This window comes from Pseudomonas mucoides (assembly GCF_015461845.1).
GTDB classification, from domain to species: domain Bacteria; phylum Pseudomonadota; class Gammaproteobacteria; order Pseudomonadales; family Pseudomonadaceae; genus Aquipseudomonas; species Aquipseudomonas mucoides.
This window is the reverse complement of sequence record NZ_JACOPW010000002.1, coordinates 346,029-576,714: the sequence shown is the minus strand read 5'-3', so window position 1 is coordinate 576,714 and position 230,686 is coordinate 346,029. Positions and strand designations below refer to the sequence as shown.

The following is a 230,686-nucleotide window of genomic DNA, read 5'->3' as shown; positions in this document are numbered from 1 at the left end:
GGCAACTTCACGACAGCGCGCATCCTGCCCAAGGCCGCGCGCCTGCGCGACGTCCAATTGCCTGAGTTGGTGACGCAGCTGACCGAACGTTTCGACAGTACGCCAGGTGACGCCATGCTGGCCCTGATGATGTTGTGTCACGGCACTCGCATCGGAGAAACCCGGCAGGCTCGCTGGGCTGACATTGCGCTGCCTGAGCGTGAATGGTTTCTGCCAGCCGAACACACCAAGAGCAAGACCGAGTTGCGGGTGCCGCTGACCGATCAAATTTGCGCATTGCTGCGCCGCTACCGGGACCGTCAGGCCGCCCAAGGCTACGAAGGCCAATTCCTATTTCCTTCCCGCCGAGGCAAGGCGCTGAGCGACAACCAGGCTAGCGCCGTATTCACGCGATTGGGGCAGGGCGCCTGGACCAGTCACGACCTACGCAAGGTGGCCCGCACTGCCTGGACTGACCTCGGTGTCGACGGCCACATCGGCGAGATGTTGTTGAACCACTCGCTGGGCAAAATCGCTTCGACCTACATCAACACCCAGGCCAAGGAGCAGCGTCATCAGGCGTTGGTGAAGTGGCACAACTGGTTAGATGAACGCGGCTTCAAGGCAATCCACCAGCAGACAGGCGCTAGATATGAAGAATCGCAAAATCTCGTAGACGCCTTGAATAGTGCGGCCTGCGAGTCGTTTTCGCAATTTGTTAAGGGCGAGGTTTGAAAACATGAAAAAAGCCCACGCCCATGGCTTTCGTAAGGAGCAGATAGAGCTGGAGCAGTGCTTGACCTGCAAGGGAAAAGCAGTGGTGCAAGGGGTGTTTCATGAGTTGGCTTGCGTCGATTGCAACTGCTCAGGTTGGGTGATGGCGGGGAGTCGATTGACGATTTCTACAGACGAATTGGTGACACAGCTCAGCCTCAGATTGCAGCAGGCTCAACGCGAAATTGAGGTACTGCAGCGGGGTCCAACGTTATCCGGCCCGGCTGAGTACTACCAGCAGAACAACCGTCGCGGTGCCGGCGGATCAAATTACACTGGGGATTGAAAGCATGATGATTCGTAAGCCGGCAGGTCGACCTTTGGGCGATACCGAATACCTGGTGGAGCAGTGGGGTTGGTGGCGGATGGATGGGGCCGGGGTCCCAACGTATATTTCACCGACTTTTGCGCTAATGCGTCAGGCGGTGCCGCAAGTGTCGGCTAGTAAGAGCTATTGCATCACAGATGAATGGGCTGGAGCTATTGATAGCGCGATTGCACGGCTCTCACATCGTGACCGACAAATGGGCGATATTATTTGGCTTTACTACGGCGCTAAATGGCCCATGCTCCGAGTTGGCAAGCACTACGGCATGAGTGAAGGAAAGACGCGGGAATTAGCGAGGGCAGGTATCGCGTGGATCGATTGTGCTGTCGATGAAATGCGGAAAGCTGCTTAAACTTTTGGCTGATTGCTGCCTGCCGCGGAGGGCAGCCATCGGCCAAATGCTGTCATCGGATGGTCCAGAATATCCGGGATGATTCACTTCTCATTCACAACCATGCATGGGTGCTACTGAACTACAGTCAACCGCTCTCGATGATGGTGTTCCTGGGTTTATCTAAGGCCTCTTGGTGAGCCAAGATGATTTTCGCGCCCATGGAAGTGAAACTCGTATGGTCAACTAGCGCACCCGCATAGACACCCCATGCAAAACCCCGGGCGATTGAGACGTGCTCTAGAATGGCCAGTTCCGTGCGGGCCTGAATGATGTTTTCCAGCGACGTCTCCCAAGCGCCTTGCAACGACTCCGTCGGCAAACCCACAGAGAGTGGGTCGAGCGAGCCTATGGGGGATAATTCGTTTACGCGCAGCATATGGGCGCTTCCTGTTCAAGTTGGGCCGTATAAGAATAGAGCGTAGCGCGAGGCGAGGCGAGGCGTCAGTATTACTGATTTTTAGACGCCATTGGTGTTCCCTACCAATCCGGCCACCCCTGCCACCCCTGTCGCCCTGCCGAATGTATTGACATCCGATTGCAGCCTAGGACACAGGGCGGAAATCGGCCGATTCTGTTGAAAAAGTCGGCCATGGTTTGCGCGTCAGAAAAGTAAGCATCCAAGATTGAAATCTTTACTTTTGGCAGATGCTTGCGGACTCGGATTTCACGTAGCAGCGCGCAAAAAAGGCATTTTCACCGCCCAATGAGCAGTCAGTTTTGGATGACCGACTGTTTTCAACAGAATCGGCCAAAAGCTGACATTAGGAACCGGCCACAAGGCTGAGAATCTCGACTGAGGGGGCTACCTTAGCTTTTTACCATTTGCTAGGTAGTTCCCGCACAAAGTTACTGCTATGAAAATGCCTCCAAGTACAAGTGCGTAGAGTCCGTAACTTCCTTCTAAGCCAAGCCCCCAAAGGAAAACCAAACCCAACGCACCGAATATGCATAGTATTTGGGTTCCGTAGGCGATATTAGCAGTTGAAATAGCCCGCATATCTTCCCTCGTAAAGTGATGGCGTTGCTGTCTCTAGGGGGGCAGAAATAGTCAAGTGTAGTCCAGTAGAAACGAAATCCGCTCTCAACTTCAGCATCAGAACCGTATCGATGACGGTATGACTCCACTGGAGTGTATGGCATCTCCTTGATTCTTCCACCCTTCGAAAGAGGGCGATTGATTGACGTAGAAGACGGAGAACCGGATGCATCCCAGCGAAAATAAAGTGAACGCCGCCTTCGGCCAAAAGGGGGCAGTCGAATTTGTCTACGAGAGCAGGGGTGATTCAGACAACCGGTGCTGAAGACGACTTGATTTAGTCGGAGATCGGTAAATGTATTTACCGTGCTCTTTAATATTGAGCGAATCCTCAGTCCCAGCTAAGTATTGGGTCGTATCGTCCCCACAGCGCAAGTTCAGCGCTGTTCAGGAGAGGCGAACCGCACATGAATCCCGCAAAAGCCGGATGGCTCAACAAAGTCCCCGAAGTGACACTGGCCTTCTGGGTGATCAAGATTCTCTCGACGACCGTGGGTGAAACCGGCGCCGACTTCCTCGCCGTGGATGCCGGCTTCGGCGCTGGCTGGACCAGCATCGGCATGGCGCTGTTACTCGGGGGGGCGTTGTTCCTGCAAATGCGCAAAACCGTCTATTCGCCGTGGATCTACTGGCTGACCGTTGTGCTGGTGAGCATCGTCGGCACGCAGATCACCGACATCATGACCGACATGCTCGACATCAGCCTGTATGTCAGCACCGCGGTGTTCTCGGTGTTGCTGGCGGTGAACTTCCTGATCTGGTTCACCGTCGAGAACAACCTGTCGATCCGCGAAATCAACACGCCGCGGCGCGAGCTCTTCTATTGGTCCACGGTGCTGTGCACCTTTGCCCTGGGCACCGCCGCCGGGGATCTGGCCACGGAAGCGATGGGGCTGGGTTTCACCCTCGGTGCGGTGATTTTCGGTGCGCTGATTGCGGCGACGCTGCTGGCCTGGCGCCTCGGGGCTAACGTGGTGCTGACCTTCTGGATCGCCTACATCCTCACCCGGCCGTTCGGCGCCTCCCTCGGCGACTTGCTGACCCAGGCCAAGACCTACGGCGGCCTGGGCATGGGCGCCGCCTGGACCAGCGCGATCTTCTTGACCGTCATCGTGTTGTTGGTGGCGGTCGCGCAAATCAGCCTCGTCAACCGTAAAACCGCCATTGAATAACCTTCAGACACCTATCAAGGAATCAATATGCACAGCTTCAAAATCGCTTTTCGCCACGCCGCGATCATCTCGTCTCTGTTACTGCTCGGCAGCATCGCCGGCTGCTCGAAACCAGCTGACAAACCCGCTGCCGGTGCGCCGACCACCTCTTTGAGCGCGCCGCCGCAATCGGGCTCGAAGCTGGGTGACCTGAGCGAGTTTCGCAACATCGCCGCCGACGTCAGCGCGCGGGTCGAGAAAAATGACCTGCTCGGCGCTAAGACCCGGATCAAGGATCTGGAGACCACCTGGGACTCCGCCGAAGCCGGCATCAAGCCGCGTGCCGCTGCTGACTGGCATGTGCTGGACAAGGCCATTGACCGCGCGCTGGATGCCCTGCGCGCCAGCTCGCCCAAGCAGGCTGACTGCAAGGCGGCCATGGACGATCTGCTCAAAGCCTTCGATTCGATGAATGGCAAGCAGTGATCGCAGCGCTGAACCGGCGGCGGACAAACGTCGGTTCAAGTGCTTCAATACAGGCGCGATGGCAATGGCTTTCGCGCCTTTTTCTGTCGGAGCGCTGCATGCGGATTCTGCTGGTCGAAGATGACCTGATGATTGGCGAAGCCATCGAGGCTGCGCTCAAAGAAGCCAGTTATGCCACCGACTGGGTGAAAAATGGCCTCACCGCGCTGGCGGCGCTGGACACCCAGACCTACGATCTGGTGTTGCTGGACCTCGGCCTGCCCGGCAAGGACGGGCTCGATGTGCTGGACGCCATTCGCGCGCACAACAACCCCGTGCCGTTGCTGATTATCACCGCCCGCGATGGTCTGGATGACCGGCTGCGCGGCCTCGATGGTGGCGCTGATGACTTCCTGCTCAAACCCTTCGCCATGGTCGAGTTGCTGGCACGGATGCGAGCGGTATTGCGCCGTCGCGGCGGAAACGCACAATCGTTGCTGGATAACGGCGAGGTGTCGTTGAACCTGGTTTCCAAACAGGCCTCCACCGCTCAAATCGCCGAAGTGCAGCTTTCCAGCCGCGAGTTTGCACTGTTGCAGGCGCTGTTGATCCGCCCGGGTGCGATTCTCTCGCGCAGCGAACTTGAGGATCGGATTTACGGCTGGGGCAACGAAGTGGAAAGCAACGCGGTGGAGTTTTTGATCCATGCACTGCGGCGCAAACTAGGAAACCATATCATCAAGAATGTCAGGGGGATGGGATGGATGGTTTCAAAAGGCGTTTGAGCGACTCGGTGCAGTCACGGCTTTCCATCACGCTGTCACTGGCCATTCTCATCGTCGCCTTGCTCGCCGGTGCATTCGCGTTCATCTCGGCGCTCGACGAAGCGCACGAAATGCAGGACGAAAGCTTGCGCCAGGTGGCGCTGCTGTTCGATCGCCAGCATATGACCCTGGGTTATCCCGCTGCCGGACAGGTAGTTGGCGATGACGAAGACTCCCGGATCACCGTGCAGTACCTGGCCGACAGCAGCAAAGCCGTCGGCACTGACGACGCGAGCATTCCGTTGCCCTTTCCCCTGACCCTGGCCGATGGTCTGGTAACGCTGAATATCGCCGGTGAAAACTATCGTGTGCTGGTCAGCACCACATCGGCAGGCGAACGCATCGCCGTCGCGCAGGAAGCCGACGTGCGCGACAAGGAAGCACGGGAAAGCGCCTGGCGCAGTGTGCTGCCATTTCTGATTCTGTTTCCGGTGCTGCTGTTGGTGGTAGGGGATCTGGTGCGCAAGCTGTTTCGCCCGATCGCGACGCTCTCGGCGGAAATCGATCAGCGTGACCAACAGGCGCTGCATGCGATTGATGAACAGCACCTGCCGAACGAGATCCGGCCCTTCGTTGTGGCGATCAATCGATTACTCCGCCGCGTTGCTCAGGCCATGGAGGCGCAGCGGCGGTTTATCGCCGATGCCGCCCATGAGCTGCGTTCGCCGATGACGGCGCTGTCCCTGCAGGCAGAGCGATTGGCCGCTACGCCCATGTCGGCCGTCACCCGGCAGAACTTTTTGCCATTGGCTCAGGGGATCGAACGCAGTCGTAAGCTGATTGAGCAGTTGCTCGCCCTGGCCGCCGCGCAATCAATCGCGCAACGCGCCGAGGCCGCCGTTTCGGTGCATGCAGTGTTTCGCCGAGTGCTGGAAGACCTGCTGCCACTGGCAGATGACAAAGGCATCGATATCGGCGTGGAAAGCGTCGAGGACGTGCAGGTCGTCATCAACGAACTGGACCTCTTCATCCTGATCAAGAACGTGGTGGATAACGCCATCCGCTATACCCCGGCGGGCGGACGAGTCGACCTCAGCGTCGAACGGACGGAGCAGGGCGCGCTCATCGAAATCAAGGACTCGGGTCCGGGCATTCGCGCCGAAGAACAGGCGCTGGTGTTCGATCCGTTTTACCGCAGCCTGGGGACCGGTGAAGCTGGCTCAGGGCTAGGTTTGTCTATTGTCAGCGCGATAGCCAGTCGTAATGATGCAAGTGTCACGCTTAACTATTTAGATGAACTAAGCCAAAAAGGATTGCGAGTCACTGTACGATTGAATCGACCTGTATTTTAGGTTTGGTCTACGTCCGCGATCTTCCCAGATATTGGATAGCCTTGAACCAGTTTCGCAGTGATAAATCTGTCCATCGACGACTCACCACGTCGAGCATGTATCATTAGAGTTTTTTTATGCTTTCAAGTTGACTATGGACCGCGCTAGGGGCATCGCCCACCGCTTTCACTGCGGATTTGAGCTCGCTCGTAGTTACGCCGAATTTTTTCCCCAATAATTATGCTCGAAGGTGTCGTTAGCATTGATTCTGATCTCGTCAGAGCCATTTGTGAGATTTCGTTGCTGCATAGGTTCGTCCATGATTCGCTGGGTATGAGGAATAGGATAGCCGAATCGAGGCAGTTTCAATGTTTTTGGGAAGAATTCGCAAAATCGACTGAAATCTTATGTGGTTTTTTGTCTCCGTAGCGTGCATGAGACCCTTCTGATGGCCGTTAGTGATAGCAGGTTTAACGGCTGCTATTGGCCGAATGCCACCTGTCGCCCGCGGCAGCTACGGGGTGATTACTGCCTCTCACGCAGGACTGAATTGCGTAGTTTTCTCTCCATCGTGGTTAAAGAGTGATGAGCAAATTTCTTATGTGAGATGGGCAACGCGAAAGCAAACGTATGGTCGAGTTGGGTGCGATTTTTCATTTTCAGAGGAAAAGCCTTTTCCACGCGGAATAGACCTGCTTTTATAGCAGCGTGTGTTGCTGTGACGCAGCGAGACGCCTTTCAAGAACCCGACCATTGAGTCGGTTTTTTTGTATCCATTTACAAGCCCTGCCATCGAGCAGGGTTTTTTCGTTTTCGGCTCCGCCATACCCATCGCTCCAAGCTGGGAGTGCTGCTGGAGCCGAATCTATTGCGCTCCCGAAAGGGAGAAATTCGGATGACAAACATGCCCGACAAACCAGACACCTGGCTGCTTGCTCTCGCATGGCTGGGGCAGAATGCACCGACGATCTACGCCGGAGCACTGTCGTTTGTGGTGGGTGCCTTGCGCATCATTTACGGCGGTGGCACGCGACGACAGGCACTGCTTGAAGCCTCGCTTTGCACGCTGATCACCATTGGCTTGATTCCGCTACTGGAGTTCTTCGGCTTACCGCAGAACTTTGCAACGGCTGCGGGGGTGTTCATCGGTTTCCTTGGTGTGAAGAAGATTGCCGATCTAGCTGATCGGTTCGCCGACTTCAAGTTTCCTAAATCAAATTCGGCTCCATGAAGCGCTGCCCATGGGTGGTGCCTCTTGTGCTCTTGCTGTGCTATGCCACGACGGGCTAAATCCATTGTGTTGAGTCGGCTGCATGCCAGCCGCTCGCCGCTCAAACATTCAATTTTGAGGTTTAAAGAATGGCCTACACCCAATACGAAACTGTCGTTGCCAACACTCCTGAGGAGGTGACGGCCAAGCTGGCACAGGCCATCTCTGATGGCTGGCAGCCGTACGGTAGTCCTGTCTCCATCACTGAAGGCTTTCAAGTGCTCCAGGCTGTGGTGAAGGGATCGAGCAATGCCGGTGGTGCGCCAGGTGACATCACCTCGGAGAGCATCTCGGACGCCTCGGATGTTGGTAAGGCTGTGCTGGTGAGTGTCGACGCCGCCACCGCTCGTTCTGCTATTGGCAGTGGGACTTCTGACTTCTCGGGTAGCTACAACGACCTGAGCGACAAGCCGGCCATTCCCGTCGAGGGTGATGCCGCGCTGTTGGTCGCAGGCACTGACCTCGTCGCGCATACCTGGTCAGCCAAACTGATCCATGACGAAATTGCCCGTCAGATTGCAGAGATATCCCCATGATCCACAAACAAGGCATCTCGCTGTAATAGGTGATGGTCTAAGTCGACTGCCTCCCTTTCAAACGCACTCAGTGAGCTCAGCAGACGCAGCAGAACCCTATTTCTATTCTCTGGGCTCGCCATCCGGTGAGTCTTTATCGTTTCAAAGAGGTGAGTTGATGAGCCAATCCACGTTCGCTGTATACCTTCCTGATCGTTACACCCCAATTTGCATTGAAGCGGACAGCTTCGTGCATTACGGGGGAGAGCTGGTCTTACACAAAGACGAGCAGATGGTAGGCCGTAGTTCTGATCGTGGTTTTTTGGTTCGTTCTGATCTGGTTCGGGAGCACACCCTAAGCGATGATCTAATGCCGGGGCAGCCAGAAGGGCTGGTCGCTTCGGCTGAAACTATCGATTTCCAATATAAGCCAGCAATTGTCTGGCCATTTACAGCTGGGCTGGCGTTCGGGCTTCTTGTTGGCATCGGCACGTCGGTCGCTTTGCTTGGGCGGCTGTGAAGCGACGCCATTCGGCATGCGCTGGGGACCCTGGCAACTTCCAAGGAACACGGGGCATAAGACTCGCGCGAACGCGTTAGCGGCACCCCACCAAAGTTAGTTAACTGGTTAACTCCATTGGTTCACTGGGCTGAAAGCCTTGTGGGCTGCGGCTTACAGGGCGGTTAACTTAGGAGTTAACCTGGTTAACTCGACTATCCCCTGATTCGTCTGTAAGCCATGTGGGCCGCGGCCTGCAGAGCGGTTAACTAAGGCAGTTAACCAAGAGTTAACTAAGCGACTGAAAAACCGGCCATGAATTTGGTTGAAAGCCAAGCAGACCGTGGCGTTGAGGTGGTTAACCTAGGAGTTAACCGACTAATTTACTGGGTTAACTCTCGGCCCCGCCGGGTTAACCGTAAGGTATCGACATGACAGCACTCACCAAAGCGGAGTTCGCCACTCGCCAAGGGTGGTCGAAACCCTACGTGTCGAAGTTGGCCAAGGCCGGACGTTTGGTGTTGATGGCCGATGGCATGGTGGATGTCGAGGCTACGGATCGACTCCTGTTCAGCACCGCGGATCCGAGCAAAGCCAACGTGGCGGCGCGGCACGAGCGTGAACGAATTCAGCGCAGGCCGGAAGGAAATACCCCGGCCTCTCACATCGAATACGAACCACCAACCACTGTTCCACTCCAGGCGCCTTTGCCTGTCGAAGGCATCCCGGACTTTCAGGAGTCTCGTGCCTACCGCGAATTTTATGAGTCACGCCTGACCGAGAGCGAGTTTCACAAAAATCGCGGCGCTCATGTTGAGTTGGAGGCCGTTAAAACGGCGGCGTACACGACGGGGCGGATGTTACGGGATCTGTTGCTCGGCATGCCGCCACAGCTGGCACCCGAATTGGCGGCCATGAGTGATCATTGGCAAATCGAGAAGCACCTCACTGCCGCATTGCGCCGGGTGCTGGATGATGCAGAACGGATGGCCTCGACAGACCTCATCCATTCTTTGACTGCAGCGAGTTAATCCATGTCAGCGGAAATGCCCGACGGTGCAGCGGTGTACCGGGAGGCGTACTTTCGCGGGCTGCGACCCGAGCCGGATGTCTGGATCGATCAGTGGGCTGACGAGTTCATGCGCATTCCGCGTGATGCAGGGGCTGCCGAACCTGGGCAGTACCGCACAGCGCGAACACCCTATGCCCGCGAGCCCATGCGTTGCCTTTCGCCGGCACATCCGTGCAAGCGCGTGGTGACCATGGTGGCTTCGCAGTTGATGAAAACCCAGATCGCCTTGAACTGGATTGGCGGTCTGATCCATATGGCACCGTCGAACATTCTCACGCTATTGCCCAGCCTGGGATTGGCCAAGCGAGTCTCGTCGCGCATCGGCAAGACCATCAAGGCCACTCCGGTGCTACGCGAACGGGTGGCGGCGAACCGTTCGCGTGATGCACGCAACACCATGGACACCAAAGAGTTCGAGGGTGGTTCGTTGTATGTCACCACCGCCGGCTCGGCGGCGAACCTGTCGGAGTTGTCGGCCCGTTATATCTACGGCGATGAAGTGGATCGCTGGGTTGTGGACGTGGGCGAGGAGGGCGACCCGATTGAGCTGGCTGAAACCCGGGGCAGTACGTTTGGCCGTAACGCCAAGTTTTACTTTTCCAGTTCGCCGACGATCAGAGGGGCTTCGCGTATTGCCGATCTGTTCGAGACCAGCGACCAGCGTTTTTACTACGTGCCGTGCCCGACTTGCGGGCACATGCAAGTCTTGGAATGGGAGCGCTTGCATTACTCGGCGGATTGCCAACTGGCGCACTACGAGTGCGCCGGGCCCGACTGTGACGTGCTGATCGAAGAACATCACAAGGGCGAGATGTTGACCAAGGGCGAGTGGCGCGCGCATTCCACAGGTGATGGCGAAACCGTCGGCTTCAACCTCAATGCGTTGTACTCGCCTCCCGGCTGGACCGGTTGGGCATCACTGGCCAAGCAGTTCGAGAAGGCCAAAACCGCCATGTCTCGCGGCGATTTGGAACCCATGCAGGTGTTCTACAACACCCGTCTGGCGAAGGTTTGGGACAGTGCCCAGGAGCAAACCAAAGCGGACGTCTTGATGGCGCGGGCACGCCTGGAAAGCTATGGGCTGGGTTCGATGCCGTTTGCTGTGTTGATGCTCACGGCTTCGGTGGATGTCCAAGCCAACCGGCTGGAGTTCATGGTGGTCGGTTGGGGCGCCGGCATGGAGCGTTGGATCATCGACTACCAGGTGATCTGGGGCGATCCGTCCGACGACCGCACCTGGTCGGTGCTCGATGACAAACTCAAGGCGCGTTACCCCCACCCGTGTGGTGTGGAGCTGACGATCCGGGCGGCCGGCATCGACTCCGGTGGTAACCACACCGACGAGGTTTACCAGTTCTGCCGGCTGCGGCGTTGGCGCAACATCTTCGCCGTCAAGGGCGCGAGCAAGCCGGGTCGACCGGTCATTGCGCAGCGGCCATCGATGATGGATGTCACTTGGAAAGGTCAGACCGAACGAAAGGGCGTCGAGCTGTGGTTCGTCGGCACTGACACCGCCAAAGATTGGATCTACAACCGCTATCCAGTGGAGGACGGTCCCGGTGCATTGCACTTTGCCAACGATCTGCCGGATGACTTTTTTGCCCAGTGCGTCGCCGAGCGCAAGGTGACCCGATACGTCAAAGGCTACAAAAAAATCGAGTGGGTCAAGGGCAAGGCGGAGCGCAACGAGGCCCTCGATTTGATGGTGTACAGCCTGGCGATGGCGCATTACCTGGGGCTGAACCGCTACAAGGAACACGACTGGGAGCGGGTGAGAAATGCGCTGTTTCAAGCGGCGCCACCGGGCGAGAAACCCATCGCGGTCGAACGTGTCCGCGATCCGGCGACATCACGACAGCAACCGGCAGATCAGGTACCGACACCGGCTGATCCCGTACCGCCACCGACCAAGCCGGCCGCGGCACCGGTGCTGATTGCACGGCCCCCACAGCGTCGAAGCTCCAGCAGCGGCTACCTAAAAAAACGACGCTGAGTGAAATCGCGTTGCACACCCCGTTGCCTTTTTACTTTAGAGCGATCCCCATGGCCTTTACCCAACAGCAACTCGATGCGGTCGAGAAGGCAATCGCGCGCGGCGAAAAAATCGTGCGCTATGCGGATCGAAACGTCGAGTACCGCGACATCGACGAACTGCTCAGGGCACGAGACGAAATTCGCAGCTCGCTGATCGCGGCGGCCGGTCCTCGGTCGCGCATCGTGCGGCTTTATCATGGAGGCAAGGGACTGTAATGGCTCGTCACTTTCCCACATTGGGCCGCAGCGGTTTCCTGCTCCCCTCAAACATCAAGGCCAGTTACGAAGGGGCCGCCGAAGGGCGTCGTTCCGCGAGTTGGGATGCACCTGACGCCGGCTTCAACAGCATTGCCATTCCGGCATTGCGCAACCTGCGCTCACGTTCCCGGGCGGCGGTGCGCAACGACCCGTACGCCTTCAACGTCATCGATAAACGGGTCAGCAATCTGATCGGCACCGGCATCACGCCGCGGCCGAAAACCCAGGACGATGAACTTCGGCACCTGCTGCAGGAACTCTGGGCCGATTGGGCCGAAGAGTCAGATGCCGATGGTCTGACTGACTTCTACGGACAACAGGCACTGATCGCGCGGACCGTGGAAACGGCCGGTGAATGTTTTATCCGCTTTCGTCCGCGCAGCCTCGACGAAGGCTTGGTAGTGCCGTTGCAACTTCAGGTGCTGGCCCCGGAATTTGTACCGCACGACAAGTTCGAGGCCGCGCGCAACGGCAATGTTATCCGCGCCGGGATCGAGTTCACTCCGGACAGCCGTCGGGTAGCGTATTGGATGTACCGTTCGCATCCCGGAGATGCCTCGTCCTTGAACAGTGGCTACAACCAGCTGGTGCGGGTGCCGGCCAGCCAGGTGCTGCACATTTTTGAACCGGTCGAACCGGGACAGTTACGCGGCTTGCCACGCTTGTCGCCGGTCCTCAAACGCTTGCGCAGCCTGGACAATTACGACGATGCGGTGCTGTTCCGTCAGGAGGTGGCGAATCTGTTCGCCGGCTTCATCAAAAAGCCATCGCCGGATGACATCCAGACTCCAGTGGACCCGGTGACCGGTGCGCCGTTGAACCTTGCCTCGGATGGATTCACGCCCATGGTCGCCCTGGAGCCCGGGACGATGCAGGAGCTGTTACCGGGCGAGGAGGTTGAGTTTTCCACGCCACCGGACGCGGGTAACAACTACGCGGACTTCATGCGTCAGCAACTGATGGCCGCGGCCGCCGGTGCCGGGATGCCCTACGAAATTCTCACGGGCGACATGCGCGGGGTGAATGACCGCGCACTGCGCGTGGTACTCACTGAGTTCCGGCGTCGCCTGGAGCAACTGCAATTTGGTGTGTATGTGCACCAGTTGTGTCGCCCGGTGCGGGCCGCTTGGATGGACATGGCGGTGCTCAGTGGCGCCGTGCTGTTGCCGGACTATGCCCAGCGCCGACGTGAGTACCTGCGCACGCGCTGGGTGCCACAGGGTTGGGCCTATATCCATCCGGTTCAGGATGTTCAGTCCCGCACGATGGAAGTCAACGCCGGCTTCGCCTCGCGCAGCGAGATGGTCTTGCGCACCGGTTATGACGCCGAAACGGTGGACGAAGAAAACGCCGCCGATGCCGAGCGGGCTCGGGGCAAAGGTCTTAATTACAGCACGCTCGTCGAACTGCTTCAGGCGCTCGACGACCAGGAGCAAACATGAGCAAAAAAGCGACTCCGCGCATTTACAACAGGGCCGGCCAACAGGTGCCAGTGCAGGACAAAAGCTGGTACGCCGTGCACGCCAGCGGCGAAGCCACCGAGCGCGTGATCGAAGTCTTTGTGTATGGCGAGATCGGTACCTGGGGCATTACCGCCAGTCAGTTCATGCAGGATCTGCGCGCCGTCGATGACGGCGTGTCACCGGTCATCGCGGCGTTTAACAGTATCGGCGGCGACCTGTTCGACGGGTTGGCCATGCACAACACCTTGTCGCGGTTGGGCGAACGGTGCACGGCACGGATTGATGCCTTGGCCGCGAGCGCGGCCAGTGTCGCGGTGTGCGGTGCCCACAAGGTGGTGATCGCGTCGAACGCGATGTTGATGATTCACAACCCGTGGACCTATGCGGCGGGCGATGCCGACAGCTTTCGCAAGGTGGCCGATGTCCTCGATCAAACCATGGAAGCGATCATCGCGGCCTACAAGGCCAAGGCACCGAACATCGATGAGGCGGAATTACGAGGTTTGGTGGCTGCCGAAACCTGGTTGACCGCCAATGAGGCGGTGGCACTGGGGCTGGCCGATGAAGTGGGCGACGGGGTACAGGTCAAGGCGTGTCTGGGGCAGGGCGGAGTGATGCAGCGATACCAGCACACCCCAGCTGCATTGCTGGCTCAGCTCGATGAACCTGCAGAAACCGATCCAAAGCCCGACCCCGAACCCATCGAACCGCCCGCACCACCGCTGCCGGACGCCGCCAAGCTGGCGTTGTTGATCACTCAGCGTTGTGCTGAATCAGGGATCAGCAATCTTGTCGCGCCGTTGCTCAGTTCGACCCAGCTTGAAAGCGAAGAGATCGTCCTGGCAGGGCTAACCCGAGCCAAGGCGGTGCATGACCTGTGTGTCGCGGCTCGTCTGCCAGAGCTTAGCGTCGATTACGTGGCAGCGGGGTTGGATGAGCCCGCGGTGCGGGCGCGGCTGTTCGACAAGATCGTCAGCAGCGGCAACGGTTTCGAAATTGACAATAGCGTGCCCCTCGACGATGACCCTGCACCGAAGGTGCAGGCGAAACAACCCAATCCTTCTTCGATCTGGGCCGCCCGTTCGGCGGCCCATGCCGGGCAATCCAACAGTGCAAAAGGAGCACGAGCATGACCGTAAAGTACGAAACGCTACACGCTGGCGAGTTTCTACTCTCCGAAGGGGCCGGGAAGATCTCTCGTGAATCCATTCTGGTGGCCGCTGGCCCCGCATTGAATGCCGGCCAGGTGCTGGGACTGGTCACCGCGACCAATGAGTTTGCGCCTTACGATCCCGTCGCCACCGACGGCACGGAAGTGGCGACGTGCATCCTGTACGGGCCACTGGGCGAATCGACCGAGGAGCGTCGAGCCAGTGCGGTGGTGCGACTGGCCGAGGTCAGCGAGGTGCATTTGACCGGTTTCGACGCTGACGCTGAAGCAGCCTTGGCGGCTCAGTTTGTGATTGCCCGCTAAGTCAGTTCCCTTTTCCCCAACCCCGCCCTGTGCGGGGTTTTGTTTTTCTGGAGAGCCTCTTTATGGCCGATATTGGCATTTTTACCGACGATGTTTTTTCTGTGTCCTCGCTGACGGCGGCGATCAACGAACAGGAATATCTGCCGGGTCGCATCAGCAGCCTGGGGCTGTTTCGCGAGGAAGGCATCAGCACCCTGACCGTCCAGATCGAAAAGGACGGTAATACCTTGGCGTTGGTGCCCGCGGGTGAGCGCGGCACCTCGGGGCTGGTCGTCGGTGCCAGCAAGCGGCAGATGATCCCGTTCAATACCGTGCATCTGCCGCAGCGTTTCACCATCAAGGCCGACGAGATTCAGGGCATTCGCGCCTTTGGTACGACGACCGAACTGCAGGCTGTGCAGGGCGTGGTGAACACCCGCCTGAGCAAAGCCAAGCGTCAGCTCGACGCCACTCATGAATTCCAGCGCATGGGCGCGCTCAATGGCCTGGTGCTGGACGCGGATGGCTCGACGGTCCTGCTGAACATCTATCAGGCGTTTGGTGTGGAGCAACAACGCCTGTCCATGGGCCTGAACGACTCGGCGACGAAGATCCGAGTCAAGTGCGCCGAAGCGCTGGACATGCAAGACGATGAGCTGGGCAGCGTGACCAGCTCGGGCGCGCGAGCCTTCTGTGGCAAGAATTTCTGGAACAAGCTGATCACGCACAAATCGGTTGAGGAAACCTACCTCAATACGATCCAGGCCGCGGAATTGCGTGGCGATGCGCGGGACAGTTTCGAGCTGGGTGGCATCGTCTGGGAGCGCTACCGGGGGCGCATCGCTGGCGTATCGTTTATCCACGACGATCAGGCGTTATTGATTCCTGAAGGCGTGCCGGAGCTGTACATCTCCTGCTTTGCCCCTGCGGACTACATGGAGACCGCCAATACCCAAGGCCTGCCGTATTACAGCAAGCTGGAACCACTGCCGTTCAACAAGGGCATGGCCGGCGAAGCCCAGTCCAACCCATTGCACCTGTGTACGCGTCCGCGGGCGCAGATCCTGCTGACGCTCTGATCATGGCCTTTCGAGAGCTGGTCGCGGAAATCGACAGCGTGGTGTTCGACACCCTGGCCGACGTTGGCTACATCGAAGGTCGGCGGGTGCTGGGCATGTTTTCGGCACCCTGGTTGCAACCCAAGATCGGTCGCTTGAACACCGGTCTGCGCGAGCCGTGTTTTCACATTCGGGTCGCCGATGCCGCGGGCGTGGAAAAAACGCAAACGGTGCTCATCGAGTTGCCCGCCCTGGACGGCGGTGGCGAGTACACCCTGACGCACCTGGAACCAGCGGGTGATGGGCTGGTGGCCTTGTCGCTGAGGTTAAAAGCATGAGTGCTGTGCCGGTGTCGCTGCAGCTTTCGGCTGACGATGTGCAGGCTTTTGAACAACTGGCCAAGGTGATGCCCAAGGCCGTGGCCGCGGCGCAACGACGGGCGATTAACAAGACGTTGGGGTGGCTGGCCACCCACATGGCGCGCGATGTCAGCAAGCAGGAGCGGATTGCCGTGCGGGCAGTGCGGCAGCGTCTGCGTTGTTATCCCATCAAAGGCCAGGGGCAACCGGGCAAACTTTGGTTCGGCACCAACCCAATGGACGCCAGCCGGGTAGGGAATCCCCGTCAGGGCAAGGCTGGTGTCTCGGTGGCGGGACGACGGTATCAGGGCGCTTTTTACAAGCGTGTGTATGGCAACAAGGCGGATATCTGGATTCGTACCTCCAGCAAACATTTCAACCCGGACGACTATCCCGGCGGCGCATCCGCGGCTGGGGGTTCAAGCTCGGGCTGGATCGCGGAAAACGACAATCGTTTTCCACTGGCCAAGGCCAAGGTTACGCTCGAAGACGCCGAAGAGCCTTTTTACACCTGGGCCAACAAAGCCGATGAGCGCCTGCTGATCGTATTCAAGCAGGAAATGAACTTTGAACTGCATAAGTACCTGAAGGGGAGCGCCCGTGTCTGATCCTGAATTTTCGCTGGACGCGCTGTACGCCGCCATCGAGGAACACCTCCGTCAAGCGCTGCCCTCTGTGCGATTTGTCGCGACCTGTCCAGACATTCAGGACCGGGTGGCGCTGCCGGCGGTGTTCCTGGAACCGGTGGAGTTTGAGCCCGGGCAAGACATCGGTACCGGTGAAACGGTGCTGGTCCAACGTTTTGAAGCGCGAATTATTGTCGCGCCCGAGTTGGCCCGGCATCAGCAACTCGGTGCCCAATTGGCGGCGCAAATAGCAATCCTCCTTCGGGGGCAGACCTGGGGTCTGGACAATGTCGAGCAGGCGCAATTCGTGGCTTCGCGCCAAGACTGGACCAAGCCCGAACTGGATGGCTACACCGTGTGGATGGTGGAATGGACCCAGCAGATCTATCTCGGTGAGGTTGAATGGTTATGGCCAGTTGAGCCTCCGGGCACCCTGTATCTAAACGTTGACGGCTGCACCGGTACCGGCAATGAAGATCACTACTTTCAGCCGGAGGATTTGGCATGGGATACGCCAGCGCCGAACACGACCGGATAATCGCCGCCATGCTGATGCCCTGCGTAGTGGTCGGCGTCGATCTAATGGCCGGGAGAGTGCGGGTCAAGGCCGGTACTTGGGTCAGTGCCTGGGTGCGTTGGCACAGTCTGGCGGCGGGCAAGGCCCGTCATTGGCGCGCGCCGAGCCTGAATGAGCAGGGCGCGCTGTTCAGCCCGAGCGGTGATCCGGCCATGGGCACCTTTATCCCGGGGCTGTACGGCAACGCTGGGGTGCCGCCGGACAACCGCGATCACGTCGAGGCTTGGTATTTCGACGATGGCGGTTCACTGGTCTACGACTGGCAAGCCGGCAGCTACAGCATCGCGTTACCCGCCGGCAGCAGTGCGACCATCACGGTCGGTGGCTCGCAATTTGAAGTGACGCCGGCGCATGTCCGGGTGACGGCCAGCCAGATCAACTTGGCGGGTGAGGTGAGCATCGACGGTGCGCTGAGCGTGTCCGGCGACATCACCGGCGCCGGCACAATCATGGATGCCGGCGGTAACAGCAACCACCACTCACATTAATTTGACGGCCTAAACATTCAGCCCGCCGTGTGCGGGTTTTTTTATACCCGGAGTAATGCCCATGACAAGCAAAACCAAGGACGTATCAACCGTCAGTGAGGCGCCCGCGCCGGCCACGCTGAGCTTCTTTCGCGACACGCTGTTCACCTCGCGGGTGCTGATCCTGCTGGACGCAGAGCGCACCTTGAAAGTGGAAAAGGGCCAGGTTGTGGTGGCCTCGGATGACACGGTGGCGATCGAGTATTTGCACGGTCGCAAGGACTTTGTCCCGGTCGAGGGCTGATCCAATGATCGGGATGATCGGACTGGACCGCCGTACCGGCCAACTCATTTCCGGCCTCGATCACCTGCGCCAGTCCATCGAGGACATCTTGTCCACGCCCTTGGGCAGCCGGCGCATGCGCCCGGAGTACGGCAGCAAGCTGCGGCGCTTTGTCGACCTGCCGGTCAATGACGGCTGGAAAAGTGCCGTACAGGCCGAGGTGGCCAGCACGCTGGGGCGTTGGGAGCCGCGCTTGAAACTGGGCCGGGTGCGCGCCGTGGCCATTCTCGACGGGCGTATCACCTTTGAACTGACCGGGCAGTACCTGGGCAGCGACGTGACTTTGGAGGTGTCCGCATGACCATGGAACTGGCGGCCTTGCCGCCGCCGCAAGTGCTGGAGGACCTCGACTTTGAGGCGGTCTACCAGGAGAAACTCGAAGCCTTCCGCCTGAGCATGGGCGACAACTGGAGCGCCGAGCTGGAAAGCGATCCGGTGCTCAAGCTGATCGAGCAGGCCGCGTATGGCGCCTTGCAGAACCGGGCGCGAGTCAACGACGCGGGCAAGGCGCTGTTGTTGGCTCATGCCGAGCGGGCCGACCTCGATCACCTGGCTGCCAACGTCAACCTGCAACGCCTGGTGATTCAGGCGGGAGATCCGAGCACCGTGCCGCCGACGCCGCAGGTGCTTGAGGAAGACGATGCCCTGCGCGAGCGGGTGCAGCTGTCGTATGAGGGACTGACCACGGCGGGGCCGCGTAACAGCTACATCCTCCACGCACGCAATGCCTCGGGCCTGGTGGCCGATGCCACGGCGGAAAGTCCGTCACCGGCCGTGGTGGTGGTCACCGTGCTCAGCCTGGAAGGCAGCGGCGCCGCCTCACCGGAACTGCTGGAAGAGGTCCGGCTACACCTCAATGACGAGGACGTGCGGCCGGTGGCCGATCGGCTCACGGTGCAGAGCGCTGTGGTCATCGACTACCTCATTGAAGCGGTGCTGTACCCGCAGGCACCGGGGCCGGAAAACGAAGCCTACCTGGCCGAAAGTGAGAAACGCCTGAGCGAGTGGATCAACCCACGCCGCCGCTTGGGTCTGGAAGTGGCCCGCTCGGGGATCGATGCACAATTGCACATTCCCGGCATCGCCCGGGTCGAGCTGCTGGGCTGGACCGATATCAAGCCGACCAAGGCCGAGGCGGCGTATTGCACCGGCTACAGCGTGACGCTGGGGGCCTGACATGAGCACTCAGTTACCGCTCAACAGCACGCCGCTGGAACTGGCCGTGGAAGCGGCGAATTACGAAAACACGCTGATCCCGCTGCGCAGTTTGTACAACGCCGACACCTGCCCTGAACACCTGTTGCCGTATCTGGCTTCGGCCTGGTCCGTGGACCGTTGGAACAACAACTGGACCCAGGAGGCCAAGCGTACGGCGATCCGTTCGGCGTACGACGTGCACGCGCGCAAAGGCACCATCGGTGCGCTGCGCCGGGTGGTCGAGCCTTTGGGCTACCTGATCGACGTGGTCGAGTGGTTCGGCACCGTGCCGGAAGGCGTGCCCGGCACCTTCGCCCTGGAGGTCGGGCTGAATGACTCGGGCATCACCGAGGAACTGTACGAGGAACTGGCGTGGTTGATCGACGACGCCCGCCCGGTTAGCCGGCACATGACCAACCTGGCGCTCAGTCTGCAGACCGAGGGGGTGCTGGGCATCGCCGTGTGCGTGCAAGAGGGCGAAGAGATCGACGTGTACCCGCCGGCCCCGAAAGACATCGACGTGACCGGCACTTTTGGCCCGGCGCTCTGCGTCGATGAAACCGATACCTTGGACGTTTATCCCTATGATTGATAAGACCAGTCAGTTTTTTGCCATCCTCACCGCCGTGGGCGAAGCCAAGCACGCCAATGCCATCGCCATGGGACAGGACTGGATGTTTACCGAGATGGGTCTGGGCGATGCCAACGGCACCGACCCGATTCCCGACCGTCTTCAAACCCAGTTGATCAACGAATGGCGCCGGGCGCCGATCAATCAGATCCGCGTCGATCCGGCCAACCCCAACACCGTAATCACCGAGCAAATCATTCCACCGGAAGTTGGCGGTGAGTGGATTCGCGAGATCGGCCTGTACGACGTCGACGGCGATCTGGTGGCGGTGGCCAACTGTGCGCCGAGCTATAAACCGTTGCTCGACCAGGGCAGCGGCAAGACTCAGGTCGTGCGGATGAATTTCATCGTCAGCAGCTCCGCGAACATCGTGCTGAAGATTGACCCAGCCGTCGTGCTGGCCACGCGTGAATACGTGGACCTCAAGATTCAGGAGGAACTGGCCAAGCTGGATCACAAACAATCCGCGCGGGTGGCGGCGACCGCCGCCATTACCCTCAGCAATCTGCAGACGGTCGATGACGTGGCTGTGGCCACCGGTGACCGAGTGCTGGTCACCGCTCAGGCGCTGGCACAGGACAACGGGATCTATGTCGCCAGCGCCGACAGCTGGACGCGGGCCGCTGATGCTGACAACAGTCCGGAAGTGACCCCGGGGTTGTTCATCCATGTGGAGCAGGGCACGGTCAATGGCGACAGCCTCTGGCAGTTGGTCACCGACGCGCCGATCAACCTCGGTACCACCAGTTTGCAGTTCGACATGATCGCGGGTGGCAGTGGGGCAGGCGTAGGCACCTTTCGCAGTGTCACCGTCGATGCCCTCGGGCGGGTGGTCGCGGGTACCAACCCGACCACCCTGGACGGCTACGGCATCACCGATGCTTTGCCCATCGACGGAACCGCGGTGGCGGCCACCCAACTGGAAACAGCGCGCACGCTGAGCGTATCCGGGGCGGCCAGCGGCAGCGCGACGTTCGATGGCACCGACGATGCTGACATAGCGATCACGTTGGCCGACAGCGGTGTCGTCGCGGGTAGCTATTCCACCGTTACCGTTGACGCTAAAGGTTTGGTGACGGGTGGTGAGCAACTGACAGGTGATGACCTAGGGCTGGGAACGGCCGCGTACCACAATGCTCAAAATGATTTACACGATGAAACGCCGGATGCGCTGATGAAGGTCGGAGCGTTCGGCTGGGGCGGTGTCGCCTATTCGGTCGGTGATGTGGACATCGGCGGTCTGAACACGGCGTCAGCTCTCTATTACGTCTCTAATGCTACGGGTGCGCCAGGTGGCGGGCTCTATGAGGGGTGGGTTCGCGTTTCGGTGATTACACCGGGCCAATACGCCTTTCAAGAGATTTATGGGTTTAACGACCCAACTCTATACCGCCGGGCCTTGATTGCCGGTGTTTGGGACGAATGGGAAACCGTCTGGGATACATCAAATTTTGACCCTGCCTTGTACGCAGCGCTGAGTGCTCCGGCTTTCGTCAATGGCATACAGGTTTCCGGTCACGCCAACCTCTTGAACACGGCAAACGTTGGCACTGACATATCTATCGGAGGTACGGCTTACGCGGCGGGCGTGTTGTCCTACGGCAACATTACAGCCAACGCAGGACTTTACGCCGGTGGCGGTTGTTATTCCGGCTCCGGTGTTGCCATGTTTGGCACTGATGGCAACAGTTACGGGCCAATTTGGGGCGGCTATTTAAGTAGCTGGATCGCCGCCAACTATATCGCTTACTGGAATTTGATGTCCCAAATAGCCGCGCAACCGATCGGCGGCGTGGGCACCTATGGGATGTTTATTGTTGTTAAGAATATAAACTCGGGCGCAATACCACCGGGAACATTAGTGGAAGGGGGGTATCTGGGTTGGTCAAACGCGGGTGGCGAGAACTACGGGGCTCCCGGCGGTACTTGGATGGTATGCGGGGGCGTTTCAAATAGTTCTGCGGGAAATGTCTTTTCAACAACTATTTGTAAAAGGGTCGCTTAATGCTTGGCGAAGTTATTGAACCACACGTTATTCCTGAATTTGTTCCACCGGATATACCACCGCCACCTGAGCCACCTGCACCGTGGGTTTATGAAGTCAAAAACCTGAAGCAGTTTAAGGATGGGGCTATTGACTGTGAAGTTCTTCACGAAGTGTACGGTTGGATTCCATTTACGGCAGTTCCAGGTGATGACGCTCCGGCCACTGTAGCGGTATTCAATTATATTGAGGAATACAGCGTCGATGTTGGTGCCCTGACAGTAAGCCCCGCAATCGCTGTCCATGCTGAACATGCTGAGCGTTCGTGGCGTGATCAAGAGCTGACAGTTGCGGACGTGGAACTGCTGAAAGCTGAGGACGGTGATCCTGCTTTTGTGAGTACGCCTGCGCAGTGGCGGCAGTACCGCGTGGACCTTCGCAACTGGCCCCAGTCGCCAGACTTTCCGGATTCCACCCTGCGTCCAGTGAGGCCGACCGCTTAACGATTACATGGCCGGATAAACCGGATCAGCAGACCCGCTGACGCCCCGCATTGCCGGGGCGTTTCCTTTTCGATTATGCGTCACGTCCCTCATAGCCTCGCTTAAGCGGGGCTTTTTCGTTTTGGAGTATCACTCAATGAGTTTCTTTCACGGCGTCACCGTGACCCTGGTGGACACCGGGGCACGCCACATCGCCACCCCGTCCGCGTCGATCATCGGCCTGTGCAACACCTTCACCGTGGGCCCGCCGGCCACTGCCGCTGCCAATGAATTGCTGCTGATCACCCGCGAAAGCGAGGCAGTCGCGGCGTGGGGGCCGGACGCCGCGATCACCAAGGACTGTAAGGCTATTTTCAAGCGGGCCAAGGCGGTGATTGTCGCCGTCGGTGTGCCGTTGCTGGACGACGCGGCCGAGCAACTGTCCGCGATCATCGGCGGCGTTTGGGCCGACGGCACCCGTACCGGCATGCAGGCGTTGCTCAACGGCAAAAGCAAGTTCAACGCCCAGCCGCGATTGTTGGTGACGCCGGGGTACTCGTCGACACTGGCGGTGGGCACCGAGCTGGTGGCGTTGGGCGACAAGATGCGCGCCATGGCCATCATCGACGGGCCGAACACCACCGACGAAGCGGCGATTGCCTATGCCGCCAATTTCGGCAGCAAACACGCTTATATGGTCGATCCGGGCGTGCAGTTCTGGGACACCACGACCAGTGCCACGATCAACGCGCCGGCTTCGGCCTGGACTGCTGGCCTGTTTGCCTGGACCGATGCCACCTACGGTTTCTGGGCCTCGCCGTCGAACAAGGAGTTTGTCGGCATCACCGGCACTACGCGTCCGATCGAGTTTCTCGACGGCGATCCTTCCTGTCGGGCCAACGTGCTGAATAACGCGAATATCACCACGATCATTCGTGATGACGGCTATCGCTTGTGGGGCAACCGCACGCTGTCCAGCGACGCGAAATGGAAGTTCGTCACCCGCGTGCGCACGCTGGACATCGTCATGGACGCCATCCTCTACGCACACAAGTGGGCGGTGGACCGCTCAATCACCGCGACCTACGTCAAGGACGTGACCGAAGGCCTGCAGGCGTTCATGCGCGACCTGAAGAATCAGGGCGCAATCATCAACTTCGAGGTGTATGCCGACGAAGAGCTGAACACTTCCAGCGAACTGAGCGACGGCAAGGTGTACTGGAACATCCGTTTCACCGATGTGCCGCCGGCCGAAAACCCGAACTTCCGCGTGGAGGTGACCGATCAGTGGATCACTGAAGTGCTGGACACCGCCGCCTAAGGAGGCCGCTTTATGATTCCGGAAGTGCTCTACAACACCAACCTGTTTGTCGACGGTATCAGCCTGCAAGGCGACGTGCCGAGCCTGACCCTGCCCAAGCTGACCCTCAAAACCGACGAGTACCGTGCGGGCGGCATGGACGCGGCGGTCGAGCTCGACGTGGGGATGGAAAAGCTCGAGGCCAGCTTCATCACCAACGGCGTGCGTCGCGAGGTGCTGAAGTTCTTCGGTCAGGCCGATATGACCGGGTTCAACGCGTCGTTTCGGGGGGCCTTCAAGGGCGAGAAAGGTTCGGTCAAGGCGGTGGTTGCCACCCTGCGAGGGGGCCTCAAGGAAGTCGATCCCGGGGACTGGAAAGCGGGCGAAAAAGGTGAGTTCAAGTACGCCGTCGCGGTGACCTATTACAAGCTGGAAATCGACGGCAGCGTAATGTTTGAAATCGATCCCCTTAACTCGATTCGTGTCATTGACGGCGTCGACCAACTGGCCGCCGTGCGGTCTGCCCTGGGCATGTAAGGAGCCACACCATGATTAATGCAAAAGACAACGTCCTGCCCAAGTGGCTGCAACTGGGTGATGGCATTGCCACCGTAGTCCTGTCTCGACCGAGCGAGGCCAACGGTATCAAGGTCGACAAGCTGACCCTGCGCGAGCCAACGGTACGCGAAATGCGCGCCGCCACATTACAGGGCGGTACCAATGAAGAAGAACAGGAAATGGTTCTGTTCTGCAGCCTGGCGAGCATCGGCCGGGGCGATCTGGAGGGGCTGCTAATGCGTGATTACCGTCGTCTGCAGACCGCCTATTTTCGTCTGGGAACAGACGACGGGGTTTAACCCAAAACTGCAAAAAGCCCTGGCCAAACGCTTGGCCGTCGAGCTGAATTTTTCGGCGGCCGAGATTCAGGGGCTGTCGTTTTCCGAGATGGTCTGGTGGCTCACGGACTGAGCCCATCCCGTCGCACGTAGGTGAAAACCATGTCGAACAAACTCTCGCTCGGGCTGGTGATTGGCGGTGCTGTCGATTCATCCCTCGGCGCCGCCTTCAAGAACGTCAGCGGTGAAATGAAAAAGCTCGAGGCGCAAACCACGCGCGCCAAGGGCTTGCAGAAAGTCATCGGCGAGACCATGCGCCTGCGCGAGGAATGGAAAAAAGCCCACGACAGCGGCGCGGCCAATGCCGGCGCCTTGCTCAAAAAGCTGGAAGCCAACACCAGCAGCCTGCGCAAGCAGGGTGTTGAAGTCGGGCGCCTGCGTCAGGAGTACCTGGCGCTGGGCAAGGTGGTGCGCAGTGCCGAGTTCAAGGCCAAAGGTATGGGCCAGGTGCAGGACGGGCAGGAGAGCCTGCGCAGTGGATTCGGTACGGCGGTGGCCGGTACCACCCTGGCGGCCGTGCCGACCAAAATCAGTGCGGACTTTCAGGCGATCATTCGCGACATCGCGATCAAGTCCGGTACCGCGAACACGCAGCAGGAAGTAAACACCGCCCGCGACATTGTCCAGACCTCAAAGGACACCGGTATGGCCAACACCCAAGTGGCCGAGCTGGTGAACCAGTTGGTCGGTGGCGGCATGGATCTGACCGAAGCGCTGAAATACGCTCCGGTGGCCGCCAAGTTTGCGGTCGGGCAGGGCGCTTCGGGTGCCGATACGGCGAAGATGATTCTGGCGATGCAGAACAACGCCAAGATCACCGACCCGCAGAAAATGGAACAGGCTTTGGCCTCGGTCGCCCTGCTGGGTCAGCAAGGCAGCTTCGAGGCGGCCGACATGGCCAAGTGGTTTCCAGAGCTGTTGGCGCAAATGGCCGGCACCGGCATCACCGGCCAGGAGGCGGTCACGCAACTGGGGGCGATGCTGCAGGTGCAGATTAAGAGCGCCGGCAGTGCGGATGAAGCGGCGAACAACCTGAAAAACTGGGTCGCAAAAATCGGTTCGGAGGAAACGGTCAAAGGGTATGCCGATGCCGGGATTGATTATCAGGGCTCGATGAACGCCGCCATTGGCAAGGGCTTGTCGACCTTCGAGGCCAGCTTCGAACTGGCGCGCCGGTATGTGGAAAAGACCGACCCGAAAAAGTCAAAGCAGTTGGATCAGGGGTTGACCCAGATCAGCCAGGAGACGGACCCGGCCAAGGCGCAAGCGATGGCCGATGCCTTGGCCGCCACCCTGCGGACCGGCGATCTGTTTGCCGACATGCAGGTCAAGACCGCCCTGATGGCGTACACCCAGAACAAAAAATTCTACGCGGACCTGAAAAAGGGCGCCTCGGACCCCAGCGGCCCGCGCAAGGACATTCTCGACAAAAACCTGAGCGAACGTCGCGAGAGCTCGTCGCAACGCTGGGCCGAAACCGGTCAAGCGTTCAACGATTCGCTGCGGGCCATTGGTGACGCCCTGCGCCCGGCGACGGATGCGCTGGCCACCGGTATCGCCGGCGCGGCGCGGGGCTTGACCGCGTTGTCCGAGCAAGCGCCCCAAGTGGTGCTGGGCCTGGCGGCAGTGAGTGCCGGGGCATTGGTGCTGGGCAAAGCCTGGGCCACGCTGAAGATTGGCCGGGGCCTGGCCAACATCGCGCGAGGTTCGGCCGGCGACCGGTCCAATATCGTGCAGCGGGTGTTCGTGACCAACGCGAATGACGGCGATGACGACGGGCTGGATCACGGCAAAGAAGGGAAGGGCGGAAAGGGCAAAGGCCCTGCAAGTCGAATGTCCCGTGGCATGAAAGTGGGCGGGGCGCTGGCGGTAGTCGGTGCCGGCGTTCAGGTGGTGGACACTTACCGGCATGCGACCACCCGTGATGAAAAGGCCGAGGGCTACGGTGGCGCGGTGGGCGGGCTCGTGGGTGGCGTGCTCGGCGGCGCGGCAGTCGGTGCTGCTTTAGGCTCTATCGTCCCCGTGGTCGGTACCGCTATCGGCGGGATTATCGGCGGAATGCTCGGTGCGTGGGGCGGGGACGAGATAGGGGCGACGGTAGGCAAGGCACTGTTTGGTGGGCCGGACACGCCGACCAAAGCACCGCTCGGCATCTTGCCCATGTCCGCCGACCAAGGCGTTGGTGCGGTCGTACGCTCGATGGAAAACGCACCGTCCGCGCCGGTTACAGCGGCGGCATTGATGGCAACCCCTGCGGTAAAGGCACCGGAATGGCCGAAGATCGATCAGCAATTCACTTTTGCACCGGCCCCGGTCATTCAGGTGCAGGGCGATGTGAAAGATCCGGCGCAGTTGGCCCAAGCGCTGATGCCGCACCTGCAGCGACAGTTTGAAGACTTTGCCCGAGACGCGCGGGCCCGCCAGTTGTTTGATGCGCCCCATGTGGGTTGAGGAAATGTGATGGCGGATGAAAAAAACTACTTGGAGCACCTGCAGGGTGGCCTGAAGTACATGGTCGATGCCGGCGAGGCCGGGCGCACTGACCTAGAGTCGATGACTGGACCCATGAATGGCGCGCTCAACGAAATCGGCGGGGCGGCGGATGCGCTGGAAGGTTTACCCTTTATCAGCGAAGACCTCAGTGACAAGACCCGACGCCTGCAGAGTGCAATCAACTCGGCGCAGGCCAAGATCGGCAAGGTCGCGAGTTTCTATAACCAGACTCAACGATCCCTGGCGCAGTTCGAGCAGCACTTTTCCGCGCTCACTGAGCAGATTGGCCGCTTTGGCGCGGCGTTCAACAAGGTCGCCGGTAAGGCCAATGCCGCGCTGGGCAATATCTTCCCCACGGAATGGTTTGCCGGTGACATGTCGCCGATTCCCGACGCGGTGAAGCCGTTCCCGCACCTGCTGATCATCTATCCGCTCAAGGCCAACGAGCGGCCGTATTACTTCAACCTGGACACGGCGGCCTTTGACGAGCTGCGCCGGCAGACGTCGTTTCGCTGGGCCGCGCAGGAACGCCTGACCCGGCGCCCGGCGCAGCAGGCCGTGGGTCAGGGCGAGGAGAAAATCACGATCAAGGGTGCGATCTACCCAAGCTACAAAGGCGGGCTGAAGCAACTGGATACGCTGCGCAGCATCGGCGCGAAGTTGCTGCCGCTGAACTTGACCACCGGTTACGGCGAGGTGCTGGGCAACTGGTGCCTGACCAACATCGACGAAGAACAGAGCGCTTTGCTGCCTGGGGCGATCCCGCGCAAGCAAGGCTTTTCACTGGAGTTTGTCCGTTATGGCGATGACTTGCAGAACAGCTGACGGGGATCTACTCGACACCCTGTGTCACCACTATTACGGCCACCTGAACCGCAGCGTCGAAGCGGTGCTGGCGGCCAATCAGGGCCTGGCCGATGAGCCGCAGCCGTTCCGGGCGGGTGTGTTGATCACGCTGCCGGAGTTGGTGATCGAGCCCGACAGTGTGATTTCACTCTGGGATTGATCCCGTTACCCAGCCCGCCGCGTGTGGGCTTTTTCTTGTCTGGGGTGCCGACATGCAACCACTTTTCCGTATCGTCGCCGACGGCGCCGACATCACCAGCTTGATCAATGATCGACTGGTCTCGCTGCAACTGTCCGATCGCCCCGGCATGGCTTCAGATTCGTTTGAGCTGCGCATTGATGACCGCGACGGCGCGGTGTCGCTGCCCGCGCGTGGTGCGAGTATCGAGGTCTACCTGGGGTATGCCGGCGCTGACCTGACGCGCATGGGCCGCTACACCGTGGATGAAGTCGCGGTTTCCGGCCCGCCGGACACGCTGGTGATCAGCGGCAAGGCCAGCGATATGCGCGGCAGCGGCAAGACCACCCGCAGCGGCAGTTGGGAGGACGTCAGTCTGGCGCAGATCGTCGGCGATGTGGCAGCGCGAAATGGCTGGCAGCCGTCGTGCCCGGTCGAAACTCGTGTGCCGCGCATGGATCAGCTCAATGAATCCGATTTCAACTTCATCACCCGCCTGGCCAAGAAACACGACTGCACCGCCAAGGTGGCCGACGGCAAGCTGTTGGTTCTGCCGCGACAAGGTGGGCAGAGTGCGAGTGGTAAGGCTATGGGTGTGATCACCTTGCAACGCAATGACGTGACCCGCTGGCAGTTTCGCTTGAGCGATCGCAGTGCCCATCAGGGCGTCAGCACCCAGTACCAAGACCCGGCCAGCGGTGAATTGATGGTGTCGCACCTGGACAACCCCAACGTGCCCGAGGGCCTGCCGCCGGTGCATACCGACCGCCATCTCTACCCGGACCGCACGGCGGCCGATGAGGCGGCGAAGGCACGCCTGGCGGCGTTCAATCGTTCGACGGCCTCGGTGCGCATCGACCTGTCGGGTCGGACGGACCTGTTTGCCGAATGCATGATCGAGGCGCAGGGATTCAAGCGTGGGCTCGATGGTGAGTATTTGGCGGAGTCGGTCGATCACACCTTCACCCCATCCGGGTGGACGGTGTCGGTGGAATGCAACGGCGGTAAGGAGGGCAAGGCCAAGGCGTCAGGGAAGCCGCAGAAAGTCGTACTAGAAGTGCCAGTTTGATGGCCCGGGCGCGTGAGTTGTCCCAGGTCAACGAGGTTTTAATTTCAAAGTAAAGGAGCGGCCAGGCTGAATGCGTCAACATTCAGCCTGGCCACCGTCCCCGCAGATTGTCCCTGCAAGTCCCGCCAAGGCTCCCGCTCTGTGCACAAAGCGGAGCGAGCCTAGCACCTGTTTATTTATACAGTAAAGGTCTTGCTACCAATGTCTACCCCTATCATCCCTTGGATGGGCGGCAAACGCCGTCTTGCCGATCGCCTCATTCCGCTGTTTCCCCCTCACGAATGCTACGTCGAGGTCTTTGCCGGAGGTGCTGCGCTTTACTTTATGCGACCCCAGGCGGCGCCGGTGGAGGTGCTAAACGACATCAACGGCGACCTGGTGACCCTATACCGCGTGGTGCAGAACCATCTTGAGGAGTTCGTGCGTCAATTCAAGTGGGCGCTCAGTTCGCGTCAGGTGTTTGAATGGCAGAAAATGACCCGCGTTGAAACCCTCACCGACATCCAACGCGCTGCACGATTCTTTTATCTGCAGCACCATGCCTTCGCCGGCAAGGTGTCCGGGCAGACGTTCGGTACCGCCACCACCGGCCCAGCGATCAACCTGCTACGGATTGAGGAAAACCTCTCGGCTGCCTGGCAACGCCTGTCCGGTACCTACGTCGAGAACCTGCCGTGGCTGGAATGTGCCGAACGCTATGACCGTGCCCACACCTTCCATTATATGGACCCGCCGTACTGGCAGACCGCTGGGTATGGGGTGGATTTTCCGTTTGAGAACTACGAGCGAATGGCCGACTTCATGCGCCGCTGCAAGGGCAGGGTGATGGTCAGCATCAACGATCATCCGGACATTCGCCGGGTCTTTGAAGGCTTTCACTTCGAAACGCTGGACATCCGCTACACCACGACGAATCAGCGGCAAGGCAAGGCTGAGGTCAGTGGCGAACTGGTGATCATGAACTGGGAGCCAGCAGCGTTGGGAGGACTATTTTGACGTGACAGCCTAGGTCGTTTCTGCCCATCAAGAGAGGCAGAAAACGACCCAAAGGAGACGCCCAGCAGCGTCTCTGGGGTTTGAACCGGTTGACTGATCAGTAGGGTGTGTCACCGATAATAGCCGCGCGCTCCATCTTGCGATGGCAAGGCGGATAGTCCATCACGGCATAGTGTTGGGTGCAGCGGTTATCCCAAATCGCCACGCTGTTTTTCTTCCAACGCCAGCGCACCTGATACTCAGGATTGTAGGCCTGGCTGATCAGGTACTTGAGCAGGTCGACGCCGGCCTGGTTGTAATCCTGGCCGAAACGGACACGGCCATCCCGGTGGTAATTGACGAAGTGTGTGGCGTAGGCATTGACGAACAGCACCTTCTCGCCGGTTTCCGGGTGGGTGCGCACGACCGGATGCTCAGAATCCGGGTACTGCGCCTTCATCGCCAGGCGCTTTTCCCTGGGCATGGCGGCGGCGAAGGAGGCGTTGAAGCTATGGCTGGCGATCAGGTTGCCAATTTCCTGTTTCACGTCCGCCGGCAGCTTGTCATAGGCCAGCACCATGTTGGCCCACATGGTGTCGCCGCCGACCGGAGGGCATTCGATGCAACGCAGCACCGCGCCCATCGGCGGCGACTCACGCCAGGTGGCATCGCAGTGCCAGGCATTTTCATAGCGGTCCGCCGGGTTCTCGGGGGTCTTGTAGATTTGCACGAGGCCGGGCGCCTCGGGATGGCTGGGCAGCATCGGGTGGGTTTCGAGCTGCCCCATGCGCAGGGAAAAAGCCTCGTGATCGCGACGGGAAAGTTTGTCCAGATCCTGGTCACGCAGGAACAGCACCTTGTGTTTGAGCAGTGCGGCGTAAATTTCGTTGAACATGTCGTCATCGCGCACTGCGTCGCCCAGGTTCACATCGAGCAGTTCCGCGCCGATGGCGCAGGTCAGTTGTTCGACTCGCATTGCGTCTCCATTTACTTGGTCTATGGCCGGGCCGTGGGCGTGACAGGTGAAAGCCATGCCTTGAGTGACGGCGGCGCTTGTTATTGTTGATCCAGTTTTTTGGCTGCGGCGGTATGGGACAGGTGAATCCGCGGGAGGCTGCGGCAGGAGCCGACAGCGATGCCGCGCGCCTATCCTAGTTGGCAGGCACGGGCAATCCTGTGCATTTCAGGACATTTTATTGGCGTATTGGGACAAAGTCGTCCGCTCGCGGGCGCGCTCCCTTGGGACCGCCCGTTCCACTTACTCAGGTGAGTGACCCGGGTGTCACCTGGCTCTCTCGGTAGGCTGTGACCCAACTCGATGGCGTCTGGCCAAACTGGCCACGGAACCAGCGGGAAAAGTCACCGGCAGAGGAAAAACCAAGCAGCTCGGCGACCTCATATAACCGGCGCTTGCTGTTGGCCAGGTACTCTTCGGCGAGATCGGCACGCACGGCATTGATGATGGTGGTGACGCTTTGCCCTTCCTCCGCGAGGTGCCGGTTCAGCGTGCGTCGATGCACGCCGAGATGCTGGGCAACGCCATCGACGGAACACAGCCCGCCCGGCAACAACATCTTGACTACCTGGCGCACCTGCTGCGCCGGCTCGTCGCGCAGGTTGGCCAACAGCAGGTCCAGGGATCGCTTCACTTCGCGATGCAGCGTCGGGTCTGCCGCGGGAATGGCCGCGTCGAGATCGCGGGCGCGGCAAACGATGGCATTGAACTCCTGGGAAAACTCGATCGCCGTGCCCAGCACGCGGTGATGGACTTCCAGGCTGGTGGGTCGCTCGTGGGTAAAGCTGACCCTGACTGGCCGGAAAGTCTGGCCGCTGAGATTGTTCAAGGTGCGCACGATAATCCCCGTCGCCTGTTCGATCGCCTGGCGCCAGACGCCATGATGACCCTGCATGTTCACACCCATATGCAACAGGACCAGGTCCCCGACATCTTCAAGCCGCAGCTCCACGCCGGCGTTATGCAACCGGGCGTAACGCGCGCAGGACAGCAAGGCTGCGCGCAGTGTCGGCTCTTCGCGAATGAGCAGCGCGAGCATGCCGAAGTTGGACAGTTGCCTCGATTGCGCCAGCAACAGCCCGAACGCCTCATGGCCAGACAGGCGCGCCGACTCTTCCAGCAGCCAGCCGACCGAATCGCTGCTGATCATGATGTTCGGATCGGCCAGGGTACTGGCTGGCAGCTTGGCTAGACGCAGCATGCGAAACGGGTCCAGCCCTACGGAGCGGGCCACTTGCTCATAGTGGGTCAGGCTGGCACTGCGGGTCAGGGTGTACATGCTGGGCTGTCCCAATTTCACAAGAGTGTGTCCTGCGAAGCTTAGTGCAGGACGCCCCGCCAGAGCTACCTTCAGGTCACTGAAAATAGTGGAGGCAGCGCCGTATTGGCCATCCGCTGGATAACAACAATAAAACCCATGAGGAGGCTACATGGCCTTTCACCCAATCGCCGACGATGATGACGCTGGTTGCGTCAACGTTGCGCGTAGATATGCCTGGATTGTCTTTGCACTGACCTTCGGCATGTTGATTTCCGATTACATGTCGCGCCAGGTGCTCAATGCGGTGTTCCCGCTGCTCAAGAGCGAGTGGGCACTGAGTGACGGCCAGCTCGGCCTGCTCAGTGGCATTGTCGCCCTGATGGTCGGCCTGCTGACGTTCCCGCTGTCGCTGATGGCCGACCGCTTCGGCCGGGTCAAGAGCCTGGCGCTGATGGCGATGCTGTGGAGCGTGGCCACTTTGGGCTGCGCCTTGGCGCAGGACTACCCGCAGATGTTCATCGCCCGGTTCATGGTCGGCGTCGGCGAAGCCGCCTACGGCAGCGTGGGCATAGCGGTGGTGATTTCGGTATTCCCAAAACACATGCGAGCCACCCTGGCCAGCGCGTTCATGGCCGGCGGCTTGTTCGGCGCTGTGCTGGGCATGGCCCTGGGCGGCGCGATCGCCGCCAAGCTGGGCTGGCGCTGGTCATTTGCCGGCATGGCGTTGTTCGGCCTGTGCCTGGCGGTGCTGTACCCGATCATCGTCAAGGAAGCACGCATTGCGCCGCAACGTGCGGCGCAGGCCCTGAACCAGGGGACGCAGGACCTGCGCCCGTTGCGCACCCTGTGGTCCAGCCGTTCGGTAGTAGCGACCTATGTCGGCAGTGGTTTGCAGTTGTTTGTCGGCGGCACGGTGATGGTGTGGATTCCCAGCTACCTGAACCGCTACTACGACATGCCGACGGACAAGGCAGGCGGGCTGGCTGCCCTCATTGTGCTGTGCAGCGGTGTGGGGATGATTCTGTGCGGCATGCTTAGCGACCGGCTGTGTCGCAACTTACCGGAGCGCAAAGTCAGCCTGGCCATTGCCTTCTGCCTGGGCAGTTGCCTGCTCTTGTCGGCGGCGTTCGCGCTGCAGGCGGGGCCCGTGCAATTGCTGTTGATCTGCCTGGGCATGCTGATTGCCACCGGGACCACCGGCCCTAGCGGGGCGATGGTCGCCAACCTGACCCATTACTCGGTGCACGGCACCGCATTTGCCACGCTGACCCTGGCCAATAATCTGCTGGGCCTGGCCCCGGGGCCATTCATTACCGGCCGGGTTTCCGACCTGATCGGCCTGCATGCCGCGTTTCAACTGGTGCCACTGGTCAGCCTCGCGGCCGCGGCGGTGTTCTTTTACGCCAAGTGTCACTACCACAAAGATATTGCCCGTTTAACGGGTGACAGCGTCGCAGCACCTGTCAGTGGCGGCGCGTTAGAGGTGAAGTTGTGAGTCGATTTTCAAGTGTTGATGTGTTTTTCGATCGCCCCTGGGACCTGATCGGCAAGCGCAAGCTGGAGCAGATGCTGATTGGTGAGGAATCCATGCCATGAGCGCCATTGCTCTCACCCAAGCCCATACCCGCGTGCGCGAATTGGCACCGGGTTTTACCGTCAGCCTGATCGTGGCGGCTGCCGCTTCGTTTTTGTCTGAGCACTATGGTGCTCCGGTCATGCTGTTCGCCTTGTTGCTGGGCATGGCGCTGAACTTTCTGGCGGACGAAGGCTCGTGCAAGGCCGGTGTCGAGTTCACCGCGCGTATGGTGCTGCGCATCGGCGTGTCGCTACTGGGCATGCGTATCACCCTGGAACAAATGGCGGCGTTGGGCTGGAAGCCGATGGCGCTGGTGGTGATCCTGGTGGTGGTGACCATCGGCGTCTCGGTGATCGCTGCCAGGCTGCTCGGCTTTTCCCGATTGTTCGGCATGCTCACCGGTGGCGCCACCGCCATCTGCGGTGCTTCGGCAGCCTTGGCCCTGGCCGCAGCGTTGCCTAACCATCCGCAGAAAGAGCGTGCGACCCTGTTCACGGTGATCGGCGTGTCGGCGTTGTCGACCCTGGCAATGATCGTCTATCCAATGATTGCTCACGGGTTATCACTGTCGCCGCAAATTGCCGGGGTGTTCCTCGGCGCGACTATCCACGATGTCGCTCAGGTCGTGGGCGCCGGTTACGGCATGTCGACCGAGACCGGCGATACCGCCACTGTGGTCAAGCTGATACGCGTCGCCATGCTGCTGCCGGTCATCGTCGCTGCGGCCATGGTTACCCGCATGCAAGGTGCCGACCCGACAGGCAAACGCCCACCGCTGCTGCCATGGTTCGCCGTGGGATTTCTGATGCTGGCCTGCATCAACAGCACCGGCTGGATCGCGCCGGCGGTGCAAGGCGGGTTCAATGAGTTCTCGCGCTGGTGCCTGGTGATTTCCATCAGTGCCCTGGGCATGAAAACTCGGCTCAAGGAACTGGCGGCGGTCGGGATCAAGCCGATCCTGCTGATGGTCGGGGAAACTGTGTTTCTCGTGGTGCTGGTGCTTCTGTTACTGCACTGGGGTTCCTGAAAACAGGCTTCACACAGGTTTATGGCAGGGCTTCACTGGGCTGGCTCCTCATTACAGTGAGGCTCACCACCGGTGTGACAAGCACCGGTTTTCGCGGCGACTGTACCAGCAGTCGCCGTTTTTTTGTGTGCGTTGAAAGGCGGGAACAGCGCTCCCTGTCAGGGAGCGACCGCTTGTTTCTGCGCGCGACGCCACGCCGCTGGCGGCATGCCGAACTGGTTGATGAACCAGCGCGTGAAGGAGCTGGCCATGGAGAAGCCGAACATGTCGGCGATGCTGCTCATCGAGTGGTTCGGGTTTTCCAGATAACGCAGCGCCAGGTCACGGCGCACCTCGTTGATCAGGTCGTTGAAGGCACAGCCGTCGTCCTGCAGACGGCGTTGAAAGGTGCGCACGTTCATGCCCTGCGACAGCGCGATCTGTTCGATCGTGGCGCGCCCCATGGGCAACAACAGGTAGATGGCCTTGCGCACTTCGAACAACAACGACGGTTTTACATCGCTTTGCAGCGAGTCGATGTAGTGTCTGGCATAACTTGCCATGGCCGGGTCGGCATTGGCGTTGACCATCTCCAGACTGGCATCGGAGCAGACGATGCCGTTGAAATCGCTGCCAAACTCCAGGTTGCAGCCGAACAGGCGCCGATGCAGATGCAGGTTCTCTGGCGGCTGGTGCATGAAGTTGATGCTGTACGGGCGCCACTGCACGCCGAGCAGTGTCGAGCACAGGCCGAACAGCACGCCGATGACCAGTTCCGAGGCCTGGCGACTGGGCAGCAGCGATTCGGTGACCATCTCGGCACGAATGATCACCATCCGGCCGGCTTCTTCAACGAAGATCCCCAGGGAGTCATTCATCAGATGACGATAGTGCTCCATTACCTGAAAGGCCTCACGCAGGGTGCGTTGCTGGCTGAGCAGCAGGCTGACCGCGCCGAAGTCTGAAAGCTGGCGCGACTCGGCCATGCGCAGGCCGAGGGTCTGGCAACCACTGGCGACGGCAGAATCTTCCAGCAGGCGCATGGCAGAATCGATGGGTATACGGTTTTCCGGGACTCGCAGTTGAGCCTTGCTCAGCCCGACGACGGTCATGATGTCGCACGGGTTGAATCCGAGGTCCTGGGTGACTTCCAGGTATTTGGTCAAGACGGCGGCGCGAACAAGCTTGGGCATGTGCAGGATCTCCCTCGGCCGATGGCGGCGTTGCTTTTTTCATCGAAGGTGTTTTGCGCGTGAAGAGGGCGCTTGTGGCGGAACTGCTGGCGCCAGCGATCTTCAACCCTGGTCTGGCGTGATGCGGAGCAGGTAGCGCGGATCCATTTTAGGGAGCATGGGTCCGGTGCCATGGGCATGGCGGGATAATTTCTTAGCATATTGGGACACAGCAAGAGCCGGGAACGATGGCGTAAGGCGCCGCGCGTTAGGTGTGGTGATGTCCCAATTTCACAAGATTGTGTCCCGGGAAGCTCAGTGCAGGGCACCCCCATGGCGCTACCTTCAGGCCCACAATTGATAAGATGGAGGTAGAAAATGGAGACGCGCACTTCGATGCGTATCGGTCAGCCGCTCGCTGCAATGGCGCCTGCGGATGCCGACGATCCTGATGCATTCAACCACTGCTTTGCCGAAGTCAACGGCATCCGCATGCATTACATCGACGAGGGCCAGGGCCCGCTCGTCATCCTGCTGCATGGTTTCCCCTACCTCTGGTACATGTGGCGGCGCCAGATCGTGGCTTTGGCCGAGGCCGGCTTTCGGGTTGTCGTGCCCGATCAACGCGGGTTCGGGCAGTCGGACCGACCCGATGCCATCGAAGCCTATGACATGAGCCAGGCCGTCGGCGATATGGTGGGCTTGATGGGGGCCCTGGGCGAAACGTCCGCGGTCATCATTGGGCATGACCTGGGGGCCTGGGTGGCTCAAGCGTCGGCCCTGTTGCGACCGGACCTGTTCCGTGGCCTGGTGATGCTCAATACGCCGGTGCCACCGCGCAGCAAGGTCAAGCCGACCGCGGGTCTGCAGGCCATGGCGAAAGGAAGGGTCTACCACCACCTGTATTTCCAGCAGCTCGACAAGCCGGATCGCGAGTTGGCCCATGATCCGCGCAAGACCTTGAGCAGCGTCTTCTATTCGATCTCCGGCAGCGCCGTCGGCGCCGAACGCTGGCGTCTGTTCGTCGAGGCCGGTGAACCCATTCTCAATGCCTTCACCGAGCCGAAGGGGGAGTTTCCGTCATGGTTGAGCCCGCGGTCGCTGGACTACTACGTCGCCGAGTACACACGCACGGGCTTTACCGGAGCCCTCAACTATTACCGGTGTCGTGACCGCAACTGGGAAATCACCGCGTTTCTCGACGGCGCGAAGGTCAGCCAGCCGAGCCTGTTCATCGGTGGTGCTGCCGACCCTTCCCTGGAGCCGGTCGAAATCCGTGGTCTCTACGACCAGATGGACGCCTATCTGCCCGCACTGTGCAAAAAGGTGCTGCTACCCGGTGTAGGCCATAGCGCCGCAGAGGAAAGCCCTGCCCAGGTCAACGAATTGCTGCTGGAGTTTCTCGAGCAGTCGATGTCCTGTGAGCCAGCGGCACGCTAAGCCACTGCATAGCGTGAATGCAAAAGGCAGGGCGAACGCTAGCGGCATCTGCCGTAACGTCCGCGCTGCCTTTGCACATGGACAGGGCTGGATTTTTACCTGGCTACTCAGCTGACAACCTTGACCAGCAGATGATCGCCGAACTGCTCGCGCAGACAGTTCTTCAAGACCTTGCCCGTAGCACCCAGTGGAATCGTGTCGACGAAGACCACATCATCCGGCGTCCACCACCTGGCAATCTTGCCTTCATAAAAGGCCAGCAGTTCATCCCGCGTCAGGGCTGCCTGCGCTTTCCTGACGATGATCAGCAAGGGCCGTTCATCCCACTTCGCATGTTTGGCCGCGATGCAGGCCGCCTGGGCGACTGACGGATGGCTCAGCGCAATGTTCTCCAGGTCAATGGAGCCTATCCACTCGCCACCCGACTTGATCACATCCTTGCTGCGATCGGTGATCTGCATGAAGCCATCGCCATCGATGGTCGCCACATCGCCGGTCGGGAACCATGTCTGGCCGGCGTGCTCGAGCAGCGGCGAGCACTCACCTTCGTTTCTGAAATAGTCGCGTACCACCCAGGGTCCACGCACCATCAGGTCACCCGAGGTCGCGCCGTCCCAAGGCAGTTCCACGCCGTCCGTACCGACGATCTTCATGTCGACGCCAAATACTGCGCGGCCTTGTTTGGACTGCACGGCATTACGCTCGGCCGGGGACATGACCAGGTGCCTGGCCTTGAGGGTGCCAATGGTTCCGATCGGGCTCAATTCCGTCATCCCCCAGACGTGCAGCACTGCTACGCCGAAGATCTCCTGAAACGTGTGCAGCATGGCCGTGGGGCAGGCTGCGCCGCCAATGATGGTGCGCTTCATGCTGGAGAACCGCTGACCTGTGACCTCAAGATGCCCAAGAAGGCCTTGCCAGACCGTCGGTACGCCGGCGGACAGCGTCACCTGCTCGGCTTCGAGCAGCTCAAACAGCGATTGGCCGTCCAGCGCAGGTCCCGGAAATACTAGCTTGGCGCCGACCATGCAGGCGATATACGGGAGCCCCCAGGCGTTGACATGGAACATCGGCACAACCGGCAGGATGACGTCGCGCGCCGAACAATTCAGGGCATCCGGTAGCGCCGCCGCATAAGTGTGCAGCAGCGATGAGCGATGACTGTACAAGACACCTTTTGGGTTGCCCGTGGTGCCGGAGGTGTAGCAGAGCGTACACGCGGCATCCTCGTCGAGATCAGGCCAGGCGTAGTCGCAGGAACCCTGTTGAAGCAGATCTTCATAGCACAGCAGGTTGTCGATACCGGCGTCTGTCGGCATATGGGCCTGATCGGTCATGGCGATGAACGCCTTGACCGTGTGGCAGCGGCCAGCGATGAGCTTGATCAACGGCAGGAAGGTCATGTCGAAAAAGATGTACTGGTCTTCGGCATGATTGGCGATGTAGGCCACCTGGTCTTCATGCAGGCGTGGGTTGATGGTATGCACGATGGCACCCATGCCGCCGATGCCATAGTACAACTCCAGGTGACGATAGCCGTTCCAGGCCAGCGTACCGATGCGGTCGGCTGGCTGCACGCCCAGGCCGGTCAGGGCGCTGGCCATCTGGCGCGCGCGACGGTGGCAGTCTCGGAAGGTGTAGCGATGGATATCGCCCTCGACCCTGCGGGACACAATCGGTGTATCGCCATGATGGCGGGCGGCATGTTCTATCAGAGAGGAAATCAACAGCTGCTTGTGCATCATCAAGCCATGCATGGGCATCGCTCCGTTCATAAGTCTGAGATCGGGGAGCGGACAGGCGGCCAGGGCTCTCTGTCAGATTCCACGTCAAGACCGCGAACCGGGACAGCCTGTTTTCCTCCCCTGGATATTGGCGATCAGGTAACCGTCCCGGCTGCCCCGTGAATCGGGGCCTGCCGGGAGCGTTGCTGGAACCGGATCAGTTAAATGCTGTGAGATCTTTCGGCGCGATGTCGTGCAGCTCGCAATAAGCGAGGTAACGCTTGAGGCCGGACTTCCAGTTTTCCAGCGCGACGATATTGTCGTTGTCATCGACAAACGCGAGGTCGCCATTGACCTGGACCAGGGTCAGCACATAGCCGTCGCCATTGCCGGTGCTGACGACTTCCGGGGTGTGAGTCGACCCGGCCGTCTCGTAGACAATGCTGCCCGGGCCGGCGACCCAGTCATGTTCCTTGTATTTCCACTGGCCTTCGAAGGTGTAGACCATCACCGTGCCCGTGTGATGGTGCTTGGGCAGTTGCATGTCGATCGGCGCCTTCATCATGACGATCCATTCGCCGCGGATCGGGTCGAGTTTGAAGTACTTGAGCAGGACGTTATCCGCATACGGGGTAAACGGAATCCAGGGCAGGGATTCGCCATCGATGACGGCGGTGTCGACGTGTTCGTAGAGCATAGGTATCTCCGTTGATTGTTGTTGTTGTGAGCGGGAATTTTTCGGCGGCCGGGATCGCCCGACCATCACGGAGGGTCGGGTGTTCTGGCAGCCTGTCAGGCAGTCAGGGTCAGTTCAGCGGGGTGCCCGTCAGGGTCGCGCGCAGCATCTTTCTTGGCGCATTGCCGTAGTCAGCCACCGCGTAGTGCTGGACTTGCAGGTTGTCCCACATGGCAACCGTGTTGGTGCGCCATTTCAGGCGTACCTGATATTCAGGAATGGCGGCCTGGGAGATCAGGTAGTTCATCAGATGATGAGCCTCGGGCATGAAGTCCTGGCCGTAACGGATGTCCTCGAAGTTGAAGAAATTCGAGAAATGGGTGGTGAACGCGGAGTTGACGAACAGCACCTTTTCACCCGTCTCGGGATGGATCAGCACAACCGGGTGTTCAGCGCCGGGGGTCTTCAGGGCCATCGCGTGACGTTCTTCGCGTGGCAACTGGGCGCCAAAGGTCTGCTCGGCACCGTGCTTGGCATACAAACCCTCGATCCGCTGCTTGATGGTGTCGGGCAGATTGTCGTAGGCCATCACCATGTTGGAAAACAGAGTGTCTCCGCCGGTTTCCGGACCCAGTTCGCAGCGCAACACCGCGCCGCGGGGCGGCGCCTTCTTGTAAGTGACATCGGCATGCCAGAGGTTCTCGCGGCTGGCCTTTTCGACATAGCTCTTGGGCTTGCTCGGATCGAGGTTGCGGTACAGCATCAGCAACTTGTCCGCCTCCGGATGGCTGGGCGCCAGGGGATGTGCTTCCAGTTCGCTGAATTGCGCGGCGAAATGCTGTTGCTCCATTGGAGTGATGTTCTGATCGCGAAAGAACAGCACTTTGTGCTTGAGCCACAGCTCCCGGATTTGCGCGATCAGTTCGGGGTCCTCAGCGGCGTCGACAAGGCTGACGTTGCTGAGCTCGGCGCCGATGGCGGGAGTGCAAAGCTCCACCTTTATCGAATGCTGGCGCACCGACGACCGGATGATGGCCGGTGCCGAGGGAGAGGTTGGTGAAGGGGTGTCCTGGATTTCGGCGATTTTTGTCATTGTTGTCTCCACTCCGTGCTTATACGGCGGTGCGCAAGATATGCGCCCGTTATAGGTAACCGGCCCCCGCTGACGGGGCGGAGGTAGTGGTCCTATCGTAGATATCCCAGGCACGAGGCTATGAGCGCAGCGGGACAGTTTCTTAGCATGTTGGGACAACGAGCCGAGCGGTCAGGACTCAGGTGAATGATGACCATGCTCCGGCGCTGTCTTTCTTGCGAGGCCGGAATTAGTTGAGATCGACCGTGTGCGAGCGATTGGTCGAATTGGCAGCGCAACCAGTGCGAGATCTGCTGCTTTCATCGAAGGACTTGAGGTTCTCAAAAAAATCGAACGTCTCCTTTTGGCCGATTGTTGCCTGTCGCGAAGGGCCGCAGTCGACCCGAAGCCGGTAGCTTTCTAACGTCTTACATGATCGGTTGCTGAGGGCCATCTGTTCGATGGAAGTGTTAACCGGCTGGGCGAGGGCGGCTGCTCAAGTTGGGATGATGGCGCAGGAAACGAGGTAGCTTTATGAGCGATCACTCGGGTGTCATAAGTACCGCGAGCGTCATTTTGATGAACTCTTCGTTCTTGTCGATCGTTTCCAAGGCGCCTCGCACATTGCCACCGACCTCGGTCGCACCGCGCTGCTCTACCCAAAGCGTCAGCTCCATGATGGCAGCCTCCAGGGCGAGTTGGTTTTCGTTGATCTTGAATAGCAGGGAAGGGAGCAGGTCATTGTTGGGCATCGCGTTTCCTCCGTGAACGGAAGCAGCGTAGCAGGTGAAATCAGTAGCTTGGAATAATTGTTGAATGGTGGACGCCGAGGGAGGGATGTGCGCAAAACCTCCTCTGGAGGCCGCGTGTTTCCCAACAGCCCCAAGCATGGGGTGTTAGGAGCCGAGGGCCACACAGCGAGCGCTATGGTATGCGTTATCGGCATACCATGATGTAGATCGGTTCGGAGTGAGAGCATACATTAACGCTGAAATGGGACGGTTTTTCCGGTCCGCAATCTCTGAAAGGGGTGCGGAAACATTGAGTTGGATTGCAGCCAAAAAGGCGTAATTGCGACCCGGAAAAACTATTGAAAGGTGCAGCCTGATTGATTTTCCCTTGGGACTTAAAATCCCCCGTGGATATGAAAAGGCGCTCGAAGGCCTATCGCAATGTGGGCTTCGATAAGGTAGTTAAATGGCTGCATTCGACCCATAGGCGACGTTCATCGGACGGACTCACACGTTTAGCTGCTTTTTGCCGTGGTGTTTATATCCGTGAACTGCCTCCATTTCCGGGAACAGTTGCAACAACGATCTTGACTTTGATGCCTAAGGCCGTGGCCACTTTCAGAACGATAGAAAGGTTCGGATCACCATCCTTAGAAAATGCCCGGTACAGCGTGGCTCTACTAATTCCGGTCTCGCGAGAAAGCCGGCTCATTCCTTTGTCTCGCGCAATTGTGCCCAGTGCAGCAACCAATACGCTCGGATCATTCGCCATCAGACCGCTCTCCAGAAGGGCGGCAAAATCCTTATCACTGATTCGACTGTCCGACTCAACCAAACCTGTGTAATGCATAGCAGCCTCCCCGTGATAAGAGCGTCTCCTAAAGCAATGGCTACGCCAGAGTCGGTGAAGATGCTCATATGAAAATCTAGACCATTCCGGACGCATTAATGCGATGTGCTGGCTCTTTCTATCCCTCACTCTGAAATTTAAGTGTTCTGATGTTCCTCGGTCTTGATGACTGATCAGATTCGGAGGGCTGTTACCCGATTTTGGCCCTATTTCGCTCAGTCGCAAAGGTCAGAAAGCGACCCATAGCGGACTATCAGAGATTCCCCGACGTCAGGGGAAACTCGTCGCGTCAGGGGGGTAGTGTCCCGGGTAAAAAGGAGGGCGCACCCTATTATCAGCTGGGGGCTCAGTACAGTCTTGGGGGCTGAGTTTTGCTGACAACAGGGCACCAACGTCAGACTAGGTCTGCAAGTTAGTCGAGGCGCCCTGTCGTAGAGCTTAGAGCAGCTCAGGGGACTTTCCACAGTGTATGCCTACTTTCTTCGTCAAGAGGGATGTCCTCCCAGCATGAGAGGTGAAACTGATTGTATTGTTTAGGGATATCCTCTACAGATCGAGGGCTGCATTTGGCCGAAAGCAGCGTTCACTTTATTTTTCGCTGGGATGCATCCAGGTCTCCGTCGTCTACGTAAATCCATCACCCTCATTCGAAGGGTGGAAGAATTAAGGAGATGCCATACACGCCAGTGGAGTCATACCGTCATCGATACGGTTCTGATGCCGAAGTAGATAACGTGGACTCGTGGGCTGTTGAGAGCGGATTTCGTTTCTATTGGACTACAGTGGACTATTTACGCACCCCTGGAGAAAGCAACGCCATCACTTTGCGAGGGAAGATATGCGGGCTATTTCAACTGCTGATATCGCCTACGGCACCCAAATACTCTGCATATTCTGTGCGTTGGGTTTGGTGTTCTCTTGGGGGCTTGGCTTAGAAGGAAGTTACGTACTCTACGCACTGGTTCTGGGAGGCATTTTCATAGCAGTAACTTTGTGCGGGAACTATTTACCATTTGGTAAAAAGCTAAGGTAGCCCCCTCCGTCTAGCTCCTCGGCCTTGTGGCCGGTTCCCAATGTCAGCTTTTGGCCGGTTGCGGGATGTACACCTCTTTCACCTGCTTCGCTTCTTGCATCTGCATGGTCGTACCCTCCTGGGGATCGAGTCATTCAGATTAGCAGGGGCTACGCCAGCTGCGCGGGGGGCTTCAGCTCGTACCGCTGCGGCCTACTCTTCGTCTTCCCCGTAGAGCGTCACTCGCACCTGCTCAACCAAATCAATCAGCGCACCGTCGTACTCGGTATTGCCCGCCCTCAATGCCTGGACGCAGGCCATCCGTGTCGATTCGTTAGCCGTGCTCGCGGCAGTCTCTAGTGCGTCCATAGCATCCAACACAGCTTGCTGAGCGGCGTCGACTTTGGCCAGCTGGATAGCTAACGCGGCCAACGCCTTCGGATCAATCGTCAGCATAACGTGGTTCCCTTTCCTGTTTATGTAAACCATTGTTCGGTTCAGGCTCGGCGGAAAAGGTTTTGCGGTTAGGGGCAAAACTTTTCCGGTACCGGTCGGTGTTGCAAGTAACGCGGCATAACCTTCGATTTGGCGCGGGTCCCCGTGGCGCGGATGGGTGGTGTGTGCCCAGTCTTGGGGCGGGGTACGTTGGAGCTGTAGGGCGAAGGCCTGCTATTTCACGCTGACGAATGCTAACGGTTCCTGTCAGTGGTCCTCTCAGTGTAGATCGCGGATGCAGGAGGGACGTTCAGACCTGGAGCGCTACCAAACGCCTGCTTTTCAGGACTGGCTATAGGGACGGGTAAGATGGATGGACTATTAGGTTGATTGGTGGCCGTGATTAGGTGACTAGTCGATTGGCCAGGATTGAGCTGATGATGGCGACTGGCAGAAAACGCTGGATTTACCTGCAGGGCCGAACAACTGCTTTTGGCCGATTGCAGTCTGGCGCCCAGGGCAGATCGACGCCAAATGGCCTCTCAGTTTTTTGGGCAGTGACGCCTGAATGTGAGATTGGGGGCGTTATTTATATGATCGTGTACATACGACGAAACCGGTTGTCTTGCGAGTTAACGCCACTATGAAATTGGTGAGACACTTGATCGATAGGGACAGCGACTTGTAATTCCGAGTTAAGCCTTGATAGGAGCCCGCTACTATGAGCAACACAGACGATTATCGCTTTCAATCCCACAAGCTGTTACTTGAATTAGATTCAGCCACCACCAGTCTGATGATGCTCGTATCGGCGCGGCAAATAGAGGGGGCTCCTTGGATTGACGCGACCAATCGCCAGAGGCTGGCGTATGAGGCGTGGGCTGCTTTTCTTTGTGTACCAAAAATTGATCCGATGCCTATTTTGGATGGGCGAGCCGCTGGTAGTTATGGATCAACAGCAGACTGAAGGAGCTTATAGCACTTGAGGATGTCAGTTGGTCCCCCTCGACCCACGGTAGTCATTACGCGTCACTCAGAAAGCGTGGCTTACTGACGTGAGCCTAAGTGGTGCCATCGGCTTTTTTACGTATGGAGTCCAAGTCATCCCAAGGGGTGCAACGTTGTCCTGCATAACCACAGCTTGAGGAGTGTACAAACGCGGAACCACGATCAATCTCTTTCTGCTGTGCTTGGCAGGTTCGACAAGACACGATGCCGTTAGCGATATGCCAGCGGCCACTCCAGTCAATCAGATCCTCGCTCGTCGTCATAAGTCGCCATCTCAGATGCTTGCTCTCATCTTAGATCGATTGATTTATCGCGCTGAAGTTCCAGAGTTTTTGCTCAAGCGAGGGTTCTTGTTCCCCCTCTTGAAAGGTGACGCTACAGAAAGAACCCGAGATGTCAGACGGCAATCTTCCTGTAGCGGAAATGTAAACTTGAATTAACACGTCTCCCAAAGTTACGAAAGGGTCGTTTCGCTGCTGCGGCCCTTCAGAGAGGCTTACCTGTAAAGGTTTCACGGTGACCGCGATCAATACACTGAACTGAATAGCTGTTCTGAGTTTTTCCCCTCACACGCAGCTTCCGCTTCTGCTCTCGTTGGAAATGACTGGGGGAGGCGACACTTTTCCTTGTTGTCGTAGAGGTTGAATCCACAAGGCGCCATGCTGGAGTAGAAGCGGGTACCTTTTCGTACCGATCGCGTCTCAGTAGGTATCGCTGGAACAACAACAAATCTCGATCCCATTTCATCACCTATTTTTTTGATCGTGATTTTATCTTTTTAGCGGCATATGGCCACCACATCAACTTTCCGTAAAAGGAGGCGACGGACGGATGACTTGGCCTGCTGAACGGCCGGATTAGGTAGGCTTAGGTGACAATAAAAATGGCGTGGGAGCTACAGGCAGCAATGACATCGATACTTCTGCAGGCGACGAAGTAACTACTCCAAACGTCCAATAAACAGATTGATTACCAATGACTGTTCCTGGCCGTTTTCTGCCCGCCGCGAGGGTCAGAAAGTGGCCAGGAGCCGCAGTCAGGATTGATCTCGGCTGGGTGGTGACGGTGTTACCTTCACGAGCAAAAATAGGGGCCAATCAGGCGCCGCCCTCCGTGACCGGATGCGACAGCTTGTTGATTTTTCTCAAAGTTAGAGGTTCCCGATATTGTTTAATATCTGAAACGAGCCAGAGAGCGGTGGCTGTGATGCTAGAAGTAGACACCTGTACGGTGACGTGTCCAAATTGCGGCGCTGATCTTCAGCCTGCCCTGCATCGATTCGCCTCGTTTAAAGACTTACTCAGATTGAAGTGTTTCGAGTGCGGACTGGATGTCACAGGCGACGAAATTCTTCAACTTTATGACTCCCTCGAGTATCAGCTCAGGCAATTCAGGCCAAGGGAATAGGCGCATCATCTAATGCTGCTACCTGCTTCAATCCCCGTCTTAGTGAACTCATCTAGCTGTCGCGACCATTTTTCAGTGACAACAATTTCAGGTCGCGATACATAGCTGCCACTGGCGAAAGGCAGCTTCTGGCCGATTGCTGCCCTTGCGTACTCACTCTGGCGTAACGACCTCAACCCCCCAGCGTTCACAAAATAGTACATTAGTAAGTACATTTGATTCTAAGGTTGTCGGTTGACTCCAATGAATGCGGCGATTTTAAGAATAAATTAGGTTCCGGCTTCGGGCACCATCTAAAATCAAGGGTTTGCGGGCGAAAGCTGATGCAAGCCCTTGTTTGTTTCCGGCTCTTGATTTCAGAATTGCTCCGCAATCACGTTTGAAAACTGCTGCGCTTCTAGCGCCCGATCAGCAACCTTGGCGTTATGGACAAGTCGGCTCAGCGCTGCGGCGATGATGATCGCCAGCAGCGGCCAGTAGATGAAAATCACTTTCAAAAACATGGCGTCACCTCGAACGTTACTGAGCCAAGCCGAATCGGCGTCCCATCATAGTGTCCACAACATGACAGGATGAGTATTGATCTCATTCGGGATGTTTGCCGTATTTATTTGTTCAGCCTTCACTCGCCCAAACCCCCGTATCCGCAGTGCGCCGCACATAATCGCTAAAGTCCCGCGCGGGACGGCCCAGTGCACGCTGGACGCCATCGGCAAGGGGCGTGTTGCGCCCGTCGAGCACCGTTGTGAAGAGGTACAGCACCAGGTTGGTCAACTCGGCTGGAAGGTGCGCCTGTTCCAGCGCCTCTCTATAGGCATCCGGCGGTACGGCGACGAAGCTGATATCGCGGCCGGTCCCTCGAGCAATCTCATCGACCGCCTCGGCAAACGTCAGCGCCCGTGGCCCTGTGAGTTCATAAAGCTGATCTGAGTGGCCGGGTTGCGTCAGCGCCAGGACGGCAATCTCGGCGATGTCTTCCACGTCGACAAAGGGCTCGGCGATGTTGCCAACGGGAAGGGCTACTTCTCCTTGAACAATCGGCTCCAGAAAATGTGCCTCACTGAAGTTCTGGAAGAACCAGCTGCAGCGAAGGATCGTCCAGTCGACGCCGCTGTTTTGTATGACGCGTTCGGCTTGTTCCGCTTCGGCCTCTCCGCGTCCGGACAGCAGCACCAGTTTGCGGACGCCGCTTTTGACCGCCAGGTCGGTAAACGCCTGAATCGTTTCGACGGCACCCGGAACGGCGAGGTCTGGTTGATAGGAAATGTATACGGCGTCGATGCCATCAAGCGTGGCCTCCCAAGTGCCGCGATCTTCCCAGTCGAAAGGTGGATTGGCGCCACGAGAGCCCAGCCGCACGGGCAATCCCGCATGTTGTAGCCGTTGAGTAATCCTGCTCCCTGTTTTACCGGTCGCACCGAGAATGAGGATGCGGTCTTGAGAGGTCTTCATCGCGTTCATCTCCATCGGGTTAATGTGAGTAACACTCACGTTAAAAGATGATAAACGCTCACGTTCTGCCGTCAATAAACGAAAGAGCGGAACCGACGTACGGCCATCCCCCCCTTGGGTGGGTTGATAGGCGGTGCTAAGGTGAGTGCATGTCACGTTATCGACCGGGATTCCCACCAGTGCCGAAGAAAACCACCACCGAGCGCGAACAGACGGTTTCAGAGCCGAGCCGACGCAACCCCACGCAACAACGCAGTCGCGAGCGGCAGGAGCGCATTCTGGCGGTGGCAACAAAACTGATCGCAACCAAGGGCAGCGACTCATTAAAGATGAGTGAAATTGCCGAACGCTCGGAGATTTCGATTGGTTCGCTTTATCAGTATTTTCCGGACAAGAGCTCGGTGATCCGCACGCTGGCCGAACGCTTTAACGCAGAGAGTCGCCGTTGCATAGAAACGGCATTGGTAGCGGTCCAGGATGCGCAAGGGCTGCGTGAGGCCTATTCGGACTTGCTTGAGCAGTATTACAACATCGCTCAGGCGGAGCCTGTAATGCGTGATATCTGGTCGGGGATGCAAGCCGACAAGCAACTGCTGGCGCTGGAACTGGAAGAGAGTCGAGTGGCGGGCAGGTTGCTGGCGGATGCGATGCTTCGTGTGTTTCCAGGCAGTGATACCCAGCAAGTTTGCGATACGGCTTTTTTGATCTGGCAACTGGGCGAGGCGACCATGCGTTTGGCCATCACCTGCGCGCCTGAAGAGGGGCGGCGACTGTTCGAAGCATTCAAGCGTATGTCGCTCGCGGAAGTGATGGCGCCCTCTAGCGCGTTGATCAGCAGTGGGTCGAACGAAGTCGACCCTGCTGTCGAATGAGCCTGTTATACAAAAGGCTGGCCGCTGAAACCACGAGGCAGTCTTTGCAACCCGGCCATGGCGGTTAGCCGTTCAGTCCAGGCTGCGCGCCAGTCATTGGCGGTGTGAGTGGCTTTGGCCTTGCGTGCGGCACGGCGTGTTGCATTGCGTTGGGCCTTGCGCGCTTCCTTGTACGCGTCGGTGTTTCGGCAGCTTCTGCATTTCACGCGGTTCAGTTCCTGGGTGGACGTGAGGTTGCTGCCGTTGTGACCGCAGGCCAGATGCCCGCTGACTTTGTAGTGGGTGACCATGGAACGTCTCCTTCGTGACGTGTGATTGTTTGACCCCGCGCAAACGCCAGCGTTCGATGGCTGCCTGACAGGCAAAAAAAAGGTCTGCATGCGGGCAGACCAAGGTGATTCTTCAAAGGAGTGACTCACTGTAGGGCGCGTGTTGTAAATGCGGCGTGAAAGAAATGTCGCAAAAAAAAGCCCAGCGCCAGGCCGGGTTTGCGGGTGTAGCGGCAGACACTCAGACAGGCACAATCGCGGTGACGATAAGGTCGCCGTTCATGCGTCCTGAAACAGGCTCTGTTCTCGCGTCGCGTGCCCGACTCATCTGAACCGTGGCAGGGGCGGATCGACAGGTTTTAGCGACGACAGCGTGTTTCGAATCAGGGGAGTGTCTTTTTCGATGTCGTTTAGCCGATCACGAATTCTGAGGGCTGTTGGGTGCCCCCCTTGATGATCGACCCAATCGGCAATTTCCTTGCACGCGGCGGCAAGCCGAGCCTGCCGGGAGTCAAGCAGGGTGAGGAGGGTGGTGATGGACTCTTTTTCGGACATGGAAAACACCTCCGTTGAAGAAACCTGGCAAATGGCAGCAAAAAGCCCGCCAGGTGCGAGCTTTCAGCCGTTGGGGTCGCCGATCCTTCAGCTGTTTTTCAGTATAGACCCGGAATAGACAGGTACCTGTTCATCATCCTTGCCGGGCCATCACTTGCGATGTGGCATTCAGCCGTTGGCATTCCCGTCTGGCATCGGCTTCAGCGTCAAAGCCGTCACCGATGAAACCATGAGTGCGAGTGTCGGCGATGCGGTACCAGACGGCGGCGTCGGGTGGCGGGTGACCGGATTCACCGGCTCGGCGACCATGAATGATGATCTTGTTGCAACGCTTCACAACGAAAATGTCTTCCATGGCGTCACCGCAGCTGATTCTGGTTCAGATCAACTATAGAAGTTCTTTCTGGTCGTGCAAAAAATAGACAGGTCAGTTCGTCGCTTCAGCGCTGGCGATCATGCGCTCAAGGAACATGGCCAGCCCGACTTCCTCTGGCCTGAGCCCTTTACGCATCCTTGGCCGAGGCAACTCTGCCAGAGCGCCGAGCATAAAAGCGTCGAGCACCGCTGGGTGGATGTAGCATTTGCGGCACACCGCGGGCGTGTTGCCTAACTGCCTGGCGACGCCCTTGACCATCTCTACCACCTGGCGTTTGGCGTCGGACTCCGGCTCCCACTGCAATTCGCGCAACACCGACAATGCCAGGACACTGCCTGCCCACGTGCGGTAATCCTTGGCCGTGAAATCCGCGCCGGTGAGGGTTTGCAGGTACGCGTTGACGTCGGCGGAACTGACGGTGTGTCGCTCGCCGTTCTCATCCAGATACTGAAACAGGTTTTGTCCGGGGATTTCCTGGCAACGCTTGATGATCCGGGCCAGGCGTCGGTCTCTCACGGTGATCTGGTGCTCGACGCCACTCTTGCCGCGGAACTGAAAGCGGATAGCGCTGCCGTTGACTTCAACGTGACGGCTGCGCAACGTCGTCAGGCCGTAGGAACGATTGTCCCGGGCGTACTGGGTGTTGCCGACCCGGATCAGCGTTGCATCGAGCAAGGTGATGACGGTGGCCATGACCTTGTCTCGGCTGAAGCCTGGCGCGGCCAGTAGCGTTTCAAGCTGTTTGCGCAGTTTCGGCAGTGCCAGGCCGAAGTCGCGCAGGCGCGAGTATTTGTCGGCATCGCGCACTTCGCACCAGCGTGCGTGGTAGCGGTATTGCTTGCGACCACGAGCGTCGCGGCCGGTGGCTTGCAGATGGCCGCGCGGGTCGGCGCAAATCCACACATCCATATAGGCCGGCGGTACGGCGAGCGCGTTGAGGCGTTTGATTTCGTCCGTATCGGTAATGCGCTGGCCCGCCGGATCGAAGTAAACAAACTTTCCACGCAGCAGCTTTCGGCTGATTCCGGGCTGCGTGTCATCGACATAGTGCAGGTCGGGTGGCAGAACATCTGGCAGCGCGGTATCGGACATGGCGAGTCAACCTCGACAACAAATCAGGGGTCAGTACAGCCATTGACCGCGCTCATTTGTCGTTGGTGCCAAAAGACTTAGGCCAGCACTGCCACCGCTTTGATTTGTGCCCAGAGTTGCTGGCCAGGATGCACGCCCAACTGATCCCGGGAGTAGCGGGTGATACGAGACAGTAATGGCGTGCCGGCGGCATTCAGGCGTATCAGCACATGGGCAGCGTTGTCGGCGCTGATTTCACCGATCACGGTCACTGGCAGGCGATTGAGGATGCTGCTTTGCTCGACGCTTCGCAGGCTCAGGCTGACATCGCGCGCCTGAACCTTGCAACGCAGTGTCTGACCCAAGGGCATGGGCGCATGGGCGACGCGAATGCCCAGTTCGGTCCCGGGCAACTGCAAGGTCAGCAACTGATAGTGGGCGTCATACGCGCTGACATGCCCCTCGATCACCACGCCCGCATCGTCGCCCAGCGCCAGTGGCAGGTCGAGACGAGCGAGGGTTTCGCCGATGGGGCCGCTGGCCAGCGCCTTGCCTTCGCTCAGCAAGACAATGTGATCGGCCAAACGCGCGACCTCATCCTGCGAGTGACTGACATACAGCACCGGGATGTCCAGCTCATCGTGCAGGCGTTGCAGGTAAGGCAGGATTTCGTTTTTGCGTTGACTGTCCAGCGCCGCCAGCGGCTCGTCCATCAGCAGCAGTTTCGGGCTGGTGAGCAGCGCGCGCGCAATGCCGACCCGCTGCCGCTCGCCGCCGGAAAGGTGCTGCGGGTGACGTTCCAGCAGATGCCCGATCCCCAGCAATTCCGTGGCATGGCCCATGTCGACCCGGCGCTGCTGTTTCGGGATGCGCTTGAGGCCGAATTGCAGGTTCGCCAGCACTGACAGGTGCGGGAACAGACTGGCTTCCTGGAAGACATACCCCAGCGCACGTTTATGCGGCGGTACGAAAATCTTCTTTTCGCTGTCCTGCCAGACTTCATCGTTGACCTGGATAAAACCCTGTGGGGCTTGTTCCAGTCCGGCGATGCAGCGCAGGCAGGTGGTCTTTCCCGAGCCTGAGTGTCCATAAAGCGCGGTCACGCCACGACCGGGCAATTGAAGGTCCACGTCCAGGGCGAACCCCGAATAGCTCAGTTGCAGACGCATATCGATCATCGATCAGCTCCAGATCGCTTTGGTTTTGCGGCTGGAGTAGAGCGCCAGCAACACCGCAAAGGAGAACACCAGCATCGCCCCGGCCAGCCAATGGGCCTGGGCGTATTCCATGGCTTCGACGTGATCGTAGATCTGCACCGACACCACGCGCGTCTTGTCCGGGATGTTGCCGCCGATCATCAAGACCACACCGAACTCACCGACGGTGTGGGCGAAGCCGAGAATCGCCGCTGTGATAAAACCCGGCCGTGCGAGCGGCAGGATCACGCTGAAGAAGGTGTCCCACGGATTGGCGCGTAAGGTCGCGGCCACTTCCAAGGGGCGAGTGCCAATGGCGGAAAAGGCGTTTTGCAGCGGTTGAACCACGAATGGCATCGAGTACAGCACCGAGCCGACGACCAACCCCGCAAAGCTGAAGGTCAGGGTGCCAAACCCCAGCGATTGGGTGAACTGACCGACAAAACCGTGAGGCCCCAGCGCCAGCAACAGATAAAAGCCAATCACCGTGGGCGGGAGGACCAGGGGCAGGGCGACGATCGCCCCGACCGGGCCGCGCAACCAGGAATGGGTGCGTGACAGCCATAACGCAATTGGAGTGCCGATGACCAACAGGATCGCGGTCGTCAGGGACGCCAGTTTGAGGGTTAGCCAGATGGCAGCGAAGTCGGCACTCGTCAGCGTCATTTAGAGTTGGTAACCATAGGATTTGATGACAGCAGCGGCTTTCGGACCCTTCAGGTATTCAACCAGTGCCTTGGCGGCCGGGTTGTCCTGGCCTTTGTTGAGGATCACCGCGTCTTGTTTGATCGGGTCATGCATGTCAGCTGGAACGATCCACGCCGAACCGTCGGTGACTTTGCCGTCTTTGTAGATCTGCGACAAGGCTACGAAGCCCAGTTCTGCGTTGCCGGTGGAGACGAATTGGTAAGCCTGGGTGATGTTCTGGCCTTCTACGATCTTATCCTTGACCTTGTCGGTCAGGCCCAGCATGGCCAGTACCTGAGTCGCGGCCAGACCGTACGGTGCAGCTTTCGGGTTGGCAATGGACAAGTGCCGGTACTCGTTCTTCTTCAGTACTTCGCCCTTGGCGTCGACGTAACCTTCTTTGGCCGACCACAGCGCCAGGGTGCCGATGGCGTAGGTGAAGCGCGAACCCTTGACCGTGTCGCCTTCGGATTCAAGTTTTTGCGGGGTGGTGTCGTCGGCCGAGAGGAACACTTCGAACGGCGCGCCATTCTTGATCTGGGTGTAGAACTGGCCGGTGGCGCCATACGCCGCGATCAGTTTGTGCCCGGTGTCTTTCTCAAAATCGGCAGCGATGACCTGGAGAGGGGCTGTGAAGTTGGCGGCGACAGCGACCTGGACTTCGTCCGCGTGCGCGGAGCCGAAAGCGAAGAGGGCGATCAGGCTGGCGAGGCAAGAAGGGGCAAAACGTGAGGCACCCATGGTCATGAAACGGCTCCGTTATAGGCAAATGCAGCAAGGAGGTGAAACGCTATATAGTCGAATATATAGCGAAATGCCTTCAAACGGAATGTGTTGGTTTATGAGTGGGGGATCGGTATTAGCCGCGCTCAACCCTGTAGCCGCTGGCGAAGCCTGCGTCCGGTTGCGCCGCCGGACGCAGCCTCGCGGGCTCGGCAGCGGCTACCGGGGATCGCTTATCGACGGAGCAGTTTGGCCAATGCTTCATCCGCCAGGCGACGGGTCAATTCGGCTGTGGTCATTTCAGCGCTCAACCGGAACGCTTGCCCGGCCCAGAGGTTGCTGAAATCCGCTTCATCCTTGGCTCGCAACGGCATCAGCGCACCGCCGGCGAGTGGGAATTTCGGCGCTTTATCGCTGATCGGCCCGATTTCACGCATCACCCGATTGAGAATGCCGCGTGCCGGGCGGCCGGTAAAAATGTTGGTGACAGCGGTCTCGCTTTCTTTGGCCGTGCGCAATGCCTTGTAGTGAGACGCGCTGACCTTGGCTTCTGGCGTGAACAAATAAGCCGTGCCCACTTGCACCGCTGAAGCGCCCAACATAAAGGCGGCCGCAACGCCGCGCGCATCACTGATCCCGCCGGCGGCAATCACCGGCACTTTTACCGCATCGACAATCTGTGGCACCAAGGCAAACGTCCCGACCTGGCTACTCAGATCATCACTGAGAAACATCCCGCGATGACCACCGGCCTCGTAACCCATGGCGATGATGGCGTCACAGCCGTGCCGTTCGAGCCAGACAGCTTCTTCAACCGTGGTCGCCGAGGAGAGAATTTTTGCACCGGTGGCTTTCACCCGTTCCAGCAGGGACTTTTCCGGCAGGCCGAAATGAAAACTGACCACTTCAGGGCGAAACGCTTCGACGACCTCGCAGGCGGCCACATCGAACGGCGCGCGGTTTGAAACCGGTGTCGGCGCATCGAAATCGACGCCCAGTTCCCGGTAGTAAGGTTCCAGCACGTTCTTCCAGTCCCGGGCGCGTTGCTCGTCAGGGGCCGGAGGTTGATGGCAGAAATAGTTGATGTTGAACGGGCGCTGGCTGTGTTGGCGAATCGTCTTCAGCTCTTCGCGCAATTGCTCGATGGTCAGCAATGCAGCCGGCATCGAGCCCAGGCCGCCGGCGTTACTCGCGGCGATGACCATGGCCGATCCGTTGGCGCCGGCCATGGGGGCCTGGATGATCGGCAGCTCAATCCCGAGCAGGTCAAGAATGCGGGTGTCTGGCCATTGGCTCATTTCAATCTCCGACGTCAAAACAGGGCAGGACGGTTGAACCGGTTTTTTACCAGCTATCGAGGGTGAAGGGCCAGTCTACTTTTGGCTGGCCAGCGGTTTGGCTTAAAGTCTTGTACGGCGAAATGTTTCTTTATGGTATTTCAAGGGCTCCACATCCTGATTGATTCCATTGAGAGGTAACGATGTTCAAGGGCATTTTGATCGACAAAGACGACAGCGGTTACCGGGCCACACTGCAAGAGATCAATGACGATCAACTGCCCGAAGGGAACGTAACGGTCCGCGTGGCGTACAGCACGCTGAACTTCAAGGATGGCTTGGCAATTACCGGCAGCAGCCCGGTGGTGCGAAAATTCCCGATGGTGCCGGGGATCGATCTGGCAGGCACTGTCGAAACCAGCGATCACCCGGACTACAAGGCCGGAGATCAAGTGGTCCTCAATGGCTGGGGCGTGGGCGAAGGGCATTGGGGTGGATTGGCGCAGAAGGCACGCCTGAACGGTGACTGGCTGATTCCGCTGCCAAAGGAATTTACAGCAGCCCAAGCCATGGCCATCGGTACTGCCGGTTACACGGCCATGCTGAGCATCCTGGCGCTGGAACATAACGGTGTGACGCCCGATCAAGGTGAAGTGCTGGTCACCGGTGCCAACGGCGGTGTCGGCAGTTTCGCGATCGCGCTGCTGAGCAAGCTGGGTTATCGCGTCGTCGCTTCCACCGGTCGAACTTCCGAACACGATTACCTGAAGCAGCTGGGCGCCAGTGAAATCATCGACCGTGCCACATTGTCCGCCCCCGGCAAACCGTTGGCCAAGGAGCGTTGGGCGGGGGTGATTGACTCGGTCGGCAGCCACACGTTGGCCAACGCCTGCGCCAGCACCAAGGCCAACGGCACGGTAGCAGCGTGTGGTCTGGCGCAAGGCATGGACTTCCCGGCCTCGGTCGCCCCGTTCATTCTGCGTGGCGTGACCTTGGCCGGGATCAACAGCGTGACCCAGCCCAAGGCCAGGCGCGTACTGGCCTGGAATCGACTGGCCAAGGATCTGGACTTCGCGCTGCTGCCGCTGATCAGCCATGAAATCGCTTTGAGCGAAGCCATCGATGCCGCGCCGCGCCTGCTCGCCGGGCAATTGCGCGGGCGGGTGGTGGTCGATGTGAATCGCTGATCAGCGCGTCTCGCGTTCCAGCAACAGACGCTTGCGCTCAACGCCCCAGCGATAGCCTGACAGGTTGCCGTCGCTGCGCACCACGCGGTGGCAAGGGATCGCCACCGCCAGACTGTTCGCGCCGCACGCCTGGGCCACGGCGCGCACAGCCTTGGGCGACCCGATGCGTTGGGCAATCTCGGCATAGCTCGCGGTGCGGCCAGCGGGAATTTCGCGCAAGGCTTGCCAGACACGCTCCTGGAACGCCGTGCCGCGCACGTCCAGCGGCAAATCCAGGCCAAGGGCCGGCGCTTCGATAAACCCTACGACCTGGGCGATCAGTTGCTCGAACTCATGATCGGCGCCGATCAGGTTGGCACGCCGAAATTTGTCCTGCAGATCGCAGACCAGTTGATGCGGATCATCCCCCAGCAGAATCGCGCAAACCCCGCGTTCACTTTGCGCCACCAGAATGGCCCCCAGGGAACACTGGCCAACGGCAAAGTGGATGTCGTTGTTTTGCCCGGCAGCGCGGTAGTCGCCCGGCTTCATGCCGAGCAAGTTATCCGCCGCTTCATAGAAACGACTGTTGGAATTGAAACCAGCGTCATATAAGGCATCGGTGACCGAGCCACCACCCGCCAGACGATCACGCACCTTGCGCGAGCGATGAGCCGTGGCGTAACCCTTGGGTGTCAGCCCGGTGACGGCTTTGAACACTCGGTGGAAATGGAAGCTGCTGAGGCCCGCTGCGTCCGCCAGTTCATTGAGCGGCGGCAGATTTTCGGCGGATTCGATGTGCCGACAGGCCGCTGCCACGGTGGCCGCGTGTTGGGCGGCAACATCGCTTTGGTCTTTTGCTGCGCGTTTGCTGGGACGGTATCCCGCCGCCTGGGCTTGCTCCGGCGTGTCGAAAAACTCGACGTTCTGCGGATTCGGCAAGCGCGCCAGGCTGCTCGGGCGGCAATAAATGCCGGTGGTTTTGACCGCGTAGACAAACTGCCCGTCTGCGGCTGGATCGCGCGCTACAACGGCGGCCCAGCGAGGATCGATTTCGGTAGCTGTTTTAGTCGAATGAGTTGTCATGTCTGTAGTTCCATTGACCCGTTTCATTCAGATTAATCAGGCGAGAGGGGCGTGGCACTCCGGGTCTTGCGGTCAAATTCGAGTCTTTCAACCGGCCTTACGAAACGTGAAGTTGATCCGTTGTTCGCCCAGCTTCGGATGATGCCCGTCCTTGATCGGCAATACGCCGTGATAGCGCAAACGGTCGACGCCACCCCAGACCACAATATCGCCATGCAACAGGGGCACACGCTGGCTTTTATCGCTGCGCTCAAAACCGCCGAACAGGAACGTTGCGGGCAGCCCTAGCGATACCGAAACGATCGGCGCTGCGTAGGAACCTTCGTCTTTATCCTGGTGCAAAGACATCTTCGCGCCGGGGACATAGCGGTTGATCAGGCAGGAATCGGGAACAAAATCCGTAAATCCGGCTCCACGTGCCGCCGCTTGTGCCAGTTCAAAAAACACCTCAGGCATTTTCGGCCAGGGTTGCCCGGTCTGCGGGTCATTGCGCGTGTAGGTGTAGCCGCTTCGGTCGGTGGTCCAGCCCAGGGCACCGCAACTGCTCAAGGCTACGGACATGGTGAAGCCGCCGGGGGTGACCATCTGCCGAAACGGCGCGACGGTCAAAACCCCCTCTAGCGCTGTCAGCAACGATTCCAGCCAGGGCAGGGCAAAGCCGCGCAAGACGCAGGCTTGTTCACCGATCTGCTCGCGCCGTAGCGGTTGTTCGGGTTCGGTGTCGGCAAACAAATCCAGGGTGAAAGGGTTCATGGTTCATAACGCATCGTGAAAGATGATTCCAAGGGTATGCCGTTTTCCGCTGTGCAGGCGACTCACGCCGTGGCGCATGTTCACTCGGTAGTAGCCGCGAACACCTTTGACCGGGCGCTGGCTGACGGCAAAGATCAAGGCATCGCCTTTCTTCAGGTCCATGACCAGAGGACGTGACTGCATGCGCGGGCGCTGTTCGGTCAGCACGAATTCGCCGCCGGTGAAATCTTCGTCGGGTTCTGACAGAAGAATCGCCACTTGCAGCGGAAAGACGTGTTCGCCGTACAGGTCCTGGTGCAGGCAGTTGTAGTCCTGCGGGCCATATTGCAGCAACAAGGGGGTCGGGCGTTCCTGACCGGCGGCATGGCAGCGCTGCAAAAAGTCTGCATGCGTCGCGGGAAAACGCGTCGGCAGGCCCATGCATTCGTGCCAGCGATTGGCAATCGGCACCAGGCTCGGGTAAAGCGCGTTGCGCAGGCGCGCGACGGGATCCGGCAGAGGGTATTTGAAGTATTTGTACTCGCCACGGCCAAAGCCGTGACGAGCCATGATCACCTGTGAACGAAAAAGCCCGGGCTGCGCGTAAAACGCGCTGATCTCGTCGCAGGATTCGGCACTCAGGAGTGATCTGATAATGGCGCAGCCATCCTGATCGAGTTGTTGCTCCAGCATGTTCTGACTCCTTAACCCAAGGTTGAGGTGGCCAGTCTAGGCAGCAGGGGCGGGGCGAACACTCCGGCGCTTGCGGTCAAACTTCAGGCGCGGAAGCAGACATCCCTGTGACCGCTCCGGGGGCTGTTACAGTGCTTTGCTGACGCTGATCTCGCTGATGACATCGTCGCTCTGGCCATGAATGGCGTCGAGCGCGGCCTTGGCTTCTTCAGCGGTGCCGTTTTCAAGCTGGGCAAACTCGAAGCGGCGCTCACCGTTGAGTTTGTATTTGATGACGTACTTGGTCGTTTGAGCCACGGTCATACCTGCCTTGTTTCGTGTGCGGACGTTGCTCAGCTCAGTTTTGTGCTGGAGCGACGGATGATCTTGATCGAATGAGTCAGGGTCGGCTTGCGGGTCACGCTGATCGGCCGGCGGTTGACCGTGTCGATGGTGATGTTCCAGAAACCGGTGCTCGGCGCGGTAATCCGGGCCGGGAAAGTATCGAATGCGCCGCCGTGGTAGGTGTGACGACCACCATTCTTGAAGCTGCGGAAGTTGGCGTCGTTCATCAAGCGGATGTTGCACATTTGGGAGCACTGGATGACGACGATGTCGTCTTCATTGAGGTGCTCGCGCTGGTGGATAAATTTCATGAGGCGCCTCCAGAAGGGCTTTTTCTACAAAATCAAAACGATAGCATGGGCGATTGGCGCAGTTTATCAGCCCGCACAGGTAATTATCGGGTCGTCATGGTTCGCTTTGGCAATTAAAAACAGTTATTCGGCATTCTGTGGGCGATAAAAGCGGTGCGCCTCGGAGAAAATCAGCAATTGTGCTGTCCGAGGGTCTTTATCGGAGGTTTTTGTATGAAGTGGGGTGTGTTAGTCCTGCCGTTGGCGTTGGTCGTAAGTGGCTGCGCCAGCGTGACTGAGATCAACGAGACGCTGCCGACCATGAACGTGATCTCAGGAAAAAAGCCCCATGAGTATGCACAGTGCCTGGTTGAGCAACTGGCCGATAGCCGTGGTGCTTTGCAGGTTGAGCCACACAAAGACGGGGTGCGCGTGATCGTTCCGGCGAAGTTCTCGTCGGACCCGGCCGCCGTCTTTGATATTGAAGAGCGTTCCGGTGGCAGCAGCATCAAGCTGCATGAGCGCATGTCCAATGTGCCGGTACGCCCCAAGGATGTGCAGAAAGCCGCCAACGCCTGCATTTCCGGCTGATACACTAGCGACAATCTACATCGATGCCGTCAAGGCTGTGCTTTGACGGCATTGTCATTTCTGGAGTCAGGCATGAAGCGAGAGCAGGTTCGGGAGCGGCATACAGAGGGTCACATCTCTGCCACCCATGTGATTCAGAACCCGGCGAATCCAGGGGAGTGGATCGTGTTTTTCAAGAAAAGCGCCGGGCGCAGTTATTTTCTGGTGGACGATAACGACGAAGTCGAATCGTTCAGCCGTCTCGACGACCTGATCGAGACCGTGCGCGGTCTCGGGATTAAGTTTGCTGAAATTCACATGTAGCGTCGGACTTACTTGCAGACCACCAAGACACTGCGGTTCTTGAAATTGCCTACATCGACGCCAAGGGTCTTGTCGCTTTCCTTGGTTGACGGCGTGCCGTCGGTCCCGACGATTCGATAGCCGGTGCCAGCGCAGGATGCATCGGCTTTTTCGTAGCAGGTGGCCCACGAGTTGGCTTCGCCGGAGCAGTCGATGGCCAGCCCCTGTTCGCCGTTTTTCAGGTAAGCCGTTTCCGAGGTGGCGCAGCCGCTCAGGGCCAATACTGCAATCAGAGGCAAAAATTTAGTCATGTCGTTGTCGTCGTCAGGATGATGGGGCTAAGCCTGTGACAGCGCTGGCATCAAAAGGTTATAGCGAAGGGCCACTTCCCTTGCGTGTAATCACAAAAAAGCCCTGCGCGAAGCAGGGCCTGGTCAGAAACCGGTTCAGATCAAGTCTTGTCTTTGCCGCGACGTTTGGCGGGTGCTGGGTGTTCAAGCTGCAATACGGATGCCACTTCAATCGCCCGTGCTTCGGTAGGGAACGGCCCGGTGATCGTCTCGGTATCGCCGAAGTTCTTTATCCACCATTCGCCGTCTTTCTGTTTGATCAGGAACCCGTTGACGCTTTTTGCTTCCGACATCTATCTGCCTCGTTGGCTTGTTCAATTGCGCCATGATAACGCCAAATGCACCCAGAGAGTGCTGATGGGCGTATGGTGGTGCGATTGCATGTCTGGTGTGATCGCCAGTGCAGGTTCCGGGTTATCTGCTATCTATTAGAAGCTGTCGAAGGATCTGTGCAGCGATATGCGGAACTATCCGCGAGAATATTTCTCTATGTTGGCATCGGTTAGCCAGTGCGGGGCATTGTAAGGTGCACGCCGCCTGATTAGACTGCGCCGAAACTCGTACACACAGCCCTTTCAAGGACTTATATGATCAAGAAATGCTTGTTCCCAGCAGCCGGTTACGGTACTCGCTTCCTGCCAGCGACTAAAGCCATGCCCAAAGAAATGCTGCCGGTGGTAAACAAGCCACTGATCCAGTACGGCGTCGAAGAAGCTCTGGATGCCGGTTTGACCGAAATCTCCATCGTTACCGGTCGCGGCAAGCGCGCCCTGGAAGACCACTTCGACATCAGCTACGAGCTGGAAAACCAGATCAAGGGCACCGACAAAGAGAAATACCTGGTCGGTATCCGCAAGCTGCTCGACAATTGCTCGTTCTCCTATACCCGTCAGACCGAAATGAAAGGCCTGGGTCACGCGATCCTGACCGGTCGCCCGCTGATCGGTGACGAACCGTTCGCCGTGGTGCTGGCGGATGACTTGTGTGTAAACCTTGAAGGTGACGGCGTTCTGACCCAGATGGTCAAGCTGTACAAGCAGTTCCGCTGCTCGATCGTCGCCATTCAGGAAGTCGACCCACAAGAAACTCACAAGTACGGCGTGATCGCCGGTGAGATGATTCGCGATGATATCTACCGCGTTCACAGCATGGTCGAGAAACCAAAGCCGGAAGATGCACCGTCCAACCTGGCGATCATCGGTCGCTACATCCTGACCCCGGATATCTTCGACCTGATCGAACAAACCGAGCCAGGCAAGGGTGGTGAAATCCAGATCACCGACGCCCTGATGAAGCAAGCCCAGAACGGCTGCGTGATGGCCTACAAGTTCAAAGGCAAGCGTTTCGACTGTGGTGGCGCTGAAGGCTACATCGATGCGACCAACTTCTGCTTCGAGAACTTCTACAAGACTGGCAAGGCTTACTGATAGCTGTTGACTCGCTTGTATTGAAAAGCCACCTTCGGGTGGCTTTTTTATTTTCTGGCCCTATATCGTTTGCAGCACTTGCCCGGCGAACGTCTGCGGGTATGCTTGTGGACTGCCGAGGAGATTGAAAATGGCCTTTGATTTTGATTTGTACGTGATTGGCGCCGGTTCCGGTGGTGTTCGAGCTGCACGGTTTTCCGCCGGATTTGGCGCAAAAGTGGCCGTGGCCGAGAGCCGCTATCTGGGCGGTACCTGCGTGAACGTCGGCTGTGTGCCGAAGAAATTGCTCGTCTACGGTGCGCACTTCGCCGAAGACTTCGAGCAGTCTTCCGGTTTTGGCTGGACGCTGGGCGAGGCGCAGTTTGATTGGGCCACGCTGATCGCCAACAAGGACCGCGAGATCAATCGCCTGAATGGCATTTACCGCAACTTGCTGGTCAACAGCGGCGTCACCTTGCATGAAGGCCACGCCAAAATCGTCGATCCGCACACGGTCGAGATCAATGGTGAACGCCATACCGCTAAAAACATCCTGATTGCGACCGGTGGCTGGCCGCAGATCCCGGAAATCCCGGGACACGAGCATGCAATCAGCTCCAACCAGGCGTTTTTCCTCAAGGAACTGCCGAAGCGTGTTCTGGTGGTGGGCGGTGGTTACATTGCCGTTGAGTTCGCCGGTATCTTCCACGGGTTGGGTGCCAAGACCACGTTGCTGTACCGCGGTGAGTTGTTCTTGCGCGGTTTCGATGGCGCGGTGCGCAAGCATTTGCAGGAAGAATTGACCAAGCGTGGCATGGACCTGCAATTCAACTCCGACATTGAGCGTATCGACAAGCAGCCTGATGGCAGTCTGAAGGTTGCACTCAAGGATGGTCGCGAGCTGGAAGCGGATTGTGTGTTCTACGCGACTGGCCGGCGTCCGATGCTCGACAACCTCGGGCTTGAAAACACCGGCGTCAAACTCGACAAGAAAGGCTTTGTCGAGGTCGATGAGCAGTATCAGACGGCTGAACCGTCGATCCTGGCGCTCGGCGATGTAATCGGTCGTGTTCAGCTGACGCCGGTCGCTCTGGCCGAAGGCATGGCTGTGGCTCGACGCTTGTTCAAGCCTGAGCAATACCGCCCGGTGGATTACAAGATGATTCCGACCGCCGTGTTCAGCCTGCCGAACATTGGCACCGTTGGCTTGAGCGAGGAAGACGCTCGCGAAGCGGGCCACGAGGTGGTGATCTACGAAAGCCGTTTCCGCCCAATGAAGCTGACCCTGACTGAGTGCCAGGAGCGCACGCTGATGAAACTGGTGGTAGAGGCCAAGACCGACAAGGTGTTGGGCTGCCACATGGTCGGGCCGGATGCCGGCGAGATCGTCCAGGGCTTGGCGATTGCCTTGAAGGCAGGGGCGACCAAGCGCGATTTCGACGAAACCATCGGCGTGCACCCGACGGCCGCCGAAGAGTTCGTCACCATGCGTACGCCTGTCGCCGGTTAATCGTCCTTGGCTGCGTCTGGCGCTGTTGCAACAGCAGCCGCCAGGCGCATGCTTTCATCGAGGCTCGCCTGAGTCTTGAGTAATTCAATTTCCAGCGCTTTATTAGCCTGCGACTGCTCGTCGACGCTCTGTTTCAGCGACTGACTTTCCAGCAGGGCGACGCGCAAGCGTTCCTGGAGGAGGGTGCGTTCGCTGTCGATGCGGTTGACCTGTTCCAGCAGTTGATCCTGCCGGCTATTGGTGTGCTTGAGTTGATCCTGCAACAGGCTCAGCTCCCTCTGGGAGCCGCGGTTTTCAGTGAACAAACGCTCATTGTCGCGGTGCAGCTGAGTGATCTCGTCCTGACGCACCATCGCGCTTTGCTGTGCCTGACGCAGCTCCATTTGAATCTGCTGCACCTGGCTTTCGTGGCGGCCTTGTTCCTGCTCACGCTGTTCCTTGACGGCGTTGCGGTAGTGCTCCAAGGCCTCGCGGGCGTGCAGGTGCTTTTCTTCCAGTGAGCGAATCTGCTCGTCCTTGTCCTGCAAGCGCAATTCGAAACCGGCCAGTGCCTGATTCAACCCGGCATTGCGGGTTTGCTCGGTTTGCAGCATGGAGCGGGTTTCTTGTAGCGATTCGGATTCCTGGGTCAGTGCCAGGCTTTGCATCTCGTACTGCTGATGCAATTCGATATTGGCTTCCTGGGCTTCTGAAAGCTGGCTTTCCAGTGTTTTGCGCTGCTGGTCGAACTGCTCGCGAGCCTGGTCGATCGGTTCCTGGGCCTTCTCTTTCAGGCGTTGGGCCAGGCGCGACACCAGATCCGCCAGTTCGTCATCGATGGGTTCCGCCACGGGCTCGGCCCGTTCACGGCCGTCATCCAGTTCCTTCAGGTAGCGATGGATCGTGGTTTTCGAGCCGGTGTTGCCCATTTCGATCCGTACTGCATCGATGCTTGGGTTTTCGCCACGGGCGAGGATCGCCAACCGTGCCGCTTGCACCACTGCTTTATTTACGCCGCCACGAGCCATGAGTTCTCCTACGATTTCGTACTGTGGTACATGCCACTAAAGTACGCAGTGTACCATCTGAAAAATAAAGATAAATGATGTCAATATGTCATGCGGGATATACTGGTATTACCCCGTGTGATGAGCCGCACGGCACGATTGCACCCGCCAACGCGGTACGTTTTAGAGAGTTGAACCGATGACCGAGCTGGATCGATACCTACAGGCCGCCACGCGCGACAACACCCGGCGCAGCTACCGGGCAGCCATTGAGCATTTCGAAGTCACGTGGGGCGGGTTTCTGCCGGCCACCGCCGACAGCGTCGCGCGCTATCTGGTGGCGTATGCGGGGGAGTTGTCGATCAATACGCTGAAGTTGCGTCTGTCGGCGCTGGCGCAGTGGCACCACAGTCAGGGATTTCCTGATCCGACCAAGGCGCCAGTGGTGCGCAAGGTCTTCAAGGGGATTCGCGCGCTGCACCCGGCTCAGGAAAAACAGGCCGAACCGTTGCAACTGCAACATCTGGAGCAGGTGGTTGCCTGGTTGGAAAAAGAAGCGGCAGAAGCCAGGGCGCAGCAGGATCGACCGGCGCTCCTGCGGGCGCGGCGCGACATGGCGCTGATCCTCCTGGGATTCTGGCGCGGGTTTCGCAGTGATGAGCTGTGCCGTGTACAAATCGAGCACGTTCAAGCGATCGCCAGCTCTGGCATCACACTCTACTTACCGCGCACCAAGAGCGACCGCGAGAACCTCGGCAAGACCTACCAGACCCCAGCCTTGCAACGCCTTTGCCCGGTGAACGCTTACATCCAGTGGATCACCGAAGCCGCATTGGTTCGTGGGCCGGTGTTTCGAGGCATCGATCGCTGGGGGCACCTGAGCGAGGAGGGGTTGCACGCCAACAGCGTCATCCCGCTACTGCGCCAGGCCCTTGAGCGCGCCGGCATTCCCGCCGAGCACTACACCAGTCACTCCTTGCGACGCGGCTTTGCCAGTTGGGCCCATCAGAGTGGTTGGGACTTGAAGTCGTTGATGAGTTACGTGGGCTGGAAGGATATGAAGTCCGCCATGCGCTATGTTGAAGCCAGCCCGTTTCTGGGCATGGCCCGACTCGCGGAAAAGCCGTTGGCGCTGTAGATCACGTTTTCTTCTATTAATACCGTCGGCTAATAGCGAAAACAAATCACCAGCATGAGGTTTGCCAATGAGCCATCCGGGGATCGAGTGGGTAGGATTCACCCCATCACCTTGTTAACCCAACTTTTCAACCCTGACGGAGAGTCATCGATGCCTATCATCAACAGCCACGTTAAACCGTTCAAAGCTGACGCCTTCAAAAATGGCGACTTCGTAAAAGTGTCGGACGCTGACCTGAAAGGCAAATGGTCTGTCGTTTTCTTCTACCCGGCTGACTTCACCTTCGTTTGCCCGACCGAACTGGAAGACCTCGCTGACAACTACGACGCGTTCCAGAAACTGGGCGTCGAGATCTACAGCGTTTCCACCGATACCCACTTTGCCCACGCTGCCTGGCACAACACTTCGCCAGCCATCGGCAAAATCCAGTACACCATGATCGGTGACCCGACTCACGCCATCTCCCGCAACTTCGACGTGCTGATCGAAGACGCAGGCCTGGCTGACCGTGGCACCTTCGTGATCAACCCTGAAGGCCAGATCAAAATCGTTGAACTGAACGATGGCGGCGTTGGCCGCGACGCTTCCGAGCTGCTGCGCAAGATCAAGGCTGCCCAGTACGTCGCTGCTCACCCAGGCCAGGTTTGCCCAGCCAAGTGGAAAGAAGGCGAGGCCACTCTGGCGCCGTCCCTGGACCTGGTCGGCAAGATCTAAGTCTGTGAGCGCTACAACAGGGCGGTACGCCGCACCTACTCAGTAAGCTGCAACCGCCCTCAAAAACGCCCGGGCGAGATTCGCTCGGGCGTTTTTTTATGCCTGCTTTTCACGAAATACCAGAAAGGAAATCGCCCGTATGTTGGACGCCAATCTTAAAGCCCAGTTGAAATCGTACCTGGAACGGGTCACCCAGCCGATCGAGATCGTTGCCTCCCTCGACGACGGTGCGAAATCCCAGGAAATGCTCGAACTGTTGAAAGACGTTGCCAGTCTTTCCACGCAAATTACTTTGCTCGATAACGGTGATGACGCACGCAAGCCATCGTTCTCGATCAATCGCCCGGGCGCCGACATCAGCCTGCGCTTTGCCGGCCTCCCGATGGGCCACGAATTCACCTCGTTGGTGTTGGCGCTGTTGCAAGTCGGCGGCCACCCTTCGAAGGCCAGCGTTGAAGTGATCGAACAGATTCGCTCACTCAAAGGCGAGTTCAGCTTCGAGACTTACTTCTCGCTGTCCTGCCAGAACTGCCCGGACGTGGTCCAGGCGCTGAACCTGATGGCCGTGTTGAACCCCAACATCCGCCACGTCGCCATTGATGGCGCGCTGTTCCAGGCCGAAGTCGATGAGCGCCAAGTCATGGCAGTGCCAAGCATCTACCTGAACGGCGTGAACTTCGGCCAGGGCCGCATGGGCCTGGAAGAAATCCTCGCCAAGCTCGACACCCGCGGCATCGAGCGTCAAGCCGAGAAGCTCAGCGCCAAGGACGCCTTTGATGTATTGGTCGTCGGCGGTGGTCCAGCGGGTGCAGCAGCGGCGATCTATGCCGCGCGTAAAGGCATTCGCACCGGTGTCGCGGCAGAACGTTTTGGTGGGCAGGTGCTCGACACCATGGCCATCGAAAACTTCATCTCCGTGCAGGAAACCGAAGGGCCAAAACTGGCCAGCGCGCTCGAAGAACACGTCAAGCAATACGACGTCGATATCATGAACCTGCAACGCGCAACCGCGCTGATCCCGGCGAAGAATCCCGGTGAGTTGCATGAGGTCCGTTTCGAAAGCGGTGCCACACTGAAAACCAAGGCGCTGATTCTCGCCACCGGTGCGCGCTGGCGTGAAATGGGCGTGCCGGGCGAGCAGGAATACAAAGCCAAAGGCGTCTGTTTCTGCCCGCATTGCGACGGTCCGCTGTTCAAGGGTAAGCGTGTGGCGGTGATCGGCGGCGGTAATTCCGGCGTTGAAGCGGCCATCGACCTGGCCGGTATCGTCAGCCACGTCACGCTGCTGGAGTTCGACAGCAAACTGCGCGCCGATGCGGTGTTGCAACGCAAGCTGTTCAGCCTGCCGAACGTCACCGTCATTACCAGTGCCTTGACCAGTGAAGTAAAAGGTGATGGCCAGAAGGTGACCGGTCTGGTCTACAAAGATCGCGATTCGGGCGAGTTCAACACGGTCAACCTCGAAGGCATCTTCGTGCAGATCGGTTTGCTGCCTAACACCGATTGGCTCAAGGGCACCATCGAGTTGTCGCCTCGTGGCGAGATCATCGTCGATGCTCGCGGTGAAACCTCGATGCCGGGCGTGTTTGCTGCCGGTGACGTGACCACCGTGCCGTACAAGCAGATCGTGATTGCGGTGGGCGAGGGCGCCAAGGCTTCCCTGAGCGCATTCGATCACCTGATCCGGACCTCGGCCCCCGCATAAACGCCGCCGCTGAAAACACAAAACCCCATGAGTGATCATGGGGTTTTTTGTGCTTCACACACTCCTGCAGGGGTATGTTTGGTGAAGGTTAAAGCGGAGCAGGCTGAATGATTTCAACCCAGTAAGCATCCGGGTCTTTAATGAAGGCCAGGCTCTTCATGCGTCCGTCATTCAAACGCTTCTGAAAGTCACAGCCCAGCGCTTCAAAACGTTCGCACGCCGCGCGGATGTCCGGCACGGAGATGCAAATATGACCAAAACCACGCGGGTCGGTGTTGCCGTTGTGGTAGGCGAAGTCAGGGTCGTTCTCGGTGCCGTGGTTGTGGGTCAGTTCGAGAATGCCGGGAATCGACTTCATCCACTCGGTGCGGGCGGCAGCGTCGGCCGGGATCTGGTTCTTGTCGACCAGGGCGAGGAAATACAGGCTGAATTCCGCTTCTGGAAAATCGCGTTTTTCCACCAGCGAGAAACCGAGGATGCGCGTGTAGAAGTCCAGGGACTTGGTGATGTCCTTGACCCGCAGCATGGTGTGATTGAAGACGAATTTCTGGGTGTCGGTGTCAGGCTGGGCGGTGACGCCTGGGAAGGTGTTCAATTCGTGCAGGCTCATGGGCCCTCCGGAATAAGTGGGGCTAACGAATGGTCACAATGATACGCAAGGGCTCTGACATCACCAAACCCAAACGGTCTGCTATTGCCTGACAGGCGGGCGAGGCTCAGACTTTACGGTTCAATTCGTGAGTGTTTATTGCAATGGTTCGATTCTGTAAGCCGATGTTCGTCCTGCTGGGCCTGTTTTCAATGGTTGCCATTGCTCATGCCGAGGCGCCACAGGTGACGTGGCCCAGTGGCTGGGAAGTCGAAGCCCTTGCGCCAGACGCGGCCAATTCAGCTGTTTCCCGTCAGCGTGCGGTCAAAAACGATCAAAGCGGCACGCCAGTCATGGTCATGGAGTTGACGATGACTCAAGTCGAAAGCGGTCATCAAGTGAATGTGCAGGGCGTTTTGCTTGAGATGCGCAAAGCGGTGCAGAAAGATTTCTTTCAAAGCGGCTATCAAAGTGTCTGCAACAAAATACATCCCGCGACATTGAGCCGCCTGTCGGCGCTGGAAACAACCTGCACCATTACCCAGAACGGGCGACACGTGCTGTCGCAAACATTGGTCGGGGCGGTGGATGCCGATAAAGCCTATGTTCTTTCTTACGCAGGGCAGGCCGAGGCTTATAAGGCAAGTCAGGAAGAAATCGAGGCGGTGCGTAACAGCTTGAAACTTTAGTGTCGGGGGTTTACGTGTCAGTGGATTTTGGCGGTTTCCGACATTTTTAGATACCCAAAGGCATTAAGCATAAAGTTGATCGGTAAGTTGCGAGTTGATCCCGTCAGATCGTTGCATTTAGTGAGTATTCATGAAAAAGCCCTGCATGAGCAGGGCTTTTTTATAACCGCAAGCTGTTAGCCACGCAGCCAGGAATCAACAGTGGCTGCGCCATATTGTTCCTTCCAGGCCTTCAGGCCGCGGTGGTTGCCGCCCTTGGTTTCAATCAGTTCGCCGGTGTGCGGGTTCTGATAGACCTTGACCACGCGAGCGCGGCGGGTTTTAGGTGTTTTTGCTTGTTGCAGGCCGGATTTTGCCGGGTTCGGATCGAGGATGGCGATGATGTCACGCAGGCTTTTGCCGTAGGTTTTCATCAGCCCCTGGAGCTTTTCTTCGAATTCGATTTCTTTCTTGAGGCCGGCATCATTCTTCAGCGATTCCAGCTGCTTGAGCTGTTCCTGAAGGGCCTTTTCAGCTGCACGAAATTCAGCGAGTCTGGACAATATCTTTACTCCAATAGTGTGTTTGGCTGATACCAACCGCAAACAAAGCTATAAGCCAAGAGCCTTGAAGCGACTCGGTGATAGTGGCTCACCTGCTCATCTTGCACAGGTACGAAAAATTGTAGTAGTTAATTGGCCAAGAGTAAATCCTGACATTTTCTTCATGTAACAACAGTAGTCTTTTGATTCAATTTGGTGCGCGATGCCGATGATTCGTCGCATAAAACCATTAGTTAATGGTGGGTTAATGCGCTAATGAATTCTGCGGCGGGCATCGGTCGACCGAACAGATAACCTTGCAGGAAGTTCACACCGTGGGCGGTCAGATAGTCGCTTTGTTCTTCGGTTTCGACACCTTCGGCAACGATCCCCAGATCGAGCTTGGCCGAGAGTTCGATGATGGTGTCCAGAATATGCCGTGAAAGGGCGTCGATGCCGATCATGGCCACGAAACTCTGGTCGATTTTCAGGAAGTCCACATTGAACTGTCGCAGATAACCCAAACTGGAATGCCCGGTGCCAAAGTCGTCAATCGCGATCATCACGCCCAGTGCATGAAGTTGTTCAAAGAGCTCCAACGTAATGTCGCTGGGCTTGATCAATTCGCGCTCGGTCAGTTCCAGCACCAGGTAAATGGAGCCGGGTGCAAAGGCACTGAGAAACTCACGACAGTCCTTGACCAGTTCCAGGTCCTTGCAGTGGCTGGCAGTGATATTGATGCCGATGTGAAAGGGCTCGGCGAACGAGGAAGAAACAGGCCCCAGCAATTGCGCAGTCTGGCGCATGAGGGAACGGGTCATGGGCACGATCAACCCGGAGTCTTCGGCGAACGGGATAAACAGATCAGGCCGGACCAGGCCTTCCTTTGGGTGCTTCCAGCGCATCAACACTTCGGTGCCGGACCACTTCCGGGTATCGCCATGCACCACGGGCTGAAACCAGGGAACAAACTCGTCGGCCGCGAGGGCGCGCTGCATTTCATGAATGGGCGACCATGAACGCCTTTGCAAGACGTGCCCGATGGCGCCCGATGCCACGCCAAAAAAAATCAGCAGGCTGAACAACGGCGGATATTCGCTGGCCATGTAACGCCAGTTTTCCCCTTCTGGGAAACCGGAGACGACTGAAAAGGCATAGCGCGAGGACGTCTGTTCGCTTTCGGCCAAGGGCAAAGCGGGCAGGGCGCCTTCGTGGACTTTGCCGTCGACCGACAACCAGTACGGCCCCACTTGCAACAGCAGTATCGTCTTGCGACCAATCAGGCGCAGCACATTAGTCAAGTGGTAACCGTCTAGCGTCGTCATCGCCCCCTGTTTTCCCTCATTCAGGCGATACACCAGCAACGCCGTATCGGGGGTGACCGGGTTGCCGTTCATAAGCCGCAACTTGCCTTGCACGTAGTTTGCGGCGTCGACCTTTTGCTGAGTGTTACCAAACAACGAAGTGCAATAAAGGTTGTCATCCCACACCAGGCTGGCCGAGCGCACAAACGGGCGGCGGGTGACTTGTTCACGCAAGGCCAGTATGACGTCGTCGCAATTTTTTCCGGCCAGCGGCAACAACTCGCTCGCGGACTGCGCCGTGTTATCCAGCATCAGTTCGAACTGGCGCACGGCTTCGTCTGCGGTCACCCGGGTGCTTTGCTCAAGAGCTCGTCCAGCCTGCATATAGAGAATGGCAAAACCCAATATCACCGGAAGCAATCCACACAGCAGGGTCACCAGAATGCGGATGCGCAACGGGCGACGGCGTTTGGCACTCAATGGCATTCGCGAAATCTCTCACACAGAAACAGGGCTCTCAACTGCGGGCAGGACAACAACACGCCTCCCATAAAGAGTTCAGGTAGTGGCCATGATAGTTGGCCCTTGGCGCTTATGCCGCTCAATGAGCGTTCAGGCCAGTGGCCAGTTTGATAAAGGCCAGCGTCGCGGGTGACGCCTGACGCTGGTCCAGCACCGCCAGTCCGACCTGGCGAATAACGGGGGGCGACAGTGGTTTTTTCACATAGCGACTGTTGACGTTGTCGGGCAGAGAACTTTCAGCCACGACCGTCAACGCATCGCCGCGGCTGACCGTGTCCAGCGTGCTGAGCAATTGTGAGCAGCGATAGCGGATGTTCGGTATGAGGCGAGCGGCGCTGAACAGTCGCGACACCAGCTCCGATGAGCCTGCCTCCGTCAGCACGAACGGGTCGTTGCACAAATCGCTCAAACTCAGATTGTCACGATCGGCCAGTGCGTGCTCGGCAGGCACCAGTGCGACCATCTGATCTTCCAGCAGTGCGAAGGTGTCGAAGCGTTCTTCAGGCAGCACCACAAAACCGATGTCGATTCGCCGCTCTTCAAGCCATTGAATCACCTGGCGATCCGGGCCTTCGTCGATGTGGACTTCAATGCCCGGATGCGCCGTGCGGTAGTGCTGCAGGATCTGCGGCAGCAGGCGGATCGATGAGGTCGGGCCAAACGAGCCGATGCGCAACGTGCCGCGCTTCATCCCGCGCGCATCGGCCGCTTCCTGGCGCAAGGTGTTGGCCAGCCCGAGCATTGTTCGGGCGCGCATTAACAGTTGTTGGCCGATATCGCTCAGTTCGACCTGGGACTGATGCCGCCGCAGCAGTTCGACGCCGAGTTCCTGTTCCAGCGACTTGAGCGCGTGAGACACCGCCGACTGGGAAATCCCCAGGCGATTGGCTGCCGCCGTGAAACCACGCAGTTCAGCAACCAGCGAGAAAATCTCGAGTTGAGTCAGGGTCATGAGTTTTTACTCATTTTACGATGATCGTTGATTAGTCGAATGATACGTCATCTTCCTCGCCCTGGTTTTGCTTCTCCATGACAATCTCTGCGAAAACAATGACTTCGCACACACCGGTGTATCTGAAACTCGCCGCCGTCACCATGATCTGGGGCGGGACATTTGTGGCCGGGCGTTTTCTCGCCGACAGTCTCAGCCCGTTGTTCGCCGCCAGCCTGCGGTTCCTGCTGGCCAGCGCGGCGTTGTTGCTGTTTCTGCTGTTGGCGCGTATCCCGTTGATCCGGCCGAACCCGCAACAATGGCTGCGACTGGCGCTGCTGGGGTTCTTCGGGATCTTCTTCTATAACCTGTGCTTCTTTTATGGGCTGCATTACATCAACGCCTCGCGAGCCTCGTTGATTGTTGCGCTGAACCCGACAGTGATCGGCCTCGCCTCATGGTTGCTGTTCAAGGAGCGCCTGAGCCGGGCCAAAGTCTTCGGCATCGTGATTTGTATGGCCGGGGCGAGTGTGGTGATTGCCAGTCGTAACCCGCAGCTATTGGCCGGCAACGCTGATGCCTGGATAGGTGACTTGCTGATTTTCGGCTGCGTGCTCGGCTGGGGTATTTATTCGCTGTTCTCCAAAGCGCTGAATCATTCGCTGGGGCCGGTGCAGACGGTGACGTATTCGATTCTGTTGGGCACGGCGATGCTCTGGGTGACCAGTGCCGTGCGCGGTGAACTGAGTGTCAGCGCGCTGCTCAGCCTCGGTCCGCAACAATGGCTGAGCCTGATGTACCTCGGGGTTTTGGGTTCGGCGCTGGCCTACATTGGTTATTACGACGGCATCCGCCAGATCGGCGCGACGCGTTCAGGAGTGTTCATAGCCTTGAACCCGTTGACCGCCGTCATCCTCGGCGCACTGTTGCTGGGCGAGCCGTTGACACTGGCGATGTACCTTGGCGGCGTGTTGATTCTGGCGGGGATTTTCCTCTGTAATAAACCCCTTGCGCGAGTAGGGGAAAAGGGGATTTGATACAGAAGGCGGACAAACCGATTTACGCTGTGTAGAATCGGGTTACGCATACAATAATAAACGTCTTCTGGCAGCAGAAGCCTCGCCCGCAAGAGCCTTGGGTCGACAATGAAGAGTTTTGGGTTTCAATTGATCTACGGTGACTTCCTCGCCCGCAGCGTGCGGGGCATCTCCTGTGCGCCACCCGCCGGTCTCAGCATTGCTAGCAACTAACACTTTTTAACTGTTAATTCTAAAAGCATGATGAGGCGCCAAAATGGCAGATTTATACGAAAACCCAATGGGCCTGATGGGCTTTGAGTTCATCGAATTCGCATCGCCAACCCCGAACACCCTGGAGCCGATCTTCGAGATCATGGGCTTCACCAAGGTGGCGACCCACCGCTCCAAAGACGTGCACCTGTATCGCCAGGGCGCGATCAACCTGATCCTCAACAACGAACCGCACAGCGTTGCTTCGTACTTCGCGGCCGAGCACGGCCCGTCGGTATGCGGCATGGCGTTTCGCGTCAAGGATTCGCAGCTCGCCTACAAGCGCGCACTGGAACTCGGCGCCCAGCCGATCCACATCGAAACCGGTCCGATGGAACTGAACCTGCCGGCGATCAAAGGCATTGGCGGTGCGCCGCTGTACCTGATCGACCGTTTCGGCGAAGGCAGCTCGATCTATGACATCGACTTCGTGTTCATCGAAGGTGTGGACCGCAATCCGGTCGGTGCCGGCCTGAAAATCATCGACCACCTGACGCACAACGTGTATCGCGGTCGCATGGCCTACTGGGCCAACTTCTACGAGAAGCTGTTCAACTTCCGCGAAATTCGCTACTTCGACATCAAGGGCGAATACACCGGCCTGACCTCCAAGGCCATGACCGCGCCGGACGGCATGATCCGCATCCCGCTGAACGAAGAGTCGTCCAAGGGCGCCGGGCAGATCGAAGAGTTCCTGATGCAGTTCAACGGCGAAGGCATCCAGCACGTTGCGTTCCTGTCCGATGACCTGATCAAGACCTGGGATCACCTGAAAAGCATCGGCATGCGCTTCATGACCGCGCCACCGGAAACGTATTACGAAATGCTCGAAGGCCGTTTGCCAAACCACGGCGAGCCGGTGGATCAACTGCAAGCGCGGGGCATTCTGCTGGACGGTTCGTCCGAGTCGGGTGACAAGCGCCTGCTGTTGCAGATCTTCTCGGAAACCCTGATGGGGCCGGTGTTTTTCGAATTCATCCAGCGTAAAGGCGACGATGGTTTCGGCGAAGGCAACTTCAAGGCGCTGTTTGAATCGATCGAACGCGACCAGGTTCGTCGTGGCGTGCTCGCCACCGAGTAACCCGCCACACCACTAAACCTGCAGGAGTGAGCCTGCTCGCGATAGCTGTCTTTCAGTCAACATTGATGTTGAATTAGAAGACGCTGTCGCGAGCAGGCTCACTCCTGCATTTGTTTTGTGTAAGGCTTAAGGGCGGCGCTGTCGCATCAGGTGTTTGAAGCCTTCGAACACCAGCACCACCACCGCCATCCAGATCGGAATATAGGTCAACCATTCCCCAGGCTTGATGCTTTCCCCCAGCAGCAACGCCACGCCCAGCAACAACACCGGCTCGACGTAACTCAACAACCCGAAAAGACTAAACGGCAACAAGCGGCTGGCGATGATGTAGACCACCAATGCCGACGCGCTGATCACCCCCAGGATCGGGATCAACAGCGACAGCCACGGGTGTTGATCGAACACGCCGAAGCCTTGCTCGCCACTTTGCACAAACCAGAATGCCACCGGCAGCGTCAACGCCATGTCCAGCCACAAACCACCGAGGTTGTCCGAGGCCAGGCGCTTGCGCACGATGAAATAGGTGGGATAACCAATGCACACCAGCAACGTCGCCCAGGAAAAACCACCGACCTGATACACCTCATTGATCACGCCGAGGCAGGCCAGTACCACGGCGACTTTTTGCAGGTAGGACAAGCGTTCGCCGTAGGCGATTCGCCCGGTCAGCACCATCGTCAGTGGCAGCAGGAAATACCCCAGTGATACGTCCAGGCTGTAGCCGTTGAGCGGCGCCCACATGAACAGCCAGAGTTGCACGCCAAGCAGGGCCGAGGAGGCGATCAGGGCGGCGATCAATGTCGGATTCGCCATGGCGCGCCGGACAATCTCCACCACGCGCGTCCACTCGCCGGACACCACCATGAACACGGTCATGCAGGGCACGGTCAGCAACATGCGCCAGCCGAAAATTTCCACGCCGCTCAGGGGCGTGAGCAACGACGTGTAGTAGTACATGACGGCAAACAGCACCGAGGCCGACACCGATAAAGCGATACCTTTAGACAAACTGCCCTCGCGAGGTTGAAGGTGAAACAGGGCGCAGAGGATACGTGGTTTTACAGTCGAATATCGGCTGATCAATCACCACAAACCTAGTGTGGGAGCGTAGCTTGCCCGCGATGCAGACACCGCGGTACATCCCTCAGACCGCGTCGATGCGATCGCGGGCAAGCCACGCTCCCACACGGGTTGTGTGTTTCTTCAGTGGGTACGCGGTTTACGGCCCGACACAAAATGGCTCACGTCATTAAACCCCGGCGTCGATGAGTGCCCCGGCACCACCAGCGAATCAATAAACGCCTCATCCTGCGCCGTAATCTTCACCGCTTGCGCCTTGGTGTACGCGTCCCACTGTTCTTCGGTGCGCGGCCCGACAATCGCTGAAGTGACCGCGCCGTTGTTCAGCACCCAGGCAATCGCAAACTCGACAATCCCCACGCCACGTTCCTGGGTGTACTGCTGAATCTGCTGGGCAATGCGCAACGACTCAACCCGCCATTCGGTTTCCAGAATGCGTTTGTCGGCACGCCCGGCGCGGCTATCGGCGTCCGGCTTCACATCCGGCGCATATTTGCCGCTGAGCACACCTCGCGCCAACGGGCTGTAAGGCACAACACCCAGACCATAATTGTGGGCGGCGGTGATTTGTTCGGTCTCGGCCTGACGGTTGACGATGTTGTACAGCGGTTGGCTGATCACTGGCCGGTCGACGCCCAGTTGATCGGCCACACGGATCACCTCGGCAATGCGCCAGCCACGGTAGTTCGACAAACCCCAATAGCGAACCTTGCCCTGACGAATCAGGTCGCCCATCGCCGATACGGTCACTTCCAGCGGCGTGTTGTGGTCTTCGCGGTGCAGGTAATAGATGTCGAGGTAGTCAGTGCCCAAACGGGTCAGGCTGGCGTCGATCCCGTTGAACAGGTGTTTGCGGCTCAAGCCGCTGCGGTTCGGTACACCGTCCACCGGGCCGAAGCCAACCTTGGTCGCCAGCACCCATTCATGGCGGTTGCCGGCAATCGCTTCGCCGACGATCTCTTCAGAACGGCCGGCGGTGTAAACGTCGGCGGTGTCGATGAAATTGATGCCCTGGTCCCAGGCTTTATCGATGATCCGCAGGGAATCTTCGGTGCTGGTCTGTTCGCCGAACATCATGGTGCCCAGGGTCAGGGTAGAGACCTGTAAACCTGAATGACCCAGCGTGCGATAGCTCATGAGGAAATCCTTTTACCGGTGGGGGGGGAACGGCCTCAATCAAATACCAGAACCGTCGTCGGGAGCAATCGGAATATCAGCTCAATGGTGGAGCCAGTGTAGGAATGAGCCTGTGGCAATAAACAGCAATGTTTAAACGGGCGGGAGGGAAGGGGCTGGAGGCTACATAACCTTGCGCCGTTGCCTACGACTGCGCCAGAATCCGCCGGCTTGTGCGCCTTGGGGCTGGGCTCTATCGTTTGCTCGTCGCTGAAAAACAGCGATCGGGTTTGGTAGCCCGGGATTTACGTAAGGTTCGCAGCATCACTATTTCGTGGCGTCTTTCGTCTCGACTTTATGGTGGTCATGCACAGGGCGTCTTCGGGCGCGCCGGTCTCCTTGCGTCCCGGTCTACCAACCTGCGTATGGCCACCACCTCTTCGTTTGGTAGCGAAAGTGATGGCTCCTTATTCGACGCAAGGAGTTTCATCTATGTTCAAGATCACACCCAACCCACCAGAAACCGACATCGACACCGACGACGTTTCGCCGTACGAATCCACCAATCCCAAAAAACTCAACACCGCCGCCGACCGCGCCCTCGATTACTACCTCAAACCGGTCATCCCCAAAGACACCCCACGTAAACCCAGCACCATCTATTCCATCGGCCCCGACACCGATCACGAAACCCTGCTGGTCAACGCCTGCGAGACGTTGGCGTCAGCGAGCGTGATGTTGAGTGATTTCGCCGGGCAACTGAACGGCACACAGCGCCATACACTGCTGGGCATTCAAAACTCCGTCATGCTGGGTGAACTGGCGGTGAACCGGATGCTGGATAACGTCGACCCGTATAGCTAAAGCGGTCTCGAGATGATCGTTCCCACGCGCGTGGGAACGATCAGGGGCAGAGGCTTCGTTACACCCGCAACGTCCGCGTCATCCGCAGTGCCAGCAAGCTGCCACCCACAATCACACCTGCCAGCAAATACAACGCAGCATCCGTCGAACCGGTGCTGTCCTTGACCCAACCCACCAGGTAAGGGCTGAGGAAACCCGCCATCTGCCCCATCGAGTTGATCAACGCCAGACCACCCGCCGCCGCGCCCGCGCTCAGCAGTGCCGTCGGCACCGGCCAGAACATCGGCAGGCCGGTGAGGGCGCCCATGGTGGCGATGCTCAGGCCGAGAATCGCAATCGCCGGCGTCGTCGCGAAATTCACCGCGATCAACAGACCCACCGCGCCCATCAACATCGGCACCACCAAATGCCAGCGACGTTCCTTGCGCAGGTCCGCCGAGCGACCGACCAGCAACATGAACACCGCCGCCAACAGGTACGGAATCGCACTCAACCAGCCAATCACCAGGTTATCGCTGAAGCCCAGGTTCTTGATGATCGACGGCAGCCAGAAGTTGATCGCGTACACGCCGCTCTGGATGCAGAAGTAGATCAAACCAAACGCCCAGATCGCCGGGTTTTTGAACACCGCCAGCAACGAATCCGTGGTGGTTTTCGGCTTGTTGGCCAAGTCTTCAGCGTGATCCGCTTCCAGTACCGAGCGCTCGAACGGGGTCAGCCATTTGGCGTTGGCGTAGCTGTCGCTCAGCAGGAAATAGGCGAGGGCACCGAGGATCACAGTCGGAATGCCTTGCAGCAGGAACATCCACTGCCAGCCGGCCAAGCCGCCCTGGCCTGCACCAAAGTGATTGAGGATCCAGCCAGAAAACGGGCTGCCGAGCAGGCCGGACACCGGGATCGCCGACATGAACAGCGCCATGATGCGGCCCCGGCGGAAGGTCGGGAACCATTGCGATAGATACAGGACCACGCCCGGGAAGAACCCGGCTTCGGCGGCGCCGGTGAACAGGCGCAGGGTGTAGAACTCGGTCGGGGTGGTGACGAACAGCAGGCACGTCGAGAGCGTGCCCCAGACGATCATCATCAGCGCGATCCAGCGTCGCGGGCCGAATTTGGTCAGGGCCAGGTTGCTCGGCACGCCGCACAGCACGTAGCCAATAAAGAAGATCCCGGCACCGAGGCCGTACACGGTTTCGCTGAATTTCAGGGCGTCGAGCATCTGCAGTTTGGCAAATCCAACGTTCACCCGGTCGAGGTAGTTGAACAGGTAGCAGATGAAGATGAAGGGGATCAAACGCAGGGTAATGCGTTTGTAGACGGCGTTTTTCTCGTCAACGATGGCCTGGGTAGCGGCGGCGCTCTGTGACATGGCGGCTCTCTCTTTATTATGATTTTTTGCGATGCAAGGGTAACGTTGATCGCCCAGTGAGTCTCGGCCACGCCTTGGGTGGTTGTCTTTGTGCCTGAGCACAGGGTTTGCGACCAAGGCCTGTGCGGGTGAACAACCCGTCCCACCCCGTTTTCAAGGATCACCGTTATGTTCGAACTCGATCACGACCTGGCCCAGGACATCGTCGACCGGGCGATGGCCATCCTGCCGTACAACGTCAACGTGATGGACAGCCAGGGATTGATTCTCGGCAGCGGCGAACCGGAGCGCATCAACACCCGCCACGAGGGTGCGCAATTGGTGCTGGCCAACGGGCGGGTGGTGGAAATCGACGCGCAAACGGCAATGCATCTCAAGGGCGTGCAACCGGGGATCAACTTGCCGCTGCTGCTGGATGGGCGCTTGATTGGCGTGCTTGGCATCACTGGCAAGCCCGAGCCGTTGCGCACCTATGCCGAGTTGGTGCGGATGACCGCCGAGATGCTGGTCGGCCAGCGCAATCAGCAGGCCGACCAGCAATGGCGGCGTCAGCGTTGTGACGATCTGCTCGCGTTGCTGCTGAGCGAGGCCGGGGACTCGCCGCGCTTGCTCGATGAGGCGCAGCAATTGGGGCTCAAGCCGCAGATGACGCGGGTGCCGTATCTTTTTGAACTGGGCTTGGAACACGGCCCGGCGCAAACCGTTGAAGCGCTGAGCGCCTGGCTGATGTCGCGTTACCCGGACAGTTGGTGCGTGAGTTCGGCGAAGTCGTCGTTGCTGTGGTGCCGACCGGCTTCGCAATCGATCGAGAATGATCGGCTGCTGGAAAAACTCGACGGCCTGGGCTGGAACATTTTGCGCATCGCCGTGGGCGGGCAGGCCGATGGCTTATCGGGGCTGCGCCGCTGCTACCGGCGCGTGGGTGATTTGTTGGCGTATGGACGCGATGTGTTGCCGCGTTCGCGCTTGCTGACGCTGACCCGTTATCGATTGCCGGTGATGCTGTGGCGGCATCGTAATGACGATGCGCTGGACGAATTGCTCAAGCCGCTGCGCAAAGTCATTGCCAAGGATGGCAACGGTCAACTGTTGGCGACGCTGCGCAGCTGGTGTGATCACGATGGTCAGAGCCAGGCGTGTGCTGATGCGCTGGGGATTCATCGCAATAGCTTGCGGTATCGGATGGAGCGGATTGCCGAGTTGAGTGGGGTTGATCCTCTCAGGCTGGACGGGATGCTTGCGCTCTACCTCGGCGTCCAGCTCCTGCCCCAAACCGACTGACCGAACACAACCCCTGTAGCAGCTGCCGAGCCTGCGAGGCTGCGTTCGGCTGCGCAGCAGTCGTAAAATCATGCACTGCGGTGTGTCAGGGAAATTGCGCTTGCCGGGTTTACGACGACTTCGCGGCCGAACGCAGCCTCGCAGGCTCGGCAGCGGCTACAACACAGTGTGTAGTCGTGCGGTTTTGTGAAAATGAACAATAAACGCCACACCCACTTGTGCAGCGGACTGGCGTTATTGTCCGGGGCTACTGGCAGCATGGAGCGCATTGGAACTGGAGAATTCGCATGAAAATCGTCATCGCCCCCGATTCGTTCAAGGACAGCCTCAGCGCCCAAGGCGTGGCCGACGCCATTGCATTGGGGCTGGCAGACGTGTGGCCGGACGCGCACTTGGTCAAATGCCCGATGGCCGACGGCGGCGAAGGCACGGTCGAGTCTATTCTGGCCGCGTGCAAGGGCGAATGGCGCCGCACGAAGGTGCGGGGGCCACTCGGTGCAACCGTTGACGCCGCCTGGGGCTGGCTCCCGCACAACCACACCGCGATCATCGAAATGGCCGAGGCCAGTGGCCTGCAACTGGTTCCGCCGGGCAAACGCGACGCGTGCACCAGCAGCACCTTCGGCACCGGCGAGCTCATTCGCGCGGCACTCGATGCCCGTGCGCAACGGGTGATTCTGGCAATTGGTGGTAGCGCCACCAACGATGGCGGTGCCGGGGCGATGCAGGCGCTGGGCGTGAAGTTGCTGGATGCGCAGGGGCAAACCCTGGCACCGGGCGGTTTGGCGTTGGCGCAACTGGATCGCATTGATCTGAGCGGCATGGATTCGCGCCTGAGTGGCGTGCGTTTTGACATTGCTGCCGACGTTAACAATCCACTGTGCGGCCCTCACGGCGCTTCGGCGATTTTCGGCCCGCAGAAAGGCGCATCGCCCGAGCAAGTCCAGAAACTGGATAACGCGCTGGGGCACTTTGCCCAACTGTGTGCGCGTGCGTTGGGTCACGACGTCAAGGACGAACCGGGCAGTGGGGCGGCCGGCGGTCTGGGATTTGCCGCCAAGGCGTTTCTCGGCGCGCAGTTCCAGGCCGGTGTGGACGTGGTTGCCGAGTTGGTTGGGCTGGCTGAAGCCGTGCAAGGTGCCGACCTGGTGATTACCGGCGAAGGGCGTTTCGATGCGCAGACCTTGCGCGGCAAGACGCCGTTCGGCGTGGCGCGCATTGCTCGGCAGCAAGGCGTGCCGGTGATCGTGATCGCGGGCACGTTGGGCGAGGGTTATCAGGCGTTGTACGAGCACGGCATCGATGCGGCGTTTGCCTTGGCCAGTGGTCCGATGACGCTGGAACAGGCGTGCGCCGAGGCGCCACGGTTGCTGAAAGATCGCGCGAGCGACATCGCACGGGTCTGGCGAATCGCTAAGTAGCAGCTGTCGAGCCTGCGAGGCTGCGTTCGAGTGTGCAGCAGTCGCAGGATCTAAAAAATCGCGACCGCTTCGCAGTCGAACGCACCCTTCGGCAGCTGCTACAGGGATTTGTGTTTCATGAGTGAAACACTCATCCCCCCCGAAATATATTTGCTCATCCCCCGCAAAAATCCTCATCCCCGGCCGATACAACTTATAGACGCTCACACACCCGATTCGACAGTGGCGCCGAGCTGAAGGAACGCCCCTTCAGTGATCACCGGCAAGGATGCTCGCAGCCTCAATCACCCGAGAATCCACTTATGTCACTGCGTAATCTGAACATCGCGCCTCGCGCCTTCCTCGGTTTTGCTTTCATTGCCTTGCTCGTCATCGTGCTGGGTGTGTTTGCCGTGAATCGCATGTCGATCATCCGTCAATCCTCAATCGATATGAGCAGTACTCAACTGCCCAGCGTCAGCTTCCTGGGCAATGTCACCGAAAATATCCTGCGCATGCGCATTTTGTCGTTCCGGATTCTGGTCAACCGCGAACCGGCCAGCCTGCAAGAAGCCGAAACCCGCATTGCCGTGCTCACCGACAAGGCGCGCAAGGCGCAGGCCAGCTATGCCGCATTGCCGATGGGCCCGGACGAAGCGGCGCTGTATAAAGTGTTCAGCGCGACGCTGGACAATTACATGCAAGCGCAGCGCGAAATGTTGGACCTTTCGCGCCAGAACAAGGTCGAGGAGCTGCGCACCTTGATCAACACGCGGATCAAGGACGGCACCGACCTGATGGGCGAACAGCTGAATAAGCTGGTGGCCTATAACAATGAGGCCGCGAAAACGGCCGGTGTCACCGCCGAAGAAAACTACAACACCGCCGTGTACGGCATCATTCTGGTGTCGGTGCTGGCGTCGCTCATGACTGTGCTGCTGGCCTGGCTGCTGACCCGCAGCATCGTCACCCCGCTGAACCGCGCGGTGCAGGCGGCCGAAACCATCGCCGGCGGCAACCTGACCAAAGTTATCGAGATTGACGGCAAGGACGAACCGGCTCGTTTGCTCGGCGCCTTGGCCGCCATGCAAACCAACCTGCGCCAAACCATCGAACAGATCGCCGGTTCCGCCACGCAACTGGGCGCTGCCGCTGAAGAGCTCAGCACCGTGACCGAGGAAGCCTCGCGCGGCCTGCAACAGCAAAACAACGAAATCGAACAAGCTGCCACCGCCGTCAACGAAATGACCGCCGCCGTGGAAGAGGTCGCGCGCAACGCGGTGTCGACCTCGGAAGCCTCCAGCCAATCGACCCAAGCCGCCCGCGAAGGCCGTGACCGGGTGGTGGAAACCGTCAACGCAATCCAGACCATGACCCACGACGTGCAAAACACCTCGGTGATGATCGAAGGGCTGGCCGCGCAGGGCCGTGACATCGGCAAAGTGCTGGACGTTATTCGCGCCATCGCCGAACAAACCAACCTGCTGGCACTCAACGCCGCCATCGAAGCTGCCCGTGCCGGTGAAGCCGGACGAGGCTTCGCCGTGGTGGCAGACGAGGTGCGGGCATTGGCCCATCGCACTGCGCAATCGACCCAGGAAATCGAAAAAATGGTCGCCGGCATCCAGAACGGCACCGGCCAAGCGGTTTCGTCGATGCAGCAAAGCAATCAGCGCACCCAGAGCACCCTGGAAATGGCCCGCGCCGCCGGTGTCGCGCTGGAGCAGATCACCCAGTCGATCCACTTGATCAACGAACGCAACCTGGTGATCGCCAGTGCGTCGGAAGAACAGGCGCAAGTGTCCCGCGAAGTCGACCGTAACCTGGTGAACATCCGCGACCTGGCCACTCAGTCCGCGACCGGTGCCAACCAGACCAGCGTCGCCACCCATGAACTGTCGCGCCTGGCGGTGGATTTGAATGCGATGGTGGCGCGTTTCGTGATTTGAGATAGGGTGAAGGCTGGGAGTCCGCGCGCGACAGGAGAATCACATGCGCTATTCAGCCTTGACCCAACGAATCGCCGGCGATGGAGCGGCAGCCTGGCGGATTCATGACCGAGCGCTGGACATGCGCGAGCAGGGCATTGATGTCCTGCTTCTGTCGATCGGCGATCCGGATTTCGACACGCCACCACCGATTGTCCAGGCCGCTATCGACAGCTTGCAGGCCGGCGACACCCACTACCCGGACGTGCGCGGCAGCCGCGGATTGCGCAGCAGCATCGCGCGACGCCATAGGCAACGCAGTGGTCAGGCGGTGGACGCCGATCATGTGATCGTGTTTCCGGGGGCGCAATGCGCGGTGTATTCCGTTGCGCAATGCCTGCTCGATCCTGGTGATGAAGTGATCGTCGCCGAACCGATGTACGTGACCTATGAAGGGGTGTTCGGCGCCTGTGCCGCTAAAGTGGTGCCGGTGGCGGTGCGGCCGGAGAACGGCTTTCGCGTTGACCCGGCGGATGTGGCGGCGCTGATCACGCCCAAGACCCGTGTCCTGTTGCTCAACAGTCCGAACAATCCGTCGGGTGCCAGCCTGTCCTTGAAGACCTGGCAAGCGCTGGCAGCATTGTGCGTGCGCCATGACCTGTGGCTGATCAGCGATGAGGTCTACAGCGACTTGTTGTTCGAGGGCGAACACATCAGCCCGGCGAGTTTGCCGGGCATGGCCGAGCGCACCGCGACCATCAACAGCCTGTCCAAATCCCACGCCATGAGCGGCTGGCGCGTGGGGTGGTCGATCGGGCCGAAACCCATGGCCGAGCACCTGGTGAATCTGTCGTTGTGCATGTTGTTCGGGATTCCGGACTTCATCCAGAACGCCGCGCAATTGGCGCTGGATCAAAACTTGCCGGAAGTGGCGCTGATGCGCGAGGAATATCGTCAGCGTCGGGATCTGGTGTGCGCACGGTTGAGCGGATGCCCCGGCATCCAGCCGATCCGTCCGGATGGCGGCATGTTTGTGATGGTTGACGTACGCCAGACCGGGCTCGGCGCCCAGGGCTTTGCCGAACGGTTGCTTGAGGGTTATGGGGTGTCGGTGCTGGCCGGGGAGGCGTTCGGGCCGAGTGCGGCGGGGCATATCCGGATTGGGTTGGTGGTGGATCAGGTGAAGCTGGCGGATGCGTGTCGGCGGATTGCGTTGTGTGCGGCGGACCTGCTGGAGGCGCGTAGAGCCTGAAGTTATTGGCCTCATCGCGAGCAAGCTCGCTCCCACAGGGGTTTGTGAACGCCACAGATCCAATGTGGGAGCGAGCTTGCTCGCGATGGCCGCCTGAAGAACAGCAAATGTCTTAAGCCTGCCACGCCCCGGCATTCACCAGGTTTTTCGGCCGTTCTCCAGCCAACGCCATCAGCAGATTATCCACCGCACACCGCGCCATCGCCTCCCGCGTTTCATGCGTCGCCGAGCCCATGTGAGGCGTCGCCACTACGTTATTCAACGTCATCAACGGTGAATCCAACTGCAGCGGTTCACGCTCAAAAACATCCAGCCCTGCCGCCCGAATCTGTCCTGTACGCAGCGCCTCGATCAGCGCTGCTTCGTCCACCACCTTGCCCCGGGAAATATTGATGAAAATACTTTCCGGGCGCATCAAGGCGAACTCCTCGGCGCCGATCAGCCCTTCGGTTTCAGCCGTCAGCGGCAAGGTCAGGCAAATGAAATCAGCTTGCTGCAAAAGCTCCGTCAGGCTGCGGTACTGTGCATTGAAACGCGCTTCCACCGCCGGTTTCGGCGAATGACTGTGATAAATCACCGGCATGCCAAATCCGAAATGTCCGCGCTGAGCCAAGGCTTCACCAATACGCCCCATGCCGATGATGCCCAGCGTCTTGCCATGCACATCCGTGCCGAAATGCACCGGGCCAATGTTGCGTTGCCATTGGCCGTTGCGAACCATGTTGGCCAATTCCACCACGCGCCGGGCGGTCGCCAGAATCAGCGCGAAACCGGTGTCTGCCGTGGTTTCAGTCAGTACATCCGGCGTGTTGCTCAGCAAGATGCGGCGTTCGGTCAGGTAGTCGATATCGTAATTGTCGACACCGACCGAGACGCTGGCGATGGCTTCCAGATTCGGCGCCAGGTCCAATAACTGCGCGTCCAGTTTCAGGCTCGCGCCGAGCAAACCCTGGGCGCGGGGCAGGGCGTCGCGCAGTTGTGCAATGCCTTCTGGGTTGAGGTTATCGATCAGCGTCACGTCGGTGTGCTCATGCAGGCGAGCCATCAACAGCGGCGAGAGTTTCTTGTACAGCACGACCTGCTTTTTCATCGTCATCATCTCAACTTCATGTTCAAGGGTGAGCCGTCACTGGCCGTTGCGTATCGGCCTTGGCCACGACCCGGTCACTGGCGCCGGGCTTGAGGAACATCGTCAGCACCACCGAGAGCATCAACGCGCCGCTCATCAGCAAGTAAGAAGCGCCGGGCGAGCCGGTGGAGCTGTTCAGGTAACCGACCAGATAGGAGCCGCCAAACGAACCGAGCGCGCCCATGCTGTTGATCAATGCCATGGCACCGCCCGCCACGTTGGCCGGAAGGATTTCGGGGACGATGGCGAAAAATGGCCCGTACGGCGCGTACATGCAGGCGCCGGCAATCACCAGCAGGGTGTAGGACCACCAGAAATGTTCGGCGCCCAAGGCGTAGGAACCGTAGAACGCAATGGAGGCAATCAGCAGCGGCGGCCAGACGAAGCGTTTACGCTTCTGCAGTTTGTCCGAGCCCCACGACACCAGCAGCATGCCGATCACTGCGGCCAGATACGGGAGCGCCGAGAGCCAGCCGGCTTCGATCATGTCCATCTGCGCACCGGCCTTGAGGATCGATGGCAGCCACAGCACGAAGCCGTAAACGCCAATGCTCCAGCAGAAAAACTGCAACGCCAGGATGATCACCTTCGGCGAGCGAAAGGCTTCGGCGTAGTTCTTCACCGCTTTGATGCCGACCTGTTCGGCGGCGAGGGCGCTTTCCAGGTCCTGCTTCTCTTGATCGCTGAGCCACTTGGCCTGCGCCGGACGATCGTCCGCCAGGCGCCACCAGATAAATGCCCACAGCACTGCCGGCAAACCTTCGATGATGAACATCCAGCGCCAGCTGAAATGCTGTACCAGATAGCCCGACACCACCGACATCCAGAGCATGGTGACCGGGTTGCCGAGGATCAGGAACGTGTTGGCCCGTGAGCGTTCGGCACGGGTGAACCAGTGGCACAGATAGACCAGCATCGCCGGCATGACCGCGGCTTCAACCACGCCTAGCATGAAGCGAATGACGACCAGCCAGTAGGCGTTGGAGACGATCCCGGTCAGCGTCGCGAGCCCGCCCCAGAGGATCAGGCTGACGAAAATCAGCTTTTTGACGCTGTGTTTCTGGGCATAGATCGCGCCGGGCACCTGGAAGAAAAAGTATCCAAGGAAGAACAGCGCGCCGAGCATCGACGACAGGCCCGGCGTGATCATCAGGTCGGCGGCCATGCCCGAGGCAGCGGCGAAGCCATAGTTGGCGCGGTCCAGATACGCCAGGCTATAGGTGATGAACACGATGGGCATGATGTACCACCAGCGGCGGGTGGCGAGTGAGGCGGTTTTCATGGGCAGTGCTCCTGAGCTTGTTGTTTTTGTCGCAGCAGGTAGTTACATCTTCAGCGTTTGTGCGGGTGTCATCGCGAGCAAGCTCGGTTCCTACAACGCCTGTAGGCGCACAGCTTGCTGGCGATTGACGCCCTCAAATTCAGTAGATAATTCCAGCCGGGTCGGCAACCCTTCCATATCCCCCCGACTCTGCACCGCACGACTGCCAATCCAGTTGGCACGCCGCACCGCATCGGCAACGCTTTGGTTTTCCAGCAACGCGCTGATCATCCCGACCGCAAAGCCATCGCCAGCGCCGACCGTATCCACCACGGTTTGCACCGGTATGCCTGCGATAAACCCCTGATCCAGTGAGGTGCGGTAATACGCCCCATGCGGGCCGAGTTTGATCGCCACCGCTTCAACACCCAGATCCAGATAAAACGCCGCAATGTCCGCGGGGTCTTCAAACCCGGTCAGCAAACGGCCTTCGCTCAACCCCGGCAGCACCCAATGGGCGAGGCCCGCGAGGCGGTTGATTTCGGTAATCATCTGTTGCTCGCTGGCCCACAGGCTCGGGCGCAGGTTCGGGTCGAACGACACGCTGCGTCCGGCATTGCGCATGCGGGTCATCAGTTCGAAGGACATTTCCCGGGCAGATGCAGACAGCGCCGGTGGAATACCGGTGGCGTGCAAGTGCCGGGCGTCGAGCAATGACGAGGAGATCGATTGCACCGACAAGTGACTGGCGGCCGAACCACGCCGGAAATACTCGACGGCCGGATCGCTGCCATCGTCGGTACGGGACTTGAGTTGGAAACCGGTCGGATGCGCTGGGTCGATGGCGACGTTGCTGCAATCCAGACCTTCTTTGCGCAGCGTATCGATGACAAATCGGCCCAATGAATCGGCGCCCACTCGACTCAGCCACGCCACGTTGAAGCCGAGCCGTGACAGGCCAATCGCGACGTTGCTGTCCGCTCCGGCAATACGTTTGTGGAACTGGCCGACGTCGGCCAGATCACCGCTTTGCTCGGCGACAAACATCGCCATGGTTTCGCCGAACGACAGGATATCGAACTCAGACATGAGCGTTCTCCAACCGGGATTGGCCAAGGCGGGCGAGGGCAGCGACGTGTTCGGTGGTCAGTTGCACCAGGTCATCGCCTTGCAGCGGGTATTCCGCCGCCCGCATAACACCTTGGGCCATGTGTCGCAGCAGGTGTTCCCACTCGTGCACATCATTGGCGGTTGGCGGGATCGCAACCAGTTTTCCGTCGGCCCGGCGGGTCACGGCTTTGCAGTGCACGTAACCGACATGCCGACCGAGCAACCGTGCGGCGCTGGCGGCGGATTGGTCCTGCCAGTGCCAGTTGCCGATGTCGAAGGTCATTTTGATCGGCAGGTTGTGGTGTTCGACTTGAGTAAAAAAGCGTTGAAAGGGTTCGATGCGACCGCCGTGCAAGGTCTGGTCGTTTTCCACCAGCACCTGTACCGGGCTCTGGGCGAGGACGCGGCTGAGTGCCTGAAGATCATTGTTGTCGGTGAAGTAACCCAGGGAAACTTTCAGCCATTTGGCGCCGAACGCTTGGGCACGCTGCAGGGTCGCGGTCAGCTCAGGATTGGGTTTTGACTGACCGGCCAGCCACAGCTCCATGGGCGATGAGTAGATGCTTTCCAGACCCTGGGCGTGGCTGTTGTCGGCCAGTTGCAGCGGGTTTTCATCGGTCAGCAGCTCTTCGCGCCATTCAATGCGCGTAGCGCCGGCGGCGGCCAGCACATCGATAAAACTGCCTTGGCCACGTTGGCGCACAAGGTCTGCGCCGTAGCTGGACAGGCTGATGGAAACGGGGGGTGTATTCATTGTTTTTATACCTCTGAAACCGGTTTCATTTTTGTTCAAAAAAAATGCATGGCTGAAAAGGGCGATGTTTTTCGGGGCGTCTTCGCGAGCAGGCTCGCTCCCACATTGGAATGCGTTCAACTGTGGGAGCGAGCCTGCTCGCGAAGGGGCCATAACGTTCACCAAAGATTCCCAAGGGTTGATCCCCGAACAACCAGCTGCGCAGAAAAATCCAGTGTCCGCGCCGCTCCGGCATCCCCACGCAACCGTTTGAGCAGACACTCAAACGCGCTCGCGCCAATCTCGGCCGTCGGCTGGGCGAGGGCGGTAATCCCGCTGCCCACCAACGGATACCAATCCAGGTCATCCAGCGCGATCAACCCTACATCCGCAAACAAATTGCACTGCAACTCACGCAACGAATGCGTACTGGCCAACGCGGCAATGCCATTGGCGCAAAACAGCGCTTTCGGGCCGGAGCCGGGAGTGTTCAAGAAGGTCTTAACGTGGGCGGTCAACTCGCTACCGGTTTCGACCACTGCACCATTCAGCGCCGGACGTTGCTCAATCTGCATCTTGAAACTGCTGACCCGCTCGATCCGGGAACTGGTGCCGTCAAACGGCTCGGTCACCATCAACACATCGCGATAACCGCGTTCCTGCAAGTGGGCGAGGGCCATCTCCACGGCCGCCGGGTTATCCAGCCCGACCAGGTCACTCTCAAGCTGCTCAACCTTGCGATCCACCAGCACCATCGGCATCTCCCGATGCAACTCGCGCAGTTCGTCGCGGTGATGGCCCAGGGTGTTCACGATCAAGCCTTCGATGTTGTAGGAGCGCAGCAACGCCAGGTGCTGACGTTCCTGCTCGTCATCGCGATCGGTGTTGCACACCACCAGGCTGTAGCCGTGCTGACGGCAGGCGGTTTCCACCCCGTGCATCACGGCAATTGAATAAGGGTTGCGGATATCGGCCACCAGCATGCCAATCAGGCGAGTGCGTCCGCGTTTCAGACCACGGGCCATCTGGTTGGGGCGGTAGCCGAGTTGGGCAATTGCCTGCTCGATGCGCAAGGCCGTGGCATCGGAGAGCAGGGCGCGGTCGTCGCCAATGAAACGCGAGACGCTGGCCTTGGACACGCCAGCGTGTTCGGCAACGTCGAGCATGGTGACGCGGTTACGCTGGGCGGCGGAGAAATCGTTCATGGCGGTAGCTTTTTGTTGTTGGATTGGCTTTTTTATCGCAGTGAAACCGGTTTCAGGGAACACTAATCCCTGCCTCTTCGTCAAGTCGAGTTCATCGCCGACGGACCTGTACCACGGCTAGTTTCCAGACGAATGGTCGATTTACCTGTCAGTTATGACAGTAGGCAAGTGCGATGGCTTAGCGCTTAATTCTTCCATGAGCGACTGAGAAGTTACGCGCAGTGCTTCTACCATCAAACAGGTAAATGCGATGACGGCAAAGAAGTCTTCGGAGTCAGACGCAGGAATATTGGCGGCGCCACTTTCAGTCGAGGGTATCGACGATAGCGATATCGAGGGATATGTCCCCCTCGATATTCTGCGTAATGGTACTCGTATTGCTATTCCTTATTGGGTCAACCCTCTGAATAACGATGAACTTTGGGTCATGACACGTCGAGGCGGAGTTGAGCAAAGGCTTTACACTGAATTTTTCAGCCCGCCACAACCAGCCTTTTTATATTTCGCACTGACACCGCAGCATTTGGCAATCGATGGCATCGAATTTTTATCTTATAAAGTCTGGAAAGGTTCAGGCGGTATCCCCGACCCTTCGCCAGAAAGAAAGTTGACGATTGATCACACTGTACCTCTCGTTCTGGCGGAACTGACATTTCCCCATGCCACGGTTTGGGGATATCTGAATAACAATACGGCTCCACCACTGACATCCGGCGCAACCGTTGCGATACCTGCCTCAACGGGCATTGCAGTACCTGACGATATTGCCAAAGTGCACTGGCAAGGTTACTTAAGTTTGAATGGAAGTGGTCCGCCTGTATCCAATACATATGGCGCTTTTGATAAAAAATTGCAACAGCAGGACATTGATAAAGGATATGAGCAAGGCATTCCATTTGATCCTCATATAAAACCTCTTATTGATAACGACTCGGCCCTCGTCTATTGGCAGTTGCTTAGAGCTGGGCGGCTGATCGGTGAGTCACGAAAAGGTTTGGTGAGAATAGACAGAGTAACACCCGGCGAAAGTGGCCCTACTGGCCTTAATGCACAAGGAGAAGCAAAGATGACACTGCAATCTGTACCTAAAAAGCAAAGAGCTGAATCCGTTGGTGTTAGTGATGCTGGACCTTTCTCGGCTATTACAATAGACACGCTGGCTGAGGGCTTTATCGCGAAAAGTGTTCTGGATAGCGGGGAAATTACCTTAAATTTTATTCGCACCCTTAGTGAGCTCGACGGAGATGATTTTGATTTTTACTTAGGAGTAGAAGGTGGGACTTTAGTCGCCCACGATCAAACATTTTCCCTAGGGCCAATTGCTGACAGGCCTGATGGTGTCATTCCATTTAAAATACCCGCTAGCTTGTTTCCGGAGCAACCTACGCCGGCAACACCTACTACCTATGAGGTGATGATTAAACTTTATAAGGGAGGTGGTGGTAACGAGGAACCTTCCAATACCCTGAAATTTGTAATCGACCAGACTGCGCCATTCAATACGAAAAACCCAAGACGAGAAGTAAGGCCAACGCCAGCTCCTGTCTTTGTCAATAAACCTACGGATTCGCAAGTCACTATCAATGAGGCCTGGAGGGCACTGCCCGCGAACGCCAACTTGAACATTACAATGAACGTTGGTTATCCCCTTCGGCGACTGGACGATCATCTGCGCATCTGGCTCGTGTCCGGCACTCAGAGGGTTTTGGTCTGGGACGATCAAGTCCCTGCAAGTGGTGCTATCTCATTTCCAAATACGATGTTGAGTCAACTCCCGAACGGGCGTGTCAATATCGTGTATGACTGGAAAGACCTTCCCGGCAACCAAAGTCTGGAGTCAGTGTCGACCGCCTTTCTGACATTGGCTCTTGCGCAAAGACCGTTGCTGACAAAAGCACCTTTGGTGCCAAAAACCGATCCAAACTACAACACTCCGCTTTTTCTGGACGATATTGCCAGTGGGATTTTTGCGATTGTCGAAAACGCGTTTATCCAACATGCGGAAACGGGCGACGAAATCTTTTTGATTTTAGAGGATGCGGCTGACGCGACCAACTTTGTAGAAACGGCTCCACAACCATGGGCTGGTGCGAATCTGAGTTTCGCGCTTACTTATGCAGACCTTGCAAAACTATTTGCTGATGCCGACGAGCCAAAAGCTGTCACGATCATGTCTGTAATCACCCGGACCGGGATGACCCCCAACGTTGAGTCGCCAGAAGCAACCTTTATGTTGGCGTTTGACTACGCGGGTCCAACGAATCCAGATCTTCCGGATTTGACAAACCGGGCTATGCAACTACCCGTTGTCACTGGTGCCTCTGGTACGCCGAATAGTTTGCTGCCTGGCGATCGCGACAAGGCTGGTAAATTCACAGTCGTATTTGCGCTCAGTGATCCAGATATCACCCCGGAACAGACGGCCACGTGCTATATCAATGATCTGAAGATTGCCGAATATGTTTCATTTACAGACGAAAATGGGTTTGTAGTTGACGTTCCGGCAAACATCATTTCCGGACTTCCTACTCCAGAAGTATCGGCTTACTGGACGATTCAGAAGTCAGGTTCTGACAAGAACGTCATGAAATCCCTGCCGCAACCGGTGACAGTCAGTGGCGTTCCAATTCCTTTGCCTTCGCCTACGATCGCTATCCGCAACCCTGCAAATCGTGATTTCATCGAGTGCTTCGGGATGACCAGCCCTACAAGCGCATACAAACTGGGTTTGCTTATTGCAAAGAGTCCGCTCCTGCCACCAGGTAAAACCATTACAGCCCATTTCGCGGCCTATCGCGATCTGGCGGGTACTCAGTTGATTCCAGGTACGGAGGCTTCGCAAGATTATGTCATTAAGGCCGCCGATGTGCCTGATGTGGCACCGGTGGGCAGCCCCGCAGTTTTCAAAGCAGCACAACCGGTACGCGGAGCGATTGCCTTCGGGAAATATTGGTATACAACCGAGATTAATGGGCAGCAAACATCTGTACCCGTTTTCAAACCGCTGGATACCATCAGCAATAGTTTCAATTATTGCGACCAAACGGCGGCGCCGGCCGCTCCAGCCCCTTAATTAATCAAATGGTTTTTTAACATCGCAAGGGAGGTTTGAATTTCTTCCTTGCGATGCTTTTCCATTGAGCGGAGGCAGGATCTGATGAAGGGCACGCCATTGGAGGATCATTTTCCAATGAACAAGGATTTTTCCTACATCAGAATTTAATTTTTATCTTTAGGCTGCCTGGCGCTTCTGGTGGGACTTTTATTCTGCCAGAAAAATCTTGTGTGATTGTGCAGGTTTGAGGAGTCCTTCATGTATTTTTTTTCGTGTTTTAAATATCCGGTTTTTTTTAAAAGAACATTGATTACGACCGCAGTTGCGACTGTTCTCGTTTCCACTCCCGACGCCTACAGCAGAACACTGTTGCCAGGCGAAAGCGCAGTAGTGACTAATCCACCCGCGCCGGAAAGTTGGGGGGTATCTCAAGGGGGAACATTGACGATCAATAACGCAACTACCTTGTCTATTGATTCACAAAAAGCCACCGTCGTTTTTAACGGTGGCCAAAGCCAGCGCATCAGTGCGGATACTTCGGTGCTGAACATCTCTGGAGCCAACGTCAATAGTACGACCGGCAGGGGAGCGGTTCAGCTGATCGACAGTACTGCCACAATTGACAACACGAACATCACCAGCGGGAATAGTTTTGGTGTGCTGTTGGGGCGCAATATCAACACGCCGGTATCTTCTAGTGCCACGGTCAAGGGGGGCAGTACGATCACCGGCGCTTTGGGAGGTGCAAACGCGGTGGGTTTCGCGGTATTGAATGTCGAAAACTCGACCCTTCGCGGCACCGGAGCAACCAGTTACGGCGTGCAATTGGGCGGCGCAACGCTATCGGCGACTGGGAGCGTTATTTCCGGTGAGCAAGATGGCCTGCAAATCATTACCGACACGACCGGCGTCAACGCGAGCGATGTGACGCTCAATGGTAGCCGCGTGACAGGAGGAACAGGTTCAGCAATCGTGCTGGGCTCGTCCGGTGCTGCGGGATCGGTCGCAACCATCAATGTTCTCAACGGCACGGAACTGATCGGCGGCAATGGCACGGCGCTCCTGGCGACCAATCGCTCCACGGCCAACCTCACCGTCGACGCCAGTGCATTAAGCGGTAATGTCATTGCCGATACCGGCAGCACCGTCGCACTGTTGATGCAAAACGCAGCCTCTATTGATGGCAATCTGCAGAACGTTACGCGGGTCAGCCTCGATTCCCGCAGCACGTTGAACGGTAATGTGCAGGCGGTTGCCGGAACGGCTGCCACGGTCGGCCTGAACAATGGCTCCGTCATCAACGGCAACGTCGACAATGTCGTCAGCCTTGCGCTGAACAACGGCAGCAGCATGACCGGTGACGTGCTCACCGATACCAATGGCAACGTACTGCTGGATAACCTTTCTACGCTCAAGGGCAATGTCGACAATGTTTCCAGCCTGACGCTGAACAATGGCAGCAACATGACGGGTAATGTCGTAACCGGCACCAATGGCAACGTGCTTCTGGACAACGGTTCGGTGTTGACCGGTCAGATCAACAATTCCCGTAATGTGAATATCAATAACGCCGCGCAGTGGGTGATGACTGGCGACAGCGCCTTGGAAAATCTTGCCTTGAATGATGGTGTCGTTCGCATGGGGACCAACGAGCAGTTCCAGCAACTGAACGTGGTTAATCTTTCGGGTAAGGGCATGATCGTGATGGGCACCGACCTCGGCAACGGCGCCACCGATTTCCTTGACGCCCAAAACGCAAACGGGGATTTTAAACTGCAAATCGCTGCGACCGGCACTACGCCGGTCACGGCCGAGCCGGTGAAGGTGGGTAACATCGCGGCCGGCAACGCGCACTTTTCGCTGGCCAATCGCTCCACCGTCGATGCAGGCACTTTTGTGTATCGGTTGGAGAAGGAAGGTGAGGGTTTGTACCTCAATCCCGACAAGGAAACGGTCAGTACTTCAAGCAATACCGCGTTGGCTCTGGCCGGCAGTGCGCGCAGCGTGTTGAACGCCGAAGCGGCCATGCTCAACGACCAGGTGGGCGATCGTAGTCTCAGCATCCGCCCCGACGCCTCAATGCGTGCGATGGATGACGGCGCGGTGAACCTGAGCAACAGCGTTTGGGTCCGCACTTATGGCAACCAGTACAATGTCGACAACGCCTATGGCGATGGATACACCCAGAACCAGACCGGTATCACCGGTGGTGCCGATACGGTCGTCGAATTGGGCGGACGCTCTTGGGTGCTGGGCGGGTTCGTCGGAGCGAGCCGTACCAACATCGACCTGAAGTACGGTTCCAGTGCCATTGTCGACAGCCTGAATGCCGGGGTTTACGGCAGTACCTTCGATGTTGAAAGTGGTGTGTTCGTCAATGTCATGGCCAAAATCAACCAGTTCGATAACAAAGCCAAAGTGACCATGAGTGATGGCTCCCGGGCCAAGGGCGACTACAAGGCCTTGGGCGCAAGCGGTTCGGTGGCCGTGGGCAAACATATCCACCTAAAAAATGGCTACTTCATCGAGCCTCAATTCCAGGTCTCGACAGGCGTCACTCAAAGCGATAACTACAAGCTCGACAATGGCCTCGAAGTCAGCGCCGATACCATGCGTTCGTTGCAGGGCAAAGTGGGTATTCGTGGCGGCCGCGTCATTGCGCTCGATAACGGCAGCACGTTGGAGCCGAGTCTGTCCACGGCGCTCAACCATGAGTTTGTGAAAACCAACGAAATCAAGATCAACGACGACAGCTTTGATGATGACCGGGCCAGTAGCTCTTTCGAGTATGGCGCCGGGCTCAAGTGGACGCCGGCGCAACGCAACTGGCAGGTGTCCGGTCAGGTGGGCGGCAGTCAAGGGACGACGGTCAATCAGGACTGGAGCAGTAGCTTGAGAGTGAGCTATTTCTTCTGATGATCAATCAGCGAAAAAATGCCTCGACCTCGGTCGGGGCATTTTTTTCTGTCCGGTTCACGTTACGCCAGCACACTTAGCCAGGCCGATCCCAACAGCAAAAACGCCATGAATTGATTGAAGCGTCTCATGGCGCTGGACGAACGTATCCATTTGGCTGACCCCGCGCCCAGCAGGGCCCAGGATCCCATGCACGGCAACGCAACCAGAAAAAAGATCATCGACAGACAAAGCGTTCGTACCTGGCGATCTTCCCCGGAGCCTGCAAACACGCTGACGACGGCCAACGCCATCATCCAGGTCTTAGGATTGACCAGTTGCAGGCTGGCACCGGCCCAAAGTCCGACTTTGTGCGGTGCGGCGTGCTCTGTGTGGGGGAGCGTGGCCGGCGAACGGTAAATCTGCCAGGCCAGATAGCTGAGCAAGAGCACTCCCGTCCACTTCATAAAAGATTCAATGAGCGGCAGCTTATCCAACGTTTCACCAATGCCGTTGCCAACCGCCAACACGATCAAACCGGCGCTCGTGCAAGCGCCGAAGACAATGGGCAATGCGGCTTTGAAACCATAACGAGCGCTGTTGCTCATGACCAGAATGTTGGTCGGCCCCGGCGTAATGGAGGCGACAAAAGCGAACAGCACAAAGGGCAACATCGTAAGGAAAGTGGACGGCATGAGAATGGGCTCCGTGAATGATTTCAGAAGCTGATCCTCACAAAGTACGTTTCAAGCGTCTGGAAGATTTGAGCAGCGCTTGCGGTACATGGCCGGCGTCAAACCATACGCCCGAACGAACCAGCGCCCCAGATGGCTCTGGTCGGCAAAACCCAGTTCCATCGCCACCGTCGCCGGCTGTGCGCCACGGGCCAACAGGCGTCGGGCAGTGGCCAGGCGCAATTGCACCAGATAGGCATGGGGCGCCAGGCCGTAGGCTGCCTTGAAGGCGCGGGTCAGGCGGTATCGGTCTACACCGGTTGCTGCGGCCACCTGGTCGAGGCCGATGTCGTATTGAGCATTGGCGTGCAAGTACTCCCGGGCTTTTTGCGCGACCAGCGGCAGGCGCGGGTCTTCGGCATAACGCGCGCGCCAGCGCAGGTGGCTGGTCAGGCGTCCGAGTAAACCGTCGAGGGCGGCCTGGCGTACGATCTTCAGTTCGCCTCCATGCAGTGTCTGAAAGGCCAGACTGGTGGCCTGAGCCAGTCGGGTGTCGCTGGCCAGGGTGGTGGCAAAACTCAATTGGCTATGGTCGGGGGCATGTTCGAAAACGGCGCCCAGTTCCTGCTGCAACCACAGTGGGTCGAGGTACAACATTCGGTAGGTGAAACCATCCTCCGTCGGCGCCTCACCGTCATGAATGTCCCCCGGTTCCAGCAGGAATACCTTGCCCGGCGTGCTTTGGTGGCGGGTGCGCCGACAATTGAACTGCTGGACACCTTGCTCGGTCACGCCCACCAGATAGCTGTCATGCCAGTGCGGATCGTAAGCGTGGCCCTCGAAATGGGCGCGCAGGGTTTCGATGCCGGTGTCGGCGTCTTGAGCCAGGTCGATCCAGTTGTGATGGGTCATGCTGCACCTGCGAAACGGATTGCCGACTTATTTGACACCCACGCAGGGAACAATGACTAGAACGTTTGTGCAGCCATCAGCCAAACAACCCCGCCGCAATATTGATCGAAAACCCTAGAATCGCCGTGTTGAACAGAAAACTGATCAACGATTGCGCCAGCACGATTTTGCGAATACCCCGTGTCGCCACACCGACATCCGAGGTTTGCACCGCCACGCCAATGGTGAAAGAGAAGTACAGGAAGTCCCAGTAATTGGGGGTTTCCAGTCCTTCGGCGAAACGCAGCGCCAGGTCCTTGCCGTCCCAGGTGTAGAACAGGCGAGCGTAATGCACGCTGAAAATCACCCCGATCAACAGCCATGAACCGATGATCGTCAGTGCGGTGAAGCCGTAATGCAGGAGCTTGCGGGTGGTTTCCAGCTCCTTGCTGCCGGCCAGTTCGAAGGTGATGGTCGCGAGGCTGGCAAGCGCGGCGATGCTCACCACGAACAACACCAGGCCGGCATTTTCGTCTTCAATCTCGGCAATACGCTTTACATCCGGCGCTTTGGCGCGGGCGGCGAGCCAGAGCATCAGGATCAGGTAAGTCCACACCCCGACATTCCAGCCTATAAGGATTTTGCTGATGATCGAATCGACCGGAGCCAGAATGCCTGCCGCGACACCCAGGGTAGCGGCGGCGGACAGGCGAGGGTGGGTGCGCGCGAGGAAGGGCATGAAGACTCACGGTCAGGGGCTTTGCAGCACCATAGCCCTGCCGTGAGTGATGCGGCAAGTTCGGAGCTTTTGCCTTTTATCAAAATGCTCAAGCCGGATGCTTTGTGCCGTCGAAATGGAACAGCCCTTTTTTCACGCTGATGGTTTTTGACCCGTCCGAGCGTTCGGCTTCGAATTCGATAGAACCCTTCAAGACACACAAGGATGAATCCTCGAGTGGGATGGAGTCGAGCTTGAGCGTCCCGCCTATGGAGAGGTAACTCCGTATCCCGGAGGCATCAAAATCGATGTACATCGCCCGAACTTCATTGCTGTTGCGACTGAGGGTGTATTCCTTGTTGGCATCAAGCGTAGTGGCGACGAACAGGGAAATGACGGCATTCGGCGTGCCGGGTTGTTTGGACCAGCCCAACCAATGCGCCAGTGGAAAGTTGATTTCGTTACCCTCTTGCCGGGTGAGGGAAAATTCAACAGCACTGTAATTTTTCGGGAACTCGCCGTCTTGAATGTCAGCGGTGAAGCTCTCGGAGGCTTTGTGCTCCGTCGACACCATCAGGCTTGGATCAAAGCCTTCCAGGTCGAACTTCCCTTCGGTCACAGTGACTTGTTTGTCTGTCTGAAACTCGAAGGTAGCGGTGGCATTCCCAGTGCTTTCGTTGATGGTGAAGGTCAAACGCCCCGACTTGGCTATAAACGCTTCGGCGCCTGGTCCATTGCGCTCCCAAAAGGTGGCTTTGACGGTCTTCAGGTTGTGGAAGTCGTCATCAATTTCGTAAACCTTGTCGGCCACATTACCCTCATCAGGAATGACGAAGGCGAGATCGTAATAGTGCGGTTTATCTTTCTCGACGTTATGAGTGGCCATTGCATACCAGCGACCTTCACCGGGATCTTTGTATAACTTCATTTTTTTTTCGTCGCCCACAAACTTTCCGCGCTCGCCAAGATCTGCGGTGCACGTTCCGATAGTGGCGTTTGGTGTAGGGCGGGCTGATTTTTTCATCTGGGCATTCTTTCGCTCGGGTTCATTGTGTGCTCGACGACGTTGTCGAGTGTTGAACCCAGCGTAAAGAGGAATGCGAACCCCGTGAACTGTCAGATTTGACAGTTCACGGGGGATAGTTGGCTTAAAAAACAGGGTTTATAGAATGAAGTGGTTCAGTGGTTTTTGTTAAATCGTCTGACCCACTTCATCACCACCACGAAAAACACCGGGACAAACACCACCGCCAGCGTTGCCGTGATCATCCCGCCAATCACGCCGGTGCCTATCGCCTGCTGGCTCGCCGAGCTCGCGCCCGTGGCAATTGCCAAAGGCACCACGCCCAGAATGAATGCCAGCGACGTCATGACAATCGGTCGCAACCGCAACCGTGCGGCTTGCAGCGTGGCATCGATCAGGTCATGCCCTTCGTCATAGAGGCTCTTGGCGAACTCGATGATCAGGATCGCGTTTTTAGCCGATAGCCCGATGATGGTGATCAGTCCGACCTTGAAGAACACGTCGTTGGGCATTCCGCGAAAGGTCACGGCCAATACCGCGCCGAGCACGCCAAGCGGCACCACCAGCAGCACCGAGGTCGGAATGGACCAGCTCTCGTACAGTGCGGCCAGGCACAGGAACACGATCAGCAGCGACAGGCCGAGCAGAATCGGTGCCTGACTGCCGGATAATCGCTCTTGCAACGACAATCCGGTCCATTCCTGACCCAGTCCCGCGGGCCCTTGTGCGACCAACCGCTCGATTTCCGCCATGGCTTCACCGGTGCTGTGACCCGGCGACGGTTCACCGGAAATGGCTATCGCCGGGTAGCCGTTATAACGGGTCAGTTGCGCCGGGCCCTGGGTCCAATTGGCCTGGACGAAGGCCGACAACGGCACCATTTTTCCGTGGGTATTGCGTACGTGCATCTTCAGCAGATCAGCCACCTGACTGCGCTGATCGCCTTCAGCCTGCACGACGACTCGTTGCATCCGGCCCTGATTGGGGAAGTCGTTGATGTAGGCCGAGCCGACAGCGGTGGACAGCACATTGCCGATGTCGGCAAAAGAAACGCCCAGCGCGTTGGCTTGCTTGCGGTCGACCTCCAGTTGCACTTGCGGTGCTTCGGCCAAGGCACTTTCACGCACGTTCATCAGGATCGGGCTCTTCTCGGCCGCTGCGAGCAGTTCGCTGCGCGCCTGCATCAGCGTGGCATGGCCGAGGCCAGCACGGTCCTGCAAACGGAACTCGAAACCGCTGGAGGTGCCGAGGCCGTCAACCGGTGGCGGCAGAACCGAGAACACCACGGCGTCCTTGATCTGACTCAACGCGACGTTGGCCCGGTCGGCAATCGAACTCGCCGAATCGTCACTGCCGCGTTCAGACCAATCCTTGAGCGTGGAAAACGCCAGCGCGGCGTTCTGCCCGCTACCGGAAAAACTGAAACCGAGAATGATCGTGCTGTCGCCAATTCCCGGTTCGGTGGCGTTGTGCGCTTCAATCTGCTCAACCACCTGCACCGTGCGGTTCTTGCTCGCGCCCGGTGGCAACTGAATGTCGGTGATGGTGTACCCCTGATCCTCGACCGGCAGGAACGAGGAGGGCAGACGACTGAAACACACGCCCAGACCGATCAGCAGCACGCCATAGATCAGCAGGTATCGGCCGGTGCGTTTCAACGCATAGGCAACCCAGCCTTGATAGCGATCGGTCAAGCGTTCGAAGCCACGGTTGAACCAGCCGAAGAACCCGGTTTTTTCGTGATGTTCACCCTTGGCAATCGGTTTGAGCAACGTCGCGCACAGCGCCGGGGTCAAGGTCAGTGCGAGGAATGCCGAGAACAGGATCGACGTGGCCATCGACAATGAAAACTGCTGGTAAATGACCCCGACCGAACCCTGCATGAACGCCATCGGGATGAACACCGCCACCAGCACCAGGGTAATGCCGATGATTGCCCCGGTGATCTGCGTCATTGCCTTGCGCGTCGCTTCCTTGGGCGACAGGCCTTCGGTGGCCATGATCCGCTCCACGTTCTCCACCACCACGATGGCGTCGTCCACCAGAATGCCGATGGCCAACACCATGCCGAACATGGTCAGCACGTTGATCGAAAAGCCCAGCGCCAACATGGTCGCAAACGTACCCATCAACGCGACCGGCACTACCAGCGTCGGGATCAGCGTGTAACGGATGTTTTGCAAGAACAGGAACATCACCGCAAACACCAGCAGCATTGCCTCGCCCAGCGTGTAAACCACTTTGGTGATCGAGACTTTGACGAACGGCGAGGTGTCGTAGGGGATTTTGTATTCCACGCCGGCCGGGAAGTAGCGCGACAGTTCATCCATCTTCGCGCGGACTAACGTGGCGGTGCTCAAGGCATTGGCGCCGGGCGCCAGTTGCACGCTGACGGCGGTCGACGGCTTGCCGTTCAAGCGGGTGGAGAAGTTGTATTCCTGGCTGCCGATCTCGACCCGCGCGACATCGCCAATGCGCACGGTGGAACCGTCGGGGTTGGCCTTGAGCACGATGTCGGCGAATTCTTCCGGCGTCGACAACTGGCCCTTCACCAGAATCGTCGCGGTGATTTCCTGTGTAGTACGAGTCGGCAAATCACCGATGCTGCCGGCGGACACCTGGGCGTTCTGCGCGACGATGGCGGCATTGACGTCGGCCGGGGTCAGGTTGAAACCAATCAGCTTCTGCGGGTCGATCCAGATGCGCATCGCCCGTTCTGCACCATACAACTGCGCCTTGCCGACGCCGTCCAGGCGCTTGATCTCGTTCATCACGTTGCGCGCCAGGTAATCGCTGAGCGCCACGTCGTCGAGTTTGCCGTCGCTGGAGGTGAGGGTGACCAGCAACAGGAAACCGGCGGAGACTTTCTCGACTTGCAGGCCTTGCTGATTGACCGCTTGCGGCAGTCGCGACTCCACGACCTTGAGGCGGTTTTGCACGTCGACCTGGGCCATCTCCGGGTCTGTACCCGGTTGGAAGGTGGCCTTGATCGTGGCGCTGCCGAGGCTGCTTTGCGACTCGAAGTACAGCAAATGATCGGCGCCGTTGAGTTCTTCCTCGATCAGGCTGACCACGCTTTCGTCCACGGTCTGCGCCGAAGCGCCCGGGTACTGGGCATAAATTTCAATTTGCGGCGGGGCGACATCCGGGTACTGCGCCACGGGCAACTGCGGAATGGCCAATGCGCCGGCCAGCAGGATGAACAAGGCAACCACCCAGGCAAACACCGGGCGATCAATAAAGAACTGCGGCATAAAAAGCGTCCTGCTTACTGCCCGGAAACCTGGGCAAGTGGAAGAGGGGAACTGTCGATCTGCACGTGTTCACCGGGGCGTGCGTGTTGCAGGCCTTCGGTGACGATGCGGTCGCCGGGTTTGAGGCCGCCGGTGACGATCCAGCGATCGTCCTGAACCGCGCCCAGTTCAACCGGTTGCAGGCCGACGCGCTGCTCGGGGTCCAGCAGCAACACGTGGGCAATGCCGGCGCTGTCACGCTGGATCGCCCGTTGCGGCACGCTGATGCCTTGCTGATTCACCGCTTGTTCCAGGCGCACCCGCACGAAACTGCCGGGCAGCAAGTCGAGGTCCGGGTTGGGGAATTCGCTGCGCAGGATGATCTGGCCGGTGCTCGGGTCGACGGTGATGTCGGTGAACAACAGCTTGCCCGGCAGCGGGTAGAGGCTGCCATCGTCCTGGATCAACGTGGCTTTGGCCTGGCCCTGGCCGACTTGCTGCAACTGGCCGGAGCGAAAGGCGCGGCGCAAGTCATTGAGTTCGCGGGTGGACTGGGTCAGATCGGCATGGATCGGGTTGAGCTGCTGAATCAGCGCCAGTGGCGTGGTTTCGTTTTGCCCGACCAGTGCACCTTCGGTCACCAGCGCACGGCCGACGCGACCGGAAATCGGCGCGGTGACGGTGGCATAACCGAGGTTGAGCTTCGCCCGTTCCACGGCGGCTTTGTTGGCGGCGACGTCGGCGGCGGTTTGCCGGACGTTGGCGCGGGCGTTGTCGTAATCCTGGCCGCTGATGGCGTTTCCTTCGATCAGTTGGGCATAACGCTGCTCTTGCAGCCGGGCCTGGAACGCATTGGCCTCGGCCTTGCGTAACGCCGCTTCGGCGCTGTCCAGGTCAGCCTTGAAGGGCGCCGGATCGATACGGAACAGCACGTCGCCTTTCTTCACATCGCTGCCTTCGTTGAAGGTGCGTTGCAACACGACGCCGGCGACACGGGCCCGGACTTCGGCAATCCTCGGCGCAGCAATCCGCCCGCTCAATTCGCTGGTGATCGACAGGGGGCGGGCTTCGATGGTTTCGATACGCACGGTAGCCAGCGGCGCCTGTTCTTCGGCGGTGGAGGACTTGTCACAGGCGCTCAGCGTCAGCGCCAATGCAAGCAGGCCGAGCGTGGCGAACAGATTCTTTGACATGGAATTACCCCAATAATGACCACCCGCATCCTACGGGGAGCGGACGAGGGTAGCGGTGAAGCTTTGTTGGTGCTGTGTGAAATTGTGTAAGGGTTTTACTCAAGCGGGGGTGAGGGCGTATATCCTTGGCGACTTGATATTTTTTGCGACGGTCAAGCCGCCATCGCGGGCAAGCCCGCTCCCACAGGGATTTGGTGTAGACACAGATGTTGTGAACATCCCCAATCAACTGTGGGAGCGAGCTTGCTCGCGATAGCGCCCGACCCGTCGCCACAGCACTTTCTGGAACACCCCATGCCCAACATCCTCTTGGTCGAAGACGACACCGCGCTCTCCGAACTGATCGCCAGCTACCTGGAACGCAACGGCTATTCGGTCAGCGTGATCAGCCGTGGCGATCATGTGCGGGAGCGTGCGCGGGTCAATCCGCCGGACCTGGTGATCCTCGACCTGATGCTGCCGGGCCTCGACGGCCTGCAAGTGTGCCGCTTGCTGCGGGCGGATTCGGCGACGCTGCCGATCCTGATGCTCACCGCCCGCGACGACAGCCACGATCAAGTCCTGGGCCTGGAAATGGGCGCCGACGATTACGTCACCAAGCCCTGCGAGCCCCGCGTCCTGCTGGCGCGCGTGCGCACGCTGTTGCGCCGCAGCAGCCTTGGCGAGCCGCAAACCGCCAACGACCGCATCCTTATGGGCAACCTGTGCATCGACCTGTCGGAGCGCACGGTGACCTGGCGTGAGCAATTGGTCGAGCTGTCCAGCGGCGAATACAACCTGCTGGTGGTGCTGGCCCGTCATGCCGGCGAAGTGCTGAGTCGCGACCAGATCCTGCAACGCCTGCGCGGCATCGAATTCAACGGCACCGACCGTTCGGTGGACGTGGCGATTTCCAAGTTGCGGCGCAAGTTTGACGACCACGCCGGTGAAGCGCGCAAGATCAAGACGGTGTGGGGCAAGGGCTACCTGTTCAGTCGTTCCGAGTGGGAATGCTGAGACGATGTTCAGGATTCTGTTTCGCCTGTATCTGGTGACCATCGTCTCGTTCAGCGCGGCGATTTACCTGGTGCCGGACCTGGTGATCAAGGTCTTCCATGAACGCTTTGTCACCTACAACCTCGACTATTCGCGCGGCTTGCAAACCCTCATCGTCAAACAGTTTCACGCCGTGCCTGAAGTGCAATGGCCGGCGTTGGCGGTCGAGATGGACAAGGATTTCGCCCCGCTGCACATCGCGTTGACGCGCAATGACGACCCGGATTTCACCTTGTACGAGCGCGAACGCCTGCAAAGCGGCGAGAACGTGGTGCGCATCGGCGACTGGGGCTGGCGCACGCTCGCCGTGGCGCCGTTGAACGAGCAAACGGTGGTGCAAATGATCGTGCCGCCGGACCCGATGGACGTCAGCCTGTTGTACTGGAGCATCAACGTCCTGATCGGGGCGACCATGCTCGCCTGCCTGCTGCTGTGGCTGCGCCCGCACTGGCGTGATCTGGAACGCCTCAAAGGCACCGCCGAGCGTTTCGGCAAAGGCCATCTGAGCGAACGCACACGGATTTCCCGACATTCCAACATTGGCAGCCTGGCCAATGTCTTCGACACCATGGCCGGCGACATCGAAAACCTGCTGAACCAGCAGCGCGACTTGCTCAACGCTGTATCCCACGAACTGCGCACACCGCTGACCCGCCTGGATTTTGGCCTGGCGCTGGCGCTGTCCGATGACCTGCCCGTGACCAGTCGCGAGCGCTTGCAAGGGTTGGTCGCGCACATCCGTGAGCTGGATGAATTGGTCCTGGAATTGCTGTCCTACAGCCGCCTGCAAAACCCGGCGCAAGTGCCGGAGCAGGTTGAAGTCGCGCTGGACGAGTTTATCGACAGCATTCTGGGCAGCGTTGATGAAGAGCTGGAGTCGCCGCATATCGTGATGGATGTGCTGCTTCATGGCCAACTCGAACGCTTCACCCTCGACCCGCGCCTGACCGCCCGCGCGATCCAGAACCTGTTACGCAACGCCATGCGCTATTGCGAAAAACGCATTCAGGTTGGCGTGCAGGTGTGTGCGAAGGGCTGTGAGATCTGGGTGGATGACGACGGGATCGGCATTCCGGATGACGAGCGTGAGCGGATTTTTGAACCGTTTTATCGGTTGGACCGCAGTCGGGATCGGGCTACGGGCGGATTTGGCCTGGGGCTGGCGATCAGCCGTCGGGCGCTGGAGGCGCAGGGCGGCACCCTGACGGTCGAACCGTCCCCGCTAGGCGGCGCACGTTTCCGCTTGTGGTTACCCACCCAACCCTGACGCGTTCTTTGTAGCAGCTGCGCAGCCTCGCAGGCTCGACAGCTGCTATAGAACTATGTGCTGAGTCGCGTACGCAATAACTTGGCCATGTCTTCGAGTTCCGCCGCCGGGTTGTGCCCGATCAGCATCCATGCGTGTTCCATGTCCGCCCAATACACGACGTTCATGCCGTGCCGACGCTCACGGGCGAAGTGCCGGCTGCCGCTATTGGAGAGCGTGACGCACAACGCCATCGGGCCATTCGCAGGGTCCAGGTAGGTGATCTGGGCAATCGGCACCCCATCGTATTCGAGGATTTGCGCACGCTTGAACTCAGCGCGCGGCAAGGTCAGCTTCGCGGGCGCAAGGCTCAGGCCCAGGCGCGTATCGATGGAGCGCAGTTGCGCAAGTTGGGTGGCTTCATCGCTGGGCAAGTGTTCCAGGGTTTCAGGCACGTAGAGCGACATGTAATCCGCCACCAACCCGCGCCAGTTGTTCTTTTCCTGGCTCAATTGCCAGCCAAGGAACAAGCGATCCGCCACCACGCTGGTGACCACCAACCCGGCCGCGGCCGCCAGAAACCAGCGACGATCCATCGACGGACGTTCAGGCGAAGGCAAGGTGTCGAGCATGGACTGCAAGCGATCGATGGGCGCCTGTTGCGACAATTGGGCAAACGCGTCCTTGAACGGCAGGCTGCTGCGGGCCAGCCATTGCAGGCGCAGGTTGAGCGCCGAATCCTCGGCGATGGCCGTGTCGATGCGGGCGCGTTGCTCGGCATCGAGCTGGTCGTCGAGGTAGGCCACCAGTTGCTCGTCCGACGGTGCGGCGCGTTCGTTCATCGACGTTCTCCCGAGGAAGGGTTCGGTACAGCATGCAGCGGTGGATATTCGGCCAGTTTCACCCGTGCAGCGGCCAGCCGGCTCATGACCGTCCCGACGGGCACTTGCAGCACCTCGGCGACTTCGCGATACGACAAGCCTTCGACGTACGCCAGGTACACGGTTTCGCGCTGGGCTTCGGGCAGCGCGTCGACACGCCTGATCACCTGGGCTGCGCGCACATGGGTTTGCGCCGCGTGCTCGCCGTCAAACGATAACTGGCTTTCGGCGTCCACCAACCCCTGACCCTGGCGCACCCGGCGGGCGCGCACTTCGTTGAGCCAGATTGAATGCAGAATGCTCAACAGCCAGCGGTCCATGCGCGTGCCGGGGACAAACTGCCCGGCACGCTCCAGCGCCCGCACGCAGGTCGCCTGCACCAGGTCTTCGGCCACATGCCGTTGCCGGGACAGCAGCAAGCCATAGCGCCACAATCGCGCTAGATGTTGGCCCAGTTCGGCCCTGATTGCATGATCGCTGGCGATAGCGACCTCCGTCGTTTAATCAGTGTCAGGTTTTCGATGAATCGTTTATCGCTTCGGCCAGGTCCTGGTATTCCTCGCACGTGCTGCCGCAAATCGATTTGATGTGCTGCAACTGTTCTTGCGCGAGGTCCAGTCGGCCTTTGATCACATAGGCCTCGCCGAGGTACTCGCGCACTTGCGCATACTGCGGGTCGAGTTTGACCGATTGCAGGTAGTAACCGATGCCTTCGTCGGTGCGCCCCAGTTTACGCGTCGCGTAGCCGCGATAGTTCAAGGCTTTGGCCGTGTTCGGATCTTTCAGTGTATCAAGCAGGGCCAGGGCTTCTTCGTAGCGACCGTCCTTGGCCAGACGATAGGCGTAATTGGTGCGGTCGGCATCCGGCACCAGACTGCTGGTCTGCCTGAGGCATTTTTGCGATTTGGAATCGAAGACCTGGCCTTTCGGGCAGTTGGGTTTGGCGGGCTCATCTTCGTCGCCATGGGCCAGGGCCAGGGAACTGGTCAGCGCTGCCGTCAGACAACCGGCAAGCAGCAGCGGGGCGGTGAAAACAGCAAAACGCAGGTTCATGGGCAAGGCTCCAGGGTTTGATCCACCATCGTTCGTGGTGCTGATACAAGAACACCGCAGCGTGAACAATTATTCATTTCTTTGTGCTGATCATTACAAGGAAAGCTTAAACCTAGGCGCTATGCTCGACAGCATTCGTTGTCCAGCGGAGAACTGCCATGAAAGACTACGTTCATCATTCTGCAGCGGCGGGATACAAGACCGGCGCCGACACCTATGTTCGCGGCCGCCCGGACTATCCGCCGGCCGTAGCCGACTGGTTGACCGGTACGCTGGGCTTGAACGCGGACAGCACCGTGATCGACCTGGGGGCCGGCACCGGCAAATTCACCGGCCGCTTGCTGGCGACCGGGGCGCAGGTGATTGCCGTTGAGCCCGTACCGCAGATGCTGGAAAAACTCTCCCTGGCTCATCCCGAGGTGTTGGCCGTGAGCGGCACTGCCATGGATCTGCCGCTGCCGGATGCGTGTGTGGACGTGGTGGTCTGCGCCCAGGCCTTCCACTGGTTTGCCAGTGCCGAAGCGCTGACCGAAATTGCCCGGGTCCTGAAACCGGGTGGGCGGTTGGGGTTGGTGTGGAACGTGCGCGATACCCGGGTGAGTTGGGTGCCGAAACTGGATGCGATCGTCAATGCGCTGGAAGGCGATACGCCGCGCTATTACACCGGTGCCTGGCGCCAGGCGTTTCCTCACCCGGCGTTTGGGTCGTTGCAGGCGCAGCATTTCAGCCATGGCCATACAGGGGCGCCTGAGGATGTGATTTTCAATCGAGTGCGTTCAACCAGTTTTATTGCGGCGTTGCCGCAGGCGCAGCGGGCGAGGGTGGATGAGCAGGTTCGGGCGTTGATTGCCGGGGAGCCGGCGTTGCGTGGGCGGGATGTGGTGACGGTGCCTTATGAGACCGCGGCGTTCGTCGCGGTTAAGGGCAGTTAGATCGGTGGTGTGGCCTTCGCGAGCAGGCTCACCCAGACAGCACAAATCCCTGCAGAGTCCCGCTTTTGGCCGAACCACTGCCTTACTCCCCCCGCCAATGCCTTGTTATAGTCCGGACCTCATTTTTTGCCCGGTAAAAGGATCACTGCCATGTCTCAGTACACCGCGTTCACCGTCGAACTCGCCGACAACATCGCCCATGTGCAGATCAACCGTCCGGAAAAGATCAACGCCATGAACGCCGCGTTCTGGAGCGAGATCATCGAGATTTTCCAGTGGATCGACGACACCGATGAAGCGCGCGTGGTAGTCCTCAGCGGTGCCGGCAAGCACTTCTCCTCCGGCATCGACCTGATGATGCTGGCTGGCGTGGCCAATGAACTGGGCAAGGACGTCGGCCGCAATGCACGCCTGCTGCGCCGCAAGATTCTCGCCCTGCAGGCGTCCTTCAATGCCGTCGACCATTGCCGCAAGCCGGTGCTGGCAGCGATTCAAGGCTATTGCCTGGGTGGTGCGATTGATCTGATCGCCGCCTGCGACATGCGCTACGCCGCCGAAGACGCACAATTCTCGATCAAGGAAATCGATATCGGCATGGCGGCGGATGTAGGCACTTTGCAACGCTTGCCGCGTATCATCGGTGACGGCATGCTACGTGAGCTGGCTTACACTGGTCGCACGTTTGGCGCCGAGGAAGCGCGCACCATCGGCCTGGTCAATCGCGTCTACAGCGACACTGCCAGCCTGCTGGAGGGCGTCATGGGCATTGCCCGGGAAATCGCCAGCAAGTCGCCGATTGCGGTCACCGGCACCAAAGAGATGATCAGCTACATGCGCGACCACCGCATCGACGACGGCCTCGAATACGTCGCCACCTGGAACGCCGCCATGCTGCAATCCACCGATTTGCGCGTGGCCATGGCCGCCCATATGAGCAAACAGAAACCCGAATTTCTGGACTGATTAAACATGACTTCACGCTGGACCACTGCAGTACTGGACACCGATCAACCCGGCGGCTGGGCCGTGGCCCGCAGCCCGGAAGGCTTCCTGTTCGATGACAATGGCGCGCTGTTCCCGCGTGAATGGCTCAAGCGTCAGGACTTGCCGATTCTCGCCGAACACGGCATCGGCCATCTCGACGGTGAGCCGGTCTATCTGCTGGAACTGCGCAGCGCCAGCGACGTTGCGGGTTGCAACTGGAAAGGCCTGCGGGCGTTCATGCTTGAGGGCGATCACACGGTGTACAAGGTGCTCGGCTATGCCGCGCAAATTGGCACCTGGTACCGTGAGCATCGCTTCTGCGGCAATTGTGGGCAGGAGGCGACGCAAGTTCCGCGTGAACGGGCGATGTACTGCGAGCCTTGTGATTTGCGCTATTACCCACGGATTTCGCCGAGCATGATCGTGCTGGTGACCCGTGGCGATGAAGTGCTGCTGGCGCGTTCGCCGCGTTTTGTCAGCGGGGTCTACAGCACGTTGGCCGGGTTTGCCGAGCCGGGTGAGTCGGCTGAGGACTGTCTGATTCGCGAGGTTCGCGAGGAAGTGCAGATCGAGGTCAAGAATATCCAGTACCTGGGCAGCCAGTGCTGGCCGTTCCCGCATTCGATGATGCTCGGCTTCCATGCCGAGTACGCCGGTGGCGAGATTGTCTGTCAGGAAGATGAAATCGAAGACGCCCAGTGGTTCAACGTCCACGCGCTGCCGCCGTTGCCGGCGTCACGCTCGATTGCCCGGTACCTGATCGACGTCTACGTGGCGCGGCGCTTAGGCCACGCTGAACCAGTGTTGCCAGGCTAACCGCACGGTCAAGCCCAGTACCACGGTGATGAACACCGGACGGATGAACTTCGCGCCGCCGCTGATGGCGGTGCGAGCGCCGAAGAATGCGCCGGCCATCACCGACACGCCCATGCTCAGGCCGATGATCCAGTCCACCTGCCCGGAAAACACGAACACCGACAGCGCCGCAATGTTGCTGACGAAGTTCATGCTGCGCGCCACGCCGCTGGCCTTCACCAGATCGATGGGGTACATCAGCAGGGTGCTGACGGTCCAGAATGCACCCGTGCCGGGACCGGCCACACCGTCGTAGAAACCGAGGCTGAAGCCTTGGGTCGACTGCCACTTTTTCTTGATCGGTGCATCGCTGTCCAGCGGTGCCTTGGGTGTACCGCCGAACAACAGGTACACGCCGCAGGCGAAGACGATCACCGGGAGCATTTTGTTCAGCCACTCGGCCGGCAAGTAATGCGCGACGATGGCGCCGGTCAATGCGCCGATCAGGGTGCCGACGATGGCATGCACCCACTGCCGGGGATGGAACAGCTTGCGTCGGTAGAAGGTAAAACTGGCGGTGGCCGAGCCAAAGGTGGAACTCAACTTGTTGGTGCCCAGCACCAGGTGCGGCGGCAGGCCGGCGGTGAGCAGTGCGGGCGTGGTGAGCAGGCCGCCACCCCCGGCAATCGCGTCGATGAAGCCGGCTATAAAGGCAACGACAGCCAGAATGGCCAGGGTGGTGAGGTCAACGCTGAGTTCGAAAGGCATGGAATCGGCTTATTCGGCGGGGTGCAGGAAAGGGCTGCGGGGAAGGGGCGGTATCTTACCTAGATCCGACTTCTGCGGCGACTGGTCTGGCCCCATCGCGAGCAAGCTTGCTCCCACATGGGATCTGCGCAACACCATCGTCCCCTGTGGGAGCGAGCTTGCTCGCGATGGCTGAGTGTCAGTCGATATATACAGTGACTGATACACCGCAATCGCGAGCAGGCTCACTCCTACAGATTGGATCTGGGTGAATTTACAGGCCGAGGTCGGACAGCCCCGGATGATCATCCGGCCGACGTCCCAGTGGCCAGTGGAACTTGCGCTCGCTTTCCTTGATCGGCAGGTCGTTGATGCAGGCAAACCGGTTAGCCATCAGGCCGTTTTCATCAAACTCCCAATTCTCGTTGCCGTAGGAACGGAACCAATTGCCCGAGTCGTCGTGCCATTCATAGGCATAGCGCACGGCAATGCGGTTGCCGGTGAAGGCCCAGAGTTCCTTGATCAAGCGGTAATCCAGCTCCTTGGCCCATTTGCGGGTGAGGAAACCTTTGGCTTCTTCGCGGTTGTAGGCGAACTCGGCGCGGTTGCGCCATTGGGTGTCCAGTGTATAAGCCAGCGATACCCGTTGCGGGTCGCGAGAGTTCCAGCCGTCTTCGGCCAGGCGAACTTTTTCGATGGCCGACTCGCGGGTGAAAGGGGGCAATGGCGGACGAACTTCAGCGTTAGACATGTAAAGTCTCCCAATAAAAATAACGTTCAAACACATTGTCACGCTTATATAAAGTGTTACAGGTCCAATAACTTTCGCGCCATGCATTGCGCATTATCGGCGGCACTGTGATCACCCATGACAAGCGCCACGGTAATGGCACCGTCGATCAGGATCAGCAGCTGTCTGGCCGTGTTCTCCGGATCGCTGGCACCATGTTCGGTGCAGAGCTCGCGCACGTAGTCGAGCAGCTTCTGTTTGTGTTCCTTGGCGACCAGGCGGACCGGGTCTTGCGGGTCGCCGGTTTCGCCGCTGGTATTGATGAAGGCGCAACCGCGAAAGCCTTCCGAGGCGAACCAGACCTTGAGCACGGTAAACAGGTTGAGCAGGCGGTCGGCCGGTGTTTCAGCCTGATCGACGGCAGTTCTGTACCAATGCATCCAGCGCACATCGCGGCGTTGCAGGGCTGCGACGGTCAGCTCCTCCTTGTTGGCGAAGTAGCGGTAGATGCTTTTTCTGGAGACACCGGCGGTTTTCACCAGAAGGTCCATGCCGGTGGCGGCGATGCCACTTTTATAGATCAACTTTTCGGTGACATCCAGAATGATGTCGCGTGTAGTGTTGCTGGTTGATTCGTTCATGTGGCGAGCAGTAGAACGTACGTTCTCCTTGGTCAATATAAAATTTTTATTGTCTGTTATGGCCCCATCGCGAGCAGGCTCACGCCTACACTTGGAATGTGTTCCCTTGTGGGCGCGAGCTTGCTCGCGATGGGTCCATTACAGACGGTAACAAGACCCAGGCCCATCCATGGTGTAAGCTCTTGAATTCTTCGGATTCGACCCACTGCGAGCCCTATGCCGTCGCTTTTCAAACGCCCTCTGCTGCCCAAACTGCGCAGTTTTCCGCTGACCGCCGATGCCGTCACCATCCTTTCCGGCGCTGCCGAGTTTCGTCGTTGCCTGCTGGAGAAAATTGCCCAGGCCACGCACCGCATCTATATCGTCGCGCTGTACCTGCAACAGGACGAAGCCGGGCAGGAAATCCTCGATGCCTTGCACGCCGCCAAACTGGCGCGTCCGCAGCTGGACGTGGTCGTGGTGGTGGACTGGCTGCGCGCCCAGCGCGGCCTGATCGGTGCCGGCAAGCAACCGGGAAACTCGGCGTGGTATCAGGAAGCGACTCGCACCCACGCCAGTGAAGTGCCGGTGTATGGCGTGCCGGTGCAGACCCGCGAGTTGTTTGGCGTGTTGCATTTGAAAGGCTTTGTCATCGATGACTGCGTGATCTACAGCGGTGCGAGCCTGAACAATGTGTACCTGCACAAGTTCGACAAGTACCGCTTCGACCGCTATCACGTGCTGCAGAACCAGGCGCTGGCCAACTCCATGCAGCACTTGATCCAGCACGGGTTCATCGCGTCCAAAGCCGTGCACCGCCTCGACTTGCCGAACCTGCCGACCACCCGCAGCCTGCGCAACGACATCGGCGACCTGCGCAGCCGCCTCAAGCACGCCGCCTACGACACCACCGCCGGCACCACGCTGAAAGGCGATTTGTGCGTCAGTCCGTTGCTCGGCGTGGGCAAGAACAATCCATTGAACCGGGTGATTTGCGAGCTGATCGCCACCGCCCAGCATCAACTGACCATCTGTACGCCGTACTTCAACTTGCCGCTGGCGGTGACCCGGGAAATCAACCGGGCGCTGGGCCGGGGCGTGAAGGTCGACATCGTGGTCGGCGACAAGACCGCCAACGATTTCTACATCCCGCCCAGCGAGCCGTTCAAGGTGATCGCGGCGCTGCCGTACCTGTATGAGATCAGCCTGCGACGTTTTGCCAAACGCCATCAACACAGCATCGACAGCGGCAAGCTGAACCTGCATTTGTGGCGCGATGGCGACAATACCTATCACCTCAAAGGCATGTGGATCGACCAGCGCTACACCTTGCTGACCGGCAACAACCTCAACCCGCGAGCGTTCCGTCTTGACCTGGAAAACGCGCTGCTGATCGATGACCCGAAAGGCGAGTTGCTGGAGCCGCGCAAGGCTGAGCTGGTGGAGATTTTCCAGAACACCCAGCGCATCGAGCGTTACCAGAACCTCGAAACGCTGTTGGACTACCCGCCGGCCGTGGCCAAGTTCCTCACGCGCGTCAGTCGGGTGCGGATTGAGCGGTTGCTCTATCGGATTCTGTAAGGCTCAGCGCTGCCGGGGGCTTTGGCCACAGGGCCACCAGCAGCAGTAGCGAAGCGGCCACCAGATAGGGCAGGCGCGGGTCCAGGTCGTAGATCAATGTGGCTGCCAATGGCCCGATGACCACGCCAAAGCCTTGCGCAGCGCCGATGGAGCCAGCGGTCGCGCCTTGCTCCGAGGCGTCCACGGCGTTCGCCGCCAACGCGGCGAATGACGGAAAAATCAGCCCCATCCCGCCCGCCGAAACGAAAAAGCACAGCCACAAGCCCCACGCGGAATTCGCGAGGATACTGCCGGCAAATCCCACAGACGCCACCAGTGCACCCGCGCGGATCAACTGCAGCGGCGGCCATTCCAGCCGGCGCACCACCAGTTGCGAACAGATCAACGCGAAACCGACCATGGTCAGGGCAATGCCCGCCGTTTGCGCGGCATCGGCCGGGCTCATGCCGAGTCGGTCGAGGGCGAAGAAGCCGACGGTAATCTGCGCAATCGACACACACACAGCATCGCCACAAACGCGACCGCCATGGGCCGGCGCAGGCGCGGATCATTCAGGTGCACCTTGCGCGGGGCTTGCCGCAAATGCAATTCCTGGCCCTTGAGCTTGAAGCGCAACACCAGAAAGGCCAGCAATGGCAGGACGGCCATGGCGTAGAACGGCAGGCTCAAACTGAAACGCGAGAGCAACGCGGCGATGGCCGGCCCGATCACCAGGCCACAGGCGTTGGCCGCACCCAACGCCGCCATGGCTTTGGCGCGGTGCTGCGGCTCGATGTTGTCGGCGATCAGCGCGTTGCCGCCCACCGGGATCGCGGCATAGAACACGCCGATCAAGCCGCGGCCGATCATCAAACCGATTAACCCCAGCAGCGCCGATGGCAAGAATCGCAATGACGCGTCGATGAACAGGCACAAGGCCCAATAGGCGAGGGTGAAACCGGCGGTGGCGATCAATAGAATGCGGCGCCGGCCATAGCGATCACTGGCCTGGCCCCACGGGCGGGCCAGCAGCATCCAGATCACCCCGGACACCGTCACCGCCGCACCGGCCTGCCACGTGGCCAGGCCCAGCACCCGGGCAATCGGGCCGATCAGCGAGACAAACGCCATCATCGACATGGAACAGGCCATGTTGGCCACCATTAATGGGCGCAGGTCGAAGGTGGCGGGGGTCATGGGGTGAGCCTTCCGTGAGCTTTTATTGTTTGCGGGGATGGTAGCGCGGGTATCGGGAAAGCGGGGGGAATATCGGTGATAGTGATAATGCCATCGAGGGCAAGCCCGCTCCCACACTGAAACTGTGATCAACACAAAACCCCTGTGGGGGCGAGCTTGCTCCCGATGGGGACAGCCCAGACGCTACAAAACCTCAGTTCAAACCGAGTTTCCCACGCAACGTCGACAAATCTTCCGCCAGCGTATTCACCGGCCCAACCAGCGCCTTGCGGTCGCTCTCTTTCACCTTGTCATACGTTTCGAAACCACCGTCCTTGGTCTTGTACTTGGCCAGGATCTTGTCCACGGTCGCGAAGTTCTTGTCGACCTTGGCGATGAACGCCGCGTCCTGCTTCTGGATCTGCGGTCGGAACAGGTCGACGATTTTCTTTGCGCCGTCGACGTTGCCCTGGAAGTCATACAGGTCGGTGTGGCTGTAACGGTCTTCTTCGCCGGAGATCTTGGTCGCCGCCACTTCTTCCAGCAACGCCGCCGCGCCGCCGACGACTTTCTCAGGCGGGAAGGTCAGGCCAGCGACGCGGGTTTGCAGATCCTTGACGTCTTTGTTCAAACCGTCGGCCAGGTCGCCCAGGCCTTGGGTGCTTTTTTCCGAGAACAGCGAGTATTCGAGGCGGTGGAAGCCGGTGAAGTCGGAGGCGTCCACACCTTTTTCGTGGTCGTCGACGCGGGAGTCGATGGACGCGTCCAGGTCACTGAACAGCTCGGCAATCGGCTCGATCGACTCGTAGTAGACGCGGGTCGGGGCATAGAGCCTTTGCGCGGTGGCCAAGTCACCTTTTTTCACCGCGTCGGTGAATGGCTGGGTATGGCTGGCCAATTCGTCCAGTTGTTCGGTGACGTAGATCTTGTAGTCCGAGACCGGCCCCACCAGGTCCAGCGGCGCGGTCGCCGCGAACGCTGAAAACGGAGTGTTGAGCAAGCCAAGGGTCAGCAGCAAAGCGAGTGGCGACTTTTTCATGGGGCGGTTCCGTGTTGGGCGTTGTTAGGCGGTTGTTGTTGAATGGGTGGCGTCCAGCAGCGAGCGACCGATGAAATCCTGATCGCCCGTGACACCCGGCAAAGTGAAGAAGTAGCCGCCGCCGACAGGCTTGAGGTATTCCTCCAGCGGTTCGCCGTTCAGACGGGTTTGCACGGTGATGAAGCCTTTTTCCAGATCGGCCTGGTAACAGATGAACAGCAAGCCCATGTCGAGCTGACCGTTTTTGTTCACGCCATTGGAGTAGTTGAACGGACGGCGCAGGATCAGGTTGGCCTGGGTCGCGGCGGTGCGCGGGTTGGCCAGGCGGATGTGCGCGTCGAGTTTGGTCAGTTTGCCTTCCGGGTCTTTGGCGTAGTCCGGCACCTCGGTTTCATGGGCGCCGCCCATGGGGGCTCCGGTGCTTTTGACCCGTCCGAGAATGCTTTCCTGTTCCTGCAACGGCGTGCGGTCCCAGCGCTCGACGAAGTTGCGGATAATCCGCACCGCTTGATAGCTGCCATTTACCGCCCAGGCCGGTTCATCGCTGTCGGGCTGGACCCAGACAATGCTGTCCATGGCATTGGCGTTGTTGGAGTCAGGGTTGGCCGAGCCGTCGCGGAAACCGAGGAAGTTGCGCGCACTCTGTGCCGGAACACCCGGTTTCGCCGGGGCCTGCGGCGGCACGCTGCCTTCCTGTTTCCAGCGCACCAGCAGCAAATCCGGGAGGTTTTTCACGATGTCGCGCAGGGCGTGGATGTTGGTGTCCGTGGTGTTGGAACAGAACTGCACGCTCAAGTCGCCGTGGCAGCAGTCAGCTTCCAGCGCATCGTTGGGGAAACCGACCATGCGTATCAACCGCTTGGGTTTGACGTTGGCCAGACCGAAGCGCTCATCGAATAGCGACTCGCCCACCGAGACGGTGATGGTCAGATTGTCCGGCGTCACCACCGGGCCGAGAATCCCGGAGTCCACTGGCGGCAATTTAGGATCGACCTGGGTCACCGGGCCGCCCTTCATCAAAAACGCGATGCGCTCGTTGAGGGTACGGAACAGCCGCTCGAGGTCTTCGCGGTTGCTGGCCAACACATCAAACGACACCAGCATGCCCGACGCCGGGCGCGGGGTGACGATGCCGGTCTGGTGTTTGCCATGGAACGCGTGGCGGTCTTCGGTCTGGTCGCTGCTCGGCGCTTCGGTAACTTGCGCGGGGCTGGCGGCCATCGCCGGGCAGCTCAGGGCGCTGCCGGCCAATGCGATACCGGCGGCGCCCATGCCCATCAAGACCCGGCGACGCTGGAGGTTGAATTGCTCTGAATCGTTCATCTGAATGTCGTCTTCTGCTTACAGGCCGGACAGGCCAAGGGCGGGATCGATGGTGTCGAGGGCGTCGGCCAGTGCCTGGGCCTTGTCGGCGATCTGTTTGCGTTGTTCGGCGCTGACACTGTCGTAGCTGGCGTAGCCGTCCTTGACCTTGAGGCCATTGAGTTCGCTGTCGAAGGCGGTGAGGGCGCTGTCGATCTTCGACAGAACGTCAGCGGCGATCTTGCTCAGCATCGGTCGCAACAGCTCGACAACTTTGTGCGCGACGTCGAGGTTGGCGGCGAATCCGTTGAGGTCGGTGTGGCTGTAGCGTTCTTCTTCACCGCTGCTGGCGCGTACGTCGGCGAGGGTGTTGAGGTTGCGCACAACAATGCTCACCAGTTGTTCCGGCGGCAGCGGCTCGGCGAGCAGTTGTTGTTTGAGCGTGGTGACATCACTGGTCAGGCGTTGCGCCACTGGCGTCAGGCCGTTGAGGTTGCGTTGCTGGAACAGCGCGTATTCCAGGCGATGGAAGCCGACGAAGGCCGGGTCCTGTTCGCGTTTTTCGAAATAGTCGGCGCGGGCATTGATCGCATTGTCCAGTTCGGCCAGGCGCTGTGCGGCCGGGGCGATGCGTTGATACGCAGCACGGGCCGGCACATACAAGGCTTGCGCCTGGTTGAGGTCGCCAGCCTCGATCGCTTGCTCAAGCGCGGTGACGGCTTTGATCAGCGCCGTGCTCTGGCTGCTCAGGTACACGCGAAATTCCGACAGCGGCCCGATGAACGCGGCCATCGACGGTTTGGCCTTGGCGGCGGCGTCGGACGCGGCCGTCGAGGTCACGTGCAAGGTGCCGCGCGGGTTGCTGAGCAAGCCACAGGTGATCGTGTAGTCGCCGGGCGCAAGGTTGGCGTTGATCACCTGGCTCAGGCCCGGCGCGATGTTCTCGCGCTCTTCGAGCACTAGCACGCCGTCGAGGATTTCCCATTCCACGGCGCGGTCCGAGCGGTTGACGATGCGGAAACTGGCGCGACCGGCCGGGACCGTCAACGCATTCGGCTCGCAGCTGTGCGGGTGAATGTTCACCACGATTTCGTCATGGTTGGCCTGGCGTTTGGCCGCGGCCATGTTCGAGGCGTAGTAGAACAGGCCGCCGGCGGCGATCATCACGATCACCGAACCGGCCACCGCCCAGCGCAAAGCCCTGGAAGGTGCGGCCACGTTTGGAGTTGGCGTTGACATGAAAGCCCTTACTGACTGGAAACGGAAGAAGACTGTTTTGCGGGTGCCGGGGCCGGGAGAAAAAACATCCCCAGCGCCACCACCAGGTAAATCAGATAAGCGCCGACGGTGCTGACGGTTGGCGCGTCCTGATAGCCGAACATGCCTGCCAGCACCGAGCCCAGCGGGCCGTCCATCGGCAGCGTGGCGCTGAAATCGAACAGCACGGTTTGCAGGTGATTCCACAGCCCGGCTTCATGCAGCGCCTGCACCGAGTTGGCGAGAATGCCGGCGGCGACCACGAGGATGAACAACCCGGTCCAGCGGAAAAACGCACTGAGGTTCAGGCGCATGCTGCCGGTATAGATGAGGAAACCGATGATGACGGCCAAAGCCAGGCCGAGCAGGGCGCCGATGGGCGCGGCGGGGCCTTCGCTTTGCTGGAACACGGCGAGCAGGAAGAACACTGTCTCCAGGCCTTCCCGGGCCACGGCGAAAAACACCATGGCGATCAGCGCGAACACCTGGTTTCTGGAACCGGTCAGCGCGTGATCAAGGGATACATGCAAGGAATGCTTGATCGAACGCGCCACTTTACGCATCCAGAACACCATGGAACTGAGAATGCCGACGGCCACCAGACCGACCACGCCTTCAAACAGCTCTTGTTGTTTCTGCGGGAACTCGGCGCTGACCAGCTCCAGGCCACCGCCCACCAGCAGGGCCAGGGCGGCGGCGAGGAACACGCCGATCCACACGGCGGGCATCCACTGGCCACGGCCGGTTTGCTTGAGGTAGCTGGCGATGATGCCAACGATCAACGCGGCTTCAATGCCTTCGCGCAGCATGATCAGGAAAGGAACGAGCATTCAGCACCGGTGGAATTAGATAGGGTGCTAATTTGTAACATAATGACACTCATTCCCATATGGGGTTGATTGCCATTTACCTGAACCTAACCTGAACGACCTTGAGCATCACACATTCCCCTGTAGGAGTGAGCCTGCTCGCGATGGTGGACTGACTGTCAGCAACTGAGGTGACTGACACACCGCTATCGCGAGCAGGCTCACTCCTACAGGGATCTGCACTGGGCAAACGGCTGCGGTAAGATGCCCACACTCAAAAAACAACAGGGCTCACCGCGCTCAATGTCGGAAAAAGACACCATCTCCATTCAACTGGTGCGCGAAGCGCTGCTGCAAAGTTGCGCCCCCGGTCAGGCGACCGACGAGGTGTTGAACAAGGTCGGCATCGATCCGGCCTGGCTGCAGACCACCGATGCCCGTGTTCCGGCCACCGCCTATGCGCGGCTCTGGCGCTTGCTGGCCCGGCGTGGCGATGACGAATTTTTTGGCATGGACCCGCGCAAGCTCAAGTCCGGCAGCCTCGAATTTCTTTGTCGTTGCTCCATGGTTCAGCCCAGCCTCGCTGCTGGTTTGATCACGGGGTTGAGCTTTCTGTCGTTGATGCTCGAACACGTGCCCGCGCAATTGGTTCGCCAGCAAAGCCTGGCCGAAATCGTGCTGCTGGAAGACGACCAGGACCCGCGTCGCGCCTTCACCTACTTTACCTACTGGATGATCGTCCACGGCGTGGCCTGCTGGTTGGCCGGGCGGCGCATCCCGATTCTGGCCATCGAATTGCGCTGCGCCGCGCCGGATTTTTGCGACGACTATCAGGTGATGTTCTCCGAGAACCTGCGCTTCGACCGCCCGCGCACCCGGATGATTTTCTCGGCCGACTGCCTGGATTTACCCATCAAGCGCAGCCCGGAAGAACTCAAGCGTTTCCTGGCCCATGCGCCGGCCAATATCCTGGTCAAGTACCGTGATCCGGAAAGCCTTGCGAGCCGAATCAAGCACAACTTGCGACAGCTCCCCGCTGAACAGTGGCCCGAGACCGAACCCTTGGCGCAGCAACTGTGCATATCGGCCTCAACCTTGCGCCGGCGTCTGGCGGAAGAAGGGCAGACCTATCAAGGGCTCAAGGACAGCGTGCGCAAGGAACTGGCAATCGTCTGGCTGGCCGAGCCGAGCATCAGCTTCGCCGAGATCGCGACGCGGTTGGGGTTTGCCGATGCCAGTTCGTTCTACAAGGCGTTCCGCAAGTGGTCGGGGTCTAATCCGGGGCATTACCGCAGCCTGATTCTGAACGAAGCGCACTGATCCAAACCCTGTATAGATACGACCGACGCCATCGCGGGCAAGCCACGCTCCCTCATTTGGAATGCAGTCCCTTGTGGGAGCGTGGCTTGCCCGCGATGGCGTCCGCTCGGGCGCCCCACCTCCTGAACCTTGGCCAAAGCAGTCACGCAACTTGATAACTTTGACCATTGCCCCGTTCTGCCCACAGAGCGAGTATTTCCCTGGTTTTTACGGTTCCCCCAACCTAATAAAAATACAAAGGGATTCTGGCAATGCGCGATTACTTGTCTGCCACATCACAGTTCAATTATCAGCACACCGTCGACGCCGCACTCAGCGGTTCCCTGCAAGCGCTCAACGCCTGTGTCGAGTGTTGCGACCGGCATGCCTTGCCGGGGCGCATTGCGCTGTTCTGGGAAGGGCGCGATGGCGCCAGCGCCACGTACACCTTCTGCGACTTGCAGGATAAAGCCGCGCGTTTTGCCAATTTCCTGCTGGCCCAAGGGGTGAAGAAGGGCGACAAGGTCGCCGGCCTCCTGCCACGCAACATCGAATTATTGATCACCGTGTTCGCCACCTGGCGCATTGGGGCGGTGTATCAGCCGCTGTTTACCGCGTTCGGCCCCAAAGCCATCGAACACCGTCTCGGCTGCTCCGGGGCCAAAGTCGTGGTGACCGACGCGGTCAATCGCCCGAAACTCGCTGAAGTCGCCGACTGCCCGACCGTCGTCACCGTCGGTGGCGCCAAAGGCCAGGGCATCGTCCGTGGCGATTACAGCTTCTGGGCCGAACTGGCGAATTATTCCGCCGACTGCGAACCGGTGCTGCTGACCGGCGAAGACCCGTTCCTGTTGATGTTCACTTCGGGCACCACCGGCCCTTCGAAAGCCTTGTCGGTGCCGCTCAAAGCCATCGTCGCGTTCCAGAGCTACACCCGCGACGCCGTGGATTTGCGTCCCGAAGACGCGTTCTGGAACGTGGCCGATCCGGGCTGGGCCTACGGCATCTATTTCGGCGTCACCGGGCCGATGTCGATGGGGCATCCGATCACCTTTTACGATGGCCCATTCACCCTCGAAAGCACCTGCCGGGTGATCAACAAGTATGGGATCACCAACCTCACCGGATCGCCGACGGCTTACCGCCTGCTGATCGCGGGCGGCGACGAGTTCGCCAAGTCGATCAAGGGCAAGCTGCGCATCGTCAGCAGCGCCGGCGAACCGCTGAACCCGGAAGTGATCCGCTGGTTCGCCGACAACCTCGGCGTGGTCATCCACGACCATTACGGCCAGACCGAACTGGGCATGGTCCTGTGCAATCACCATGCACTGGAACACCCGGTTCACGTTGGCGCCGCCGGTTTTGCCTCGCCTGGCCACCGCATCGTGGTGCTGGACGAAGAATACAAGGAGCTCGGCGTCGGTCAGCCCGGCATTCTGGCCATCGATCGCACCCAGTCGCCGATGTGCTGGTTCAACGGCTATGAAGGCGCGCCGACCAAAGCGTTCGTCGGCGACTATTATTTAAGTGGCGACACCGTGGAGTGGAACCCGGACGGCAGCATCAGCTTCGTCGGTCGCAGCGATGACGTGATCACCACCTCCGGCTACCGCGTCGGCCCGTTCGACGTGGAAAGTGCGTTGATCGAGCACCCGGCCGTGGTCGAGGCGGCGGTGGTCGGCAAACCCGATCCGGAGCGCACCGAACTGGTCAAGGCCTTCGTCGTGATCTGCGAGCAATACCGCGCCACACCGGAGTTGGCCGAAGAACTGCGCCAACATGTGCGCAAGCGTCTGGCGGCGCATTCCTATCCTCGTGAAATCGAATTTGTCAGCGAGTTGCCGAAAACCCCTAGCGGCAAATTGCAGCGCTTTATCTTGCGCAACCAGGAAATCGCCAAGGCTCAAGAGGCCGCCGCGAAGAACGTTTCAGCTTGAATCCAAGGAAACAATGATGCAGATCGAAAACAAGATTTTTCTGGTCACCGGCGGTGCTTCCGGCCTGGGGGCCGCCACGGCTGAAATGCTGGTCGCGGCCGGCGCCAAAGTGATGCTGGTGGACATGAATGCCGAGGCCGTGGCGGCGCAGGCCCAGCGCCTGGGCGCGCAAAGCGTGGTCGCGGACATCAGCAACGAAGCGGCGGCGGAAGCGGCGGTGCAGGCCACGGTCAAAGCCTTCGGTGGCCTCAACGGTCTGGTCAATTGCGCCGGTATCGTGCGTGGCGAGAAAATCCTCGGCAAGAACGGCCCGCATGCATTGGCCAGTTTCAGCCAGGTGATCAACGTCAACCTGATCGGCAGCTTCAACATGCTGCGCCTGGCCTCGGCGGCCATCGCCGAAACCCAGCCGGACGCCGATGGCGAACGCGGCGTGATCATCAACACGGCCTCGGTCGCTGCCTATGACGGCCAGATCGGCCAGGCGGCTTATGCCGCGTCCAAAGGCGCCATCGTCAGCCTGACCTTGCCCGCCGCCCGTGAACTGGCGCGTTTTGGCATCCGCGTGATGACCATCGCCCCGGGCATTTTCGAAACGCCAATGATGGCCGGCATGACCCAGGAAGTGCGCGATTCGCTGGCCGCTGGCGTGCCATTCCCGCCGCGCCTGGGCAAACCCGGCGAGTACGCCGCGCTGGTCCGGCATATCATTGAAAACAGCATGCTCAACGGCGAGGTGATCCGTCTCGACGGTGCCTTGCGCATGGCCGCCAAGTAAGGAGTTTTGACATGACCATTGCCAACGATCCGATTGTTATCGTCAGCGCCGTCCGCACCCCGATGGGCGGGTTTCAGGGCGAACTGAAAAGCCTGACCGCACCGCAACTCGGCGCCCTGGCCATCCGTGCCGCCGTCGAGCGCGCCGGCATCAACGCCGAATCCGTTGAAGAAGTGCTGTTTGGCTGCGTGCTGTCCGCCGGCCTCGGCCAGGCGCCGGCGCGTCAGGCTGCACTGGGCGCCGGGCTGGACAAATCGACCCGTTGCACCACGCTCAACAAGATGTGCGGTTCGGGCATGGAAGCGGCGATTCTGGCCCACGACATGCTGATGGCCGGCAGTGCTGATGTGGTGGTCGCGGGCGGCATGGAAAGCATGTCCAACGCGCCGTACCTGCTGGACCGCGCGCGCAGCGGTTATCGCATGGGCCACGGCCGTGTGCTCGATCACATGTTCCTCGACGGTCTGGAAGATGCCTACGACAAGGGCCGCCTGATGGGCACTTTTGCTGAGGATTGCGCGGAAACCAACGGGTTCACCCGCGAAGCGCAAGACACCTTTGCCATCGCCTCGACCACCCGCGCGCAGCAGGCGATCAAGGACGGCAGCTTCAAGGACGAGATCGTCCCGGTGTCGGTCATGGTCGGCAAGGAGCAAGTACTGATCAGCAACGACGAACAGCCACCGAAAGCCAAACTGGACAAGATTGCTTCGTTGAAACCAGCGTTCCGCGAGGGCGGTACGGTCACGGCGGCGAACTCCAGTTCGATTTCCGACGGCGCGGCGGCACTGGTGCTGATGCGCCGTTCCGAAGCCGAGAAACAAGGGCTGAAACCACTGGCCGTGATTCACGGCCACGCGGCGTTTGCCGACACACCGGGCCTGTTCCCGGTGGCACCCGTGGGCGCGATCAAGAAGTTGATGAAGAAAACCGGCTGGTCGCTGGACCAGGTCGAACTGTTTGAAGTGAACGAAGCGTTCGCCGTGGTCAGTCTGGTAACGATGACCCAACTGGAAATCGCGCACGAGAAGGTCAACGTTCACGGCGGCGCGTGCGCCTTGGGCCATCCGATTGGTGCGTCGGGCGCGCGGATTCTCGTGACCTTGCTTTCGGCCCTGCGCCAGAAAGGCCTGAAACGCGGCGTCGCAGCGATCTGCATCGGCGGTGGCGAAGCCACGGCCATGGCGGTTGAATGCCTCTACTGAAGCACTCAGTCCCTGTAGGAGCTAGCCTGCTCGCGATAGCGGTGTATCAGTCAGTAGAAATGTTGACTATGAGACCGCCATCGCGAGCAGGCTCGCTCCTACAGGTTCAGTGTTTCAACCCGTCATTTTGTACGACAGGCTTATTTTAAGGACTTGGCATGATTCCCAATGACGAACAACTGCAGATCAGCGAAGCCGCCCGGCAGTTTGCCCAGGAACGGCTGAAACCGTTCGCCGCCGAGTGGGATCGCGAACACCGTTTCCCCAAGGAAGCCATCGGTGAAATGGCCGAGCTCGGCTTCTTCGGCATGCTGGTGCCGGAGCAGTGGGGCGGTTGCGACACCGGTTACCTGGCCTACGCCATGGCCCTGGAAGAAATCGCCGCCGGTGACGGCGCATGCTCGACCATCATGAGCGTGCACAACTCGGTCGGCTGCGTACCGATCCTGCACTATGGCAACGACGATCAGAAAGAACGCTTCCTCAAGCCCTTGGCCAGTGGCGCAATGCTTGGCGCCTTTGCCCTGACCGAACCGCAGGCCGGTTCCGACGCCAGCGGCCTGAAAACCCGCGCACGGCTGGAAGGCGATCACTACGTGCTCAACGGCTGCAAACAGTTCATCACCTCCGGGCAAAACGCCGGGGTGGTGATTGTGTTCGCGGTGACCGACCCGAGCGCGGGCAAACGTGGCATCACCGCGTTGATCGTACCGACCGATTCGCCGGGCTACAAAGTCGCGCGGGTCGAAGACAAACTCGGTCAGCACGCGTCCGACACCTGCCAGATCCTGTTCGAAGACGTTAAAGTCCCGGTCGCCAACCGTTTGGGCGAAGAGGGCGAAGGTTATCGAATCGCCCTGGCCAACCTCGAAGGTGGCCGCGTCGGCATTGCGTCGCAATCGGTGGGCATGGCTCGCGCCGCGTTCGAAGCGGCCCGTGACTACGCCCGTGAGCGCGAGAGTTTCGGCAAACCGATCATCGAACACCAGGCGGTTGCGTTCCGCCTCGCCGACATGGCCACACAAATTGCCGTGGCCCGCCAGATGGTGCATTACGCGGCGGCGTTGCGTGACAGCGGCAAACCGGCGCTGGTCGAAGCGTCCATGGCCAAGCTGTTCGCCTCGGAAATGGCCGAGAAGGTCTGCTCCTCGGCATTGCAAACCCTCGGCGGTTACGGTTACCTCAACGATTTCCCGCTGGAGCGCATTTATCGCGACGTGCGGGTCTGCCAGATCTACGAAGGCACCAGCGATATTCAACGCATGGTTATTTCGCGCAATTTATAAGAAGGAGTTCCTCTGTGAGTTACGAAACGATTTTGCTGGAAACCCATGGCCGCGTCGGCCTGATCACCTTGAACCGCCCGCAAGCGCTGAACGCGTTGAACGCGCAGATCGTCAGCGAGCTGAATCACGCCCTTGATGGCCTGGAAGCCGATTCGAACATCGGCTGCATCGTGCTGACCGGCTCGAAAAAAGCCTTTGCCGCCGGCGCCGACATCAAGGAAATGGCCGAGCTGACCTACCCGCAAATCTACATCGACGACCTGTTCAGCGACAGCGATCGCGTGGCCAACCGCCGCAAGCCGATCATCGCCGCGGTCAACGGTTTTGCCTTGGGCGGTGGCTGTGAACTGGCGCTGATGTGCGACTTCATCCTGGCGGGCGACAATGCCAAGTTCGGCCAGCCGGAAATCAACCTCGGCGTGCTGCCGGGCATGGGCGGTACCCAGCGCCTGACCCGCGCCGTGGGCAAAGCCAAGGCCATGGAAATGTGCCTGAGTGGGCGTTTGATCGACGCAGTGGAAGCAGAGCGTTGCGGCATCGTCGCGCGGATCGTGCCGGCGGATGAACTGCTGGACGAAGCGCTGAAAGTTGCGGCGCTGATTGCCAAGAAGTCGCTGCCGATTGCGATGATGGTCAAGGAGAGCGTCAACCGTGCGTTCGAAGTGAGCCTGTCCGAAGGCGTGCGCTTTGAGCGCCGGGTGTTCCATGCGGCGTTTGCGACGCAGGATCAGAAGGAAGGGATGGCAGCGTTTATTGCCAAGCGTGAGGCTGAGTTCAAAGGTAAGTAATGCGGCGTTTTGACTGACGCCATCGCGGGCAAGCCCGGCTCCCACAGGTTATCGGTGTCCTTTCCATTGACACGTAACCTGTGGGAGCCGGGCTTGCCCGCGATGCTTTTAGGCTTCAGACCAGATAGTTTTTGAGCTCGCGGGCGATCACCATCCGCTGTATCTCGCTCGACCCTTCGTAAATCTGCGTAATCCGCGCATCCCGGTAGTACTTCTCCACTGGATAGTCTTCCAGATACCCATAACCACCATGAATCTGAATCGCGGACGAGCACACCTTTTCGGCCATTTCCGAGGCAAACAGCTTGGCCTGTGAAGCTTGCGACAGGCAGGGTTTGCCGGCCGTGCGCAGGCGCGCCGCATGCAGGATGAGCAAACGCGCGGCGTTCAGCTGCATGTGCATGTCAGCGAGCATGTTGGCGATGCTCTGGTGTTCGATGATCGGCTTGTCGAATTGCACCCGATCCCGCGCATAGGCCAGCGCCGCTTCGAACGCGGCTCGGGCAATGCCCAAGGCTTGCGCGGCGATGCCGATGCGGCCGCCTTCGAGGTTGGACAGGGCGATGGACAGGCCTTTGCCGCGCTCACCCAGCAGGTTGGCTTCAGGAATGGTGCAGTTATTCAACGTCACCGCGCAGGTGTCGGAGGCGCGGATGCCCATCTTGTGTTCCGTGCGATCGACGATAAAACCGGCGGTGTCAGTCGGCACCAGGAAGGCCGAAATGCCGCGTTTGCCCAGGTCCGGATCGGTCACGGCAAACACAATCGCCAGTTTCGCGCGCTTGCCGTTGCTGACAAATTGCTTGGCGCCGTTGATCACCCACTGGCCGTCGCGCAGTTCGGCGCGGGTGCGCAGGTTGTGCGCTTCGGAACCGGCTTGTGGTTCGGTCAGGCAGAAGCAGCCGATGGCCTGGCCGCTGGCCAGATCCGGCAGCCAGGTCTGTTTCTGTTCTTCAGTGCCATAGTTCAAAACGGGGCCGCACCCGACCGAGTTGTGAATGCTCATCAGCGCACCGGTAGCGCCATCACCCGCGGAAATCTCTTCCACCGCCAAGGCGTAGGCCACGTAGTCGACATAGGTGCCGCCCCATTCTTCAGGCACCACCATGCCCAGCAGCCCGAGTTCACCCATCTTCGCCACCAGACCGTCGTCGATCCAGCCAGCCTTTTCCCAGGCTTGCGCATGGGGCGCGATTTCGCCGCGGGCAAAGTCCCGGGCCATGTCGCGGATCATGACTTGCTCTTCGCTCAATTCGATATCGTGCATGGCTCAGTTCCCACTCTCATCAAGGCCTGTGAAGAAACTCGCGACATGCTTGACGTCCAGCGCCTGCCAGGTCGGCGGGTTCCAGCGCGGCGTCTTGTCTTTGTCGATCAGCAAGGCGCGCACGCCTTCGATCAGGTCGCCGCGCTCGAACCATTGACGGTCCAGGTGCAGCTCAAGGGCGAAGCAGTCTTCCAGACTCAAGTGCCGACCCCGACGGAGCATTTCCAGGGTCACGCCCATGGCCAGCGGCGAACGGCTGTCCAGCAGGTCGGCAGTGGTCAGTGCCCACTCATGGCTGTCGGCAATCGTCACTTGACGCAATTGCTCAACAATACTCGGCACATCGGGCAAGGCGAAGAAGTGGTCGATGGCCGGGCGGAGCGCTTCCAGCGGTGCGTCGGGCAGTTGCTGCACCGCGAGTTTAGCCAGCAAGCCCTGCAGGTCTTTGAGCGGCGTGTCGTGCCATTCGAGCTGGTCGAGTTTGTCGTCCAGCACGGCCAGTTTTTCGCTCTCCAGATACCAGTCGGCCAACCCGCAGTAGAGCGCATCCGCCGCGCGAATCTGCACACCGCTGACACCGAGGTACATCCCCAGTTCACCGGGGATGCGTGGCAGGAAGTAGCTGCCACCGACGTCCGGGAAGTAGCCGATGCCGACTTCCGGCATCGCCAGACGGCTTTTTTCGGTGACTACTCGCAGGTCGGCGCCTTGCACCAGGCCCATGCCGCCGCCCAGGACGAAGCCGTCCATCAAGGCGAGCACGGGTTTGCGGTAATGGTGGATGGCGAGGTCCAGGGCGTATTCCTCGACGAAGAAATCCTGGTGCAGCGTGTCGCCGCTTTTGAAACTGTCGTACAGCGAGCGAATATCGCCGCCGGCACAGAAGGCTTTCTCGCCGGCACCGCGCAAGACCACCGCGTGTACGTGTGGATCCTGAGCCCAGGCATCGAGCTGACGCTGCAGGTCGCGCACCATGTCCAAGGTCAAGGCATTGAGGCCGGCGGGGCGGTTGAGGGTCAGGTGACCGATGTGGTTGCGAACCTCGGCCAGCACTTCGTTTTGCGTGGCGTCCATGGACGAAGTCCCCTTCGATAAAACCTGAGCAGTCATCACTAACTCCCTGCTTTTATTGTTCTTTATAGAGAAGCTCGCGCGCGAGCGATGCAGGATCGTACCAGTGCAAATTTGTGATGTACAACCGGGAAATGTGCAGGTCCTGTCTGCGTTTTTGCAACAAACTTGTGGGAGCCGAGCTTGCTCGCGATGGGGTCCTGTCAGCCAACATAAATGTTGAATGACACACTGCTATCGCGAGCAAGCTCGGCTCCCACAAGGATTGGTTAAATGCGTTTGCTGAGTACTTCGCTGATACTGCGCCGCTTGGCGTGCAGTTCACTGGCATGGATCAGCTGTTCGAGGTCTTCAGGCGTGACATCGAAGAACGCCTCCATGTCCGCCAACGCCATTTTCAGGTCTTGGGCAGTGATGGCCTGGCTGTCAACAGGCGGGTGATCGGCGGGGATCACGGCCACCGGTTCGCTGGCGCGTTTGGGGTAGCGAATGCGCGTCAGGTTGTTGTAGGCCAGGGCGCTGAGCAGCATCGCCGAGGCACCGAGCATCACCGGGCCGAGGGCCTTCCAGTCCATGGCAATGGTGGCCGGATCGGCCAGCACCAACAGCAATGCCAAAGCCCCGGCCGGCGGATGCAGGCAACGCAGCCAGCACATCAACATCAGCGCCATGCCCGCTGCCAGGCAGGCACTGCCGAGGGTTCGCCCGAGCACATGGGCAACCAGCAGCGAAACCACTCCGGCGCTCAAGTAGCCGCCCAGAATCGACCACGGCTGGGCGAGGGCGCCGGAGGACACAGCGAACAACAACACGGCCGATGCACCCAGCGGGCCGATCAGGTGCTGCGCCACTTCCATGCCAAACACTTGCCCGCAAACCCAAACGCTGAACAGCGTCCCAAGGGCCATGCCGATGGCGGCGCGGCTCCATTCGGAAGGGCGGGTGTTGATGGCGGCGGGCAACCAGCGAGCGAACATGATGAAGTTGATCCGTGAACAAAAAAACGAGCAAAAAAAAAGGCTTGGCTGGGATATCCAGAAAGCCCTTGAAGGTGTTCCAACTATTGGGGGAGGAACGGGGCACAGTGTGCCGTTGAATCCATGTACTGACAAATTCATATTAATGCAGTTTCAGTGCATTAATTTTGCAGTATTGCCACGCGCCGTCCACTCATGAAGCACAGGAATCCGCCCATTGCGGTCAGTGCGCTCAAGGCATAGAACATCGTCGGTGCGGGGGTGTGCATCAGCAGGAAGCCGCAGATCACCGGGCTCAATGCGCCGCCGAGTGCGGCGAGGTTCTGCGCGCCGTAATAGCTGCCGCGCAATTCTTCCGGGGCCAGGGTGTCGACGAAGAGGAACTCGGCGGGGTAAATGATCATTTCGCCCAGGGTGAAGATGAACATGGCCACGCACCATGACACCAGGCTGTCGGCCAGGCTAAAGCCGATCAAACCGACGATGAACAGGCTGGTGCCGCCGGCAATCCAGTAGCGCAGTTGTTCGCGCTTGAGAAACCGGCCGATCTGGTATTGCAGCAGGATCACGCTGATGGCGTTACAAGCGAGCAGGGCGGCCATGGTTTCCAGGGCGCGTTTGGAATCGTGAGTCACCAGCAGGTATTGCGACAGGTACAAGGTGAACCGGCCGTGGACCACAGTACTGAGCAGGCAACCGCAGGTGAACATGATCAGCGTGCGGTCGTTTTTCAGGGTGATCAGCGTCTTGAGAAAGCTCTGGGGTTGGCCGATGGCGGGCACCGGGGCCGAGTCCTTGGGGATGCCGATCATCAGGAAGATGCTGAAGAACGCGATGCCACCGGCAATCAGAAATGGCGCAATCGGGTACACCCCGGCAATCACCACACCGAGCATCGGCCCGGTGGCGTAACCGATGTTGGTCAAGGTGTAGCGCAGGGAAAAGGCCTTGGCGCGCTGGCCCATGGGCAGGTTTTCGCTGAGGATCGCTTTCGATCCGATCAGGAACAGCGCCGATGCCGTTTCAGTGATCACCAGCGTGGCGGTGGTCAGGTAGAGGTTTTCGGCAAAGGTCAGCAGCACAAAGCCGATGGCACTGGAAAGCATGGCGAGGATCAGCAGTCGGCGCTTTTCCAGACGGTCGATGATGTAGCCGCCGTAGAGCGCGAGCAGGGTAGCGATAAACACCGCGATGCCTAGCAGCAAACCGACGTCCTGTTGGTTGAGGCCGAGTTTGTTGCTCAGGAACAGCGTGAGCAGCGGACTGGTGATGGCGCGGCTGACGACAATCGTCAGCGAGACAATCATCAAGCGGCGGATAACGAGCGAGTAAGTGGCCACGGTGGGGCAAATGTCCTTATTTGGTTTTTTGAGTGTTTACCGGCAGACCGAGGCGCGGCCATCGCGAGCAAGCTCGCTCCCACATTTGGAATGCATTGCCCTGTGGGAGCGAGCTTGCTCGCGATGGCGTCAGCCGATTCAACCTCTTGATCAAACCAGCCACCGATCCAGCAAACGAACCGATTCCATCTCCTCCAGCCGCCACAACTGCCCAAGCCATTGCGCCGCCCGTTCCTGCGACATCACCCGCCCGGCCAGACTGAAAAACTTCTGTTCCAACGCCGCATCACTCAACGGATTCCCCGGCGCTCCCAGCGGCACGTCGACACACAGGCTTGCCTGCCGACCGTCCACGGTTCGCAGGCTGACAACCGGCTCGCCATCCTCTGACAGTTGCGGGTCCACTTCAAGGCGAACGCGCGACATCCAGTGCGCGATACGCGGATCACGGCGTTGCGCATCGTCATAGGCCTGCAACCGGCAATGACCATGAACCAACCGTGCAGCCAGGGCATACGGCAAACTCATCTGCGCCGCCGCCAAGGTGCTGACTTCCTGGTCGCCGCACATGCCTTGAAGAAACCCGCACAGCGAAACATGAATGTCTTCGACCTGATCGACATCGACCTGCAATTGATCGAGCAACAGCCCCAATGCGTCGATGGCCGAATGCGTGCCCCGGCACGAGGCATGAGGCTTGATCGAACAGCGGGCGAGTTTCCACACGACGCCCACGTCGGCGTCCAGTGCCTCGGGCTGCGATGTCACGCCGGCGAGGGTTTTCAGAAAACCGCCCCAGACATCATCGAACAACTTCGTTGGCCCACTGATGCCCTGCTGCGCAAACCGTGCCGCGAGCAATCCACCTTCCGCGGCGCGGCCACTGTGCAGTTTTTTGCTGTGCGAGCCGTCATGGATAAACGCCCACAATCCGCCACTGAAACTGCCGGCGATGCCCAGCGCCGATAACGTTTGCTGAAGGTCCAGACGCAGGATCCGTGCGCTCGCCGCGGCCGCGCCGAATACACCGCACGTGGCGGTGGAGTGCCAGCCCGCGCCGTTGTGCGCCGAGTAACCGCCGCAGGCTTCCAGCACGCGCCGGCCAACTTCGTAGCCGATGACCACGGCGGTGATCAGCTCGCGACCGCTGACAGGGGTGGGCGACATCGATACCGCCGCCATGACCGCTGGAAGCACCACCGCGCCGGAATGGTCGCAGCCACCGGTGTCGTCCAGTTCCAGCGCATGGGCCGCGACGCCGTTGAGCATGGCCGCCTGAATGGCCCCGACCCGCAATCCGGTGCCCCAGACCAACGTTTCTCCGGTTTCACCCGCGAACACCTGTTGCGCCTGTTTCGCCACGTCGCTCACAGAACCGGCCAACGTCGCGCCGAAGGTATCGAGAATGTGCCGCTTGGCTTGCGTCACCAAAGCCGGGGGCAAGTCTTCGTAGCGAGTGTCGACGCAAAACTGCGCCAGTCGCTGCATGCGTTCGGTCATACGAGGTAATCCCGATAATGGCGCTCATACACCGAGGCCGGGTGATCCTCGGCCACAGGCTGCGCCGAACCGGCCCACCACTGCGCGACTTCAGCGGCGGTGGCGATCCACACATCTTTGTGTTGCTGAATGCCCTCAAGCAATTCGCGCAGGACACCGATGCGCCCCGGCGTGGCGATGATTTCCGGGTGCAGGCGCAGCACGTAGCACAGGCCAAACCGGTAGAACCCGGCGAAGTCCATTTGCAGGTTGCCCAGGGTGTGGCTGTAAGACGCGATCCGCGACTGCGCCGGAGGCACGGCAGGGCTCAGGTTGAAGGCGAAATACGGCTCGTCTTCCAGTTCATAGTGCAGCGGCAACTCGATGACTTCCGGTGCAGTCGGATGCTTGAACGGCAAGTCATCGCCACGCCACGATGAAGACCAGCGAATGCCCTGACCCCTCAAGGCCTCGATGAAACCCGCTGCGCCGTTGCCGGCCGGGATGCGAAATCCTGTGGGGCGCTGACCGGTCAGCGCGGTCAACGCTGCGCAACCCTTGGCAATCTCAGCGCTCTGTTGGGCGAGATCGAGGGTGTCATAGTTCTGGTGGCGATAGCCTGAACAGGCGATTTCATGCCCGCCGGCCTGTATTGCGCGGAGGTGTTCGGGGTTTTCCTCGGCGACGATGCCGGGGATGCACCAACTGCTGGACACCCCCAGTTCCTTGAACAAACCGAGTAAGCGCTCGACTCCGCGTTGAGTGCCGTAACGCCAGACAGACAGCGTCTTGTCGCGCCCGGCGACTTCAGGCGCCTGGGTCAGAATGCCGTGGATGTCGTTGTAATCAACGGTCAACACCACGGCACAGCGCTTGCCTTGAGGCCACACAGTGAAATCAGCCATGGTGGTGCTCCTTCAGCCACCACTGGGCGACATCGCGGCAGGTCGCGAACCACACGTCATCGCGCTGGCGCATGTGGTCAAAGAGTTTTTCCAGCAACAGGATGCGTCCCGGTTTGCCGGTGATCTTGGGGTGGAACAAGGTGGTCAGGCACAGGCCTTCGTTCATCGCGCCGTCGTATTCGCGGCACCAGTTGTCGAGGGTCAGCGCGTAGCTGGCGGTGCGGTCGAGGCCCGAGGGGAAGTTCGGGGCACGGGTGTAGGCGAGGGAGGCGTAGTCGTCCATTTCCCAGCGGCCGGGAATTTCCACCAACGGCGTGTCGTGGCCGGGTACCTTGACCAGGTACGGCCGGTCATCGCCGCGCATGCTGCTGGAATAGGTCACGCCGGCTTCAACCAGCATCGCCGGGGTCTCGGCGCGCCAATCGCCGGACGGGGTGCGAAAGCCTTCGGCGCGGATCGCCAGGTGTTTCCAGAACACCTCGCGTGATGTCTTCATCACGTCCTTTTGCTGGTCCAGCGTCAGGGCGTAAAAGGATTCGTGTTTGTAGCCGTGGTACGCCACCTCATGCCCGCGCTCGATAATCGCCTGGCACTGTGTCGGCCAGTTCTCCACGACCCAGGCGGGGACGAAGAAGGTCGTTGGAATCCTGAATTCGTCCAGCAGGTCGAGAATCCGCGGCAGCGCCCGGTAAGGGCCGTAACCGCCGAAACCGAAGTACTCGGGCTTGTGCCAGATCGAGCCATTGAGCATGGCATCGCCGGTCGGGCCATCGAGATCGAAGGCGAGGGCGAGGCAGGCTTTGTGCGGGGCGGGCCAGGTGGGTTGCAGCGAGGAGGACATCAGTGGCACTCCATTCATTTATAGGTACACCACAAAACCTGTGGGAGCGGGCTTGCCCGCGATGAGGCCGGCACATTCAACATCTATGTCACCTGACAGATCGCCATCGCGGGCAAGCCCGCTCCCACAGGTTTATTGGTCGGCCAAAAATTGTGTTTGGCCCAGACCATTGTGGGAGCGAGCCTGCCGCTTATTTCCCGGCGTTGATGGTCACAGTCTTGATTGCGCCCAGTTCCAGGTCCCATTTCTTCAGGATGGTCTGGTAGCTGCCGTCATCAATCATGCTCTGCAACGCGACCTTCACCGCTTCACTCAGCTCAGGCTTTTTCTTGCTCACGCCCAACCCGGTGAACTGCGAGGAGATCGGCAGGCCCACGGTTTTGTACATGTCCTTTTCCTGGGTCTTGAGGTAGGGCAGGGTCTCGCTGCCCTGCATCGCCGCGTCGATACGGCTCTGGCGCAGTTGCGCCCGGGCATCGGCCGAACCTTCGGTGCCGATCACGTTGATTGCAGGCTTGCCGGCGGCTTCGCAGTTGGCCTTGCTCCACTCGGCGATTTCCGACGGGAAGGTGGTGCGGCGGCTGGTGCCGACTTTCTTGCCGCACAGGTCGATGATCTCGTTGAAGTCCTTGTTCTTCTGCAGGGTGTAGAACTGCGGACCGCTGGTGAAGTAGTCAACGAAAGTCACGCTGGCTTGACGCTCGGCAGTGTCGGTCATGCCGGACAAGACCATGTCCACGCGGTCGGTGGTCAGCGCGTTGATCATCTGTTCGAAACCGGTTTCCTGCCATTTGATCTTCACGCCCAGACGCTCGGCCAGGGCATTGCCCAGGTCATAGTCCAGGCCGGTGAGGGTGTTGGTGGCCGGGTCCTTGAAATCCATCGGTGGGTAGTTCGGCATGATCGCTACCACGATCTCGCCCTTGGCCTTGATGCTGGCCGGCAATTCGGCGGCGAAGGTGAAGCTGGAAGCCATCAGGCCGGCGAGTACTGCTGGAATAACGAAGTTCTTCATGGTCGTTCTCTTATGAGTGTTGTGAGCGCCAAACAGCGCTTAGGTTCGAACGGCAGAAATGAAGCTTTGGGTGCGCGGGTTTTGCGGACTTATTAGTATTTCTTCGGGGCTTCCTGCCTCCACGATCTGCCCGCCGTCCATGAACACCATGCGGTTGGAAACCTCGCGAGCGAAGCCCAGTTCATGGGTGACGACGATCATGGTCATGCCGGTTTGCGCCAGATCGCGCATCACCGACAGCACCTCACCGACCAGTTCCGGGTCGAGTGCCGAAGTGGGTTCATCGAACAGCATCAGCTTGGGCCGCATGGCCAGGGCGCGGGCAATGGCCACGCGTTGTTGCTGGCCACCCGACAGCTCGATCGGGTAGCTGTTGCGCTTGTCGGCCAGGCCGACGCGAGCGAGCAGTTCCACGGCTTCTTCGTGCGCCTCCTTGGGCGAACGTTTGAGCACCTGGCACGGCCCTTCGATGATGTTTTGCAGCACCGTCATGTGCGGGAACAGGTTGAAACGCTGGAACACCATGCCGGTGGACAGGCGTTGACGGGCGATCTGCGACTCGTTGAGCTCGTGCAGTTTGTTGCCGACGACGCGGTAACCCACCAGTTCGCCGTCGACCCACAGGCCGCCCTTGTCGATCTTTTCCAGCTGGTTGACGCAGCGCAGCAAGGTGCTTTTGCCGGAGCCGGACGGGCCGATGATGCACAGCACTTCGCCTTGCTCGACTTCGATGTTGATGTCCTTGAGCGCGTGGTACTGGTCGTAATATTTGTTCAGGCTCACGGCCTTGACGATGCTTCTCATGTGGGGCTCCTCAAGAACGCTTGCCGGCGCCGCGAGCGAAACGACGCTCCAGGCGGCTTTGACCAAAGGACAGCACGGTGACCGTGGCCAGGTACCAGATACCGGCGACGATCAGCAGCTCCATCACGCGAGCGTTGGCGTAGTAGATGTTCTGGGCGTTGTAGAGCAGTTCCGAGTACTGGATAACGCTCGCCAGCGAGGTCATTTTGACCATGCCGATGAATTCGTTACCGACCGGCGGAATGATGATCCGCATGGCCTGCGGCAGAATGATGCGGCGCAGCGCTTGCAGGCGCGGCATGCCGATCGACTTGGCGGCCTCGTACTGGCCAGTGTCCACCGACAGCAACCCGGCGCGCACCACTTCGGCGGTGTAGGCGCCCTGGTTGATGCTCAAGCCGAGCAGGGCGGCCACGAACGGCGTCATCAGGCTCACAGTGTCCATTTCGAACAGGCCGGGGATGCCGATGGTGGGGAAAATCAATGCGAGGTTGAACCACAACAGCAGTTGCAGGATCAGTGGCGTACCGCGAAACAGCCAGGTGTAGGTCACGGCCACGTAGCGCAGGATCGGGTTGGCCGACATGCGCATGATCGCGGTGATCACCCCGAAAATAATGCCCAGCGCCATCGCCAGCACGGCCATGACGACGGTGTTGAGCAAGCCCCACATGATCGCCTGGGAGGTCAGGAACTGGCCGATGTACGACCATTCGATCTTGCCTTCGGCGAAGGCCCGCACCAGACCGAGAATGGCGACGACGATGAGGGTGGCGAAGAAAATCCGCCCGTAATAACGCCGTGGCACATGCTGGTATTGCGTGATGTCGAACTGGTTTTCCGCCAGTTTGCGCTCCGACTGGAGTCGTTCTGCCTGGGTCTGGCTCATGTTGTTTCTCCGTACACTGGTATCACAGGTCCAACGTGATCCCTGTGGACGCGGGCTTGCCCGCTCCCACAGGTTTTTGTGTCTTGCCTCAGAGGCGGAAACCCTGATAGTCCTCGGTCCACTGCTGTTGCGCGGCGAGGGCGGTTTTCAGGCGGCCGATCTGCTCGCGCACCTGTTGCGGTGCGGTGCCGCCCCAGCCACTGCGGGCGGCGATGGCGGCTTCCAGGGTCAAACTGTCACGCACTTCAGGCGTCAGGCGCGGGTCGATTTCGGCCAGCAATGCCGGCGAGGCTTCCCACAATTCGAGGTCATGTTTCTCGCAGGCCTGGACCAGCGCACCGGTAATCTCATGCGCTTCCTTGAACGGCACGCCGCGCATGGCCAGCCAGTCAGCGACTTCGGTGGCGAGGGTGAAGCCCAGTGGCGCCTGATGACGCAGTTCTTCGACGTTGACCTTCATGGTTGCGACCATCCCGGCCATGGCCGGCAGTACCAGCAGCAAGGTGTCGACGCTGTCGAGCACGCCGTTCTTGTCTTCGCTCAAGTCGCGGTTGTACGACAGCGGCAGGGATTTCAGCGTGGAGAGCAAACCGGTCAGGTTACCGATCAGGCGACCCGCCTTGCCCCGGGCCAGTTCGGCGATGTCCGGGTTTTTCTTCTGCGGCATGATCGAGCTGCCGGTGGCGTAGGCATCGTCCAGCGCAACCCAGCGAAATTGCCGCGACGACCACAGGCAAAATTCTTCGGCGAGGCGGGAAATGTTGATGCCGAGCATGCTCGCAATAAACAGGAATTCGGCGACGTGATCGCGGCTGGCGACGGCGTCGATGGAGTTTTCGCAGACGCCGCTGTAGCCCATTTCCTTGGCCGACTGTTGCGGCAGGCGAGCAATGGCGGAACCGGCCATGGCCGCAGCGCCGAGTGGCGACAGTGAGGTGCGTATGTCCCAATCCACCAGGCGTTGCACGTCACGCAGCATCGATTGCGAGTGAGCCAGCAAGTGGTGCGCGAAGACAATGGGTTGCGCCTGCTGCAAGTGGGTGAAACCCGGGCAGATGCTTTCGATGTGTTGCTCGGCCTGATCGACCAGGGCCTGTTGCAGGGCCAGCACTTCGACGGCCAGGGTGCGGACGTGATCACGCAGAAACAGGCGCAGGTCGTTGGCGGTCTGGTCGTTGCGCGAGCGGCCCGCACGCAGCTTGCCGCCCAAGGCGCCGAGGCGTTCGGTCAGCAGGCGTTCGATGAAGGTGTGGACGTCTTCGTCGTCCAGCGTCGGGGCGATGCGGCCGGCGCGGAAGTCATCACCGATGCGCTCCAGCGCATCGAGCATGGTCAGGGTTTCTTGCTCGGTCAGCAGCCCGGCACGCTGCAGTTCACGGGCATGTGCCTTGGAACCGGCGAGGTCGTACGGGGTGAGGCGAAAGTAGCGCTCGGGGCAACGGGACAGGGCCGCCAGGGCTTCGGATGGGCCGCTTTTGAAGCGGGCACCCCAGAGACGGTCGGTGGTTTGAGACATTGTTGTTTTCCTCGTCGGTAAAGCGAACTGAAATCGGTATGCCGGGCCTGGAACACGCGTCGAAAATCATTCGGGCGAGGTTCGGCCTAATCAAATTCAAGGGCAGGGGATAAGCGCAGTTGCGAAGTCACGAGAGCTGATCGAAGTGTCAGCTTTTAGTCGTTGAACATCAGTGAGTTGGCACTGAAGTACGGAATTTATTGGCAGTTGCCAAGCCTGGTTTTCTGTGGTCATTATTATTTACCGGCACTATTTTTGTTGTTGGACACAGGTTGTTGAATACGGCGCCAGAGGTAAATAAGCATTATGGAAACCCCACTTTCCAATTCCGGAAACCCGCCGCCAAAACCGCTGCAACGGGCACCGCTGGCCCTCAGTGGGCTGGACTTCAAATTGCTCAAGGTATTCAAGGCCGTGGTCGAGGCCGGGGGCTTTAGTGCGGCTCAAAATGAGCTGAATGTGGGGCTGGCGGCGATCAGCAAACAGATATCTGACCTGGAAATCCGCATTGGCATGCGCTTGTGTACCCGGGGTCGAGAAGGCTTTCACCTGACCGAAGAAGGGCGATTGGTGTATCAGGCATCGATCGATTTGTTTACCTCGGTCGATAACTTTCGAGATCGCCTTAGTTCAGCGCAAAACGAACTTATCGGCGATCTGGGAGTGGGCGTTATCGACAATACGATTTCCGATGCTAATTCACCGTTAGTTGCAGCGCTTAGACGAATTAATGAAGAGTCGCCGAAAGTAAGGTTTCAACTTCAGTCGTCTCAACTGGATGAAGTGGAAAGGGGCGTAGTAGAGGGGCGATTAGTGGCGGGGATCGTGCCGGTGTACCAGAAAAGAGAGGAGTTTGATTATTACGCGCTGTATGAAGAACGCTCGGAAGTTTATTGCGCTGTCGGTCACCCGCTGTTTTCGACGCCGGACGCCGAAATGGGCAGTGATGTGCTCAGGCACCATGAGTGCATCAACCATCGCTACGCGATTCATCGGGACAAGCTGAACTTTGCTCACTATGACAGTTTCTCGGCGTCCGCCACCCAGGTGGAAGCCGTGGCGCTGTTGATCAAGACCGGTCGTTTTGTCGGTTTTCTGCCGCAGCATTATGCAGCGACGATGGTGGCTCAGGGACAGTTTCGCGCGGTGCGCCCGGACCTGATCAACATCGTCACGCCGTTCAATCTGATCCTGCGCCACAACACCGTGCGCAGTCCGCTGGTCAAGGCGTTTGCGCAGGCGTTGGGGGTCGATTTGAAGGCCCCTGCGTGAAACAAGCAGGGGCCGCTAACAGCAACTTTCTGTGCGCCGTTCTACGGGGTTTGTTTATGCAGCAGCACGAAATCATTCTTGTCGAATCGCCCGCTCAACACCGGTTGCAAGTTACCCAGCGCAGTGCCTTGCAAGGCGATGTAGGCGTTCAGGTCCATCATCAACCACGCGGCTCCGGAGAGACTTTGCAGTTCCGGGATCGAGTCGGTAAACAGCGGCTGCAAGTCATGCGGGATATTGACCATGAATTTGATCGCCTTGGCATCTTTGCCCATGCTGTGCAGCACCAATGGCGCCGGCGCTTTTTTAACCTGCTCATAGACGGCAAGGCTGAATGTGCGGGTGTCATAGAGCCGACGCTCAACCGGTTCGAACACGCTCATGTACACCGACCACACCGCCAGCACCGCGCAAAAAGCCAGCGTCTCTGCGCGCCAACGGGGCTTGAACAGCGTGGCAAGGGCGATGGCCTGCAACACGCCGAGCAGGATCACCATCGAGCGGATCGACGTCAGTTGCTCGGGAAACCGGCGCTGAGCGACCACCAATCCAACGATCATGAGTATCGGGATCAGCAACCATAACCCCTGCATCAAACCGCGCAACGCGGCAAACAACCGCCCTTGCGCGACCTGAAACGGATACGCCGCAATAATTGCCGCCATCGGCAACATCGGCAGTAGATAACGGGCCTTTTTCGCCTGCGGGATCGACAACCCGATCATCACAATCAACCCGGCCGCCATGCAGTACTGCAACAGGCGCCATGCAGGGCCTGCCTGGCGCGGTCGGGTCAGCGCAATCGCCGCCAACGCAAGCCAGGCCAGCGGATAGGCGAGCGCATAGTTGCCCATCGAACTGGTGAAATAATACAGCGCTCCGCTGGCGCCTTCGCTGCCGTCCATGCGCCCCATGAACTGCATGCGCACCACGTCTTGCATGAAGGCCGGGCCGCCTTCGGTGTCGGCCAGCCACAACAATGTGCCGATGCTCACGGCCAACAACACGGCGGCTGTCAGGCCGAAGCCGAACAAATGCCGCCATTGGCGATTGAGCAAAAAGTAGCTGCACAGAATGCCTGTGGGCACCACCAGCCCGATCGGTCCGCGCACCCCGAAGCCGAGGACCAACAGGGCAAAAATCAGCCACCAGCGGCGTTGTGCTGCGAAGTGGTCGGCGGCATACCCCAGGTAAAACACCGAAAACGCGACCGCCGCGAGTATCAGGTCCTGGGACACCGCGCGAGCTTCGGTGATGAACGTACTGGTCATCAGCATCAAGGCAATGCTGAGCAGCGCCCAGCGTCGGGAGTAGGGCGCCAGCAAGCGATACATCAGCGTGACAATCACCGCACCCGCCATCGCGCTCGGCAGCCAGGCGCTGAGGCTGTTGACCTGCCCGAATGGCAAGGACAGCAGCCAGATGAATAGCGTCGAAAGGGCGGAGTAGTCGGCGTAAGGCTGGCCATAGGTGGTGGGGAACACCGATGGCCCGTTACGCAGCATTTCCTGGGCAAACATGACGAACCGCGAATCGAAACCGATGGCCGCCTGCTGATAAACCCCGGCACTGAACAGGATCAGTGCCAGTAACCCGATGCCCAGGGACTGCTGGCGGGTGGGTGACAGGGTGATCACGCGACGACCGAGTCTGCCGGCCATTGCTGAAGCGGGATCGGCAGGTTGCGTGACTCGCCACGGCCCATCGGGAAGTATTTGAAACCGCTGCGCTCAAGGCGTTCGGCGTCGTACAGGTTGCGTCCGTCGAAGATCACGGGAGCGTTCAGACGTTGTTCGATCAGGTCGAAATCCGGGGCCTTGAACTGTTGCCACTCGGTGCAGACGATCAAGGCATCGGCGCCGGTCAATACCGATTCGGGCGTCCCCATGAGCATCAGCTTCGATTCATTCGGATAGAGTTTTTGGGTTTCCTGCATCGCTTCCGGATCATACGCGCGGACATTGGCTCCGGCGGCCCACAGCGATTCCAGCAGGACCCGGCTCGGCGCATCACGCATGTCATCGGTGTTGGGCTTGAACGCCAGGCCCCAGACGGCAAAGGTCTTGCCCCGCAGATCACCACGGTAGAACGCGTTGATCCGCTCGAACAGTTTGTGTTTCTGACGCTCGTTGATCGCTTCCACCGCTTGCAGCAGGTCGCTGGAGCAGTGCGCTTCCTGGGCGCTGTGAATCAGGGCGCGCATGTCTTTGGGGAAGCACGAGCCGCCATAACCGCAGCCGGGGTAAATGAAGTGATAACCGATGCGCGAGTCGGCGCCGATGCCCAGACGCACCGATTCGATGTCGGCGCCCAGGTGTTCGGCCAGTTCGGCAATCTGGTTGATGAAGCTGATTTTCGTGGCCAGCATGCAGTTGGCGGCGTACTTGGTCAGTTCGGCGCTGCGCAGGTCCATGAACATGACGCGGTCGTGGTTGCGGTTGAACGGTGCATAGAGGTCGCGCATTACTTCGCGCACTTCGTCACGTTCGCAGCCAATGATGATCCGGTCCGGGCGCCGGCAGTCGGCGACGGCCGAACCTTCCTTGAGAAACTCGGGGTTGGAAACGATATCGAACTGCAACACACGGCCAGCTTTCACCAGGGCCTTGTCGATATGTGCTTGCAACGCGTCGCCGGTGCCCACCGGGACCGTGGACTTCTCCACCAGAATCACCGGTTGTTCGCGATGCCGCGCCACGGCATCACCGACCGACATCACATAGCTCAGGTCCGCCGAACCATCGTCCCGGGACGGCGTGCCCACTGCAATAAACAGCACCTCGCCATGCTGGACGGCCAGTTTTTCGTCGCTGGTGAACTGCAGTCGTCTGGCTTCCAGGCTTTCACGTACCAGACTGGCCAGCCCTGGTTCGAAAATGCTCACGTGGCCCTGTTGCAGCAGCGCGACTTTTTTCTCGTCGATGTCCATGCAGACCACATCATGGCCAACTTCAGCCAGGACAGCTGCCTGGACCAAGCCCACATAACCGCTACCAAATACACTGATTTTCATGACGCACCCCGGAGTTCGGTCGCACGGACTGAACGAGAGTTGATTGTGATGACCCCGAGAATGATCAATGCCACCCCGACGGTCTTGGAAAGGCTGAACGATTCGTGAAACAACGGCAGGCTGGCGGCCAGCACGTACACCAGCGCGTAGCTGATGCTCAAAAGCGAGTAGGCCCGGCCCAGCGGCAAGTCGCGCAGGGCGGCCAGCCAGCAGAGCATCGAGAGGGCGTAGGCCAGGATCGCGCTCAGCACGACCAGCAGCGGGACCGGTTCGAAACTGGCGGTCAGCCAGTTTTCCGGCGAGGGCAGGCGCGTCATGCTCCAGCGCATGCCCAGTTGCGCCGCGCTGCCCAGCACCACGCTGCCCAGGGCGAACGTGATTCCGCGACGCAGGCTCATGCGTGTTGCCCCAGCAGAACCACGCCACCGATCACCAGTGCGACGCCGAACCAGTGCTGGCGATCAATGGTTTCGTGGAAGACGAAGCGGGCGATCAGGGTGACCAATACGAAATTGAGGCTAAGCATCGGGTAGGCGATGCCGACTTCGAGGCGCTGCAACACCAGCAGCCAGACCAGCAAGCCTGACCCGAGCGCGGCGAGCGCCAGCCACAGCCAGGGCGAGCGCAGTTTCGCGCCCCATCCCGAAGCCTGGCCACGCCAGCTCTCCACGGCGTATTTCTGCGCAATCTGACCCAGGCACGTCAACAGGCACGCGACCAGAACCAGTAGCAGGCTCATGGCGCCTCCTGAGGGAAAATCAGGATCACCAGGTTGCCCTGTTCATAGCGTTTACCGTCCTTGGGCAACAATTCGATTTCCTGCAATTCGTCCTCACCCTTGACCCGCATGACCACACCGACGGAGCCGCTGCGGCGGGCGTCGCGCATCCACTGCTGAACCTGGCCGACAGTGACCAGTTGCTGTGCCGAGTCAGGATAGGCGAGACCATATTTCAATTCGCCTACCGAGTTGTACAAGGACACATCCGGGTGCTTCATGCGCCAGGCCAGCGCCGATGCGGCGCCAAGATCGTTGCTCAGCAATTTGCCGGTCTGCGCCAGTTCATCCATGTGATGGAGGATGAATTGGTCGGGGGTCTTGTTGGCGACCACCGAGTTAGGCAGTCCGGCGGGTATCAAGCCGATCAGCAACAAACTGCCGAATGCCGGTGCAGCCCAGCATTGCAATGGCCTGAAGGCTTGCAGCAGGTTGGCCATGATCCAGCCGATCAAACCGATGAACACCAACACCAGGTTGTGCAGTTCATGGTCGTACAGCGGCTTTTTCAATTGCAGGTAGACCAAGGCGATCAGGGTCACCAGACCCAACACCAGGTTGAGCAACCCGTTGAGCCCCAGCACCCGTCCCTGTTCCAGCTTCAGCCGGTCAGCCAGTGTATGACCCAGCAACAAGGCCAGGGGCAGCAGGCACGGCAGGATGTAACTGGGCAGTTTGCCTTTGCTGATGCTGAAAAATACCAGCGGCATCACCAGCCATAGCAGCAGGAAGCCGATGCTGGACTGGCGTCGGGTTTGCCAGGCCTGTTTCAGCGCCGACGGTAACAACGCCGCCCACGGCAGACTGAAACCGACCAGCAGCGGCAGGTAGAACCAGAACGGCTCTTCATGCTGGGCGTCCTCACCGGCAAAGCGCTGAATGTGTTCGTGCCAGAAGAAGAAACGCCAGTAATCGGGCTCTTCCGAATGAACCGCCAGCACCCAGGGCAGGCTCACCGCGATGGCCACGACAATCGCCACAGGCCCGTAGGTCAGCAGTTCTTTCCAGCGTTTCTGCCAGATCATGTAGGGCAGGGCCACCAGCACCGGCAGCAACCAGGCCAGGAAACCCTTGGTCATGAAGCCCATGCCGCAGGCCAGACCCAGCACCGCCCAGCTGATGATTTTTTGCCGGCGGCCGTCGCTGTCCAGCGCAAACCACAACGCCACCAGACTCAGGTTGACCCATAAGGTGAATTGCGGATCAAGGTTGGCGTAACCGGCCTGACCCGCGATGACGCTGAAACTCATGTACAGCAGCGCGCAGGCAAAACTCTTGCGCGGATCGTTCCACAATCGGCGGGCGATCAGGAAGCACAGCAGCACGCTCAGGCCCATGCTCAGCGCCGAGGCAAACCGCACGCCAAACAGATTCTGACCGAACAGCGTCTGGCTGGCGGCGATCATCCAGTAACCCGCCGCCGGTTTCTCGAAATAGCGCACGCTCATGAAATGCGGCGACACCCAGTCGCCGCTCAGGAGCATGTGCTGACTGATCTGTGCGTAACGGGTTTCGTCCGGGATCCATAAGCCGTGGGTGCCCAGTGGCAGCAGATAACCCAGGACGAAAAGGACCAGCAGCAGGGGGAGTGCCCAGCGTTTGCTCATGCGCCTTGCACTCCCAACCAGCCTTCGCGACCTTCAAGGGTGCCGCGTACGACACGTCCTGTGGGCAAGGTGTTGGGCGCGTCGGGCAGCAGATCGCCCAAGGGCTGGAAATGAATGTCACGCTGGCGCGCATCGGCCAGCAGCTGACGGAAATCGTTGGCCATCAGAATCCCTTCTACTTCTGCATGAATGGTGTAGACGTTGAGTTTGTCGGGGGAAAAACGGTCAAGAATGAACGCGTTGAAGTCCTGGGCAGCGACCGTTGGGCCAACCACCTCATCGAAGGTCGGCAGGTCCACCGGTATCTGCGGTGCACCCAAACTACCGTTTGCCAGCGTCGGCTGAAACAGGCTCTGGCCCCGGCAGTCGCTGTTGTAGCGAAAGCCGAATGCTTGCTTGGCTTCGATCACGCGCTCGTCCGCACGCCAACCGGCGGCGGCCGAACAGTCGATCTTCTTTCCGAGGATGTCGCTGAGCGTGTCGACGCCCCGGCGGATTTGCTCGATCAGTTGCGCGTCGCTCCAGCGTCCGGCATTGGCCTGCCAGCCATGGTGATCCCAGGCGTGCAGGCCGACTTCATGCCCGGCGGCCTGAGCCTGGCGCATCAAATGCCCCAGGTCACGGCCGATCGGTTTGCCCGGCCAGGCAGTGCCGGCCAGCAAAATGTCCCAGCCGTACAACCCGGCGGCATTGGAACGGAGCATTTTCCAGAGAAATTGCGGGCGGATCAGGCGCCACAAGTGGCGCCCCATGTTGTCCGGCCCGACGCTGAAGAAGAACGTCGCCTTGACCTGCGCTTCGTCGAGGATTTCCAGCAGCCGGGGCACCCCCTCACGGGTGCCTCGGTAGGTGTCGACATCGATTCGAAGGCCTGCCTGCATTAGCGCTTGTCCGCGATTTCGAGCATGGCTTCACGCAGGAAGAAATCCAGGGTGTTGCCGATGGTCTCGCTCATCTCCACGGTTGGCGTCCAGTCCAGCAGACGTTTGGCGTTGGCGATGCTTGGTTTGCGATGGGACACGTCCTGGTAGCCGGTGCCGTAGAAGGCTTTGCTTTCTACGTCGCGGAAACCGGCGAACGGTGGGAAGTTGTCGCGCAGCGGGTGAGCTTCGAATTGGCGCAGCAGTTCTTCGCCCAGCTGGCGAATGCTCGCTTCGTTCTCAGGGTTGCCGATGTTGATGATCTGACCGTTGCAGGCGTCGTTTTCGTTGTCGATGATCCGCGCCAGGGCTTCTACGCCGTCCGCGATGTCAGTGAAGCAACGCTTTTGCTCGCCGCCATCGAACAGGCGAATCGGCGTGCCTTCCACGAGGTTCAGGATCAGCTGGGTAATGGCGCGGGAGCTGCCGATACGTGCCGAGTCCAGACGGTCCAGACGTGGGCCCATCCAGTTGAAAGGGCGGAACAGGGTGAAATTCAGGCCTTTCTGGCCGTAGGCCCAGATGACACGGTCGAGCAACTGTTTGGAGACCGAGTAGATCCAGCGTTGCTTGTTGATCGGGCCAACGATGAGGTTGGAAGTGTCTTCGTCGAAGTTGTTGTCCTGGCACATGCCATAGACTTCGGAAGTCGACGGGAAGATCACGCGCTTGTTGTATTTGACGCAGTAGCGAACCAGCTTCAGGTTCTCTTCGAAGTCCAGTTCGAACACGCGCAGCGGGTTGCGGGTGTATTCGATCGGGGTGGCAATCGCGACCAGCGGCAGGATCACGTCGCACTTCTTGATGTGATACTCGATCCACTCGGAGTGAATGCTGATATCGCCTTCGACGAAGTGGAAGTTCGGGTGGCTGCGCAGGCGGTCGATGGCGTCCGAACCGATGTCCAGGCCATAAACTTCGTACTGGTCATCGCGCAGCAGGCGCTCGGACAGGTGGTTGCCGATGAAGCCGTTGACGCCGAGGATCAGCACGCGGGTGCGACGTGGCTTGCGCCCGGATTCCGCGCCGCGCAGGACGGAGCCGTCGACCAGGCCCAATTCGTTGGCCAGTTGCGGGCCGCTCAGGTACAGGCCGTTGTCATTGCGCTGACCGGCGGTGATCACCAGCGAGTCTTCGCCGCAGGCGATACGCAGTGGATCGACGCTGATCACACGGCCCGGCGCCTGACCTTCATTGCCCTTGGCCACTTCGGCGCTCCAGACAATCAGCTTGTGCTCGCCCACGTCGCAGAACGCGCCCGGGTACGGCTGGGTAACCGCACGGACCAGGTTGAACAGTTCTTCAGCGGGTTTCTTCCAGAACAGTTTGCCGTCGGCGGCGGTGCGGCGACCGAACACCGTGGCTTTGGACTCGTCCTGAGCCGTTTCGGTGACTTTGCCTTGCAACAGGGCAGGCAGGGTGTCGCGCAACAGGTCGGCCGCGGCCACACGCAATTTGCCGTGCAGGGTCAGCGCGGTGTCGCTGCGTTCAATGGCAACCTTTTGCTGAGCGATGATCGCGCCGGCATCGGCGCGCTTGACCATGCGGTGCAGGGTCACGCCGGTTTCGGTTTCACCGTTCACCAGCACCCAGTTGGCCGGGGCGCGGCCGCGGTAGCGTGGCAGCAGCGAACCGTGCAGGTTGAAGGCGCCTTTGCGGGCGGTGGCCAGCAGTGGCTCGGTCAACAGGTTGCGGTAGTAGAACGAGAAGAGGTAATCCGGGTTGAGTTTGGCGATGCGCTCGATCCACAGCGGATGGTTGGCATCTTCAGGGGCATGCACCGGGATGCCTTTTTGGGCACACAATTGCGCAACGGAACCGTAGAACGCGTTTTCTTTCGGGTCATCGGCATGAGTGAACACGGCGGCAATTTCAAAGCCGGACGCGAGCAGGGATTCGATACCGGCACAGCCAATATCGTGGTAGGCGAAGACAACAGCTTTTGCGCTCATGAGAGAACCTGATCTGAAGTGGAAGTGAGGCCGTCAACGGTGACAACGGGAGCGGGTGCGGCGGGTTGGCTACGCAAGACTTTTTCGACAAAGAAGCGCGGGCGGGCGCGGACGTCGCTGTACATGCGTCCCAGGTACTCGCCCAGCAGGCCCATGCCGATGAATTGCCCGCCGGTGAAGACGAAGAGCACGGCGAACAGCACGAACGAACCGTCCCCGGCCCATTCGGCGCCGAACACCAGGCGCAAGAAGATCAAGGTCATGGCGAACAGCACACCCAGGCCGGCCATGGCGAAACCGACGATGCTCAGCAGGCGCAACGGCGTGGTGGTCATGCAGGTGATCAGGTCGAACATCAGGTTGACCAGGCGCATGGGGCTGTACTTGGATTCACCGTGTTCGCGCTCGGCGTGCATCACCAGGATTTCCGTGGTGTGCCGGGCAAAACTGTTGGCCAGGATCGGGATGAAGGTGCTGCGTTCTCGGCAGGCCAGCATCGCGTCGACGATGGTCCGGCGATAAGCACGCAACATGCAGCCGTAATCGCTCATGGCAACGCCGGTCGAGCGCTGCACGGCCATGTTGATCAGTTTCGACGGCCAGCGACGCAGGGCCGAGTCCTGACGGTTGTTGCGCACGGTGGCGACCACGTCATAACCGAGTTCGGCCTGGGCCACCAGTCGCGGAATTTCTTCAGGCGGGTTTTGCAGGTCGGCATCGAGCGTGATGACGACATCACCTTTGCAGTGTTCGAAACCGGCCATGATTGCCGCATGCTGACCATAGTTGCGGTTGAGAATGACCGCGACCACCGGGCTGCTTTCGCGACTGGCAGCCTCTTCGAGGATTTGCGCCGAGTTGTCGCGACTGCCGTCATCCACCAGCACTATTTCGTATTCATGGTGCAGCTGCGCACAGGCCGCTTCGGTACGCCGCAGCAACTCGGGCAGACTGTCTTGCTCGTTGTAGACCGGGATAACAACCGACACGCAACGGATTGGGTAAGGTTTCACTGAGATCTGTCCATAACGTTTTCAATGGCATCGACCACACGATTGACATCATCGCAGGTCATGTCGGGGAACAAGGGAATCGAACACAGTCGGGCCGAATTCCATTCGGTGTCAGGCAAGTAAATGTTCGGGAACCGCTGACGATAATACGTGTGCAAATGGGTGGCGATAAAGTGGATGCCAGTGCCGATGTTCTGCTCCTGTAAGCCCTTCATGAACGCTTCACGGTCCAGGCCGCAACGCTCGGCGTCGATGCGCAGGATAAACAGGTGCCAGGCGTGTTGTTGCGGGTAAGTCGGTATCGCCAGCGGTTGCACGGCGCAGCCTTCCAGGCGATGCAAGTACGTTTGTGCCAGCTGGGTGCGTTTAGCGTTGATTTCTTCAAGTCGCTCCAGTTGCACCAGGGCGATGGCAGCATTGATGTCGGCCAGGTTGTATTTGAAACCCGGTTCAATCACTTGCGCCTGCGGTTTGCGGCCGCCAGTCAGGCGGTCATAGGCGTCGACGCCGAGGCCGTGAAACTTGAGCATGCGCACCCGATTGGCCAGGGCTTCATCGTCGCTGACAAACATCGCGCCTTCAGCGCAGGTCATGTTCTTGATGGCGTGAAACGAGAAGATCGCCGTGCCCTTGGAACCGACATGACGACCTTTGTAGAAGGTACCCGCGGCGTGGGCGGCGTCTTCGATGACAGGAATGCCGTGTTTGTCAGCCAGCGCATACAGCGGGTCGAGATCGAAGGCAGCGCCCGCGTAGTGCACCGGAATGATGGCTTTGGTGCGTGGGGTGATGGCGGCCTCGATGCTGTCCAGATCGCTCATCAGGGTGTCGCGGTCGACGTCGACGAACACCGGCGTCGCGCCCAGCAGGCAGATCATGTTGGCGGTGGACACCCATGTCTGGGACGGGGTAATGACTTCATCGCCCGGCCCGATGCCCAAGGCCAGCAAGGTGATGTGCATGCCACCGGTGGCCGAGGAAAGTGCAACGGCGTGGCGGCATCCGACATAGTTGGCGAACTGCTCTTCCAATTGTTGATTTTTTGGCCCGGTGGTGATCCAGCCGGAGCGCAATACTTGCTCGACGGCTGCAATTTCTTCATCGCCGATACTTGGGCGGGAAAAGGGGAGAAACGCCTGACTCATGGGCACCTCGGGCTGGAATTGGACGAACATTGATACTGGATGTGTTGGATCCAAGGCAAGCGTAGTCGATAAAAAATAAGCTGCTTCAATTGGTTACACCGAAAGTGTGACAAATCGCATCAATTGACTTTTTCTGTTCCGGTCGGCACGTTGGAGGCCTGTGGGGGACAGTCGCAGCTCATTGAGGGTATGCGCAATTTCGTGAAAGGAACATGAAAACCCGGTCGGCAAATCATTTATCTGAGCGTCATACAGGCACTGTTCAGACTCCTGCCGTTCATCGTGGTTTTCAGAAGAAAAGTCCTACGGAAGTCTCCGCTTTAGATGAGGAATGTTTCAATCCTTAGTTGTTTTACTGCAGTGTTTTAACTCAAGGCCGTTTCGTTTGACTGACTTACCTGTTACCCATCCTGTTGCTTCAAAGACCAACCCGTTGACGGTCTACCTGGCCCGGCTCGCGCCCTCCAGTCAGCTGACCATGCGTTATGTATTGCAGGATGCCGCCGACCGGTTGGGCTTCGAAGACATGAACATCGAGGAAATTCCCTGGCATCAGCTGCAGCCAGAAGATGCCATTGCGCTGGTCGCGGCGTTGCGCGAAGACGGCTATGCGCCCAACACATCTTCGTTGTATGTGAACGCGATCCGCGGGGTAATGAATGAGGCGTGGCGCATGAGCCTGATCAGCCAGGAACACCTGCTGAAAATGCGCTCGGTCAAAGGCATTGCCGGCACCCGATTGTCGCAAGGGCGCAACTTGCGGCGCACGCTGATCCAGGAGTTGATGGCGGTGTGTGCCGCCGATCCACGCCCACAAGGGTTGCGGGACGCGGCGATCATCGGGATTTTGTACGGTTCGGGGATGCGCAAGTCCGAATCGGTAAACCTTGACCTGTCGCAGGTCGATTTTGCCGAGCGCAGCCTGCGGGTGACGGCCAAGGGCAACAAGCAATTGATCAAGTACGCGCCGGCCTGGGCCTTCGCCAGGCTGGAAGCCTGGCTCGAGTTCCGTCGATCACAGCTCAAGGAAGGCGAGGTGGATGACCCGTTTCTGTTCAACCGCATTCGCCGTGGCAGCCATATCACCCGTGAGCGCGTGACCAAACATGCGATCTATTACATCGCGCGCCAGCGCGGTGCCGAAGTCGGAGTCAAGATCATGCCGCATGATTTTCGCCGTTCATTCATCACCCGCGTGATTGAAGAGCACGATTTATCGATCGCGCAGAAACTCGCGCATCACAGCAACATCCAGACCACCGCCAATTACGATGTACGCGACGACAACGAGCGGCGCCGCGCAGTGGATCGCTTTGATCTTTGACGCATCGCTGTCAAACGTCGCTGAACACGTGGGCATGGCCGATGGTCGAGACGTGAACCGCGCTGCCGGCAGGGGGCGCATACATGCCTGAGCTGCGAACCGTTAATGACCGTCCTGTCAGTTCGCCGGCAGTCGGGGCTTCCAGCTCGACGGTCAATGTGCAGGTATTGCCGCTGAAATCCCGGTCGGTGACCACCGCGCGGCAGCCGGTAGCCTCGGTGGGACTGGGCTGGGCGCTGACCAGTTGCAGTTGTTCGGGACGTAGCATGATCTGTGCGGCACTGTTGTTGCGATGGTTGTTCACCGGAATCCGGCCGAGGTCGCAATGGGCCCAGCCGGCTTCGATGCGAGCCGGCATGACCACTGCATCCCCGAGAAACAGCGCGGTCTGTTCGTCGTTGGGGTAGCGGTAAAGATCCAGGGGATGGCCGGATTGCACCAGCCGACCGTCGCGCATCACTGCCAGTTGATCGGCAAACGACAGCGCTTCGCTTTGGTCATGGGTGACCAGAATGGTGGTGACGCCGGCATCGGACAGCAGCCGGGCGACCATTTTGCGCATGGCGCCGCGCAGGCCGGTATCGAGGGCGGAAAACGGCTCGTCCAGCAGCATCAGGCGCGGCTGTTGCGCCAATGCCCGTGCCAGCGCTACACGCTGTTGCTGGCCGCCGGAGAGTTCATGGGGCCAACGATTGGCCATGTTCGCGTCCAGAGACACGCTGTCCATCAGCTCGGCGATACGCTCGTTTTTTTCGCTGCCCTTGCTCGCAAGCCCGAAACCGATATTGGCGGCCACGGTCATGTGCGGGAACAGGGCGCCGTCCTGGGGCACGTAACCAATCAAACGCTGATGCGCCGGCACCTCGTGGGTCTCGTCGACGAGTGTCTGGCCGTTGAGTGAGAGCCGGCCGGTGTCCGGGAATTCGAAACCGGCGATCATCCGCAACAGGGTGGTCTTGCCTGAACCGGACGGTCCGACAATCACCGTCCGACTGCCGGCGGGTACCGACAGGTTGATGTTTTCCAGCGCCTGATGGTCGCCGTAAGACTTGGAAATGGCATGCAGTTCAAGAGCGTTCATCGGCCAGCCGTTCGTTTGGATTGGTGATAAAGAAGTCCGGTCAGCGGAAGCGACAGCAGGATCATCAACAGGGCATAGGGTGCAGCGGCGGCATAGTCGATTTCGCTGGTCATGGCCCAGAAGCCGGTGGCCAGGGTGCGCGTACCATTGGGCGCCAGCAGCAGGGTGGCGGTGAGTTCGTTGGTGATCGCCAGAAACACCAGCGCAGCGCCAGCGGCGGCCCCCGGCGCGGCCAGGCGCAGGGTAATCAGCCACAAGGCCCGCCCCGGCGAGCGGCCGAGGCTGCGCGCGATGTTTTCCAGCTCCACTGGTGCCTGGGCAATACCGGCCCTTAGACTCACCAGGGCCCGGGGCAAGAACATCAGCAGATACGCCAGCAACACGGTGATCGTGGTCTGGTAAATCGGCCGGGCAAAGTGGATGGTGAACGTGACCAGGGCCAACGCCACGACAATCCCCGGCAACGAGCTGGTGATGTAGTTGCAGCTTTCCAGCACCCGTTGCAGTCGACCCGGCGCGCGAATCGACAGCCAGGCAATCGGGATCGCGGCGCAGGTAGTGAGGGCCGCGCCCGCAGCGCCTAACAGCAACGTCTGTTGCAGCGCCGGCAGCAGATCGTCCAGTTGCCAGACTTGCGTGCCCCCCGCAATCAGCCACTTGCCCAGCGTGATCAATGGCACGCCCAGCGCCAGTGCGCAGGTGATGCCTTGCAGGAGCAGGCCGAGCGCGATATCCCGTGAGCCCAGACGTACAGTCCGCTGAGAGCGTGCGCTTCCTGAGCCGACCCGGGCATAACGCGCCGTGCCGCGAGCAGCGGATTCGGCGGTGAGCATCGCCAGGCAACACAGGGCCAGCACACTGGCCAGCATGTTGGCGGCAGGGCCGTTGAAGGTGGACTTGAACTGGTCGAAAATTGCCGTGGTGAAGGTGTCGAAGCGGATCATCGCGTACAGGCCATATTCGGCGAGCAAATGCAGGCCCACCAACAACGCGCCGCCGCAAATGGCCAGGCGCAGCTGTGGCAGCACCAACCGAAAGAACACCGCCCACGGTTTGAGTCCCAACGATTCGCCGACGTCTTCGATGGCTGGATCGAGCCGGCGCAGGGTGGCGGCAATCGGCAGGTACAGAAACGGGAAGTAGGCGATGACCGAGACCAGCACGCCGGCAAACAACCCGTGAATCGGTGGCACCAGGCTCACCCACGCATAGCTGTGGACAAAGGCCGGCACCGCCAGCGGGGCGGTGGCCAGCAGTGACCATGTGCGTCGGCCCGGCAGATTGGTGCGCTCTGTCAGCCAGGCCAGCGCCAGGCCCAGCATCACGCACAACGGAATGGTGATCACCACCAGCAACACGGTGTTGATCAGCAGTTCAGCGACGCGAGGCCGGAAGACCAGCGGCACGATGGCCGCCCAGCCCGTTTGAATCGACACGCCGATGACGAAGGCAATCGGCAGCAGCGACAGGAGGGAGATCAGTACGGACAAACCGATCACCCACACGCCGCCGCGACCTGTGAAGACGCCACGGGAGCGTCGTCGCAAGTTCGAGGGCATCGCCGTGGCGATAGCCCCTGGGAGGGTTTCAGGAATCAATTAGAGCAGTCCCGCCTGAGTCATCAACTCCACGGCTTTTTTGCTGTCGAGTTTTGAGGCATCGACTGCTGGCGCATCGAGCTGCTGCAAAGGCACCAGTTTAGGATTGGACGGTGCGTTCTTGCCCACGGCGTATTCGAACGATTTGCCGGTTTCGAGGACTTTCTGGCCTTCCTTGCCAGTGATCCACTTCAGCAGTGCCTGTGCTTCTTCTTTGTGTTTGCTGGAGGCCAGGACGCCGCCACCGGAGACGCTGACAAAGGCACCCGGATCTTTATGCTTGAAGTAGAAGAGGGCGGTGTTCTTGCTGTTTTCACCGGTCTTGGCCTGATCGCCGAAGCTGTAGTAGTGATAAATCACACCGCTGTCGACCTGGCCGGCGTTGACGGCCTTGAGCACGGCGCTGTTGCCACGATAGGCGGTGTAGTTGGCTTTCATTCCCTTGAGCCACTCAAGGGTGGCGGCTTCGCCCTTGAGTTCCAGCACGGCGGCGACGATGGCCTGGAAATCGGCACCGGCAGGCGAGGCGCCCCAACGGCCTTTCCAGTTGGGCCCGGCGAGGTCCATCAGCGATTTCGGCAGATCGGCTGCAGGTAATTTGCTCGGGTTGTAGACGAATACCGTGGAGCGCGCAGCGATTCCGACCCATTTGCCATGCGCCGGACGATAAGCCGCATCGACTTGTTCCAGCGTGGTCGGCGCGACCGGTGCAAACAGGGCCGCGTTGTCCACCAGCACCATGGCCGGGGAGTTCTCGGTCAGGAACACGTCGGCCGGAGAAGCGGCGCCTTCCTGAACGAGCTGATTGCCCATCTCGGTGTCGTCGCCGTTACGTATGGTGACTTTGATCCCGGTTTCCTTGGTGAAGCCCTCGACCCAGGCTTTGGTCAGGCTTTCGTGTTGAGCGTTGTAGACCACGATGCCGTCGGTCTCAGCGGCATACACGTGCCCGGCGCTGATCAGAGCGGTGGTCAGCAGTGCGGTTTTGAAAAACGCAGGGAAAGAGGGCGTCATTCCGGGGGCAGCTCCTGTTCTTTCTTAGTGGTCATGCACGGCGATTCGCTAGCCAATCAATGCGAATCATTTGCATGTTTTGAATGGCAGGGAATGTAGAACGTAAAATGAGAAAAAAACGTCAAAGAAACCGTTAATACATGTCATTTTCATTCAGATTAGCAGCCCTCAGCGGCTTGCCCGGCAGAAATTCGTTTCGCGCACCTTGTTGTGAGCAACCGGCGGGCAGCCGCTGAGGTGTAAATAGTGGCGAAAGGATAGTACCGCTCTCAAAGGCACGCCGGGAAGCGCGGCCCGGTGGTTGAATTTTTTGTTGTGGATCACTCAGGAATAAACGCCACACTCCGGTCTTCGCGGGCGTGAAACAGTCGCTCGCCGTTGGTGGGCGTGGTGGTGATGACCTGGTGGTCGGCACTCAGGTAGTTCAGCGGCAGCGCATCGCCGTTGCGGTACTGCGCGACAACAATGGTGAGTTGCGGATTCCAGTGCTGGCCACTGGTGCGGTCCAACCAGGCCATCAGCGCGGCGGTGTCGCCGGTGCGCGGGAAGTCGTCGGTTTGCTGCACGTAATAAAACGTTGGGCCACCGGTTTGCAGGTACATGGGCACTTTGTTGTCGACGTCGATCATCACCATGCGCCAGTGATTCAAGGGAGCCCGTTTGCTGGCCTCGAGCTTGACCCTGTCACCGAAGTCCATCACGCCGCCACCGCTGTTGGTCCAGGGATACAGCACGCCCAGCACGGCCATTAGTGCGACGGCACTCACTCCGAAGCCGATCTTCAAGCCGCGACTGACCAACGTGCCGACCACGTTGCGTTCAGCCATGCGTCGGGTGATCCACCACGCTCCCAGCAGTTGCGCGAAGGGCACAAGCGGCAGCACGTAGTAGCTGCGTCGACTGCCACTGGCAGTGAAAAACAACATCAGCAACCCCAGGCCCCAGAGCAGCCAGCGGGTATTGGGCTCGACACTGCGCCAGTTGCGCAACGCGACCCAGCACGCCAACAGCCAGCAAGGCGCCCACGGCAAGGTGTAGACGGGGAGGTAAAGCAGGTAGGTGTAAATCGGGCCGATGTTATCGAACGGCTGGAAAAACCGGACGACGTTCTCGCGCAACACCAGGCCCAGGCCACTTTCGCCATAAGTCGGGGCACCGTAAACATGCGAGAGCATGAACGGGGTCATGTAGAAAACGCCGGCAATCAGCAGGGCGGCACACAGCCGCAGATTGAGGTGGCGTTTCCAGCGCCCTTCCTGCACCAGATGCGGCAGCAGCAACAAACCCGGCAGGATGAAACCGATCAAGCCTTTGAACAGCGAGGTCAGGGACAGCAGCAGGAAAAACACCAGGTAACGACCGACGCGGGTGTCGTCCGGTCCGCGCCAATACCACCATACCGCCGCCAGCACGCCGCACACCGTGAGGATGTCGGCCGTGGCCACCCGTGCCCAAAAGACAAAATAGAAGGTGGTCGCCAGCATCCACCCGGCAATCAAACCGGTGCCTTTGCGGAACAGTTGTTCGCCGATCAGGTACACCAGCCACACGCTCAGCCACGCGGCGATCACCGAGGAGAGGCGCAATGACCAGTGGTTCAGACCGCCGGTCAACCAGGCGGAGGCCGTGATTAACCAATAGGAGGGCAGCGGTTTGTCGTAATAGGCCCCACCTTTGAGGTAGGGGTCGAAATAGTCACCACTTTGCAGCATCTGCAACGCGATATTGGCCCAACGTGTTTCCGCGCCCCATAACTCGCGGGTGCCTAGCCCCAACAACAGAATCAACGCGGTAACGCCCAGCAGCAGCGTCAACCGGCCCTTGTCACGGGTCCAGAGTTTCATGAGGGGTTTCCAGTCGGCACTTTGTCAGAAACGCTGTCAGGGCCGGTTTTCGGAAATATCAGGATCTGCAGATTGCCTCGCTCATAGCGTACGCCGTCGATAGGCAACAGCTCGACCTCCTGCACTTCCTGAACACTGTTCACCCGCATGACCACGCCAACCGAGCCTTTTTTTCGTGCCTCGGCCATCCACTTGCCGACGCTGTCCTTGGTGACTTTGCGTGAGTCCATGGCCGGGTCGGCGAGGCCGTATTTCAGCTCGCCAACGGTATTGAACAGGTCGATTTGTGGCCGCTTCAAACGCCAGGACAACGCCGACGCCGCCCCCAGATCGTTACTCAGCAACGAAGAGGTTTGCGCCAACGCATCAAGGTGCTCGGCAATAAACTGATCCGGCATCTTGCTGTTGACGATCTGCGAAGGTATGGCGGCCGGCGCTAACGCGACCAGCAGCCAGATACCGACAGCGGGCATCGCCCAAAACGTCAATGGCCGCATGACTTGCAAGGCGTTGGAAATGATCCAGCCGATCAACACGATAAACACCAGGGACAGGCTGAACATCTCGGTGTTTGGGTAGATTTCCTTGGTGGTCTGGACATAAAGCAAGGCGATCAACGCCGCGGTGCCCACGCTGATGTTGACCACGCCATTAATTCGGATTGAACGGCCTCGCCCCTGATTCAGCTGTTCCATGACCGTGTGCCCGATCAGCAGGGCCAACGGCAACAGGCACGGCATGATGTAGGTCGGCAGTTTGCCGCTGCTCAAGCTGAAAAACGCCAATGGCAACAGTAGCCACAACAGCATGAACGCGATGGCGGGTTGGCCTTTTTGCTTCCACGCGTTGTTCAACGTGTTGGGCAGCAATGCCGCCCACGGCAGGCTCGACGCGACCAGCAGCGGCAGATAAAACCACCAGGGTCGTGCGTGCTGCGCATCATCGGCGGCGAACCGGCGCACGTGTTCATTCCAGAAGAAGAAGTTCCAGAAGTCCGGCTCCCGATGCTGGATGGCGAGCACCCATGGCAAGCACACCGCGACAGCGACCAACACGGCTAACGAACCGTAACGGAGCAATTCGCCCATGCGCCGTTGCCAGATCATGTAGGGCAGGGCGATCAACACCGGTAACAGCCAGGCGAGAAAGCCTTTGGTCATGAAACCCATGCCACAGGCAAAACCCATCACCGCCCACGCGCTCACCTTGTTTCGAGACGTTTGGCCGTCGATGGCAAACCAAAGCGCGACCAGGCTCAAGTTGACCCAGAGCGTGAATTGCGGATCAAGGTTGGCGTAACCGGCCTGACCGGCAATCAGCCCGAAACTCATGTACAGCAATGCGCAGGCCGCGCTTTTGCGCGGATCGTTCCAAAGCCGGCGGGCGATCAGGTAAGTCAGCCAGACACTCAGCCCGGTACTCACGGCCGAAGCAATCCGCACGCCGAACAGGTTATCGCCAAAGATCGCCTGACCGATGGCGATCATCCAGTAGCCGGCAATAGGCTTTTCGAAGTAGCGGATGCCCATGAAGTGCGGCGCGACCCAGTTGCCGCTCAGGCGCATCTCCTGACTGATCTGGCCGTAGCGGGTTTCGTCGGGGATCCATAGCCCGTGCGTCACGAGCGGCAGCAGGTAAAAAACCACAAACGCCAATAACAGGCCGGGTACGAGCCAGCGTTCAATCGGGACGCGAGCGCTGGCTAGCTGATCCGTAGAATGGGGTAATGGGGTATGCGAAGTCATGACTCGTCCTTGCCGTAATACCGCAAGCAGGCAGCGTGGGTGTCGTAGTTCAATGGACAGTGGGGCAACTCAAGTCGAGTCGGCGGCTACTGATGGCTGTTGGCGCGCCGTTGTTTATTTCCCCTGCACTGCGTTCCAGTCTTCAGGATTAATAATGCCCAGCACTTGGAGTTGCCCATTAGTGTCGATGCGCAGGAACACTGTACTGCCGTATTCACTCTTGGCCGCATGCGGGAAACCGGTCTCGGCCAGGAAGTCGCCAATGCAGCCACTGTGAGAGACCAGTACCAGATTGCGATGGGCCTGCTTGTGCGCGACCACGTCGTTGCGCAGTGTCTTGCCACAAGTCACCAGCCATTCCTGTGTCTTGGGGTCATTGCCGAACATCGCGTGCGACGTTTGTATCGTGCGCGTGGCCGGGCTGCTCAACACATCGGTTTGCGCCATGCCCAGGCGCATGAAGTGCTGGCCGACCGCCATGGAGGATTCGTTGCCGAAGCGGGTGATACCGTCCGCCGGCCCCAGGCAAGGGTTGCTGGATTGGTCGCACCGCTCGGCGTGACGGACCAGCGCAACCACTTCGCCAGCCTGCCAGTCTTGAAAGAGTTCAGCCTTGGCAGCGCTCTCGGCACTGACCAGGTGAGTGGGCGATCTCGGCCACAAGACCAAACCCGTGACAACTACAGCAACCACCGAGGTGGCGATCAATGACGCCAGTTTTACTGTGCGCGAAGTCATGTGTCGTTCGTTATCTGAAGTAGGAGAGTTACGAGCAAAACTAGAGGCGGGCAGGTAGCGGAGGAGTGAAACGAATGTGAAAAAATTGCTCAGGATGTGGGCGCTGCCAACTTAGTCAATGATTGAGAACCCTTATCGCTTATTCGGCCCCTGTCACGACGTTTGACGTGTCGATATAAAACCATCCTGTCATGCTTGGTTCAGCGGTGACGGAGGCACCGCTGAACAGTGTCCGGGCATTAAAGTCAGGAGGACGGGCAACTCTGTCGTGTGCCCCTGGCCGCCTGCCCGATCAGTGCAGCCAGGCGTTTGACGTTGTTCTGCTGGGCGGCAACCAGATCTTCAATGCTCGCGCCTGAAGGCGTTTGCAACGTGCTGCGGCAGGTGAGTGCTGCCCCATTGCCTTCGCCGGTCACGCGCAGGCGCCAGGTCGCGTCAATCAGCCCATATTGCCCGGGAACCGAATCAAAGCGTTGGACATCAATGCGCAATGACAGCTTGCGCGGGGGATTGGCGCTGGCCAATTGATCGATCAGGGCGCTTCGAAACTCATCGCCCAGCGACGCCCCCCACCATTCGGTTTCGAGCAGCACCAGGCCGCTGTTGCCTTGGCGAATCACCACCTGTGGCCGGTCGACCTGCGCTGGCACACTGAGGCTCTCAATCTCGATGGACACCGCATTATTGTGCGCCGCGCCCCCCGTTTGAGGCGGCATCAGGGTGTGATAGTGAACAGGATCACTGCGGCAGGCCGCGAGCAGTAACAGCGCAGTGACCAAGGTGAGCTTTGGCGAAAAACCCATAGGTGTTGCTCCTTTCTTCTGCGTCCCGGTCATTATTTCAGGTCCTTTGCCGCGGCATTGTCAGGTCGACCACGAATCAGTGACTCCGGATGGCGGCCCAGGTAATCCGTCAGTTCACGCAAGGATCGCGACGTACGTGAAAGCTCATCCAGGGTCTGCCCCAGTTTTTCCCTTTGTGGCGAATCTTCGGCAATGGTGGAGTTGGCGGATTGCAGGGTCGTATTGGCCGACTGCAGGGTCTTGCTGACTTCCGACAGGGTGGTATCTACGCCAGGCAGTGTCTTGCCGTTGAATTTCACCAGCCCTTTGCGCAGTTCCACAAGGTTGCTGTCGAGGTTGTCGGCAATGCGCTCCACGGGCAGCTTGTTGATCTTGCTGATCATGGCTTCAAGCTTTTCCTGCAACTGTTCGAGGCTGCCCGGCACCGTTGGAATCATGACCGGGCGCACGTTGGGATCGAAAGCGACTTTGTCTGCTTTGGGGTAGAAGTCCAGAGCGATGTACAACTGGCCGGTCAGCAGGTTGCCGGTACGGGCCTGGGCACGCAGACCGTTGTCGATGAAGGTACCGATCATCCGCACGCCAGCCGCTTCGTCATTAGGGTCATGATTGAGCGCCTTGATCATTTTGGTGTGGGCCTGACCCAGGCGTTGCGGGTAGATCACAATGCCGACGTTGACCGGGAAAGTACGTTTTACCGGGTCAAAATCCAGGTTGACCGACACCACTCTGCCGATTTCTATGCCGAGAAATTCCACCGGCGCATCAACCTTGAGCCCGCGCATCGCCTGATCGAAACGCAGGGCCAGGAACTGCGCCTTGCCATTGGGCGGGGCGAGGGCGGTTTGCTGGTCTTCGAACAGCTCGTAGGCATACTCTTCGGCGGCCGGCTTGTCGTTGGGGTTGTAGTCCGGCGCGCGGAAGGCGATACCGCCCACCAACAGAGAGGACAAGGACTCGGTCTTGAGCGCAAAACCGTTGGCGCCGACGCTCACGTCCACACCGCTGGCATTCCAGAATCGGGTGTTTTCGGTGACGTACTGGTCATTGGGCGCATGAATAAACAGGTCGATGTTTACCCCTTTGCCGTCGGGGTCCAGCGCGTAGGCCACCACCTGGCCAACCGGAATCTTGCGGTAGTAAACCGGCGAGCCGATGTCCAGCGAACCCAGGTCCTGTGTATGCAAGGTGAACCGCTTGCCCGGCTCGCCATAGGTGATCGGTGGCGGGTTTTCCAGACCTTTGAAGGTTTTCGAGCGGCCATTGGCCTGGCCAATGTCGGCGCCGATATAGTCCCCGGACAGCAGCGTATCAATGCCCGAAACCCCGCCGGCACCAATACGTGGCCGCACGACCCAGAATTGCGAGTCTGAACGGGTGAAACTTTCGGCTTGTTTGGTCAGTTTGATCGTGGCGTTGACATTCTTCTGGTCGTTGCTCAGCTCCACATCGGCGACCTGGCCGATCACCACGTTGCGGTATTTAACCTCAGTCTTGTTGGCCGTCAGGCCAGAACCGGTCTTGAACGTGACGGTGATGGTCGGGCCTTCCTGCAAGATGCTGTGGACCACCAGTGACAGCCCGACCAATACCGCAACAATGGGCACGATCCAGACCAGTGAGAGACTGCGACCGGTCTTGACCGGGGCCTGTCCGGGGGCTTGAGGCCCTTCAGTGGCTTGCGACTTCATCCATGACCTCCTCGTTTTGTGGGTTTTCCCGCTTTTTATCCCAGATCAGGCGCGGGTCGAAACTCATCGCCGCCAGCATGGTGAACACCACCACCAAACCGAAAAATAGAATGCCCGGGCGCGGTTCAATGTCGGCCAGGGCTTGAAACTTCACCAGAGAGGCCACCATCGCCACCACAATCACATCGAGCATCGACCAGTAACCAATGATCTCGACGAAGCGGTACAGCTGCGACCGCTCCTTGCGTGCCCACAGGCTCCCGCGCTGGACGGTCACCAGCAGCATGGTCAGGGCCACGAACTTGATGCCCGGCACCGCAATGCTGGCAATGAAAATGATCAGGGCAATGTCCCATGCACCGTGCTGCCAGAACTCCAGGACGCCGCTCATGATCGTGCTGTCGGCGCCATTGCCGACCATCTTGGTGTTCATCACCGGCAACAAATTGGCCGGCACGTAAAACGCCAGGGCGGTGAACATGTAGGCCCAGGTGCGGGCCAGCGAATTGGATTTGCGCCGGTGCAGCGGCGCGCCGCAGCGCTCGCATTCGTGGGGCTCACCGGTCATGTCGCAGGCCATGCCGCAGCTATGGCACAGGCAGAGGTTGAGGTCGCTGGCGACCGGGGGCATGTTCATAGGATGTCCCATAATTCACGGATATCGCGCCCGGCGATGCGGATCATCATCAGGCTGAGCACGGCCAGTGCAAACAGGCCGATGCCGGGCAGTACGTCGAGCAATCCGGCCAGTTTGATCACCGCGACCATGGCGCCGAGCAGGCAGACTTCCAGCATGCTCCAGGGCCGCAGGGATTCCAGCCAGCGCATGCAGAACTTGAAACCGGGGGAACGTCGGTGCGAGAGGGCGAAACCCAGGACCCAGATCAGCAGCAACAGCTGGAAAATCGGCGCGATGATCATTGCAATCGCGGCGACCATCGCGATGAACGTGATCGGACCCAGGCTCAGGGCCAATACCGAATCCCACAGGGTTGCGCTGTTTTTCAAGCCTTTGAGGCTGATGCTCATGACCGGATAGAAATTGGCGAAAATCCACAGCACCAACGCCGTGAAGGTTAACGCCAGTCGTTGCTCCACCGTCAGGCCGTTGTAACGCTGGAGCACGCCGCCGCAGCAGGTGCACAGGGTTTTCTGGTGTTTGGCGAGCGTGACTTTTTCATACACAGAGTCGCAGTGCTCGCAGATGATCAATTGATCAGTATTCGCCATGGGCCAAGGCTCAACAGTAGGCAGGAAGTTCAGAGCACCTCCTCAATATAGAAGTGCCTTGCAATTGAGCAAATCGAAATGCAAAACGATGCGGTATCGGTGAACCTTCATCTGTACGGCGTACTGTCGATTTCGCAACGGCTCGTTCGACTATCTGTCAGGGAATGAATCGGCGGGTACGCTGTGATCCCCGGCATTCCCGATACGCGCGCTCAACAGGAGAAGACCATGCGCAAGCTCACCGTTGCCGCTTTCCTGAGTCTGGATGGCGTTATGCAAGCCCCCGGCGGTCCTGAAGAAGACACCAGCGGCGAATTCCGTTTCGGTGGCTGGATCGTGCCCCACGCCGACAAGGTCTCTGGCGAGGCGGTACAGGACCTGTTTTCGCAGCCGTTCGAATTGTTGCTGGGCCGTCGCACCTACGACATATTTGCGGCGTATTGGCCGCAGCAAAAGGCCGATTCCCATAGCCATTGTATTGCTGACCTGTTCAACCGGGCGCCGAAGCATGTGGCCACGCATCACCCCGATACGCTGGAATGGCAGAACAGTCGTGCCTTGGAAGGAAACCTTGCCGATGCGATACGTTCGCTCAAGCAACAGGACGGTGCCGATCTGTTGACCCAGGGCAGCGGCGATCTGGTGCGCCAGCTGCTTGCCGCCGGAGTGGTCGACGAACTTCGGTTGATGACGTTTCCCGTCATGCTGGGGCGCGGCAAGCGCTTGTTCGATGACACGGCGCAGGCTTGGGCCTTCACGTTGGCGCATTCGACCAGCACGCCGGGCGGCGTGCTGATCACCCGATACGTGCGCGAAGGGGAGGTGCGCACTGGAACGTTCGATTAAGGTAAATAGAAGGGCCGTGCTTACGCCTTCACTTCAACCTTATCCAGCGCCTGATTCACCGCCAATTCCCCCAACATCACCACTTGGGTAATCCCCAGTAGGGTCTTACGGTTTGAGTGGTCCAGTAGCGCCGCCAAATTACTGAGCATGGTGGTGGCCGAGCCCAGTGATTCGCTGGCGTTGACCAGCAGGGATTCGGTGTCGTACTTGGGGTTGGCGAGGAACATCGGTTCGGGTTCGTGGGTGCTGGCCATGATTTGGGCGGCCGGGTTGAGGTAATGGTCGAGGGCGCGTTCGGCCGCTTCGTGGAGTTTTTTGGAATCGAGCGATTCGTAGGGTGATGCCGGATCGGTGTCCGGTGGGTTGGGTGTTGGTTTGATCATGGTGAAACTCCTGATTGTTCACGAGGAGCTACCCACATCACTTGCAGATGATGGGTGGCAGCGATGTGCGGGTCTGCAAGACCGGGAAACCAGGAACCCGGCAGACCCGAAGGTCTCCCGCACAAAGCCGCCATTTTTGCGGACATGAACGAGCGTCCGTTGGCTGGGCTATGCGACTGGTGTTCCGGCGGGCTTGCAGACCCGATCACTGATGAGCAGTGACAGGAATCAAGTTAACGACGGGGACCTGGACGCACAAGCCGGCGGATTCTGTCTTACCCGTAGGCCATGGCGCAAGGCGTTGTAGCCTTTGGGTGGTAACAGGAGGCTTCGTTTAAACAGGCTGGATTTTTGTTGTTTAAACGGGGGGTTGCGCTGGAACGGACCCCGTTGCGAGGTCCGCTCCGTTGTGCCTGCCGTCATTACTGGCTGGAGCGAATCGCCCCGCCATCAATCAACAAATTCTGTCCGGTCAGGTAGCCTGCGTGGCGGCTGCAAACGAAGGCACACAGCGCACCGAATTCCTCGGGTGAGCCAAAGCGTTTGGCAGGGATTTCACGGCGGCATTCGTCGAGGAATGCCTCACTGTCTTGCCCCGACTCCCGGGCCGCCGCGACCAGGTTGTCACGCAGTCGATCGGTGTCGAAGGAGCCCGGTTGCAGGTTGTTGATCGTCACATTACGACTGGCAATGTGTTCCTGCCGGGCAAGCCCTGCGATGAACCCCGTCAGGCCACTGCGCGCGCCGTTGGACAGGCCGAGGCTTTCGATAGGCGACTTCACGGCACTCGACGTGATGTTGATGATCCGGCCAAATCCGCGTGCCGCCATGCCGTCTACTGTTGCCTTGATCAACTCGATCGGCGTGAGCATGTTGGCGTCCAGTGCCTTGAGCCAGGCGTCGCGATCCCATTCGCGGAAATCCCCGGGAGGAGGGCCGCCAGCGTTGTTGATCAAGATGTCGAAATGCTCGTGGGCCAGGAGGGCGGCTGCCCGGCCTTCAGGCGTCGATATGTCTCCCGCCACGGCGATGACCGTCACCTCAGGATTGATCGCTCTGAGCTGAAGGGCTGTTTCATTCAGCGTGTGTTCGCCCCGCGCAGTAATCACCACGTTCACGCCTTCGCTGACGAGTGCCTGTGCGCAGGCTTTACCCAGGCCTTTGCTGGCGGCGCATACCAGCGCCCAGCGTCCTGCTATTCCAAGATTCATGCGTGTTTTCCTGAAAGATGAGCGCTCAAAAAAAGGAGTTGCCTGTTCATGCGTGATCCACCGCTGCGGAGCGGTTGGGCGACTGAGCACCGATGCCCATAAAGCGCCGCACTCGTTCGCCCTCGGCATCGCAACGTATGGTTTCAGGCGCGGCATCGAGTTGAATATTGCCGTTTTCCATGAAAATCACCCGATCTGAGATTGACATGGCAAAGTCCATTTCGTGGGTCACGATCAGCATGGTCATGCCTTCCTTGGCCAAGTCGCGGATCACATTGAGCACGTCGTTGACCAGTTCCGGGTCGAGGGCCGAGGTCGGCTCGTCGAACAGCATGATCTGCGGCTCCATCGCCAGGGCCCGGGCGATGGCCACGCGCTGTTGCTGCCCGCCGGAGAGCTGGTGCGGGTACTTGTGGGCATGGGCCAGCAGGCCGACCTTGTCCAGTAGCGCGTAGGCACGATGTTCACTCAGCTCGCCTGGCTGACCGTGGTAACGCGGTGCCAGCGTGACGTTGTCGAGAATGGTGCGGTGCGGGAACAGATTGAAGTTCTGGAACACCATGCCGATGTGCCGCACGCCTTTGCGCAGGCGGGCGCTGTCGGGCTTGTCCGACGCCTCAATGAATGTTTCGCCGAACAACAGAATGTCGCCGGTATCGATGCTTTCCAGCCCGTTGACCGTGCGGATCAGCGACGTTTTGCCGGAGCCGGAGGGCCCGATGATCGAGACCACCTGGCCGTATGTGACAGTCAGGTCGATGCCCAAAAGCACTTTATGCGTGCCATAGCTCTTCTGGATATTCTTCAATTGCAGGATGGGTGTCGCATTATTGCCGGCGGCTTTGCGCCCGCTGTCGGGCAGCGCTTCGGCGCAGGCTTTGAACTTCGCCACGGCCGCGTCATCGAGTGTGTGCGGCTTGCGGAAATTCAGGTCCAGGTAGCGTTCCAGACGCTGCAGGAAATAGCCGAACACGGTGACGATCAACACGTAGTAGACGCCGACTGCCGCCAGGGTTTCCATGACCAGGAAGTTAGTGGCATAGAGGCGTTGGCCGACTGTGAGGATTTCGGTCAGGGAGATGACCGAGACCAGCGATGTCAGCTTGACCACTGTGATGTATTCATTGATCAACGTGGGCAGTGAAATACGGAATGCCTGGGGGATCACGATCAAACGTTGCATGCCGAACACGCCGACGCCCAGCGCGCGCCCGGCTTCCTTCTGGCCCTTGGCCACGGAAATCAGGCCGCCACGATGGATCTCCGCCATGTACGCCGCTTCGGTGACCACCAGGGCCAGCAAGCCGGAGTAGAAGGGGTTGGACAGAATCGGGCCGCTACCGGGAAACAATTGCGGCAAGTTGTAGACGAACACCACCAGCACCAGCAACGGAATGCTGCGAAAGAACCAGATGTAGACCGCTGCGGGAATGCGCAGCAAGGGCGATTGGGACAGCTTGGCCGAGGCCAGGAGAAAACCCAGCAGCATGCCGATGAACCAGGCCAGGGCACTGAGCTGGATCACCGTGACGCAGGCGTTCCAGAAGTCCGGCAGGGAGAACAGGGAGAAGAAATACGACCAATCGAATGGCATAGGGCACCTCGATCTGCCACCCCCATGCAGGGGCGGCAGATGACCAGACTACAAGGACAGGTTCTTAATGGGAGGTCGGTTCTTCCAAGGCGTATTTTTTAAGAATAGCGGCATACTCACCACTCTTCTTGGTCTCCTCGAAGGCCTTTTGCACCGCCTGGAAGGTTTCTTCGTTACCTTTCTTGACGAAAATGCCCAGGGTTTGCTGATAGATCGGGTGATCGGTGGTGATGACGACTCGGCCGTTGGTCTTTTCCGCGATCAATTTTGCCGCGCCTGCGATTTCAACCTGGGCCTGAATGTTCTTGGACAACAGGGCCTGGGTGACTTCAGGCGCCGAAGGGTACTCGCTGACGGTGATCGCGCCTTTGTTGTTCGGCACGCAATATTCATCGGACAGTTTGCGGAATTCCTTGACCCAGGTGGTGCCCTGTTCCAGACCCAGTTTCAAGCCACACAGGTCTTCAGGTTTTTTTGCATTGATTTCGCTGCCCTTGGGCACCATGACCGCGGCACCGGTGTTGGCATAGGCGATGGTCTGGGCCTGAGTCTGGCGTTCCGGTGTGATGTACATGCCGGAAATGACCGCGTCGTATTTGCCCGAGTTCAAGCCCAGGATCAGGCTCGGGAACTTGGTGTCGACGAACTCCACCGTGGTGTTCATGTGCTTGGCCAGTGCCGCTGCCAGTTCAGGATCGGAACCCACGACGTTTTTGTCCTTGTCATAGGACTCGAACGGAGGGTAAGTGATTTCCATGCCGACCTTGAACGGGCCGGTCGCAGCCATGCTCACCGAGGCACCGAGCATACCGGCTGCCAATACAGCCAAGCTCAACAGGTTCTTTTTATTGTTTTTCATCTTTTACTGACTCCGGCGTAGGTAAGGGTGTAACTGAAAACTTCAATCAGGACGGTTGAACCTGATTTTTCAAATGTCCGAAACTGGCGGGCTTGCGTGCCTTGCCTGGCAGTTGAACTTCCCCATTGGCTACCCTCTGACGCAGATACTGATAGGTCTGCAGAGCTTGGCCATACATGTGTTCGCCGATCGTGATTTCTTCGTAGTCGTTGCCTGCCTGGGCGAACCCTGGCAGCGGTTTGATCTGGGTGTGATAGTCGCAGGCATAAAACAGAGGAAAGGAATAGCGCTCCTCTTTCACGCTGCGCACCCGGTGTGCAGTGGCAACGAATGCGCCTGCCGTCATGACTTCAAGCATGTCGCCAATATTGACGACAAAGGCATCGGCCATCGGTGGTGCATCGATCCATTGCCCAAGGTTGTTCATCACCTCAAGGCCAGGTTTGTCGGCCAAGAGAATGGTGAAGCACTCATAATCAGTATGGGCGCCAAGCCCCGGTGCGTCGTGGGCGGCGCCGTCGAAGGGGTAGTGAATCAGCCGCAGTTTGGATGGCGGGCGGGTGACCAGGCTGTCGAAATAGTTTTCTTCCAGGCCCAGGGTCAGGGCAAAGCCGCCGAACAGGCGCCGGCCCAACGCGAAGATCGCTTCATAGTAGGCCTGCACTGACGCCTTGAAACCTGCCAGTTGCGGCCAGTCATTAGGCCCCAGCAATGGAGTGTTGGCCAGCACCATCGGGTCATCGGCCGGGACTTCGAAGCCGACGTCAAAGGCTTCCTTGTGGTCCGGCTTGCCTTTGGAGTAGACCTCTTCGCCTTCGGGAACAAAGCCCTTGTGGGTTTGCGAGGTGCCGATGTAGTGCTGCATCTTGGTGTCGAAAGGCTGGTCGAAAAAATCCTTGGCAGCCTTGCGCAGGTTGGCGATCAGTTGCGGGTCGATGCCGTGATCGGTGATATAGAGGAACCCGACGTCGCTGGCGGCGCGCCCCAATTGTTCGGCCACGGCCAGGCGGTGTTCCAGTTCATAGCTGAACAGACCGGCGATGTTCACCACCGGGATGCTATTGAAGTTGGCTGTGTGGGTGTCAGTGCTGGCGCTGTTGTTTTTATTGTCAGGCATGACGCATCGGCTCCCTAAGGACGGCTTGAGTGGTGGAAACGCTCGAAGTGTTCGCGCTCGGTCTGGCCCATCCACACGTTCAATGACCACAAATCGGCCACCGGGACGTTGGTGAAGGGCAAGTGATGCAGGTAGCCGTCGGCGCCGAATTCCGGGGTCAGGGTGCTGACCTGGTAACCGCGAGTTTGCTGCGAACGCCAGATGCTTTCCCAATGCTGCTGATGGAAAGCCAGTTCTTTTGCATATTCGGGAGCTGCCGGGTGTGGGACCTGCGGGCCTTGGTCGTAACCGACCCGGGCCTGGATATGGTGAACGCGCTCGATGAAGGCGCTGAGGTCATCGGCCGGGTCATTCAGCAGACGCTCGCAAGTCACGACCCAATGGCTGATGTCACTGGTGAACAGCAACTCGGGCAGTTGCCGGATCAACTCCAGGGTCACCCAGGGGTTGAACAGCGAACGCGAACGGTGAGTTTCGAAACTGCACACCTGACCATGCTTGCGCGCCAGTTCCAGTGCTTGACCAAAGAACTCCACTTGTTGCGGCAAGGACCAGCGATCATTGCCTGCCAGCACATTGACGAAACGAGGGCCGAGTTCGGCAGCCCAGGCGAGTTTCTGATCGAGGTCGTTGAGGTGGACGGCAGGCGATGCCGACTGTTCCGGCAGCACGTCGTAGGCGGTGAAGACAGTGCTGATATAGCCCAGGCGATTGGCCTGGAGAAAGGCGCCAAACTCAGCCCGTTCCCGGGCGTCCAGTGGCAGGCGTGCTTCCATGCCATCAAAGCCGGCTTGCAGCAACTCCTCGAGCGCTTGAGCTTTGCTGGCGGTGTAACCCCACAGCGTGCGAAAAATTTCCAGCTTCATCGGTGATCCTCAAAAATCCCAGGGCCTACTGCAAAAGCACTTCGATGGCGCCAAGCCAATCAGCGATCAATGGTCAACCGGGGCAGAGGACATTAGGTCCGGGCGTCTGCGTCATCTGATCCACTGAGCGATACCGAGGCTGGTTCACTGTGGCGCCGATGTTAGGCACAGGCCGTGCGGCGAAAGAATCTGAAAGTTCAAATCAATACTTCAGACTTTCGTTAACAAATAGCTAGCTAATTATCGCGCGTATCAGAGGGGGATTTTTGATCAAGAAGGTGTCTGCGTTGGCGATTGGCGAGGCGTGCCATCGTTACAGCATCATTTTGAAGACTGCCAAGCGACACCGCCGTTGATGGGGCGCAACCGGCCAACAGCTGCCGTTCGGGGAGGACCGCCGTCGGCCACGAACCGTTTCTATAAGCGAGAAGCCAACATGAGTTCGTGATAATTTCATTGGGCTTCACCTTACCGGAAAGGTCAGGTGTCGCACTCAGTTTCCACGGTCACCCGTCTCGGTCTGTGTTGTTCCGGGTTTTTATTCGTCTGTGCAACGCGTTGGATTATGGTCTTTACAATAGTTAAAACGCATAAAATAACGAGAGACGCCAAACGTTAAACTAGAAAGCCCGGTTAATTGATAGCGCAGCAGATTGTGTCGTTATACTGCCAGTGGTGCTACCGATGAGCGAACCAGTGTAAGTGTAAGGCGTGCCGGGGTTTGTGAATGGAGCGGAGTAGTCGATGGTATGGCTTTTGGTGACGGAGTAGTTGTAGCTAAAGTCCAGAAACCACGATGCACTTAAAAAGTAGGTGCCGCCCAGTGTCGCGGTGCCGCCGTACACCCAGTCTGAACCGGAAAAGTTAGTCGGCTGCCCAGATATATCCGTGCGATTTCCCTTGAGGTCGGCAAAACCAACCAAGTCGGTAATTTTGGTGTTTATTTGAGAAGCGGTCGGTCCAGCGCCTGCATAAATATAGCCGGACTTAAATGACCGGCCAATATAGGGTACTAAAGACATGTGATGTTTAACTTCGGTTTCAAACGAGCGGACAACTGCATTCCCGGTAAAAGAGGTCGTTCCGTAAGCGCCAAACTGAGGGATCAGGAAAGGGTCTGTCTTAGAGCTGGTTGATAAGTAATCGTAAGTAAATTTACCGCCCCACAGCCATTTGCTGTTCTCGAAGTGCTTGAAATAGCCCACTTGCAGTGACGGCGAAAATTTTGAATCGGAGTCCATGCTCAGGTCGACAGCTGGCCCACCGGCAGAGCCGGAAGAAATATAGGCGCCGGTATTCGAATCATAGACATTCGACAAGCCGGTTGCATAAATATCCTGGTTGTTAAATTGGGTGTGATTGGCGCTGGCGCCGAACCCTATAAAAAACGCTGAATCTGGAACACTGGCCCCTGATGGCGACTCGGCAAAAACCTCGGCGCTCTGAGAGACGCCCAGTGCACAAGCAAATGCCAGCATGGTCGATTGCGATTTAGTTGGAAAAGTGTGGATTGATGGCTTAATTGTCATTATTTATACCCCATTATGCATCGGCATTAGCGCAATAGATTGGCCAGATAGCCAATCAATTCGTAAGCCTGCGGGTTATTTAAGCAGGTCGAGCGGGTGGTGACTACTGAGAATGTTTTGAGAGGGAGTTTCTTTCTGGTTAAGTTTAGCGACTGTCTCTATAAGCCCTTGGATTCATAGAATAAGATGACGCGTTAAACAATAAGCAGATAGTTAGCCACCGGTAGAATCCGGGTTCACGCGCCTCAAGAACATCGATGTTGGTTGGCTGACTTCCTCAGGACGTGAAGCGGCCAACGCATGAGACGCAAGTGGCCATAACCGGACTATCAAGCTGCTGGAAACCCGAACCAAAAGAGTACGCCAACGACTACTATGATCCATGCAGTGCAGCGGCATAGGTGAATGACGACGAGGTGGCAATCCAGTCGCAGCTTGCCGGTGCTGGCACGGGAGAGGTCGAGCAAATCGTCCACTAACCGAGACATGTGTTGCACCTGACCTTCAATCAGCGCCTGCATCCTCGGCAGTTCATCACTGGGCACCCGCACCAGCCGGCCGGCAATGTAGCGGTCTTCCAGGTCCGAGGTCAGCAACACACTGACGCCGACACTGGTGAGGGCGGTGACCATACACGACAGTGATTCGCGAAAATCTTCGCGAAAGGTCGACGCCAGCGCCAGTTCGAAGCCTGACAAAGAGTCGATCACCACGCGGGTGCCCTTGAGCCGCGTGATTTCACTTAACAGCAACTGCACGATCTCGTCGATGGACAGGTCGGGGCGCGGCTATCCACCAGTGGCCAGACGGTTGATAGTCACTTGGGTGCTCATGGCGAAGTTAGAGAAGCTACGATCTGACGGCTCTCTTCGCTGAGCCTGGACATGGCTAACTGATATCTGAAGGACAGGTGTTGAATAACCTTACAGCGAGCTGCCGAGACTTAATTGGCCGCTGCGTAGAGCTACAGTCATTTATGGGGATAGAAGTGGCAGGCAGCTAAATAGCTGCCTTCGGAAAACACTACTCTACCAAGCACCCGCTGAACGATTTAGCCAATCTGTTGCCTCGACCGGTTGAATCCACAGGCGATTACTGCCCGTTAAGCCGGGCAGCAATCGAGCAGAAAAGTGATTGTCGAAGGGGAGACTGACACCCAATCAAACCGCCGTTTTCAGCGTTTGATCTGGGAAATCTTCGTGCCTTCGATGCTGACGCCGGCCATTAACCCTTGTTGGTCGGTAATGAACGCGTAGGCGTCATCTTTCAGTGTCGAGCTGGACAGGTTTTTCGCAATCCCTTCATCCACTACGACAACCGTGGGCCCCACACCGATTTCCCAACCCTTGGTTTCGGCGAGGTATTTCACTGCTTTGTCGGTCATCAGAAACACCACATAGCCATACGACTGGGCGCCGGCCTGCAACCCCCATGACCCGCTGACGGAGTTGTAATACTTATCGATTTTCGTGCCTTCCATTAACACGCCTTCGCCATAACTACCGCCGAAGACCAGGCCAGCCTTGATGATTTTCGGGAAGACCAGGATCGCCTTTGCCTGTTTTGAAAGGGTTTCGGCAGCTGGGGTGGATTTGTAGAGGATTTTCAGTTCTTGCCGAGCGTCGGCATTCAAATCCTCGGCGGTGGCCGCACCTGCTGTGTTGAGGAGGCTCGCCGAGGCCAAGGAGGCTGTTGCGAGGAAGAACGAGAGGAGGAATTGCATTGATCGTGTCATTTCCGTACTCCGAGAAAGGGAGCTTGGATGGGGCCAGCAATCAGTGTCTGCATCTGGCAGGAACCGAGCTCGCTGACGTTATCCGGCGCACCCTGAAAGGTTGGGATTGCAAGCGTCGCGCTTGAATTATAGAGGCCCCGGGCCGCTGATCAGTTGCGATGCCATCACTGGTTGTGACCACTGTGTAACGGCGGGGTTCGCTGATGGCTGACACGCCTCGAACCTCGGTCAATACCTCGGCGTCCGGTCGCAATTCTCTGCGCTGCTAAAATGCACCTTCGAGTTCCAATCCAGGAGAACCACGATGATCAGCAAAAACACGATTTGTCTCTGGTACGACGGCACTGCGCTGGAGGCTGCGACTTTCTATGCCCAGACGTTTCCCGACAGTGCCGTGGGTGCCGTGCATCGCGCGCCGGGCGACTATCCGGCGGGCAAGCAGGGCGATGTCTTGACGGTTGAGTTCACGGTGATGGGCATACCGTGTCTCGGCCTGAACGGCGGGGCGGGAATCAAGCATAACCAGGCCTTTTCGTTTCAGGTCGCGACCGATGACCAAGCCGAAACGGATCGCCTGTGGAACGCGATTGTCAGCAACGGCGGCACGGAAAATGTCTGCGGCTGGTGCCAGGACAAGTGGGGTTTGTCGTGGCAGATCACCCCGCGTGTCTTGACGGCCGCGGTCACCAGTCCTGATCAAGCGGCAGCCAAGCGCGCGTTCGAGGCCATGATGCAGATGGGCAAGATCGATATTGCAGCGATTGAAGCGGCGGTGGGGCGTTAGCGGGTGTCGACGGATGCCGGGTGTCTTTTTACCAACCCGAAGCGGCTTGAGGCAGCCCGGCATCTCCTGTCGTTTTTCATGTGCAAGTGAAGGATGGCTTAACGTTAACCCAACACTTCCCGCATCCGGTACCAGAGCATGCCCAGCGCCAGCAGTGGCGAGCGCAGGGCACGGCCGCCGGGGAAGGTCATGTGCGGCACCGCGCTGAACACGTCGAAGCCTTTGCTGTGCCCGGCATGGATGGCTTCGCCCAACAGTTTGGCGCACCAGTGGGTGACGTTCAGGCCATGGCCGGAGTAGCCCTGGGCGTAGAACACGTTCGGGTGCTGGCTCAAGCGCCCGACCTGGGGGAAACGATTGGCCGAGATGCCGATCATGCCGCCCCATTGATAGTCGATCCGCACATTGGCCAGTTGCGGGAATACCTTGAGCATTTGCGGGCGCATGTAGGCGGTGATGTCCGCCGGATCGCGACCGGAATAATGGCAGGCACCGCCGAACAGCAAACGCCGGTCCGCCGAGAGCCGGTAGTAATCCAGGCCAACTTTCTGGTCGCAGAGCGCGACGTTATGCGGGATCAGTTTCGACGCCGCTTCTTCCGACAGAGGCTCGGTAGCGATGATGTAGCTGCCCGCCGGAAGCACCTTGCCGCTGAGCGTGGGTTCGAGTTCTTCCAGATGCGCGTTGCAAGCCAGCACCAGGCTGCCGGCGCGCACCGTTCCGCCGGCACACCGCACTTGCACGGTACTCCCATGGATCAGTTCCAGCACCGGGCTCTGCTCGAAGATCTGCACGCCGAGGGACTGCGCGACACGGGCTTCGCCGAGCACCAGGTTCAGCGGGTGCAAGTGCCCCGAGCCCATGTCCACCAAACCACCGGCATACACGCCGGCGTTCACCACCTGCTCGCGGATCTGTCCGGGTTCGACCAGGCGGGTTTCATGGGCGTAGCCCGACGCGATCAACTTCGCGTGTTCGGCCTTCAGCCCGGCGAACTGCGCCGGGGTGTTGGCCAGTTCACAGAAGCCCCAGCGCAGGTCGCAATCGATGCCGTGTTCGCGGATTCGATTACCCACCACTTGCACCGATTCGACGCCGGCACGTTCCAGATAGCGCACACCTTCGGCGCCGACATGCTTGGCAAACCCGCTGACGTCGTGGCCGATGCCGCGAATCAACTGGCCGCCGTTGCGCCCGCTGGCGCCCCAGCCAATCCGCCGGGCCTCCAGCAGGATCACCGAGAGCCCGCGCTGCGCCAGTTCGATGGCGGTGTTGACGCCGGTGAAGCCGCCGCCGATCACGCAGACATCGGCCGTCAGGTCCGAAGTCAACGTGGGGCGCGGCGTCAGGCCGTTAGCCGACGCGGCATAGTAGGAATGGGTGTGTTCGTTGCTGTACTGAGTCATTTGTTGGACTTCACTTTGCTCCAGGAACGGGTCATCAAACGCATGATCGCCTGGGGCGGGGTGGTCGAAATGTAGAGTTTGTCGAGGACGGCCTGGGATGGATACACCTCAGGATTGTTCACCAGTTCCGGGTCCATGAATGCCTTGGCTGGCGGGTTCGGGTTGGCGTAACCGACCGACGCGCTGACCTTGGCAATCACTTGTGGGTCCAGCAGGTAGTTGATGAACGCATGGGCCTCTTTTGGATTGCTCGCATCGGCGGGAACGGCCAGCAAGTCGAACCACAGGTTGCTGCCTTCCTTGGGAATGGCGTAGGCGATGTTCACACCGTTCTTGGCTTCCTTGGCGCGGTTGGCGGCCTGGAACACGTCACCCGAGTAGCCGAAGGCCACGCAAATGTCGCCGTTGGCCAGGTCGGACACGTACTTCGAGGAGTGGAAATAGGTGATGTAAGGACGGATCGCCAACAACTTGGCTTCGGCCTTTTTGAAGTCTTCGGGGTTTTCGCTGCGTGGGTCCATGCCCATGTAGTTGAGGATCGCCGGGAACACTTCATCCGCCGAATCCATCATCGACACGCCGCACTGGCTGAGTTTCTTGATGTTTTCCGGTTCGAACAGCACGGCCCAGGAATCGATGTGATCGACGCCCAGCACTTGCTTGACTTTGTCGACGTTGTAGCCGATGCCGTTGGTGCCCCACAGGTACGGCACGGAGTGCGCATTTTGTGGGTCGTTCTTTTCCAGCAAGGCCAATAGTTTCGGGTCGAGGTTCTTGAAATTCGGCAGTTGCTCGCGGTCGAGCTTCAGGAACGCGCCGGCTTTCACCTGACGGGCGAGGAAGTGGTTGGACGGCACCACGACGTCATAGCCGGTGCGGCCCGCGAGCAGTTTGCCTTCCAGGGTTTCATTGGAGTCGAAGACGTCGTAGATCACTTTGATCCCGGTTTTGGCCTGGAAGTCGGCGAGGGTGGTTTCGCCGATGTAATCGGTCCAGTTGTAGACGCTGACCTGTGGCTGAGCCTGCACACCGGCGCTGAACATTGCCGCCAGCGCGACCGGGAACATGGATTTCAATAGACGCATATCGACACCTCTTCTAATTATTGGATTCTTCCGGAGATTCTTTGTTGATCCTGAAGCCGCTTTCGCGAGCAAGCTCGCTCCCACAGGGGAATGCATTTCAGATTTGGAATGCATTTAAAGTGTGGGAGCGAGCCTGCTCGCGAAGAGGCCGGTGCAGCGAATCAGGTCTCAGACGCTCAGCATCAGGAACTCACGCTCCCAGGAGCTGATCACCCGCTTGAAGTTTTCGTGTTCCGCACGCTTGACCGCGACATAGCCGCGAACAAACTTACTGCCCAGATAACGTTCGACGGTGTTGCACTCTTCCATCTGGGTCAGGGCGTCTTCGATGGTGATCGGCAAGCGCAGGTTGCGACGTTCATAGGCGCGGCCCTGTACCGCAGCGCTCGGCTCGACGCGCTCGACCATGCCCAGGTAACCGCACAGCAAACTTGCGGCAATCGCCAGGTACGGGTTGGCGTCGGCGCCCGGCAGGCGGTTCTCCACGCGCATCGCATCTGGCGACGAGGTTGGCACGCGCAAACCGACGGTACGGTTTTCTTCGCCCCATTCGACGTTGACCGGCGCCGAGGTGTCCGGCAGGAAGCGGCGGAACGAGTTCACGTTGGGCGCGAACATCGGCAGCACTTTAGGGATGTACTTTTGCAAACCGCCAATGTGGTGCAGGAACAGCTCGCTCATGTTGCCATCGGCGTCGGCGAAGATCGGCTGGCCGGTGGCGATGTCGACCACGCTCTGGTGAATGTGCATGGCGCTGCCAGGCTCATCGCCAATCGGCTTGGCCATGAAGGTCGCCGCCACATTGTGCTTGAGCGCGGCTTCACGCAGGGTGCGCTTGAACACGGTGATCTGGTCCGCCAGGTCCAGCGCGTCGCCGTGACGGAAGTTGATTTCCATCTGCGCCGGGCCGTCTTCGTGGATCAACGTATCGAGGTCCAGGCCCTGCAGTTCACACCAGTCGTAGACGTCTTCGAACAGCGGATCGAACTCGTTGGCCGCGTCGATGGAAAACGACTGACGACCGCTTTCGGCACGCCCCGAACGGCCCATCGGTGCCTTGAGTGGCAAGTCCGGGTCTTCGCAACGCTGGGTCAGGTAGAACTCCATTTCCGGCGCCACAATCGGCCGCCAGCCTTTGTCGGTGTACAACTGCAGCACTTTCTTCAGCACGTTGCGCGGCGACAATTCGATCGGGTTGCCGAACTTGTCAAAGGTGTCGTGGATGACGATGGCGGTCGGCTCGATCGCCCATGGAATCACATAGACCGCATTCGGGTCCGGCTTGCAGACCATGTCGATGTCGGCCGGGTCGAGCAGGTCGTAGTAGATGTCGTCGTCGACAAAGTCCCCGGTTACCGTTTGCAAAAGCACACTCTCCGGCAGGCGCATGCCTCGCTCATGCAGGAACTTGTTAGTGGGTGCAATCTTGCCGCGTGCAATGCCGGTCAAGTCACTGACCACACACTCGACTTCGGTAATCTTGTGATCTTTCAGCCAAGTGAACAGCTGATCGAAAGGGACATTCATAAAGACCTCGTTATTGGTTTTATTAACGTCGGGGAGGGCGGTTTCATCCACCGCACTCTTCCCCTGAGACGCGTTGACGACTATCTTGGGCGAGCCTTGCGGTTCCATCTATCCACTTTAAGCAGCACCAAAACGCACCAAACGAGTGCGTAAGGTCACCCATGTCAGCGTCCAGTCCGATTCAGGTTCAAGCGTTCAACACCGAAGATGTCGCCGAGCAAATCCGCGCCACACCGGGTTGGGTCCAGCACTATCAGCAGATGTCGCCAGGGCATTTCGCCGGGCGTGTGCGCTATCTGGACTTGCAAGGCGTGGAGATCTACGAAGAGCAGATGAACACCCGCGTCGAGCAGAATTTCAGCGCACCCGAGGGGGCACTGGCGTTCTGTTTTGATCGCAGCGACAACGCGCTTTACCTGCTCAATGGTGAAAGCCGCAACATCTGGATCACCCCCGAGAACTACCAGGAAATCGCCGTGGTATTCGGCCCTGAATTCGTCCAGCGCCAGGGGTTGAACGTGGCGCGGCTGGAAGGGTTGTTCCTGTCGCCGCTGAACTCGGGGCAGAACGCCTTGTTCAGCCGTTGGCTGAGCGGCACGCTGACCCGTCTGGGCGAAACACTCGACCCACCGAGCAAGGAAGCCCTGACACAGCAGTTGCTGGAGGACTGTTTGTACATCCTCGACAACGCCTGCGTGTGCCTCGACCGGGGGGGCTTACAGCGCCGCACCGAAGAGCGCGCGATCATGAAACGCATCGGCGAGTGGGCCGCCGATTCCCCGGAAGAAACCCTCAATCTGCTGGAGCTTTCCCAGGTCGCCGGGGTTTCGTTGCGTCAGTTGCAGCATGCGTTCAAGGCCTTCACCGGCATGACACCGAGCCATTGGCTGCGCCTGCGCCGGCTCAACAGCGCACACCGCGAACTGCTCGGCCGCACCCCCAACGAGACCACCGTTGCTGAAGTGGCGATGAACTGGTCGTTCTGGCATTTGGGGCGGTTTTCCAGCAGTTATCGGGCGTTGTTCAAAGAGTTGCCCAGTGAAACACTCAAGCGCTGCGGCCAGCGCTGAACGAACTAACCGGACGTCATCCTTCAGTCCGGGGTCGCCGGCTTAGCCAGTTCAATCCCCGCCGCGCCCAGGCGCTTCAAAATCTCGAACAACAGGTCGCTTTTGGTGATGCCGACGATTCTCGGGCTGCTGACGTAACCGGTGATGGTCAAGGTGATGCCATCGGGGCTGAGTTTGCTGAAGCGCACAAACGTCGCCGGTTTATCGAGGATGTTCTCGTTCTCTTGGTAGGTGTCATACAGCAGGTTTTTCACCTGCTCCGGATCGATGTTCAGCGGGAACATCAACTCAAGGCTCGCCACGCCTTGGGCACTGCCGCCCAGCGTCACGTTGCGCAGGTTTTGCGAGATCAACTGGGAGTTGGGCACGATCACAATCGAGCGGTCGCTGAGCTGGATTTCCGTGGCCCGGACGTTGATGCGGCGGATATCACCTTCCACGCCGCTGATGCTGATCAGGTCGCCGACCTTGACCGGACGCTCGGTCAGCAGGATCAGGCCAGAGACGAAGTTCTTGACGATTTCCTGCAAGCCGAAACCGATACCCACTGACAGGGCGCTGACAATCCACGCCAGGTTGGTCCACTGGATGCCCAGCGATGACAGCGTCAGCAGGATCACCAGGGCATAGCCGATGTTGGCGAACAGGGTACTCAGCGAGGCACACATGCCGGGGTCCATATCGGTTTTCGGCAGGAATTCGTCATCCAGCCAGCGGCACAGGGCTCGAATCAGGTAGATCCCGATAAACAGGGCCAGGATGGCATTGAGCAAATGGCCGGGAATGATGTTCAGCTTGCGCAAACCGTCACCGCCGAGGATCGACAGCGCCTGGGTCACCAGTTGTCCGAACGTGGTGCCTACGCCGCCGACAAACAGCGAAATGACCGCCAACAGTATTAACGTCGCACGACCGGCCCCGGACAAAATGATCTGGGCTTGCTCAAGGCGCACATCGCCCATCCCCAGCAACTGTTTGATCGCCTTGCCGCTCGGGCTCTTGGGGGAGAACAGGTATTCGCAACTGTCCCTGAGCAACTGGATCAGCATGTAGAAACCTGAGAGGACGATAAAACCCCAGACCAGTTCATACGTGATGAACCTTGCCAGGGACACATAGCCGATCAGCAAGGCGAAGAACGAGATGACCAGCGCAATGATCGTGCAGGTGTAAATCAGGCCGGCCAGGGCAGTGCCCGCTTCAATGCTGTCGCCAGCGGCAACCAGAACTCTTCGGGCGTGACTCGCGCGGCGGAACAACAACGCGAAGATAATTGCCACCACCAGTGCGATCAGGCCTCGCCCCAACAGCACGGCGGCGCCGCTCATGCCGGAGACATTGGTGATTTGGGCTATCGTCACCGTCACCAGCAGGGTGGCGGCCAGTATTCTGGGGTAGGGCTTTATGGCCTCCGCGACGGAATCGTCGATAGCGGGTAGCCGCCAGGAGGGGTGCTGGTTGGCCAACAACGCACGGCTCAACCCGGTGATCAGCACGCAGGTATAGACCACCCTTTCGAACTCCTCGGCGAAGTTCTGAATCATCGGCGACAACGGCAGTTCCCGCGTGAGGGCGTAAAACAGCAGTTGCAACGCACAGGCGGTGGTCAACACCGTGGCCACGACAGACGCCAGGGCCAGCGTACTTCGCCGCAATCGCCCTTCAGGCAGGCGATGGATGCAAATCCAGGTCAGCCCTCGATCAGCCAGTCTGCGGCCCCAGATCCAGATGACCAGTGCCAGCAACATCAGCAGGACTGTCGACAGACGCTGGCCGGGTTGCCAGGCAGCCGCGAGTGTGTCGCCGGCTTGTTCGATGAAATTGATGAGCCGCAGGCGATCCTCCGGGAGTGGGTTAATTAACGGTGCCCAAAAATCCCGTCCCAGGATGCTGCCACTGCGCAGTGTGACTTCGCTTTCCAGAAGACTGCGCCGGATGCTGGCGATTTGTGTAAGGAGGTCGACGGCACTGGCTCTCAGTGCGGCGAGGATTTTCAAGCTGGCATCGACGTTTTTCTTTTGCTCGGAAAGAACAGCTCGTTGCGCCGTGATATCCGATTTCTCGACAGCCTCGCCCCCCAGGGAAACCGGACCGCTCAATACGTCCAGTTGCGCTTGCAGTTGTTTCTGTTCGGGCAACAGCGACGATTGCAGGTTGTCCACGTCATTGATAAACGACTGAACGGAGTCTTGCAGGCCGACCATCATGGTGACGTTATTGGCCAGTGAAACCCGCTGTTTGATCAGGTCCAGGCGCAATTGCAGGCCTTGCAGTTCACTGGTGGACACCGCCGCCGACGAAGCGCCTGGCGCAATTATTGAAGACGGTGCGGGATCATCCGCGGGCAGCGCTGCGCCACTGGGCACCAGCAGGGTGAGCGCGACGAAAATCACTGACATCAATACATGACGCATAGGCGTTCGGCTCTGTTGTTGGTCACTCAGCCTATGAGGTTAGGTCATCAGGCCAAAACGATCGAAAAGTTTCATCTTTACGGGCAGCAATCGACATAAGGGCCCTGAGGCGGCTGATGGCTGATCTACACTTCTTGATGCTCAATCAAGCGTGGGAGGGCGGTCAACGGACTGCTCGGAACTGCGCAGGAGGTCATCATGCCTAGGTTGTCTTCCATCAGTCTGTGCCTCGCGTTGTCGGTTTCATCTGCCCAGGGCTGGGCGCAAACCGTTGTGCCGACCAAAGGCCAGAGTTCGCAACAGACCCAACTGGATATCAATGAATGCCAGAGCATTGCGGCCAGTCAGACGGCTTCGACCGACACGTCTCCTTCCGGAGGAAGAGTGAAGGGGGCCGCGGTGGGTGCCGCCGCCGGTGCCGTTGCAGCCGATGCGCGCGGGCGTCAGCACGACGAGTTTTACGACAACGCGAATGACAACGTGAAGCAGGAATACCGGCAGAATCAAGCCAAAGGGGCGGCGGCGGCCGGTGTCGTGGTGGGTGGTTCGCGCCAGAGGCAGGAACGCCGGGCGGATGAAAAAACCAGCGCTGCCAACAGCCAGACGGCCTATACCAGTTGCCTGCAAGGCAAGGGGTATCAGGTCAATCCCTGAGCCGGTGATTGTGCCTGTGCCGGCCGGTCAAGCAAGCGAACCATCACGTAGGCATACAGCGTGACGGCGATGAACAGGCCCATGCGCACGGCGAAGGCGGTGTAGACGTCTTTGCCCAAGGCGCTGTCCTGCACGGACTGGCCCAGCAGGATGATCAGGGTGATAAAGGTGTTGAGCCACAACCCCGGGCCATAGCGGCTGGGGCTGAGGGCATACAGCTTGCGCGCCAGGATCAGGCCGAACAGCAGCATCCACAGGAAGAACATCCACAGGTGCACAAACAGGCTCAGTGCACACCAGAACAGGATGGCCAGCAAACCGCCGAGCAAGGTCGCGCCGAGCAGCTCACGCCCGGCATTGCGCGCGCTGGTGGTTGAGCATTGCTGACCCAGGCCGACCGCTTTCAGGATGATCGGCAGGTAGGCCGCCGGGTCGATCATCGCCAGCAGGAATGTCGGCAAGACGATCAAGGTTGCACGCAACGCAATCCGACTGGCTTCTACGCCCTGCGGTGGTGGGGCGGCGGGTGGCGAGGGGGCATTGGCCGGTTCGGGGAATATCCAGTGACTGAGCGCAATCACCATCACCGCCAGTAACAAACCTTTGACCAGCGCGCCGATGACCATCGCCGCCAGGTCGAACTCGGCGACACCCGCCGAAGAGATCATCGTCAGGCCCATCACCAGCAAGGTCACGATCAGGTTGTTGCCGCCACTGAGCCCCCAGCGAAAGACCAGAAATAGGCTGACCGTGACCAACAGCACGCCGGTCAACGGGTAGTAACGCAGGATCGGGATCAAGAGCAGGCCGATGCCGGTGGTGAGCATCGCGACCAGGGCGAGCACGATTGCCGCCTTGAACGGCAGCGGGCGGTTGACCGAGGCCAGGAGCAGCAGGCACAACACGGGGGCGAGAAACGGAATCGGCAGCGCCAGGCCGAAACTGATGGCCAGGCACAGTGCCGCGCCGCTGGCCAACCGCAGCGCACGTTGCTCCCGGGGTGTGCGTTTAGTAGGCATAGGACAGCCAGCTCATCAGCCCTAAATAGACCCGGCCGAGCGGGTTGAGCCAATTGCCCGGTGAAGGGAAGGCCATGACTTCAGCCTGCCCGCCGGCACGAATGTTCCCGCTGCCAAGCAGTGCGTTCATGGACTGTTCGGAAAACTCGATGATCACCGGGAAGCGTTGCGCCGGTCGCAGCCAGTCCCGGCTGTTCTGGATGCCGGGCAAGGTGCCGGGCGGTGTTGGCTGCCCGACGCTGATGCCATAACCGACGCTGCGGACATGGCCCTCGAAAACTTCACCCGGCACCGCATCGAGGACGATGGACACTGGCGTGTCGGGGCGCACCAGGCCGAGGTTGTTCTCGGTCATGTCGGCCGTGATCCAGATGTCCTGAATGGTGATCAGCGTCATCACCGGGCTGCCGGCGGCGGCGAATTGCCCGACGTCGGTGCGCAGGTCCGTGATCAACCCCGCCGAGCGTGCCCGTGTTTGCGTGTTGGACAGGTCCAGTTCGGCTTTTTCCAGCGCCGTGGCGGCGCTGCGCAGTTTTGCGTTGACGTCTTCACCGCCACCTTCCGTTTCTTTAGCACGCTCTACCTCGGCGCGGGCGGCGGCCGTTTGGCTGATCGCAGCTTCGCGGCTGGTGCGTGATGCGTCGAGAACGCGCACGGAAATGGTCCCCGGGTCTTCACGGTACAACCCTTCCAGGCGCTGATTCTCCTGGCGGGCCTTGGTTTCGTTGGCCTGGGCGGCGCGCAAGGCGGCTTGCGCCGAGGCAATCCCCGCGGTGCTGGCGCCCAACTGCCGACGGGTTGTCTCAAGGTCGGCGCGGGCGCGGTCGACGGCAATCTTGTAGGGTGCCGGATCCACCTCGAAAACCACATCGCCGGCCTTGACGATCTGATTGTTGTGAACGTTTACCCGGATCACCCGGCCCGCGACTTCAGACGCCACCGGAATGACGAATGCACCGACCCGGGCCTGTTGCGTATAGGGCGTGAAACGGTCGGCCAACAGGTACCAGACCAGGCTCAGGATGATCAGCAGCAATACCCATTTGATGCCTTTTTTCGCCGGATCGGCCGCCACGGGCTCGGCGGCGTTGGGGGAGGGCTGCGCGGCGTCACTCATGGCTGTTTTCCTTGGCGGGTAGCGGGAAAGCGGGCTGATCGGCGGCGGGCTCGTCCAGCATGTCGCCCCAGTCGGTGCGTTGTTCCATCAAATGGCGCGTGGCCGGGTCGACGCGTGGCAGGGCGGAGTACCACCCGCCGCCCAGGGCCTTGTACAGAGCGATGACATTGCTCACCGCATTGCCGCGCACGATCAGGTAATTGTCCTGCTGTTCGAGCAGCGCCCGTTGCGCGTCGAGCACCCGCTGGAAGTCGGAGTAGCCTTCGCGAAATTGCACGCTGGCCAGCGTCAACGAGCGCTTGGCGGCGCCGCCGGCTTCACGCAGGATGCGCTCGCTTTCCAGTGACTGGATCAGGCCGTTGGCCGCATCGTCAGCCTCGCGCGCGGCCTGGCGAACCTTGTCGCGGTAGGCTTCGATCAACTGCTGCAACCGCGCGTCCTGTACGCGCACGTTGTTGATGATCTGCCCGTAATCGAACACATTCCAGCGCAGACTGGGGCCACCGACCAGGTCCAGGCTGCTGGACGTGCCGTGGAGCGTGTCCGTCGACCAGACAATGCTGCCGAGCAACGTCAGCGACGGATAGAAATCACTTTCGGCCACGCCGATCAGCGCCCCTTGGGCGGCAACGTTAAGTTCGGCGGCGCGGACGTCAGGCCGACGCAACAGCAGGCTGGCGGGCACATCTTGCAGTACCGCGCGATCGACCAGCGGCACCAGGCTGTCATTATCGACCACCTGCGGCAGCCCGCCTGGCGGTTGCCCAATCAGCACGGCCAGGGCATTTCGGGTGCGTTGCAACTGGTCCTGTAGGTTGGGAATACTGGCCAACGTGCCGAGGTACTGGGTTTTGGCCTGTTGCAGATCGAGCTCAGCATCCTGGCCGCTCTTGAACAGTTTTTCGGTGATCTCGAAATTGCGCTTTTGCTGCTTGGCGTTTTCACGGGCGACGCGCAGCCGGGCTTCGGTGGTGCGCAACAAATAATAGGTATCGGCCACTTGGGCGCGCAGCAGGACCAGCACGTCTTCGTAGTTGGCCTGGGCGGAAAAATAAGCTGCATCGGCGGATTCGATGGCGCGGGCGAAGCGTCCCCAGAAGTCGAGCTCCCAGCCGATGTCAAACCCGGCACTGTGTTGCCAGAAATTATTATCCTGCGGATTGTTGCCACCGTATTGGTGACGTTTGACATACAAACTGTCAGCGCTTACTTGCTGCAGTTGCGGGTACAGCGTGCTTTGCGCAATGCCCAATTGGGCGCGGGACTCCATCACTCGCAGACCGGCGATTTTAAGGCTGGAATTGTAAGCATCCGCTTGCGCAATCAGTTGATCGAGCACCGGGTCGTTGAAGACAAGCCACCACTCGCGCAGATCCGGATTCGCCCCCCGTTGGCTGGATTGCTCAAGGGCCGGAGTGTCCCAATGTTTGATCCATTCCTCACCCGGCGGCTGGAAGTCCGGGCCGAGCCGAATGCAGCCACTCAGGGTCAGCGCACCCAACAGGATGAGGTAGCCCGGTTGCACCAGCGGGGACCGACCTGGAGGCATAGTTCCGTGTCCAGCCAAGAAAGATCACTGGAGCATAGACGCCTGTATGAACAGTCGAGTGGCCGGCGGCAGTTTTTTTCTAGCGCGAAATAATCCCGTGATCGATTGCGTATTTGACCAGCGCCGCCGGTTTGTCGATGTTGAGTTTTCGGCGAATGCTCAAGCGATGGGTTTCGACCGTGCGCACACTGATGTCGAGTTCGCGGGCCATTTCCTTGTTGTTCAGGCCTTGAGCCATTTTGTACAACACTTGGCTTTCGCGTGGGGTCAGCTCGTTGTCGGCGCTTTTATCGGCGATCAGGCGCTGGGCGATTTCGGCGCTGTAGAACGTGCCGCCGCTGGCAATGGCTTCGATGGCCGCAATGATTTCCCGCGAGGGCGAATTCTTCAGCACATAGCCGCTGGCACCGGCACGTACGGACTCGCTCACGTATTCGTTATTGTCGTACATGCTCAGCACCAGCACTTTCAGCGTCGGGTACTGACTGCGCAATAGGCGCGTCAGTTCGAGGCCGTTCATGTCGCGCAAACTGATGTCGACCAGCAACAGGTCCGGCTGACAGCGCCCGACCATTTCGATTGCTTGAGCACCGCTTTCGGCTTCTCCCACCACTTCCAGGGGCGCCATGACCGCCAGCAACGCTTTGATCCCGTCACGGACCAGGGAATGATCGTCGACCAAGGCGACGCGGATCGGGTAAGGCAGGTTCATCGCGGGTGTTCACTCTTGTTGTAAGGGGTGAGTCAGCGTTTCGTAGCGGGTACTTTCATCGGCAGCTGCACGTCCAGTTCACTCCTGCCGGGGATCGATATCAGTTCGAAACGTCCGCCAAAGTGCTCGACCCGTTCACGGATGTTACGCAAGCCGATGCCCGCGTGGCGACGCTCGACCTGAGCGACATTGAATCCGATTCCGTCATCCACCACGCTCAGGCGTACCGATTCTTCAGCGCCGTGCAGGGTAATGGAAACGTTCTTTGCCTGGGCGTGGCGTTCGATATTGGTCAGGCCTTCTTGCACGATCCGGAACAGCGCGACGGCCGCGCCGTCGACCAGGTGACAGTCGAATTCGTTGTCGTCATACGTTACTTTGAGACCGCTGCGTTGCTCGAACTCGGCGGCGAGTTGGCCGATGGCGGCCGGCAAGCCCAAGGTGTCGAGCAGGGAAGAGCGCAGGTCATGGGAGAGGCTGCGGACTTCACCAATGGCTTCGCCCAGGCGCTCGGTGGCATCCTTCAGCGTGCTCAAGCCTTTGTCATGGCCCTGTTCGTTTTCCAGCAGATGGCTGGCCAGTTCGAAGCGAAACTTGATCGACACCAGCAACTGGCTGATGCCGTCATGCAACTCGCGGGAGACCCGTGATCGCTCTTCTTCCTGGAGGCTGACGATGCGTTGGGTCAGGCGCTGCAATTTTTTATCCGCCAAGCGATGCTCGCTGACGTTCAGCGTCATGCCACTGGCGAATACAAACAGCACCGCCACCAACGCCACCACGGCAATCGCCAGCATGGTCTTGCGGATGCCCTGAGCCACTTCGTCACGGGCCTGCTGCGTGGCGCGTTCGACGTCCTCCAGGTAAATGCCGGTGCCGAGCATCCAGCCCCAACGGTCCAACATCACGACGTAGGCGAGTTTATCGGTGACCTGACCGGAGGAGGGTTTGTTCCAGGCGTAACGCTGAAAGCCTTCGCCCGATTGCGCACTTTTGAGCAGCGCCTGAATCACCGGCAAGCCGTGCGGGTCTTTCATGTCCCACAGGTACTTGCCCACCAGTTCGGTCTGGCGCGCGTGCATCAGGCTGCGACCTTCACGGTCGTAGACGAAGAAGTAGCCGTTGATGCCGAAGCTGAGCTTGCGCAGTTCTTCCAGGACTTGCTGCTGGGCATGCGCGTCACCGTGGCCGTCGTCGTACAGCGGCGCGATCAGGCTTTGCGCCATTTCCACGTAGTTTTTAAGCTCGGCACGCTTGCTGGCCAGGATGCTGTCTTCAATCAGCTGGGCCTGTTGATCGCCGAGTTGGCGGTTCAGGGAAATCACCAGCGCACAAATCACCGCAATGGCCAATACCAGCGGCAGAATCCCGAGCGCGACGATTTTGTGTTTGAGCTGCATCTTGGCTCCTGACCGGACCGAAGAAGGGCGAAGGCCGGCATCATAGGCCAAAGAGATGCGTTTCCTGTAGCGCTGCTGGACGGAATGACCAGCGGCCGACGTGTCAGTCGGTTGAAATGCAAACCCCCTGTAGGAGTGAGCCTGCTCGCGATGGCGGTGTATCAGGCGATATTGATATTGGCCGGTAGATAGCTATCGCGAGCAGGCTCACTCCTACAAGGGATCTGCGTGATCTACGTAGAACTACGTAGACGTGGCGTACGTAGTAACGCGGATTTATTTGTAGACGGCATGCGGGGATATTGGGCCAGCTCCGCACCGCGGACACAATTATAAAAATTACCGCCGCAGTCACTGGCTGTCGGCAGGAGACACGCTATGCCCCGTCTGGCTAAACACCTCGCCTGGTTTGCCGTGGCTGTTCTGGGAGCGTTTGCGCTAAGTGTCGTGGCCCTGCGCCGCGGCGAAGCGATCAACGCCCTCTGGATCGTAGTCGCAGCTATCGCTATCTACCTCGTTGCCTATCGCTACTACAGCCTGTTCATCGCCACCAAGGTGATGCAACTGGACCCCAATCGTGCCACGCCCGCGGTCATCAATAACGATGGCCTGGACTACGTGCCGACCAATAAACACGTGTTGTTCGGTCACCACTTCGCGGCCATTGCCGGCGCGGGTCCCCTGGTCGGCCCGGTACTGGCGGCGCAAATGGGCTACCTGCCCGGCACGCTGTGGCTTATCGCCGGCGTGGTGCTGGCCGGTGCGGTTCAGGACTTCATGGTCCTGTTCATGTCCACTCGCCGCAACGGTCGTTCGCTCGGCGACATGGTTCGTGAAGAAATGGGTCGCATCCCCGGCACCATCGCGCTGTTTGGCTGCTTCCTGATCATGATCATCATCCTCGCGGTGCTGGCGCTGATCGTGGTGAAAGCCTTGGCCGAGAGCCCTTGGGGCATTTTCACGGTGATGGCGACCATCCCGATTGCGATGTTCATGGGCATTTACATGCGCTACATCCGCCCGGGTCGCATTGGCGAAATCTCTGTGGTCGGCGTGGCGTTGTTGCTCGGTTCGATCTGGCTCGGTGGGCAGATCGCGGCTGATCCGGTGTGGGCCAAGGCCTTTACCTTCACCGGTATCCAGATCACCTGGATGCTGATTGGTTACGGTTTTGTCGCGGCGGTACTGCCGGTATGGCTGATCCTGGCTCCCCGTGACTACCTGTCGACCTTCCTGAAAATCGGCACCATCGTGGCCTTGGCGATCGGCATTCTGATCACCATGCCCGAGCTGAAAATGCCCGCACTGACCCAGTTCATCGACGGCACCGGCCCGGTGTGGAAGGGCGGTCTGTTCCCGTTCCTGTTCATCACCATCGCTTGTGGCGCGGTCTCGGGTTTCCATGCGCTGATCGCGTCCGGCACCACGCCGAAACTGCTGGCCAGTGAAGGTCATGCCCGTTACATCGGTTACGGCGGCATGTTGATGGAATCGTTTGTCGCCATCATGGCCATGGTTGCCGCCTCGGTCATCGAGCCAGGTGTGTACTTTGCGATGAACAGCCCCGCGGCGTTGGTCGGCGCGGATGTTGTCTCCGTCGCTCAAACCGTCAGCAGCTGGGGCTTTGCGATTACCCCGGAAGCCCTGCAAGCGGTGGCCCATGACATTGGTGAAACCACTATCCTGGCCCGTGCTGGCGGTGCGCCGACCCTGGCGGTCGGTATCGCGCAGATCCTGCACCACGTCCTGCCGGGTGAAAACACCATGGCGTTCTGGTACCACTTCGCGATTCTGTTTGAAGCGCTGTTCATCCTGACGGCGGTCGACGCCGGTACCCGTGCCGGTCGCTTCATGCTCCAGGATTTGCTTGGCTCCTTCGTTCCAGCGCTCAAACGCACCGATTCCTGGCCCGCCAACCTGATCGCCACCGCCGGTTGCGTGGCGATGTGGGGCTACTTGCTCTATCAAGGCGTGATCGATCCTCTGGGTGGGATCAACACCTTGTGGCCGCTGTTTGGTATCTCCAATCAGATGCTGGCCGGTATCGCGCTGATGTTGGCAACGGTTGTGCTGATCAAAATGAAGCGCCAGCGCTACATCTGGGTGACCATGCTGCCAGCCGTCTGGCTGCTGATCTGCACCGTGACGGCGGGTTTCATCAAGCTGTTCGACGCCAACCCGGCCATCGGTTTCCTCGCCCTGGCGAAGAAGTACAGCGACGCGCTGGCCAACGGTCAGGTGTTGGCCCCGGCCAAGAGCATTGACCAGATGCAGCATGTGATCTTCAACGCCTATACCAACGCGACGCTGACGGCGCTGTTCCTGTTCGTGGTCTTCAGCATTCTGTTCTTTGCGCTCAAGGTCGGCATCGCCGCCTGGGGCACCAAGGAACGCACGGATAAAGAAGCGCCATTCCAGGCCATTCCACAGGCTTGATGGAGGAGGGTGTTGATGTTCAATGACTTGAGTCGTCTCGGTAAATACCTCGGTCAGGCCGCGCGCCTGATGGTCGGCATGCCGGACTATGACACCTACGTCGAGCACATGCAGAACAAGCACCCGGACAAACCGGTGATGAGCTACGAAGTGTTCTTCCGGGAGCGCCAGGAAGCTCGATACGGCAGCAAGGCTGGGCCGAAGTGCTGCTGACGCAGTAAGTCCAGACAAAAAAACAGGAGCCCGGCTTGCCGCGCTCCTGTTTTTTTTGGCTCGCTGGCCGCTACCCAATCGCTTACCAAGGACCGACGGCGGGAATCTGACAACCGCTCATCGCTCAACTACGCTGCCTACAGACCCTGTCCTAATCCTGTGACGTAAGGAACTGACGCATGCGGAGCAGGTTGCTCGCGGTGATATTGATCGTTGTCGGGATGTGCGGGTCGGTGTTGGTGTGGGCCGAAAATACACCCAGCGTGGTGGATCCGCCGGCTGAATTAAAGGTCGCCAACCGTAGCGTCATGGTGTTTCGCGCAACGATATTGGGGGAACCTCCGGTGTCGCGGGTCAAGCGCGCGAAAGCGGTGATCGGCGAAGCGCTGGATGAGGCGGATGATCTGAACGTTACCGTCGACCCGGTGCTGGACAGCTATATGGTACTGCTGGGCAGCCGGCGCGCGTTTATCGTTTCGGCCAAGGATTTCGACGCCAGCGAATTCGATTCGGCGCAGCAGGCGGCTGAAGCAGCAGCGCGAAATCTGCGTCTGGTGGTGTCTGAAACCCAGGAAGCGCGCAGCCTGCAGTTAATCATAAGGTCGGTGGGCGCTGCGGTGTTCGCCACTGTTATTTACATCGTCTTGCTCTACGCCATGGCGTACCTGCGACGCAAACTGCTGAAGAAACTTCCCGGACTGGTGCATCGTCATAGCCAGGCGCTGAAGGTCGGGCGCACACAGCTTTTCGACGTCAGTTACCTCTATCCGTTGGTCAGTCGTGCGTTTGAGTGGCTGCGCTGGGCCGTGGTGGTGTTGTTGACCTATGAATGGCTGGGGTTTGTCCTGTCGCGGTTCCCCTACACCCGGCCATGGGGCGAGCGCCTTAACACCTACCTGTTGGAACTCGGCGACTATTTGCTGCAAGGCATCCTGGGCGCCATTCCCGGACTGGGCGTGGCGGTGGCGATTTATTTCATTGCCCGAGGCGTTACCGCCTTCATGCGTCGGGTGCTTCGGCGCATGGCGACCCCCGGCACCTTCAGTTGGCTGAACCATGAAACCCTGCAACCGACCCAGCGCCTGGTGTCCCTGGCGGTGTGGTTGTTTGCATTGGCCATGGCTTACCCGTACCTGCCGGGCGCCGGCACCGATGCATTTAAAGGCTTGTCGGTGCTGATCGGTTTGATGATTTCGCTGGGCGCGTCCAGCGTGGTGGGTCAGGCGGCGGCGGGATTGATCCTGACTTACACCCGAACATTGCGTCCCGGCGAATTTGTACGCATTGGCGAGTACGAAGGCACGGTGACCGAGTTGGGTATGTTCACCACGCGAATCCGCACGGGCCTGGGCGAAGTGTTGACCCTGCCCAATTCCATGATCACCAACACCGTGACCAAGAATTACTCGCGCACCGTGCAGGGCGCCGGTTACGTGGTCGACACCGTCGTGACCATTGGCTACGACACGCCGTGGCGGCAGGTGGAGGCGATGTTGCTGGAAGCCGCCAAACGCACCCCGGGCATTCTTGAAAACCCGCCCCCGCAGGTATTTCAAACCGCGTTGTCAGACTTCTATCCCGAGTACCGTCTGGTGGCCCAGGCCATTCCCAGCCAGCCTCGACCGCGTGCGGAGTTACTGAGCATGCTGCACGCCAATATTCAGGATGTGTTCAATGAGTACGGCGTGCAGATCATGTCGCCGCATTATTTGGGTGATCCGCAGGCAGAGAAGTGGGTGCCCCGGGACAAATGGTATACGGCACCCGCGCAAGAACCGAAGGACAGTTGAGCGCTCTTCACATTCTCTGCCGAGGCATCGTCGAAGGCTGAAGTTGCTGCTGCGGGATGTACTTGCCATTGCCATCGGTAAACGGCGGATGCTGCACGGCGTTTTCATCGTTGTCCTGTTGACGGTCATGGCAGGACGAACCGCTGATCGCGATGAGCAGGGCGACCATGACAAGGGGAATCAAGTGCTTGATCACGGGAGTTCTCCAGTGGACACCGTCTGTTTTCGTCGGCGCTATGGCAGCGCATAGACCTTGAACAGCTTTTTGGTCGTGTCGCTGGCGCCTTCCAGGTACTTATCGTACGCCTGTTCAATCTCGCCGGAGCGGTACATTTCACTCAGCGTGGTGTCGACCAGCAAGCGGAAATCTTCATCGTTACGCGGTACTGCCATGGCCGTTGGGGCGTACTCGAAAATACGCTCCAGCAGGACCAGGTTGCCCGTTGGGTAGCGGCTGTCGAGGAGGTTCCTGAGCATCATCCGTTCGCTGAACATCGCATCGGCTTTGCCTTTGGCGACCAACTCGAGTCCTTCGGCCGTAGTGTTGACCGTGATCAGTGTGGCGACCACGCCCAGCAAGCGCATCTGCTGACGAATCCACGCCTCGCTCACGCCTCCGGTCGTGGTGACATAAGTCTGGTTGGACAGACCATGGTTGACGGTGGCACGCCAGGTGGGTCCGGTGTGGGCCACTTTGCCATTGAGCACGTCCAGCAGCGTCGCCGGGGCATCCTGGTGCACCACCGCCGAGAGGCCTGCGGTGTAAATGGGCACCGAATAGCTCACTGTCTTGCGTCGTTCCAGTGTTGGCGGCGTTGGTGTGCAGAGGAGGTCGACCTTGCCTGAGCTGACGGCACTGATCCCATCGACGACGGTGACAGGCAGGTAACTGACCTGTAGTTCGGGCAAACCCAGTTCGGCCTTGACCTTGTTGGCGATTTTGTCGCAAAGACTGATGGCATAACCCTGGACCTTGTCGCCGACTTTGACGCTGAAGGGCGCGAAGTCAGGCAGGTAGCCGAGGGTCAACGTATTGCTTGAGCGCACCCGTTCAAGGGTGTTGGCGCTGGCCAGCAGTGGCAGGCAGGCAAAGAGCAGTGCGATGGTTTTGCTTCGTTGTGCATTCATGTCCCATTCCCCGAATTCAGATGTCAGTACCGTCCAGAAACCAGGCCTAAGGGGTGTCGACCCTGGCAGGGTCGGTGGGAGACACAACGGCAAAGCGCTTGGCGAGCCAGCCATACAGTGGGTAGCCGAACACCAGCACAAGGGCGCCCCCGAACACCGCGTCCTTGCCGCACGAGTGCAGGGCATACAATGAATAGGCGAGCGCGATCAGCAATACGGGGGTATTACGCAGGTAAACCGCTGACGAAACCCGCGCCTTGTACATCATGACCAGCAGCCCGGTCAGTGCCGTCACGTAGGGGATCAGGTTGGTCACGGCGGCAAGATTGACCAGTTTGCCGAACTGAGCGGCGGCATTGGGTGAAATGGTCGACAGGGCCATCAGCGTCTGCAACACACCACACACCAGCATGCCCAGGAGGGGCGCGTTGTGCCTGTTGAGCTTGCTGAACAGTTTCGGAAACATTCCTTGGTCGGCGGTCATTTTCGCCGTTTGAGCCAAGGTGAACTGCCATCCCAGCAGCGAGCCCACACACGCCATCACCGCCAACGCCATGATGATGGTTCCGACCGTGGGGTTGAACATTTGCGCGTAGACCAGCGCGAAGGGCGCCGAGGAGTTGGCCAGTTCCTCGTTGGGAATGATGCCCTGGATCACGGTCGTCGACAGCACGTAGACCACCGCTGCACCCAACGTGCCGAACAGGCAGGCCAGCGGTACGGTGCGCTTGGGGTTTTCAACGGCGTCGCTGGCCTGTGCCGCTGATTCCATACCCAGAAATGCCCAGAGGGTCAATGGAATCGCACTGCTGATCGCGTCGGCGTTGGAAAGGTTATTCGGGTTCCAGGCGGACACCAATATCTCCGGTTTGAACCAGAACCAGCCAATGATGCTCAGGCCTGCCACCGGGATGATCACTCCCCAGACGGTAATCGCGCCGATCCTGCCGGTGATGCCGGGGCCACCGAAGTTAGCGACGGTGGTCAGCCACAGCAGGCCGACCGTACCGATGAACAGCGGGATTGCGCCCGTGCCCAGCCAGGGCAGGAACGAGGTCATGTACCCCACGGCCGAGATAGCGACCGCGACGTTGGCAATGGCCAGCGACAGGAAGTACAGATACGAACAGAGGAAGAACCCTGACTTGCCATGCGCTTCTTCGGTGTAGGCGGATAACCCGCCGGAGCGCTGACAATAAATGCCACATTGGGAAAAGCAGTAGGCGATGGCCATGGAGCCAATCGCCGTGACAATCCATGACAGCAATGAAATGGCCCCGAGCTGGGCCATGCTGGTCGGCAACATGATGATGCCCGACCCCATCATGTTGACCATCACCAGGGTAGTGAGCCCCACAAGGCTCATTTTTTTACTTGAGTCGGCCATCGAAAACTCCTTTCTCTGCACTTGTGCCAAGCTGTCAGGTGACGCAGCACCACGCATTCAGATGTCGCCAAGCTCAACTTCAGGAAGCCCATGTCATGACGCAATCTCATGCAAAGCACGTCCGTCGCGAGTTTTACAGAACAGTGTGGTTCTACATTCGTGTTGTCTGGCCGATTTTCTCAATTCTGTTGGTTACGATCGTGCTGTTCGGTCTGATCATCGCCTACCTGGAAGGGTGGGGGCCGTTTGACGGTATCTACTTCGGGTTCGTGACCGGATTGACCATCGGTTACGGTGACCTGGTACCCAAAACGCCCCTCTCACGTGTCCTTGCAGTTTTGCTGGGTTTCAATGGCGTTCTGATGACGGCCATATTCGCCGCCGTCAGTATCCGCGCCATCGAAGAGACCGCGCGAGCGGCCAAATCCGAGGAATAAGGCCGACGCATCACGCTGAGCCCTCAGTAGGGTTCAGCGATGTATTTGAACGGGTAATTGGCTGCCTTGTAGCTGCCGATCTTGCGTTTCGGCAGGCTGACTTTTTCTTGCTTGACCTTTTTATAGGGGATGTTCCCCAACAAGTGAGTCAGCACGTTCAGCCGTACGGATTTCTTGTCCTCGGAACGGGCAACGTTCCAGGGCGCCCAGTCGGTGTCGGTGGCTTCGAACATCTCATCACGGGCGCGCGTGTAGTCGTCCCAGCGGTTGTAGGACTTGATGTCCATCGGTGACAGTTTCCAGATCTTGCGCCCGTCGGTGATGCGCTCCTTGAGCCGCCGGGTTTGTTCTTCAGGGCTGACTTCCAGCCAGTACTTGAACAACAGCACGCCGGAATTAACCATAAGACGTTCGAACAACGGCGCCAGTGCTAAAAAGCCGATCACCTGTTGCTCGTCGCAAAAACCCATGACTCGCTCGACACCTGCCCGGTTGTACCAGCTGCGATCGAAGATCACGACCTCGCCGGCCGCTGGAAAGTGCGGCATGTAGCGTTGCAGGTACATCTGGCTTTTTTCTCGTTCGGACGGTGCTGGCAGGGCCACCACACGAAACACCCGTGGGCTGACACGTTCGGTCAACGCCTTGATCGTGCCACCTTTGCCGGCGCCATCACGGCCTTCGAAAACAATCACGACCTTGGCCCCCGTGGCGACCACCCACTGCTGCAATTTGACGAGTTCGACGTGCAGGGTCTTGAGCTGTTTTTCGTAGTCTTTGCGGCTAAGCGTGTCGGCTTTCTTTTGCGCAGAATCGGCAATTTCACGATTGGTTTTTTTCATCGCGATACTTCAACCTCTGGTGGTCTTGAATAGAGTGTGTGTCGGTTGCGAATTCCCGGTACCGCTTGCGTACTAAAGGGTAGTTCAAATTCCCGACGTGCAGATGACGCAGGTCATCGGTCTTCAGGGCTGCGCGCGAAATCACGTTTGATCTCTTTGTTGGCGCTGATAATCGGCAACGGCTTGCTCCAGATTGGGGAGCATCCGCGTATCACCCAATGCGACGCCCAATGGAGCATGAATAACCATCGCGTAAACACTGGGACTCATGCCCACCAGCCACAACGAAATGCCTTTTTCTCGCAGACGCTGTTCTGCCGCCGTGAGCATTTTCAAAGCGGTGTATTCCAGATCGAAAACACTGCGCAGATCGAGAATCACAACGCGTGGCGCAGCCGCAGCGATTAACGAGCGGATTTTCGAACCGAGTCGTTCGGCGTTGGCAAAGAAAATGCGACCTTCAGGGCGCAGCATCAGCAACCCCTCGAAGTGCTCGTCGTCAGTCTCGGCGCAGGGCGGGCGATACACATTGGTGCCGGGTTTGCGCCCAAGTATGTGAACGGGCGGGTCAGAGACCTGGTAGGCCAGTGCCAGCAGCGAAACAATGATCGCGACGACGATCCCCTGCAGCGTGCCGAGCAACATGACCCCGACCAGTGCCACCAGTGCCCAGATAAATTCTGTGCGGCGCACCGAAAGAATGTCGCGAAATTCCGAAGGCTGGATCAGGCCGATCGAATACACGATCACAACCGCGGCGAGCGTGGCATTGGGCATCAGGCCAATGAACGGCGCAATCAGCAGGCAAGTCCCCAGTGCCAGTCCGGCCGTGATCAACCCCGCCAGTTGTGATTGCGCACCGGCCAAGCGGTTGACGGCGGTTTGGGTGGTTCCACCCCCGGCCGCCATGGCCCCAAGCAATGCACCGCCGATGTTGGCAAACCCTGTCGCCACCAACTCACGGTTGGGCTGCAGCGCGGGTTCATCACTGCGGGCAAAAGCTCGTCCCGCCGCGATGGTTTCGGTAAAGCTCATCAGCGCAATGCCCAGGGCCGATGGCCAGAGCTGTGACACGATCGACCAGTCGGGCAGCGTCAACCCCGGCAACCCGATTGGAACGATTCCTACGGCCGACACACCCAATTGCTCCAGATTCAGCACACTCATGCCGACAATGCCGAGCGCAACCGCAATCAGTGGTGCTGGCAATCGGGGGGTGAAGTGCTTCATGCCGATCAGAATCAGCACCATGAATACACCGACGGCCACGGTCGGCAATGAGGCATGCCCCAACCCTTCGACAGTGGCGAGGACGTTGTGAAAAAACCCACCTTTTTCGATATGGATGCCCAGCAACTTGGGCAGTTGATCGAGCACGATGACTATCCCGATGCCGGCCTTGAAGCCCACCAGCACCGGTTCTGAAATGAAGTTGGCAACGAAGCCGAGGCGCAATATCCCGGCCAGGACCAATATGGCGCCGACCATCAAGGCCAGCGTGGCGGAGGCAACGATCAGGGTCGCCGTATCGCCGGACGGGCTGACCTGACCCAGTGCGGAGGCGACCAGGATCGCAAGGGTTGTGGTGGTACTGACGCTGAGCGGGCGTGAACTGCCGAGCACGGCATAGATCGCCATCGGCACCAACACGGTATAGAGGCCGATCTGTACCGGCAGGCCGGCGATGGTGGCGTAGGCCAGTGCCTTGGGAATGACCACGGCCGCGGCGGTCAGACCCGCGATGGCATCGCCTTTGAACCAGCCCTGTTGGTAGTCGCCAAGCCACTCTGGTAACAGGGCACTCACAACTCGCCGGGGGGTTAATCCTGAAAGCCGATCTTCCTGATCGCTACGTTGTTGGTTCATGAAGTGCTCCAACCCAAATTTTTCATGCTGCGTTAGATCCCTATTCCATCGCCCACATGGCGCCTGAACGGCAGCGTGCAGTCACAGAAAAATGCAGTTGATCGAGGACAAACAGAGGAGGGCAGGCGTCCCCTGTCAAAAGGGGACGCCTGTCATTTATTAATGGAATGGAAAGATGTAGTTCATCCAGGCAGCCATGCGCAGCAGGATTTTGCGCATCATTGCGATATGCTCAAAGTGCTGGCTATAGAGTGCCGCCTGCCCATACGCGCCGCCCGGCATCTGGCTGCTGTATTGGGCATAGTCCGGATCGGTGATCTCGATAATGACCGGTACCCGGCCGGCCGGCGGTGAGCCCGTGAAGCCGGTCAATGTTCCAGAGGGCTGAACTTGTCCCTCTGCGATAACGTTGACGACGGTCTTGACCCGCCCCTCGAACACCCTGCCGGGAATGCCATCAAAAGCCACTTCTGCCTCATCGCCGACCGACAAACGCAACAGGCTGTTTTGACGCATCCACGCGGCAAAGTAATGCCCTTCATCCGGGATGAACACCATGGAAGGACGCAAGGGTAACTTGGTCGCCATCATGCCCGGACGCAAGGAAACATGGGTGACGAAGCCTTTGCTCGGGGCGCGAACGGTGGTGTTGTCCAGTTCATACTGAGCATTTTCCAGTTGTGCCTGCAAATCGTCAGAGCGAGCAACGACGACGTCCAGTTCACGTTGGGTGGCAAAGTTGCGCTTGATCAGCTCAGTGATTCGGGCTCGATCAGCTTTCGCTGATAGCAACTGTGCCTTGATGGACTGGATCTTGTACTCGAACGGGGCAGGGTCGATGCGAAACAGCACATCGCCTTTTTCCAGAGGCTCATTACCCTTGACCGGCACGTCGATGACCTGGCCACTGACCACCGGAATGACCGGCACGGAGACGAAGTAAGAGCGCGCGACCTCAGAGTACGGGTGGTTGTAGTTCATCGTGAAGATCAATGCGCCCACGATCAGGATCCCACCGAGGACTGCGGTCGGCACCGTCCATTTGTTCAGTGGTATGCGGAAGATCTTGAAGATGGCGGTGCAGATGGCGGCATAGGTCAAAACAAGCAGAAGATCCATGGCTTAGATTCCCTCACCGCGATTGTCCGACGCTGGCGTGCCCAGCGCAGTACCTGTTGCCGTTTCCAGTCGCTCAATGCGACTTTGCAGATCGGCAACCTGTTGTTCCAGATGAGCAACATGAAATTGTGGTGACTTGCCATCACCAAATCCCCAGCCCCGGTCTTCCCGGTACGCCATCGCCCAGATCCACAGAAATGGCCAAAGCGCATGCAGGGTGAACAAACTCACCCAGCCGGTGGCATGGATCGCATCCTGGTGCGGGTGATTGCGGTGTACGGCTATTTCATAGGGTATGTCGTGTAGCGCGATGATTCCGTAGAACAGGACCAGCCCGACAAAGAACAACAGGCCTAGCGCGAAGTAATCCAGCATGGTCGCCCCCTCATGGCACAAGCGATGTACTTGGGTCAGTGTAGTCACGGTTTTTATGAGTGCGGGCAGTCCTGATGACCAGAACTGAACCGACCACTCAATTGTCAGCCTGCGCAGGCCAGGCCTGCGGGAGAGCGAGCGAGAGAATCTGCTTAATTGCCGCTGTGTTCTAGGTCGTTTTATGCACGTGTTGGTATTTTCTCGTGCTACTGTCTACTGGCCGTTAGGTCGTATCGGTGAGAGCGGCGAGGGCACGCCTTCACTCAATCGAAGTGCCTTCGCTACCCACCAGACGCCTGTCAATCAATCTCTGCGCTTATCAAGACATTGACGGCGCAGGGTCATGTTGTTGATCTCCATGCAACTGACCGAATAATCATCAGATTTGTCTTTGGCTTCCTTGGCTTTGTCGCAGTTACCATTTCCATTGCAGTTGCCTTTACCTTTTTGATCATTGTTGTTTTTAACGCAGTTTTTGGCAGCACTGGCACTGCCGGCGTTATTGCAATTTGAAGCGGCAAAAGACGGCGATGACAAAGCCAGCGAAAACAAGAGTGTGCATACAAGCGTCGCGATGATTCTCATAACCAAGCTCCTGAGTAGATTTTTACTGACCAGCAACACCGTTCGGATCGATCAGCGTTGGAAGGTTCATTGCGCGTAACATCGAACATTAGCTTCATTTTTACCCCTGCCGGGTGGATAAAATCGTTGGCATTTGCAGATCCTTGTAAATGGCGAGAAACCGCAGGCCCGAGGTAAAGAGCAAGGCAATCCAGCCGGCGACCTGGATAGTCGGGAATGCATCGCGCAACAGGACATAGACGATGCACCCCAGCAGGATCGGCGTGGCGTAGATCTCACGTGACATCAACAACGAGGTTCTGCCGGCCAGAACATCACGCACGATGCCGCCGCCAATACTGGTCAGTACACCCATCATCACGGCAAAAGGCGCCGCGAGATGCAATCCGAGCACTTTCTCGGTAGCGACCAATCCGAACAGCGCGGCCGCAAATCCATCGAGGTACAGCAAAAGGCGATAGCGCTGCTGGAATCTTTTGGTGAGAAAAAAAGCCAGCGCGGCGGCAATCAAGGCGACCCAGATGTAGTTGAAGTCCGCGATCCAGAAAATCGGTTGATCGAGCAACAGGTCGCGAACGGTGCCGCCACCAATAGCCGTGATGATGCCCAGCACCACGGCGCCGAACACATCGACCCCCGCTTTCTGGATAGCCAGCACCCCGGTGATGGCAAACACGGCGGTGCCCAACATTTGCTGAAAATAAAGCATCCGTTACTCCGTTCTCAGGCTGTGCCCCTCAGCAGTCGGTCATTTGCTCGCATCCAGCATGACGCGATAGCGCGGCGCAGATAAGGAAGTGTAGCGGGGAGCTTGGCGTTGTCTCGGAGGTTGATGAATGGGGCGCACCACGGTGTGGATTACCCGGTGATTGGATGACTGAGAGGATGGCGAAACATGCCCCCGTCAGTGAACGTCACTTTCAATGATTACCTGCGGGGAAATGACCCAAATACTGCATGGCATTTTGAACAGCAGTTGTTCCACCGTACTGCCGATAAACCGGTCCATTGTCCGGTGCCCGATTCGTCCCATCACAATCACATCGGTCTCATACGCTGCTGCGTAGCTGGCAAGCACCTTGACGGGGTTACCCATGATCAGATGCTGGCGTTCCGGCGGGATACCGTTGCGCTCAGACAGTTCACGAAAGGCATCAGCCTGTGCGTCAAATAGCATTTTGGCTTTGCTGGATGAGAAAAACGTCGAGCCATTTGCGAAGCCGAATTCATCTGCGCTGATGGATGAAAGGTCATGGGCATAGATAACGTCAAGCTCTGCATGACAGGTGCTCGCCAGTTTTTGGGCTTCTTGCAGAATTCTGTCGTTGAAACTTTTGTACTGCCCATTGCGATGAAAAGGGTCGACCGCAGCGACGATCTTGCGGGGCAATGCGTGGTGCATGTGGCTGACGAAGTGCATGGGCACCGGGCATTCGCGTAACAGATGGACATCCAACGGAGTAAACATCAGGCGTGATAGCAGCGTTTCGTGTTCCAGCGCCTTGATCAATACCGCCATGGATTGTTCTTTGAGATGGATGAGGATTTCCTGCAAGGGTCTTTCTACCCAGACGACTTCAGTTGTGACGTGTACTCCGTTTTTGCGCAACGGACGGGCCTGGTCTTCCAACCATTGTCGATGGCGCTCGACGTAGCTGATTCGCATTTGCTCCCGCGCTTGCTGGTTGACCATTCCGGCAGTCGCCAGCCCTTCGAGGTAGTCGAATGCCACAATGTGAAGTGCCGCGTCCGACGCTTTGGCCAGCGCGGCGGCCCGATCGAAAGCGGGATTGTTCTCCATCAGGGGCGGAACGACCAGCATGAAACGTGTTTGATCGGACATGACAAATCTCCCGTAGGTAATCGTGCAAATGCCTGCCCAATGGCTCCAGTGTCCGACGCCTTTACGAGGATCGAATCCGTCCGGTTCGGCGGAATTGAGCAGCACGTCCTGGGGAACCACCGGCTCCCCAGGGTATTGACTCACGCAAGTAGCAAATGGTCTTCCACTTTGCTTACGCCTGGCACCGACCAGGCGGCCCGTTCTGCAATCTGGCGTTCGCGCCACAAGTGAACCCGGCCTTCGAGCCTCACCACATCACCTTCGACGGTGACATGAATATCCTTGGCATCCACTTCGGCGCTACGCTTTAGCGCGGCCTCAATGCGTTGCTGGATATCAAAGACATCCAGCCGAGGGCGCAAGGTGAGGCGATTACACACGCCAACCACGCCGGATAACTTGCGCACCGAGCGCTCCACGGTTTCTTTCTGGTATTGCCAGTCCACTTGTCCTTCCAGAGTGATCCGCCCGCTCTGCACGATGACTTTGACGTCGCCTTCGGGAACGTCGGAACTCCAATGGATGATTTTCAAGGCGCGGGTGGCGATCGAGTCGTCGGAAGTCCCGGCGTATTTATCCAGCCTGACCTGAATTTCATCGGCCAGCGCGCGTACGCCATTGATGCCTTTGACCGCGCGTTCCGCGCTGATTTTCTGGGCGTAGCTGCTGACGTGACCGGACAGCGTGACCACGCCATTGTCCACGGCTACACCAATGTTGGCTGCTTCGATATCGGGCTTGAATTCGAGCTCTTCCAATATGGTTTTACGCAGGCTCAAGTCGCTCATGTCTGTGTCCTCTGTCTGATCCGGTATTGGCGGGCCGCAAGAGCCCTATTGGTTTTTTCTACGCCTGAGCGGCGCCAAGACATTGAGCTAAATCAACAAGGCGTCAGTGAGTGCCTCCGCGAGTCGACAGCCGGCGATCAGTAGACAAAAATCAGAGAGTGCAGGCGACTCGGATCAACTTTCTGATGCTTTCCAGCCATGAAGCCGTGGGCACGTAGACGGGTACGGAGATAATCGGCGAGGGGGCGGGCGAGAGTAGTTGACATTGATCAAAGAGACTCGTCGTCACGCGCCCAGAATCAAGGCTCCTGCTCAATGGCTCAGGGGCACGGCATGTCTGTTAAACCGCCCAATCCGGACCTGAATCACCCGCCTGTCTTTGAAGAAGACCCGCATTACAGTCGACCTGCGCTCTGGCTGACCTGGCTGCTGGGGGCCGCGATGTTTGTGACGGTCATTGGCGTCGCGCTGCACTTCACCGATGTCGAATCCTTCACGCGATTGCTGGTGGAGGCAGAACCGCTGTGGCTCATCGCTGCCTTCGGCTTGCAAGCCCTGACGTATGTCGCCCAGGGGCAGGTGTTTCGCGTGGTGCTCAAGGCCGGGGACCTGCGCCTTTCACTCTGGGATTCGGGCAAGTTGAGCTTGATGAAACTGTTTGTCGATCAAGCACTGCCGTCCTCCGGTATCAGCGGCGCATTTGCGGTGGTCGCCTCGTTTGTGCGACTCGGGTTTGCCAAACCGGTGGTGTTGGCGTGTCTGGTGCTGGATGTGTCCGGGTACTTCCTGGCCTACGTGCTGTCCGTTGGCGTGGCGTTGCCGGTGGTGATTTTCCAGGGGCATGCGACGGCCACGGTACTGACCACTTGTGTGGTGTTTGTGGCGGTGAGCCTGGTTCTGGCGGTGATCATCCCAAGACTGGCGGGTAATAGCCGCCTGGCTGCCCATGTGCCGGGCCAGGGTTTTTCGATTATCGCCAAGAGCGTTTCGTTACTGACCGGCGCCGACAAAAATCTGGTTCGCAGTCACGCCTTGCTCTGGCGCGTTACGCTGCTGGAGTTAGCGATCATTGTGCTTGATAGCGCAACGTTATGGGTGCTGGTCCGAGCGCTGGGCGTCTCGGCACCGCCGTTGGGCCTTTTTGCCGGATTCATGCTGGCCAGTGTGCTGCGCAGTATCGGCATTGTGCCGGGTGGTCTCGGTGCCTTCGAGGCGGCGGCCGTGGTGACGTTGCATTGGGTCGGGGTGAACATTGCGGTGGCGCTTTCGGCCACGTTGTTGTTTCGCGGATTAACCTTCTGGTTGCCGATGGTGCCGGGCCTTTGGCTGGCGCATCGCGAATGGCAATCGACAGGCAAAAAAACAACGCGTGACAAAAACGCCGATTATTGGAGCCCGCCGGTCAGCCAGGTGTTCAGTACCCTGCACAGCACCCCAAAGGGGTTGAGCCAAACTCAGGCCAGGGCCCGAATGCGCAGTGCCCCGGTCCAGGCAAAGGACCGGCCACGGGGGTTGACCAGACTGGTGCTGGAGCAAATGCGCACCCCCTTGGTCCTGATTCTGATTGTGGGCGCGTTGGTGGCCGTGGTGGTGGGGGACTGGCTCGACGCGGCGATTGTGTGGTGCATAGTGCTGATCAGTGCGGTACTCAGCGCCTGGTATGAGAGTCGGGCTAGCCAGGCGGTGGAACAGCTGCGCAGCAAGATTGCCTTGCGGGCGATGGTACGTCGTGAGGGCAAGCCCCTGGAAGTGGCCGCCAGTGAGGTGGTGCCGGGGGATATCCTGTTACTCAGTGCCGGCAGCCTGATTGCCGCTGACGGCCGCATCATACAAGCGCTTGATTGCTTCATCGCCGAGAGCCTGCTGACGGGGGAAACCTTTCCGGTAGAAAAGCTGCCCGGTGATTGCGCCCCCGATGCCCCCCTGGGGCAGCGCCACAATTGTGTGTTCATGGGCACCTCGGTGCGCAGCGGCACTGCCGAGGTGGTGGTGACGCGCTATGCCCAGGAGAGTGAAATCGGCCACATCGCCAAGACCTTGGCGCTACGGCCCCCCGAAACTGAATTTGAGCGTGGCCTGCGCCACTTCGGTGGCTTGCTGCTGCGGGTGATGCTGGTCATCACGATTGTGGTGTTCGGCATCAATATGTTGCTGCATCGCCCAACCCTCGACACCCTGTTGTTCGCCATTGCCTTGTCCATCGGCCTGTCGCCGGAACTGTTGCCGGCGATCCTCAGTATCACGCTGGCCAAAGGCGCGCAGCGCATGGCGGCCAAAGGGGTCATCGTGCGTCACCTCAATGCCATCGAAAACCTCGGGGCCATGGACATCCTGTGTACCGACAAGACCGGTACGCTGACCCGGGGGGTCGTGGTGCTGGACGGTGCCATGGATGTAGAAGGCGTCGTCGCCTCTGATGTCTTGCAACTGGCGGTGTTCAATTCGAGCTTCCAGACCGGAATGCGCAACGCGATGGACGATGCCATCACTCTGGCCGGCAAAGACCTGCCTTGCGCAGGCGTCAGCAAGCTTGATGAAGTCCCTTATGACTTCGTTCGCAAGCGCCTCAGCGTGGTGGTGGCCAATGCGCCCGAGGCCAGCAGACTGATGGTGACCAAGGGGGCATTGGACAATGTGCTTGAGGTTTGCACGCACAGGCGTCGAGGTGATCAGGTTATCGCGCTGAACGACGCAGAACTCGCGTCGATTGCTCAACGCTTCGCCGATTGGAGCGAGCAGGGGTTTCGAGTCCTGGGGCTTGCCACCCGTACATTGCCGGATCAGCCACACTATGGCCGGGATGAAGAAAAGGACATGACCTTTCGCGGCTTTCTATTGTTCTTTGACCCTCCAGAACCGGGAATCAAAGACACCATTGCCACCCTCGACAAGCTCGGTGTGCAAGTGAAGATCATCAGCGGCGACAGTCATCTGGTGGCCCGCCACGTAGGTATGGCGGTGGGTCTTCCCGTTGAGCGGATCATCACCGGCGCTGAGCTGTCAGCGATGAAAGACGAAGCGTTGATGCACCTGGCCCCGCTGACGACCCTGTTCGCCGAGGTCGATCCCAATCAGAAAGAACGCATTATCCGAGCCCTGCAGAAGACCGGGCATGTTGTCGGGTACATGGGCGATGGCATCAATGATGCACCCGCGCTTCAAGTGGCCGATATCGGGATCTCCGTGGACAACGCCGCCGACGTCGCGAAACAAGCCGCCGACTTCGTGTTGCTGGAGCACGATCTGAATGTCCTGCGCGAAGGCATCGAAGAGGGCAGGCATACCTTTGCCAACACCCTCAAGTACATTTCCATCGTCTCCAGTGCCAACTTCGGCAACATGATCAGTATGGCCCTGGCTTCTCTGGCGTTACCTTTCCTGCCCCTGCTGGCCAAGCAAATATTGCTCAACAACTTCCTGTCTGACATCCCCTCCATGGGGATTGCCAACGACAACGTTGATCGCGAATGGGAAAGCACGCCTCATCGGTGGAACATCACTGAAATCCGCAATTTCATGGTGGTTTTCGGGCTGGTGAGCTCGTTGTTCGACATGCTGACGTTCGTAGCCTTGTACCTGCTCGCAGACATGGTTCCCGAAGTATTCCGCAGCGGTTGGTTCGTTGAGTCGCTGCTGACCCAACTGCTGACGATTTTCATCGTGCGCACTTACAGGCCGTTTTACCAAAGCCGCCCGGCGAAACTGCTGATGATCAGTGCGCTGGGCATTGGTCTGCTTGCAATCGGGCTACCGTACAGTGCGCTAGCGCCATGGTTCGGCTTGGTGCCACTGCCGTTCCATATTCTGGCGGTGGTGTTGACGATCAGCCTGGTGTACATGGCGTCAGCTGAATGTGTGAAGCGTATTTTCTACCGTCGTCAGCGCTCGAAGCGCCATCGCAGATCCATCGTCACGCCTGTCTCTGGATGACGGGAAAGGCATGGCTCAAGCCTTCACGTGCTGTCATCGGGCGTTTTTGCCCTTGGTATGACGCCATTCCTGCCAGGCTTGTCGGTATTTTTCATCCGCCCGTTTTTTTGCTTCAGTAAATTTATGGATGGTGTGCGTCGAAACGGGCTCGTCCAACAGGGCGTAGGCTTTATCGTTCAGACGGTCGGCTTCAGAAAACAACGCCATGCTGCCATTGGTCGATTGAAGGTTGGCTGCAGGCTGCAGGGCTGATTCATTGATGGCCATATTCATACGCCCTCGGGTAGCACAAGAAGGTGAGCGGGGGTGTCCTGGTCCCCCTCCATTTTCCCTGTTGAGACAACCGCGCCCGGTTCTATTCGTCACGTGTCCAGTCGACGCTCAAGCCATACTCGTTGTCGCCGTACCGGTAATCAGAGTTCCCTTTGAACGCGGCCTCCAGTGCATGGCCCAGGCGATTCGCGAGATGAATGCCAGTCGTGGTCACGATCAGGTCACCCGCTGAATCGGTCAAGTCCATGATGCGTTCCAGGGCATGCTCGGCTTTTTCCTTTTTTTCGGTGTTTTCGATCAGGCTGATGATTTCGTCTCGATGCTTGAGCAAGAAGCTGCCCGATAACGTAAGCGTCCCCGCTGGCATGTTGTCATTGATGCGCCGACAGGCTGGGCACGTCGCTGTTTGCGCGTTATGGACGACCGTGTTTTCAGGGTGTTTCCAGGTCCAGTTTCCGGCTTGATAGACCGCGTCGCACTGCGGGCAGATGGCTGAACCTTCAACCTTCTGCAAGCAATAGGGGTCATGAGTGGATGTTTTGAACAGCTTGCTTTTTTGACTCTGCTGAAACTTGTCCATGGCGTTTCTCCTCACACATCAAATGGAAAAAGATCTCACCTGTGACCGAGACCAAAAACAGATCCCTTCTCCTTTCAGCCTGCTCAACACACCTTCATTTGGACTCGGTTTCTGGCGGCGCGAATTGATCTGTGTCAATTCCGGGACGTGAGCTGACAGTCGGTCATCCCTACGGCGCGCGCATTCTTTGCGGCAGCCGAGGGCTTGGTGGCGTTGTGAGTTTGTTGATAAAAGTCAACGTTGCACGGGCCAGTTCATAGAAGCTGCCAAAACGCACTTGTTATGGAACTGGCCAGGAGAGCACCCTGATGGCTCACACTAAAATCGTGTTTCGTGCTGCAGCTCGCGAGAAAATCCTGAGTGGCGCCACACAGTTGGCGGACGCCGTGCGTGTGACGCTGGGGCCGAAATCAAAATCGGTACTGATCCAGAATAAGTGGGGCAATCCGACGGTCTGCAATGATGGCGTCACGATCGCCAAACGCATTGACCTGCTCGACCCCGAGGAAAACCTCGGCGCGCAAATGCTGCGTCAGGCGGCCGAACGCACAGGTGATGCGGTAGGGGACGGGACCAGTACGTCAACGGTGTTGGCCCATGCCATCCTGGCCGATGGCATCCGCAACGTCGTCGCGGGTGCCAGTGCGATCGACCTCAAGCGCGGCCTGGATCGTGGCCTCTTGTTGGTCATCGAATCCCTCGCCACTCAGTCGCGTCCCGTCAGCACGCCCAAGGAGAAGGCTCAGGTCGCCACGCTGTCAGCGCATAACGATGCCGTCATCGGTCAACTGGTGGCAGACGCCCTGGAAAAGGTCGGCGTTGAAGGCGTCGTCAGTGTCGAGGAATCCAAGACCACCGAAACAGTGGTCGAAGTCATGGAAGGCATGCGGTTTGACCGGGGGTATGTCTCACCCTATTTCGTCACCGACGCCGAAAAGATGCAGGTCGAACTCGATGACGCCTACCTGCTGCTCTGTGACCACAAGATCGGTGCACTCAAAGACTTGCTGCCCTTGCTTGAGCTCGTCGCTAAAAGCGGGCAACCCCTGGTTTTGATCGCGGACGATATCGAAGGTGAGGCATTGACCACGCTAGTCGTCAACCAGATACGCGGTGTTCTGCGAGCAGTGGCAATCAAGGCGCCGGGCTTTGGTGATCGGCGCAAGGAAATGCTTCAGGACATGGCCGTTCTGACGGGGGCAACCGTGGTTTCCCACGAGCTGGGCGTCCCCCTTGAACAGGTGGAACTGAACCAGTTGGGGCGTGCACATCGAGTCGTGGTGCAAAAAGACAGCACGGCGTTAATAGGGGGCGCCGGCACACGCGAGGCCATCGAGGCTCGGTTGCAGCAGATCCGTGCGCAAATAGACAGTACGACCAGCGATTACGACCGGGAAAAGCTTCAGGAACGACTGGCCAGGCTGTCGGGTGGTGTTGCGGTGATCCGTGTCGGGGCGCCTTCCGAAGCGGAAATGAAGGCGCACAAAGATGCGCTGGACGATGCCATTTCAGCGACCCGGGCGGCGATCGCCGAAGGCATTGTGCCGGGTGGCGGGCTTGCGTTGCTCAAGGCTGTCCCGATTATTGCGGCCGAAGAAGCCCGTTATGAGGGCGATGCCAGGACCGGCTTGCAGATTCTTCGCCGGGCGCTGGAAGCCCCGGCCAGACTCATCGCTGAAAATTCGGCCGTGGATGCCGGCGTCGTGGTTGCGCGCATGCTTGCGGAGCCAGGGAATATTGGCTTCGATGCGTCCACCAATAGCTATGTCGACATGTACGAAGCCGGCATCATCGACCCGACCAAGGTGGTGCGGATTGCCCTCGAAAATGCTGTTTCAGTCGCCAGTATCTTGCTGCTGACCGAGGCGACCATGACGGATATTCCGGAAAAGGAATCACCCGCCCAGCCATCTTTTCCTGAATGAAAATCCGGTGGTGGGTAGCGCTCATGTATAGGAGGACGCCTCAGTCATTGCCAGGTGATTGAGGATCGGGTTTTCGCCGTGCAAGTAACTCAGTGCCTGGTGCATCAACTGGACCGCTTTTTCCTTCTTCTCGTATCGCTTGGCCGGATCGACATGACGTAGCGCTGCACCCGCGAGGGAGAAACAGCGCGTAGCAGCCCTCAAAGAAAGAAAAAACGCCAAGGGTTTGCAATCTTCCTGCACATCACTGTGGTTGAGGTAACTGGACAACAGACGCGCCCCCAGCCTGTTCAGCCCATGGTGTTGCAGGTCCATCAGCACAAAAGCCAGGTCGTAGAGCACATCGATACAGGAAAGCCGCTCACTGAACTCGATGCCATCGAAGAGCGTCGGCGTACCGTCGAGCAGGCAGATATTGGCCAAACGCATATCACCATGGCAACGGCGAACGCGGCCCTTATGGCGGCGATCTTCAAGGCAGCCGTTCAACGACTCCAGCAGGTTCCGGGAGGCATGAGCAATCGCGGTGACTGTCGCAAGGTCGAGGATCGGTGGATAACGCGACATTTCCCGATGGTTTTTCTCGATTTCTTCGTACAGGTCCGGGATGCGACCGAAAGAAGGGGTGATGTGTGCGTTGGCATGAAAGCGAGCGATCTCGCCCCCCAATTGTTCCATCATCGGTTCCGTCAGACGTCCTTCAATGGCCATGCGGTCAAACAGCCGATTCTGAGCAAAACGGCGCATCACCACGAGCCAGTCAACCACCTGTCCGCCACCATCGAGCGCCAACTGGCCATCCGCCTGGCGATTGATCGAACACACGCTCAAATACAGCGTCGGTGCTGTTCGTCGATTGAGTAGTAATTCTGCCTGACAGGCGTTTTTCCGGCTTTCCAGGCTGAGGAAATCCAGCTCGGCAAACGCCACGGCGCGTTTGAGTTTATAGGCGCGGTTGGCCTGCAGAAAAATCACCGAACCATGGGTCTCGATACGCTCCACGGGCTGGTTTGACGTGCCGTAGCTGGACGGCCTGGAGAGAAAGGCAATGACCTCGTCTTGCAGGTTGTTCATTCTCGCCTCCACGCCGTCTGCGGACTTTTCGGCAGTGTGAAGAAGGGAAGGCCCGCTCCGATTGATATTGATCAAGTGCGGTGGAATGAAAGGCTGCGCGTCTTGTGGGCTTCACGCCGGTTTTTGATATTTATCAACGTCTGGCACATTCCAGCGGAGCAACCTGAATCAACGCTGGTACTGGGTCCGGCGTCGACGCAACGGCTGAGTTCCGCGAGGATCAGCGGCAAGCGTTGAAGCCCTCTGCCTGGAGTCAGACCATGAGCCAGTATCAACGGTTGTTACTCATCATCCACCTGGCGCTGCGCCATTCTCCGGCAATCGACCATGCAGCAGCGCTCGCCAAGGCCAGCGGTGCATGTCTGCATATTGCGGCGTTGATCCCGACGTTGAAATTGTTGCCGCTGCTTGAAGAAGGCGACCGGGAAAAGGCTCGAGAGCGTTACCTGCAGGACCATCGCGACTGGCTGAAAGACCAGGCCAGACAACTGCGTGCCAAAGGGGTCGAGGTGACCACCGAGGTGGCGTGGGCGGATGACGTGGAGCAAGACATCCTGGATCACGTCAAGGAGTTGCAACCCGACCTGTTGATTAAGGAAATCCAGCATGAATCAGCGCTCAAGCGCACGTTGTTCACCCCCCTGGACTGGCACTTGCTGCGCCACTGTCCGGTACCGGTTTATCTGGTGGGTGGGGCGCACCATGCCTTGCCGCTCAAGATCGTGGCGGCGGTTGATGCTTCGGCGGTTGGGCCCGAGAACAGCGAATTGAATGACCGGATTATCCAACAGGCTTCCAGCCTCGCCATACAGTGTGATGCCGAGTTGCACCTGTTGTATGCCTATGACATTACGGAAGACTACCTGGAGGAATTGGGCGGTGGCTTGAAACTGTCGGAGCTGACCAAGGGGCTGCGCAAAGAGCTGGAAAAATCGTTCCTGACATTCGCCGGTCGGTACGGTGTGCCTGCCAACCGTCGGCATTTCATTCTGGGACATCCCGTTTCGGCGCTGAGCGAGTTCGCCGACAAGCACAACGTGGATGTGATCGTGATGGGCAGAGTCCAATACCACGGGATGGAGAAACTGCTGGGCAGCACGACCGAACATATTTTGTATCAGGTGCCCTGCAGCGTCCTGGCGGTCTAGGACGGACCGATGACGACTCAAGGGGGCGATCATGCATCCGGCGATCATTAAGAAAACCCTGGCCAACCTGCCGCTAGCGCCGAACTGGCTCGATAGCGTGCAAGCTCGGGACGCCTTTTCCTGGCAGGTGGAAGCCCGTGCTCTGGCCGGTTTGCCGGGCGGCGGTTTGAACCTCGCGTATGAGGCCGTGGATCGGCATGCGCAGGGTGCGCATCGACGGCATACCGCATTGCGCATTCTTGACCGCAATGGGGGCAGTTGTGACATCAGCTACGCCCAACTGAGCCTCCTGACCAATCGATTTGCCAATGTATTGAAAAAACTGGGCGTGATGCCCGGCGAACGAGTATTTGTCCTCTGTGGCCGGGGGCTGGAACTTTATCTGGGCGTGCTCGGCGGCCTGAAACTCGGTTGCGTGGTGTCGCCATTGTTCTGTGCGTTCGGCCCGGAGCCCATCGAAACCCGTATGCGTCTTGGCGAGGGCAGTGTGTTGCTGACCAGTGAAACCCTCTACCGGCGCAAGATCGCGGCCATACGTGAGCGTTTGCCGGCACTCAAGCATGTGCTGCTGTATGACGAAAATGGCGGGGACACGGCGCCTATCGAGGGGACGCTTAATTTGCATCAACTATTGGCGCAGGCAGAGGAAGCCTTGACCGTTGCCAATACGACCGCCGACAGCCCCGCACTTTTACACTTCACCAGCGGCACGACGGGCACCCCAAAAGGTGTGTTGCATGTCCATGGCGCGGCGCTGACTCACCGCGTCACAGGAAAATACGCCTTGGACTTGCACCCCGACGATGTCTATTGGTGCAGCGCCGATCCGGGTTGGGTGACCGGCACCTCCTATGGGATCTTTGCCCCGTTGTTGCTGGGCGTCACCAGTGTGGTCGAGGGCAATGAATTCGATGCTGAGCGTTGGTACCGGATACTGGAGAAGCAACAAGTGACAGTCTGGTATACGGCCCCGACGGCCATTCGCCTCCTGATGAAAGCAGGCGAGGCCTTGGCGCGCGGCCATCGTTTTCCGAGTCTGCGGTTTATTGCCAGCGTCGGCGAGCCGCTCAATCCCGAGGCTGTCTGGTGGGGCAAAGAGGTGCTTGGGCTGCCGATCCACGACAATTGGTGGCAGACCGAAACCGGCGGCATCATGATTGCCAACACGGTCGCGATGCCGATCAAACCGGGGTCCATGGGCAAGCCGCTGCCGGGTGTCGAAGCGGCCATCGTCGTACGAGGTGAAGAGGGCGGATTGGTGTTCCTGGGCGACAACGAGGTCGGTGACCTGGCCTTGAAACAGCCTTGGCCTGCCATGTTCCGTACCTACCTGGGACAGGAGGAGCGTTATCGCCACTGTTTTGTCGGTGAGTGGTACCTGAGCGGCGATCTGGTGCGTCGCGATGCCGATGGTTACTACTGGTTTATTGGTCGCAGCGACGACGTCATCAAGTCGGCGGGTCACCTGATCGGTCCGTTCGAAGTTGAAAGCTCCCTCATGGAACACCCGGCCGTGGCCGAGGCCGCGGTGATTGGCAAGCCCGATCCGCTGTTGGGCGAAACCGTGAAGGCCTTTGTTTCACTCAAACGTGGTTTCACTGCCAGCCAGGCCTTGCACGACGAGTTGCTCGGTCATGGACGCAAGCGTCTTGGGGCGGTCGTTGCGCCCAAGGAGCTGGAATTTGTGGAGGTGCTTCCGCACACCCGTAGCGGAAAACTCATGCGGCGTCTGCTCAAGGCCCGGGAACTGGGTTTGCCTGAAGGCGATACGTCCAGCATGGAGAGCCCGTCATGAGCCTACCACCGCGTTCCCGGGACATTTCGCTCGATTTGCTGCGTGACATGGTGCGCATCCGCCGTCTTGAGGAGCGGGCTGGCGAGTTGTATGGGGAGGGCAAGATTCGTGGCTTCCTGCACCTGTACATTGGTGAAGAAGCGGTAGCGGTCGGCGTGCTCCATGCGCTGGCCGCCAACGATGCGGTGGTCGCGACGTATCGCGAACATGGCCACGCGCTGATCAAGGGCGTCCCCATGAAAGCCATCATGGCCGAGATGTATGGGCGCCAGGAAGGATGCTCGCGGGGACGCGGCGGTTCTATGCATTTGTTTGATGCCACTACGCGATTCTACGGCGGCAATGCCATTGTGGCGGGTGGCTTGCCACTGACGGTCGGCCTGGCGCTTGCTGAACGCATGCAAGGTGGATCGCGTCTCTGTGCCTGTTTTTTTGGTGAAGGCGCGATGGCGGAAGGGGCCTTCCATGAGTCCATCAACCTGGCGGCATTGTGGCAGCTGCCGATGCTGTTTTGCTGCGAAAACAACCTCTATGCGATGGGGACTGCCCTGGACCGTTCGCAATCGCAAACTGACCTGTGTGCGAAAGCCTCGGCCTACAAAGTTGATACCCGGTCCGTGGATGGCATGGACGTGATCGCGGTGTATGAAGCCGCTCGTGATGCGGTTGAACACATCCGCGCGGGGCGTGGGCCTTTTTTTCTGGAGTTTCGCACCTATCGGTTTCGTGCCCACTCGATGTTCGACCCGCAGCTGTATCGTGACAAGGACGAGGTGGAGCAATGGAAGACCCATGGGCCGATCCATACGTACAGTGCACAGCTTAAGGCGCAAGGTCTTTTGGACGAGCCCGGATTTCTGGCGATCCTGACCCAGGTGGACGCGGAAGTGGAAGCCGCCGTGACGTATGCCGAAAGCGGTCGCCTGGAGCCACTCGAGGATTTGTCTCTTGATGTATACACCCCAACGGTGGCGCCATGAGCATTCGCATGACCTATCGCGAAGCGCTACGCGAGGCCATGCGTGAGGCGCTGCAGCAGGACCCACGGGTATTTCTGATGGGCGAAGACGTGGGTCGCTACGGTGGCAGCTATGCCGTCTCCCTGGGGTTGCTTGAGGCGTTCGGCCCCGAGCGCATTCGAGACACGCCGTTGTCCGAGCTGGGTTTCGTGGGCGCCGGTATAGGGGCGGCATTGGGGGGCATGCGGCCGATTGTCGAAATCATGACCGTGAATTTCAGTCTGCTCGCACTCGATCCTTTGATGAATACGGCGGCCGCCTTGAGGCACATGTCCGGCGGACAGTTCTCCGTGCCCTTGGTCGTGCGCATGGCGACCGGTGCCGGACGCCAGCTTGCAGCGCAGCACTCGCACAGTCTGGAGGGTTGGTACGCCCATATTCCCGGGTTGAAAATCCTCGCTCCGGCGACCATCGAAGATGCGCGCGGCATGCTCCGGCCCGCGCTGCTGGACCCAGACCCGGTGCTGATATTCGAACACGCCCAGCTCTATAACCTGGAGGGTGATGCGGGCGATTGGGAGGCAGTGGACATCAGCTCTGCCAAGGTACGCCGTGCTGGCAAGGACCTGACCCTGATCACGTATGGCGGCACTCTCGGCAAAACCCTGGAGGCAGCGCAGGTGCTGGCCGGGGAGGGCATTGATTGCGAAGTCATCGACCTGCGGGTCCTGCGCCCTCTGGACGACCAGACGCTGATGGCTTCAGTCTGCAAAACCCGTCGCGCCCTGGTGGTCGATGAGGGATGGCGCAGCGGCAGCCTATCTGCCGAGATCATTACGCGGATCATTGAACAAGGCTTTTTCGAGCTGGATGCTCCACCGGCACGGGTGTGCAGCGCCGAGGTGCCGATCCCTTATCCCCGGCATCTGGAAGAGGCGGCCCTGCCACAAGTGTCGACGATCGTCGCGGCCGCTCATGAGTTGTGCCAGGGGACATCCGGGTGAGCGCAATGACAATGGCGCGTTCGAGTATCAGACGCGGAGGGTAAACGATGATCGAGTTCAAGTTGCCCTCTCTGGGGGCTGATATGGATGAAGGCACGTTGCTGGAGTGGAAAGTCCATCCGGGCGATGTGGTCAAGCCAGGTCAGGTGATTGCCGTCGTCGATACCGCCAAGGCCGCCATCGATGTCGAGTGCTGGCATGACGGCACGGTGTCGCAACTGCTGATCGATGTCGGCGCCAAAGTACCGGTCGGTACCGCCATCGCCCGATTGTTGGAACCGGGCGAAAATCCGCAAAGTGCACGACGAACGACAGCGGCACCTCTGCTGATCGAAGAGCAAGCCCCGGCGGGCAGGCGCCCGCGGGTTTCTCCAGCGGCGCGCAAGCGTGCTGCCGAGTTAGGGGTCAGTGCCGGTGATGTAAAAGGCCATGGTCCACAGGGTGTCATTACCCTGGAGGACATCGAGACCGCTGCCCGTGTGACGCACCCTCCAGACCCCGATCAGGCCATGCGGCACGCCATCGCCGCAGCCATGAGCCGATCAAAACGCGAGATTCCCCATTACTACCTCAGCGAAACCGTCGCCCTGGATAACGTCATGGCGTGGCTGCAGGTACACAATGCGCAAAGCACACTTCAGGAACGCCTGCTGCCCAGCGTCTTGCTGCTCAAGGCGGTGGCGCTGGCCTTGCGCGAGTATCCTCAGCTCAATGGTTTCTGGCTGGATAACGCCTTCAAGCCCGCACTCGATACCGACCTTGGGGTGGCAATCACCTTGCGCCAGGGGGGCCTGGTCGCCCCGGTTCTGCATCATGTGGCGGACACCTCCCTGACGCAGTTAATGAGTGAACTGGCCAGCCTGGTCGAGCGCGCCCGCAGCGGATCCCTGCGCAGCTCCGAGCTGGGAGGCGCCGGCATGACGGTCACTCAACTCGGCGATCAGGGCGTGGACAGCGTATTAGGGGTGATCTATCCGCCCCAGGTGGCCTTGGTCGGTTTCGGTCGGATCACTGAGCGGCCCTGGGTGAAAGACGGCCAGTTGTGTGTGATGCCGACGGTCATTAGCAGTTTGTCCGCCGATCATCGAGTCAGCGACGGTCACTACGGCGCACGTTTTCTGGGCGAAGTCCGACGCTTGTTGCAGACGCCAGAGGCGCTTTGAGGAGAGGACACATGAACCCGAACATGATCCGCGATGAAGTCTGGAAAGCCTTGAAAGGCATTGCCCCGGAACTTGAGATCGAGCAGCTGCGACCCGATCGGTCGCTACGCGAAGAGGTTGATCTGGATTCCATGGATTGGCTTCGTTTCATCGAAGCGCTGAACCGCAGTCTGGGCATTGCAATTCCTGAAAGCGATTACCAGCAAGTGGACACCCTGGACAAACTCATCACCTACCTGGGGAAAAAGGGATGAAGGTCCCGAACAGTGGCCGCCCGGCAGCGATTGCGGGCTGCACGATGGAGGCTCTCACTCACAGGGATTGACGTCCGTACTCACACTCAATAAAGCAGGTTTTGCTGCCGCAGTCGTGCGAAGCGCGCAAGCGCCGCAGCGTCGAGTGCTTGCGCTGCATCCGGTGTAGCACCGTCGTGAATCGCTTGCCACACGGTTTGCGAGCCGATCGAACCGCGCGTTGCCGCCAGCTTGAACGTATCGGGATAGAGCCGGTGCAATGTGGCGAGCAGTGCCAGTCCCAGGCTTGCCACGGGGCGCCGCTCGGAAGCTGCGTCGCGCGTAATACTCACCCCATGACAGAGTTGACCGCGCCAGGTGGAGTCGGTGGGGACGAAGTCGAGTGGCGCAAAATGCGCGCCGGCATCCAGCGCATTCAGGGCGGTTGCCAGGCGGGTCGCGTCGATCCACGGCGCGCCGATCCACTCGAACGGATGCGGCGTGCCGCGCCCGACACTCACATTCGCGCCTTCGAGCAACCCGACATCCGGGTACAGATCGAGTTGGGACAGTGTGCGCAGGTTCGGCGATAGCGGCACCCAACCGAGACCGGTGTCGGTAAACGTCATTGTGCGTCGATAGCCCTGCATCGGCACCACGCGCAGGTCCGCGCCAATGTGTTTATTGCGATTGAATAGAGTCGCCAGTTCACCGACCGTCATGCCGGGTTGAAGCGGCGCAGGAAAATAGCCCGTGAACGATTCGCGGAGGCTGTCCAGCACCGGACCGCCGAAGCGCTGTGCACCGAGCGGATCGGGCCGATCCAGCACAAACAATGGAATGCCTCGCGCCGCGGCGGCTTCCAGCGCGTAGCCGAGCGTCGTTTCATAGGTGAAGAAACGCACGCCGGCGTCTTGTATGTCAAAGATCAGCGCATCGAGTCCACGAAGTGACCCCACCGGGAAACGCTGCGTTGCGCCGTACAGGCTGTGTACGGTGAGGCCCGTCGCCGCGTCGCGGGTGTCACCGACCCGTTCATCCACATCGGTATCAAGCCCGTGTTCCGGCGAGAACAGCGCCGCCAGCGTGACGCCTGGCGCATGCGCGAGTACGTCGACGGTGCGCCTGCCCTCGGCGTCAAAACCGCTGCGATTGGTGATCAACCCCACGCGCAGGCCAGCGAGCGGCGCAAACCGCTGCGCTTCCAGCACGTCAATGCCGGTCTGCACTGGGCCGGTCGAGGCCGGCAGGCGATTGGCTTCATGCAGCGCCGGCAAGGCTGACGGCAACGACCGACCGATCTGTGCAGCACTCACAGGCACGGCTCGGCTTGCCAGTAACGCGAGCAGCTGCGCACGAAGCGGGCGAGCATCACCGCGGTCGTCCGGGTACACACGGTTGGTCAGGATGACAATGAACTGGCGTGTTACCCGATCGATCCATAGGCCCGTACCGGTATAGCCCGTGTGGCCGATGACGCCAATCGGCGGCAGGCGGTCATGATTCTGCACGAGTGGTGCGGCCAGTTCCCAGCCGAGGCCGCGCCACGGCACGGCCGCGAGCGGTGAGGACGCCGCCGCCAGTGCGGCGATGCTCTCGGGTCGCAGAATGCGCACGGAGCCTGCGCGCCCGTTGTTGAGCATCATTTGCGCGAAGCGGGCGAGGTCGTCCGCGGTGGAAAACAGCCCCGCGTTACCGGAAACGCCGCCCATCCAGCGGGCCGTGGGATCGTGCACGCGCCCGCGAAGGATGCCGGCCTTGTTGGCGATGGTCGGTGCACTGCGTGCCGCTCGACCGGCGTCCGGCATGAAGACCGTGTCGTGCATACCGAGCGGGCCGAAGATGTGAACACGGCAATACGCGTCCAGCGGGAGGTGAGTGATGCGCTCGACCAGCTCGCCGAGCACCACGAAATTCAGGTCACTGTAGAGCACGCGTTCACCGGGCGCGCTGCGCGGATGCTGCGCCGCGATCGCACTCAATACGGCTTTCCGGCCGGGCTGCGGGGGCCGCGCAGGCAAGTCTGGCGCTAGCCCGGAGGTATGGGCAAGCAGCTCACGCACCGTCACCGCGTTTTTGCCTTGCATCGCAAATGCAGGCCAATACCGGGCAACGGGTGCGTCCAGATCGAGGCGGCCCGCTTCGGCCAGTTGCATAATCGCCGTGGTCGTCGCGATGACCTTGGTCAACGACGCAAGATCGAACTCGGTGTCCAGCGTCATCGGTTCGGGGGAGGGCGTCGTCTTGCGTTGTCCGAAGGCTTGGCGATACAGCACCTGTGTGGAATCCCCGATCAGAACAACGGCACCTGGAAGTCGTCCGGCGGCAATCTGTGTGTCGACGATCTGTGCGGCTTGCAGGCGTGTCGGCGCATCAAGATCGCTGGCACTCGTCATCTGCGCCGCCGTCGCCATGCCGAGCAGCAGCGTCCAGTGCTTCAGCGCACCCATCAACGCTGTGGCAGGTCGCTGACTTCGTAGTGATTGCGAGGGTTCCATAGCATCCACCCATCAGTGCCGGCTGCGTCGGCGGCGTCAACCTGCGCCTTGATCGCCGCCGCATCAAACGGGCGATGATCGAACGCGTAGTCGCGAAATGCCTGCAACCACGGACGAAAGCGCACGCCCGGCAGGCCGGTGCGCTGCATGGCCTCCGCCAGGGAACGCCGGACTATCTGGCCGGGATCGGCGGCCGGGTTGGTACAGCCCGGCAACCCCCACGTGAAACTGGAGGGGTACAACATCGGAGAAATATAGTCGAGCGCCGCGCCGAGCAGTTCGATCTGCTGGCCGATCGCGGTGTCATCAAGGTTCCAGCAGACGTAGCCGAAGATGTCCGCCGAGATGAAGACGTTATAGGGCGCGAGCCGTGTGCGTGCGGCCTGCAGGAACTCGACAATCGCCGCAGTCCGGTTGGCCCGGGTGTTCGGGAGGGCAAAGCGTAGCCCGCTCTTGTCGGGAAAGCGCACGTAGTCGAACTGGATCTCATCGAAGCCCATCCGCGCCGCCTCCTCGGCGACATCAAGATTGTGCTGCCAGACGTCGTGGGAAAACGGGTCCATCCATTGCAGGTTTTCGCGATCCCGCCAGGGTTGTCCGTCGGCGGTGTGCACGCTCCAATGCGGATGCGCGTCGGCGAGCGGGTCGTCTTTGAACACCACAATCCGCGCGATCAGGTACAGGTGTTGTGCATGCAGCCTGGCCAGCAGCGCAGGAAAGTCCTGCGCCTGTGGTACGCGGGTGGTCACGCGGGCCGCTGCGCCGATTGCCTCGCGCGCGGCACTGCGATAGGGCGTCAGACCGCGGTCGCCCTTGACGTCGATGACCAGTGCATTGATCACCGTATGGTCGGCAAGGCTGACGGCCCTGTTGCGCAAGGTCGCACTGGTGATGCCGAACACCGACAGGTAAACCGCTTTCGGACGAAACGGAGTCAATGTGAGCGTCACAGGCGTCTCGTCGGACAGCTTGGCCTCGGTGCGCAGATACCCCGGGGCGCGAACCGCGACGCTCCGGGCCGCGTGAGCCGTCTCGAATTGCCCATGCTCATTGGTGTGGGTTACACCGGCCAACGTCGTGATGGTCGCGCCAGCCACCGGATGACGAGTGCTCGAGTCGAGTACGACACCGGTAAAGGCCAAGGCTTGAACAGCCAGCAAAGCCGTGACGACGAACAACATCGGGATCGCCAAACGCCTCAAGACGCGGGTCAAGGTCATGGCGCGCTCCCTGCGGCGGGCACTGGCTGAGTGGTCGGTTCGCCGAGCAGGCGTGCGAACGTGTTGGCGCCATAGGCGTCGGTCATCAGAAAGCGTGGCAGCGCCAGCAGCCGTGCGTGCCGGTCGGCCTTGCGCGCGTCCAGGGTCAAACCGACGACATAGCCTTCATCGGCGGCGAGCGTGATCAATTCGTCGTCGTAGATACCGAACGGCCACGCGAGCATGTCGACAGGGGCGCCGGTTTGCGACTCGAGACGTCGACGTGACTTGTCGAGTTGTGTGCGAACGAATTGCTGGAAATCTGCTGGCGAACGGTGTCGGCGCTCGACGTTGAAATTGGGATGCCAGAACGTGTGCGACTGAATATCCACGAGCCCGGTCTGCCTGAGTGCACGCAATTGCTCCCAGGTCATGGCATAGGACGCGTTGGAAATCGCCGAGGGGTAGATAAAGAGCGTGACCGCGAACCGCTCTCGCAGCATCACCGGCAGCAATTTTTCGTATACCGAACGATGGCCGTCGTCGACGGTGATCGCCACTGGCTTGGGCGGTAGCGTTGCCTCGGGATCGCGTAGCCAGTCGACCACTTCACGCAGCGGCACGATGTGGTAGCCACGCTCGCGCAGGACACGCAATTGCGATTCGAAGGTGCTCATGCGCACGGTCATCGAGTCGTCTGCCGTGTCCGAAAAACGGTGGTAAACGAGGATCGTGACGCGCGGTTCGACCCTCAGCACGGCGTCGTCCGCGCCCCAGGCCACTGCGCAAGCGCCCACCAACACGGCGCGTATCAGAAACCGCAGCGCGGCGCTGCTTCTGGTAGGTACCAGGGTTTTTCCATACATGTCAGCGCTCCTGCGCGAGCCATTTCTCCCGCGTTGCCCGTCTCGCAAGAGCGAACCCGGCCAATCCAGTGTGCAGTGAGCGCACAGCGTTCATCTGATGCAGATCAAGTTCGCGCGACGTGGCGTCGTTCAGACGTGCGCGAGTTGTCTGACGAAACGAGAGGCGGGTTCCGCCTTGATTTGATCTAAATCAACAGCAGGTCCATGCGGGTGGACAACCTTATGAGACGGCCCTTTATCAGGTATGCACTCATGAACATCGACAAGGCAATCTCCGGCCGGCGCTCGGCGCGTGAATACACGACAGAAGCTGTTGATGAGAACGTCCTGCGGCGTTTAATCAGTGCCGCGGCCCAGGCGCCCAGCGCAATGAACCAACAACCGTGGACTTTCACGGTGATTCGCGATCAGGCACTGCTGGATCGAATCTCCCGTGAAGCGAAAGCGCACATGCTCAAGACGATGCCCGCTGGCTTCCATTCCGAGCACTTCCATACGTTGCTCAATGACGAAAACTTTCAGATCTTCTATCACGCACCTGCACTCATCCTGATTTCGGGAAATGCTCCGAGTCCTTGGATCGTCGAAGACTGTGCCCTGGCTGCCGAGAATCTGATGCTCGCCGCCTATGCAGAAGGACTTGCCACCTGTTGGATCGGTTTCGCGCAGAGCTTTCTTAATACGCCGGATGGCAAGCATGCCCTGGGCCTGCCGGCCGAGTGGACGCCAGTGGCGCCCATTATCGTTGGCCATCCGAAATCTGCGCCTGGCCCCCTCTCACACAAGACGCCCGAGGTTCGCTGGATTGGCTGATCGCAAAACACTCTACCGCCCATGACATGGAGGACGCGGATGTGCTTTGCGATGGGCTGGCGATGCGTCACCAAGGGAACACGGCGGCTGCCACTATCGACCGTCTAGCCGCAACCTCATTTGTCTGGCTGTTTTCTGATGTGGATCAGATCATCCACCTGCCTGGCTCCTAATCTCGAACCATCCCCACCACCGTATTGAGAAGAGCTGAAATGAACAAATCAAGCGTGATCGGACAATGCATGTTGATAGCGGCGAGTGTTTTCTTGATGCCATCCAGCAGCGTCTTCGCCAACCCACCCCTGTCACCGCAAGGTGGCATGACCCATCATTTCCAGGACTTCGATTGGGTCAAACATACGCAGCGGAGCCTGGATAAACTGAAAGCCAAGCTCAATCTCAAGCCGGAGCAAATGCCCGCCTGGGAGACATGGGCTACCGGGGTCACCGCGGATGCCAATCAGCAACTGGAAAAGGACAAGGCCCGGCGCAACGAGATGGCGAGCGCGAAGCAAGCGCCTCTTGATGAAACGACGCCGGAAAGAATGGCAAAAGGGATAGAGCGTCTGCGCGCAGAAACCAACTGGATGCAGGCGCAGTTGGTGCGTCTGGATGCTGCTCAGGTGCGTACCAAAACGTTTTATGACGCTTTGGGAACTGAACAGAAAACCATATTCGACCTGTTCTGGACAGCGATGCATCACAGGAATGCTGGCTATGACGGTTCGCAGATGCCAATGCCAATGCAAATGCCGATGCAGATGCAGATGCACATGCCAAGACCGCAAATGGACGGCGACCAGGACCAAACAGACCTGAAGTAGGCGCTGACTCACTGTTCGATTGGGTGAACATCATGAACCTCGACACGGTAAGACGGTGCGCGTTGACAGGGATCATCCTGATTGTCACAAGCCTGGCCTTACCGGCCAATGCCGACTCGCATCACGGCGGTGCAGGGGCATTTTGGTGGGGCATAGGCCTGGGACTGGGCCTCGGTTGGGAAGCTGCGCGTATTCCCGGTCCTTATTACTACCCTGCCTATCCGGTTTATTACTATCCCGCTCCGACTTACTACTACCCGGCCAATCCACCTACAGTGATCATCGAATCGCCGCGAGTAATCCTCCCTCCCGGCGCAACCACGGGGGCTGCACCGCCCGCCGCGCAGTCACCGCCCAATTGGTATTACTGCGACTCTGCCAAAGGCTATTACCCCTATGTGCGCCAGTGTCCTGAAGCGTGGCGCATGGTTCCCGCGACACCCCCCGGCCGCATACGCTGAAGGGGTGAGCGGGGCTCGCCCGCCGGTCTGGAGTCAGATCGTGAGTCAATATCAACGCTCAGACGCGCGTTTTTCATCCCACTGGACGGGCTCTTGCAATGAAGCTCACCGCCGTACCGTCTCAGGAACCGTTACCCGCCTTGCTATCGGCCTCGCTCAAGGACTGGCAGGTGATTGGCAATGATCAGATTGCCGCGGTTTTTGACGAAATTGCTGATCTGCTGGAAATCGATGACGCCAACCCCTTTCGGATCCGGGCCTACCGTAATGCGGCGCGCACGTTAAGGGCGTTGACCTTCGAGCTCGCAGAGACCATCGCGCGTGGCGAACCACTGCCCAAACTGACCGGTATCGGAGTTGATCTGGCAGGCAAGATCAACGAAATCGTTACCACCGGAAATTGTGCTTTGCGCCAGCGGTTGCGTTCGACATTACCGCCCGGATTGGTTGAACTGCTGTCCATCGCCGGATTGGGCCCCAAACGTGTCAGGCACCTGTATCACGATCTGGGGATCGAAACCGCGCAGCAGTTATGCGAGGCGGCTCGACAGGGGCGAATCCGCCATCTGCCCGGTTTCGGCGAAAAGATGGAAACGCGGCTGTTAAGTGCCGCGCAGCAGGGGATTGGAAAAGATCACCGTTTGCCGCTGGCGTTTGTGGAGCCCGTGGCGCGCCGGCTGATCGAATACTTGCAGCAGCTTGCGGGCATCGAGGAAGCAACGGTGGCCGGAAGTCTGCGTCGCATGCGCGACACCGTCGGTGATATCGACATCCTCGTGGCCGCAGCGCCGTCTGTGAACGTCACGGCACACTTGCTCAAGCACCCGGAGATTTCCACCGTGTTGGTTAAAGGGCGCACGCGTGCCAGCGTCGTGCTGGGTTCAGGCCTGCAAGTGGATGTGCGTATTGTAAAACCGGCGCAATTTGGCGCCGCTCTGGTGTATTTCACTGGCAGCAAGGCGCATAACATCGCGATTCGCCAGAGGGCCCGGAAGCTGGGGCTCAAACTCAATGAATATGGGGTGTTCAAGGCCGCAGAATGCGTGGCCCATACCACCGAGGTGGCGGTTTATCAGGCCTTGGGGTTGGTATGGATCACCCCGGAACTGCGCGAAAATCGCGGTGAAGTCGAGGCGGCACTGACAGGTCGTTTACCGAGGCTGATTGAGTTGAGCGACCTCAAAGGTGACCTGCATGCTCATACCCGTGACTCGGATGGCGGCAATAGCCTGGAAGAGATGGCGTTGGCGGCGCAGCAAGCCGGGCTGGAATACCTGGCAATTACCGACCACTCCCGGTCCCTCAGGGTGGCCCATGGTCTGGACACTGATCGATTGTTGAAGCAAATCGACCAGATCGATTCGCTCAATGCCCGTTTGCAGGGCATAACCTTGCTCAAGGGTGTTGAGGTCGACATTCTCGAAGACGGGCGCCTGGATCTGCCGGACGACATTCTGGGGCGCCTGGATCTGGTGGTGGGCGCCGTCCACAGTCATTTCGGCTTGACGCTGCATCAACAAACCCAACGCCTGCTCAGGGCCATGGATCATCGCTACTTCAGCATACTGGCACACCCCCTGTGTCGGTTGATCAATGAACGCGCGCCTCTGAACATGGACCTGCCTGCAATCACCAAGGCAGCCGCTGAGCGTGGTTGCTGCCTGGAACTCAACTCGCAACCCCAGCGCATGGATCTGTTTGACCTGCAGTGCCAATACGCCAAGGATCAAGGGGTGCTCATCAGCATCAATTCGGACGCCCATCGCACCGCGGATTTTTCTTATTTGCGCTACGGGGTCGCTCAGGCGCGCCGAGCCTGGCTGGAAAAACACGATGTGCTCAATACCCGTTCGCTGACCTCACTCAAGTCGTTTTTACGGGATGGCGGTGGTCGACCGCAAAGCGCACAAAACTGATATCAGCCGTTGACAGTCTTGTTGTCCGGGGTCCGGGGCCAGTTGGTGTCCAGGTACACCTTCTGCACAAATCAAAAAGGGGGCCGAAACTCCCCGCTATTACTGCTCAAAAGACGCAAATTGATCTAGATCAACACACGCAGACGGCATCAAGCCATAAAGCTTTGTATGAAGTAGAAACGGCCGACAAAGTCTCCCCCATCCAATGGAGAAACATCGTGATGCCTTCACATATCCGCTGGTTCAAAGAGCTGGGTATCAACGATGTATTGCTGGTGGGTGGCAAGAACGCCTCGCTGGGAGAGATGTACCAGAACCTCACGACTGAGGGGGTATGCATCCCCAACGGCTTTGCCATCACCGTTGAGGCGTATCGTTATGTACTTGATCACAATAAGGCTTGGCAGCCTCTGCATGCGGCACTTGACGGACTCGACCCCGCCAACATCAAGGATTTGCAGGCGCGGGGGAAAAAGGCGAGGGCGATTGTATATGGCTGTTCATTGCCGGAAGACCTAAAGACGGCGATTTTGCACAGTTATGCCCAACTCAAAAAAGAATACGGCGAAAACATTTCATTGGCAGTACGTTCCTCGGCGACCGCTGAAGATTCGCCGCAGGCCTCATTTGCCGGGCAGAACGACAGCTATCTCAACATTGCCGGTGACGATGATCTGCTTGATGCCTACAAACGTTGCCTGGCATCCAACTTTACCGACCGCTCCATTCACTACAAATACGACAATGGCTTTGATTACTACAAGGTCTATCTCGCCGTCGTGGTCATGAAAATGGTGCGTAGCGATATCGGGGCCAGTGGCGTGATGTTTTCGCTGGACACGGAAACAGGCTTCAGGGATGTCGTCTTCATCAATGCCGCGCTGGGGCTTGGCGAGAATGTGGTGCAGGGCACAATCGACCCCGACAGCTTCTATGTGCACAAACCCAGCTTTCTCCAGGGTTATCGGGCGGTCTTGAAGCGCAGCCTGGGCAGCAAAGCAAAGAAGATGATTTTTACCGACACGCTCAATACCGGCAATATCGCGGTGGAATACACCGAGAATATTGACACGCCCCAAGAAGAACGAACCCGCTTTAGCCTCTCTGATGCGGATGTGATGGTGCTGGCCGACTATGCCATCAAGGTCGAAAACCACTACTCGAGCAAAGCCGGTTTTTACAAGCCCATGGATATGGAATGGGCCAAAGACGGGATCGATGGCCGCTTATATATGGTGCAGGCGCGACCGGAAACGGTGGAATCGCAAAAGAAAGGCAGCGTGCTTGAGATTTACCATCTCAAGCAAAGATCAACAGTGCTGCTCAAGGGCAGGGCGGTCGGTACCCGAATTGGCGCCGGCAAGGCGCGTGTCATCAACGATGCCAAGCATCTCAGTGATTTCCAACCGGGCGAGGTGCTGGTCTCAGATACCACGGCACCCGACTGGGAACCTGTCATGAAGACCGCAGCGGCTATTGTGACGAGCCGGGGCGGCCGTACTTGTCACGCCGCCATCGTGTCGCGTGAACTGGGCATTCCCGCCATCGTGGGAACCGCAAACGCGGCAGAGAAAATAGAAACCGGCACACCGATCACCATTAGCTGCGCCGAAGGCGAAACCGGAAACGTCTATGAAGGCATTCTGGATTTTGACATTCAGCACACCGATCTCAGCCAGCTGGGACATCCAAAAACAAAGATTATGATGAACCTGGGCAATCCTGATCAGGCCTTTAGTCTTGCCTCGCTACCGGTGGATGGCATTGGTCTGGCGCGTATGGAATTCATTATCAATGAGTACATCAAGGTGCATCCGATGGCGCTCGTACACCCGGAAAAGGTGGATGACACGACACGCGAAAAAATCGCTGCCCTGAGTATTGCTTACAATGATCCTACGGACTTTTTCGTCAAGACCTTGGCCGAAGGCGTCGCCACAATTGCGGCGGCGGTGTATCCAAAACCCTGCGTCGTGCGCATGAGCGACTTCAAAAGCAACGAATACGCGACCCTGCTGGGCGGTCAGTATTTCGAGCCGGAAGAAGACAACCCGATGATCGGCTTTCGTGGGGCGTCCCGTTATACCCATAGTGCCTATGCCGAAGGTTTTGCGCTGGAATGCGCGGCAATGAAGCGGGTGCGCGACGAGATAGGCCTGACTAACGTCAAATTGATGATCCCTTTTTGCCGCAGAGTGGAGGAGGGTGAAAAGGTGTTGGCAGCGATGGCCAGCCATGGCCTCAAGCGCGGAGAGAACGGACTGGAGGTCTACGTCATGTGCGAGATCCCCAACAACGTCATCCTGATCGACGCCTTCGCCAAACTGTTCGACGGGTTCTCCATCGGCTCCAATGACCTGACCCAATTGACGCTCGGCGTGGATCGCGATTCGGAAATCGTCGCCTTCGATTTCGATGAACGCGATCCGGGAGTGAAACAGATGATTCGTCTGGCGGTGGAGGGAGCAAAACGCAACGGCCGCCACTCCGGTATCTGCGGACAGGCGCCGTCTGACTATCCCGAGATGGCTGAATTTCTGGTGGAAATTGGCATCGACTCGATAAGCCTCAATCCGGATGCAGTGCTCGCCACGACTCGGCATGTTCTGGCGGTGGAAAAGCGCCTGTCACTTAATCGCACACCGTAAAGCCGTTGCCGCATGGCCCGCCTGATCAAGATCCGCAAAACTGCCGATTACATTGAGGTGTCGACGTGTATGCCTTCTTGCCACGTGAGTTGCCGGAGCCACTCTGCACACTGACCGAGCTCGCACTTAACCTGCGCTGGACCTGGAATCATGCACTCGACGACCTGTGGAAATCGATTGACCCAGAACTTTGGGAGCGCACCCATAATCCGTGGATGATTCTGCAGAATGCTTCGCAGCAGCGTCTTGACGAACTCTGCCGAGATGCCCATTTCTCGCAGAAACTGGCGCACGCCATTGCAGAGCATCGGAGTTATCTCGACGACTCAGGCTGGTATGCGCAGCGGCAACCGGCTGGCGATTCGGCGCGTATCGCTTATTTCAGTATGGAGTACGGTCTGAGTGAGGCCTTTCCGCTCTATGCCGGCGGACTCGGTGTGCTTGCAGGGGATTACCTCAAGACGGCGAGCGATATGGGCGCTCCAATCCTTGGGGTGGGTTTGCTCTATCAGGAAGGCTATTTTCGGCAATACATCGACGCGCAAGGCAGGCAGCATGAGGCCTATCCTTACAACGATGCCACCAGCCTGCCGATTCAGCCAACCATCGGAAATGAAGGGGCCTGGCTGAAAATCGTGCTGCAACTTCCCGGTCGCACTTTGTATTTGCGTATCTGGCAGGCCATTGTCGGACGTACGCGCCTGTACCTGCTGGACAGTAACGATCTGCGCAACGGTGCCGCCGATCGCGGTATCACCTCTAAGTTGTACGGCGGCGGCTCGGAAATGCGTTTGCTCCAGGAAGTGGTGCTCGGCATCGGTGGCTGGGCGGTACTCGACGCACTGGGGATCGACGTGGACGTGTGCCACCTTAACGAAGGTCATGCCGCACTGCTTGTGCTGGAACGTGCCCGTCGCTTT

215 protein-coding genes and 2 pseudogenes (2 of these 217 only partly in view) are annotated in these 230,686 nt (G+C 59.1%); 94 read left to right on the top strand and 123 right to left on the bottom strand.

The annotated features are described in order from the left end of the window. The 3 genes in view from H8F22_RS11235 to H8F22_RS11225 are tightly spaced (at most 4 nt apart) and all read left to right on the top strand, a layout consistent with a single transcriptional unit that may run on beyond the window. A protein-coding gene (locus H8F22_RS11235) for a tyrosine-type recombinase/integrase (protein ID WP_194940146.1) crosses the window boundary here: on the top strand, positions 1-714 show its 3' portion. It extends 582 nt beyond the left edge of the window; 714 of the gene's 1,296 nt are visible here — the last part of the coding sequence; the start codon falls outside the window, past its left edge; the stop codon is at positions 712-714. Between the two features lie 4 nt (positions 715-718). Further along, positions 719-1,039: a hypothetical protein gene (locus H8F22_RS11230; protein ID WP_194940145.1), complete on the top strand. Its 321-nt coding sequence runs from the start codon at positions 719-721 to the stop codon at positions 1,037-1,039. Positions 1,040-1,043: 4 nt separating this feature from the next. Beyond that, a complete protein-coding gene (locus tag H8F22_RS11225) occupies positions 1,044-1,433 on the top strand; it encodes an antiterminator Q family protein (RefSeq protein ID WP_194940144.1) in 390 nt (129 codons plus the stop codon). Positions 1,434-1,560: 127 nt separating this feature from the next. On the opposite strand, the gene H8F22_RS11220 is transcribed toward H8F22_RS11225, so the two are convergent. After that, positions 1,561-1,851, bottom strand: a complete 291-nt coding sequence (locus tag H8F22_RS11220) for a hypothetical protein (RefSeq protein ID WP_027923815.1) — start codon at positions 1,849-1,851, stop codon at positions 1,561-1,563. A 1,067-nt stretch (positions 1,852-2,918) separates the two neighbouring features. Between H8F22_RS11220 and H8F22_RS11215 the strand changes: the two genes are divergently transcribed. From H8F22_RS11215 to H8F22_RS11200, 4 genes are all read left to right on the top strand, one after another. Then, entirely contained in the window at positions 2,919-3,683 is a 765-nt protein-coding gene (locus H8F22_RS11215; RefSeq protein ID WP_027923817.1) for a COG4705 family protein, read from the top strand. A gap of 27 nt (positions 3,684-3,710) precedes the next feature. After that, positions 3,711-4,148 carry a hypothetical protein gene (locus H8F22_RS11210; protein WP_194940143.1) on the top strand — a complete coding sequence of 146 codons (438 nt, stop codon included), beginning with the start codon at positions 3,711-3,713 and terminating at the stop codon, positions 4,146-4,148. Between the two features lie 98 nt (positions 4,149-4,246). Next, positions 4,247-4,912 carry a response regulator gene (locus H8F22_RS11205; RefSeq protein ID WP_194940142.1) on the top strand — a complete coding sequence of 222 codons (666 nt, stop codon included), beginning with the start codon at positions 4,247-4,249 and terminating at the stop codon, positions 4,910-4,912. Next, positions 4,888-6,243, top strand: a complete 1,356-nt coding sequence (locus tag H8F22_RS11200; protein WP_194940141.1) for an ATP-binding protein — start codon at positions 4,888-4,890, stop codon at positions 6,241-6,243. Before H8F22_RS11205 ends, H8F22_RS11200 begins: the two co-directional genes overlap by 25 nt. A gap of 103 nt (positions 6,244-6,346) precedes the next feature. Here H8F22_RS11200 and H8F22_RS33045 read toward each other — a convergent pair whose 3' ends face one another. Further along, entirely contained in the window at positions 6,347-6,457 is a 111-nt protein-coding gene (locus tag H8F22_RS33045; RefSeq protein ID WP_081743959.1) for a DUF3606 domain-containing protein, read from the bottom strand. A 660-nt stretch (positions 6,458-7,117) separates the two neighbouring features. On the opposite strand from H8F22_RS33045, the gene H8F22_RS11190 reads away from it, so the two are divergent. The 28 genes from H8F22_RS11190 (at position 7,118) to H8F22_RS11055 (ending at position 30,288) form a co-directional block, all read left to right on the top strand. Beyond that, positions 7,118-7,453, top strand: a complete 336-nt coding sequence (locus tag H8F22_RS11190) for a phage holin, lambda family (protein WP_194940140.1) — start codon at positions 7,118-7,120, stop codon at positions 7,451-7,453. A gap of 128 nt (positions 7,454-7,581) precedes the next feature. Then, positions 7,582-8,028, top strand: coding sequence for a DUF1737 domain-containing protein (locus tag H8F22_RS11185; RefSeq protein ID WP_194940139.1), 447 nt, complete (start codon positions 7,582-7,584; stop codon positions 8,026-8,028). Between the two features lie 157 nt (positions 8,029-8,185). After that, on the top strand, positions 8,186-8,527 hold the full coding sequence (locus H8F22_RS11180) for a hypothetical protein (RefSeq protein ID WP_194940138.1): 342 nt from the start codon (positions 8,186-8,188) through the stop codon (positions 8,525-8,527). 410 nt (positions 8,528-8,937) lie between these two features. Continuing rightward, complete coding sequence (locus tag H8F22_RS11175; protein ID WP_194940137.1) at positions 8,938-9,537, top strand: terminase small subunit; 600 nt, start codon at positions 8,938-8,940, stop codon at positions 9,535-9,537. 3 nt (positions 9,538-9,540) lie between these two features. Next, positions 9,541-11,571, top strand: a complete 2,031-nt coding sequence (locus H8F22_RS11170) for a phage terminase large subunit family protein (protein ID WP_194940136.1) — start codon at positions 9,541-9,543, stop codon at positions 11,569-11,571. A 50-nt stretch (positions 11,572-11,621) separates the two neighbouring features. Continuing rightward, a complete protein-coding gene (locus H8F22_RS11165) occupies positions 11,622-11,828 on the top strand; it encodes a phage head-tail joining protein (RefSeq protein ID WP_027923826.1) in 207 nt (68 codons plus the stop codon). Beyond that, positions 11,828-13,312: a phage portal protein gene (locus H8F22_RS11160; RefSeq protein WP_194940135.1), complete on the top strand. Its 1,485-nt coding sequence runs from the start codon at positions 11,828-11,830 to the stop codon at positions 13,310-13,312. The genes H8F22_RS11165 and H8F22_RS11160 overlap by 1 nt, the downstream gene beginning before the upstream one ends. Then, positions 13,309-14,466 (top strand): head maturation protease, ClpP-related, encoded by a 1,158-nt coding sequence (locus H8F22_RS11155; protein ID WP_194940134.1) that lies wholly within the window; start codon positions 13,309-13,311, stop codon positions 14,464-14,466. The genes H8F22_RS11160 and H8F22_RS11155 overlap by 4 nt, the downstream gene beginning before the upstream one ends. Then, positions 14,463-14,807, top strand: a complete 345-nt coding sequence (locus H8F22_RS11150) for a head decoration protein (protein ID WP_123431801.1) — start codon at positions 14,463-14,465, stop codon at positions 14,805-14,807. Before H8F22_RS11155 ends, H8F22_RS11150 begins: the two co-directional genes overlap by 4 nt. A gap of 62 nt (positions 14,808-14,869) precedes the next feature. Beyond that, on the top strand, positions 14,870-15,865 hold the full coding sequence (locus H8F22_RS11145) for a major capsid protein (RefSeq protein ID WP_194940133.1): 996 nt from the start codon (positions 14,870-14,872) through the stop codon (positions 15,863-15,865). Between the two features lie 2 nt (positions 15,866-15,867). After that, positions 15,868-16,182 (top strand): head-tail joining protein, encoded by a 315-nt coding sequence (locus H8F22_RS11140; protein WP_027923831.1) that lies wholly within the window; start codon positions 15,868-15,870, stop codon positions 16,180-16,182. Beyond that, positions 16,179-16,811, top strand: a complete 633-nt coding sequence (locus tag H8F22_RS11135) for a phage tail protein (protein WP_194940132.1) — start codon at positions 16,179-16,181, stop codon at positions 16,809-16,811. The genes H8F22_RS11140 and H8F22_RS11135 overlap by 4 nt, the downstream gene beginning before the upstream one ends. Next, positions 16,804-17,367: a hypothetical protein gene (locus H8F22_RS11130; protein WP_194940131.1), complete on the top strand. Its 564-nt coding sequence runs from the start codon at positions 16,804-16,806 to the stop codon at positions 17,365-17,367. Before H8F22_RS11135 ends, H8F22_RS11130 begins: the two co-directional genes overlap by 8 nt. After that, complete coding sequence (locus tag H8F22_RS11125) at positions 17,334-17,894, top strand: phage baseplate assembly protein V (protein WP_194940130.1); 561 nt, start codon at positions 17,334-17,336, stop codon at positions 17,892-17,894. The genes H8F22_RS11130 and H8F22_RS11125 overlap by 34 nt, the downstream gene beginning before the upstream one ends. Positions 17,895-17,955: 61 nt before the next feature. Then, on the top strand, positions 17,956-18,177 hold the full coding sequence (locus H8F22_RS11120) for a hypothetical protein (RefSeq protein ID WP_194940129.1): 222 nt from the start codon (positions 17,956-17,958) through the stop codon (positions 18,175-18,177). Positions 18,178-18,190: 13 nt separating this feature from the next. Next, positions 18,191-18,517: a GPW/gp25 family protein gene (locus tag H8F22_RS11115; RefSeq protein WP_043302559.1), complete on the top strand. Its 327-nt coding sequence runs from the start codon at positions 18,191-18,193 to the stop codon at positions 18,515-18,517. Continuing rightward, positions 18,514-19,392: a baseplate assembly protein gene (locus H8F22_RS11110; protein WP_194940128.1), complete on the top strand. Its 879-nt coding sequence runs from the start codon at positions 18,514-18,516 to the stop codon at positions 19,390-19,392. The genes H8F22_RS11115 and H8F22_RS11110 overlap by 4 nt, the downstream gene beginning before the upstream one ends. Position 19,393: 1 nt before the next feature. Further along, positions 19,394-20,005 carry a phage tail protein I gene (locus tag H8F22_RS11105; protein ID WP_194940127.1) on the top strand — a complete coding sequence of 204 codons (612 nt, stop codon included), beginning with the start codon at positions 19,394-19,396 and terminating at the stop codon, positions 20,003-20,005. Continuing rightward, positions 19,998-22,049: a phage tail protein gene (locus tag H8F22_RS33040; RefSeq protein WP_194940126.1), complete on the top strand. Its 2,052-nt coding sequence runs from the start codon at positions 19,998-20,000 to the stop codon at positions 22,047-22,049. Before H8F22_RS11105 ends, H8F22_RS33040 begins: the two co-directional genes overlap by 8 nt. Continuing rightward, the gene (locus H8F22_RS11095; protein WP_194940125.1) at positions 22,049-22,531 is read left to right on the top strand and encodes a phage tail assembly chaperone; all 483 of its coding nucleotides are present in this window, start codon (positions 22,049-22,051) and stop codon (positions 22,529-22,531) included. Before H8F22_RS33040 ends, H8F22_RS11095 begins: the two co-directional genes overlap by 1 nt. 136 nt (positions 22,532-22,667) lie before the next feature. Continuing rightward, the gene (locus tag H8F22_RS11090; RefSeq protein WP_027923837.1) at positions 22,668-23,831 is read left to right on the top strand and encodes a phage tail sheath subtilisin-like domain-containing protein; all 1,164 of its coding nucleotides are present in this window, start codon (positions 22,668-22,670) and stop codon (positions 23,829-23,831) included. A 12-nt stretch (positions 23,832-23,843) separates the two neighbouring features. Then, a complete protein-coding gene (locus tag H8F22_RS11085) occupies positions 23,844-24,347 on the top strand; it encodes a phage major tail tube protein (RefSeq protein WP_027923838.1) in 504 nt (167 codons plus the stop codon). Positions 24,348-24,358: 11 nt separating this feature from the next. After that, positions 24,359-24,667: a phage tail assembly protein gene (locus H8F22_RS11080; RefSeq protein ID WP_123431790.1), complete on the top strand. Its 309-nt coding sequence runs from the start codon at positions 24,359-24,361 to the stop codon at positions 24,665-24,667. 141 nt (positions 24,668-24,808) lie between these two features. Next, the gene (locus H8F22_RS11075; protein ID WP_194940124.1) at positions 24,809-27,157 is read left to right on the top strand and encodes a phage tail tape measure protein; all 2,349 of its coding nucleotides are present in this window, start codon (positions 24,809-24,811) and stop codon (positions 27,155-27,157) included. 9 nt (positions 27,158-27,166) lie between these two features. Continuing rightward, complete coding sequence (locus tag H8F22_RS11070; RefSeq protein ID WP_194940123.1) at positions 27,167-28,024, top strand: phage tail protein; 858 nt, start codon at positions 27,167-27,169, stop codon at positions 28,022-28,024. Continuing rightward, on the top strand, positions 27,999-28,205 hold the full coding sequence (locus tag H8F22_RS11065) for a tail protein X (RefSeq protein ID WP_194940122.1): 207 nt from the start codon (positions 27,999-28,001) through the stop codon (positions 28,203-28,205). Before H8F22_RS11070 ends, H8F22_RS11065 begins: the two co-directional genes overlap by 26 nt. Positions 28,206-28,257: 52 nt before the next feature. Then, a complete protein-coding gene (locus H8F22_RS11060) occupies positions 28,258-29,292 on the top strand; it encodes a phage late control D family protein (RefSeq protein ID WP_194940121.1) in 1,035 nt (344 codons plus the stop codon). 201 nt (positions 29,293-29,493) lie between these two features. Next, positions 29,494-30,288: a DNA adenine methylase gene (locus H8F22_RS11055; protein WP_194940120.1), complete on the top strand. Its 795-nt coding sequence runs from the start codon at positions 29,494-29,496 to the stop codon at positions 30,286-30,288. Positions 30,289-30,385: 97 nt separating this feature from the next. Here H8F22_RS11055 and H8F22_RS11050 read toward each other — a convergent pair whose 3' ends face one another. Together H8F22_RS11050 and H8F22_RS11045 are read right to left on the bottom strand one after the other, a co-directional pair. Beyond that, on the bottom strand, positions 30,386-31,243 hold the full coding sequence (locus H8F22_RS11050; RefSeq protein ID WP_027925342.1) for a TauD/TfdA dioxygenase family protein: 858 nt from the start codon (positions 31,241-31,243) through the stop codon (positions 30,386-30,388). A gap of 286 nt (positions 31,244-31,529) precedes the next feature. Next, on the bottom strand, positions 31,530-32,561 hold the full coding sequence (locus H8F22_RS11045; RefSeq protein WP_194940119.1) for an AraC family transcriptional regulator: 1,032 nt from the start codon (positions 32,559-32,561) through the stop codon (positions 31,530-31,532). Between the two features lie 151 nt (positions 32,562-32,712). Between H8F22_RS11045 and H8F22_RS11040 the strand changes: the two genes are divergently transcribed. Together H8F22_RS11040 and H8F22_RS11035 are read left to right on the top strand one after the other, a co-directional pair. Next, positions 32,713-34,038 (top strand): MFS transporter, encoded by a 1,326-nt coding sequence (locus tag H8F22_RS11040; RefSeq protein ID WP_027925340.1) that lies wholly within the window; start codon positions 32,713-32,715, stop codon positions 34,036-34,038. Between the two features lie 97 nt (positions 34,039-34,135). Next, positions 34,136-35,146, top strand: coding sequence for a YeiH family protein (locus H8F22_RS11035; RefSeq protein WP_194940118.1), 1,011 nt, complete (start codon positions 34,136-34,138; stop codon positions 35,144-35,146). Between the two features lie 158 nt (positions 35,147-35,304). Here the strand turns inward: H8F22_RS11035 and H8F22_RS11030 are convergent, their stop codons facing one another. Next, a complete protein-coding gene (locus H8F22_RS11030; RefSeq protein WP_194940117.1) occupies positions 35,305-36,318 on the bottom strand; it encodes an AraC family transcriptional regulator in 1,014 nt (337 codons plus the stop codon). A 357-nt stretch (positions 36,319-36,675) separates the two neighbouring features. On the opposite strand from H8F22_RS11030, the gene H8F22_RS11025 reads away from it, so the two are divergent. After that, positions 36,676-37,737 carry an alpha/beta fold hydrolase gene (locus tag H8F22_RS11025; RefSeq protein ID WP_081744000.1) on the top strand — a complete coding sequence of 354 codons (1,062 nt, stop codon included), beginning with the start codon at positions 36,676-36,678 and terminating at the stop codon, positions 37,735-37,737. A gap of 107 nt (positions 37,738-37,844) precedes the next feature. On the opposite strand, the gene H8F22_RS11020 is transcribed toward H8F22_RS11025, so the two are convergent. From H8F22_RS11020 to H8F22_RS10995, 6 genes are all read right to left on the bottom strand, one after another. Further along, entirely contained in the window at positions 37,845-39,494 is a 1,650-nt protein-coding gene (locus tag H8F22_RS11020) for a 3-(methylthio)propionyl-CoA ligase (protein ID WP_194940116.1), read from the bottom strand. 184 nt (positions 39,495-39,678) lie between these two features. After that, a complete protein-coding gene (locus tag H8F22_RS11015) occupies positions 39,679-40,158 on the bottom strand; it encodes a 2,4'-dihydroxyacetophenone dioxygenase family protein (RefSeq protein ID WP_027925336.1) in 480 nt (159 codons plus the stop codon). A gap of 109 nt (positions 40,159-40,267) precedes the next feature. Further along, the gene (locus H8F22_RS11010) at positions 40,268-41,140 is read right to left on the bottom strand and encodes a TauD/TfdA dioxygenase family protein (protein WP_218186582.1); all 873 of its coding nucleotides are present in this window, start codon (positions 41,138-41,140) and stop codon (positions 40,268-40,270) included. A gap of 611 nt (positions 41,141-41,751) precedes the next feature. Then, a complete protein-coding gene (locus H8F22_RS11005) occupies positions 41,752-41,961 on the bottom strand; it encodes a hypothetical protein (RefSeq protein WP_027923854.1) in 210 nt (69 codons plus the stop codon). A 517-nt stretch (positions 41,962-42,478) separates the two neighbouring features. Next, positions 42,479-42,790, bottom strand: coding sequence for an addiction module antidote protein (locus H8F22_RS11000; RefSeq protein WP_194940115.1), 312 nt, complete (start codon positions 42,788-42,790; stop codon positions 42,479-42,481). Between the two features lie 1,225 nt (positions 42,791-44,015). Next, complete coding sequence (locus tag H8F22_RS10995; protein ID WP_194940114.1) at positions 44,016-44,258, bottom strand: hypothetical protein; 243 nt, start codon at positions 44,256-44,258, stop codon at positions 44,016-44,018. A gap of 700 nt (positions 44,259-44,958) precedes the next feature. Between H8F22_RS10995 and H8F22_RS10990 the strand changes: the two genes are divergently transcribed. Beyond that, positions 44,959-45,204 (top strand): hypothetical protein, encoded by a 246-nt coding sequence (locus H8F22_RS10990; protein ID WP_194940113.1) that lies wholly within the window; start codon positions 44,959-44,961, stop codon positions 45,202-45,204. Between the two features lie 1,804 nt (positions 45,205-47,008). On the opposite strand, the gene H8F22_RS10985 is transcribed toward H8F22_RS10990, so the two are convergent. Both H8F22_RS10985 and H8F22_RS10980 read right to left on the bottom strand, forming a co-directional pair. Then, entirely contained in the window at positions 47,009-47,155 is a 147-nt protein-coding gene (locus tag H8F22_RS10985; protein WP_172825944.1) for a hypothetical protein, read from the bottom strand. A 112-nt stretch (positions 47,156-47,267) separates the two neighbouring features. Next, a complete protein-coding gene (locus H8F22_RS10980) occupies positions 47,268-48,104 on the bottom strand; it encodes an NAD(P)H-binding protein (protein ID WP_059182878.1) in 837 nt (278 codons plus the stop codon). Positions 48,105-48,253: 149 nt separating this feature from the next. Here H8F22_RS10980 and H8F22_RS10975 point away from each other — a divergent pair, with 149 nt between their 5' ends. Next, positions 48,254-48,976: a TetR/AcrR family transcriptional regulator gene (locus H8F22_RS10975; protein WP_194940112.1), complete on the top strand. Its 723-nt coding sequence runs from the start codon at positions 48,254-48,256 to the stop codon at positions 48,974-48,976. A gap of 5 nt (positions 48,977-48,981) precedes the next feature. Here H8F22_RS10975 and H8F22_RS10970 read toward each other — a convergent pair whose 3' ends face one another. From H8F22_RS10970 to H8F22_RS10935, 8 genes are all read right to left on the bottom strand, one after another. Continuing rightward, on the bottom strand, positions 48,982-49,266 hold the full coding sequence (locus H8F22_RS10970; protein ID WP_027922977.1) for a hypothetical protein: 285 nt from the start codon (positions 49,264-49,266) through the stop codon (positions 48,982-48,984). A gap of 303 nt (positions 49,267-49,569) precedes the next feature. Next, positions 49,570-49,800: a hypothetical protein gene (locus H8F22_RS10965; protein WP_007946177.1), complete on the bottom strand. Its 231-nt coding sequence runs from the start codon at positions 49,798-49,800 to the stop codon at positions 49,570-49,572. A gap of 133 nt (positions 49,801-49,933) precedes the next feature. Then, a complete protein-coding gene (locus H8F22_RS10960) occupies positions 49,934-50,155 on the bottom strand; it encodes a hypothetical protein (protein ID WP_027922978.1) in 222 nt (73 codons plus the stop codon). Positions 50,156-50,227: 72 nt separating this feature from the next. Next, positions 50,228-51,268: a DNA topoisomerase IB gene (locus H8F22_RS10955; protein WP_194940111.1), complete on the bottom strand. Its 1,041-nt coding sequence runs from the start codon at positions 51,266-51,268 to the stop codon at positions 50,228-50,230. A gap of 77 nt (positions 51,269-51,345) precedes the next feature. Beyond that, entirely contained in the window at positions 51,346-52,425 is a 1,080-nt protein-coding gene (gene modC, locus H8F22_RS10950; protein ID WP_194940110.1) for a molybdenum ABC transporter ATP-binding protein, read from the bottom strand. Between the two features lie 3 nt (positions 52,426-52,428). Further along, positions 52,429-53,109, bottom strand: a complete 681-nt coding sequence (modB, locus tag H8F22_RS10945; protein ID WP_027922981.1) for a molybdate ABC transporter permease subunit — start codon at positions 53,107-53,109, stop codon at positions 52,429-52,431. Beyond that, a complete protein-coding gene (gene modA / locus H8F22_RS10940; RefSeq protein WP_194940109.1) occupies positions 53,110-53,877 on the bottom strand; it encodes a molybdate ABC transporter substrate-binding protein in 768 nt (255 codons plus the stop codon). A gap of 209 nt (positions 53,878-54,086) precedes the next feature. Further along, a complete protein-coding gene (locus H8F22_RS10935; protein WP_194940108.1) occupies positions 54,087-55,151 on the bottom strand; it encodes an NAD(P)H-dependent flavin oxidoreductase in 1,065 nt (354 codons plus the stop codon). 182 nt (positions 55,152-55,333) lie between these two features. Between H8F22_RS10935 and acuI the strand changes: the two genes are divergently transcribed. Beyond that, entirely contained in the window at positions 55,334-56,317 is a 984-nt protein-coding gene (gene acuI, locus H8F22_RS10930) for an acrylyl-CoA reductase (NADPH) (RefSeq protein WP_027922984.1), read from the top strand. On the opposite strand, the gene ada is transcribed toward acuI, so the two are convergent. The 5 genes from ada to H8F22_RS10905 form a co-directional block, all read right to left on the bottom strand. Then, positions 56,318-57,382: a bifunctional DNA-binding transcriptional regulator/O6-methylguanine-DNA methyltransferase Ada gene (gene ada / locus H8F22_RS10925; protein ID WP_027922985.1), complete on the bottom strand. Its 1,065-nt coding sequence runs from the start codon at positions 57,380-57,382 to the stop codon at positions 56,318-56,320. A gap of 87 nt (positions 57,383-57,469) precedes the next feature. Continuing rightward, the gene (gene alkB, locus H8F22_RS10920) at positions 57,470-58,135 is read right to left on the bottom strand and encodes a DNA oxidative demethylase AlkB (RefSeq protein WP_194940107.1); all 666 of its coding nucleotides are present in this window, start codon (positions 58,133-58,135) and stop codon (positions 57,470-57,472) included. A gap of 3 nt (positions 58,136-58,138) precedes the next feature. Next, positions 58,139-58,807 (bottom strand): 2OG-Fe(II) oxygenase, encoded by a 669-nt coding sequence (locus H8F22_RS10915; RefSeq protein WP_027922987.1) that lies wholly within the window; start codon positions 58,805-58,807, stop codon positions 58,139-58,141. A 126-nt stretch (positions 58,808-58,933) separates the two neighbouring features. Further along, on the bottom strand, positions 58,934-59,110 hold the full coding sequence (locus H8F22_RS10910; protein WP_155953714.1) for a hypothetical protein: 177 nt from the start codon (positions 59,108-59,110) through the stop codon (positions 58,934-58,936). A 29-nt stretch (positions 59,111-59,139) separates the two neighbouring features. After that, positions 59,140-59,442 carry a DUF1883 domain-containing protein gene (locus H8F22_RS10905; protein ID WP_016984992.1) on the bottom strand — a complete coding sequence of 101 codons (303 nt, stop codon included), beginning with the start codon at positions 59,440-59,442 and terminating at the stop codon, positions 59,140-59,142. 213 nt (positions 59,443-59,655) lie between these two features. Between H8F22_RS10905 and H8F22_RS10900 the strand changes: the two genes are divergently transcribed. Together H8F22_RS10900 and H8F22_RS10895 are read left to right on the top strand one after the other, a co-directional pair. After that, positions 59,656-60,012, top strand: a complete 357-nt coding sequence (locus H8F22_RS10900; RefSeq protein WP_027922989.1) for a hypothetical protein — start codon at positions 59,656-59,658, stop codon at positions 60,010-60,012. 72 nt (positions 60,013-60,084) lie between these two features. After that, positions 60,085-60,315, top strand: coding sequence for a hypothetical protein (locus H8F22_RS10895; RefSeq protein ID WP_194940106.1), 231 nt, complete (start codon positions 60,085-60,087; stop codon positions 60,313-60,315). An 8-nt stretch (positions 60,316-60,323) separates the two neighbouring features. Here H8F22_RS10895 and H8F22_RS10890 read toward each other — a convergent pair whose 3' ends face one another. Both H8F22_RS10890 and H8F22_RS10885 read right to left on the bottom strand, forming a co-directional pair. Further along, positions 60,324-60,605, bottom strand: a complete 282-nt coding sequence (locus H8F22_RS10890) for a hypothetical protein (RefSeq protein ID WP_027922991.1) — start codon at positions 60,603-60,605, stop codon at positions 60,324-60,326. Between the two features lie 140 nt (positions 60,606-60,745). Further along, positions 60,746-60,937 (bottom strand): SH3 domain-containing protein, encoded by a 192-nt coding sequence (locus H8F22_RS10885; protein ID WP_027922992.1) that lies wholly within the window; start codon positions 60,935-60,937, stop codon positions 60,746-60,748. 294 nt (positions 60,938-61,231) lie between these two features. On the opposite strand from H8F22_RS10885, the gene galU reads away from it, so the two are divergent. Together galU and gorA are read left to right on the top strand one after the other, a co-directional pair. Then, positions 61,232-62,071, top strand: a complete 840-nt coding sequence (gene galU, locus H8F22_RS10880; protein ID WP_010460715.1) for a UTP--glucose-1-phosphate uridylyltransferase GalU — start codon at positions 61,232-61,234, stop codon at positions 62,069-62,071. A 130-nt stretch (positions 62,072-62,201) separates the two neighbouring features. Next, on the top strand, positions 62,202-63,560 hold the full coding sequence (gorA, locus tag H8F22_RS10875) for a glutathione-disulfide reductase (RefSeq protein WP_027922993.1): 1,359 nt from the start codon (positions 62,202-62,204) through the stop codon (positions 63,558-63,560). Here the strand turns inward: gorA and H8F22_RS10870 are convergent. After that, entirely contained in the window at positions 63,557-64,567 is a 1,011-nt protein-coding gene (locus H8F22_RS10870) for a DNA-binding protein (RefSeq protein ID WP_194940105.1), read from the bottom strand. The genes gorA and H8F22_RS10870 overlap by 4 nt on opposite strands. Positions 64,568-64,745: 178 nt before the next feature. On the opposite strand from H8F22_RS10870, the gene H8F22_RS10865 reads away from it, so the two are divergent. The 3 genes from H8F22_RS10865 (at position 64,746) to ahpF (ending at position 68,103) form a co-directional block, all read left to right on the top strand. Further along, positions 64,746-65,684 carry a site-specific integrase gene (locus tag H8F22_RS10865; protein ID WP_027922995.1) on the top strand — a complete coding sequence of 313 codons (939 nt, stop codon included), beginning with the start codon at positions 64,746-64,748 and terminating at the stop codon, positions 65,682-65,684. Between the two features lie 150 nt (positions 65,685-65,834). Continuing rightward, entirely contained in the window at positions 65,835-66,398 is a 564-nt protein-coding gene (ahpC, locus tag H8F22_RS10860) for an alkyl hydroperoxide reductase subunit C (RefSeq protein WP_027922996.1), read from the top strand. Between the two features lie 139 nt (positions 66,399-66,537). Further along, complete coding sequence (gene ahpF / locus H8F22_RS10855) at positions 66,538-68,103, top strand: alkyl hydroperoxide reductase subunit F (RefSeq protein WP_194940104.1); 1,566 nt, start codon at positions 66,538-66,540, stop codon at positions 68,101-68,103. A gap of 88 nt (positions 68,104-68,191) precedes the next feature. On the opposite strand, the gene gloA is transcribed toward ahpF, so the two are convergent. Further along, positions 68,192-68,713, bottom strand: a complete 522-nt coding sequence (gene gloA, locus H8F22_RS10850) for a lactoylglutathione lyase (protein WP_059182887.1) — start codon at positions 68,711-68,713, stop codon at positions 68,192-68,194. Positions 68,714-68,856: 143 nt separating this feature from the next. Here gloA and H8F22_RS10845 point away from each other — a divergent pair, with 143 nt between their 5' ends. Beyond that, a complete protein-coding gene (locus H8F22_RS10845; RefSeq protein WP_027922998.1) occupies positions 68,857-69,381 on the top strand; it encodes a DUF4946 domain-containing protein in 525 nt (174 codons plus the stop codon). Positions 69,382-69,557: 176 nt separating this feature from the next. Here the strand turns inward: H8F22_RS10845 and H8F22_RS10840 are convergent, their stop codons facing one another. From H8F22_RS10840 to H8F22_RS10830, 3 genes are all read right to left on the bottom strand, one after another. Next, positions 69,558-69,923: a histone-like nucleoid-structuring protein, MvaT/MvaU family gene (locus H8F22_RS10840; protein ID WP_027922999.1), complete on the bottom strand. Its 366-nt coding sequence runs from the start codon at positions 69,921-69,923 to the stop codon at positions 69,558-69,560. Between the two features lie 233 nt (positions 69,924-70,156). Beyond that, positions 70,157-71,692, bottom strand: a complete 1,536-nt coding sequence (locus tag H8F22_RS10835; RefSeq protein ID WP_027923000.1) for an EAL domain-containing protein — start codon at positions 71,690-71,692, stop codon at positions 70,157-70,159. A 115-nt stretch (positions 71,693-71,807) separates the two neighbouring features. Continuing rightward, on the bottom strand, positions 71,808-72,680 hold the full coding sequence (locus H8F22_RS10830; protein ID WP_027923001.1) for a LysR family transcriptional regulator: 873 nt from the start codon (positions 72,678-72,680) through the stop codon (positions 71,808-71,810). A 98-nt stretch (positions 72,681-72,778) separates the two neighbouring features. On the opposite strand from H8F22_RS10830, the gene H8F22_RS10825 reads away from it, so the two are divergent. After that, entirely contained in the window at positions 72,779-73,696 is a 918-nt protein-coding gene (locus H8F22_RS10825; protein ID WP_407692649.1) for a DMT family transporter, read from the top strand. A gap of 256 nt (positions 73,697-73,952) precedes the next feature. Then, positions 73,953-75,029: a 4-hydroxyphenylpyruvate dioxygenase gene (hppD, locus tag H8F22_RS10820; RefSeq protein ID WP_027923003.1), complete on the top strand. Its 1,077-nt coding sequence runs from the start codon at positions 73,953-73,955 to the stop codon at positions 75,027-75,029. Between the two features lie 126 nt (positions 75,030-75,155). On the opposite strand, the gene rarD is transcribed toward hppD, so the two are convergent. Next, complete coding sequence (rarD, locus tag H8F22_RS10815) at positions 75,156-76,037, bottom strand: EamA family transporter RarD (protein WP_027923004.1); 882 nt, start codon at positions 76,035-76,037, stop codon at positions 75,156-75,158. A 195-nt stretch (positions 76,038-76,232) separates the two neighbouring features. After that, on the bottom strand, positions 76,233-77,246 hold the full coding sequence (locus H8F22_RS10810) for an aldo/keto reductase (protein WP_194940102.1): 1,014 nt from the start codon (positions 77,244-77,246) through the stop codon (positions 76,233-76,235). Between the two features lie 471 nt (positions 77,247-77,717). Here H8F22_RS10810 and H8F22_RS10805 point away from each other — a divergent pair, with 471 nt between their 5' ends. Then, complete coding sequence (locus H8F22_RS10805) at positions 77,718-78,089, top strand: DUF6124 family protein (protein ID WP_059182891.1); 372 nt, start codon at positions 77,718-77,720, stop codon at positions 78,087-78,089. A gap of 58 nt (positions 78,090-78,147) precedes the next feature. Here the strand turns inward: H8F22_RS10805 and H8F22_RS10800 are convergent, their stop codons facing one another. Continuing rightward, a complete protein-coding gene (locus H8F22_RS10800; RefSeq protein ID WP_027923007.1) occupies positions 78,148-79,458 on the bottom strand; it encodes an MFS transporter in 1,311 nt (436 codons plus the stop codon). 168 nt (positions 79,459-79,626) lie between these two features. On the opposite strand from H8F22_RS10800, the gene H8F22_RS10795 reads away from it, so the two are divergent. The 4 genes from H8F22_RS10795 (at position 79,627) to H8F22_RS10780 (ending at position 85,319) form a co-directional block, all read left to right on the top strand. Next, complete coding sequence (locus H8F22_RS10795; RefSeq protein ID WP_194940101.1) at positions 79,627-80,739, top strand: sugar diacid recognition domain-containing protein; 1,113 nt, start codon at positions 79,627-79,629, stop codon at positions 80,737-80,739. A 287-nt stretch (positions 80,740-81,026) separates the two neighbouring features. After that, on the top strand, positions 81,027-82,160 hold the full coding sequence (locus H8F22_RS10790) for a glycerate kinase (protein WP_027923009.1): 1,134 nt from the start codon (positions 81,027-81,029) through the stop codon (positions 82,158-82,160). A 302-nt stretch (positions 82,161-82,462) separates the two neighbouring features. Further along, complete coding sequence (locus H8F22_RS10785) at positions 82,463-84,088, top strand: methyl-accepting chemotaxis protein (RefSeq protein WP_027923010.1); 1,626 nt, start codon at positions 82,463-82,465, stop codon at positions 84,086-84,088. 43 nt (positions 84,089-84,131) lie between these two features. After that, positions 84,132-85,319, top strand: a complete 1,188-nt coding sequence (locus tag H8F22_RS10780; protein WP_027923011.1) for a pyridoxal phosphate-dependent aminotransferase — start codon at positions 84,132-84,134, stop codon at positions 85,317-85,319. 112 nt (positions 85,320-85,431) lie between these two features. Here H8F22_RS10780 and H8F22_RS10775 read toward each other — a convergent pair whose 3' ends face one another. The 5 genes from H8F22_RS10775 to H8F22_RS10755 all read right to left on the bottom strand — a co-directional run bounded on the left by H8F22_RS10775 (position 85,432) and on the right by H8F22_RS10755 (position 90,757). After that, positions 85,432-86,409, bottom strand: coding sequence for an NAD(P)-dependent oxidoreductase (locus H8F22_RS10775; RefSeq protein WP_059183088.1), 978 nt, complete (start codon positions 86,407-86,409; stop codon positions 85,432-85,434). 22 nt (positions 86,410-86,431) lie between these two features. Next, complete coding sequence (locus tag H8F22_RS10770; protein WP_027923013.1) at positions 86,432-87,730, bottom strand: MFS transporter; 1,299 nt, start codon at positions 87,728-87,730, stop codon at positions 86,432-86,434. A gap of 90 nt (positions 87,731-87,820) precedes the next feature. Beyond that, complete coding sequence (locus tag H8F22_RS10765) at positions 87,821-88,798, bottom strand: sugar kinase (RefSeq protein ID WP_194940100.1); 978 nt, start codon at positions 88,796-88,798, stop codon at positions 87,821-87,823. After that, positions 88,791-89,573, bottom strand: coding sequence for a sugar phosphate isomerase/epimerase family protein (locus H8F22_RS10760; RefSeq protein WP_027923014.1), 783 nt, complete (start codon positions 89,571-89,573; stop codon positions 88,791-88,793). Before H8F22_RS10760 ends, H8F22_RS10765 begins: the two co-directional genes overlap by 8 nt. Before the next feature lie 158 nt (positions 89,574-89,731). Beyond that, the gene (locus H8F22_RS10755) at positions 89,732-90,757 is read right to left on the bottom strand and encodes a LacI family DNA-binding transcriptional regulator (protein WP_027923015.1); all 1,026 of its coding nucleotides are present in this window, start codon (positions 90,755-90,757) and stop codon (positions 89,732-89,734) included. 250 nt (positions 90,758-91,007) lie between these two features. Here H8F22_RS10755 and H8F22_RS10750 point away from each other — a divergent pair, with 250 nt between their 5' ends. Next, positions 91,008-93,830 carry a hypothetical protein gene (locus tag H8F22_RS10750; protein WP_172825945.1) on the top strand — a complete coding sequence of 941 codons (2,823 nt, stop codon included), beginning with the start codon at positions 91,008-91,010 and terminating at the stop codon, positions 93,828-93,830. Between the two features lie 240 nt (positions 93,831-94,070). After that, entirely contained in the window at positions 94,071-96,728 is a 2,658-nt protein-coding gene (locus H8F22_RS10745; protein WP_082694362.1) for an autotransporter outer membrane beta-barrel domain-containing protein, read from the top strand. A 62-nt stretch (positions 96,729-96,790) separates the two neighbouring features. Here the strand turns inward: H8F22_RS10745 and H8F22_RS10740 are convergent, their stop codons facing one another. From H8F22_RS10740 to H8F22_RS10715, 6 genes are all read right to left on the bottom strand, one after another. Further along, entirely contained in the window at positions 96,791-97,402 is a 612-nt protein-coding gene (locus H8F22_RS10740) for a LysE family translocator (protein ID WP_194940099.1), read from the bottom strand. A gap of 51 nt (positions 97,403-97,453) precedes the next feature. Continuing rightward, positions 97,454-98,293: an AraC family transcriptional regulator gene (locus tag H8F22_RS10735; protein WP_194940098.1), complete on the bottom strand. Its 840-nt coding sequence runs from the start codon at positions 98,291-98,293 to the stop codon at positions 97,454-97,456. Positions 98,294-98,369: 76 nt separating this feature from the next. Further along, positions 98,370-99,011 carry a DUF1345 domain-containing protein gene (locus H8F22_RS10730; RefSeq protein ID WP_027923020.1) on the bottom strand — a complete coding sequence of 214 codons (642 nt, stop codon included), beginning with the start codon at positions 99,009-99,011 and terminating at the stop codon, positions 98,370-98,372. A gap of 88 nt (positions 99,012-99,099) precedes the next feature. Continuing rightward, a complete protein-coding gene (locus tag H8F22_RS10725) occupies positions 99,100-100,014 on the bottom strand; it encodes a hypothetical protein (RefSeq protein WP_156428536.1) in 915 nt (304 codons plus the stop codon). 155 nt (positions 100,015-100,169) lie between these two features. Further along, positions 100,170-103,268: an efflux RND transporter permease subunit gene (locus H8F22_RS10720; protein ID WP_059182898.1), complete on the bottom strand. Its 3,099-nt coding sequence runs from the start codon at positions 103,266-103,268 to the stop codon at positions 100,170-100,172. A gap of 14 nt (positions 103,269-103,282) precedes the next feature. Further along, complete coding sequence (locus H8F22_RS10715; RefSeq protein ID WP_027923023.1) at positions 103,283-104,440, bottom strand: efflux RND transporter periplasmic adaptor subunit; 1,158 nt, start codon at positions 104,438-104,440, stop codon at positions 103,283-103,285. A gap of 294 nt (positions 104,441-104,734) precedes the next feature. On the opposite strand from H8F22_RS10715, the gene H8F22_RS10710 reads away from it, so the two are divergent. Together H8F22_RS10710 and H8F22_RS10705 are read left to right on the top strand one after the other, a co-directional pair. Then, on the top strand, positions 104,735-105,436 hold the full coding sequence (locus tag H8F22_RS10710; RefSeq protein ID WP_027923024.1) for a response regulator transcription factor: 702 nt from the start codon (positions 104,735-104,737) through the stop codon (positions 105,434-105,436). Between the two features lie 4 nt (positions 105,437-105,440). Next, entirely contained in the window at positions 105,441-106,742 is a 1,302-nt protein-coding gene (locus H8F22_RS10705) for an ATP-binding protein (protein WP_027923025.1), read from the top strand. A gap of 53 nt (positions 106,743-106,795) precedes the next feature. Here the strand turns inward: H8F22_RS10705 and H8F22_RS10700 are convergent, their stop codons facing one another. Genes H8F22_RS10700 through H8F22_RS10690 form a run of 3 tightly spaced genes read right to left on the bottom strand, consistent with a single transcriptional unit; the run spans position 106,796 to position 108,655 of the window. Continuing rightward, positions 106,796-107,563, bottom strand: coding sequence for an anti-sigma factor family protein (locus H8F22_RS10700; protein ID WP_027923026.1), 768 nt, complete (start codon positions 107,561-107,563; stop codon positions 106,796-106,798). Continuing rightward, positions 107,560-108,057: an RNA polymerase sigma factor gene (locus tag H8F22_RS10695; protein WP_081743930.1), complete on the bottom strand. Its 498-nt coding sequence runs from the start codon at positions 108,055-108,057 to the stop codon at positions 107,560-107,562. Before H8F22_RS10695 ends, H8F22_RS10700 begins: the two co-directional genes overlap by 4 nt. A gap of 55 nt (positions 108,058-108,112) precedes the next feature. Further along, positions 108,113-108,655, bottom strand: coding sequence for a tetratricopeptide repeat protein (locus tag H8F22_RS10690; protein ID WP_027923028.1), 543 nt, complete (start codon positions 108,653-108,655; stop codon positions 108,113-108,115). 158 nt (positions 108,656-108,813) lie between these two features. On the opposite strand from H8F22_RS10690, the gene H8F22_RS10685 reads away from it, so the two are divergent. The 3 genes from H8F22_RS10685 (at position 108,814) to nudC (ending at position 111,387) form a co-directional block, all read left to right on the top strand. Beyond that, positions 108,814-109,587 carry a class I SAM-dependent methyltransferase gene (locus H8F22_RS10685; RefSeq protein ID WP_027923029.1) on the top strand — a complete coding sequence of 258 codons (774 nt, stop codon included), beginning with the start codon at positions 108,814-108,816 and terminating at the stop codon, positions 109,585-109,587. Positions 109,588-109,737: 150 nt separating this feature from the next. Continuing rightward, entirely contained in the window at positions 109,738-110,550 is an 813-nt protein-coding gene (locus H8F22_RS10680) for a crotonase/enoyl-CoA hydratase family protein (protein ID WP_027923030.1), read from the top strand. A gap of 6 nt (positions 110,551-110,556) precedes the next feature. Further along, positions 110,557-111,387: an NAD(+) diphosphatase gene (nudC, locus tag H8F22_RS10675; protein ID WP_059182900.1), complete on the top strand. Its 831-nt coding sequence runs from the start codon at positions 110,557-110,559 to the stop codon at positions 111,385-111,387. Here nudC and H8F22_RS10670 read toward each other — a convergent pair. The 3 genes from H8F22_RS10670 to H8F22_RS10660 form a co-directional block, all read right to left on the bottom strand. Continuing rightward, positions 111,355-112,134, bottom strand: coding sequence for a TSUP family transporter (locus H8F22_RS10670; protein ID WP_027923032.1), 780 nt, complete (start codon positions 112,132-112,134; stop codon positions 111,355-111,357). The two genes, nudC and H8F22_RS10670, sit on opposite strands and share 33 nt — an antisense overlap. A 253-nt stretch (positions 112,135-112,387) precedes the next feature. Next, on the bottom strand, positions 112,388-112,864 hold the full coding sequence (locus tag H8F22_RS10665) for a nuclear transport factor 2 family protein (RefSeq protein ID WP_027923033.1): 477 nt from the start codon (positions 112,862-112,864) through the stop codon (positions 112,388-112,390). Between the two features lie 56 nt (positions 112,865-112,920). After that, positions 112,921-113,484: a TetR/AcrR family transcriptional regulator gene (locus tag H8F22_RS10660; protein WP_059182901.1), complete on the bottom strand. Its 564-nt coding sequence runs from the start codon at positions 113,482-113,484 to the stop codon at positions 112,921-112,923. Between the two features lie 216 nt (positions 113,485-113,700). Here H8F22_RS10660 and pssA point away from each other — a divergent pair, with 216 nt between their 5' ends. Beyond that, a complete protein-coding gene (pssA, locus tag H8F22_RS10655) occupies positions 113,701-115,044 on the top strand; it encodes a CDP-diacylglycerol--serine O-phosphatidyltransferase (RefSeq protein WP_027923035.1) in 1,344 nt (447 codons plus the stop codon). Here the strand turns inward: pssA and H8F22_RS10650 are convergent. The 5 genes and pseudogenes from H8F22_RS10650 to efeU all read right to left on the bottom strand — a co-directional run bounded on the left by H8F22_RS10650 (position 115,001) and on the right by efeU (position 120,627). Continuing rightward, a pseudogene (locus H8F22_RS10650) lies at positions 115,001-116,220 on the bottom strand (MFS transporter). The gene pssA and the pseudogene H8F22_RS10650 overlap by 44 nt on opposite strands. Before the next feature lie 193 nt (positions 116,221-116,413). Next, entirely contained in the window at positions 116,414-117,238 is an 825-nt protein-coding gene (efeO, locus tag H8F22_RS10645) for an iron uptake system protein EfeO (protein ID WP_059182903.1), read from the bottom strand. A gap of 24 nt (positions 117,239-117,262) precedes the next feature. Then, positions 117,263-118,561, bottom strand: a complete 1,299-nt coding sequence (gene efeB / locus H8F22_RS10640; RefSeq protein WP_194940097.1) for an iron uptake transporter deferrochelatase/peroxidase subunit — start codon at positions 118,559-118,561, stop codon at positions 117,263-117,265. Between the two features lie 18 nt (positions 118,562-118,579). Next, positions 118,580-119,779, bottom strand: a complete 1,200-nt coding sequence (gene efeO / locus H8F22_RS10635; protein ID WP_194940096.1) for an iron uptake system protein EfeO — start codon at positions 119,777-119,779, stop codon at positions 118,580-118,582. A gap of 8 nt (positions 119,780-119,787) precedes the next feature. Continuing rightward, positions 119,788-120,627, bottom strand: a complete 840-nt coding sequence (gene efeU, locus H8F22_RS10630) for an iron uptake transporter permease EfeU (RefSeq protein WP_059182906.1) — start codon at positions 120,625-120,627, stop codon at positions 119,788-119,790. Between the two features lie 282 nt (positions 120,628-120,909). Between efeU and H8F22_RS10625 the strand changes: the two genes are divergently transcribed. The 6 genes from H8F22_RS10625 to H8F22_RS10600 all read left to right on the top strand — a co-directional run bounded on the left by H8F22_RS10625 (position 120,910) and on the right by H8F22_RS10600 (position 127,899). After that, on the top strand, positions 120,910-121,926 hold the full coding sequence (locus tag H8F22_RS10625) for an AraC family transcriptional regulator (RefSeq protein ID WP_194940387.1): 1,017 nt from the start codon (positions 120,910-120,912) through the stop codon (positions 121,924-121,926). Between the two features lie 251 nt (positions 121,927-122,177). Beyond that, a complete protein-coding gene (locus H8F22_RS10620; RefSeq protein WP_059182907.1) occupies positions 122,178-123,842 on the top strand; it encodes an AMP-binding protein in 1,665 nt (554 codons plus the stop codon). A 16-nt stretch (positions 123,843-123,858) separates the two neighbouring features. Further along, complete coding sequence (locus H8F22_RS10615; protein WP_194940095.1) at positions 123,859-124,620, top strand: SDR family NAD(P)-dependent oxidoreductase; 762 nt, start codon at positions 123,859-123,861, stop codon at positions 124,618-124,620. A gap of 11 nt (positions 124,621-124,631) precedes the next feature. Next, positions 124,632-125,825, top strand: coding sequence for an acetyl-CoA C-acyltransferase (locus H8F22_RS10610; protein WP_194940094.1), 1,194 nt, complete (start codon positions 124,632-124,634; stop codon positions 125,823-125,825). 158 nt (positions 125,826-125,983) lie between these two features. Continuing rightward, positions 125,984-127,111 (top strand): acyl-CoA dehydrogenase, encoded by a 1,128-nt coding sequence (locus H8F22_RS10605; protein WP_007945943.1) that lies wholly within the window; start codon positions 125,984-125,986, stop codon positions 127,109-127,111. A 14-nt stretch (positions 127,112-127,125) separates the two neighbouring features. Continuing rightward, positions 127,126-127,899 carry an enoyl-CoA hydratase gene (locus H8F22_RS10600; RefSeq protein WP_027923045.1) on the top strand — a complete coding sequence of 258 codons (774 nt, stop codon included), beginning with the start codon at positions 127,126-127,128 and terminating at the stop codon, positions 127,897-127,899. Between the two features lie 115 nt (positions 127,900-128,014). On the opposite strand, the gene H8F22_RS10595 is transcribed toward H8F22_RS10600, so the two are convergent. The 11 genes from H8F22_RS10595 to argH all read right to left on the bottom strand — a co-directional run bounded on the left by H8F22_RS10595 (position 128,015) and on the right by argH (position 140,003). After that, the gene (locus tag H8F22_RS10595; protein ID WP_027923046.1) at positions 128,015-129,166 is read right to left on the bottom strand and encodes an acyl-CoA dehydrogenase family protein; all 1,152 of its coding nucleotides are present in this window, start codon (positions 129,164-129,166) and stop codon (positions 128,015-128,017) included. 3 nt (positions 129,167-129,169) lie between these two features. After that, positions 129,170-130,276, bottom strand: coding sequence for an enoyl-CoA hydratase/isomerase family protein (locus H8F22_RS10590; RefSeq protein WP_194940093.1), 1,107 nt, complete (start codon positions 130,274-130,276; stop codon positions 129,170-129,172). Between the two features lie 230 nt (positions 130,277-130,506). Then, the gene (locus tag H8F22_RS10585) at positions 130,507-131,214 is read right to left on the bottom strand and encodes an HPP family protein (RefSeq protein WP_027923048.1); all 708 of its coding nucleotides are present in this window, start codon (positions 131,212-131,214) and stop codon (positions 130,507-130,509) included. Between the two features lie 161 nt (positions 131,215-131,375). Then, positions 131,376-132,554 carry an MFS transporter gene (locus H8F22_RS10580; RefSeq protein ID WP_027923049.1) on the bottom strand — a complete coding sequence of 393 codons (1,179 nt, stop codon included), beginning with the start codon at positions 132,552-132,554 and terminating at the stop codon, positions 131,376-131,378. A gap of 150 nt (positions 132,555-132,704) precedes the next feature. Continuing rightward, entirely contained in the window at positions 132,705-134,054 is a 1,350-nt protein-coding gene (locus H8F22_RS10575) for an MmgE/PrpD family protein (protein WP_194940092.1), read from the bottom strand. Continuing rightward, positions 134,051-134,938 (bottom strand): polysaccharide deacetylase family protein, encoded by an 888-nt coding sequence (locus tag H8F22_RS10570; protein WP_194940091.1) that lies wholly within the window; start codon positions 134,936-134,938, stop codon positions 134,051-134,053. Before H8F22_RS10570 ends, H8F22_RS10575 begins: the two co-directional genes overlap by 4 nt. After that, positions 134,931-135,779: a polysaccharide deacetylase family protein gene (locus H8F22_RS10565; RefSeq protein ID WP_027923052.1), complete on the bottom strand. Its 849-nt coding sequence runs from the start codon at positions 135,777-135,779 to the stop codon at positions 134,931-134,933. The genes H8F22_RS10570 and H8F22_RS10565 overlap by 8 nt, the downstream gene beginning before the upstream one ends. 190 nt (positions 135,780-135,969) lie before the next feature. Further along, positions 135,970-136,794 (bottom strand): ABC transporter substrate-binding protein, encoded by an 825-nt coding sequence (locus H8F22_RS10560; protein WP_027923053.1) that lies wholly within the window; start codon positions 136,792-136,794, stop codon positions 135,970-135,972. Between the two features lie 39 nt (positions 136,795-136,833). Continuing rightward, complete coding sequence (locus H8F22_RS10555) at positions 136,834-137,598, bottom strand: amino acid ABC transporter ATP-binding protein (RefSeq protein ID WP_027923054.1); 765 nt, start codon at positions 137,596-137,598, stop codon at positions 136,834-136,836. 10 nt (positions 137,599-137,608) lie between these two features. Continuing rightward, entirely contained in the window at positions 137,609-138,487 is an 879-nt protein-coding gene (locus tag H8F22_RS10550; protein WP_027923055.1) for an amino acid ABC transporter permease, read from the bottom strand. A gap of 88 nt (positions 138,488-138,575) precedes the next feature. After that, positions 138,576-140,003, bottom strand: a complete 1,428-nt coding sequence (gene argH / locus H8F22_RS10545) for an argininosuccinate lyase (protein ID WP_194940090.1) — start codon at positions 140,001-140,003, stop codon at positions 138,576-138,578. A 306-nt stretch (positions 140,004-140,309) separates the two neighbouring features. Between argH and H8F22_RS10540 the strand changes: the two genes are divergently transcribed. Next, positions 140,310-141,275 carry a LysR family transcriptional regulator gene (locus tag H8F22_RS10540; protein ID WP_194940089.1) on the top strand — a complete coding sequence of 322 codons (966 nt, stop codon included), beginning with the start codon at positions 140,310-140,312 and terminating at the stop codon, positions 141,273-141,275. Positions 141,276-141,316: 41 nt separating this feature from the next. Here H8F22_RS10540 and H8F22_RS10535 read toward each other — a convergent pair whose 3' ends face one another. From H8F22_RS10535 to arnB, 9 genes are read right to left on the bottom strand one after another with little or no spacing between them, the layout of a single operon-like run. Then, the gene (locus tag H8F22_RS10535) at positions 141,317-142,936 is read right to left on the bottom strand and encodes an ArnT family glycosyltransferase (RefSeq protein ID WP_194940088.1); all 1,620 of its coding nucleotides are present in this window, start codon (positions 142,934-142,936) and stop codon (positions 141,317-141,319) included. Continuing rightward, entirely contained in the window at positions 142,909-144,288 is a 1,380-nt protein-coding gene (locus tag H8F22_RS10530; RefSeq protein ID WP_027923059.1) for a UDP-glucose dehydrogenase family protein, read from the bottom strand. Before H8F22_RS10530 ends, H8F22_RS10535 begins: the two co-directional genes overlap by 28 nt. Next, positions 144,285-144,686, bottom strand: a complete 402-nt coding sequence (gene arnF, locus H8F22_RS10525) for a 4-amino-4-deoxy-L-arabinose-phosphoundecaprenol flippase subunit ArnF (RefSeq protein ID WP_027923060.1) — start codon at positions 144,684-144,686, stop codon at positions 144,285-144,287. Before arnF ends, H8F22_RS10530 begins: the two co-directional genes overlap by 4 nt. Further along, positions 144,683-145,027, bottom strand: a complete 345-nt coding sequence (arnE, locus tag H8F22_RS10520) for a 4-amino-4-deoxy-L-arabinose-phosphoundecaprenol flippase subunit ArnE (protein ID WP_027923061.1) — start codon at positions 145,025-145,027, stop codon at positions 144,683-144,685. Before arnE ends, arnF begins: the two co-directional genes overlap by 4 nt. Next, complete coding sequence (arnT, locus tag H8F22_RS10515) at positions 145,024-146,673, bottom strand: lipid IV(A) 4-amino-4-deoxy-L-arabinosyltransferase (RefSeq protein WP_194940087.1); 1,650 nt, start codon at positions 146,671-146,673, stop codon at positions 145,024-145,026. Before arnT (H8F22_RS10515) ends, arnE begins: the two co-directional genes overlap by 4 nt. Then, positions 146,670-147,554 (bottom strand): 4-deoxy-4-formamido-L-arabinose-phosphoundecaprenol deformylase, encoded by an 885-nt coding sequence (arnD, locus tag H8F22_RS10510; protein ID WP_194940086.1) that lies wholly within the window; start codon positions 147,552-147,554, stop codon positions 146,670-146,672. The genes arnT (H8F22_RS10515) and arnD overlap by 4 nt, the downstream gene beginning before the upstream one ends. Then, a complete protein-coding gene (gene arnA / locus H8F22_RS10505) occupies positions 147,554-149,545 on the bottom strand; it encodes a bifunctional UDP-4-amino-4-deoxy-L-arabinose formyltransferase/UDP-glucuronic acid oxidase ArnA (RefSeq protein ID WP_027923064.1) in 1,992 nt (663 codons plus the stop codon). The genes arnD and arnA overlap by 1 nt, the downstream gene beginning before the upstream one ends. Continuing rightward, the gene (gene arnC / locus H8F22_RS10500; protein ID WP_194940085.1) at positions 149,542-150,558 is read right to left on the bottom strand and encodes an undecaprenyl-phosphate 4-deoxy-4-formamido-L-arabinose transferase; all 1,017 of its coding nucleotides are present in this window, start codon (positions 150,556-150,558) and stop codon (positions 149,542-149,544) included. Before arnC ends, arnA begins: the two co-directional genes overlap by 4 nt. Continuing rightward, positions 150,555-151,703 carry a UDP-4-amino-4-deoxy-L-arabinose aminotransferase gene (gene arnB / locus H8F22_RS10495; RefSeq protein WP_194940084.1) on the bottom strand — a complete coding sequence of 383 codons (1,149 nt, stop codon included), beginning with the start codon at positions 151,701-151,703 and terminating at the stop codon, positions 150,555-150,557. Before arnB ends, arnC begins: the two co-directional genes overlap by 4 nt. 385 nt (positions 151,704-152,088) lie before the next feature. On the opposite strand from arnB, the gene H8F22_RS10490 reads away from it, so the two are divergent. Further along, positions 152,089-153,027, top strand: a complete 939-nt coding sequence (locus H8F22_RS10490) for a site-specific integrase (protein ID WP_407692648.1) — start codon at positions 152,089-152,091, stop codon at positions 153,025-153,027. Between the two features lie 10 nt (positions 153,028-153,037). On the opposite strand, the gene H8F22_RS10485 is transcribed toward H8F22_RS10490, so the two are convergent. The 10 genes from H8F22_RS10485 to H8F22_RS10440 form a co-directional block, all read right to left on the bottom strand. Beyond that, positions 153,038-154,108 carry an ABC transporter ATP-binding protein gene (locus H8F22_RS10485; protein ID WP_027923068.1) on the bottom strand — a complete coding sequence of 357 codons (1,071 nt, stop codon included), beginning with the start codon at positions 154,106-154,108 and terminating at the stop codon, positions 153,038-153,040. Beyond that, positions 154,105-155,703, bottom strand: coding sequence for an ABC transporter permease (locus tag H8F22_RS10480; protein WP_194940385.1), 1,599 nt, complete (start codon positions 155,701-155,703; stop codon positions 154,105-154,107). The genes H8F22_RS10485 and H8F22_RS10480 overlap by 4 nt, the downstream gene beginning before the upstream one ends. 3 nt (positions 155,704-155,706) lie before the next feature. Beyond that, positions 155,707-156,720, bottom strand: coding sequence for an iron ABC transporter substrate-binding protein (locus H8F22_RS10475; RefSeq protein WP_194940083.1), 1,014 nt, complete (start codon positions 156,718-156,720; stop codon positions 155,707-155,709). A 320-nt stretch (positions 156,721-157,040) separates the two neighbouring features. Beyond that, on the bottom strand, positions 157,041-158,564 hold the full coding sequence (locus H8F22_RS10470; protein ID WP_194940082.1) for an ArnT family glycosyltransferase: 1,524 nt from the start codon (positions 158,562-158,564) through the stop codon (positions 157,041-157,043). Then, positions 158,561-160,309 (bottom strand): lipid IV(A) 4-amino-4-deoxy-L-arabinosyltransferase, encoded by a 1,749-nt coding sequence (gene arnT, locus H8F22_RS10465; protein ID WP_194940081.1) that lies wholly within the window; start codon positions 160,307-160,309, stop codon positions 158,561-158,563. The genes H8F22_RS10470 and arnT (H8F22_RS10465) overlap by 4 nt, the downstream gene beginning before the upstream one ends. A gap of 114 nt (positions 160,310-160,423) precedes the next feature. After that, complete coding sequence (gene pmrG / locus H8F22_RS10460; RefSeq protein WP_059182921.1) at positions 160,424-161,047, bottom strand: lipopolysaccharide core heptose(II)-phosphate phosphatase PmrG; 624 nt, start codon at positions 161,045-161,047, stop codon at positions 160,424-160,426. Positions 161,048-161,292: 245 nt separating this feature from the next. After that, positions 161,293-161,850: a PqiC family protein gene (locus H8F22_RS10455; protein WP_027923073.1), complete on the bottom strand. Its 558-nt coding sequence runs from the start codon at positions 161,848-161,850 to the stop codon at positions 161,293-161,295. 32 nt (positions 161,851-161,882) lie between these two features. Next, positions 161,883-163,541 carry a PqiB family protein gene (locus tag H8F22_RS10450; protein WP_194940080.1) on the bottom strand — a complete coding sequence of 553 codons (1,659 nt, stop codon included), beginning with the start codon at positions 163,539-163,541 and terminating at the stop codon, positions 161,883-161,885. Then, positions 163,522-164,178 carry a paraquat-inducible protein A gene (locus H8F22_RS10445; RefSeq protein ID WP_027923075.1) on the bottom strand — a complete coding sequence of 219 codons (657 nt, stop codon included), beginning with the start codon at positions 164,176-164,178 and terminating at the stop codon, positions 163,522-163,524. Before H8F22_RS10445 ends, H8F22_RS10450 begins: the two co-directional genes overlap by 20 nt. After that, positions 164,175-164,771, bottom strand: coding sequence for a paraquat-inducible protein A (locus H8F22_RS10440; RefSeq protein WP_027923076.1), 597 nt, complete (start codon positions 164,769-164,771; stop codon positions 164,175-164,177). The genes H8F22_RS10445 and H8F22_RS10440 overlap by 4 nt, the downstream gene beginning before the upstream one ends. Before the next feature lie 228 nt (positions 164,772-164,999). Here H8F22_RS10440 and H8F22_RS10435 point away from each other — a divergent pair, with 228 nt between their 5' ends. Next, positions 165,000-165,617, top strand: a complete 618-nt coding sequence (locus H8F22_RS10435) for a dihydrofolate reductase family protein (RefSeq protein WP_194940079.1) — start codon at positions 165,000-165,002, stop codon at positions 165,615-165,617. A gap of 20 nt (positions 165,618-165,637) precedes the next feature. On the opposite strand, the gene H8F22_RS10430 is transcribed toward H8F22_RS10435, so the two are convergent. From H8F22_RS10430 to H8F22_RS10385, 9 genes and pseudogenes are all read right to left on the bottom strand, one after another. Continuing rightward, positions 165,638-166,000 carry a DUF6124 family protein gene (locus H8F22_RS10430; protein WP_027923078.1) on the bottom strand — a complete coding sequence of 121 codons (363 nt, stop codon included), beginning with the start codon at positions 165,998-166,000 and terminating at the stop codon, positions 165,638-165,640. Between the two features lie 422 nt (positions 166,001-166,422). Next, complete coding sequence (locus H8F22_RS10425) at positions 166,423-167,211, bottom strand: SDR family oxidoreductase (protein ID WP_027923079.1); 789 nt, start codon at positions 167,209-167,211, stop codon at positions 166,423-166,425. A 46-nt stretch (positions 167,212-167,257) separates the two neighbouring features. Further along, entirely contained in the window at positions 167,258-168,805 is a 1,548-nt protein-coding gene (locus H8F22_RS10420) for an amino acid ABC transporter permease/ATP-binding protein (protein WP_194940078.1), read from the bottom strand. Between the two features lie 64 nt (positions 168,806-168,869). Next, entirely contained in the window at positions 168,870-169,664 is a 795-nt protein-coding gene (locus H8F22_RS10415; RefSeq protein ID WP_027923081.1) for an ABC transporter substrate-binding protein, read from the bottom strand. Positions 169,665-169,710: 46 nt separating this feature from the next. Next, entirely contained in the window at positions 169,711-170,781 is a 1,071-nt protein-coding gene (locus tag H8F22_RS10410; RefSeq protein ID WP_194940077.1) for an isopenicillin N synthase family dioxygenase, read from the bottom strand. 14 nt (positions 170,782-170,795) lie between these two features. Beyond that, positions 170,796-171,647 (bottom strand): sugar phosphate isomerase/epimerase family protein, encoded by an 852-nt coding sequence (locus H8F22_RS10405; protein ID WP_027923083.1) that lies wholly within the window; start codon positions 171,645-171,647, stop codon positions 170,796-170,798. Positions 171,648-172,267: 620 nt separating this feature from the next. Beyond that, a complete protein-coding gene (locus H8F22_RS10400) occupies positions 172,268-173,176 on the bottom strand; it encodes an outer membrane protein (protein WP_156428537.1) in 909 nt (302 codons plus the stop codon). Between the two features lie 566 nt (positions 173,177-173,742). Continuing rightward, positions 173,743-173,958: pseudogene (locus H8F22_RS10390) on the bottom strand (ATPase domain-containing protein); the annotation flags it as partial. A gap of 392 nt (positions 173,959-174,350) precedes the next feature. After that, entirely contained in the window at positions 174,351-174,911 is a 561-nt protein-coding gene (locus tag H8F22_RS10385; protein WP_027923086.1) for a lipid-binding SYLF domain-containing protein, read from the bottom strand. A gap of 304 nt (positions 174,912-175,215) precedes the next feature. Between H8F22_RS10385 and H8F22_RS10380 the strand changes: the two genes are divergently transcribed. Further along, positions 175,216-175,695 carry a VOC family protein gene (locus tag H8F22_RS10380; protein WP_059182925.1) on the top strand — a complete coding sequence of 160 codons (480 nt, stop codon included), beginning with the start codon at positions 175,216-175,218 and terminating at the stop codon, positions 175,693-175,695. A gap of 104 nt (positions 175,696-175,799) precedes the next feature. Here the strand turns inward: H8F22_RS10380 and H8F22_RS10375 are convergent, their stop codons facing one another. From H8F22_RS10375 to H8F22_RS10365, 3 genes are all read right to left on the bottom strand, one after another. Then, complete coding sequence (locus H8F22_RS10375) at positions 175,800-177,101, bottom strand: NAD(P)/FAD-dependent oxidoreductase (RefSeq protein WP_194940076.1); 1,302 nt, start codon at positions 177,099-177,101, stop codon at positions 175,800-175,802. Next, entirely contained in the window at positions 177,098-178,186 is a 1,089-nt protein-coding gene (locus H8F22_RS10370) for a polyamine ABC transporter substrate-binding protein (protein ID WP_027923089.1), read from the bottom strand. The genes H8F22_RS10375 and H8F22_RS10370 overlap by 4 nt, the downstream gene beginning before the upstream one ends. Before the next feature lie 168 nt (positions 178,187-178,354). Further along, positions 178,355-179,713, bottom strand: a complete 1,359-nt coding sequence (locus H8F22_RS10365; protein WP_194940075.1) for a glutamine synthetase family protein — start codon at positions 179,711-179,713, stop codon at positions 178,355-178,357. Positions 179,714-179,874: 161 nt separating this feature from the next. Here H8F22_RS10365 and H8F22_RS10360 point away from each other — a divergent pair, with 161 nt between their 5' ends. Further along, on the top strand, positions 179,875-180,783 hold the full coding sequence (locus tag H8F22_RS10360; protein WP_027923091.1) for a helix-turn-helix domain-containing protein: 909 nt from the start codon (positions 179,875-179,877) through the stop codon (positions 180,781-180,783). Positions 180,784-180,806: 23 nt separating this feature from the next. Here H8F22_RS10360 and H8F22_RS10355 read toward each other — a convergent pair whose 3' ends face one another. Further along, positions 180,807-183,197: a DUF3772 domain-containing protein gene (locus H8F22_RS10355; protein WP_027923092.1), complete on the bottom strand. Its 2,391-nt coding sequence runs from the start codon at positions 183,195-183,197 to the stop codon at positions 180,807-180,809. Between the two features lie 198 nt (positions 183,198-183,395). Here H8F22_RS10355 and H8F22_RS10350 point away from each other — a divergent pair, with 198 nt between their 5' ends. Then, complete coding sequence (locus H8F22_RS10350; RefSeq protein WP_027923093.1) at positions 183,396-183,851, top strand: YMGG-like glycine zipper-containing protein; 456 nt, start codon at positions 183,396-183,398, stop codon at positions 183,849-183,851. Here H8F22_RS10350 and H8F22_RS10345 read toward each other — a convergent pair. From H8F22_RS10345 to H8F22_RS10325, 5 genes are all read right to left on the bottom strand, one after another. Next, on the bottom strand, positions 183,836-184,870 hold the full coding sequence (locus H8F22_RS10345) for a DUF2955 domain-containing protein (RefSeq protein ID WP_027923094.1): 1,035 nt from the start codon (positions 184,868-184,870) through the stop codon (positions 183,836-183,838). The genes H8F22_RS10350 and H8F22_RS10345 overlap by 16 nt on opposite strands. Continuing rightward, the gene (locus tag H8F22_RS10340) at positions 184,860-185,987 is read right to left on the bottom strand and encodes an HlyD family secretion protein (protein ID WP_027923095.1); all 1,128 of its coding nucleotides are present in this window, start codon (positions 185,985-185,987) and stop codon (positions 184,860-184,862) included. Before H8F22_RS10340 ends, H8F22_RS10345 begins: the two co-directional genes overlap by 11 nt. Further along, positions 185,980-187,536: an efflux transporter outer membrane subunit gene (locus tag H8F22_RS10335; protein ID WP_027923096.1), complete on the bottom strand. Its 1,557-nt coding sequence runs from the start codon at positions 187,534-187,536 to the stop codon at positions 185,980-185,982. Before H8F22_RS10335 ends, H8F22_RS10340 begins: the two co-directional genes overlap by 8 nt. Positions 187,537-187,615: 79 nt before the next feature. Continuing rightward, positions 187,616-188,248 carry a response regulator gene (locus H8F22_RS10330; protein WP_027923097.1) on the bottom strand — a complete coding sequence of 211 codons (633 nt, stop codon included), beginning with the start codon at positions 188,246-188,248 and terminating at the stop codon, positions 187,616-187,618. 32 nt (positions 188,249-188,280) lie between these two features. Continuing rightward, positions 188,281-189,648: a cache domain-containing protein gene (locus tag H8F22_RS10325; RefSeq protein ID WP_027923098.1), complete on the bottom strand. Its 1,368-nt coding sequence runs from the start codon at positions 189,646-189,648 to the stop codon at positions 188,281-188,283. Between the two features lie 378 nt (positions 189,649-190,026). Here H8F22_RS10325 and H8F22_RS10320 point away from each other — a divergent pair, with 378 nt between their 5' ends. The 3 genes from H8F22_RS10320 to H8F22_RS10310 all read left to right on the top strand — a co-directional run bounded on the left by H8F22_RS10320 (position 190,027) and on the right by H8F22_RS10310 (position 194,087). Then, complete coding sequence (locus H8F22_RS10320; RefSeq protein ID WP_194940074.1) at positions 190,027-192,084, top strand: carbon starvation CstA family protein; 2,058 nt, start codon at positions 190,027-190,029, stop codon at positions 192,082-192,084. Positions 192,085-192,099: 15 nt separating this feature from the next. Further along, complete coding sequence (locus tag H8F22_RS10315; RefSeq protein ID WP_007949127.1) at positions 192,100-192,297, top strand: YbdD/YjiX family protein; 198 nt, start codon at positions 192,100-192,102, stop codon at positions 192,295-192,297. 179 nt (positions 192,298-192,476) lie between these two features. Next, entirely contained in the window at positions 192,477-194,087 is a 1,611-nt protein-coding gene (locus H8F22_RS10310) for a mechanosensitive ion channel family protein (RefSeq protein ID WP_027923100.1), read from the top strand. 7 nt (positions 194,088-194,094) lie between these two features. Here H8F22_RS10310 and H8F22_RS10305 read toward each other — a convergent pair whose 3' ends face one another. Genes H8F22_RS10305 through potE form a run of 3 tightly spaced genes read right to left on the bottom strand, consistent with a single transcriptional unit; the run spans position 194,095 to position 196,602 of the window. Then, positions 194,095-194,283 (bottom strand): hypothetical protein, encoded by a 189-nt coding sequence (locus H8F22_RS10305; protein WP_059182930.1) that lies wholly within the window; start codon positions 194,281-194,283, stop codon positions 194,095-194,097. Positions 194,284-194,321: 38 nt separating this feature from the next. Continuing rightward, entirely contained in the window at positions 194,322-195,215 is an 894-nt protein-coding gene (locus tag H8F22_RS10300; RefSeq protein ID WP_027923102.1) for an amino acid ABC transporter substrate-binding protein, read from the bottom strand. Positions 195,216-195,261: 46 nt separating this feature from the next. Beyond that, positions 195,262-196,602, bottom strand: a complete 1,341-nt coding sequence (gene potE / locus H8F22_RS10295; RefSeq protein WP_027923103.1) for a putrescine-ornithine antiporter — start codon at positions 196,600-196,602, stop codon at positions 195,262-195,264. Positions 196,603-196,697: 95 nt separating this feature from the next. Between potE and H8F22_RS10290 the strand changes: the two genes are divergently transcribed. Then, the gene (locus tag H8F22_RS10290; RefSeq protein ID WP_027923104.1) at positions 196,698-197,039 is read left to right on the top strand and encodes a potassium channel family protein; all 342 of its coding nucleotides are present in this window, start codon (positions 196,698-196,700) and stop codon (positions 197,037-197,039) included. A 23-nt stretch (positions 197,040-197,062) separates the two neighbouring features. Here H8F22_RS10290 and ppk2 read toward each other — a convergent pair whose 3' ends face one another. The 8 genes from ppk2 to H8F22_RS10250 form a co-directional block, all read right to left on the bottom strand. After that, positions 197,063-197,881, bottom strand: a complete 819-nt coding sequence (ppk2, locus tag H8F22_RS10285; RefSeq protein WP_027923105.1) for a polyphosphate kinase 2 — start codon at positions 197,879-197,881, stop codon at positions 197,063-197,065. 141 nt (positions 197,882-198,022) lie between these two features. Beyond that, complete coding sequence (locus H8F22_RS10280) at positions 198,023-199,747, bottom strand: SulP family inorganic anion transporter (protein ID WP_027923106.1); 1,725 nt, start codon at positions 199,745-199,747, stop codon at positions 198,023-198,025. Positions 199,748-199,906: 159 nt separating this feature from the next. Next, positions 199,907-200,866: an HlyD family secretion protein gene (locus tag H8F22_RS10275; RefSeq protein WP_027923107.1), complete on the bottom strand. Its 960-nt coding sequence runs from the start codon at positions 200,864-200,866 to the stop codon at positions 199,907-199,909. Between the two features lie 3 nt (positions 200,867-200,869). Further along, complete coding sequence (locus tag H8F22_RS10270; protein WP_027923108.1) at positions 200,870-201,241, bottom strand: DUF3302 domain-containing protein; 372 nt, start codon at positions 201,239-201,241, stop codon at positions 200,870-200,872. A gap of 303 nt (positions 201,242-201,544) precedes the next feature. Next, a complete protein-coding gene (locus H8F22_RS10265; RefSeq protein WP_194940073.1) occupies positions 201,545-201,826 on the bottom strand; it encodes a hypothetical protein in 282 nt (93 codons plus the stop codon). Between the two features lie 100 nt (positions 201,827-201,926). Continuing rightward, entirely contained in the window at positions 201,927-202,535 is a 609-nt protein-coding gene (locus H8F22_RS10260; RefSeq protein ID WP_027923110.1) for a trimeric intracellular cation channel family protein, read from the bottom strand. A gap of 195 nt (positions 202,536-202,730) precedes the next feature. Next, a complete protein-coding gene (locus tag H8F22_RS10255) occupies positions 202,731-203,669 on the bottom strand; it encodes a universal stress protein (protein ID WP_027923111.1) in 939 nt (312 codons plus the stop codon). A 140-nt stretch (positions 203,670-203,809) separates the two neighbouring features. Further along, positions 203,810-204,457: a BON domain-containing protein gene (locus H8F22_RS10250; RefSeq protein ID WP_027923112.1), complete on the bottom strand. Its 648-nt coding sequence runs from the start codon at positions 204,455-204,457 to the stop codon at positions 203,810-203,812. A gap of 333 nt (positions 204,458-204,790) precedes the next feature. Here H8F22_RS10250 and mgtA point away from each other — a divergent pair, with 333 nt between their 5' ends. Next, a complete protein-coding gene (gene mgtA, locus H8F22_RS10245) occupies positions 204,791-208,387 on the top strand; it encodes a magnesium-translocating P-type ATPase (protein ID WP_194940072.1) in 3,597 nt (1,198 codons plus the stop codon). A gap of 33 nt (positions 208,388-208,420) precedes the next feature. Here the strand turns inward: mgtA and H8F22_RS10240 are convergent, their stop codons facing one another. Further along, positions 208,421-208,660: a hypothetical protein gene (locus H8F22_RS10240; RefSeq protein ID WP_228758754.1), complete on the bottom strand. Its 240-nt coding sequence runs from the start codon at positions 208,658-208,660 to the stop codon at positions 208,421-208,423. 82 nt (positions 208,661-208,742) lie between these two features. Continuing rightward, entirely contained in the window at positions 208,743-209,240 is a 498-nt protein-coding gene (locus H8F22_RS10235) for a BCAM0308 family protein (protein WP_027923115.1), read from the bottom strand. Between the two features lie 308 nt (positions 209,241-209,548). Between H8F22_RS10235 and groL the strand changes: the two genes are divergently transcribed. Beyond that, positions 209,549-211,165 (top strand): chaperonin GroEL, encoded by a 1,617-nt coding sequence (gene groL, locus H8F22_RS10230; protein WP_027923116.1) that lies wholly within the window; start codon positions 209,549-209,551, stop codon positions 211,163-211,165. 21 nt (positions 211,166-211,186) lie between these two features. Here groL and H8F22_RS10225 read toward each other — a convergent pair whose 3' ends face one another. Then, positions 211,187-212,239, bottom strand: coding sequence for a phosphotransferase (locus H8F22_RS10225; RefSeq protein ID WP_027923117.1), 1,053 nt, complete (start codon positions 212,237-212,239; stop codon positions 211,187-211,189). 260 nt (positions 212,240-212,499) lie between these two features. Between H8F22_RS10225 and H8F22_RS10220 the strand changes: the two genes are divergently transcribed. From H8F22_RS10220 to H8F22_RS10195, 6 genes are read left to right on the top strand one after another with little or no spacing between them, the layout of a single operon-like run. Further along, positions 212,500-213,387, top strand: coding sequence for a universal stress protein (locus H8F22_RS10220; protein ID WP_059182937.1), 888 nt, complete (start codon positions 212,500-212,502; stop codon positions 213,385-213,387). A gap of 31 nt (positions 213,388-213,418) precedes the next feature. After that, on the top strand, positions 213,419-215,182 hold the full coding sequence (gene acsA, locus H8F22_RS10215) for an acetate--CoA ligase (protein ID WP_027923119.1): 1,764 nt from the start codon (positions 213,419-213,421) through the stop codon (positions 215,180-215,182). Further along, positions 215,179-216,162 carry a pyruvate dehydrogenase (acetyl-transferring) E1 component subunit alpha gene (gene pdhA, locus H8F22_RS10210; protein ID WP_027923120.1) on the top strand — a complete coding sequence of 328 codons (984 nt, stop codon included), beginning with the start codon at positions 215,179-215,181 and terminating at the stop codon, positions 216,160-216,162. Before acsA ends, pdhA begins: the two co-directional genes overlap by 4 nt. After that, on the top strand, positions 216,159-217,145 hold the full coding sequence (locus H8F22_RS10205) for an alpha-ketoacid dehydrogenase subunit beta (protein WP_027923121.1): 987 nt from the start codon (positions 216,159-216,161) through the stop codon (positions 217,143-217,145). Before pdhA ends, H8F22_RS10205 begins: the two co-directional genes overlap by 4 nt. Positions 217,146-217,192: 47 nt before the next feature. Then, on the top strand, positions 217,193-218,308 hold the full coding sequence (locus tag H8F22_RS10200) for a dihydrolipoamide acetyltransferase family protein (RefSeq protein ID WP_194940071.1): 1,116 nt from the start codon (positions 217,193-217,195) through the stop codon (positions 218,306-218,308). An 11-nt stretch (positions 218,309-218,319) separates the two neighbouring features. After that, the gene (locus H8F22_RS10195; RefSeq protein WP_027923123.1) at positions 218,320-218,562 is read left to right on the top strand and encodes an acyl carrier protein; all 243 of its coding nucleotides are present in this window, start codon (positions 218,320-218,322) and stop codon (positions 218,560-218,562) included. An 86-nt stretch (positions 218,563-218,648) separates the two neighbouring features. Here the strand turns inward: H8F22_RS10195 and H8F22_RS10190 are convergent, their stop codons facing one another. From H8F22_RS10190 to H8F22_RS10180, 3 genes are read right to left on the bottom strand one after another with little or no spacing between them, the layout of a single operon-like run. Next, on the bottom strand, positions 218,649-220,991 hold the full coding sequence (locus tag H8F22_RS10190; protein ID WP_228758753.1) for a serine hydrolase: 2,343 nt from the start codon (positions 220,989-220,991) through the stop codon (positions 218,649-218,651). Then, complete coding sequence (locus H8F22_RS10185; protein ID WP_194940070.1) at positions 220,991-222,259, bottom strand: putative glycoside hydrolase; 1,269 nt, start codon at positions 222,257-222,259, stop codon at positions 220,991-220,993. Before H8F22_RS10185 ends, H8F22_RS10190 begins: the two co-directional genes overlap by 1 nt. Continuing rightward, positions 222,256-223,104 (bottom strand): polysaccharide deacetylase family protein, encoded by an 849-nt coding sequence (locus H8F22_RS10180; protein ID WP_059182941.1) that lies wholly within the window; start codon positions 223,102-223,104, stop codon positions 222,256-222,258. Before H8F22_RS10180 ends, H8F22_RS10185 begins: the two co-directional genes overlap by 4 nt. A 252-nt stretch (positions 223,105-223,356) precedes the next feature. Between H8F22_RS10180 and H8F22_RS10175 the strand changes: the two genes are divergently transcribed. The 6 genes from H8F22_RS10175 to glgP all read left to right on the top strand — a co-directional run. After that, complete coding sequence (locus H8F22_RS10175; protein WP_027923127.1) at positions 223,357-223,917, top strand: nitroreductase family protein; 561 nt, start codon at positions 223,357-223,359, stop codon at positions 223,915-223,917. Between the two features lie 212 nt (positions 223,918-224,129). Next, entirely contained in the window at positions 224,130-224,741 is a 612-nt protein-coding gene (locus tag H8F22_RS10170; protein ID WP_194940069.1) for a Spy/CpxP family protein refolding chaperone, read from the top strand. A 62-nt stretch (positions 224,742-224,803) separates the two neighbouring features. Further along, complete coding sequence (locus H8F22_RS10165) at positions 224,804-225,202, top strand: hypothetical protein (RefSeq protein WP_228758752.1); 399 nt, start codon at positions 224,804-224,806, stop codon at positions 225,200-225,202. Between the two features lie 98 nt (positions 225,203-225,300). Beyond that, positions 225,301-227,118 (top strand): DNA polymerase/3'-5' exonuclease PolX, encoded by a 1,818-nt coding sequence (polX, locus tag H8F22_RS10160; protein ID WP_194940067.1) that lies wholly within the window; start codon positions 225,301-225,303, stop codon positions 227,116-227,118. A gap of 221 nt (positions 227,119-227,339) precedes the next feature. Then, the gene (ppsA, locus tag H8F22_RS10155; RefSeq protein ID WP_194940384.1) at positions 227,340-229,766 is read left to right on the top strand and encodes a phosphoenolpyruvate synthase; all 2,427 of its coding nucleotides are present in this window, start codon (positions 227,340-227,342) and stop codon (positions 229,764-229,766) included. 65 nt (positions 229,767-229,831) lie between these two features. Beyond that, a protein-coding gene (gene glgP, locus H8F22_RS10150; protein ID WP_194940066.1) for an alpha-glucan family phosphorylase crosses the window boundary here: on the top strand, positions 229,832-230,686 show its beginning. It continues 1,647 nt past the right edge of the window; 855 of the gene's 2,502 nt are visible here — the first part of the coding sequence; it begins with the start codon at positions 229,832-229,834; its stop codon lies off the right edge, out of view.

Coding starts and splice junctions, on each gene's coding strand:
- H8F22_RS10965 (WP_007946177.1), bottom strand. CDS start 49,800: ATGTCCGAAAAAGAGTCCATCACCACCCTCCTCACCCTGCTTGACTCC.
- H8F22_RS10805 (WP_059182891.1), top strand. CDS start 77,718: ATGTTCAAGATCACACCCAACCCACCAGAAACCGACATCGACACCGAC.
- H8F22_RS10180 (WP_059182941.1), bottom strand. CDS start 223,104: ATGTATGGAAAAACCCTGGTACCTACCAGAAGCAGCGCCGCGCTGCGG.
- H8F22_RS10205 (WP_027923121.1), top strand. CDS start 216,159: ATGAGCATTCGCATGACCTATCGCGAAGCGCTACGCGAGGCCATGCGT.
- H8F22_RS11070 (WP_194940123.1), top strand. CDS start 27,167: ATGGCGGATGAAAAAAACTACTTGGAGCACCTGCAGGGTGGCCTGAAG.
- H8F22_RS10565 (WP_027923052.1), bottom strand. CDS start 135,779: ATGTCCTCCTCGCTGCAACCCACCTGGCCCGCCCCGCACAAAGCCTGC.
- H8F22_RS11025 (WP_081744000.1), top strand. CDS start 36,676: ATGGAGACGCGCACTTCGATGCGTATCGGTCAGCCGCTCGCTGCAATG.
- H8F22_RS10450 (WP_194940080.1), bottom strand. CDS start 163,541: ATGAAGTCGCAAGCCACTGAAGGGCCTCAAGCCCCCGGACAGGCCCCG.
- H8F22_RS10430 (WP_027923078.1), bottom strand. CDS start 166,000: ATGATCAAACCAACACCCAACCCACCGGACACCGATCCGGCATCACCC.
- H8F22_RS10710 (WP_027923024.1), top strand. CDS start 104,735: ATGCCCAACATCCTCTTGGTCGAAGACGACACCGCGCTCTCCGAACTG.
- H8F22_RS11085 (WP_027923838.1), top strand. CDS start 23,844: ATGATTCCGGAAGTGCTCTACAACACCAACCTGTTTGTCGACGGTATC.
- H8F22_RS10290 (WP_027923104.1), top strand. CDS start 196,698: ATGACGCAATCTCATGCAAAGCACGTCCGTCGCGAGTTTTACAGAACA.
- H8F22_RS11205 (WP_194940142.1), top strand. CDS start 4,247: ATGCGGATTCTGCTGGTCGAAGATGACCTGATGATTGGCGAAGCCATC.
- H8F22_RS10410 (WP_194940077.1), bottom strand. CDS start 170,781: ATGCCTGACAATAAAAACAACAGCGCCAGCACTGACACCCACACAGCC.
- efeU (WP_059182906.1), bottom strand. CDS start 120,627: ATGCTCGTTCCTTTCCTGATCATGCTGCGCGAAGGCATTGAAGCCGCG.
- H8F22_RS11190 (WP_194940140.1), top strand. CDS start 7,118: ATGACAAACATGCCCGACAAACCAGACACCTGGCTGCTTGCTCTCGCA.
- H8F22_RS10555 (WP_027923054.1), bottom strand. CDS start 137,598: ATGAGAAGCATCGTCAAGGCCGTGAGCCTGAACAAATATTACGACCAG.
- H8F22_RS10865 (WP_027922995.1), top strand. CDS start 64,746: ATGACCGAGCTGGATCGATACCTACAGGCCGCCACGCGCGACAACACC.
- H8F22_RS10420 (WP_194940078.1), bottom strand. CDS start 168,805: ATGCCATTCGATTGGTCGTATTTCTTCTCCCTGTTCTCCCTGCCGGAC.
- ahpC (WP_027922996.1), top strand. CDS start 65,835: ATGCCTATCATCAACAGCCACGTTAAACCGTTCAAAGCTGACGCCTTC.
- H8F22_RS10315 (WP_007949127.1), top strand. CDS start 192,100: ATGTTCAATGACTTGAGTCGTCTCGGTAAATACCTCGGTCAGGCCGCG.
- modA (WP_194940109.1), bottom strand. CDS start 53,877: ATGACCATGGGTGCCTCACGTTTTGCCCCTTCTTGCCTCGCCAGCCTG.
- H8F22_RS10275 (WP_027923107.1), bottom strand. CDS start 200,866: ATGGATCTTCTGCTTGTTTTGACCTATGCCGCCATCTGCACCGCCATC.
- H8F22_RS10745 (WP_082694362.1), top strand. CDS start 94,071: ATGTATTTTTTTTCGTGTTTTAAATATCCGGTTTTTTTTAAAAGAACA.
- H8F22_RS10400 (WP_156428537.1), bottom strand. CDS start 173,176: ATGACAATTAAGCCATCAATCCACACTTTTCCAACTAAATCGCAATCG.
- pmrG (WP_059182921.1), bottom strand. CDS start 161,047: ATGACTTCGCGCACAGTAAAACTGGCGTCATTGATCGCCACCTCGGTG.
- H8F22_RS11005 (WP_027923854.1), bottom strand. CDS start 41,961: ATGCCCAACAATGACCTGCTCCCTTCCCTGCTATTCAAGATCAACGAA.
- H8F22_RS10570 (WP_194940091.1), bottom strand. CDS start 134,938: ATGGCTGATTTCACTGTGTGGCCTCAAGGCAAGCGCTGTGCCGTGGTG.
- modB (WP_027922981.1), bottom strand. CDS start 53,109: ATGACGCTGACGAGTGCCGACTTCGCTGCCATCTGGCTAACCCTCAAA.
- pdhA (WP_027923120.1), top strand. CDS start 215,179: ATGAGCCTACCACCGCGTTCCCGGGACATTTCGCTCGATTTGCTGCGT.
- H8F22_RS10200 (WP_194940071.1), top strand. CDS start 217,193: ATGATCGAGTTCAAGTTGCCCTCTCTGGGGGCTGATATGGATGAAGGC.
- H8F22_RS10895 (WP_194940106.1), top strand. CDS start 60,085: ATGAAGCGAGAGCAGGTTCGGGAGCGGCATACAGAGGGTCACATCTCT.
- H8F22_RS11225 (WP_194940144.1), top strand. CDS start 1,044: ATGATGATTCGTAAGCCGGCAGGTCGACCTTTGGGCGATACCGAATAC.
- H8F22_RS10835 (WP_027923000.1), bottom strand. CDS start 71,692: ATGCCATTGAGTGCCAAACGCCGTCGCCCGTTGCGCATCCGCATTCTG.
- H8F22_RS11065 (WP_194940122.1), top strand. CDS start 27,999: ATGGCGATGACTTGCAGAACAGCTGACGGGGATCTACTCGACACCCTG.
- galU (WP_010460715.1), top strand. CDS start 61,232: ATGATCAAGAAATGCTTGTTCCCAGCAGCCGGTTACGGTACTCGCTTC.
- efeB (WP_194940097.1), bottom strand. CDS start 118,561: ATGAACGATTCAGAGCAATTCAACCTCCAGCGTCGCCGGGTCTTGATG.
- H8F22_RS10540 (WP_194940089.1), top strand. CDS start 140,310: ATGGAAACCCCACTTTCCAATTCCGGAAACCCGCCGCCAAAACCGCTG.
- H8F22_RS11060 (WP_194940121.1), top strand. CDS start 28,258: ATGCAACCACTTTTCCGTATCGTCGCCGACGGCGCCGACATCACCAGC.
- H8F22_RS11155 (WP_194940134.1), top strand. CDS start 13,309: ATGAGCAAAAAAGCGACTCCGCGCATTTACAACAGGGCCGGCCAACAG.
- H8F22_RS10690 (WP_027923028.1), bottom strand. CDS start 108,655: ATGAACCTGCGTTTTGCTGTTTTCACCGCCCCGCTGCTGCTTGCCGGT.
- H8F22_RS10310 (WP_027923100.1), top strand. CDS start 192,477: ATGCGGAGCAGGTTGCTCGCGGTGATATTGATCGTTGTCGGGATGTGC.
- H8F22_RS10225 (WP_027923117.1), bottom strand. CDS start 212,239: ATGAACAACCTGCAAGACGAGGTCATTGCCTTTCTCTCCAGGCCGTCC.
- arnF (WP_027923060.1), bottom strand. CDS start 144,686: ATGAGCCTGCGTCGCGGAATCACGTTCGCCCTGGGCAGCGTGGTGCTG.
- H8F22_RS10470 (WP_194940082.1), bottom strand. CDS start 158,564: ATGAAACTCTGGACCCGTGACAAGGGCCGGTTGACGCTGCTGCTGGGC.
- H8F22_RS10590 (WP_194940093.1), bottom strand. CDS start 130,276: ATGACTGCTCAGGTTTTATCGAAGGGGACTTCGTCCATGGACGCCACG.
- H8F22_RS11095 (WP_194940125.1), top strand. CDS start 22,049: ATGCTTGGCGAAGTTATTGAACCACACGTTATTCCTGAATTTGTTCCA.
- arnT (WP_194940081.1), bottom strand. CDS start 160,309: ATGACTTCGCATACCCCATTACCCCATTCTACGGATCAGCTAGCCAGC.
- H8F22_RS10170 (WP_194940069.1), top strand. CDS start 224,130: ATGAACAAATCAAGCGTGATCGGACAATGCATGTTGATAGCGGCGAGT.
- H8F22_RS10825 (WP_407692649.1), top strand. CDS start 72,779: ATGACTTCGCACACACCGGTGTATCTGAAACTCGCCGCCGTCACCATG.
- H8F22_RS10440 (WP_027923076.1), bottom strand. CDS start 164,771: ATGGCGAATACTGATCAATTGATCATCTGCGAGCACTGCGACTCTGTG.
- H8F22_RS10255 (WP_027923111.1), bottom strand. CDS start 203,669: ATGTCCGATCAAACACGTTTCATGCTGGTCGTTCCGCCCCTGATGGAG.
- H8F22_RS10905 (WP_016984992.1), bottom strand. CDS start 59,442: ATGAAATTTATCCACCAGCGCGAGCACCTCAATGAAGACGACATCGTC.
- H8F22_RS11175 (WP_194940137.1), top strand. CDS start 8,938: ATGACAGCACTCACCAAAGCGGAGTTCGCCACTCGCCAAGGGTGGTCG.
- H8F22_RS10995 (WP_194940114.1), bottom strand. CDS start 44,258: ATGCTGACGATTGATCCGAAGGCGTTGGCCGCGTTAGCTATCCAGCTG.
- H8F22_RS10715 (WP_027923023.1), bottom strand. CDS start 104,440: ATGTCAAAGAATCTGTTCGCCACGCTCGGCCTGCTTGCATTGGCGCTG.
- arnE (WP_027923061.1), bottom strand. CDS start 145,027: ATGAGCCTGCTACTGGTTCTGGTCGCGTGCCTGTTGACGTGCCTGGGT.
- H8F22_RS10350 (WP_027923093.1), top strand. CDS start 183,396: ATGCCTAGGTTGTCTTCCATCAGTCTGTGCCTCGCGTTGTCGGTTTCA.
- H8F22_RS10725 (WP_156428536.1), bottom strand. CDS start 100,014: ATGAAAAAATCAGCCCGCCCTACACCAAACGCCACTATCGGAACGTGC.
- H8F22_RS11055 (WP_194940120.1), top strand. CDS start 29,494: ATGTCTACCCCTATCATCCCTTGGATGGGCGGCAAACGCCGTCTTGCC.
- H8F22_RS10885 (WP_027922992.1), bottom strand. CDS start 60,937: ATGTCGGAAGCAAAAAGCGTCAACGGGTTCCTGATCAAACAGAAAGAC.
- H8F22_RS10345 (WP_027923094.1), bottom strand. CDS start 184,870: ATGCCTACTAAACGCACACCCCGGGAGCAACGTGCGCTGCGGTTGGCC.
- H8F22_RS10970 (WP_027922977.1), bottom strand. CDS start 49,266: ATGGTCACCCACTACAAAGTCAGCGGGCATCTGGCCTGCGGTCACAAC.
- H8F22_RS11135 (WP_194940132.1), top strand. CDS start 16,179: ATGAGTGCTGTGCCGGTGTCGCTGCAGCTTTCGGCTGACGATGTGCAG.
- H8F22_RS10735 (WP_194940098.1), bottom strand. CDS start 98,293: ATGACCCATCACAACTGGATCGACCTGGCTCAAGACGCCGACACCGGC.
- H8F22_RS33040 (WP_194940126.1), top strand. CDS start 19,998: ATGATTGATAAGACCAGTCAGTTTTTTGCCATCCTCACCGCCGTGGGC.
- H8F22_RS11165 (WP_027923826.1), top strand. CDS start 11,622: ATGGCCTTTACCCAACAGCAACTCGATGCGGTCGAGAAGGCAATCGCG.
- H8F22_RS11120 (WP_194940129.1), top strand. CDS start 17,956: ATGACAAGCAAAACCAAGGACGTATCAACCGTCAGTGAGGCGCCCGCG.
- H8F22_RS10800 (WP_027923007.1), bottom strand. CDS start 79,458: ATGTCACAGAGCGCCGCCGCTACCCAGGCCATCGTTGACGAGAAAAAC.
- H8F22_RS11075 (WP_194940124.1), top strand. CDS start 24,809: ATGTCGAACAAACTCTCGCTCGGGCTGGTGATTGGCGGTGCTGTCGAT.
- H8F22_RS10265 (WP_194940073.1), bottom strand. CDS start 201,826: ATGAGAATCATCGCGACGCTTGTATGCACACTCTTGTTTTCGCTGGCT.
- H8F22_RS10535 (WP_194940088.1), bottom strand. CDS start 142,936: ATGGCCGGCAGACTCGGTCGTCGCGTGATCACCCTGTCACCCACCCGC.
- ppk2 (WP_027923105.1), bottom strand. CDS start 197,881: ATGAAAAAAACCAATCGTGAAATTGCCGATTCTGCGCAAAAGAAAGCC.
- H8F22_RS10425 (WP_027923079.1), bottom strand. CDS start 167,211: ATGAATCTTGGAATAGCAGGACGCTGGGCGCTGGTATGCGCCGCCAGC.
- arnB (WP_194940084.1), bottom strand. CDS start 151,703: ATGAGTCAGGCGTTTCTCCCCTTTTCCCGCCCAAGTATCGGCGATGAA.
- H8F22_RS11050 (WP_027925342.1), bottom strand. CDS start 31,243: ATGCGAGTCGAACAACTGACCTGCGCCATCGGCGCGGAACTGCTCGAT.
- H8F22_RS10330 (WP_027923097.1), bottom strand. CDS start 188,248: ATGAACCTGCCTTACCCGATCCGCGTCGCCTTGGTCGACGATCATTCC.
- H8F22_RS10270 (WP_027923108.1), bottom strand. CDS start 201,241: ATGCTGGATTACTTCGCGCTAGGCCTGTTGTTCTTTGTCGGGCTGGTC.
- H8F22_RS10680 (WP_027923030.1), top strand. CDS start 109,738: ATGTCTCAGTACACCGCGTTCACCGTCGAACTCGCCGACAACATCGCC.
- H8F22_RS10705 (WP_027923025.1), top strand. CDS start 105,441: ATGTTCAGGATTCTGTTTCGCCTGTATCTGGTGACCATCGTCTCGTTC.
- H8F22_RS10250 (WP_027923112.1), bottom strand. CDS start 204,457: ATGAGCGACTTGAGCCTGCGTAAAACCATATTGGAAGAGCTCGAATTC.
- H8F22_RS10985 (WP_172825944.1), bottom strand. CDS start 47,155: ATGTTTTTGAAAGTGATTTTCATCTACTGGCCGCTGCTGGCGATCATC.
- H8F22_RS10475 (WP_194940083.1), bottom strand. CDS start 156,720: ATGACGCCCTCTTTCCCTGCGTTTTTCAAAACCGCACTGCTGACCACC.
- H8F22_RS10620 (WP_059182907.1), top strand. CDS start 122,178: ATGCGCGATTACTTGTCTGCCACATCACAGTTCAATTATCAGCACACC.
- H8F22_RS10700 (WP_027923026.1), bottom strand. CDS start 107,563: ATGAACGAACGCGCCGCACCGTCGGACGAGCAACTGGTGGCCTACCTC.
- H8F22_RS11020 (WP_194940116.1), bottom strand. CDS start 39,494: ATGCATGGCTTGATGATGCACAAGCAGCTGTTGATTTCCTCTCTGATA.
- H8F22_RS10370 (WP_027923089.1), bottom strand. CDS start 178,186: ATGCGTCTATTGAAATCCATGTTCCCGGTCGCGCTGGCGGCAATGTTC.
- H8F22_RS10810 (WP_194940102.1), bottom strand. CDS start 77,246: ATGAGCTATCGCACGCTGGGTCATTCAGGTTTACAGGTCTCTACCCTG.
- H8F22_RS10320 (WP_194940074.1), top strand. CDS start 190,027: ATGCCCCGTCTGGCTAAACACCTCGCCTGGTTTGCCGTGGCTGTTCTG.
- H8F22_RS11045 (WP_194940119.1), bottom strand. CDS start 32,561: ATGTACACCCTGACCCGCAGTGCCAGCCTGACCCACTATGAGCAAGTG.
- H8F22_RS10585 (WP_027923048.1), bottom strand. CDS start 131,214: ATGTTCGCTCGCTGGTTGCCCGCCGCCATCAACACCCGCCCTTCCGAA.
- H8F22_RS10775 (WP_059183088.1), bottom strand. CDS start 86,409: ATGAAAAAGCAGGTCGTGCTGTACAAGAAACTCTCGCCGCTGTTGATG.
- H8F22_RS10340 (WP_027923095.1), bottom strand. CDS start 185,987: ATGAGTGACGCCGCGCAGCCCTCCCCCAACGCCGCCGAGCCCGTGGCG.
- H8F22_RS10760 (WP_027923014.1), bottom strand. CDS start 89,573: ATGAATACACCCCCCGTTTCCATCAGCCTGTCCAGCTACGGCGCAGAC.
- argH (WP_194940090.1), bottom strand. CDS start 140,003: ATGTCTCAAACCACCGACCGTCTCTGGGGTGCCCGCTTCAAAAGCGGC.
- H8F22_RS10665 (WP_027923033.1), bottom strand. CDS start 112,864: ATGTCTAACGCTGAAGTTCGTCCGCCATTGCCCCCTTTCACCCGCGAG.
- H8F22_RS10720 (WP_059182898.1), bottom strand. CDS start 103,268: ATGCCGCAGTTCTTTATTGATCGCCCGGTGTTTGCCTGGGTGGTTGCC.
- H8F22_RS10610 (WP_194940094.1), top strand. CDS start 124,632: ATGACCATTGCCAACGATCCGATTGTTATCGTCAGCGCCGTCCGCACC.
- H8F22_RS10730 (WP_027923020.1), bottom strand. CDS start 99,011: ATGCCCTTCCTCGCGCGCACCCACCCTCGCCTGTCCGCCGCCGCTACC.
- H8F22_RS10365 (WP_194940075.1), bottom strand. CDS start 179,713: ATGAATGTCCCTTTCGATCAGCTGTTCACTTGGCTGAAAGATCACAAG.
- H8F22_RS11030 (WP_194940117.1), bottom strand. CDS start 36,318: ATGCCCAAGCTTGTTCGCGCCGCCGTCTTGACCAAATACCTGGAAGTC.
- H8F22_RS10685 (WP_027923029.1), top strand. CDS start 108,814: ATGAAAGACTACGTTCATCATTCTGCAGCGGCGGGATACAAGACCGGC.
- H8F22_RS11090 (WP_027923837.1), top strand. CDS start 22,668: ATGAGTTTCTTTCACGGCGTCACCGTGACCCTGGTGGACACCGGGGCA.
- H8F22_RS11210 (WP_194940143.1), top strand. CDS start 3,711: ATGCACAGCTTCAAAATCGCTTTTCGCCACGCCGCGATCATCTCGTCT.
- mgtA (WP_194940072.1), top strand. CDS start 204,791: ATGTCTGTTAAACCGCCCAATCCGGACCTGAATCACCCGCCTGTCTTT.
- polX (WP_194940067.1), top strand. CDS start 225,301: ATGAAGCTCACCGCCGTACCGTCTCAGGAACCGTTACCCGCCTTGCTA.
- H8F22_RS10975 (WP_194940112.1), top strand. CDS start 48,254: ATGTCACGTTATCGACCGGGATTCCCACCAGTGCCGAAGAAAACCACC.
- gorA (WP_027922993.1), top strand. CDS start 62,202: ATGGCCTTTGATTTTGATTTGTACGTGATTGGCGCCGGTTCCGGTGGT.
- H8F22_RS10765 (WP_194940100.1), bottom strand. CDS start 88,798: ATGTCTGAGTTCGATATCCTGTCGTTCGGCGAAACCATGGCGATGTTT.
- H8F22_RS10405 (WP_027923083.1), bottom strand. CDS start 171,647: ATGAAGCTGGAAATTTTTCGCACGCTGTGGGGTTACACCGCCAGCAAA.
- H8F22_RS10380 (WP_059182925.1), top strand. CDS start 175,216: ATGATCAGCAAAAACACGATTTGTCTCTGGTACGACGGCACTGCGCTG.
- H8F22_RS10955 (WP_194940111.1), bottom strand. CDS start 51,268: ATGTCCGATACCGCGCTGCCAGATGTTCTGCCACCCGACCTGCACTAT.
- H8F22_RS11105 (WP_194940127.1), top strand. CDS start 19,394: ATGAGCACTCAGTTACCGCTCAACAGCACGCCGCTGGAACTGGCCGTG.
- H8F22_RS11080 (WP_123431790.1), top strand. CDS start 24,359: ATGATTAATGCAAAAGACAACGTCCTGCCCAAGTGGCTGCAACTGGGT.
- H8F22_RS10185 (WP_194940070.1), bottom strand. CDS start 222,259: ATGACCTTGACCCGCGTCTTGAGGCGTTTGGCGATCCCGATGTTGTTC.
- efeO (WP_194940096.1), bottom strand. CDS start 119,779: ATGTCAACGCCAACTCCAAACGTGGCCGCACCTTCCAGGGCTTTGCGC.
- H8F22_RS10615 (WP_194940095.1), top strand. CDS start 123,859: ATGCAGATCGAAAACAAGATTTTTCTGGTCACCGGCGGTGCTTCCGGC.
- H8F22_RS10670 (WP_027923032.1), bottom strand. CDS start 112,134: ATGCCTTTCGAACTCAGCGTTGACCTCACCACCCTGGCCATTCTGGCT.
- H8F22_RS10355 (WP_027923092.1), bottom strand. CDS start 183,197: ATGCGTCATGTATTGATGTCAGTGATTTTCGTCGCGCTCACCCTGCTG.
- H8F22_RS10240 (WP_228758754.1), bottom strand. CDS start 208,660: ATGAATATGGCCATCAATGAATCAGCCCTGCAGCCTGCAGCCAACCTT.
- nudC (WP_059182900.1), top strand. CDS start 110,557: ATGACTTCACGCTGGACCACTGCAGTACTGGACACCGATCAACCCGGC.
- H8F22_RS10960 (WP_027922978.1), bottom strand. CDS start 50,155: ATGGAAGACATTTTCGTTGTGAAGCGTTGCAACAAGATCATCATTCAT.
- H8F22_RS11185 (WP_194940139.1), top strand. CDS start 7,582: ATGGCCTACACCCAATACGAAACTGTCGTTGCCAACACTCCTGAGGAG.
- modC (WP_194940110.1), bottom strand. CDS start 52,425: ATGATCGATATGCGTCTGCAACTGAGCTATTCGGGGTTCGCCCTGGAC.
- H8F22_RS10485 (WP_027923068.1), bottom strand. CDS start 154,108: ATGAACGCTCTTGAACTGCATGCCATTTCCAAGTCTTACGGCGACCAT.
- arnD (WP_194940086.1), bottom strand. CDS start 147,554: ATGCAGGCAGGCCTTCGAATCGATGTCGACACCTACCGAGGCACCCGT.
- H8F22_RS10990 (WP_194940113.1), top strand. CDS start 44,959: ATGAGCAACACAGACGATTATCGCTTTCAATCCCACAAGCTGTTACTT.
- H8F22_RS11160 (WP_194940135.1), top strand. CDS start 11,828: ATGGCTCGTCACTTTCCCACATTGGGCCGCAGCGGTTTCCTGCTCCCC.
- H8F22_RS11115 (WP_043302559.1), top strand. CDS start 18,191: ATGATCGGACTGGACCGCCGTACCGGCCAACTCATTTCCGGCCTCGAT.
- groL (WP_027923116.1), top strand. CDS start 209,549: ATGGCTCACACTAAAATCGTGTTTCGTGCTGCAGCTCGCGAGAAAATC.
- hppD (WP_027923003.1), top strand. CDS start 73,953: ATGGCAGATTTATACGAAAACCCAATGGGCCTGATGGGCTTTGAGTTC.
- ada (WP_027922985.1), bottom strand. CDS start 57,382: ATGACAACTCATTCGACTAAAACAGCTACCGAAATCGATCCTCGCTGG.
- H8F22_RS11170 (WP_194940136.1), top strand. CDS start 9,541: ATGTCAGCGGAAATGCCCGACGGTGCAGCGGTGTACCGGGAGGCGTAC.
- H8F22_RS10260 (WP_027923110.1), bottom strand. CDS start 202,535: ATGCTTTATTTTCAGCAAATGTTGGGCACCGCCGTGTTTGCCATCACC.
- ahpF (WP_194940104.1), top strand. CDS start 66,538: ATGTTGGACGCCAATCTTAAAGCCCAGTTGAAATCGTACCTGGAACGG.
- H8F22_RS11000 (WP_194940115.1), bottom strand. CDS start 42,790: ATGCATTACACAGGTTTGGTTGAGTCGGACAGTCGAATCAGTGATAAG.
- H8F22_RS10445 (WP_027923075.1), bottom strand. CDS start 164,178: ATGAACATGCCCCCGGTCGCCAGCGACCTCAACCTCTGCCTGTGCCAT.
- H8F22_RS11200 (WP_194940141.1), top strand. CDS start 4,888: ATGGATGGTTTCAAAAGGCGTTTGAGCGACTCGGTGCAGTCACGGCTT.
- H8F22_RS10790 (WP_027923009.1), top strand. CDS start 81,027: ATGAAAATCGTCATCGCCCCCGATTCGTTCAAGGACAGCCTCAGCGCC.
- H8F22_RS10740 (WP_194940099.1), bottom strand. CDS start 97,402: ATGCCGTCCACTTTCCTTACGATGTTGCCCTTTGTGCTGTTCGCTTTT.
- H8F22_RS10595 (WP_027923046.1), bottom strand. CDS start 129,166: ATGCACGATATCGAATTGAGCGAAGAGCAAGTCATGATCCGCGACATG.
- H8F22_RS11180 (WP_194940138.1), top strand. CDS start 8,186: ATGAGCCAATCCACGTTCGCTGTATACCTTCCTGATCGTTACACCCCA.
- H8F22_RS10625 (WP_194940387.1), top strand. CDS start 120,910: ATGTCGGAAAAAGACACCATCTCCATTCAACTGGTGCGCGAAGCGCTG.
- arnT (WP_194940087.1), bottom strand. CDS start 146,673: ATGAGCAAACGCTGGGCACTCCCCCTGCTGCTGGTCCTTTTCGTCCTG.
- H8F22_RS10220 (WP_059182937.1), top strand. CDS start 212,500: ATGAGCCAGTATCAACGGTTGTTACTCATCATCCACCTGGCGCTGCGC.
- H8F22_RS10900 (WP_027922989.1), top strand. CDS start 59,656: ATGAAGTGGGGTGTGTTAGTCCTGCCGTTGGCGTTGGTCGTAAGTGGC.
- H8F22_RS11220 (WP_027923815.1), bottom strand. CDS start 1,851: ATGCTGCGCGTAAACGAATTATCCCCCATAGGCTCGCTCGACCCACTC.
- H8F22_RS10770 (WP_027923013.1), bottom strand. CDS start 87,730: ATGAAAACCGCCTCACTCGCCACCCGCCGCTGGTGGTACATCATGCCC.
- H8F22_RS10375 (WP_194940076.1), bottom strand. CDS start 177,101: ATGACTCAGTACAGCAACGAACACACCCATTCCTACTATGCCGCGTCG.
- H8F22_RS10890 (WP_027922991.1), bottom strand. CDS start 60,605: ATGACTAAATTTTTGCCTCTGATTGCAGTATTGGCCCTGAGCGGCTGC.
- H8F22_RS11150 (WP_123431801.1), top strand. CDS start 14,463: ATGACCGTAAAGTACGAAACGCTACACGCTGGCGAGTTTCTACTCTCC.
- H8F22_RS10605 (WP_007945943.1), top strand. CDS start 125,984: ATGATTCCCAATGACGAACAACTGCAGATCAGCGAAGCCGCCCGGCAG.
- H8F22_RS11015 (WP_027925336.1), bottom strand. CDS start 40,158: ATGCTCTACGAACACGTCGACACCGCCGTCATCGATGGCGAATCCCTG.
- H8F22_RS10280 (WP_027923106.1), bottom strand. CDS start 199,747: ATGAACCAACAACGTAGCGATCAGGAAGATCGGCTTTCAGGATTAACC.
- H8F22_RS10845 (WP_027922998.1), top strand. CDS start 68,857: ATGGTTCGATTCTGTAAGCCGATGTTCGTCCTGCTGGGCCTGTTTTCA.
- H8F22_RS10795 (WP_194940101.1), top strand. CDS start 79,627: ATGTTCGAACTCGATCACGACCTGGCCCAGGACATCGTCGACCGGGCG.
- pssA (WP_027923035.1), top strand. CDS start 113,701: ATGCCGTCGCTTTTCAAACGCCCTCTGCTGCCCAAACTGCGCAGTTTT.
- H8F22_RS10575 (WP_194940092.1), bottom strand. CDS start 134,054: ATGACCGAACGCATGCAGCGACTGGCGCAGTTTTGCGTCGACACTCGC.
- H8F22_RS10550 (WP_027923055.1), bottom strand. CDS start 138,487: ATGAGCCAGACCCAGGCAGAACGACTCCAGTCGGAGCGCAAACTGGCG.
- H8F22_RS10755 (WP_027923015.1), bottom strand. CDS start 90,757: ATGAACGATTTCTCCGCCGCCCAGCGTAACCGCGTCACCATGCTCGAC.
- H8F22_RS10325 (WP_027923098.1), bottom strand. CDS start 189,648: ATGCAGCTCAAACACAAAATCGTCGCGCTCGGGATTCTGCCGCTGGTA.
- acsA (WP_027923119.1), top strand. CDS start 213,419: ATGCATCCGGCGATCATTAAGAAAACCCTGGCCAACCTGCCGCTAGCG.
- H8F22_RS10785 (WP_027923010.1), top strand. CDS start 82,463: ATGTCACTGCGTAATCTGAACATCGCGCCTCGCGCCTTCCTCGGTTTT.
- H8F22_RS10750 (WP_172825945.1), top strand. CDS start 91,008: ATGACGGCAAAGAAGTCTTCGGAGTCAGACGCAGGAATATTGGCGGCG.
- H8F22_RS11145 (WP_194940133.1), top strand. CDS start 14,870: ATGGCCGATATTGGCATTTTTACCGACGATGTTTTTTCTGTGTCCTCG.
- acuI (WP_027922984.1), top strand. CDS start 55,334: ATGTTCAAGGGCATTTTGATCGACAAAGACGACAGCGGTTACCGGGCC.
- H8F22_RS11140 (WP_027923831.1), top strand. CDS start 15,868: ATGGCCTTTCGAGAGCTGGTCGCGGAAATCGACAGCGTGGTGTTCGAC.
- H8F22_RS10335 (WP_027923096.1), bottom strand. CDS start 187,536: ATGCCTCCAGGTCGGTCCCCGCTGGTGCAACCGGGCTACCTCATCCTG.
- H8F22_RS10300 (WP_027923102.1), bottom strand. CDS start 195,215: ATGAATGCACAACGAAGCAAAACCATCGCACTGCTCTTTGCCTGCCTG.
- H8F22_RS10175 (WP_027923127.1), top strand. CDS start 223,357: ATGAACATCGACAAGGCAATCTCCGGCCGGCGCTCGGCGCGTGAATAC.
- efeO (WP_059182903.1), bottom strand. CDS start 117,238: ATGAAAAAGTCGCCACTCGCTTTGCTGCTGACCCTTGGCTTGCTCAAC.
- H8F22_RS10435 (WP_194940079.1), top strand. CDS start 165,000: ATGCGCAAGCTCACCGTTGCCGCTTTCCTGAGTCTGGATGGCGTTATG.
- H8F22_RS11110 (WP_194940128.1), top strand. CDS start 18,514: ATGACCATGGAACTGGCGGCCTTGCCGCCGCCGCAAGTGCTGGAGGAC.
- H8F22_RS10530 (WP_027923059.1), bottom strand. CDS start 144,288: ATGAAAATCAGTGTATTTGGTAGCGGTTATGTGGGCTTGGTCCAGGCA.
- H8F22_RS10870 (WP_194940105.1), bottom strand. CDS start 64,567: ATGGCTCGTGGCGGCGTAAATAAAGCAGTGGTGCAAGCGGCACGGTTG.
- H8F22_RS10385 (WP_027923086.1), bottom strand. CDS start 174,911: ATGACACGATCAATGCAATTCCTCCTCTCGTTCTTCCTCGCAACAGCC.
- ppsA (WP_194940384.1), top strand. CDS start 227,340: ATGCCTTCACATATCCGCTGGTTCAAAGAGCTGGGTATCAACGATGTA.
- arnA (WP_027923064.1), bottom strand. CDS start 149,545: ATGAGCGCAAAAGCTGTTGTCTTCGCCTACCACGATATTGGCTGTGCC.
- H8F22_RS11035 (WP_194940118.1), top strand. CDS start 34,136: ATGAGCGCCATTGCTCTCACCCAAGCCCATACCCGCGTGCGCGAATTG.
- potE (WP_027923103.1), bottom strand. CDS start 196,602: ATGGCCGACTCAAGTAAAAAAATGAGCCTTGTGGGGCTCACTACCCTG.
- H8F22_RS10235 (WP_027923115.1), bottom strand. CDS start 209,240: ATGGACAAGTTTCAGCAGAGTCAAAAAAGCAAGCTGTTCAAAACATCC.
- H8F22_RS11125 (WP_194940130.1), top strand. CDS start 17,334: ATGGGATACGCCAGCGCCGAACACGACCGGATAATCGCCGCCATGCTG.
- H8F22_RS10455 (WP_027923073.1), bottom strand. CDS start 161,850: ATGGGTTTTTCGCCAAAGCTCACCTTGGTCACTGCGCTGTTACTGCTC.
- alkB (WP_194940107.1), bottom strand. CDS start 58,135: ATGAACCCTTTCACCCTGGATTTGTTTGCCGACACCGAACCCGAACAA.
- H8F22_RS10190 (WP_228758753.1), bottom strand. CDS start 220,991: ATGGGTGCGCTGAAGCACTGGACGCTGCTGCTCGGCATGGCGACGGCG.
- H8F22_RS10980 (WP_059182878.1), bottom strand. CDS start 48,104: ATGAAGACCTCTCAAGACCGCATCCTCATTCTCGGTGCGACCGGTAAA.
- gloA (WP_059182887.1), bottom strand. CDS start 68,713: ATGAGCCTGCACGAATTGAACACCTTCCCAGGCGTCACCGCCCAGCCT.
- H8F22_RS10910 (WP_155953714.1), bottom strand. CDS start 59,110: ATGACCGTGGCTCAAACGACCAAGTACGTCATCAAATACAAACTCAAC.
- H8F22_RS10780 (WP_027923011.1), top strand. CDS start 84,132: ATGCGCTATTCAGCCTTGACCCAACGAATCGCCGGCGATGGAGCGGCA.
- H8F22_RS10360 (WP_027923091.1), top strand. CDS start 179,875: ATGTCAGCGTCCAGTCCGATTCAGGTTCAAGCGTTCAACACCGAAGAT.
- H8F22_RS10915 (WP_027922987.1), bottom strand. CDS start 58,807: ATGCTGGAGCAACAACTCGATCAGGATGGCTGCGCCATTATCAGATCA.
- H8F22_RS11040 (WP_027925340.1), top strand. CDS start 32,713: ATGGCCTTTCACCCAATCGCCGACGATGATGACGCTGGTTGCGTCAAC.
- H8F22_RS10935 (WP_194940108.1), bottom strand. CDS start 55,151: ATGAGCCAATGGCCAGACACCCGCATTCTTGACCTGCTCGGGATTGAG.
- H8F22_RS11215 (WP_027923817.1), top strand. CDS start 2,919: ATGAATCCCGCAAAAGCCGGATGGCTCAACAAAGTCCCCGAAGTGACA.
- H8F22_RS10195 (WP_027923123.1), top strand. CDS start 218,320: ATGAACCCGAACATGATCCGCGATGAAGTCTGGAAAGCCTTGAAAGGC.
- H8F22_RS10830 (WP_027923001.1), bottom strand. CDS start 72,680: ATGACCCTGACTCAACTCGAGATTTTCTCGCTGGTTGCTGAACTGCGT.
- H8F22_RS10560 (WP_027923053.1), bottom strand. CDS start 136,794: ATGAAGAACTTCGTTATTCCAGCAGTACTCGCCGGCCTGATGGCTTCC.
- H8F22_RS11230 (WP_194940145.1), top strand. CDS start 719: ATGAAAAAAGCCCACGCCCATGGCTTTCGTAAGGAGCAGATAGAGCTG.
- H8F22_RS10660 (WP_059182901.1), bottom strand. CDS start 113,484: ATGAACGAATCAACCAGCAACACTACACGCGACATCATTCTGGATGTC.
- H8F22_RS10415 (WP_027923081.1), bottom strand. CDS start 169,664: ATGAAAAACAATAAAAAGAACCTGTTGAGCTTGGCTGTATTGGCAGCC.